The sequence below is a fragment of the Burkholderia pyrrocinia genome, from assembly GCF_022809715.1.
In the GTDB taxonomy this organism is placed as follows: domain Bacteria; phylum Pseudomonadota; class Gammaproteobacteria; order Burkholderiales; family Burkholderiaceae; genus Burkholderia; species Burkholderia pyrrocinia_C.
The window spans coordinates 1,475,145-1,705,830 of the sequence record NZ_CP094460.1 but is presented as its reverse complement, the minus strand read 5'-3'; the positions used below and the strand labels follow the sequence as shown (position 1 = coordinate 1,705,830).

Sequence of the window (230,686 nt, the reverse complement as noted above, 5' to 3'; positions counted from 1 at the left end):
AGCCGTCGGGCGTGACCGTTTCGAGGAAATAGACGAGGTCGCTGGCCGGCGTGCCGTGCACCATCAGCACGTCGTCGTCGAGCGTCACGCGTTCGGGCAGCGCGGCGATCCAGTCGAGATGGTCGGCGCGCAGCGTGTCGCGCGCCCAGCGATCCGACAGCCCCATCGACTCGCGATCGTCGGCGAGCAGTTGCCGTTCGTGATTGCCCTTGACGGTCGGCAGGTCGAGCGCGATCAGGCGGTCGGCCGTTTCGGCCGGATGGAGCGCGCCCGACACGATGTCGCCGAGATTGACGATCACGTCGGCGCCGCGGCGGCGGACGTCGTCGAGCACAGCGTCGAGCGCGGCGAGATTGCCGTGGATGTCGGAGAGCGCGGCGATTTTCATGGCGGACCGTCGAGGCAGGGAACGGCGATTGTCGCCAATTCGGCGCGGGCCGGTCAATCGCATCCGCGGTGAGGCCCGGTGCGATGCGTCAGTCAGTCAGTCAGTCAGTCGGTCGCGAGCCGCGCGTACATCGCGAAATCGCCCGGCGTGCCGCGCACCATCCGGTACGCGCGCAGCAGCCCTTCGTAGCGGTAGCCGCACTTCTGCAGCACGCGCGCGGAGCCGGCGTTGCTGGTCAGCACGACGCCCTGGACGCGCATGAAACCGCCATCGGCGAATGCCCACGCGGTGACGGCTTCGCACACTGCACTCGCGATTCCGCGCCCCCAGTGCGCCGGCGCAAGGTCGTACGCGATTTCCGCCGAGCGGTTCGCGGTGGACACCGTATGCAGCCCGATCGTGCCGGCGAGCGCGCCCGATGCGGTGTCGACGATCGCAAGACGCCGGATCGAATCGGGGTCGGCCGATTCGACGTTGTCGAACAGCGGCAGCAGATCGTCGCGCGAGCGCAGGTTCCAGCTCGTGTGGCGGATCACGTCGGGGTTCGACAGGTACGCGTACCACGCGTCGAGATCCGCGCGTTCGAGCTGCCTGAGCGACAGGCCCGGAAAGCCGGAGCGGGGCGGCGCGTCGACTCTCATCGGAACCCGCTCCTACGCGGCATGACGCCGGTACAGCGCCAGCGACCCGGCAAGCGCGAGCAGCATCGCGCCGCACGTGCGTTCGAGCCACAGCGCGCCCGAGCGCTTCAGCAGCCGCACCGCGCGTGCGCCGAGCAGCGCATAGCCGAACATCACCGCGCCGTCGAGCAGCGCGAACGTGATCGCGAGCGCGACGTATTGCGGCGCGAGCGGCGCGGACGGATCGAGGAACTGCGGCAGGAACGCGGAGAAGAACAGATAGCCCTTCGGGTTCGTCACCGCGGTCAGGAAGCTCTTCGCGAAGATCGACGCGTTGCGCCCGGGCGCCGCGCCGCCATGCGCGGCGGCGACGTCGAGCGAACCCTTCGACGTCAGCAGCCGGATGCCGACATACGCGAGGTACGCGGCGCCGAGCCACTTCACCACCGAGAACCAGAACGCCGACGCCATCAGCAGCGCACCGAGGCCGAGCGCGACCGCGACGATCAGCACGAAGTCGGACAGCATCGCGCCGGCAAAGCCGTATGCGGCGCGGCGCACGCCGTAGCGCGAGCCGTTGGTCAGCGCGAGCAGCACGGTCGGGCCGGGTGTCGCGATGCCGACGAACGCGACGGCGGCGAAGATCAGCAGGGTCGTTTCATTCATGAAGGAACTCCCGATGGATGGCGCGCGTTCGATTATCGGGGGCGTGCGCCCGTGCTGTACAGGCACGGCGATCGTGTGCCTGGCCGTGTTTTCGACTATCTCGATTTTGGCAAGAAACTGTTTTCATTATTGCGCTTTAGTCTGGGACCGGTTCCAACTACCATGGCGGCCGCAGCAGGTCTGCCCGCCGCGACGCCGCGCGCGGACGCCGCCGGCCTCGCACTGCCGGCGGATCTCGCCGCCCGCGCGCTACTCGCAACATCAAGCCAGAACAACGGGTTCACCGCCCGGAGACACAGAACCATGAACAAGCAACTGATCGCAGCACCGCTGCTGCTCTCGCTCGCGAGCATCGCTTCCGCGCAAAGCTCCGTCACGCTGTACGGCATCGTCGACGCAGGCGTGACCTATCGCAGCAACGAACGGGTCGGCTTGGCCGGCGCGTACACCGGGCATTCGAGCGTCGGGCTCACGACCGGCAACCTGTCCGGCAGCCGCTGGGGCATCAAGGGTTCCGAGGATCTCGGCGGAGGGATGCGTGCGCTGTTCGTCCTCGAGAACGGCTTCGACATCGCCAACGGCACGTCGGGCCAGGGCGGCCGCCAGTTCGGCCGGCAGGCGTTCGTCGGCATCGGCAGCGACCGCTACGGCTCGGTTACGCTCGGCCGCCAGTACACGTCGCTCGACGACTTCGTGAGCCCGGTCGGCCCGTCGTCGTTCATCGGCGGGTTCGGCGCGCACCCGGGCGACATCGACGATCTCGACCAGACCGCGCGCGTCGACAGCTCGATCAAGTACACGAGCGCGAACTACGCGGGCTTCACGTTCGGTGCGCTGTACGGCTTCGGCGGCCAGCCGGGCAGCATGAAGCAGCGCAACACGTGGAGCGTCGGCGCGGCGTATGCGGCGGGCCCGCTGCGTGTCGGCGTCGGCTACGAGCGCTCGGACAACAGCAAGACGGGCGCGACCGACCCGACGACGGGCAAATGGCAGAGCACCGACGACGGCCTGTTCAACTCGTCGATCAACGAAGGCTATGCGAGCGCGCAGTCGCAGCAGGTCATCGCGACGGGTGCGACGTACGACTTCGGCCCGGCCGTCGTCGGCGTGAACTACAGCAACGTGCAGTACCGCAGCGGCGACCGTTCGCTGTTCGCCGGCCACGCGACGTTCAACGTCGCGGGCGTGTTCACGCGCTGGAACGTGCGGCCGCAGACGCAACTGTTCGCCGGCTACAGCTATACGCGCGGCAGCGATGTCGATGGCGTCGACGACCGCGCGCAGTATCACAACGTCACGCTCGGCGCCGTCTACGACCTGTCGAAGCGCACCAGCGTGTACCTGCTCGGCGCGTACCAGCATGCATCGGGCATGACGCTCGATGCGCTCGGCCGGCCGGTGGCCGCGACCGCGTCGGTGTCAGACAAGGCGAATGGCCATTCATCGGACTCGCGGTCGCAGGCGATCGTCAGCCTCGGGCTGCGCCAGAAGTTCTGACGCGCAGCATTCGTTGCGGCCGCAACGTCGTTCGCAGCCGGTGCGGGCGACGTTGCACGCTGGCTCCTATACTGTCGCCTCTGTTCTTCGAGGAGACGACATGACCCGAACGCTTTCTGCGCGCTGCCTGTGCGGTGCCGTCACCGTCACGCTGCGCGGCGAGCCGGCGGCGCGCGCGAACTGCCATTGCGCGACTTGCCGCGATTTCTACGGCACGCCGATGCTGTCCGCGACCGCGTGGCCGCCGGAGCAGATTGCCGTCGACGGCACCGGCGCAACGTTCCCGCATCCGTCGAAGTCGATGTCGCGCACATGGTGCGTGTCGTGCGGCGAGATCGTGTCCGGAACGAACCGGTTCGGCATGCGAGTCGTGCCGAACAGCCTGACCGCGCGTGCGCACGGCGGGGAACTGCCGGGCGACCTGCAGCCGACGATGCATCTGTTCTACCGGCAGCGCGTGATCGACGTCGTCGATGCGCTGCCGAAATACCTCGACGGCTGGGACGGCCCGACGCTCGACAACGCGAACTGAACGATCGCGACCGCGTGCCGGCACGGCCGACGCGCGGCTTGTTCCGCCGCATCCTTCTTCAGCTTTCCTTTCTTTCTTCCGCCCGCCCTTCCTCCCGCCGCGTTCGCGGCACGCCCGATACGCCAGTTTGCGAAACGCCGATTGCGCCGGATAATATTTTTTCTCTTTCATTTTAATTTCGATTTGTAATCATCGAGCCTCTTTCCGGCGGAATGAAATGGCAATGCGGGCATGTCAGAAAAAATGACGCATTCGCATTGGGCGACCCGGAAGAAAATGCCGGGGAAAAGCGCCGAAATCGCGCTGCCGGCGGGCCGTTGCGGTGCGGCGAGCGGGTTTGACCATCATTGACGAAAAAGCGCCGGACGGCATAAAGCACGCGGTGAATAATTCGGGATGGCGACGAATGCGCTTTTGCCTGAATCACCAATATTTCATGCGTCGCGATTTACAGTGTCGACACACGATCGTCCGGGAGTATTATTCATGTCAATGAAACAAATTCGCGCGGCATTGCTGGGAATGTGCATCGCCGTGCTGGCGCCCGCGAGTCCCGCGCAGGCGCAATACTCGACGGACTGGCTCGCGAACACGTTCGGCACGCTGGCCGCGCACGTGGGCAACGGCGCGCGCTCGATGTGGGTCGCGCCCGAGGGCGTGATCTACACGGCGTCGCGCTGGGACGAGAACGCGGGCGGCGTCGCGATCTACCAGAACGGCCAGCCGCTCGGCACGATCGGCATCCACGACGAATTCCAGGGCGGCGCGATCACCGGCAATGCGTCGTCGCTGTTCGTCGCGCTCGGCTACAACCGCACCTTCGGCAGCGGCTCGGTGGGCCGCTACAACCGCGGCACGAACCAGCGCGACCTGCGCATCCCGGTCAGTGTGTGGACGGGCGTCCAGTACGCGGACGTGATCACGGGCCTCGCGACGGCCGGCAACCTGCTGTACGTGAGCGACTTCTACGGCAACCGCGTGCGCGTCTATACGACCGACGGCGTGTGGCAGCGCGACATCGGCGTATCGGGGCCGGGCGCGCTGGCGCTCGACGCCGCCGGCAACCTGTGGGTCGCGCGCAAGAGCGCGGGCGTCGTCGCGCAGTTCAGCGCGACCGGCACGGCGATGAACACGATCCAGATGGCGGCCGGCGCGCGGCCGGCGTCGCTGTACTTCGATGCGTCGATGGGCCAGCTGATGGTGGGCGATGAAGGGCCCGACATGAACATCAAGGTCTACAGCGGGCTTCTCGGCCTGCCGATGCAGGTCGGCACGTTCGGTGTGCAGGGCGGTTATCTCGACACGACGACGGGCATCAAGGGGCAGGTCGGCGACAAGCGCTTCACGCGCGTCGCCGCGCTCGGCAAGGATTCGGCCGGCAACCTGTACGTGCTGAACAACGCATGGGGCGGCGGCTGGGATCTCGGCCGCAACGGCAGCACCGACCTGCATTCGTACAGCCCGACGGGCGTGCTGCAATGGAAGCTGCAGGCGCTGAACTTCGAGGGGATCGCCGCGCCCGATCCGGTGACGGACGGCGCGTTCTTCTACAGCGGCAACAACGTGTACACGGGTTCGGCGGGCGGCACGTTCGTCGCGAACACGGTCGACCCGTTCACCTATCCGAAGGACCCGCGCCTCGACATGAAAGACTATCAGCGCGGCCAGCACTTCGGCCAGCTCGTGATGGTCGGCGGCAAACGGATTCTCGTCGCGACGGGCCAGAATCCGGGCAACTTCAACTTCTATTACTTCAACACGGCGAGCGGCTATATCGCGATTCCGGCCGGCTCGCTCCCGGGCAAGCCGTTCAACACGACGCTGCAGGTGACGGCCGGTTTCGCGATCGACGACAACGGCGACGTGTGGGCAGGGCTGGACGGATCCAACGCGATTTCCCGCTACCCGATGACGGGCTTCGACGCGACCGGCAAGCCATCGTGGGGCAAGCCGACGACGACGCCCGTGCCGAGCACCGTGTCGCCTGTCACGCGAATCATCTACCAGGCGGACAGCGACACGATGATCCTCGCGCAGGGCCTCGCGGGCAATTGGGACTGGACCGCGATGAACGGACACATCGAGGTCTATCACGGCTGGAAGAACGGCAACACGAGCGCGCCGAATCCGGTGATCAACCTGACGAGCGCGAACCCGAAATCGATCGCGGCGGCCGGCCACTACCTGTTCGTCGGCTACGTGCACACGGTGCCGAACATCGACGTGTTCGACCTGAACACCGGTGCGCTCGTCACCACGCTGACGAATTCGAACACGTCGGCGATGGACGTCGGCAACGACGTCGACTCGATGTACGGCGTGCGTGCATACCTGCGCTCGACCGGCGAGTACGTGATTACCAAGGACAACTACAACGGGTCGAGCATCGTCGTGTATCGCTGGCGTCCGTGACCGCGCCGGCCGAGCTGGCCGGTGCGGCCTGGCGTCATGGTGCGCCGAGCACGCGGCCGTTCACGCGGAGCCCGTACATCGAGTCGGGCGAATCGTGGAACTTCGCGCGCGTGTCCTGCACGGAGCCCGTGAAGCGCGGGTCCTGCGGACGTTCGTGGCTGTCCATGAAGGTCGCGACGTCCCACGCTTCCTGATCGGTCAGCGTGCCGCCGAGCCCGAGCGGCATGTTGGCCTTGATGAAGCCGGCCGCGTTGCGGATGTCGCCCATCCCCGCACCCCAGTTGAACGAGCGCGCGCCCCACAGCGCCGGGAAGGCCGGCTTGCCGCCGCTCGACTGCCCCTGGCCGTCCGCGCCGTGGCACAGCGCGCAGTGCTGCGTGTAGACGGCGGCGCCGCGCGCGTAGTCGGCTTTTTGCGCGGGCGGCGGCAGTTTCAGGAAGCCTTGCCCCGGCAGCTTCGTGCCGATCGGCGCGCCCTTCGCGAGCCAGTACGAATAGGTTTCGAGCGCGACGAGGATCGGGTCGCCGGCCGGCGGCGCCTTGCCGTTCATGCTGTATTGGAAACACCCCTGCAGGCGTTCGGCGAACGTGTTTACGTGCCCGTTCTTGCTGCGGTAGGCCGGATACAGCAGGTACGCGGCCCACATCGGGCTCGAATCGGGCCGGCGGCCCGCGTCGAGGTGGCAGCTCGCGCAGGTCAGCTTGTTGCCGACGTACTTGCCCGCGAACTCGGGCGTGTGCAGGAAGATCTGCTCGCCGAGCTTCACGGTCTTGCCGAAGCCGTCGGCGGGCATCGCGGATTCGGCGGGCGGCGTGAACGGCTTGACCGCTGTCGCCGCGGTTGTGGCCGGTGCCGGTGTGGCCATGGGTGCGGAAGCGGCGGCCGGCGCGTCCTGCGGCGCCGCCGCGAACGCGAGCGCGGGCATCCAGGCCGCACCGAGCAGTGCGGTGCGTGCGCGGCGGATCAGCGTCGTGCGGTCGATCATCGCTGGTCTCCTTGTGCGGCGCCGCCGCGCGCGTAGTAAGCGGCCACCGCGTCGATGTCGGTATCGGACAGCTTGCCGGCGATCATCGGCATCAGCGCCATCGGCCCGGGCGGGCGCGTGCCGTGTTTCCAGCCGTTCAACTGGCCGGCGATATACGCGGCAGGCTGCCCCGCGAGCGGCGGAAACGCGGTGCCGACGCCGAGGCCGCCGGGGCCGTGGCACTGCGCGCATGCGGGAAGGCCCTGCGACCAGCGCCCGCGCGTCGCGAGCCACGCGCCGGTGTTCGCGGCATCGATCGACGTGTCGTCGGCGGTGAAGACGCCGGCCGGTGCGGGCAGGCTCGCGAAGTACGCGGATACCGCGTCGCGTTCGTGCGGCGTCAGCAGTTTCGACAGCGGCTGCATGACGGGATTCTGGCGGCTGCCGTCCGCGAACGCGGCAAGCTGCGCGGACAGATACACGGCGTTCGTGCCCGCGAGGCGCGGGAAGCCAGCCGCTGGGTTGCCTTCGCCCTGGCTGCCGTGGCAGCCGATGCACGCGGCGACGCCCGTCGCCGAGCCTTGTGTCGCGAGCGTCTTGCCGAGCGTCGCGTCGTCCGCGTGCGCGTGGCCGGCCAGCAGTGCCGCTGCGGCAAGCAGCAGCGGTGCGATCCGGCGTCGCCGTGTGTCGACCATATCGTTCACGTGTCCCCTCCTTGTTGTATGTCGCGTGCGCGCCGCCATGCGGTCGGGCCTTTGCCGTCAGCCTGCGTCGGGCCGGTCCTGCCCCGGCGCGAGGTGCTGCACCGGGGTTGTCGCATCGTAGCGGCCGAAGCCGTAGCGCTGGAAAATCCGGAACGCTTCCGGCGACCGGATGAACGCGAGCCACGCGCGCGCGGCTTCCGGATGCGGCGCGTCCTTCACCATCGCGCCCGCATAGATCGCCGTCGTATTCTGCGCGGCCGGAATGTCGATGTGCATCAGCGGATGCCCGACCTGCTCCTGGAACGCCGCTTCGGATTGCCACAGCACGCCGGCGTCCGCGCGCCCCTGCATCAGGAACAGCGCGGTTTCCCGATGGTGGATGTGCGTGAGCTCGGTCGTGCCGGCGCGCACCTTGTCGTCATAGACGGTGCGCGCGAGCGCGTCGCCGCCGGCCTTCGCGAGCGACGCGTGGATCTGCCGCGCGACGCCCTCGAATTCCGGGTTCGGCATCGCGAGCTTCACGTCGGGCCGCGCGAGATCGTTCAGCGACGCGATGCGCTTCGGATTGCCCGCGCGCACCATGATCGTCAACTGGTTCGTCACGTACGGCACGGCGGGGCCCGCGAGCGTGCCGTCCGCGATCAACCCGTCGATCTTGCCGAGCCCCGCGAAATACGCGTCGGGCCTGACCGTCCACGTCATGTTGCCGACGGTGATCGTGCCGCCCGCGTGGATCTGCTTCACGAGCAGGCCGGGCGGGATCGTTTCCCAGTAGATGCGGCCGCGGTATTCGGGATGGTCTTCCTCGAACTTCGCGACGAGCGGCGCCATCGCGAAGAAGTAGTTGCCGCCGACGAACAGCACGAGCTTCGGCGCGGTGAGGTCGCCGTGGAAATCGGCGAGCACGTCGACCTGCGGCACCGTGAATTCGAGGCCACGATGAATCGCGTCGTTGTTGCGGCCGTCCTGCCAGGGCGGAAAGATGGTCGTGGCGGTGGCGGTGGCGGTGGCGGTGGCGGTGGCGGCGAGCGAAAGCGCGGACGCGCAGCACAGCCACGCGGCCAGCGCGGCGCGCAGCGTGCGCCGCCGGCGGCGCGACGGCGATTGCGAGTGGATCGAGGTCATCGTGGAGCTCATTTCGCGTACGTGAAACCGGCCTGCTGCAGCTCGGGCAGCGTTCCGACCGCGCCCGGCGTGACGATCGCCGACGGGATCACGTGGTTGGTCAGGTCGGCGGCGAGCGCGTCGAGCGGCAGCTTGTCGGGATTCGCGTTCGCGCCGTCGAGCCGTTCCGCGAGCTCCCAGATCGCGTTGTGGCACGACAGGAATACGACGCCGCGCTGCCGCAGTGCGGCGATGCTGTTGTCGTGCGACGAGAAGGCGCCGTCGGGCAACGCGTGATCCTGCGCGCCCTTCGATTGCGCGGGCTTCGCGTCGAGCAGCGTGTTGGCCGGGAAGGCGGCGCCGGCCAGTTTCGCGAGGCCATATTTGTCCCACGCGGCCTGGTCGAACAGCGCGAGATGCGCGCTGCCGTGCGTGGCCGACACGACGAGGAAATCCGGATGGCCGTACGACCAGATCTGCGCGTTCAGCGAATTGCGCATCAGGTTCAGCCACGGGCCGCCGAGCTCGGTGTTGTCCCACACCTGCTTCGGGCCGCCGCGATAGCCGATCACTTCGGCGAGCGCCGCGTGATCCCACTGGTCGGGGCGATCGAGGATCATCGGCACCGTCTTGAAGTCGCGCCGTCTGGGCACGGCCGCGAGGCGGCGCGTGAGGTCGGCGAGGCGCGCCGCGGCGCCGGGCAGCAGCGCGCCGGTTTCGGGCGCCGCCGCTTGAACGTGGCGCGTGGCCGCGAGCAGTGCGGTGCCGGCCGCGAGGCCGAGTGTCTTGAGCGCGCCTCGGCGCGCATGCCGGTCGGACATGGCTTATCTCCCGGGATCGTTTTTGTGGGGGCGTGTCGCGTTGCCGTGCAGCGGCGCAGCGTCGCCATCGCGTAGCCAGTCTAGGGGCGCGCGATCGATCCCGGAAATCGCGATATCGGATGGGAGATATTCGGGGGTCCGATGATTGGGCGGGAGGGGGCGACGCCGGCTGAAGCGGCGTCGCGTTGCGAATGTCGCGCGGCGGGCGTCAGTGCGCCGCCCGTTCGCGCAGGACTTCCGACGGCCGGCCGTTGCGCACGAATACGCCTGCCAGCACGGCGCCCGCTAGCGCAATCGCGCCGGCCAGCACGAACGCCGACGCGAACGAACCGCTGCGTTCGACGATGAAGCCGGTCACGGCAGGCCCGATCACGCCCGACAGGCTGCCCATGCAGTGCAGGAAGCCGCTCACGCCGCCGACGCGCGCCGGGTGCACGACATCCTGCACGATCGCCCAGTAGATCGCGCCGGTGACGTACAGGAAGAACAGCGACACGGACATCAGCGCGACCGCGCCTTGCGTCGACTGCACGGTGCCCGCGATCGCCACGCATGCGCCCGCGCCGAGCAGGCAGGTGACGAGCACGATCCGGCGCGACAGCAGCAGGTTGCCGGTGAGCCGGTAGAGCGCATCCGAGATCGCGCCGCCGCATGCGAGGCCGACCGTGCCGACGAGCCAGGGCACGACGGTGGCGATGCTCATCTCCTTGATGTTCAGGTGATGCGCGCGCACGAGATAGCTCGGGAACCAGCTCAGGAAGAAGAACAGCACGTAGTTGTAGCTGAAGAACGCGACCGCGGTTGCGAGGATGCGCGGCTGGCGCACGTAGTGCGACAGCGTGCGCGCGGGCGCCGATGCGTCGTCGTCACCCGCGCGGGCGGCGGCAGGCACGTTCGGCGCGTCGTTCACCGGCGTGGCCGGACGGTCCGACGTCGACGCCATCCATAGCACGACCCACGCGAGCCCGATCGCGCAGACGATCCAGAATGCCGGCCGCCAGCCGAACTGCGCGGCCAGCAGGCCGACGATCGGCCCCGCGATCGCGCCGCCGAGCGGCGAGCCCGCACTGAGCAGCCCCATCGCGGTCGCGGCGCCATCGCGCGGCAGCCAGTTGTTGACCATCTTGTTCGCGGCCGAGCACAGCGGGCCTTCGGCCATGCCGAACAGCAGCCGTACGATCAGCAGGCTCACGAAGCCGACGGTCAGCGCGGTCATCCCGCAGAAGATCGACCAGAGCCCGACCGCCAGCACGTACACGAGCTTCGGCCCGAGCCGGTCGGACGCGAGCCCGCCGATGAAATTGAACAGCGCGTAGCCGACGAAGAACGTGCTGAACACGATGCCCATCTGCGCGGCGTCGATGCCGAGATCGGTCTGCACGATCGGCGCGACGATCGACAGCGCGACGCGGTCGAGATAGTTGATGCCATACACGATGAACAGCAGGAATACCGTGAACCATGCCTGCGACTTCTGCTTCATGTCTGTCTCCTTCGTGCCGGTGGGCCGGCCGTCATGTCTTTTCCATCGTTCGCCGCGTCGACACCGACATCGGCGGGCAGGGGCGTCACGCGGTTCGCGTCGGCGACGGCCAACCGGCCGTGCGGGCGGTCAGCGTGCGTGCAGCGGTGCGAGCAATGCGTCGGTGCCGTGCGCGCGCAGCGTCGACAGATGCGCGCCGACGCGCGCGACCAGCGCGTCGGGCCATGCGACCGGGCCGGCGAGCGCGGGACTGGCGAGCGCCGCACGCACCGCGCCGTTCGCGTCGCCGGCCGCGCCGAGCGTCGCGGCGAGCGCGGCCGCGCCCGGGTCGCTGATCGTCAGCGGCCGGCCGCAAGCGTCGCGCGCGGTGGTCAGGTAGTACAGCCAGAGCGCAAGCGCACGCTCCAGATACGGGCGCTCGACGCCCGCCGCAGCGCTTTCGGCGAGCGCGGGCAGCCAGCGCAGCGGCACCTTCTGCGTGCCGTCCATCGCGATCTGTTCGGTGCGGTGCGCGAGCGTCGGATTCCGGTAGCGCCGCACGAGCGTCGCGCAATAGTCGTGCGCGTCGAAGCCGGACGGCACGTCGACGGTCGCGAGCAGGTCGTGCGTCATCACGCCGTCGACGAACGCCGCGATCGCCGGATCGGCCATCGCCTCGGACACGGTCGCGCGGCCGCGCAACTGCCCTGCATACGCGATCGCCGAATGCGAGCCGTTCAGCAGCCGCAGCTTCATCGTTTCGTACGGCAGCACGTCGGCAACGAGGCGCGCGCCGGCGTCTTCCCAGCGCGGGCGCGGGCCGGCGAAGCGATCCTCGATCACCCATTGCGAGAACGGTTCGCAGACGATCGCGGCCGCGTCGCGCGCGCCGAGATGCGCTTGCGCCCAGTCGAGCGATTCGGGTGTCGCGGCCGGCACGATCCGGTCGACCATGCTGTTCGGGAATGCGACGTCGTCGCGGATGCGCCGCGCGAGCGCGCCGTCGTCGACGCATGCCGCGTAGTCGAGCAGCAGCGCGCGCAGCGTGTCGCCGTTCGACGTCATGTTGTCGCAGCAGACGACGGTGAGCGGCGCGCCGGCCGGCCGCTGCCGGAGGCCGGCGGCGATCACGCCGAGCGCGGTGCGCGGCGTGTCGGGCGCGGCGAGGTCTGCGCGGATCGCGGGATCGTCGTCATCGAGGCCGCCGCCGGGCCGGCGGCAATAGCCTTTCTCGGTCACGGTCAGGCTGACGATCGACACGCGCGGATCGGCGATCAGCGCGAGCAGCGCGGGCAGCGATTCCGGCGCGAACAGCGCGTCGTGCACGGCGCCGACGATCCGGGTGCGCGCGCCGTCGCCGTCGCGTTCGGTCACCGTGTACAGGTGGTCCTGCGCGGCGAGCAGGTCGACGGTATGGCGCCGCCGCAGCTCGACGCCGACGATCCCCCAGCGCAGGTCGCCCTGTTCGAGCACCGTTTCCGTATGGATCGCCTGATGCGCGCGGTGGAATGCGCCGAGGCCGAGATGGACGATGCCCGTGCGGACCGCGTGCCGGTCATAGCGGGGGCGGCGCGTGCCGGGCGGCGCGGTGCGCAGGGAGTCGGGTGCGGGTGGCATGACGATCGGTAACGGGTTGTACCATGGTAGATATCGGAGTGAGTGAAGGTTATTGCGGGTTTTTACCGGGAGTTATTGGTGTAAACGCCAGTTCGATCAATTTACCTGTGTTGTGTACCATGGTAGTTATCGAAATCGAGTCAGATGCATCGGCAAACATGAGCGAAACGGCAGCATTTGAGGAAGACGTCGTCGTCACGGCGTTGCAGGGGTTCTCGCTGGACGAGAGCCGGTCTTATACGGAGCAGGTGCACGCGCTGCTGCGACACGCGATCGTGCGGGGCGCGCTGCCGCCGCATACCGCGCTGTCGGAGGCCGTGATCTCGACGACGATCAAGGTCAGCCGCACGCCCGTGCGCGAGGCGTTCGCGCAACTGGCCGACGAGCGGCTCGTGCAGATCCACCGGAAGGTCGGCACGTTCGTCGCGCCGATTCCGGTGTCGATCCTCGAGGAAGGGCGGTTCGCGCGCAGCACGCTCGAATGCGCGAACCACGTCGAGCTCGCGCAGAAAATCACGGCGGAACAACTCGCGGAGCTGTCGCGGATCATCGACGCGCAGCGCGCCGCGGTGGCCGCGCACGATGTCGAGGCGTTCTTCGAACTGGACGAAGCGATGCACGGCCGGATGTTCGCGTTCGCGGGCCGGCCGCACGTGTGGGAAATGCTGCAGCCGATGAAGCGCCAGTTCGACCGCGTGCGCTGGCTGCTGCTCGACCGCGTCGAGGATCATGCGCGCCGCGCGCTGCAGGAGCACGAGCAGATCCTCGCGCATATCGCGTCGCGCAACATGGCGCTGCTCGGCGCATCGGTCGCGACGCACGTCGACCGGATCGGCTCGCATCTGCCGGACGTGCGCAGCCGCGCGCCTCATTACTTTGTCGACTGAATCGCCCGCTGGAGGAGCGCAGTGAAAATCGAACGCTTGCAGACCATCGTCACGTGTCCGGGCCGGAACTTCGTGACGGTGAAGATCGTGACCGACGAAGGCGTCTACGGTCTCGGCGACGCGACGCTCAACGGGCGCGAGCTCGCGGTGCGCGCGTACCTGGAAGATCACGTGTTTCCGTGTCTGGTCGGCCGCGACCCGCGCAACATCGAGGACATCTGGCAATACCTGTATCGCGGCGCGTACTGGCGGCGCGGGCCCGTGACGATGACGGCGATTGCCGCGATCGACATGGCGTTGTGGGACATCAAGGGCAAGCTCGCGGGCATGCCTGTCTACCAGCTGCTCGGCGGCAAGAGCCGCGACGGCCTGATGGTGTACGGCCACGCGAACGGGCGCGATCATGAGGAAGCGGTCGACGCGGTGCGCGCACATATCGAGGCAGGCTTCCGCGCGATCCGCGTGCAGTCGGGCGTGCCGGGGCTCGACAAGGTGTACGGCGTCGGCAAGACCGCGGGTGCGTACGAACCCGCCGAAAAAGGCCTGCCGCCCGAAGAGCCGTGGGATACCGCGCTTTATCTGCGCCATACGCCGGAGCTGTTTCGCAAGGTGCGCGACGCGGTCGGCGATGCGCCGCACCTGCTGCACGACGCCCATCACCGGCTTACGCCGATCGAGGCCGCGCGGCTCGGCCGCGATCTCGAGCCGCATCGTCTCTTCTGGCTGGAAGACGCGACGCCCGCCGAGAACCAGGACGCATTCCGCCTGATCCGCCAGCACACGACGACACCGCTCGCGGTCGGCGAAGTGTTCAACTCGATCTGGGATTGCAAGGACCTGATCCGCGACCAGTTGATCGACTACATCCGCGCGACGATCGTGCACGCGGGCGGGATCACGCACGTGCGCCGCATCGCCGACTACGCGGCGATGTACCAGGTGCGCACGGGCTTTCATGGTGCGACCGACCTGTCGCCCGTCTGCATGGCGGCGGCCGTGAACTTCGGGCTGTGGGCGCCGAACTTCGGCATCCAGGAACTGATGCCGCACAGCCCGCTAACTGATGAAGTGTTTCCGCACAGCTATCGGTTCGAGGACGGTTATCTCGTGATGGACGACGTGCCGGGCCTCGGCGTCGACATCGACGAGACGCTGGCCGCGAAGTACCCGTACGAGCGCGCGTACCTGCCGGTCGCGCGGCTGCGCGATGGGTCGATGTGGAACTGGTGAGCGGCGAAGAATCGAAGGAGAGAACCGAAATGTTGAGCGTCGTTGTCGATCGTCCGAACAGCATGGGTGTGCGCGAGGTGCCGCTGCCCGTGCCCGCCGCCGGCGAAGTGCGCGTGAAGGTCCGTTATGCGGGCATCTGCGGGTCGGACCTGCATATCTTTCACGGCAAGAATCCGTTCGTGTCGTATCCGCGCATCATCGGCCACGAATTCGTCGGGACGATCGAGTCGGTCGGCGAGGGCGTCGATGCGGCGCGGCTCGGCGAGACCGTCGCGGTCGATCCCGTGATCAGCTGCGGGGATTGTCATGCGTGCACGATCGGCCGGCGCAACGTGTGCCGGCACCTGACCGTGCTCGGCGTGCATCGCGACGGCGGCTTCAGTCAGTACACCTGCGTGCCGGCCGGCAATGCCTACCGGATTCCGGCGGAGATCGCCGACACGTGCGCGGCGATCGTCGAGCCGTTCGCGGTCGCCGCGAACGCGACCTCGCGCACCGGCGTGCTGCCGGGCGATGTCGCGCTGATCTACGGCGCCGGCACCGTCGGGCTGACGATCCTGCAGGTGCTCAAGCGCGTGTACGGCATCCGCGCGTTCATCACCGACCGGCTCGACGCGCGCCTGCAGCTCGCGCGCAAGTGCGGCGCGGCGGAGGACGAGATCATCAACACGAGCGTCGAGTCGTTGCCGGACGCGCTGGCGCAGCGCGGCGTCGACGGTGGCCCGACGCTGATCTTCGACGCGGTCTGCCATCCGTCGATTCTCGAGGAGGCCGTGCGGATCGCCGCGCCGGCGGGCCGGATCGGCGTGCTCGGCTTCTCGTCGGAACCGTCGGCGATCGTGCAGGCGGAACTGACGAAGAAGGAACTGACGCTCGCCGCATCGCGACTGAATTGCGCAATGTTCCCGCAGGTGATCGACTGGATCGGCCGCGGGCTGATCCAGCCGGAGCATATCGTCACGCACAAGGTGGGTTTCCGCGACGTCGCGCAGGCGTTCGAGATGGCCGAGCAGCGGCCTGCCGAGAGCTGCAAGATCCTGCTCGATTTCGCGGGCGGCTGATACCGGTTCGCGCCGCGAGCCGGGGCGGCGGCATCCGGTTCCGCATCGAACCGCACCACAAGAACTTCAGGAGACACGCAAGATGATCCGAATTCCGTTCGAGGAGTTGCAGGGCGCCATTTATCTCGCGCTCCTGAATGCGGGCATGAACGAGCACGACGCGGGCGTCTGCGCACGGGTTCATGCGGAGGCGACCTGCGACGGCGTCAATTCCCACGGCATCAATCGCGTCGCGCGCTTCGTCGACTACGTCCGCAAGGGCTGGGTGAATCTGCAAGGCGCCCCCACGCCGGTCAAGCGCTTCGGCGCGATCGAGATCCTGGACGGCAATCGCGGCCCCGGCATTCTGAATGCGTTGTCCGCGACCGAGCGCGCGATGGCGATCGCCGACGAGCAGGGCGTCGGCATCGTCGCGCTGCGCAACACGACCCACTGGATGCGCGGCGGGACGTATGGCTGGCACGCAGCGGATCGCGGCTACATCGCGATCTGCTGGACGAATACCGAATCCTGCATGCCGGGCTGGGGCGGCAAGAAACCGCGCGTCGGCAACAACCCGTTCGTGATGGCGGTGCCGCGGGACAAGGGCCATATCGTGCTCGACATGGCAATGTCGCAGTACTCGTACGGCAAACTGCAGGCGACCCGCCTCAAGGGGAAAAACATGCCGTTTCCCGCCGGTTTCGACAGCGAAGGGAAGCTGACCGTCGAGCCCGGCCCGATCGAGGCGTCGATGCGGATCCTGCCGATGGGTTACTGGAAGGGCTCGGGATTCGCGATCATGCTCGACGTGCTGGCCGCCGTGCTGTCGGAGGGGCTGGCGACGAACGGGATCGATGCCGTGCAGCAGGGAAGCTGCACCGGCTGTTCGCAGGTGTTCATCCTGATCGACCCGCGCAAGCTGGGCGGCGAAGCGTTCACGAACGAGGTCGCCGACGGCGTGGCCGATTACGTGAATACGTCGGAAGTCGCGGAAGACAGCGACGAGGTGCTGTATCCCGGGCAAAGCGCGCTGCGAACCCGCATCGAACAGCGGCGGCACGGCGTTGCCGTCGACGACGGAATCTGGGCCGACGTGCTCGCGCTTGCGGAGCGATGAGGCCGCAGAATCCGTGACGCGGCGCCGGCAGGCGGCCCGGCCCGCCACGAGCATGCGAAACGTACCAGCGTACGGATCGATCCCGTCGCCGTCGAGGTTCCTGTATTAATCCGGAGAACTGATCATGAAGGCGGACGTCACGCTTGCGCTCGGCGCAAGCACCGAAGCACTGCACGAAGATGCGTTGTACCGGAAGGTGATACTGAGGATCGTCCCGCTGTTTTTCCTCGGGTTCATCATGTCCTATCTGGACCGCGTGAACATCGGCTTTGCCAAACTGCAGATGGCGGCCGATTTCGGCCTGACGAATGCGTCCTTCGCACTCGGCGCGAGCGTGTTCTTCTGGGGCTACATGCTGTTCGAGATTCCGAGCAACCTGATCCTCCGGCGGGTCGGCGCACGCGCATGGATCGCGCGGATCATGATCACGTGGGGGATCGTGTCGACCCTGATGATCTTCTCGAGGAACGAGGCCGCGTTCTACTCGCTTCGCTTCCTGCTTGGCGTATGCGAGGCCGGGTTCGTTCCGGGCGTGATGTATTACACGAACACGTGGCTGCCCGCCCGGCGCCAGAGCGGCATGTATTCGCTGTTCCTGATGGCGTTGCCGATTGCCGTCGTGTTCGGTGCGCCGTTGTCCGGCGCGATCATGGAGACGATGGACGGCGTGGCGGGCGTCAGGGGATGGCAGTGGCTGTTCCTGCTCGAAGGGCTGCCGTCCGTGGTGCTGGGCGTCGTCATCCTGGCGCTGCTGCGGAACCGGCCGGCCGACGTCGATTGGCTGACGCCGCGCGAGAAGCAGATCATCGAAGCGAATGTCGCGAAGGAGGCGGCGTTCAAGTCGCATCGCGTCGCGGATGCGTTCCGGACACCGAAGATCTATGCGCTGATCGTCGTGATGATCCTCTTCAACACCGCATTCTATGGACTGACGTTCTGGATGCCGACGCTGTTTCATGATGCCGGCGTCGCGAACAGCCTGGATGTCGGGCTGTTCACGGCCATCCCGTTCGGCGTCGCGGCGATCTGCATGTACATGAACGCGAAGGTCGCGGAGCGGTCCGGGCGGCTGCGCAGGCACGGCGTGGTGCCGGTCGCGCTGGCCGCCGTCGGCCTGTTCGTCGCGACGGTGGCGCACGACAGCTTCTGGCTCGCGCTGATCATGCTGACCGTCGCGACGTCGGGCATCCTGTCGCTGATGCCGATCTACTGGACGCTGCCGGGACGCGTGCTGTCCGGTGCGGCCGCGGCGGCCGGCCTCGCGCTGATCAACGCGTGCGGGAGCCTGTCGGGGATCCTCGGCGCGATGATCATCGGCTATGCGGGCATCCGCACCGGCATGGCGATCCTTGCCGGCTTCCTGTTGCTGTGCAGCGTCGTGTTCTACCGGGTCTGTCCGCCGACGGCGGAATGACGTCGAGCCGGGCCCGGCTTCCGACTGCCCGGGCCGTCAGAACGACACCGTCGTCGTCAGCGTGACGAGTCGCGGCTCGCCGACCGCGACGATCAGGTTGTTGTTGCTCGACGGGTAGTAGGTCTTGTCGAGCAGGTTCTTCACGTTGAGCTGGAAGCGCGTCGGGAACTTGCCGATCGTCGTTTCGTAGGCCGCGAACGCGTCGACGGTCACGTAGCCGGGCAGCGTGAAGCTGTTCGCGGTGTCGCCGGAGCGTGTGCCGACCAGGCTTGCGCCGCCGCCGAAGCGCCAGCGGCCGGGCAGGTTCGCGATCGCCGTGTCGTACACCGCGAACAGGCTGCCCGTGTGGCGCGCGACGTTGACGAGCGGCGTATTGCTGTCGCGATCGGTCGCGTTCGTATACGCATAGCTGCCGATCACGCTCAGGTGGCGCGTGATCTGCCCCGCGACGTCGAGTTCGATCCCGCGCGAGCGCGCGGTGCCGATCGTCGACGTGATGTCGCCGTTCGTGACCGCGACGTTGCGCTTGTCGATCTGGTAGACCGCGAGCGTGCCCGTGATCGCGGGCTTCAGGCTGAACTTCAGCCCGGCCTCGAGCACGCGGCCGTATTCCGGCGCGAGCGGCGCGGCGACGTTCGTTGCGACGTTCGGCTTGAACGAGCGGCTCACGTTCGCATACGCGGTCAGCCCCGGCGTGAGCGCATACGCGAGCCCGAACTGCGGCAGCCAGACATTGCCGCGCGAGCGGTCGGCGAACACGAACGGCCGCCCCATCCCCGATTCCTGCTGCCAGTTTTCCCAGCGCAGCCCGCCGACCGCGGTGAGACGCTCGGTGAGCTTCACCGAGTCCTGCACGACCATCGAATATGCGTGCACCACCGAGCGCGAATCGCTTTGCTTCGGGTTGGGTATGCCGCCCGGTGCGAGCAGACCGTACACGGGATCGTAGAGATTGAAGCCCGTCGTTGCCTTGCCGCGGATCGTGTCGCCGCGGAAGCTGCGCTGCCGCTCGTATTCGCCGCCGAGGTAGATCGCGTGGTTCATCCCGGCAAGCGTCACGTTGCCGAGCAGGCCGAGCGTCGCGATCTGGTCGGAGTCGTTGCGCCCGAGGTTGGCATCGGACGAGCGCGTCATTGCGCCCGTCTTGCTGTTGAACGAGTTGCCGCGGGTAATGTACTGGTCGTAGCGGTCGCGGCCCCAGCCGTAGGTCGCGCGCACGCGCCACGCGTCGGAGAAGCGGTGCTCGATGCGCGCACGCAGCGTTTCCTGGATGCCGCTGCTTTGCGACCACGCTTCCTCGTAGCGGCGATAGCGCAGCGCATCGTCGAGCTGGCCGTTCACGAGCACGGTGCCGCGATCGAACGGCGTCGTGTAGTCGACGTACTGGTAGCTGATGTCGACCGACGTGTTCGCGTCGTGCCACGACAGCGCGGGCGCGATCAGCGCGTCGCGCTGGCGGCCGAAGCTGCGCCAGTAGCGGCTCGTGTCGTATTCGCCGGTCAGCCGGAACGCGAGCGTGCCGCCGGCGACCTGGCCGGGCTTGCCGAGCGGGCCCGTGAGATCGAACAGCGCGCTGCTGCCGCCGTGGCTCGTGCGCGATGCGGAGATCGAGCCGCCGAACGTGTCTTCCGGCTTGCGCGTGACGAGGTTGATCACGCCGCCCGGGTCCTGCATCCCGTAGAGCAGCGAAGCAGGGCCCTTCAGCACTTCGACGCGGTCGATCGTCGCGAGATAGCTGTGCAGCACCGGCGTGCGCACGCCGTCGACGAGCACCGAGCCGTCGTTGTTCGATCCGAAGCCGCGCTTGGTGAACGCGTCGCGCGTGCCGCCGAGCGTGTTGGTCTGCGTGACGCCGCTGATGTTGCCGAGCACGTCGTCGAGCGAGCGCGCCTGCTGGTCCTGCATCACGCTGCTGCTGACCACCGCGACCGATTGCGGAATCTCCTTGAGCGGGCGGTCGCTGCCGCCCGCGATGCTGCTGGTGCGCGGCTGATAGCCGATCGTCGGATCGACGGCCGCCGATGCGTTGACGCTGATGGCCGGCAGTTCGTGTTCGGCGGGCGTCGTGGGCGTCGATGCGGATGCGGACGCAACGGGTTTGGCGTTGGCGGGGTCGGCGGCGTCGGCATGCGCGCCGCTTGCGACGCAAAGCGTGATCAGGGCAGGCAGGCTCGTGCGCCACGGACGAAGGGTCCGGGCGCGGTGGGTGGTTCGACGGGATGGCATGAATCGATGCAGGACGGCGTGCTAAGGATCGTGTCGCGGGCCGCAGCACTGCGCCGCAACCGGGATGCGGATGATATACGTAATGAGAATTATTTGCAATTGTAATGAGGTGGTCGGCGGCGGGCGGGCCTTGGTTGCCGGGCCATCGGCCGTCTGCTACCGTAGCGGCCAAAATCAGACGCAGTGAAATTCAATGAGAGCCGGGGGCCGCACCATGTCATCTTCCTGTCACGTCGCGTTCGGCGCGACGCAACGTACCGCACTCGACCATGCGGGTGGTGAAGTGATCGCAGCCGTGTTCCGCCATTCGAACGATTAAAACGGAAGCGAATTCATCTGGCGTTATGCCGGGCAACCGGCACCGCGCCGCTTTCAATCATTTCAACCACCAAGCCTGACGGGAGACCACCCAATGAAAAAGATTTCCGCGCCGTTCGCGACGGCCGCGCTTGCGGCGTGCGTGATGCTGGCGGGCGTTCACCAGAACGCCTGCGCCGCATCGTCGGACGAGCCCGCGATCGATGCGCGCTACAGCGTCGTGATCGAGGCCTATACGCAGGACATGGCCGCCGCGAAGACGAAATACGACGGCAAGCGCCTCGCGTTCGTCGGCGCGGTGATCCGGATGGGCAGCGATCCGGGCGGCACGTACTTCGGCGCGCTGACGACCGACGGCGGGCAGTTCGACACGCATTTCGACGTGGCCGACCAGGCCGCGCTGAAGCCGAAATTCCCCGGCGGCGAGATCAAGCCGTTCACGGCATCCGCGAACTTCCGCTTCAGTTGCGTGAACGAAGGCTATCTCGACGCGCCGGTGCTGCCGGGGTTGAAGCTCTCGCACTGCCGGCTCGCCGATTGAGGTAGTGCGGGGGCCGGCATTCAGAACTTCTGCTGGATGCCGGCCATCACGCCGAGCTGATTCATCCCGGTGCCGACCGTCCCGCCGGCGGCGACCGCGTTCGCGGCCAGCGTGCTGTTGAACATGTAGCCCGCCGACGTATAAACGGTCGTCCGCTTCGACAGGAAATAGCTCGCGCGGCCGACGAGCAGCGTGGCGTTCGTGCCGCCTTCGCTGTTTTCGCGACGCTGCAGGTAGCGTACGCCCTGCAGGTCGAGCGCGAGGTAGGGCGTCGCGTAGTACGTGCCGCCGGCGAACACGATGTCGGCCTGCAGGTGTTCGGCCGCCGCGAGGTTGCGGCGGATCCACCCGGCGCCCAGTTTCGCGGGGCCGATCTTCACGTAGCCGGCGACGATGTCGCGCGTGTCGGTATACGCCGGATTGTTCAGCGGCGCGAGCGCGCTGCCGCCGCCGCGCATCACGTCGTGCGATGCAGCCAGCCCGAAATTGCTCGCGTCATAGGCGAGCATCGCCGTGTATTGACGACAGGCGACGATGTCGCCGGGCACCTGTCCGGCGCAGCCCGTCGCCGACGGTCCTGCCGGCCCGGCCGCGTCGCGGCCGAAACTGTAGGTGGCGCCGAGCGTCACGCCGTGGAACGTGCCCTTGTAGCCGATCGCATTGTCGCTGCGCGCGTTCGGCAGATAGGAGTCGAAATCCGCCATCGAATGAATCGACGGACCGATCACGTCGGCATTGGTCAGCACGATCATCGACATGTTCATCTGGCGGCCGAGGGTCAGCGCGCCGAAGGGGCTGTTCACGCCCATGTTCGCCTGCCGCCCGAACAGGCGCCCGCCGTAGTTCAGCGCGCCGGTGCCGGGCTGGAAGCCGTTTTCGAGCACGAAGAAGGCCTGGTAGCCGCCGCCGAGATCCTCCGTGCCTCTCAGGCCCCAGCGTGACGGCACCTCGCCGGTCAGCGTCGGCATCCCGGTGAACGACCCGCCGTGCGCGGCGTTGTTGTAGTAGGACACGCCGGTATCGATGATCCCGTACAGCGTGACGCTGCTTTGCGCGCAGGCCGGTCCGGCCAGCGCCGTCGCCGTCGCGAGTGCGGCGCCCAGTTTCGTTTTCATTGCTGTCTCCAAACGTTATGTAGATATACTTATCGATTTTTTTATGCCCCGAACATGTCCGGGATACCGACGGGTATCGGCAAGACTGCGGGCGTCGCGCGTTACGACATCGCCGGATCGCGTTGCCGGCGCGGTGCCGCGGCACGCGCGCCCGCCACGGCGACGGCGATCGCCGCGCCGACCATCGGCACGAGGAACGCGAGATAGAGATGAGGCACGGACCAGCCGTCGTCCAGCAGCGCACCGACCGTCATCGGCGACAGGATCGCGCCGAGGCGGCCGATGCCGACCGCGAGGCCGATGCCGGTCGTGCGGATCTCGGCGGGATACGGTGTCGGCGACAGCGCATACATGCCGGCCACGCACGCATTGATCACGGCACCGAGGAGCACCGCGACGGTCATCCCGATGCCGAGGGAGCCCGTGTTCGCACCGAACACGACCATCAGTGCGCCGCCCAGCAGCAGCGTCGCGCCGAGCAGGTTGCGCAGGCCGAACCGCGTCGACAGCAGGCTGAAGAGCGAGGCGCCCGCAATGCCGCCGAGATTGAGCAGTACGCCGCCGGTCACGCCCTGCGACGCCGACAGTCCGGCCTGGACCAGCAGCTTCGGCGTCCAGCTCACGACGAAGTAGAAGCTGCCCATCACGAGAAAGAACGCGATCCACAGTGCGATCGTGCGGCGCGTGAGCGGTGCGCGCAGCACGGCCGTCCAGCTCGACGCGGGGTTCGCCGTGTCGATGGCAGCAGTCGCAGCCGGCAGCGTGTCGATCGGTGCGCGCTTCATTCTTGCGAGGATGCGGTTGATTTTCTGCAGCGCGTTGTCCGGACGCCGCGCCAGCAGGAAGTCGAGCGATTCCGGCAGCAGCGCGAGCACCATCGGGATCGACATCAAGGTCAGGATGCCGCCGAACGCGAACACGCTGCGCCATCCCCACACCGACAGCAGATAGCCGGCGATGACGCCGCCGGCGGTGGCGCCGATCGCGTAGCCGGTCGACTGCATGCCGATCGCGGCGCTGCGCCATTTGTTCGATGCGTACTCGCCGCTGATGACGGTCAGGCTCGCCAGCATGCCGCCGATGCCGAGCCCCGTATAGGCACGCGCGACCGCGAGTTGCAGCGTGCTGTGCGTGGCCGCGCAGGCGAGCATCCCGGTCGAGATCACGGCGAGGCAGAGCAGGATGATGCGGAGGCGGCCGACCCGGTCGGCCAGCGGCGCGATCAGCACCGAGCCGAAGCCCATGCCGGCCAGCCCGGCACTCAGCAGCAGGCCGATTTCCTTGCCGCTCAGTTTCCATTCGACCGCCAGGTGCGGCGCGGCAAACGCGATGGCCAGCACGTCGAACCCGTCGAGCATGTTCAGCACGACGCAGGCTGCGACAGCCGTCGTCTGGAACGCGCTCATCGGGGATTCGTCGAGCGTATTGCGGATATTTGCGCTCACGTCAAAGATCCTTCATAAAAAATAGTATGACTAATTGAATAGGACGAAATCGAAGCCGGCAGTAGCGAATGGGACGAAAGCGAAGGCGTGGGTTGACGGGCAACCAGGGAGCACCCGCCGCGACCGGCAGGCGTCGTTCGCGCGCCGGCGCGAGGGTTACGCGGGTTCGGGTTGCAGCAGCAGCCGCTCGATCACGCGCCGTGCGCGATTGGGTCCCGCGTCGACGTGAATGTCGATCTGGTGGCGGCCCGGAAACCGCATCTGGTTCCGGTATTGCGCTTCGATCACGGTCTTGTCCTCATCGAACGTCGCCGCGGATTGCTCGATGACCGTTTGCGCGACGCGTTCGACATCGTGTCGCGGATTGGTCGCGACGGTCCAGAAGTAGTGCGTCGTGGTGTCCGTCTCGGGCGTGATGCCGTGGAAGCCGCGCATGTGAAAGCCGCCGCGCGCCGGATCGAGCAGGTCGCCGGTGCCGGCGTCCATCGCGCCGGTCCAGATCCGGATATGCGACACGTGGAATTCGATTTCCTGCCAGCGATCGACGCGGCCCGCGAACGGCCATGCGGCGGTGTAGGTCGGCGGCGGGTCGGAATCCGGCATCCGGCGGACCAGCGTCACCGTGTCGCCGTCGGTGCTGACGCGGGTTTCCGCGCCCATGTGCAGCGGCGCGTTGCCGCCGATCGTTTTCAGATGGACATAGCCGAGGTGGCTCAGGTCCATCAGGTTGTCGTGAATCAGCTGATATGGTGCGTCGTAATGGTAGTTGCCGCCGCCGAACCGGTATTGCGGATCCGTGTGGAACGCATAGCGCGGCGGCGCGCAGGTCGGTTGGGCGTGCGCGTCGGCGCCGATCCAGATCCACACGATGGCGTCCTGTTCCTGCACCGGATACGACGATACGCACGCCTTCGCCGGAATCCGGTCCTGGCCGGGAATCTCCACGCAGGTGCCGCCGCGGTCGAACAGCAGCCCGTGGTAGCCGCAGCGCAGGCCGCGCGCTTCGAGCGAGCCGCACGACAGCGGCAGCGACTTGTGGCAGCAGCGATCCTCCAGCGCGCCGACTTCCCCGGACGGCAACCGGAACAGGACGACCGGGCGGCCGAGCAGGGTGCGGGCGACGGGTTTGTCCGTCAGTTCGGATGACAGCGCGGCGACCCACCATCGGTCGATCGGGAATTTAGTTGTATTGATCGGTGGTCGAGCATCTTGCTCCATTGATCGTCTCCGGTATTGTGGTTGGCCGCCGCGTGTCGGGCGGTCCGTCTACAGATCGAGTACCAGCAGGTCGGTTCGGGATCGCGAACAGCACGGCATGAACTGGTCGCCGGCCGCTTGTTCCTCCTCCGTCAGATACGAATCGCGATGATCGGGCTCGCCTTGCAGCACGCGCGTCACGCAGGTCCCGCATACGCCTTGCTCGCACGACGTCAGCACGTCGACGCCGTTGGCCGCCAGCGCCGCGACGACCGTGCATTCGGCCGGCACGTCGATCACCTTGCCGCTGCTCGCGATCCGGACCTGGAACGCGCGATCCGCGCCGGACGTCGCAACCGCGCCGCCGAAGAACTCGTAGTGCAGCCGCTCGTCGGCCCAGTTGCGCTCGCGCGCTGCGTTCAGCACCGCATCCATGAAGCCGCGCGGGCCGCATACGTACAAGTGCGTGCCGTCAGGCGCGGCGGCGAGCACTGAGGCCAGGTCGAAGCGTTGCGCGGGGTCGCCGTCGTCGACATGGAAGCGGGCGCGGTCGTTGAACCCGGCTGCGTTGATCCGCTCGACGAAGGCCATGCGATCGGTCGAACGCGCGCAGTAGTGCATGTCGAATGGCATGCCGGACGAGAACAGTCGTTCCGCCATGCAGAGAATCGGCGTGACGCCGATCCCGCCCGCGAGCAACAGATGGTGCGGTGCGTCGGGGGCGAGCGGGAATTGATTGCGCGGCATGCCGATCCGCACGGTGTCGCCTTGCCGGACTTCGTCGTGAATGGCGCGCGACCCGCCTCGGCCATCGGCATCGCGCAGCACGGCGATCTGATAGCGATCGCCGTGCTCCGGGTGATTGCACAGCGAGTACTGGCGCACGAGCCCGCCCGGCAAATGCACGTCGATATGGGCGCCGGCGTCGAAGCGCGGCAATGGCGAACCGTCATCGCTGACGAATTCGAAGCCGCAGATGTCGCGCGCTTCCTGCCACTTGCGGGCCACCCGGACCGTCAGCGTCGCGGCGCTCATGACGCCTCCTTGATGTGCGCGAGCGGAATCACGGGCCGCTGCGGGTTCGACGCGTTTTCGTCGGCGAGCAGCCGTTCGATCACCTTGCGCGACAGCACGCCGCCGGCGTCGATGTTGAGCTTCAGCAGCTTGCGGTCCGGCCACTTCTCGAGATTGAGCTGCTGGCGCTCGAGCATCTCGAGATCCTCGGCGAAGATCTTGCCCTGGCCCTCGCGGATCTCGGCGGTCAGCGCGTGATCGTCGGGCCGGAAGTTGCGCGCCATCCCCCAGAAGTACCAGATCGAGGTGTCCGTCTCGGGCGTGATGAAGTCGACCACGATCGACGACGCCTTCAGGTCGGCCGGCGCGTCGTAACCGCCGTGTCCCGCGTGCGCGACGCCCACTTCGATCATCACGTGGCTCGGCGGCGTGAAGCGGCAGATCTGCCAGCGGTCGACCGGCACGTCGTCGGCGAGGCCGTTGCCGCGCAGCGCCATCCGCCAGAACGGCGGCGGCATCACGTTCTCCATGAAGCGGCTCGTGACGACTTCGTCGCCGTGGCTGATCGTCTTCGGCGGCGCTTCGTCGATTTCCTTCTGGCCGATGCTCGTCGCATGCACGTAGGTCTCGTGCGTGAGGTCCATCAGGTTGTCGATCATCAGCCGGTAGTCGCAACGGATGTGATACAGGCCGCCGCCGTGCGCCCAGGCCGGATCTTCGGCCCACGACAGCGCGGGCAGCTTGCCGGGATCGGCTTCGGACGCATCGCCCGGCCAGACCCAGACGAATCCGGACCGCTCGACTACCGGGAAGCTGCGGATCGACGGGAATCCGCCGACGCGCTGGCCCGGCATGCCGGCTGTCTTGCCGTTGCAGCCCATTTCCAGCCCGTGATAGCCGCACACGAGCACGCCGTCGCGCACGAATCCCAGCGACAGCGGCGCGCCGCGGTGCGGGCAGAAGTCCTCGAGCGCGGCGACCTGACCGTTCGCCGCGCGGTAAAACACCATCGATTCGTTGCAAATCTTGCGGCCCAGCGGCTTGCCGTCGATTTCATCGGGCGTGCACGCCACATACCAAGCGTTCTTGAGAAACACGTTCATCGTCTCCTTCGGGGCGGTGCCGCTGGTACGCGGCAGTTCTTCATTCCGTGTACTGAATGAGATTCAGTGTACTCATTGAGATTGGCCGGGGCAAGGCGAGCGGTATACTGGTTTTCCCGGGAAATGGCGCGAGGCAGCGCCATGCCGTGGGCGCACGCAACAGCGTGCGCCGCCTATGTCATCGACTCATTCATGGAAAAAACGAATCCCGCCGACGCACCGGCTTTCCCGCTCGATCTGTACGACGAACCCGGGCACCTGATCCGGCGCGCCCATCAGATCGCGGTTGCGATGTTCTACGAGAAGCTGGGCCGGGACGTGACGCCGGTGCAGTACGCGGTCCTGCGGATGCTGTACGAGTGTCCGGGGCTCGATCAGGTGACGCTCGCGCAGCGGGTGGCGCTCGACACGTCGACGACCGCGGACCTCGCGGTCCGGCTCGAAGCGAAAGGATTGATCGTTCGCGAAGTGCTGCCGCGACGTCAGCGGCGCTTGCTGCTGACATCGGCGGGCGTCGACCTGCTTACGCACCTGATTCCGTCGGTGCAGGAGCTGCGTGCCGGCCTGTTCGACGGCATGGGCGAGGACGATTCGCAGGAACTGATGCGCCTGTTGCGCAAGTTCGTCCACTTGAACAACGAGCAGAGCCGCGCGCCGCTGCGGGTCGGCGAGGAGTCGTAGCGGCTGATTTCCGCGCGATGGAAGAGGGCATGCGGCAACGCGGCAGGCGCTTTGCGCTGCCTGCCTGCACTATGGGCGTGACGCTTCCCCTTCCAGCCGCCGCACCGCTTCCGCGACCTCGTTCCTGAAGCGCACGAGCGCCGCCTGTTCCGGCGCGGGCGGCTGCACGGCGGCCCACAGCATGTCGATCAGCTGCGTGGCCGTGGTTTCCGTATCGAGCTTGCGGTGCCCGAGGATCGCATCCCACAGCACGTGCTCGATCGGCCCGAACACCATCGAGCGCAGCAGGCTCAGCGGCAGGTCCGCGCGAACCTGCCCGGCCGCCTGGCCGCGCGCGAGCACGTCCATCAGCGGCGCCGTATAGCGGCGCTGCAGCGCGGTGAGTTCGTCGCTCAGCGCATGCTGCTTCGCACGGCCTTCCGACAGCACCAGCGCGCACAGCCCCGTGCCGTTCACGAGCATCAGCCGCAGGTGGGTGCGCACGATGAACGCGAACTGCTGCTGCACCGACGCATCCTGCGGCATCCCGTGCTCGAACGCGGCGATGATTTCGTCGTACCAATCCGCGATGACGCGCGCGCACAGCTCGCGCTTGCCGCGGAAGTAGCTGAACACCGTCGCCTCGGATACCCCCACGCGCTGCGCGATCTCGGCGGCCGTCGCATGCTCGTAGCCTTTTTCGGCAAACACTTCACGACCGGCGCGCAGGATGTCCTGCACGCGCTGCTGGGATTTGCGCCCGGCGGGCGCGCGCGGCGTGTCGGCGCGGTCGGCTTTGACGGTGGCGGTCATGGTGTCGGCGGTAGCGGCTGTCATGTCGGCATGATATCTGAGTGTCACTCAAAAAACTATTGACGCCGAACCGGACGAGGCGCGAAACTGTGCAAAATTTCCGCTGTATTGGTCAATGAATCGACGCATTCATTCGATTTGAGCGAAACTCAGAAATCGGTGCGTGCGACACACTTTCTGGAGACGGAGGAGACATGATCAACCTGCCCGGCGTGCAATTCATGCTCGGTGAAGACATCGAGATGCTGCGCGATGCCGTCGCGACGTTCGCGGCGAAGGAAATCACGCCGCGCGCGGCGGAGGTCGACCGCACCGACCAGTTTCCGATGGATCTGTGGAAGAAGTTCGGCGATCTCGGCGTGCTCGGCATGACGGTCGCCGAGGAGTACGGCGGCGCGAACATGGGCTACACCGCGCACATGGTCGCGATGGAAGAGATCTCGCGCGCATCGGCGTCGATCGGCCTGTCGTACGGCGCGCATTCGAACCTGTGCGTGAACCAGATCCACCGCAACGGCACCGAAGCGCAAAAGCAGAAATACCTGCCGAAGCTCGTGTCGGGCGAACACATCGGCGCGCTCGCGATGAGCGAACCGAATGCCGGCTCCGACGTCGTCAGCATGAAACTGCGCGCCGACAAGCGCGGCGACCGCTACGTGCTGAACGGCACGAAGATGTGGATCACCAACGGCCCCGATTGCGACACGCTCGTCGTCTACGCGAAGACGGACGTCGAAGCGAATGCGCGCGGCATCACCGCGTTCATCGTCGAGAAGGGGATGAAGGGCTTCTCGGTTGCGCAGAAGCTCGACAAGCTCGGCATGCGCGGCTCGCACACGGGCGAGCTGGTGTTCCAGGACGTCGAGGTGCCGGAAGAGAACATCCTCGGCCAGCTCAACGGCGGCGTGAAGGTGCTGATGAGCGGCCTCGACTACGAGCGCGCGGTGCTGTCGGGCGGCCCGACAGGCATCATGGCCGCATGCCTCGATGCGGTCGTGCCGTATATCCACGACCGCAAGCAGTTCGGCCAGGCGATCGGCGAATTCCAGCTGATCCAGGGCAAGGTCGCCGACATGTACACCACGTTCCAGGCGTGCCGCGCGTATCTGTACGCGGTCGGCCGCCATCTCGACTCGGCGGGCAGCGACCACATTCGCCAGGTGCGCAAGGACTGCGCGGGCGTGATCCTCTATACGGCCGAGAAGGCGACGTGGATGGCCGGCGAGGCGATCCAGATCCTCGGCGGCAACGGCTACATCAACGAATACCCGGTCGGCCGCCTGTGGCGCGATGCGAAGCTCTATGAAATCGGCGCCGGCACGAGCGAGATCCGCCGGATGCTGATCGGCCGCGAGCTGTTCGCGGAAACGATGTAACGCCCCACGACTCGCGAACGGAGCCCCGTCGATGCCGATCATCGAATCCAGACTGAACCCGCGTTCGGAAGACTTCCGCGCGAACACCGCGGCGCTCGAGGCGGTCGTCGCCGACCTGCGCGCGAAGATCGAACAGCTCGCGCAGGGTGGCGGCCAGGCCGCGCGCGACAAGCACCTGTCGCGCGGCAAGCTGCTGCCGCGCGACCGCATCGCGCAACTGCTCGATCCGGGCGCGCCGTTCCTCGAGCTGTCGCAGCTCGCGGCGAACGGCATGTACAACGACGACGCGCCGGGCGCGGGCGTCATCACCGGGATCGGCCGGATCGCGGGCCGCGAGTGCGTGATCGTGTGCAACGACGCGACGGTCAAGGGCGGCACCTACTACCCGATCACCGTGAAGAAGCACGTGCGCGCGCAGGAGATCGCCGCGGAAAACCGGCTGCCGTGCGTGTACCTCGTCGATTCGGGCGGCGCGAACCTGCCGAACCAGGACGACGTGTTTCCCGATCGCGACCACTTCGGCCGCATCTTCTTCAACCAGGCGACGATGTCGGCGGCCGGGATCGCGCAGATCGCCGTCGTGATGGGCTCGTGCACGGCGGGCGGCGCGTATGTGCCCGCGATGAGCGACGAGTCGATCATCGTGAAGGACCAGGGCACGATTTTCCTCGGCGGGCCGCCGCTCGTGAAGGCCGCGACCGGCGAGGAAGTGAGCGCCGAGGATCTCGGCGGCGGCGACGTGCACACGCGTCTGTCGGGCGTGGCCGACCATCTCGCGCAGAACGACGCGCATGCGCTGTCGATCGCGCGCAACATCGTCGATCATCTCGCACCGAAGATCGCATCGCCGGTGGCGCTGTGCGAGCCGAAGCCGCCGCGCTACGACGCGAAGAGCCTGTACGGCGTGATTCCCGTCGATACGCGCAAGCCGTTCGACGTGCGCGAGGTGATCGCGCGCATCGTCGACGATTCCGAGTTCGACGAATTCAAGGCGCGCTTCGGCACGACGCTCGTCACGGGCTTCGCGCACATCTGGGGCCATCCGGTCGGGATCGTCGCGAACAACGGCATCCTGTTTTCCGAATCGGCGGTGAAGGGCGCGCATTTCATCGAGCTGTGCTGCCAGCGCAAGATCCCGCTCGTGTTCCTGCAGAACATCACGGGCTTCATGGTCGGTCGCAAGTACGAGAACGAAGGCATCGCGCGGCACGGCGCGAAGATGGTGACGGCCGTGTCGAACGCGAAGGTGCCGAAGTTCACCGTGATCATCGGCGGCTCGTTCGGTGCCGGCAACTACGGGATGTGCGGCCGCGCGTTCGGGCCGCGCTTCCTGTGGATGTGGCCGAACGCGCGGATCTCGGTGATGGGCGGCGAGCAGGCCGCGTCGGTGCTCGCGACCGTGCGTCGCGACGGCATCGAGGCGAAGGGCGGCGAGTGGTCGACCGACGAAGAGGAAGCGTTCAAGCAGCCGATCCGCGACCAGTACGAGCGCCAGGGCCATCCGTATTACGCGAGCGCGCGGCTGTGGGACGACGGCGTGATCGATCCCGCGCAGACGCGCGACGTGCTCGGTCTCGGCCTTGCCGCATCGATGAACGCGCCGATCGACGATACGCGCTTCGGCGTGTTCCGGATGTAATGAGGAGAGCGGACGATGCGATACGAAACCATCAAGGTCAACGAAGCAAACCGCGTCGCGACCGTCACGCTCGCGCGTCCCGACGTGCGCAACGCGTTCAACGAGACGACGATCGCCGAGCTGACCACCGCGTTCGAATGGCTCGACGCGCACGAAGGCGTGCGCGCGATCGTGCTCGCGGCGGAAGGCACCGCGTTCTGCGCGGGCGCGGACCTGAACTGGATGAAGAAGATGGCCGGTTACTCGGACGACGAGAACCGTGCCGATGCGCGCAAGCTCGCGCGGATGCTCGAGGCGATCCATCGCTGCGGCAAGCCGGTGATCGCGCGCGTGCATGGCGACGCGTATGCGGGCGGCGTGGGCCTCGTCGCGGCGGCCGATATCGCGATCGCCGCCGACGGCGTGAAGTTCTGCCTGTCTGAAGCGCGGCTCGGGCTGATTCCCGCGACGATCGCGCCGTACGTCGTGCGCGCGATGGGCGAGCGCGCGGCGCGCCGCTACTTCACGACGGCCGAGGTGTTCGACAGCGCGCGCGCCGCTTCGATCGGTTTCATTCACGACGCGGTGCCGGCCGATACGCTCGACGAAACGGTCGCGAAGCTGGCCGCGACGCTCGTCGCGAACGGCCCCGACGCGGTGCGTGCGTGCAAGCAACTCGTCGCCGACGTGGCCGGCAGGGCGCTCGACGCGACGCTGATCGAGCAGACCGCCGACTGGATCGCGCGCACCCGCGCAGGCGCGGAAGCGCGCGAAGGGATCGCGGCCTTCCTTGAGAAACGCACGCCGTCGTGGCGTGAATGACGTCGTCGTGACCCACTCTTTCCGGACGAAACCGAAGCCATGTTCGACAAGATTCTGATCGCCAACCGCGGCGAAATCGCGTGCCGCGTCGCCGCGACGTGCAAACGTCTCGGGATCGCGAGCGTCGCCGTCTATTCCGACGCCGATGCGAACGCGAAGCACGTGGCCGCATGCGACGAAGCCGTGCACATCGGCGGCTCGGCGGCCGCGGACAGCTATCTGCGCATCGAGCGCATCATCGAAGCCGCGCGCGCGACCGGCGCGCAGGCGATCCACCCCGGCTACGGCTTCCTGTCGGAGAACGAAGATTTCGCGCATGCGTGCGAAGCGGCCGGCATCGTATTCATCGGGCCGCCGGTCGACGCGATCGCGGCGATGGGCTCGAAGGCTGCCGCGAAGGCGCTGATGCACGCGGCCGCCGTGCCGCTCGTGCCCGGCTATCACGGCGACGACCAGGACACGGGCAACCTGCATCGCGAAGCCGACGAGATCGGCTATCCGGTGCTGCTGAAGGCCAGCGCGGGCGGCGGCGGCAAGGGGATGCGCGTGGTCGAGCGCTCCGACGATTTCCCGGCGGCGCTCGCGTCGTGCCAGCGCGAGGCCGCGAGCAGCTTCGGCAACGACCGCGTGCTGATCGAGAAATACCTGACGCGCCCGCGCCACGTCGAGGTGCAGGTGTTCGGCGACACGCACGGCAATACCGTCTACCTGTTCGACCGCGACTGCTCGGTGCAGCGCCGTCACCAGAAGGTGCTCGAGGAAGCGCCGGCGCCGGGCCTGCACGACGACGTGCGTCGCGCGATGGGCGAGGCGGCCGTCGCGGCCGCGCGCGCGGTCGGTTACGTCGGCGCGGGCACCGTCGAATTCATCATGACGGGCGACGCGTTCTACTTCATGGAAATGAACACGCGCCTGCAGGTCGAGCATCCGGTCACCGAGATGGTCACCGGGCTCGATCTCGTCGAATGGCAACTGCGCGTCGCGTCCGGCGAGCCGCTGCCGTTGCAGCAGGACGAACTGCGCGTGCAGGGTCACGCGCTCGAGGCGCGCCTTTACGCGGAGAACCCCGCGCGCGGCTTCCTGCCGTCCACGGGTACGCTGAAGCACCTGCGGCTGCCGGACGGCGTCGAGTTCGACATCGGCGCAGCGGTGCGTGTCGACAGCGGCGTGCGCGAAGGCGATGCGATCACGCCGTTCTACGATCCGATGATCGCGAAGCTGATCGTCCATGGCGCGGACCGCGCGGCAGCGCTGAGCCTGATGCTGCGCGCGCTGCGTGCGTGCGAGGTGGTCGGCCTGCATACGAACGCCGCATTCCTGCAGCGGATCGTCGCGTGCGAGCCGTTCGCGACGGCCGATCTCGATACGGGCCTGATCGAGCGCAACCACGACGCGCTGTTCGCCCCGCAACAGCCGCCGCGCGCGACGCTCGCGCTCGCTTGCGCGGCGCTGCTCGCGCGCGAACGCGGCGCGGCCGCGCAGGGGGCATCGCCATGGGGCGCGCTGCCGGACTGGCGATTGAACGGCGGCTATCGCCGCACGCTCGAATGGCATGCGGTCGATCGCGAAGCGGACGTGACGGTTGCGTATGAAGACGACGGCGCCGTTGCGCGCATCGCGGCCGGCGACGCGGCCGCGCAGCCGTTCGCATGGACGCGCGGCGCAACGCCGCTCGATTTCGACGTGACGCTCGGCGGTGTGCGCAGCAGCGGCCGCGTGTATGCGGACGGCGACACGTTCCATGTGTTCACGCAGGGCGCGGCCGAGACGTTCGAATGGCGCAACCTGCTCGCGCATGCTGGCGACACCGAACAGGGCGGCGGGCGTTTGACCGCGCCGATGCCCGGCAAGGTGATCGCGGTGCTGGTCGAACCGGGCCAGAAGGTCGAAGCCGGCACGCCGCTGATCGTGATGGAAGCGATGAAGATGGAGCACACGATCGGCGCGCCGAGCGCGGGCGTAGTCGCGGAAGTGCTGTACGGCGTCGGCGACCAGGTCGCGGATGGCGCGCAGTTGCTGATGATGGCGGAAGGCTGATCGACGCTTTCGCTGTGCGCGGGTCGGCGGCTGCCGGCCCGTGAAAACCGCTTCGCGCATCACCGCACGCTGGTGGTTGCGACAGGTGCTGCTTCGATTGCATCGACACGCCGGCGCCGCACGAATCTTTCGATCGAATTACGTTTTGCCGGCGAAATCCATACTTCCATCGAACGCGTGGCCCGTTGCGCCACACCCTCCCGCCGCACGTCCATCTCCACTCGACACCGTCGTGTAACAAGTCGAACATAGCATCTCGCCGTCGATATGACCGACGCGGGTTCGCGTCCGTGTCACTTCATCACGTCCACGGAGATACGTTATGCGAACGTCGGCCCTACGGCCTTTCGCGGTCGCCGGCCTGGTCGCGCTGATCGCACTCCTCAGCGCCTGCGGCGACGACCTGAATGCAGACCCCGCGCCCGTCGCGCAGCAGAAGGCCGCCTGCGGCGGCGCCGCCGTCGCCACCGCGCAGATGCGCTGCCCGCCGGGTTTCACCGCGCCCGCATCGTCGCCCGCTTCCTGATACCGGTCGTTCCAACCAGAAATCCAATCAAGAGCAACCAGCATGGCCACTCATTCACGACGCGATTTTCTGAAGTTCTCCGCCGGCCTCGCCGGTGCGACCGCCGCCACCGCACTGCTTCCCGAATCGATCCGCAAGGCGCTCGCGATCGAGCCGAATACCGTGACGGGCACGATCCAGGATGTCCAGCACATCGTCGTGTTCATGCAGGAAAACCGCTCGTTCGACCACTACCTCGGGCACCTGAGCGGCGTGCGCGGCTACAACGACCGCTTCCCGGTCACGCTGCCGAACGGCAAGCCGGTCTGGTTCCAGCCGCGGCAGGAGGACAAGGCGAGCGTGATCGCGCCGTTCCGCTACGACACGACCGACCCGGGCGTGAACGCGCAGTGCATCGGCGGCCTGCCGCATACGTGGGCGACGACGCACGGCGCGATCGACGGCGGCCGTGCGGATCAATGGGCGATGCAGAAGTCCAACATGACGATGGGCTATCACGTCCGCGACGACATCCCGTTCCACTACGCGCTCGCGGATGCGTTCACCGTGTGCGACAACTACTTCTGCTCGATCCCGGGCAACACGCACCCGAACCGCATGTACCTGATGACGGGCATGGTCGATCCGCTCGGCACGGGCGGCGGCCCGCTGCTCGACAACACCGACTATATCGACAACCAGTTCGACAAGATCAAGTTGCCGCCCTTCAGCTGGACGACCTACCCGGAGCGGCTCGAACAGGCCGGCATCTCGTGGCAGGTCTACCAGCAGGGTACCGGGTTCGACAACTTCACAGGCAACTACGGCACGAACATGCTCGCGTGCTTCAACAACTTCGTGAATGCGCCGGCCGGTTCGTCGCTGCAGACGCGCGGGATGAGCACGCGCCCGATCACGCAACTGAAAGCCGACGTGCAGGCGAACGCGCTGCCGCAGGTATCGTGGCTGCTGCCGCCCGCCGCGTATTCGGAACATCCGAAGTTTACGCCGCTGTACGGCGCCTACTACCTGTCGACGATCCTCGACGCGCTGACGTCCAATCCGGACGTGTGGAGCAAGACCGTCCTGCTCGTCATGTACGACGAGAACGACGGTTTCTTCGACCATGTCGTACCGCCGCAAGCGCCGACGTTGCCGGGCTCCGGCATGAGCACGGTGGACGTGTCGCTCGAGCGGCACAACGTCGTGACCTCGACGCAGACCGGCACGTATACCGCCGATAACCTGCCGTACGGCCTCGGCCCGCGCGTGCCGATGTTCGTCGTCTCGCCGTGGTCGAAGGGCGGCTTCGTCTGCTCGCAGGTCTTCGATCACACGTCGGTGCTGCAATTCATCGAGAAGCGCTTCGGCGTGATGGAAACGAACATCTCGCCGTGGCGCCGCGCGATCTGCGGCGACCTGACGTCGGCGCTCGACTTCTCGAAATCGGATGCGACGTTGCCGACCTTGCCGAGCACGCAGGCGTATGTCGCGCAGGCGGACCTGCAATGCTCGCGCGCGTCGTCGCAGACCGCGCCGGCCAGCACCGCGCAGCAGGTCGTGACGGCGCAGGAATCCGGCACGCGGCCGGCACGTGCGCTGCCGTACGAACTGCACGTCACCGGCCAGCTCGGCGCGCAAGGCTATGCGCTGACGTTCGCGAATACCGGCACGCAAGGTGCGCACTTCTGGGTCTATACGGGCGACGCCACCGCGATGCCGCGCCGCTATACGGTCGAAGCGGGCAAGCAGTTGACCGATACGTGGGCGCTCGACGCGAACGGCAACTACCTGGTGAGCGTCTGGGGGCCGAACGGCTATTTCCGGCGCTTTGCGGGGTCCGCCGCCGCGGACGCCGCCGCGAAGCCTGAAATCACCGCGTGCTATGACGCCGCGAACGGCGACGTCTACGTGACGTTCGCGAATGCGGGCAGCAGCGCGCTGACGATCACGGCGACCGATGTCGCGTACGGCGGGGCGGCGCGCACGCTGACGATTCCGGCAGGGCAGCGCGTCGAAGCGCACTGGGATCTGTCGTGCAGCAGCCACTGGTACGACCTGCAGTTCGCGGTTGCGGGGAATGCGGGCTGGATGCGTCGCATCGCGGGGCACGTCGAAACCGGCAAGGCCAGCATCACCGATCCGGCTGCCGTGGCGCCGACGATTACGGCGATCTGACGGCAAGAGGCGTGCGCTGCCGGCTGGTTGGAGCCGGCCGGCGCACGCGCATGCGATGTCGAGGTTGCGGTAGCGGCGTCAGGGCATCAGCCTGTCGTCGTGCGCCATGATCGGCGCGCAGCATCGCGGGCCACATGCCGTAGTAACGCACGATGTAGCTGTCCGCGCGGCGAAACAGCCAGAGCGTGTCGAAGCTGACGAGATCGACCACGCCTTCGCCGTGCAACTGCCCGTCGCGCTCCATCGCGCGAATGAAATGCAGCTGGTTGCCGGAGTATCGCAGAACCGGTTCGCGGATTTGCGCTCGCCAGCCAGGTGCTAACCATCCATGACAGTGTGCCCGCCAGTGGTTCGCTAGAATGCCGGATCGCCGCCGCAGCTTGACGCGGGCGGCGCTTCGCGCGCTACACTGCGTTCATTCCATTCCCATCCAACCTCCCATCCCGCCGACGATGACGTCTCCTGTCCTGAACGGCCTGCGCATCGGTATCACGATCGGATTGCGTGCCCCCGACGAAAGCCTGTGGATCAACGGCATCAAGCAGAACGCGCTGTTTCTCGCGAAGCTGCTGATGGCGTCGCCGCACGGCTACCGCGTGACGCTGGTCAACACGACCGACGTGCCGCTCACCGACGCGCTGCCGTGGGATCGCGCCGTGTACGACACGCGCGCGTTCGCCGACATGAAGGATTCGCTCGACGTGGTGATCGAGCTCGGCGGGCAGATCGACGCCGAGCAGACGGCCTACCTGAAAGCGCGCGGCGCGAAGCTCGTCAGCTATTGCTGCGGCGTCGAGTACATCAACGCGATGGAGTCGATGCTGTTCGGCCGCCGGCTGTGGGATACGCTGTTCATCAACCGCGGCTACGACGAGGTGTGGGCGATTCCGCAGATCGCGCCGTCGTCGCTGCCGTTCCTGCAGTCGCTGCGCCGCTGCCCGGGGCGCGTCGTGCCGTTCGTGTGGGATCCGATGTTCCTGAGTGCGCGCGCGCAATCGCTGCCGGAGCACGGCGAATACCGGCCGCGCAGCGAGCCAGGCAAGCGGCTGACGGTAATGGAGCCGAACCACAACGTCGTGAAGTTCTGCGTGTATCCGATGCTGATCATCGACGAGGCGTATCGCCGCGACCCCGATGCGATCTGCTTCACGCACGTGACGAACGCCGATCGCCTCGCGCACGACAGCCCCGAGTTCGTGATGCTGATGAACTACCTGGACATCGTGCGCGCGGGCAAGGCGAGCTTCGTCGGGCGCTTCGATACGCCGCTGTTCCTGGCCGACCTGACCGATATCGTCGTGTCGCATCAATGGTCGAACCCGCTCAACTATTTCTATTTCGACGTGTGCTGGCAGGGCTATCCGCTCGTGCACAACGCGAGCCTCGCGCCCGATCTCGGCTACTACTATCCGGACAACGACGTGCAGCAGGGCGCCGATGCGCTGCTGCGCGCGCTGCATACGCATGACGACGACTGGGAAGCGTACACGCGGCGCCAGCGCGACATCCTCAGCCGCTATACGTCGGCGAATCCCGCGCTCGTCGCCGAATACGATGCGCTGCTCGCGAACCTGATCGGTGCGACGGCCGCATAACGCCCGATTTTTCGAGGCGCTTGCCCGTTGCGCCGCAGGCCGCCATCGGGGTTGTCCCACCCTAATGTCTGATGAATTGATGCCGTTAAAAAAGAAACCGTCGAACCCGTTCGGGTCGACGGTTTTTTGAAGGCACGAATTTGACGGCTCCGAGGGAAGTCCGTCGAAAACAAGTTTATAGGTTAACAAGTCGGAAAGATTGTTAAATTTGTTTCGATCGGCAATCATCATATAATTAAACTTGATATTATCGATTCAAGGCGGTTCGATTCCGTTTTGAAATTCAATAATTTCGTTTGAAGCGGGAAATTGAATGCTGCGATGATCGAATGACTCGCGGTGGCAGGTTTTCAGCGAGTGATGGTCCGGGCAGCCGGACACGGCGGCGTGGCTTGGCATCGAATGCGGGCGGTGCATCACGGGTCGGTATTTATCTGATCAATTGAAGGATTTTCGCTTTTAGAAGCTGGCATATCGCGGAAAATCGATTCGGATAAAGTTGTTTGAGCAAAAAAGATGAGCGATTTCCGGATTGTGTTTCCGTCATTCGCGTTGTGTAACCTGTCGCACTGTCGGTGTCGTGCGTACATGGTGTATTCCCAGTAATTGAATATCGTTGAAAATATCGAATTTGACGGCGCGCCGAAGCGATAAGTACGCTCCCGGAAAAGATCGACATAACAGGATGGGCCGGGTAGGCGGCGGAGCGCGTCATGGTCGGTTCGCTCCGCATGTTTGTTGAGGTCGAGCCGTCTTCGGCGGCTCGCCATTTGCCGGAGCGCCGGATGAATGCGGTCGAAGCTCGCCTGGAGGCGAATCGGGAAGCGAATCGTGACGAAATCGATCTCGTGTTCGGCGCCCCTGACGATCATCCCGACCTCGCGTCGGTACGCAGTTTCGTGGAAAGCCGGCTCGGGTTCGCGCACGAGCCGGTGTGCCGATCCGACCTGTCGGGCGGCGTGCTGTATCAGGAATGCCTGGCGCGGTTGCGTTGGGGCGAGCGCGACGTGCTGCCGCCGGTCGCGTTCCTGCCGCGCCTCGAGGCGCTCGGGCTGATGCGCTGGTTCGACCGGCTCGTGGTGAGCCGGACGATCGACGGGCTGCGCGCCGATCCGGGCGCCGTCTACGGGTGCAACGTCGCGGCGGCGAGCGCGGTCGTCGACGATGCGTGGCTGGCGATTTTCAGGCGGCTCGAGCGCGAACCGTCGGTCGCGGCGCGTCTGGTGGTCGAGATCACGGAGACGGGGCCGCTGAATCCCGTCGCGGGCCGGTCGTTCGTGAACCGCTTCCGGCAAGCCGGATGCCGGATCGCGATCGACGATTTCGGCGTCGGCTTCAGCGCGTTGAACAATCTGGTGGTCGGCAATCCCGACATCGTGAAGCTCGACCGGTCGGTCCTGTCGATGATCAAGCGCAATGCGATCGGACGCTACCAGTTCCGCAGGCTGATCGCGTTCGCGCATGAAGGCGCGCGGCACGTCGTCGTCGAAGGCGTGGAGAACGAGATCGACCGGCAGATCATCGTGGATGCCGGCGTCGCATGGGCGCAGGGCATCCGTTTTACATGGCGGCCGCCGGCCGCCGCGTGACGGCGCGGGAACAGGCGGGCGGCGTGCGTGATGCGCGCCGGAGTCGGGCGGGGCCGGCGCGTGGCCGGGATGAATCGCAAAGGGGCGTGGGCATGGCGGAGACGAAGACTGGAGGTGGAACGAGCACGCAGGCGACCGATGCGCGCGACCTGGTCGCGCTCGCCGAGCTGGCCGACATGCTGTGGCAACTGGGCGCCGAATCGACCGATGTGCCGATCGACGTCACGCCGTATCTCGACGGCCTGAAGGCCGTCGCGCACCGTATTCAGCGGATGACGCCGCTCAACGCCAACAGCCGCGAGCTGGCGGCGCAGCACTATTACGCGGGCGTCATCGCGGGCGCGTGCGGCGACGATTCGGCGATCGCGCGCGGCGTGTCCGACAGCCTCATGAAGCAATCCGGCGGCGCAAGCCGGCTGGCGGCCCGTTGCTTCGCCATGCTCGCACGCACGGGGCGGCGGCATGGCCGCGCATTCGCCGCGCAAAGCGGCGCTCGGGTGCTGGTGTAGGGCGCGATCCCCTGTTTCGACAAAATCATTCGTGAGGCGTGCCACCAGAAGGTGCGGTCATTGGCGTGAGCAGGCTCTGGCGCATCCGGTGCGCGTGCGGGCCGGCACGCGGTTTCGACATCGCGCGGGCGTAGCGGCCCGACCGCCCGGACGCGCGGCAAATCGATCAATCCCTCCCGAAACCGCCGAGCACCAGCGCCATCGCGCGGTCGATCGCGTCGTCCCATTGCCCGACGTGCGTCGCGCGCACGATCCGGATGCCCGGGTAGAGCGCGGTGCGCGAGCCGGTCTCCCAGCGCGCATCGGCTTTCGGGCTGAGCAGCAGCACGGCCGGCACACCGAGCGCGCCGGCGAGGTGGATGTGCGCGGTGCAGGTGGTCACGACGACATCCATCGCGAGCATCAGCGCCGCGAGATCGCTGAAATCGCCGATCGCGTGATGCGGGAACGTGACCGGCAGGTCCGATTGCTCGGACTGCGCGGACAGGTCGCGGTTGATGCAGTACGCGGCGTAGCCCTGCATCCGTGCAAGCGGTGCGAAATCACGCAGGCTCGCCGCGCGATGGAAGCGCGCGTCGCTTTCGTCGCGGCCGCGCCAGTTGAGCCCGATGCGGCGCGTGCCGGGCGCGTGGCCATCGCGCGACACGCGCTCGCGCCATGCGGCCGCGTGCGCGGGCGGGCACGACAGGTAGGCGGCCGGTGCGCCTTCCGGCGCCGGCGCGTAGCCGAACAGGGCGGCGAGCATCAGGAACGAACACCAGTAGTCGTGTGCGATCTGCGACGTATCGGCCCATGCGCCGTGCACGCCGATGAATTCGATGCGCGGGAACGTATGGCGCAGCAGGCCCGTCAGCGCATCGGGGACGACGACGGTCACGCCCGCGCAGCCGAGCGCGTCCAGCGCGTGCAGGTAGCGTGCGTACTGGAGCTGGTCGCCGGCGCCGCCGTAGCTGACCACGAGCAGCCGCTTGCCGTGCAGCGGCTGGCCCTGGTAGATCCGCTCGGTCGGCAGTCCGAACTGCGCGGCCGTCAGCACGTTTTCGCTGGCGACGGTGGCGCGGGCGGCCTCGTCGCGCCGGCCGGCGCGCAGCAGCAGCGCCGAGCGCGCCAGTTCGATGCGTCCGCGCGTTGCGTCGGGCAGCGCGGCCGGATCGCCGAAGCGGTCGAGCGTCGCGAGCCCGGCGTCGGGCGCGCCGGCGAAGCCGTAGCACGACGCGAGCTGCAGCGCGATCGCATCGTCGTCGAGCCCGCGGCCGCGCGCGCGTTGCCAGCGGTCGATCGCATGACCCCACTCGCAGCGCGATTCGTGGTCGAGCGCGCGATTCCAGTTCGTTTCGGGCGCGTCGGCGTCCACTGTGCCGGCGGTCGCATGATTCGCGTTGCTTTCGGCCGTCGATGCGGTGGCGAGCGGCTCGCCCGAGATGAACAGCCGCTGCCGGTCCCAGCGCGGGTTCGGCACGCAGAGCATGTTCAGCCCGTCGATCCGGTAGAACGTGTAGTCGAGGCCGGCGAACGTATCGATGATCGGCGCTTCGCCGACTTTCCAGTATTCGATCCAGCACCACGGCAGATGCGTCTCGATCAATCGGCGCGCGCCGCGCAGCGCGTCAATCTCCATCCCTTCGATGTCGAGCTTCAGGAAATCCAGCCGCGGCAGGCCGAGCGAATCGAGCCTGACGACCGGCGTCGGCGTGCCGCCCGCCGCTTGGCCGTCGACGAGCGATACCGAACCGAAATCGGCATCCTGCCCATAGTCGATGTCGGGCACCTTCATCGTGCCGTTGGCGCTGGCGAGCCCCATGTTCAGCAGATGGAGGTTGTCGAGCTCGTTGAGCGCGATGGTGCCGCCGAGCGCATGGAACAGCGTGCGCTGCGGCTCGAACGCGTACACACGGCCGCTGCGCGCGCGCAGCCGGTGCGCGATCGGCACGCACACGAGCCCTGCGTTCGCGCCGCCGTCCACCGCGATCGCGCCGTCCGGCAACTGGTCGATCACCTGCAGGATCGTGTCGAGCTCGGCCTGGATATGCGGCCGGCCGGTCTTGATCAGCGCCTCGGCCTGCAGCGCGCAGTGCCGGTTGATGACGAACGGGCCGTGGATCGAATCGATCACGACGAAATTGCGGACGGTCTGATTCATGGGCGGGACGTGTGCGAAGGAGGTCAGCCGAGTGCGCGGCCGGCGAACAGCTGCTGGATCTGCGCGGAATACGCGCGGACGTTGTGTTCGGCGAGCGTGTCGACCTGGTGCAGGCAGCGGCGGGCGGCCGCCGCATAGTCGTCGAGCCGCGCGTCGTGCGTTTGCGCGGCGGTCGCGATCGCGCGCGCCGCATCGAAGATCTCGAAGTCCGGATAGTAGTAGCCGACGTCGCGCAGGAACGGCGAGTTGTGCACGAGCGGGTAGTTGCCGTACAGCGCGTCGTACAGCAGGTAGTTGAGGCCGTTTTCCCAGTGATGCGACACGACGATGTCGGTGTGATGCGCGGCCCACGCGACGAACGGCGCGCGCACGTCGGCCGTCGCCTTGCCGTCGCGCACCATCTCGAGCCCGAGCGCGAGATGCTTGAAGGCGACGTTCTCCTTCTTGTCGAACGTGTTGGTCATGTACACGTGCTCGACGAGTTCCGGATGCTCGACGTAGCACGCGTTCGCGGCGAGCATCGGCACGATCGAACTCTTCACGACATTCAGGTTCGGTTCGAAGAACGCGATGCGCTTTGCCGGGCCGTGGTTCCGGTAGCCGAAGCGGGCCTTCAGTTCGGGATCCGCGTCGAGGCTGCGCTCGATGAAATACGGCGACCAGATGTGCGGCAGTTCGATCACCGGCGCGCGATACACGGCCTGGAAATACGCCGCGCACGTATGCATGTGCTGCGGGTTGGTCCAGATCTCGTCGAACTGCACGCGGTGCGGGTTCGGCCGCCAGTCGTTCTTCTCGAAGTTGATCGTCTCGACCGCGATCACGTAGTCGTTGCCGAAGCGGTACGACACGCACTTGCCGCCGCGCCGGCGCACGACGTCCGTGTGCGACGGGTCGATGAACGCGTTCATCTCGATCAGCAGGTCGGTCTGGTGGACGATCGACGACAGCGGCCGCAGCGCGGCGCCAAACGCGTCCATCATCAGCGCCTGCGGATAGTCGGTGATGCCGTCGTCGTGCGCGAGCCAGACCTCGTCGATCAGCGGCGACTGCTTCAGCAGCATGTACAGGTACACGCAATGCTGGTTCGCGCCGTTGTACCAGATCGACTGCGTCGCGTCGCGCTGCACGTTCATCGTTATCGCGACATTGAGTTTCATGGCAGCTCCGTGAGGCGGGCGGGGCGCGGCTTACTGCACGGCGCCTTGCGACTGGCGCGGCACGTAGCCCGTCAGATGCCAGCGGCCGTCGTCGTCGAGGCGAAAGCTCAGCTTCTCGAACACGGTCGCGCCGTTCGTCAGCGTGGTTGCATAGTCGACGTTCGCGTAGAGCCCGTCGGGCGTCGTCGATGCATTCGTATAGCGGATGCGCGTGATCTGCGCCCAGCCGCGATGGCTGACCGCACCGACCGACTGGCGGGCTTGCTGCATGTCGGCCGCGAACTGGTCCTGCTTGATGCGCGCCTTCACGAATGCGGCGGCATCGCTCCACACCGCACCGTACTGGCCGGCGTCGAGCTGCTTGAACACTGCGTCCGAATCGCGGAGCAGCGAGTCGGCCGATTCGCGGGCCGATTGCGCGTGCGCGCCGATCGCGATCGAAGCGACGGCGCAGCCGATCATCCATTTGGCGCGGGTGAGGGGCGTGCGTGCATTCATGTCGGGATCCGGAAAGGGCGGCGCGTCACGCGTCGCGATAGAGCGTGGCGATCGCGTCCGTATAGGCGGCGACGTTCTCGGGGTTATAGATGCTGACCGAGTCGAGCACGTGCTTCGACTGCTCGCGGTACGCTTCCAGGTTCGCGTCGTGTTCGGCGAATGCCTGCAGCAGCGCGCGGCCACCGGCCTGGCAGTCGAAGTCCGGATAGAAATACCCGGCCTTGCCGAGGAACGGCGAGTTGTGGATCAGCGGATAGTCGCCGTACAGCAGCTCGTAATACAGGTAGTTCTGCGCGTTTTCCCACGTGTGCGACACCACCGCATCGCCGTACGCGGCCATGAACTCGTACACCGCATAGCGGCTTTCGAACGTCGTGATGCCGTGGTTCACGATGTCGAGGCTCTTCGCGAAGTGGACGAAGGTTGCATGCTCCTTGATGTGGATCGTGTTGCATACGCGCACGAATTCAAGGAATTTCGGATCGGCGCGGTATGCCTCTTCCGTGACCAGCATCGGGATGATGCTCGTCTTCACCATGCAGATGTTCGGTTCGAACATCGTCACGCGCCAGCGCGGCTTGCCGGGCTGATAGCCGTACGACAAACCGGCGCCGAGCGTCGCGCGCGCCTTGTCGAACAGCATCGGGTGCCAGATGTGCGGGACGATCGTGACCGGCGCGCGCAGGCCCGTCTGGTAATAGTGCAGGCACGAGCGCTCGAATTCGGGAATCGTCCATACCGCGTCGTACGGCGCGCCCGAGAACAGGAAGCCCGACGGCTTGTTGAACATCGCGCGTTCGATGTCGATCACGTAGTCGTTGCCGACCCGCATCGTGACGACCTTGCCGCCGCGCTCGCGGAACGCACGCAGGTAGTCCGCACCGAACTGCGCGCTCATTTCGATCAGCACGTCGCAGCGTTGCAGCGCTTCGTCCATCGACAGCAGCGGCACGTCCCATTCGCCGAGCATCATCTGCGGATCGGCGACCTGTTCGCCGCCGTTCACCATCACGGCTTCCGCGACGAGCGGCGACTGGCGCAGCAGCAGGATCAGCAGCAGGCAGTTCTGGAAGATGCCGTTTTCCCACAGCGACTGGCCGGCGCCGCGCACGAACAGCGATACGCCGACGACGAGACGCTTGCCCTCGCCGGGCGCTTGACGGGCATTGGAGTCCGACATGCGTATGCTCCGGTTCAGGCGACCAGACGCGAGACGAACGCGTCCAGGTTCGCGGGGTTGTCGATCGAGACCGACTGCAGCAGCCGGTTGGCTTTCGCGCGGTAGTCGTCGAGGCGTTCGTCGTGATGCAGCCACGCGTCGAGCAGCGTGCGGCCGCCCGCGGCCGAGTCGAAGTCCGGGTAGTAATAGCCGGCGTCGCCGAGCAGCGTCGAGTTGTGGAGCAGCGGATAGCCGCCGTGCAGCACGTCGTAATACAGGTAGTTCTGCCCGTTTTCCCAGTGGTGCGACACGACCGCATCCGCATGGTGCGCCATGAAGCCCGGCAGGTCGATGCGCGGTTCGAAGGTCGCCTTGTGCTGGCGCACGAGATCGAGGCTGTTCGCGAAGTGCACGAAGGTCGGATGCTCCTTCATGTGCATCGCGTTGACGACGAACATGTGTTGCACCGCGTCCGGCCGCGCGCGATAGAACTCGTCGCACGCGAGCATCGGGTAGTGGCAGGACTTGACGACCGAGATGTTCGGCTCGAGCATCGCCAGGCGCCACGGGCGGTGGCCGGGCCGATAGCCGAACGTTACGCCTTCGCTCGCCAGCGCGGCGACGCGGCGATCGAGGAAGTACGGCGACCAGATATGCGGCATCAGGTGCACCGGCGCGCGCAGGATGGTCTGCAGCATCGGCGCCGCGGTCTTGTCGTATTGCGGCAGCAGCCACACTTCGTCGAACGGTGCACCGTTGAAGATGTGCCCCGACGGTTTTTCGAAGATCGGGGTTTCGCACAGGCCGGCATACACGTGCCCGCAGAAGAACGCGGCGATTTTCTTGCCGAGCGCCTTCATGTGCCTGAGCCATTCGACCGGCAGCTGCGCGCCCATTTCGATTACGACGTCGAGTTCGTGCGTGACGTCGGCGGGATTCACGAGCGGGATGTCGAGGCCATCGAGTTCGAGGCCGGCCGGCAGTGCGTTGGCGTCGCCGCCGTTCAGGAAATAGACGGGGCCGACGCGATCCGAGCGCTTGAGCATCATCGCGAGGAACGCGATGTTCTGGTGAATGCCGTTTTCCCAGATCGCCTGGCCGTCCCGCGCAAACAGCGAGATGCCGACTGCCGGCCGTTGCTTGCGGGTGCCGCCCGCGGCGGCTTCATTGATGTCCGTCACCGGTTGGTTTCCTCTGCGGCGTCGTGCGTCCGGGCATGGCGTCGAGCGTCTGGCCCGGAAGCGGCGCGCCGTGGATTGTCATGGTTGCATTCGCGCCGGTGCGCCGCGGCACGCGAATCGGGCGACGTGGTTCGCGGGGGCGGCAGCCGGGTTCCGGCGTGTCGCCGGGCACGCCTGGCACGGCGTGCGATTCGGGCAGGCTGCCCCGGCGACTGTCTGCGGCGATTGTGGCACGGAAATCGCCGGTTTGTGGAGGCACGTGACGAACTTTGACATAGCCGGCGGCCAGCGGAAACGGGGCACCGGCGCAGCGACGCGCGCGTTGATCGGCGGATGTCCGGCGCGGCGCTGGCGGCCTGCCGGATCGGCCGCCGCGCGCGGCGGTCGTCCGCTCAGTGCTGCAGCGTGATTTCGACGCGGCGGTTGCTGGCGCGGCCTTCGGGCGTCGCGTTGGACGCGACCGGATCGGCCTTGCCGCGGCCCGTGACCGTCAGCGTGTCGGCCTTCAGCCCGTGCGCCTTCAGATAGGCGGCGACGGATTCGGCACGGCGCTTCGACAGTGCGAGGTTGTAGTCGTCGCTGCCCACCGTATCCGTAAAGCCGGTGATCGTCACCTGCGAGTACGTGCGGTCCGCGCGCTCGCTCAACAGCCGGTCGAGCGATTCGCGTGCGGTCGGTGCGAGCGTCGCGTGGTCGGTCGCGAACAGCGCGTCGCCCGACAGGTTCACGCGTTCGACGGTGGCAGGCGCCGGCGCCGGCTCGGCGGCCGAGGCCGCTTCGGCCGGCGCGGCGCCGCACTGGAAGACCAGCGTCGCGGGATCGGATTTGTCGCGCAGCGCGCGGGCCGAGTCGACGGCGCGCACCGGCTGGTCGCCGCAGATCTTGCGGGCAGCCTTCATGCAGGTCTGCGGGCCGGACAGCAGGCCGTGGCAGTCCACCTGGAACGTGCGCACGCCGTCGCGCGGCTGCAGTTCGGAGGCGCTGAAGGTCGGGCCGGATGCGGTCGAGCACGCGGCGAGGGCCATTGCGGAAAGCGCGAGCGCAAGAGCGAGTTTGTTCACGGTTACGTCCTCAAAGCTTGGGTTGACAGAAGCCGGCCGCGGGCTGCGCGGCCGGCTCGTCCTGCCGTCGGGGCCGCCGCGGGCCGGCCGGCCTGGCGGCGCGACGCATTACTTCCACTGGTACAGCATGCCGGCGCCGATCACCTTCTGACCGCCGCTGAAGCCGCCGTTGATCGACGCCTTCAGGTTCTCCGTGATGCGGGCCTGCATGTTGACCGCCATCGCCTTCTGGCCGAGGAAGGTCGACGTGCCGACACCCATCCCGAAGTTGGCGTCGCGATCGAGCTGCGGGATCGACGCCATCGCGCCGACGGCCGCGATACCCTGCTTCGCCATCTGGTCGGTCTGCTGCAGTTGCGAACCCAGCGAGTTGATCTGCGCCTGCTGGCCCGACAGTGCCGTCGACAGCGTCGTCTGCACCTGCGTCAGCTGGTTCACGTTCACCGCGTCGGTGCCTTGCGTACCCGGTGCGACGTTCACGATCTGGCGCTGCTGCGTGTCGCTGCCGACCGAGACGACGTTCTGGCGGCCGCCGTCCGTCGAATTCGCGCCGATCGCCACCGAGTTCGAGCCGGCGGTGACGGTCGGGTGATCGCTGCCGGTACCGTTCATGTCGGCGGCGACGCCGTTGGTATTGATCGCGCGCGTCGTGTTGTTGTTGAGCGTCGTCGACAGCTGGTTCAGCGTGTTGTTGATGTTCGTCACGCCGGTCGACAGCGAGGCGACCGTGCTGTTCGTCGAGCTCAGTCCGGTGGACAGCGAACCGATGCCGGTCGACGTCGACGTGGACAGCGACGACACGTTGCTGTTCGTCGAGCTGAGGCCCGTCGACAGCGAGCTGATCGCGGTCGAGGTCGACGTGGACAGCGACGTCACCGAGCTGTTCGTGGTGCTCAGTCCGGTGGACAGCGAGTTGATGCCGGTCGACAGCGACGAGATGTTCGACGCGGTCGACGTGGACAGGTTCGTGATCGCCTGGTTCGTCGCGTTGAGCTGGCTGCCGTTGATCGCGTCCGTGCTGCTGGCCGAGATCCGGCCGGCGGCGACGTTCGTGATCTGGCGTTCCTGGCCCTGCGCGCCGACGCTCACCACGCCGACCGGCGAGCTGCCCGCGAAGAAGTACGTGGCGCCGCCGATCGTGGCGCTCGACGTCGGGTTCGCGGCACTCGTGACCGAGTTCGCACCGAGCGCGATCGAGTTGGCGACGTTGGCTTGCGCGTTCGTGCCGAAGGCGAGCGCGTCGGTGGCCGTGGCCTTGGCAGCCGAGCCGTAGGCCTGTGCGCCGGTGGCGCTGGCCGTGGACTGGCTGCCCAGCGCGATCGTGTTGTCCGCGGTGGCCTGGTTCGAGCTGCCGAGTGCGAGTGCGCTGGCGCCGTTTGCGGTGTTCGCGTTGCCGAGCGCCACTGCGCCGTTGCCGGTCGCCGTGTCGTTCGCGCCCATCGCTACCGCGCCGGTGCCCGTCGCGATGCTCGGATCGCCGATCGCGACCGCGCCGTCGCCGCTCGCGGTGTTGCCGGAGCCGATCGACACGGCCTTGCCGCCCGTTGCCGATGCGTTCTGGCCGATCGCGACCGCGCCTGCCGACTGCGCGTTCGAGCCGTCGCCGACTGCGACGCTGCTTGCGCCCGCCGCGCTGGCGTTGACGCCGGCGGCGAGGGCGTTGGTGCCGGTTGCGCCGTCGTTGGCGTAGTTGCTTTGCTGCGTGCCGTTGTCGTTGACGCTGTAGTAGTGCGTCTTCGCAGCGTTGATCGCGGTGGAGGTCGACGTGGACAGCGACGCCACCGAGCTGTTGGTGGTGCTCAGGCCGGTGGACAGCGAGCCGATGCCGGTCGAGGTCGAGGTCGACAGCGACAGGATCGTGCTGTCGGTCGAGCTCAGGCTGGTCGACAGCGAGTTGATGCCGGTCGAGGTCGAGGTCGACAGCGATGCGATCGAGCTGTTGGCCGACGACAGGCCGGTCGACGTGGAAGTCGACAGCGATGTGATGGAGCTGTTCGCCGACGACAGGCCCGTCGACGTGGAAGTCGACAGCGACGACACCGAGCTGTTGGTCGAGCTCAGGCCGGTGGACAGCGAGTTGATGCCCGTCGAGGTCGACGTGGACAGTGACGTGATCGAGCTGTTAGCCGAGGACAGACCGGTCGACGTGGAAGTCGACAGCGACGACACCGAGCTGTTGGTCGAGCTCAGGCCGGTGGACAGCGAGTTGATGCCGGTCGAGGTCGACGTGGACAGCGACGTGATCGAGCTGTTGGCCGAGGACAAGCCCGTCGACGTGGAAGTCGACAGCGACGTGATGGAGCTGTTCGCCGACGACAGGCCGGTCGAGGTCGACGTCGACAGCGAGTCGATCGAGCTGTTGGCTGAGGACAGACCGGTCGAGGTCGAAGTCGACAGCGACGTGATCGAGCTGTTGGCCGACGAGAGGCCGGTCGAGGTCGAGGTGGACAACGAGGTGATCGAGCTGTTGGCCGACGAGAGGCCGGTCGAGGTCGAGGTCGACAGCGACGTGATCGAGCTATTCGCTGACGAGAGGCCGGTCGAGGTCGAAGTCGACAGCGACGTGATCGAGCTATTCGCCGACGAGAGGCCGGTCGAGGTCGAAGTCGACAGCGACGTGATCGAGCTGTTGGCCGACGAGAGGCCGGTCGACGTGGAAGTCGACAGTGACGTGATCGAGCTGTTTGCCGACGACAAGCCGGTCGAAGTCGACGTGGACAACGACGTGATCGAGCTATTCGCCGAGGACAGGCCCGTCGATGTGGAAGTCGACAGCGAAGCCACCGAGCTATCGGTCGAGCTCAGACCGGTGGACAGCGAGCTGATGCCGGTCGAGGTCGAGGTGGAGAGCGACGTGATCGAGCTATTCGCGGACGACAGACCCGTCGACGTCGACGTGGACAGTGACGTGATCGAGCTGTTGGCCGACGAGAGGCCTGTCGAGGTCGAGGTGGACAACGACGTGATCGAGCTATTGGCCGAGGACAGGCCCGTCGACGTGGAAGTCGACAGCGAGGCCACCGAGCTATCGGTCGAGCTCAGACCGGTGGACAGCGAGCTGATGCCGGTCGACGTCGACGTGGACAGTGACGTGATCGAGCTATTCGCCGACGACAGCCCCGTCGACGTGGACGTCGACAGCGAGGCCACCGAGCTGTCGGTCGAGCTGAGGCCCGTGGACAGCGAATTGATGCCGGTCGAGGTCGAGGTGGACAGCGACGTGATCGAGCTGTTTGCCGACGACAAGCCCGTCGACGTCGAAGTGGACAGCGACGTGATCGAGCTATTCGCCGACGACAGACCGGTCGAGGTCGACGTGGACAACGACGTGATCGAGCTATTCGCCGACGACAGACCGGTCGAGGTCGACGTGGACAACGACGTGATCGAGCTGTTCGCGGACGAGAGGCCCGTCGACGTGGAGGTGGACAGCGACGTGATGGAGCTGTTGGCCGAGGACAGGCCCGTCGACGTGGAGGTGGACAGCGACGTGATCGAGCTGTTCGCGGACGACAGCCCCGTCGACGTGGAAGTCGACAGCGAGGCCACCGAGCTGTCGGTCGAGCTCAGACCGGTGGACAGCGAGCTGATGCCGGTCGACGTCGAGGTGGAGAGCGACGTGATGGAGCTGTTAGCCGACGACAGCCCCGTCGACGTGGACGTCGACAGCGAGGCCACCGAGCTGTCGGTCGAGCTGAGGCCCGTGGACAGCGAATTGATGCCGGTCGAGGTCGAGGTGGACAGCGACGTGATCGAGCTGTTTGCCGACGACAAGCCCGTCGACGTCGAAGTGGACAGCGACGTGATCGAGCTATTCGCCGACGACAGACCGGTCGAGGTCGACGTGGACAACGAGGTGATCGAGCTATTCGCCGACGACAGACCGGTCGAGGTCGACGTGGACAACGAGGTGATCGAGCTATTCGCCGACGAGAGGCCCGTCGAGGTCGACGTGGACAACGAGGTGATCGAGCTGTTTGCCGACGACAAGCCCGTCGAAGTCGAGGTGGACAACGACGTGATCGAGCTATTCGCCGACGACAGACCCGTCGACGTCGACGTGGACAGCGACGAAATGGCACTGGTCGCGGTACCAACCTGTTGGGCAACCGAATAAAGCTGGCTGCCGTTGATCGCGTCGGTACTGGTCTGCGTCACCTGGCCGGCGGCGACGTTGGTGATTTGTCGCTCGTTGCCCGGGCTGCCGACGCTGACGGTGCCGACTGGCGCGGCGCCTGCGAATCCACCGAACGTGACGCCGTTGACGGTCGCGCTGCTCGTGGGATTGGCTGCGGCGGTTTGCGAGTTGGCGCCGAGCGCGACGGAATTGTTGGTGCCGGCGGTGGCACCGCTGCCGATGGCGACGGCGTCGGTGCCGGTCGCGACGCTGTCGGCACCGGTCGAGTTCGCGTGGAAGTACTTGATACCCTGGCTGTTGATGTTGTTGATCGCCGAGCCGACGCTGTTGGCGGTCGACGTCGTGCCGTTCGCGTTGTAGGTCGTATACGCCGGCGCGGAGACCGTCCCGGTCGTCGGGTCGTACGTGGAGCCGCCGCCAAGTGCCGACGCCGTGCTGTTGCCGAGGTTGTCCGTCTTGGTCGTGACCGTGCTCAGGCCGGTCGACAGCGAGCCGATCGAGCTATTGGCCGACGAGAGGCCGGTCGAGGTCGAGGTCGACAGCGAGCTGATCGAACTGTTGGCCGAGGACAGGCCGGTCGACGTGGAAGTCGACAGCGACGACACCGAGCTGTTGGTCGAGCTCAGGCCGGTGGACAGCGAGCTGATGCCCGTCGAGGTCGAGGTGGACAGCGACGTGATCGAGCTGTTGGCCGACGACAGCCCCGTCGACGTGGAGGTGGACAGCGAGGTGATCGAGCTGTTGGCCGACGAGAGCCCCGTCGACGTCGAGGTGGACAACGACGTGATCGAGCTATTGGCCGAGGACAGGCCGGTCGACGTGGAAGTCGACAGCGACGACACCGAGCTGTTGGTCGAGCTCAGGCCGGTGGACAGCGAGCCGATGCCCGTCGACGTGGAGGTGGACAACGACGTGATCGAGCTGTTTGCCGACGACAGACCGGTCGAGGTGGAAGTCGACAGCGAGGTGATCGAACTATTGGCCGACGAGAGGCCCGTCGAGGTCGACGTGGAGAGCGACGTGATCGAGCTATTGGCCGACGAGAGCCCCGTCGACGTCGAGGTGGACAGCGAGGTGATCGAGCTGTTGGCCGACGAGAGGCCCGTCGACGTCGAGGTGGACAACGACGTGATCGAGCTGTTGGCCGAGGACAGGCCGGTCGACGTGGAAGTCGACAGCGACGCCACCGAGCTGTTGGTCGAGCTCAGACCGGTGGACAGCGAGCCGATGCCAGTCGAGGTCGAGGTCGACAGCGAGGTGATCGAGCTATTCGCCGACGAGAGGCCCGTCGAAGTCGAGGTGGACAGCGAGGTGATCGAGCTATTGGCCGAAGACAGGCCCGTCGACGTGGAGGTCGACAGCGAGGTGATCGAGCTATTGGCCGACGAGAGCCCCGTCGACGTCGAGGTGGACAGGGAGCTGATCGAACTGTTGGCCGAGGACAGGCCCGTCGACGTGGAGGTCGACAGCGACGACACCGAGCTGTTGGTCGAGCTCAGGCCGGTGGACAGCGAGCCGATGCCCGTCGACGTGGAGGTGGACAACGACGTGATCGAGCTGTTTGCCGACGACAGACCGGTCGAGGTCGAAGTCGACAGCGAGGTGATCGAACTATTGGCCGACGAGAGGCCCGTCGAAGCCGACGTGGACAGCGAGGTGATCGAACTATTGGCCGACGAGAGGCCCGTCGAGGTCGACGTGGAGAGCGACGTGATCGAGCTGTTGGCCGACGAGAGGCCCGTCGAAGCCGACGTGGACAGCGAGGTGATCGAACTATTGGCCGACGAGAGGCCCGTCGACGTCGACGTGGACAGGGAGCTGATCGAACTGTTAGCCGACGACAAGCCCGTCGACGTGGAAGTCGACAGCGACGCCACCGAGCTGTTGGTCGAGCTCAAGCCGGTGGACAGCGAGCCGATGCCGGTCGACGTCGACGTGGACAGCGACGTGATCGAGCTGTTCGCCGAGGACAAGCCGGTCGACGTGGAAGTCGACAGCGAAGCCACCGAGCTGTTGGTCGAGCTCAGGCCGGTGGACAGCGAGCTGATACCGGTCGAGGCCGAAGTCGACAACGACGTGATCGAGCTATTAGCCGACGACAGACCCGTCGAAGTCGACGTGGACAGGCTGGCAATGCTCGACGTCGTCGTGCTGGCGACCGCAAAAAGCTGGCTGCCGTTGATTGCGTCCGTGCTGGTCGCGCTGACCAGGCCGGCGGCGACGTTCTGGATGCGCCGCTCCGCCCCGGCCGCGCCGACGCTGACCACGCCGGCGGTGGAACTCGCGCCGGCATAGGTGCCGAACGTCTGGCTGCCGATCGTCGTGCTGCTGACGGTACCGGTGCCGCCGGTGGCGGTGTTCGCGGTGCCGGTCGTGACGGCATTGGAACCGAGCGCGACCGAGCCTGCGACGTTCGCATTGGAACCGGAGCCGAAGGCCAGGGCGTTGGTGGCGCCGGAAACCGCGGTGTCGCCGATCGCGACGCCGCCGGCCGCGGTGGCCGTGCTGCTGTTGCCCAATGCGACCGAGCCTTGACCGGTCGCGGAATTGGCATTGCCGATCGCGATGGCGCCTTGGCCGTTCGACGAGTCGTTCGCACCGAGCGCGACGGCGCCCGTACCGATCGCCGAGTTCGGGTCGCCGATCGCGACCGCGCCGTTGCCCGTCGCCGTCTGGCCGCGACCAATTGCAACCGCGCCGCCGGCAGCCGTGCTGCTGTTTGCCGTCGTGCCGCTCGAGCCGATCGCCACGTTCTGCCCGGTCGCGCCAGACACGACACCGTCGCCCTGGGCGATGCCGTATGCGCCGTTGACGGTCGCGCCGCGGCCGACTGCGATACCCGACGTCGCGGTCGATGCGACGGACGACTGCCCGCCGATCGCGATGCTGTCCGAAGCGGCCGACTGCGCGCCCTTCGTTGCGTTGCTGCCGATGGCGATCGAGCCCGCGCCCGACGCGATGGTCGAGTTCGCTTGCGACAGCGGCGTCGTGCCGTTGCCGCCCGCACCGCCGATCGCGACCGAGTTCAGCGCGTTTGCCGTCGAGCCGAAGCCGAGCGCGGTGGCGCCTGCGCCGCTCGCGGTGGTTTCGAGGCCGGCGGCGACGCCCCACAGGCCGGCCGACGACTGCATGCCGGTGGCGACGGCGCCGTTGCCGGTCGCTTGCGCGAAGGAGCCGTAAACCGTGACGCCGGTCCAGCCGTTGCCGTTGGAATTACAGCCGGCCACGACCGAATACGTACCGGAGCCGTCGCCAGCCTGGTTCGCCGTGCCGCCCGGGTTGACTCGGCCGACTGCGCCGTTGCTTCCCGTAAAGCAGGTCTGTTGTGTGTTGAGCGTGTTGGCCTCGGCGAGCCCCGGCAGGCCGATCGCCAGTGCTGCGACTGCGGCGACCACGACGGCCGACTTGTTCGGCTTGCCCCGTGCCGAATCGATTTCCGATGCCGCGACCCAGGCGCCAAGAGCTTCGTTCCAGATCGAGCGGTATGTGCGGTTCATGTCCTACTACCTCCAAATGTGCACGCTACACACCGGTCTCTTTTGTTAGAGGAATACTCCGTGCGCTCGCGCAAATCTCAAAATTGATGGGCGGAGTTTATTGGAGGTGGATTTTATTAATTGCTAAATAGTGATAAATGGAGGGTTTGAAAAGTTAAAAGATGGTCAATGGATCGTGTTTTGATGTATCCGGGAAGAATGAATATGAAAGGTGTAAGAATGTTACGTGTATGGCTTTGGTTTTCCTCGGTCACGTCGTTAATATCTATAAAAATCAATGATTTGCGTGTGTTTTGTGCGGTAGATGACACAGGAAATGGGCGAATACGTAAGACGAATGAAATAGCAAACGTTTGCGCGCGAGATAATTCTTTCATTTTTGTAATGTCAGATGGCGCGCGGATTGATAATGTATTGAATGTCTTGTTTTCTTATTAAGTTGTGATTTGATGATTGATTGATTTTTGTTTTATTTGATTTTGTATAAATCAATTTAATTCGAAATGGCGAATATCGGTCTATGCCGATTTGCGCATCTCGTCCGCCGTCGCTGCCCGTGCGGCGGGCGTTCCGGGCCGGCTGGGTCGTCGAATTTGTAAAAAATTGCTACGAAAATTGCTACAAAGCGACAGATTGGAGTCTTGGAGTTCAACTATCTGATTTGTCCTATTGACGATATCGGTGATGCTGGTTTCCGAGCGAAATTGAGAGGCATGCCGGACAGCCGGGGAGACGGCCCCGCAGCGGTGTCCCGCGTGGCGTCTCGACAGGGGCGTCAAAGACCGTTGGTCAGCGCCCTCACGCCGTGGGCGCGCCGAATCGTCGGAGGAAAAAAGGCGGGAGAAGATGTGTCGGGCGCGCCACATTCGGTCCACGGATGTGAGCCGAAGCGGTCGCTCACCGCATGCAATGAGCCGGCTTCGAGCAGGAGGGGCGTCGATTCGTCCGGAGTGCGACGCAAGCGTTCCGGATCGAATCGGCCGCAGCGACGACGATCAGCCCACGCCCAGCACGAAGAGGCTTGCCCGCATGCCGGTGGCCGCGCCCCTCGACCTTACTTCTTGAGAAACCGCAGCGCGAACCGCGCCATCCGCGGCACGAACATCGGGCGCAGCAGGCGCTTGTCGTAACCGGCCATCCGCCGGTCGTTCTCGACGAGACACAGCTCGATCAGCTCGCGCGGGTTCAGCGCATCGCCGATGTCGGCGGTGCCGGTTGCCGGGAAGTTCGCGTCACGCGCGACGCCGTCGGCATCGATGCCGCGTGCGATGCCGATGCGGTCGCGGATCAGGTGCACCCACACGGCCGCGACGCGCGCGAAGAACCACGGCCGGCGCCACCACGGGATCGTGCGCCAGTACCACGCGTACCAGTTCGCGAAGAACAGGATGTGGCGGCCTTCTTCCTGGATCACCGGCTCGAAGGTGTCGACGAGTTCGGGCGGGAAATAACCGGAGCGCTGCGCGGAGCGGAACAGGCCGAACGCGAAGAAGCTGTCGATACATTCGCTGAAGCCCGTCATCATCCACGACCACTCGGGGTCCTTCGGCGCCGGGTAGGCTGGCTCGGGCGCGAGCCGGATGCCGTAGGCCTCGACGAGCTTCGACAATACGACCTTGTGGCGCGCTTCCTCGCCGCCGTCCATCTCGAGCGCGCGGCGCAGCAGCGGATCGTCGATCGTCGCTGCGTAGGTCGCGACGCGAATCGATGCACGGCCTTCGGTTTGCACCGCGATGTCCCAGATCGGCAGCGACGTGAGCCGCCTGAGCTCGTCGGGCTTGAGCGCCGGCCAGTCGATCACGGCCGGCTTGTACGGGTTGTGTGTGTCGAGCAGCATGCGACAGAACATCTGCTTGTGCGCATCGGAACCGATCCTGACCGGACCTTGACTCTCGAAGGTCCAGTTGCGCATCGCGTGATCTGCGGCTGCGTGCTCTTCCTGCAGCGTGTCAGTCATGGCTATTGTTATGCGATTACGGGTCGAAAGATTCTTGCATAGCTTCCGTAAACGCGTATTTTCGTGCGGCCATGCGCACGCCGGCCACGCGTGCGTCACGCGTGCGTGTCGACCCAGAGGCGGCCCCAGCGGGACGCATACGCGAGCGCGTGTTCCTCTTCGAAGAAGAAGTCGATCGCGTCGAACGAAACGGAGCGCGGCGACGGGCCGCCGCCCGCCCGCTCGATCGTCAGGTTGGCGGCGAACAGCCCGTTAGGCAACCGGGCGGCGGCGGGGGCGACTTCATAGCCCTTGTAGCGGATCGTACGGTTCATGGCGTGCGCGGAGAAAGTTCGGACTTTCAGCGTACGAAAACCCGCGGGCCGCGTGAACCAATCTTTCGGCCAATGCAAATCACGCGGCGGGCCGAATCGATATCGACGGGGCATGCCGGGGAAGGGGATTCGACGCGAAGCGTCGGTGTGGTTTGTGCGTGGCGCGGTGCCGGCGCGCGCAGCACATCGCCGCGCGTCCGAAGACGCGCCGCCCGCGCACGGCGAACCTTGTCGGCCGGGCGCGGGCGGCGGAGTGAACGGGATTACTGGTTGGCGACCTTCAGCACGGGGGCGAGCGCGTCGACCGATGCCGCGTGCGTGGTCGCGCGATGCGACGCGAATGCGAGTGCGAACTCGGCGGCTTGCGCGCCGACCGTCTCGAGCTGTGCGACGACCTTCGGATCCGAGCAGCTGTCGGCGCTTTCGAAACGCGTTTCGAGCGTGTTCACGGTCGCGCCGAACGGCGTCGGCCAGCCGCGCAGCGCGTGGACGATCGAACGCAGCGACGTCAGCACGGTGCCGGCTGCCTGCCAGCCGTATGCGGTGACGATCAGGCCGACCGCGCGGCCGTCGAGATAGGGGCGCTCGTCCGCGCGCAGTTCCTCGAGCGTGTCGAGCGCGTTCTTCACGAGGCCGGAGACGCCGCCGTGATAGCCGGGCGTCGCGATGATGATCGCGTCGGCCTGGCGCACGGCGTCGATCAGTTCGCGCTGCGCGTCGGTCAGCGTTTTGTGTTCGGGTGCGTAGTGCGGCAGCGTATGCAGGAACGGGCCGTCGAACAGGCGCGTGCGTGCGCCGGCGGCTTGCGCACCGCGCAGCGCGAACGACAGCGCGCGTTCGGTCGACGACGCTGCTCGGGTGGTACCGCCGATGCCGACGACGAACGGGCGGCGGTGTTGATCGAATGCAGTCAAGGGGCGCTCCTCGGGGATGGCTTGCCCGGCTAAGCACAGGCTTAAAACCAGATGGTAACGACCCCATCGCCACTCTGAAAACGACTTTTCGTTCTATCGATATGCCGCGCGGCGGGGGCAATCGTGTGCGCGGCCGCGCAGATCGATAGCAGAAATGCTTGGTTGGGACGGTGCGCCGCGGTCGATAAGATGGGCCCGTCTCCTCCATGATGTCTCTACTGACATGGGTTGGCCCCGCCGCGCGGATGCAGGCGGGGCTTTTTTTCGTCCCGGTCAGGAAAAGGGGCGCGATGCCGGCGGGCGTCGCCGGTTACTCGAATACCGGCCGGAAGAAGCTGCGTTCGTAGCTGACAATGCAGCGCGTTTCCTCCGCGTAGCGGAACGCGGCCTGGCACGCCGGATCGTCCTTCGAGCGTTCGCGGTAGCGCTCGTACTCGGCGAGGCTCGGGAACGAAAACATCGCGAGCGCGATGTCGTTCGCGCCTTCGGACGGCAGGAAATAGCCGTGATGCGTGCCGCCGAACTTTTCGACGAGCGGAATCCACATCTTGCCGTAGGTTTCGAACTGGTCGAGTTTGTACGGATCGATGACGTAGCGAAGGAAGCAGGTGACCATGTGCGCTCGCGGTGCGGTGACGGAACAGCGAGTCTGGATTGCGTCGCCGCAGGTGTCAACGGAGCGCGTGTGGGGCGTCGACGCCGTCGCGGGATTCATTGCTTGCGCGAACAACGATCGGCGCATTTTCATGCGTTCGCAACGACGCTGGCAGAGCGGCGGAACGTACCGTCGCCGCCGTTTTTTCCGCGCGCGTTTCCCCGAACTTTTACGACATTTTTTCTTGCGAGGGCGGTCGGCGCGCTCCTAGACTTCGGGCATCCCAACCACGGAGCACTGCGATGTCGATACCCTGGAACGCGATTGCCGAACGTCTCCCTGCTGCGCCGCCTTCCGCGTGCGCCGACCGGGTGGTCGTACGGCGTTTCGATCCGGCAGTCGACAGCTATGCGCAACTCACGCCGATGCTGCATCGCGCGTTCGCGCGGCTCGGCGCGATGGGGCTCAACTGCACGTGCGTCGATCAGGACGAGGACGTCACGCGCCGTCGCGCGGAAGCGGGCGAGTGCTACGTCGCCGTGTGCGGCGGGCGCGTCATCGGCACGGCCACGCTGTATGGGGCCGATCCGTCTTCGGCCTGCTCGCTGTACCGGCAGGAAGGCGTCGCGAGCGTGCGCCAGGTGGCCGTGGATCCCGATTGCCAGAGCCGCGGGATCGGCGCATTGCTGCTGTCGTTCGCCGAGCAGTGGGCCGCGTTGCGCGGCTATACGCTGCTCGCGCTGGATACGCCGCATCCCGCGTCGCATTTGCTGGCGTTCTACGGCGCGCAGGGTTTCGAGGTCGTCGACGTGATGCGCTTCGCCGGCAAGCGCTACGACAGTGCGATCCTCTGCAAGCGGCCCGTCGCGCAGGTCGTGCGCCGCGTGTCGCCTGCGTCGCGGCTGGCCGTGCGCGTGGCAGCCGTTCGGCGTCTGGCGCATGCGTTGCCGGCACGCGTGGTGGCAGTGGCACGGCGCGACCCGCGCGTACGCCGTGGCGCGGGATGGGCGGCGCGCCGCGCGGCCGGCGCCGCGAGCTGCCGTTCGACGCCGTGGCGGCCGCGCCAGCACGGGCGCTACACGTTCGGTTGAGCGCCGCGCACCGGCTCTTTTTCCCGGTTTTACCGCGTAAACGTCGTATGAGCGGAGTGTGGCGCTTCCGCTCGTGTACGGCCCATCAGACACCCCGCCGCATCGCGGCGAAACCGATGTTTACGCGCTTTTTATGCTTTGCCGCGATCTTCACGCGAACCTTCACAAGATGGTTCAAGTGGAAACGGATGCTGCGCGATCGTGCGCGCGATGGTGTCGGCCAGCGAAGAGCGAAGCCGAACGCCGTCACGACGGCTCGTCGCAGTGACGCGTTGCGGCCGTCGAAAGAAACAGGTACGCCGGATAAGCGTCGCGCAAAGACGACCGCGTCGCGTCACTCGTCGCGGTTGCGTGACTCGCCGCCGCTTTTCGCAAGCCGCCAGGCAATCGTGCCGAGCGCACCGACCGCGATCACCAGCGACGCCCACAGCACGTAGCGGCGCTTCGCGTCCGTATCGGCCGCCGCCGGCGCGACCGCCGATACCGGCAGCGCCGTGCCGACGCGCGCGGGCCGGACTTCGGGTGCCATGCCGACCAGCAGCGCATCGCGACCGACGGCCGACGACACGAGCGACGCATCGCCGACGCCGAGCGTAAACGGCGGCGTGCCGCGTGCGACGAAGGTCAGCGCGGCCGGATGCCAGCCGATCGCGACGGCCGGCTGGCCGGCGCCGAATCCGCCGTTGCGCATGTCGACGACGATCCGCCACGCGCGATCCGTGTTCGCCGCGAACTCGAGCGGCGGATTGCGCTGCTCGCCGGCCTTGCCCTGCAGCCGGAACAGCACGCCGCCTGCGACGTCGCGCCACGGCGCCTGCGCGTCGGCGCGGCTTTGCAGCGTCGCGCGCGCGACGGTGTTCGGCTGCGGCAGGTCGATGCGCACGCGGTCGACCGGATACGCGCCGTCGGTGTCGAACAGATACTCGCCGGGCGCGCTGCCGGCCCGTACGCGCGCGGCGTCGCGCCATTGGCGCGGCACGGATGCGGTGTCCGTCCCGCGCGCGTCGCGCGGATGCGTCTCGACGTCGATCGACGCGATCGCAGGCGCGCCGTCGAGCCAGTCCAGCCGCAGGTAGCGCGGCGCCGCACCGTCGAGTGCGATGCGTTCCTGCACCAGCATGTCGCCGCCGCGGCCGACCTTCAGCAACTGCGTGCTGCCGAGCGAGCGCCAGTTGCGCAGGTCGTCGCTGGCATCGACGGCGACACGCCCCTGGTAGCTGTCGTCGCCCACGTGCACGAGCAGTGCGTCGATGTCGCCGTTCGCACGCGACAGGTCGACGAGATCCGCGCCGCGCTTTGCCGGTGCCGGCGTGGCGACGGCCGTGCGCAGCGAGCCGTCCGGGCCGACCGTCACGCCGAGCGGCGCGTTGCCGTTATCGGCGCGCACCGGCGGCAGCGGGAACCAGTGCACCGGCGTGCGCGACGTCGGCACGGCGGGCGCGGCCGCGGCGGGTGCGTCGAGCGAATACGGAACCGGCTCGCCCGCGCCGTTGAAGACGCGCACGTCGCCGAGGTCGTCGCGCCGGCTGGCCGCATACACGGGCTGCGGCACGGTGAGCTGGTAATACGCGGCGTTGCCGTCGAGGTCGAGCGAGAAGCGCTGCGCGACGCGCCCGGCGCCCGGCGTGCCGTCGGCGGCCGCGAACGACGCGAGCAGGCTCAGTCCGAGCAGGGCGGCGAGTCGTTTCATTGCGGGTCGTCCTGTTGGGCCGCGGCCTTCGGCGGCAGCGGCGAGAAATAGCCGATCAACAGCAGCAGCACGCCGATGCCGATGAACGACACGATGCGCTCGATGCCGGTCACGTGCGACAGGTCGAACAGGAACAGCTTGACGACCGTGAGCGCGAGCAGCGCGGCGCCGACGAACCACAGCGGGCGCAGCCCGCGGCGCGTGGCCCAGATCGTTGTCGCGAGCGCGCAGACCGTCCAGTACACGGATACCGACGCCTGCACGAGCGTCGATTCGGCCATCGCACCGAATTCGTACGGCACGCCGGCCCAGTGATGCAGCGTGCGCAGCATCAGCGCGTTGAACCACAGGAATACGGTTGCGATCGCAACATAGTCGACCGCGCGCGGATGCCACGCGATGCCGAGCGTCTTCAGTCGGCGCAGCCACGCGGCGAATGCGACGAAGACCAGGAACTGCGCGATGTCGAGCGGATTGAGCAGCGGCAGCCAGAAGAGCGGCGATGCGTCGCCGTCGCTTGTCGCGCTGGCAATGCTCCACAGCCACAGCAGCGCGGCGAGCGGCGCCGCGCCCCACACCTGGTAAGCGCGCGGGAACGCGGCGACGGGCCAGCGCAGGCGCGAGCCGGGGCCCGATACGAGCAGGAGCAGCGCACCGAAACCGTAGGCCCACGCGCTCCAGCTCCACGCGCCTTCGGGCACGAATGCGCGCAGGCGCCAGAAGCCTTCGAGCGACAGCAGCCCGCACAGGGTCCAGAACATCAGCGTATGCAGCGGCGCGATCACGCCTGCGGCGATGGCTTGGCCGATGCCGGGTGCCGCACCTTGCGCGGCATCGGCGCTTGCCGGTCCGCGCGACTGGCGCCACAGCAGCGCAAGACCCGCGCCGACGGAGACGGGCCACGCGAACGCGCCCATGCCCGACAGCGGCGCTTCGTACGCATCGAACGCGCGCAACGCGAGCAGCGCCAGCACCGGCGTCAGCGCGAGCGCAGGCCATTCCGCGAGCGGCCATGCCAGCCGGCGGCGCGCGACGTGCGCCAGCCACGCGGTGCCGGCCGCGAACAGCGCGGTTGCGTCGACGACGAAGCGGTCGGCATGCAGGTCGACGTGACGGCTCGCGTAGACGAGGATCTCGTGCAGCCCGCCGCTCACCCACCACAGCAGCCCCCATGCCGCGGCCGCGGCGCCGATCTCGGGCATCCACGCATGCCACGCGCGCGCTTCGCCGCGCCCGTGCAGCCACCAGCCGGTGAACAGGCCGGCGAGCGCGATCAGCAGCATCGCGATATACGGGCCGTTGAGCACGGGCAGCGCGGTTGCGTCGGCCGGCCCGAGCAGGCTCGTGAAGAACGCGCCGGCCGCGGCGACCTGCATCAGCAGGCCGAAGCCGAACGGCAGCAGGCGCTTCTGGCGCACCGCGAGCCACACGACGGCCGCGCCTTCGATCGCCCAGGCGGCACTCGTCGTCGGGCCGGAAAACGCGAGCGGCACGGCCAGCGTCGCGAAGATCACCGCGAGCGCGAGCATCGCTTCGAACAGCAGCGCGAGACGGTCGCGGCGCCGCGCGAGCCATGCGGCGACCGCGACGTAGAACGCCGACAGCGCGACGGCGCTCCACGCGAGCCCGAACGGCATGCCCTTCACGAGCGACGCCTGCAGCGCGGTCGCGACGATCGGCGTGCCGAACACGAGCGTGCCGTCCACGTAGTGCCGCAGCGCGAGTTCGCGTTTCACCGCATACAGCAGCGCGATGCCGACATACATCAGGAAGAACAGGATCAGGAACGGCTCGGTGCTCGCGAACAGCGCGGGGCGGTAGGCCGTCACGCCCCACGCCGAACCGATCGTGAACGTGAACACGAAGCCGAGCAGGTTCAGCGGGCGCCATGCCTTGAACCACGCGATCGCGAAGATACCCGCGTTCAGCAGCGCGTAGTAGCTGAACAGCGCGACATGGTTGCCCTGGCCGGTCGACAGCAGCACCGGCGCGAGAAAGCCGCCCGCGCTGCCCATGAACGCGAGCGGCAGCGCGTTCTGCCTGACCGCGAGGAACGCGCTCAGCGCGCAGACCGCGACCATCAGCGGAAACGCGGCGCCGACGGGCAGCAGCGCATAGAGCTTGGTCGCGGCGAAGATCGTCAGGTACAGGATGCCGATGCCGCCGCCTTGCAGCACGAGGCCGTATGCGGCGCGGCGCGCGCGCACGCGCCAGCCGATCGCGAGCAGCGCGGCCGCGGCGAGCGCGGTGCCCGCGAGGCGGAATTCGATCGGCAGCATGTTGTTGTCGGTCGCGTACTTGAGCAGGAACGCGACGCCGAAGAACAGCACGACGATCCCGACGCGCACGACCGTGTTGCCGCCGAGCAGCCAGTCGCGCGCGGCACTGAATGCACGTTCGGCGATGCCGGGTTCGCGCGGCGCGGGCGGGGTGGGGCGGACGGGTGTTGCTGGCGCGTTCGCCGTTGCGTGGGCGGCGGCGAGAACGGGGGCGGGCGCTGCGGTTGCCGGTGCCGCGGCCGGCGTCGGCACCGATGTCGATGCCGGCATGCCCGCGCGCGCCGCGGCTGCGATTGCGGGTTGCACAGGCGGTGTCGGTGGCGTTGCCGAAGCAGCGGGTGAGAGCGGAGCGGACGAGGCGCCGGCCGCGCCGGACAAAGGCGTTTGCGCGGCACTGCCGGCGGCGGCCGCAACGGCCTTCGCGCCGGCGAGCTGGCCGCGCAGCGAATCGAGTTCGCGCGTGAGCGTTTCGACGGTCGCTTCGAGGCGCGCGACACGATCGACGAGCGGCGGTGGCGTCGCGGGCATCGCGAACGCGTCGGGCGCGGCGCTGTCGTTTTTGGGTTTGTGTTGCCGCAGCGCGTGACCGATGCAGAATCCGACGACGGCGCCGAGCAGCGAGCCGTTCGCGGCCGAGAAATCCCCGATCAATGCGGCGATGCCGCCCACGATGAAGCCGATTACGGCGAATGCCCAGTTCAACGCCTTACTCCCTCTCTCGTATCGTTATCGTCCTTCGCTCGCGGTTCGCACCGGATCGAGGCGGGTTCAGCACGGCCGGCAGGCGAACCGGCATGCGCGCCGTTGGCGGATCGTCGTGCGCAAGGCGCGCGGCAACAGCGCGATCGGCGTGTTTGCCGGCAATGTATCACAGCGGGCATGCGGGATTTTCTGGGTTGCGGAGAGGCCCCGATGCGTGCCTGATCTTCGTTGATGACGATCGCGCGGCACGGTTTTTTCTGTACGGTCATGCTTTTTGCGGGGGCCGACAGGCACGGCGAGACGGCCGCCGGGATGCATTGATCTGACGACAGTCGCGACGCCGGCTGATCGGACGTGAAATTGTCGCAAAACGACGCGCGCCCGATGCGGATTGGCGCGAAAAAACATGCGATTCGCGCCGCGCTGCTGCGCACAAGCTCCGCGTGCGATGCCCGTCGTTATTGGGTGTGCGCGTATTGCGCTGCCGCAATCGGGGGGCGCCGCGTGCCGCGGCCCACCTGGCGGGGCTGGAGGCCGTGTCGTATTTGCGCAAGCGTTTGTCGTAATTCGTCGGCAGGCCGGGGTTTTTTCTAGCAACTATGTAGGCACGCTATGACTCGCGTGAGTCCCCGCTACACGAGGAGAAGGTTTCGATGGATGCCCCCAAGGTCGTAGTCGAAGGTCTGTGCAAGGTGTTTGGAAACAACCCGAAGCAGGCGCTCGACATGCTCGCCGCCGGCGCGACGAAGGACGAAGTGCTCAAGCGCACCGGTCAGGTCGTCGGCGTACACAACGTCTCCTTCGATGTGCAGGAAGGCGAAATTTTCGTGCTGATGGGCCTGTCCGGCTCCGGCAAATCCACGCTGATCCGCCTCGTGAACCGGCTGGTCGATCCGAGCGCCGGCAAGGTGCTGATCGACGGGCTCGACGTCGCGTCGGCACGCCGCTCGGCGCTCACCGCGCTGCGCCGCAAGGACATGAGCATGGTGTTCCAGTCGTTCGCGCTGATGCCGCAACGCACCGTGGTGTCGAACGCCGCGTTCGGCCTCGAGGTCGCGGGCGTCGGCAAGAAGGAACGCGAGCGCCGTGCGATGGAAGTGCTCGAGCAGGTCGGCCTCGCGCCGTTCTCGCACAAGCTGCCGTCCGAGCTGTCGGGCGGCATGCAGCAGCGTGTCGGCCTCGCGCGTGCGCTGGCCGTGAACCCGTCGCTGATGATCATGGACGAGGCGTTCTCCGCGCTCGATCCGCTCAAGCGCAGGGAGATGCAGGACGTGCTGCTGCAGCTCCAGAAGGAGCAGCGCCGCACGATCATGTTCGTGTCGCACGATCTCGAGGAAGCGCTGCGCATCGGCAGCCGCATCGCGATCATGGAAGGCGGCCGGCTCGTGCAGGTCGGCACGCCGCAGGACATCATCGCGAACCCGGCCGACGACTACGTGCGCGCGTTCTTCGACGGCATCGACACGAGCCGCTACCTGACCGCCGGCGACCTGATGCAGACGGGTGCCGTGCCGACCATGTCGAAGTGCGATGCCGCGAACGTCGCGGCGGCGCTGAACGGCAGCGACGAATACGCGTTCGTGCTCGACGGCCAACGCAAGATCCGCGGCTTCGTCACGCGCGACGCGATCGGCGATGCGTCGCCGTCCGTCCGTCCGATCGAAAGCATTCGCCGCGACGCGACGCTCGATCACGTTGTCGCCCGCGTGGTGGCGAGCCCGAACGCACTGCCCGTCGTCGACGACGACGGCTGCTACTGCGGCTCGGTCGACCGCGCACTCATCCTGAAAGCCATCACGCGTTCGCGAGGTTCCCATGTCTGAAATGATTCCGCTCGGTACCTGGGTCGACCAGTCCGTTCACTACCTGCTCGACCATGACGCCAAGACATTCGACGCGATCGGCCAGGCGATCGAGGGCCTCGCGGCGCTCGTCGAACACGGCCTGCAAGCGATCCCGATGTGGCTGATGATGGCGATCTTCATCGGCGTCGGGCTATGGCGGGTGGGCTGGCGTTTCGCGCTGTTCACGACCGCGTCGCTGCTGCTGATCTTCGCGACGGGCTTCTGGGACCAGACGGTCATCACGCTCGGCCTCACGCTGTCGTCGACGATCATCAGCCTCGTGCTCGGCATCCCGCTCGGCATCTGGGCCGCGAAGAGCAAGTGGGTCGCCGCGATCGTGCGTCCTATCCTCGACCTGATGCAGACGATGCCCGCATTCGTCTACCTGATTCCGGCCGCGATGCTGTTCGGTCTCGGCCGCGTGCCGGGGATTCTGTCGACGGTGATCTTCGCGATGCCGCCTGCGGTGCGCCTGACGAGCCTCGGCATCCGCCACGTGAACCGCGAGATCGTCGAAGCCGGCCAGGCATTCGGCTGCACGCCGTGGCAACTGCTGTACAAGGTGCAGTTCCCGAATGCGCTGCCGTCGATCATGCAGGGCGTGAACCAGACGATCATGATGGCGCTGTCGATGGTGATCATCGCGTCGATGGTCGGCGCGGGCGGTCTCGGCAACGACGTGCTCGCGAGTATCCAGCGCCTCGACATCGGCCTCGGTTTCGAAAGCGGTCTGTCGGTCGTGCTGCTCGCGATCATTCTCGACCGCATCACCGAAAGCTTCGGCCGTGCACCCGGCACCGTGAAATCGCCGCTGTTCTCGGGCCTCAAGCAGCTTTTTCGCGCGAAGGCCACACCCGCGCAAGCCTGATTGACCGGCGGCCGGCCCGTCTTCCGGCCGCCTTCCCTGATTCGATAACCGCTTCCGCGGCGTTTGCCGCGGGGCTGGCCGCTCGTAACCTGTTCGACAGGAGTCCGATGTGACGTCCGCCGCCGCTGTCGCGCCCGCCGCCTGCGTTTCACCGGTTTCGTCCCTCGCCCATTTCGGCTTCCTGACGCTGCCGAACTTCTCGATGATCGCGTTTTCGAGCGCGGTCGAGGTGCTTCGGATGGCGAACTACGTCGGGCGCGCCGATCATTACAAGTGGTCGATCTACTCGCTCGACGGTTTCCCCGCGCATGCCAGCAACGGCATTGCGGTACGGCCCACGCAGGCGCTCGACTATACGAACCTGCCCGACGTGATGATCGTGTGCGGCGGCATCCGCATCCGCGACGTGGTCGACGAGGGCGCGCGCGATACGCTCGCGGCGCTCGCCGAGCGCGGGCTGCCGCTCGGCGGCATCTGCACGGGCGCGTATGCGCTGATGTCGAGCGGGCTGCTCGACGGCTATCGCTGCACCGTGCACTGGGAGAACCTGTCCGCGCTGCATTCCGAGTTTCCGCAGGTCGGCTTCGCCGATGAGCTGTTCGTCGTCGATCGCGACCGGCTGACCTGCACGGGCGGCACCGCGCCGCTCGACCTGATGCTGAACCTCGTCGGCATGCGGTTCGGCCAGCAGCTCGCCGCGCAGGTGTCGGAGCAGTTCATCCTGGAGCGCATCCGCAGCTCGACCGACACGCAGCCGATTCCCGTCGATGCGCGCGTCGGCTTCTCGCGTGCGGAGCTGATCGAGGTCGTGCGGCTGATGGAGGCTAACATCGAGGAGCCGCTGTCGCTCGAGGAACTCGCGCGGCTCGTACGGTTGTCGCAGCGGCACCTGCAGCGGATGTTCAAGGTGTACCTGAACGTGTCGCCGACCCACTATTACCTGACGCTGCGCCTGAAACGTGCTCGCGATCTGCTGCGCACGACCGATGCGTCGATCGCGCGCGTGACGACGGTCTGCGGTTTTCATTCGCCGTGTCATTTCAGCAAGGCGTACCGCGCGCAGTTCGGCCATGCGCCGAGCTACGAGCGCAGGTTGCCGGGGCGCTGACAGTTTGTACGGCCCGCGACGTCGCCGGGATCGCGGCGCGCGGTTTCAATAAGAGATCCCGCATTCATGCAAACGACATCACTTTGAGGAGAAGAAAGATGAAGCGCCTATTGATCGCAGCGGTGTGCGGGATCGGAATAACCGCGCCGATGTCGGCCGTTTATGCGGCCGATCCGCCCGTATGCAAGAACGTGCGCTTCGCGGATGTCGGCTGGTCCGACATCGCGGCGACCACGGGCCTCGCATCGACGATGCTGCAGGGGCTCGGCTACAGCCCGACGAAGACGATCGCATCGGTGCCGATCACGTTTGCCGGGATCAAGAGCAAGCAGATCGACGTGTTCCTCGGCTACTGGTCGCCGACGATGGACCCGATCATCCAGCCGTTCACGAAGGCCGGCACGATCAAGGTGCTCTCGACGCCGAACCTGACCGGCGCTAAATACACGCTCGCGGTGCCCGACTACGTGTACCAGGGCGGCCTGAAGTCGTTCGCGGACATCCAGAAGTACGCGGACAAGCTGAACGGCAAGATCTACGGGATCGAGCCGGGCAACGACGGCAACCTGCTGATCAAGAAGATGATCGACGGCAACCAGTTCGGCCTCGGCAAGTTCAAGATGGTCGAGTCGAGCGAGGCCGGGATGCTGGTCGAGGTGAACCGCGCGATCCGCGACAAGCAGTGGATCGTGTTCCTCGGCTGGGAACCGCATCCGATGAACGTGCAGATGAAGATCGACTACCTGAGCGGCGGCGACGACGTGTTCGGCCCGAACTACGGCGAGGCGAAGGTGCTGACGGCAACGCCGCCCGACTACGCGCAGCGCTGCCCGAACGTCGCGAAGTTCGTGTCGAACCTGCAGTTCACGACGACGATCGAGAATCACGTGATGATGCCGATCATGAACAAGGAAGACCCGAACAAGGCGGCGGCCGCGTGGCTGAAGGCGAACCCGCAGGCGCTCGACAAGTGGCTCGCGGGCGTGACGACGCTCGACGGGAAGCCGGGGCTGCCGGCGGTGAAGGCGTATCTCGGCGTGCATTGAGCGTCGACGTGGCTGGCGCGCCTGCTGAAGGCGGCGCGCCGGCGTGATGAAGCGCGGCCCTCCCGCATCGTGCGGGCGGGCCGCGTTGCTTTTGGTGTGGCGAAGCAGCGCGCGAGGACGAAGGTCACAATCCCTTCGTCGCCGCCGGCACGTCGAACACGCGATCGAACGCCCACTGGAATACGAACGCGTAGCAGAAGAAGAACGCGAACAGCCCGATATCGACGACGAACGCGTCGAACCACGAGATGTCGAGCCACCACGACACCACGGGCACGAGCATGAAGATCAGCCCGCCTTCGAATCCGGTGGCGTGCAGGATCCGCCGCCGGAGCGTGCGCGTCGGCTGCCGGCGCGACGCTTCCCAGCGCTCGAACAGCGCGTTGAAGATCATGTTCCACAGCAGCGCGATCGCCGACATCGTCGCCGACAGCGCACCCGAATAGACGAGGTCCTGCTTGAAGATCGCCGCGATTACGGGCGAGATGCAGGAGATGGCGATCGCTTCGTAGAGCACCGCCTGCGTGATCCTGCGCGGTAGGCCTTGCACGTGGTTTCTCCGGTTCGACGGCAACCGCCGCGGCACCGTGCCGCGACGTTCCGCAAGGCTATTCGCGTTGCACGCCTGCTTCAATTCACCTAATCTCACCCCGATTGAATCGAATTCAACCCGGCCGCATCCGGCCCGCGAGGCCCCGTGTTCTCGAAAATTCCCCTGACCGCATTGCGTGTATTCGAGTCGTCGGCGCGGCTCGGCACGTTCAAGGCCGCCGCGGACGAACTGTCCGTGACGCCGGCCGCCGTGTCGCACCAGATCAAGTCGCTCGAAAGCCGGCTCGGCGTGCTGCTGTTCGAGCGCGGCGCGAGCGGCGTGCGGCTCACGGCGGAGGGCGAGCGGCTGTTTCGCGCGAGTCACGATGCATTGCTTGCGCTGAGCCGCGGGCTCGATGCGGTGCGGCCCGAAGCGGCCGACGAGCGCACGCTCGTGCTGACCACCACGCCCGCATTTGCAGCGATGTGGCTGATTCCGCGCCTGGGCCGGTTCCGCCGCGTCGATCCGCAGTTGAACATCAAGGTCGAAACCGGCAACGCGCTCGCCGATCTCGAACGCGACGCGCGGATCGATCTCGCGATTCGCGCGACGTCGCGCACGTTCCCGGCGCTGCACGAGATCGCGCTGATCGACGAGTATTTCGGTGCGTATGCGGCTGCCGGGTTCGATGCGCATCGTTCGGACGAGCGTCTCGACTTGATCGAGACCGTGTGGGATACGCCGCTGCCCGTGTCGATCGACTGGGCGTCGTGGTGTCGCGCGGCCAGTCGCGACGCGTGGCTCGAACGCGCGGTGTTCAGGCATTACGACGACGAGCAATACGCGCTGCAGGCCGTGTTGCTCGGGCAGGGCGTCGCGTTGTTGAGTTCGGTGCTGGTGGCCGAGCACGTCGAGCGCGGCGCGTTGATGCCGATCGAGCCGTCGGTGCGGCTCGACGGTGCGCGCTTCGTCGCGCTGTGCCGGCCCGGGCGGGAACGCGAGCCGCAGGTCAGGCGGTTTCTCGACTGGCTCGAAGCGGAAATCGCGCACACGCGCGCGGCGGTGGCGCGGATGGCGCCGGGCGACCGCTGCGCCGACGAGCCTATCGACGCGCGATTCCGCGAGTGACCGGAAACCCGGACGTGTCGGGCTTCGGTTGCCCGCCGCCCACCGTCACCCGAACCTGACGCAATACACCGGCGGCAAATGCGCGGACACCATCTGCCAGTTGTCACCGCCGTCGCCGGACGTCCATAACCCGCCGGTCGTCGACGCCATCGCGAGGCGCGTGCCGGAATCGTCCACCGCGAGCCCGTGCCGATACACGAGGTCGTACGCGGGCGCAGCCGGCAACCCGTTCGACAGGCTCTCGAAACTGCGGCCGCCGTCGCGCGTGCGCGTGACGACGAACCGGCCGTTCACCGGAATCCGGCATGCGTCCTTTACGGCCGGCACGAACCACGCCGTGTCCGGTTCGTCCGGATGCACGGCGACCGCGAAGCCGAAGCTCGAAGGCTGCGCCTCGATGCGCCGCCAGTGTTCGGCACCGTCGGTCGAGCGGAAGATCGCGCAGTGATGCTGCGTCCACAGCACGTCCGGGTTGGCCGCGCACTGCACGACGCGGTGCGGGTCCTGCACGTTCGGCTCGCCGCGCCGCTCGGGCGGCATGTAGTCGGCTTCCATGCCGTCGGCGGTCACGCGCCAGGTCGCGCCGCCGTCGATGGTCTGCCAGACGCCGCCGCACGAGATGCCGACCGTCACGTGCCGGCTGTCGCGCGGATCGACCATCACCGAATGGATGCCCGGCGCGTCGTACCCGCCGCCGCCCCACTCGGCGCGTTCCGGGCGATCCCACAGCGGGCGGTTGAGCACCCACGAGTCGCCGTAATCGTCGGAGCGGAACAGCCCGCCGGGTATCGTGCCGGCCCACAGTACGCCCGGCTCGTCGGTGCCGCCGGCTTCGAGCGACCAGATCTGCTGAAGCGTCCAGGGCGGCTTTGGCGGGGCGGGGGGCTCGTCGTCCGCGTCGCCCGTGCTTGAATGCGCGCCGGCGCTGGCGGGCGGTTCTTCAGCAGGCTGCGGTGGATAAACGGGGACTGCGCATTCTTCCCAGTCGGCGGCGCCGGCCCGCCTTCGGTGCAGCTTCACGCCGAAATGGCCGAGGTTGAGCGCGGCGTACAGCGTTCCGTCGCGTGGATCGGCGAGTGCCATGTTGACCGGTTCGCCGACGAAATGCGGTTCGCCGAGCGTCCAGCCGCCGCTGCCGTCGGGCTGCAGAACGAACAGGCCCTTGCGGGTGGCGACGAGCAAGCGATCGTTCATGTTGGTGTCTCCTGATGGCCTGACTTGGGGCTGTCCCTTTATCCGCCCGTCAGCGCCTGCACGACATAAACCCGACTGGAGTCGCCGAGCGCATCGGACAGCCGTTGCCGGTCGCGCACTGGCTGGCCGTCGATGAATACCGAGAGATGTTTGCGCAGTGCACCCTGGTCGTCGACGATGTAGCCGCGCAGTCGCGGCTGCTCGCTGAAAACGGTGTCGAATGCTTCGCCGAGCGTGTGTGCATCGATCTCGCGCTCGGGTGTTTCGACGTGCCGCTGGATCGAAGCGGCGAAGAAGATATGCGCCATGGCAGTGGCTGGCAGGAGCCGCGCGAAAGGGACGGTTTGTAGTTTAGGCGATCCGATGGAAGCTGAAAGTCAGGATGGCGTCGCATGGGTGCTGCTGGTCCGGCGTGCGCCGGCCGTGTGCCGCTAAACCGGAATCGACCGCCCCCGCACCCGAATCCCGAGCCGCACGACGCCGATCACCGCATTCGACAGCCACGTGAGCAAACGCGGCATCCCGCGCCGGCGGATATCGAGCAGCAGCACGATCCGCACTTCATCACTGTCGTTCCATGCCTCGTGCATGAACGTGTCGTCCCACAGCAGGAAGCGGCCTTCGTCGAGCCGGTATTCGCGGCCATCCACTTTCAGCACGGCGGCCGGCGTGCCGTCCGCGCGCTTCGGCATCGACAGCACGAGGTAGCCGCGCAGGATGCCGCGAAACGGCCCGCGGTGCGGCGGAATGTGCTTGCCCGGCGCGAGGAACGACAGCGATGCGGACAGCACGTCCGGCGACGCCGCGACGATCGACGCCACGGTCGGGCAGCGCGACAGGTTGCGCGAGAACGGCTGGCCGTACGCCTGCATGATGAACATCCGCCAGTCGCGCGCATCGTTGGCCGAGATGTCGTACTGCTCGCGCATGATTTCGTGGAAGCGCGGGATGCGCGGCATGTCGCGCGCCACCGCGAGCGCTTCCGCGCGGATGGCCGGCCACGCACGCATGAAACGCTCGGCGTCCGGGAACGCGGCCGTATCGAGCACCGCGCCGCCGTCGATATGGCGGTCGTACAGCGTGCGGAGCAGGCCGGCTGCATAGTCGTAAGCGGCGGACATGGTCGATCGATGGGCGATCCGTATGAGGTGGCGTCAGTCTGCCCGAAGCGCGGCGGGCGCTGCGTTACGTCAGGTTACGCCGGCTGACGAAAGAATGACAGTTCGATGAATGTCCGGCCCGAGCGGCCCGGGAAGCCGGGAGGCCGCATGGTTCGAACTGCGAAGCGCGGGAATAAACGAACGCCTTCCGTCGTCATACGGGTGTAGCACATCGTCTCGTTGACTTCTGAAGGAGTGGAACATGAACAAGCATTGGCTGGTGGCTGCCACCGTGGCGGCAATTTCTCTCGCGGGTGTCGCGACGCAAGCGTCGGCACAGGCGCTCACGCGTGCGCAGGTCAGGCAGGAACTGATCGACGCCGAAAACAACGGGCTGCGCTTCGTGACCGATACGTCGTATCCGGACGTGAGCCCGCTCTTCCAGCGGCAGGTCGAACAGATGCCGCAGCGTCAGTCCAGCACGGCGGTCGGCAGCGATCCGGCCGTTTCATCCGAAGCAGGAAAACCGGCGGCGATGTCGCCGCGCCAGCGTCCGGCCGCGTGCGTCGGCCCGGCGAGCTTCTGCACGATCTATTTCGGAAGCTGACAAACCGGCCTGCATCCGCAGGTTCGGCATTCACAACGGTTGATCGATACGGAACATTGAAGGAGTTGATGATGAAAACATATATCGCAGTACTGATGATGATCGGAATGATCGTCGGTCAGTCGGCATTCGCGCAATCAGCCGCGCCGCTGACGCGCGCGCAGGTTCGTGACGAGCTGATGCGTCTGGAAGCGGCCGGATATGACCCGGCGAAGGGAGACGACGGCGAGTATCCGGCGGACATCCAGGCCGCGGAAGCGAAGCTCGCCGAGCAGGATCGGGCCCGGCAGGCGGCTGCCGCCATGCATGCGCCGGCCCCCGGTATGCCGGCTCAGATCAGCAACTAGGTGTCGATATGTACGCGTGTGGCTTCTGGCTGTCGTGTTCGCGGTACGGTAATCCGCGTGCGCTGCGCGCCGCTCGACGTGGCCGAAGGGCGCCTGCCGCCATGCCGCTCATCGCACGCCGCTTCGCGCGGCGTCGCGATCATCTCTTCAACCGGTCCCGATGGGTCGGCAGGTTGATCGCGCGATGAACAGGAGGGCAGGCGATGTCGCGAACCGGAACAATCCGGTTCATGCCGGCAATGGGATGGTGTGCTGAAACAGGGGCGCGACGATCACCACGGCATCATGCGTTGCGCGACCTGATCGCGCAGCACGAAGCGGTGCGCCAGCGCGGCTGCCACGTGCAGGCAAATGCCGGCAAACAGTACCCATGCAAGGATGCCGTGCACGTCGCCCATCGCATGACCGAATCCGGAGCCGACCGCCGACAGCGCCGGCAACGGGACGACACCGACCAGCGTGACGGCCCAGGCGCGCGACGATGCGTTGATCCAGCCGAGCAGCGGCACCGCGATCAGCAGCGCGTAGAGCGCGAAATGCGTCACGCCGGACAGCGCGCGCATCGCGGGCGGCAGGTCGCTCGCGGGCGGACGATGCGTCGCGCGCCACAGCACGCGGCAAGCCATTGCCGCGAGCAACGCGGTACCCACGATCAGGTGCGCGGCGATCAGGCCGATCGGTTGCGTATCGCGATGCACTTCGGGCATCGTCCAGCCGATCGCATATTGCGCGACGACCAGCGTCACGATCAGCCAGTGAAGAAAGCGTGCAACTGCGTCATATCGGGCGGGCGTGGGCATGAAAACTCCTGACGAATGGCGGGAATCGTTTATATCGGCGAATTCTACGGGCGAATCCTTAACGAAACGTTAAGCACCCGGCATCGCGCGCGATCGATCGTCGTGTTCGCCGGCCGGCGCACTGTGCGGCATCGATCCGGCCGCGTTCGCCGACGGCAGCGCGACCACGACGCCAAGGCCTTGGCCGCCGATGCCGGGCTCGAACTGCACCGTGCCGCCGAAGTATTGCGCGATGCGCGTGACGATCGACAGCCCGAGCCCGCTGCCGGGCGATTGCGTACCGCTGCCGCGATAGAAGCGATCGCCGAGCCGTTCGTGTTCGCCGGGAGCGACGCCTGGCCCGTCGTCGCGCACGACGATGCGTTGCAGCGCGCCATCGTCGTGCACGCCGAGCTCGATGCGGCCACCGCGGCGGCCGTACTTGATCGCGTTGTCGACGAGATTGTCGAGCAGGATGCCGATCAGGATCGGATCGGCATCGATCGCGCGTTCGGATACATCCCCGGTCACGATGTCGATGGTCTTGTCCGATGCCTTCGCGAGATGGCGATCGACGGCGGCGTCGACGAGTTCGCGGACGACGACGGCGCGCGTCGGAATGCGTTCGTATTCGTCGAGCCGCGCGAGCAGCAGCAACTGTTCGGCGAGACGCGCGCTGCGGTCGACGCCTTGCACGACGCGCTGCATCGCCAGCTGCTTGCGCGCAGGATCGTCGGTCGCGATCGCGACCTGGGCCTGAACCTTGATCGCGGCCAGCGGCGTCTTGAGTTCGTGCGCCGCGTCGGACGTGAACGCGCGCTCGCGCACGATCGATTGCCGCAGCCTCGCCAGCAGTCGGTCGATCGCGTCGACCAGCGTGCGCACTTCCTCCGGCACGGTGGCGATGCCGAGCGGTTCGAGCGATCGCGCATCGCGTGCGCCGATCAGCGTCGACAGCGTCTTCAACGGCGCGAGACTGCGTCCGATCAGGTACCAGAGGAGGAGCGCCAGCACCGGGAGCGCGACGATCAGCGGCAACACGATGCCGCGTGCGATGCCGGTCGCCAGGTCGCTGCGCGTGTTGAGCGTTTCCATCACGCGTATCCATCGCCCCGACGGGTTGTCGCGCAGCGTATGCGTGCGCCATTGCGTGTCGCCGATGACGATCGTCCGAGGGGCGCCGCGCGGTTCGCGTGCATCGGGCAGGCCGGCGGCGTCGGCCGGCAGGTTCGATGCGACGACGTGGTTCTGCGCGTCGCGCACCTCGAACAGCATGTCGCGCGGCAGGCGATCGCCGTCGTTGTCGGAGCCCGATCTTGATTCGCCGAGCGCCAGTTCGACACGCGCGTCGGGCGGAAAGCGGGCGAGGCGGGCGAGGTCGGCCGGCGACAGACCGACGAGCAGCGACGCATACTCGACGAGGCGCGCGTCTTCCCATTCGCCGATCTCGCGCGTGGCGTGCCGGAAGCTGCCGAACACGGCGACGATCCACACGACGATGACGCAGCCGAGCGCCATCGCCGACACGCGGCGTCGTATCGACCGCGAGATCATGGCGCGTCGACGACGTAGCCGATACCCCGGACGGTGCGGATCAATTCCGCGCCGAGCTTCTTGCGCAGGTTCGAGATATGGACCTCGATCGCATTGCTTTCGATGCCTTCCTGCCAGCCGTACAGGCCGTCCTCGAGACGCGCGCGCGACTGGGGGCTGCCCGGGTGGCTGACGAGCTGAACCAGGATCGCCCATTCGCGTGCGGTGAGCGCGATGCGCGATGCATCGCGTGTCACCGTGTGAGCGGTCAGGTCGATCGTGATGTCGCGCCATACGATCTCGTCGCCGGCGCGGCCCTGCGAGCGGCGCACGAGCGCGCGACAGCGGGCGAGCACCTCGGACAGTTCGAACGGTTTCGCGAGATAGTCGTCCGCGCCGTCGTCGAGGCCGCGCACGCGGTCGGCGACGGTGCCGCGCGCGGTCAGAACCAGCACGGGGACCGTATCGCCCGCATCGCGCAACGCACGCAGCAGTTCCGTTCCCGATTTGCCGGGCAGGCCGAGATCGAGCACGACGAGCGCGAAGCGCGTCGTCGCGAGCGCCGCGGCGGCCGCGTGGCCGTCGCGCAGCCAGTCGACGTGATAGCCGGCCTGGCTCAGGCTGACCTCGAGGCCGCTGCCGATCAGGTCGTCGTCTTCAACAAGGAGGAGTCGCATGGTCGATTCGCGTGCAGGTGTATGCGATTGTACGAGCCCGACTGTGCGTGCAAGGCAACCGATTGTAATTGAGCGATCTCAAACATCGTCCGATTCTGAAGAACGCTTAAGGTTTGCGGCCGGCATTCCCGCTACTATCGGCCTCGACATTTCTCCCCCCTGACCCCGACCCGGGTTTGCGGCGTTCGGCACGGACCGAATGCAGCGGCCCACGAATCCGCGACCCTTCAGTTTGATTTCAAATCGATCCGGGTCGCCCGCACGGGAGGTTCATTCTTCATGGCACCCTCGACGATCGAGCGATGGCGCGCCCACCTGCTGATCGCCGCGCTGGCCGGCATGTTCGTTCAGTGCTTCGTGCTGGTTTCGCTGCTTGCATTGCGCGTACCCGAGGCGTTTTTCACGACGATGACATTTCGCGCGTGGATCGTCGTCGCGGTTGCGACCGCGATCCTTTCGGCCCGCAAGCTTGCCGATGCGGCGTTCAGGGCCGCAGTCGCGTGCGGATACGTGCGCGTGACCGGAATCGATCGCCGTACGGTAGTTGTGTCATCTGATTGCGCGTACCGTCGGTTGGTCGTCCTTCATATCCGGCTCAACGGGAATCGATACGGCAGCGTGCACGGGTGATCCCGCGTGCGCGGCCGGTTGCGGTCGTACGGGTCACCACTGGGGAGAAGCATGGTTTTGCTGCATGTGCTGCACGCGCTGGCCGGGGCACTGTCGATCGTCTGCGGGCTGGGCGTGTTGCTGGGCATTGCCTACACGATCACGGCCAGCGTGCTGGTCGGCAGGTTCTTTTCCCGGGCGGCGGCGGTGCCGCGCGATTATCCGGGCGTCACCGTCGCGAAGCCGCTGCACGGCGACGAATGGGATCTCGTACAGCATCTCGAAAGCTACTTCGTGCAGGATTATCCGGGGCCGGTCCAGCACCTGTTCGGCGTGCACGATGCGGGCGACGCGGCGCTCGCGGCCGTCGAGACGCTGCGCGCGCGCTATCCGGACGCGAACATCAAGGTCGTCGCCGATGCGCGGCTGTACGGGCCGAACCGCAAGGTCGCGAATCTCGTCAACATGCTCGAACATGCGGAGCATTCGGTGCTTTGTCTTGCCGACAGCGACGTGCTGGTCGGGCGCGATTATTTGAGTGCGGTCGTCGGCGCGCTACAGCAGCCGGAAGTCGGTATCGTGACGAGCGTGTATCGCGGTGTCGCGTCGCCGGGCTTCTGGCCTGGCGTCGCCGTCGCGATGACGAATTACCATTTCCTGCCCGGCGTGATTACCGGGCTTTTCATCGGGCGTGCACGGCCATGCTTTGGACAGACGATTGCGATCACGCGCGCGACGCTCGAACGCATCGGCGGGCTCGCGCGTTTCGCGCATCACCTGGCCGAGGATCACGCGCTCGGCGAAGCGGTGCGGCAGGTGGGCGCGCAGGTCGTCATCCCGCCGTTCGTCGTCGGGCATGCCTGTGTCGAAGAGACGTTCGCCAAGTTGTATGCGCACGAATTGCGCTGGAGTTGCACGATTCGCGCGGCGGACCGGCTCGGTCATGCCGGGTCGGTGCTGATGCACCCGGTGCCGCTCGCGCTGCTGGCCGTGCTGTTCTCCGGCGGTACGTCGGCCGCCTGCTGGCTGACGGTCGCGGCGCTGGCCGCGCGGGCGCTGCTGATGCTGAAAACGAGCCGTGCGACCTGCGCCGGCCTGCGCGGCGCCCTCTGGCTGCCGTTCGTCGATCTGCTGCAGTTCATGGTCTTCGTGGCGAGCTTCTTCTCGTCGCACGTCGTCTGGCGCGGCACGCGCTTTCGCGTCGACCGGGAAGGCTTGCTGTCGCCGGCGGGTGAATCATGACGACGCAGACGAACACCGCCAACGCCGACGCGGAACGCGTGTCCGCGCGTCACGACGCACGGCTGCGACATGCGGGACGCGCGGCGGCGCTGGCCGGGCTGGCGCTCGCGGTGTGGCTGATCTGGCGCGAGCATCCGCTGGAGATCCTGCATCGGCTGCGGGTCGCCGGCGCCGGGCTGCTCGTCGCCGCGTTGGCCCACGTTCTGCCGATGCTCGCGAATGCGTGGGACTGGCGGATGCTGATCCGCGGCCCGCGCCGGCCGTCGTTCGGGGCGATGCTGAAGCTCGTGTGGATCCGCGAATCGATCAACGGGCTGTTGCCGGTCGCGCGGATCGGCGGCGAGATCGTGTCGTTCGGGCTGTTGCGGCAGGCGGGCGTGCGGCCGGCGACCATCGTGGCCAGCCTCGTCGCGGACATGCAGCTCACGCTGATCAGCCAGCTGGTGTTCGCGCTGATCGCGATCGGCTACGTGCTCGAACACGTATCGTCCGACGCCGCGCAGGTGGCCGCGCACCTCGCCATCGGCATGGCGGCGCTGGTTCCGGTGCTGCTGCTGTTCGCGCTGGTGCAGCATGCGCGGCCGTTCGAGCGCGCGATGCGCGCGGTCAACCGGATCACGAGCGGCAAGGTGGTCGCGCTGGTCGGCGAATCGGCACGCACCGATCAGTCGATCCGGATGATCTGGAGAAAGACCGGCATCGTCGTGCGCTATCTGGGGATCTGGCAGACGCTGCAGTTTGCGGGTTATGCGCTGGAAATCTGGCTCGCGCTTTACTTCCTCGGCGCCGATCCGACCTTTGCGCAGGCGCTCGCGATCGAGGCACTGATCCAGCTCGTGAGCAGCATCGCGTTCGTGATGCCGGGTGGTTTGGGCGTGCAGGAGGGCGGGTTCGTGCTGATCGGCGGGCTGCTCGGGTTCGACGCGCCGACCTGTCTCGCGCTGGCCGGCGCCCGCCGCGTGCGCGATCTGCTGTTCTATCTGCCGGGCTTGCTGGCGTGGCAGTGGGCGGCCGGTTCGGCGAACCGGCAGGGCGGCACGAAGCGCGCGTCGCCGAGCATCGGGGAATCCGCCAGGCCGCGCTGACGCGGCCCGACGACGCTGCGTGCGTGCCCGGGCGGGCACGTATCGGCCGACGCAGCGCGGCGCGTGAATCAGCGCCGTTCGTCGGCGATATGGCTGCGGATCACGTCCGCGAACGACGTGTCGCCCTTCAGCCCGAGCGCTTCCGCGCGCGTCGTGTCCCAGCGGCCCGGCCAGCTGCCGACGATCTTTTCGACGCGCTCGTCGGGCGCATGGCGGATCAGCTTCACGACGTCGTTGCCCGCGACTTCGCGCAGCGCTTCGATCATCTCGTCGACCGACACCGACAGGCCGGGCAGGTTGATCACGCGCTTGTTGCCGAGCTTCGCGCTGTCGATCTCGCAGCCCGCGACGAGCGCTTCGATCGCGCCGCGCGGCGACAGCAGCCACAGCCGCGTCGAACCCGGTACCGGGCACACGCTTTCCTCGCCGTTCAGCGGCTCGCGGATGATGCCGCTCGCGAACGACGAAGCAGCCGCGTTCGGGCGGCCGGGCCGCACGCTGATGGTCGGCAGCCGCAGCACGCGGCCGTCGACGAAGCCGCGCCGCGCGTAGTCGCACAGCAGCAGTTCGGCGATCGCCTTCTCGGCGCCATATGACGATTGCGGGTTCAGCGCGGTGTCGTCCTGCACGACGTCGGGCAGTGCGCCGCCGTACACCGCGACGGAGCTCGTAAACACGACGCGCGGCTGGTGGCCGCGGGCGCGGCACACTTCGAGCAGCGTGCGCGATGCGTCGAGGTTGATCCGCATGCCGAGATCGAAATCGGCTTCGGCCTGCCCGCTGACGATCGCCGCGAGGTGGAAGATCGCACCGGTCTGCGTGTCGATCGCGCTTTCGAGCACCGCGCGATCGGCGATGTCGCCGACGATCGACGTCACACGCGCATCGCCGAAATCGCTGCCCTTGACGACGTCGAGCAGCACCAGCTCGTCGATCTTGCTGGTCCGCCCGTCGAGGCCGGTCAGTTCGCCGCGCTCGAGCAGCTTGCGCGCGAGACGCTGGCCGAGAAAGCCGGCGCCGCCGGTGATCAGTACTTTCATGTTCTTTATCCTCTGGGGAATACGGGAATCACAGGTACGGCTTGAGCCAGCCGAGGCCGGCCGACGTGCCGGCCTTCGGGCGGTATTCGCAGCCGATCCAGCCGTCGTAGCCGAGCGCGTCGATCAGCTCGAACAGATACGGGTAGTTGAGTTCGCCGAGATCCGGCTCGTGGCGCTCGGGCACGCCCGCGATCTGGATGTGGCCGATGCCCGCGAAATCGCGCTTGAGCTTCATCGCGAGATCGCCTTCGACGATCTGGCAGTGGTAGCAGTCGAACTGCACCTTCAGGTTCGGCGCGCCGACTTCCGCGCAGATCGCCTGCGCGTCGTCCTGGCGGCTCAGGAAATAGCCGGGCATGTCGCGCTGGTTGATCGGCTCGATCAGGATCGTGACGCCGCGCGGGGCGGCTGCCTGCACCGCATGCCGCAGGTTCGACAGGTAGGTGTCGCGATGGCGTGCGCGGTCGGCGCCCGGCGCGACCATGCCGGCCATCACGTGCAGCTTCTTGTTGCCGAGCACGCGCGCATAGTCGAGCGCCTGGTCGATGCCGCGCCGGAATTCGTCCTCGCGGCCCGGCAGCGACGCGATGCCGCGTTCGCCCGCGGCCCAGTCGCCCGGCGGCGCGTTGAACAGCGCCTGTTCGAGGTTGTGCGAGTCGAGGCGTGCACGGATGTCCTCGGCCGCGAAGTCGTACGGGAACAGGTACTCGACGGCCTTGAAGCCGTCGTAGGCGGCAGCGGCGAAGCGTTCGAGGAACGCGTGCTCGTTGTACATCATCGAGAGGTTGGCGGCGAAGCGTGGCATGGCAGCGGGTCCTGTGAATGAATGGGGCGGGGCATACCGCGCCCCGCGTCGAATGGTGGCTCAGCGGCTCGGCAACTCAGCGGTTCACGAGTTTCGCGGGCGTGAGCCACACGGCGATCGCGCCGATCACGAGCATCGCCGCCAGCACGTACATGCCGGACGACGTGCTGTGCGTGGCGTCCTTCAGGTAGCCGATCACGTAGGGGCTCGCGAAACCGGCGAGGTTGCCGATCGAGTTGATGATCGCGATCCCGGCCGCGGCCGCGGAGCCCGCGAGGAACGCGGTCGGCAGCGACCAGAACAGCGGAGCGCAGGTCAGCACGCCGCCCGCCGCGAGCGACAGGAACACGATCGACACCACCGTATTGTGCGAGTACGACGCGGCGACCGCAAACCCGACCGCGCCCATCAGCGCGGGCACGATCAGGTGCCAGCGGCGTTCGCGGCGCTTGTCCGCGCTGTGACCGAACAGGTTCATCACGACGATCGCGACGACGAACGGGATCGCGGACAGCAGGCCGATCTGCAGCGTATCGGTGATGCCGGTCGATTTCACGAGCGTCGGCATCCAGAACGTGAGGCCGTACTGGCCCGTGACGAACGCGAAGTAGATCAGCGACATCCACCACATGCGCGGGTCCGAGAACACGGCCTTCAGCGAATGGCCGTGCTGCTGCTGTTCCTGCGGCTGCGCGGCGATTTCGTCTTCGAGGAGCTGCTTCTCGCGCTCGTCGAGCCACTTCGCGCCGCGGATGCTGTTGTCGAGATACAGGATCGTCGCGATGCCGATGAGCACGGCCGGCACGGCTTCGATCATGAACATCCATTGCCAGCCGTGGAAGCCCGAGCCGCCGTGGAAGCGCTCCATGATCCAGCCCGACAGCGGATTGCCGAAGATGCCCGATACGGGGATCGCGGACATGAACACCGCGATGATCTTCGCGCGGCGGTGCGACGGGAACCAGTACGTGAGGTACAGGATCACGCCGGGGTAGAAGCCGGCTTCCGCGAGGCCGAGCAGGAAGCGCAGCACGTAGAACTGCGTCGGCGTCTTCACGAACGCGAACAGCGCGGACAGCAGGCCCCACGTGATCATGATCCGCGCGATCCAGATGCGCGCGCCGAGGCGGTGCATCAGCAGGTTGCTTGGCAGTTCGAACAGAAAGTAGCCGAGGAAGAAGATGCCCGCGCCGAGGCCGAACACGGTTTCGCTGAATGCGAGATCCTGCGACATCTGCAGCTTCGCGAAGCCGACGTTCACGCGGTCGAGATACGCGACCACGTAGCAGAGCATCAGGAACGGCACGATGCGCCAGAACACTTTCTTGTAGGTGCGGTCGAGTTCGGCCGAATGGGCGGGCGCGGCGGGCGAGCGGCCTGCGGCCGCGTCAAGAGCAGTCATCGTCGTGTCTCCAGGGATGTCGTGTGCCGGCGGCGCGTAGGCTGCCGGATCGTATGTGTGTGCTGACGGAAGGGCCCGCGCACACGGCGGGCATGGGAATCGGTACGGGGTGCGCGCCGCGTTACCAGCGCGCGCCGAAGGTCTGGCGCAGTTCGTCGAGCGCCGCGTCGGAAAGCGGCTCGGGCTTCGGGTTCGTCATCAGCCACAGCCGTGCGGTTTCCTCGAGCTCCTCGAGCGCATACGACGCGTGCGACACCGACGGCCCCCACATCACGGGGCCGAGGCGGTCGAGCAATACGCCGCGCACCTGGTCGGCGAGCGCCGCGACTTCGGCCGCGACGGCCGGGTCGCCGGGGCGGCGGTAACGGATCAGCGGAATGTGGCCGACCTTCATCACGTAGTACGGCGTGATCGGCGGCAGCACGTCGGTATCGCGCCACACGCCCGCGAGCGTCAACGCGACGAGGTGCGTCGAATGCGTGTGGACGACGCCGTTCGCTTCGGCGTTGCGCGCGTAGATGCCGCGATGCAGCGCGAGCGTCTTCGACGGCTTGCCGCCCGATACGGGCTGGCCGTCGGCGCCGACCTTCGCGATGTCGTTCGGGTCGAGCCGGCCGAGGCACGCGTCGGTCGGCGTGATCAGCCAGCCGTCGGGCAGGCGCGCGCTGATGTTGCCGGCGCTGCCGACCGCGTGGCCGCGTGCATACAGGCTCGCGCCGACGACGCAGATCTCTTCGCGCAGTTTTGCTTCGTCGCTCATCATGCGGCTCCGTCCAGCGCGCGCAGCGCCTTGTCGAAAAAGTCCGTCGTGCCGAAGTTGCCGGATTTCAGCGCGAGGCCGAGCGGCTGCGCGTCGATGGTGGCCGTGGCCGGCACACCCGGATCGATCTGCGCGCCGATCTGCAGCGATTTCACGTCGAGTGCCTGCACGACCGAGCCGGACGTCTCGCCGCCGGCGACGACGAACTTGCGCACGCCGAGTTCGCGCAGGCCCTGCGCGATCGCCGCGAGCGTGCTTTCGACGAGATGTCCGGCCGCTTCGACGCCGAGCGTCTGCTGCACGGCCTTCACTTCGTCGGGCGTGGCAGTTGCGTAGATCAGCACCGGCTGCGGCAGGTGCGACCGTGCGAAGGCGAGCGCTTCGTCGACGACGGGCTCGCCGCGCGACGCCGCGAGCGGATCGATGCGGAAGCTCGGCCGCGTCGCGCGCCATGCGGCGACCTGCGCGTTGGTTGCTTTCGACGCGCTGCCGGCGAGCACGGCCGACAGCCCGTCGATGCGCGGCAGCGATGCCGCGTTGTCGCGTTCGGGCAGTTGCTCCGCGCGGCGGAAATTCGCGGGCAGGCCGAGCGCGATGCCCGAGCCGCCGGTGACAAGCGGCAGGCCCGCGCAGGCTTCGCCGAGCACGTAGAGATCGCGGTCGGACAGCGCGTCGGCGATCGCGAAGCGCGCACCTTCCGCGCGCAACTGGTCGATCCGCGCGCGCACCGCAGCCGCGCCCAGCGCGATCGTGTCGTAGCGGATCAGGCCGACCGGCGACTTCGTTTGCCGTTGCAGCACGCGCACCAGGTTCGCGTCCTTCATCGGCGTGAGCGGATGGTTCTCCATGCCCGATTCGTTCAGCAGCACGTCGCCGACGAACAGGTGGCCGCGATAGATCGTGCGGCCGTTCTCCGGGAACGCCGGGCACGCGATCGTGAAGCCGCCGCCGGCCGCATCGAGCAGCGCGTCGGCCACCGGCCCGATGTTGCCCGCATCGGTCGAATCGAAGGTCGAGCAGTACTTGAAGAAAAACTGCCGGCAGCCTTGCGCGCGCAGCCATTCGTACGCGGCGAGCGATTGCGCGACGGCATCGGCCGCGGGGATCGTGCGCGACTTCAGCGCGACGACGATCGCGTCGGCGTCGACTGCAGTGTCGACTGCGGCATCGCCGGCAGGCACGCCGATCGTCTGCACGGTGCGCATGCCGCTCTTGACGAGCATGTTCGCGAGATCGGTCGCGCCGGTGAAATCGTCGGCGATGCAGCCGAGCAGGGGACGGGAAGCGGAAGCGGTCATGGCGGGAACGTCGTTCGAATCAGCGGGCGGGCGGCAGCGTGATGCCGGGGAAAGTCTTGATCACGGCGGAATCGTCCTCGCCGCCGTGGCCGGCGCTCGACGCGCTCATGAACATCTGGTGCGCGGTGGCCGACAGCGGCAGCGGGAACTTGCTGCGGCGCGCGGTATCGAGCACGAGGCCGAGATCCTTCACGAAGATGTCGACGGCCGACAGCGGCGTGTAGTCGCCGTTCAGGATGTGCGGCACGCGGTTCTCGAACATCCACGAATTGCCGGCGCTGTGCGTGATCACGTCGTACAGCGCGTCGGCATCGACGCCTTCGCGCAGGCCCAGCGCCATCGCCTCGGCGGCCGCCGCGATGTGCACGCCGGCCAGCAACTGGTTGATGATCTTCACCTTCGAGCCGATGCCGTGCGCGTCGCCGAGGCGATAGACCTTGCCGGCGATCGCGGCGAGCACGTCCTCGCAGCCCGCGTACGCGGCGGCCGGGCCGGACGTCATCATCGTCATCTCGCCCGATGCCGCGCGTGCGGCGCCGCCCGACACGGGCGCATCGAGCATCTGCAGGCCGGCGGCCTCGATGCGTGCACCGAGCGCGACCGCGAATTCGGGCGCGACGGTCGCGCTCGCGATCACGACGCCGCCCGGCTTCATCGCCGCGACCGCGCCGTGCTCGCCGAACAGCACCGTTTCCGTCTGCGCGGCATTGACGACGAGCGTGACGACGACGTCGCACTGCGCGCCGAGTTCGGCCGGCGTCGCGCAGGCAATGCCGCCTTCGGCGGCGAATGCCTGCAGCACGGCGTCGCGCACGTCGCATGCGTGCACGCGCAAGCCTGCGCGCAGCAGCGAGCGGGCGACGCCGAGGCCCATCGCGCCGAGGCCGATGACTCCAACATTTCGTGACATGGTCAACCTTGATCGATTCGGGAGAGGTTCGGGACAACGGCGCCGCCTGGCTCGGCAGGCGCCGCAGGCTTCAGCAGATGCCGGCTTCCGCGAGACGGCGGGCGGCGTTGTACATGTGCGTGCGCGCCGCGTTGCGCGCCGCCATCGGGTCGCGCGCGCGGATCGCGTCGGCGATCGCCGCGTGTTCCTCGCGCACCTGGCGCGAGAAATCCTCGCGCGTCGCTTCGTTGCTGCGCGTGACTTTCACGCCGGCTTCGAGGTACTGGTTCAGGAACTGCAGCGTCTTCAGGAAATACGGGTTGCCGGTGACGGCGGCGATCGTGCGGTGGAACGCGACGTCTTCCGCGACGCCGTCGCGCCCCTCGGCTACTGCTTCGTCGATCTTGCGCAGCGCGTCGTCGATGTCGGCCATGTCGTCGTCGCTGTGATGCAGCGCGGCTTCGGCCGCGACTTCAGCCTCGATCGCGCGGCGCACCGCGAGCAGGTGCGGCATCGAGCTCGCCTCGACGGCTTCCGCGTAGTCGATCCGCAGCGGCCGGATCGCGCCGTGCTGGTTCACGTACACGCCGCTGCCCTGGCGCGGCTCGACCACGCCTTCGTTCTTCAGCCGCGAGATCGCCTCGCGGATCACGGTGCGGCTCACGCCGAATTCCTGCGCGAGCACGGCTTCGGTCGGCAACTTGCCGGTGGCCGAGAAACTGCCGACTTCGATCTGCTTGAGCAGTTGCTGCGCGACGTGATCGCTCATCGCGCGGGCGGGAATTTTCTCGAACATGGCGCTCTGGTTTGTAAGGTGATGTGGTCATCATACAAATTTGAGCGAGGTGAAGCATCCGGAATAACCCTCGATCTACGATATACAACGTCGGTCAAATGGGATGAAACCGGTTCCAAAAGAGTCGAAACTGGCACGATTGCGCGCCGTTCTATGGTCGATCAGGAAGGAGCGGGTGCCCGCGGCCGTCAGTCGGCCGTGTCCTCGACGGGGTCGGCCGCCGCATCCGGCGCTGCGCCGGCTTCCACCGCTTCGCCGCCGCGCTCGCGATACGTCGCCGGCGGCACGCCGAACTGCTTGCGGAATTCGCGCCCGAGGTGCGACGCATCGGCGAACCCGCAGCTCGATGCGATATCGGCCACCGTCCGGTCCGAACTCGTCAGCAGCCACGCGGCCGTGCGCAGCCGCACCTGCTTCGCGAACACCTGCGGGCTCTTGCCCGTCTCGGCCTTGAACAACCGCTCGAGCTGTCGTGTCGACAGGTCGAGCTTGCACGCCAGTTCATCGAGCGGCAGCGTGCGCCCGACATGCTGTTCCATCAGGAGAATCGCGCGCTTGACCTTCGGATGCGTCGCGGGTTCGAGCCCCGGCGGGTGCGGCTGCGGCGCGTTGCCCTTCTGCATCTCGCCGACGAGCAGGATGCGCAGCGCCTTCTGCACGGTCGCGTGGTCGAAATGGCGCAGCAGGATCGCGGCGGCGACGTCGATCGACGCGCGGCCGCCCGAGCAGGTGATCCGGCGCCGGTCGATCACGAACAGCCGGTCGGCGATCAGCAGGTCGGGATCGGCGGACGGGAAGCGTTCGATGAAATCCCAGTAGTGGAACCAGCTCACGCAGGTGCGGTAGCCGTCGAGCACGCCGGCGCGCATCAGCGTGAACACGCCGGTGCAGATCCCGACGACCGTCGCGCCGCCGGCCGCCGCGCGGCGGACGAAGTCGAGCGTTTCGGGGCCGGCTTGCGGCCCCGAATGCAGCAGCCCGCCGACCACGACCACATAGTCGAACGGTTCGGCCGCGTCGAACGTCTCCCACGGCGTGATCTGGATCCCGCAACTCGCGCGCACCGGCGCGAGGGTCTCGCCGATCACGCTCCACGCGCAGCGCACGGGCTTGCTGTAGTCGCCGTCGTCGGCCGACAGCCGCAGCATGTCGACGAAGCCCGAGAAGGCCGTCAGCGTGAAGTTCGGCAGCAGCACGATGCCGAAGCGGATGCGCCGCGGTGCGGGTTCTGCAAGGGGGGAGGCGGGTACGTCGGGTGTCATCGCGGCCAATCTCGTCACGCCGGGCAGGCGGTCTCACTCGTTTCACTCTGGTTGCGGGTACGGCTGCCGGGGCGGCGCGGATGGTGCCAGCGTCGCCGATCGGCTTCGGCCGGACTTGTGGTTTTCCGTCGCGAACCATCGCCAAACCGTACTTTTGCACCGGCCGGCGCGGCGCTTGGCGGCGGTATCCCACGCCGATGCCGTTTTTGTTCTATCGGCCAATTTTACGCTTTGATGTACTGGTGCCCAACGTCATTCCACGCATGTCATCCAGAGGAAGCCAGATGAACGTCAGCGCGTTCGACCTGTTCAAGATCGGCATCGGCCCGTCCAGTTCGCATACGGTCGGCCCGATGATCGCCGCGTGCCGCTTCGCGTCGCACGTGGAGGACGCGAACCTGCTCGGCTTCGTGCGCCGCGTGCGGGTCGAGCTGTACGGCTCGCTCGGCGCGACCGGCAAGGGCCACGGCACCGACAAGGCCGTGCTGCTCGGCCTCGAGGGCCACCTGCCCGACACGATCGATCCGGACCTGATCGAGCCGCGGCTCGCCGCGATCCGCGCGGAGAAGTCGCTGTCGCTGCTCGGCAAGCAGACGGTCCGCTTCGAGGAAAAGGAGCACATCGGCTTCTTTCGCAAGCTGATGAGCGGCACGAGCATCGTGCACCCGAACGGGATGCGCTTCCAGGCATTCGACGAACACGGCCAGTTGCTGGTCGAGAAAGAGTATTACTCGGTCGGCGGCGGCTTCGTCGTGAACCGCGACGGCGATCGCGTGAACGGCGTGCGCGCGGCGGTCGAGGTGCCCTATCCGTTCCGCACCGGCGACGACCTGATGCGCCAGTGCCGCGAACACGGGCTGTCGATCGCCGAGCTGATGCTGCGCAACGAAAGCGCGCTGCGCCCCGCCGACGAAGTGCGCGCCGGGCTGCTCGCGATCTGGCGCACGATGGCCGCCTGCGTCGAGCGCGGCTGCAAGGTCGAAGGCGAACTGCCGGGCCCGATGCGCGTGAAGCGCCGCGCGGCCGAGATGAACGGCAACCTGCGCGCGCGTTCGGAAGAGTCGCTGCGCGACCCGCTGTCGATGCTCGACTGGGTCAACCTGTACGCGATGGCCGTCAACGAGGAAAACGCGGCGGGCGGGCGCGTCGTCACCGCGCCGACCAACGGTGCGGCCGGCGTGATTCCCGCGGTGCTGCACTACTACGTGAAGTTCGTGCCGGGCTCGAACGAAGCCGGCATCGTCGAATTCCTGCTGACGGCCGCGGCGATCGGGATCATCTACAAGGAAACCGCGTCGATCTCCGGCGCGGAAGTCGGTTGCCAGGGCGAAGTGGGCGTCGCGTGCTCGATGGCCGCAGCCGCGCTCGCCGCCGTGATGGGCGGCACGCCCGACCAGGTCGAGAACGCCGCCGAGATCGGCATGGAGCACAACCTCGGCATGACCTGCGATCCGGTTGGCGGGCTCGTGCAGATCCCGTGCATCGAGCGCAACGCGATGGGCGCGATCAAGGCGCTGAATGCGTCGCGCATGGCGCTCAAGGGCAACGGCCAGCACTACGTGTCGCTCGACTCCGTGATCAAGACGATGCGCGAGACGGGTGCCGACATGAAGACGAAATACAAGGAAACGTCGCGCGGCGGTCTCGCCGTGAACGTCATCGAATGCTAACGAAGGGTCAATCATCATGAGCCGCTACTCGATATTCAGCCTGTTCCGCAACGGCCTCTCGTATCACGAGAACTGGGAAAAGCAGTGGAAGAGCCCGGAACCGAAGAAGGAATACGACGTCGTGATCGTCGGCGGCGGCGGCCACGGCCTCGCGACCGCTTACTACCTCGCGAAGGAACACGGGATCACGAACGTCGCGATCCTCGAGAAGGGCTGGATCGGCGGCGGCAACACCGCGCGCAACACGACGATCGTGCGCTCGAACTATCTGTGGGACGAATCGGCCGCGCTGTACGAGAAGGCGATGAAGCTGTGGGAAGGGTTGTCGCAGGACCTGAACTACAACGTGATGTTCAGCCAGCGCGGCGTGATGAACCTCGCGCACACGCTGCAGGACGTGCGCGACACCGAGCGCCGCGTCAATGCGAACCGGCTGAACGGCGTCGATGCCGAATTCCTGACGCCCGCGCAGATCAAGGAAATCGAGCCGACGATCAACCTGAACAGCCGCTATCCGGTGCTCGGCGCATCGATCCAGCGCCGTGCGGGCGTTGCACGCCATGACGCGGTGGCCTGGGGCTTCGCGCGCGGCGCGGACCGCGCCGGGGTCGACATCATCCAGAACTGCCAGGTGACGGGCATTCGCCGCGAAGGCGGCGCGGTGGTCGGCGTCGATACGGTGAAGGGCTTCATCAAGGCGAAGAAGGTCGCGGTGGTCGCGGCCGGCAACACGACGACGCTCGCCGACATGGCCGGCGTGCGCCTGCCGATCGAAAGCCACCCGCTGCAGGCGCTGGTGTCCGAGCCGATCAAGCCGGTCGTCAACTCGGTGATCATGTCGAATGCGGTGCACGCGTATATCAGCCAGTCCGACAAGGGCGACCTCGTGATCGGCGCGGGCATCGACCAGTACACGGGCTTCGGCCAGCGCGGCAGCTTCCACATCATCGAAAGCACGCTGCAGGCGATCATCGAGATGTTCCCGGTGTTCTCGCGCGTGCGGATGAACCGCCAGTGGGGCGGCATCGTCGACGTGTCGCCGGACGCGTGCCCGATCATCACCAAGACCGACGTGAAGGGCCTCTATTTCAACTGCGGTTGGGGCACCGGCGGCTTCAAGGCGACGCCCGGCTCGGGCTGGGTGTTCGCGCACACGATCGCGCGCGACGAACCGCATCCGCTGAACGCGCCGTTCGCACTCGACCGCTTCTACACGGGCCACCTGATCGACGAGCACGGCGCTGCAGCCGTTGCGCACTAACCCCCAACACCACGAGGAGAACCTTATGTTGCTGATCGAATGTCCGTGGTGCGGGCCGCGCGCCGAATCCGAATTCTCGTGCGGCGGCGAAGCCGACATCGTGCGCCCCGTCAACAACGAGAACATGACCGACCGCGAATGGGGCGAGTACGTGTTCATGCGCGAGAACAAGCGCGGGCTGCACAAGGAGCAATGGCTGCACACGCAGGGCTGCCGCCGCTGGTTCAAGGCCACGCGCGACACGGTGACCTACGATATCAAGGGATACGAAACGTTCGGCGGGGCTGCCATCAGCGGCGCAGCTGCCGGCAACGCACACGAAGAGGGCACGAGCAAATGAGCCAGAAAGACCGTCTCGGCACCGGTGGCCGCATCAATCGCGCGATTCCGTTGACGTTTACGTTCAACGGCCGCACGTACCAGGGCTTCCAGGGCGACACGCTCGCGTCCGCGCTACTCGCGAACGGCGTGCACTTCGTCGCGCGCAGCTTCAAGTACCACCGTCCGCGCGGGATCGTGACCGCGGACGTCGCGGAACCGAATGCCGTCGTGCAGCTCGAATCGGGCCCGTACACGGTGCCGAACGCGCGCGCGACCGAAATCGAGCTGTACCAGGGGCTCGTCGCGACCAGCGTGAACGCTGAGCCGACGCTCGAGAACGACAAGTACGCGATCAACCAGAAGCTCTCGCGCTTCCTGCCGGCCGGCTTCTACTACAAGACCTTCATGTGGCCGCGCAAGATGTGGCCGAAGTACGAAGAGAAGATTCGCGAGGCGGCCGGCCTCGGCAAGGCGCCCGAGGCGCTCGACGCCGATCGCTACGACAAGTGCTACGCGCACTGCGACGTGCTCGTCGTCGGCGGCGGCCCGTCGGGCCTCGCGGCCGCGCATGCGGCGGCCGTGGCCGGCGCGCGCGTGATCCTCGTCGACGACCAGCGCGAGCTCGGCGGCAGCCTGCTGTCGTGCCGCGCCGAGATCGACGCGAAGCCCGCGCTGCAGTGGGTCGAGAAGATCGAGGCCGAACTGCGCAAGCTGCCCGACGTGACGATCCTGTCGCGCAGCACCGCGTTCGGCTACCAGGACCACAACCTCGTGACGGTCACGCAGCGCCTGACCGATCACCTGCCGGTGTCGATGCGCAAGGGCACGCGCGAGCTGCTGTGGAAGGTCCGCGCGAAGCGCGTGATCCTCGCGACCGGCGCGCACGAGCGTCCGATCGTGTTCGGCAACAACGACCTGCCGGGCGTGATGCTCGCGTCGGCCGTGTCCACCTACGTGCATCGCTTCGGCGTGCTGCCGGGCCGCAACGTGGTCGTGTTCACGAACAACGACCGCGCGTACCAGACCGCGCTCGACCTGAAGGCGTGCGGCGCGAAGGTGACGGTCGTCGATTCGCGTGCGTCGTCGAACGGCGCGCTGCCGGCCGCTGCGAAGCGGCAGGGCGTGACGGTGATGAGCGGCGCGGTCGTGACCGCGGCATCGGGCAAGTGGCGCGTATCGTCGGTCGACGTCGCGTCCAGCACGAACGGCCAGGTGGGCGGCAAGCTGCAGACGCTGCCGTGCGACCTCGTCGCGATGTCGGGAGGCTTCAGCCCCGTGCTGCACCTGTTCGCGCAGTCGGGCGGCAAGGCCTGCTGGAACGACGAGAAGGCCTGCTTCCTGCCGGGCAAGCCGGTGCAGGCAGAGGCCAGCATCGGTGCGGCGGCGGGCGAATTCGGCCTGGCGCGCGCGCTGCGGCTCGCGGTCGATGTGGGCGCGGAAGCGGCGAAGGCAGCGGGCTTCACGGCCGCGCAGCGTCCTGCCGCACCGCAGGTTGCCGAAACCGTCGAAGGCGCACTGCAGCCGCTGTGGCTGGTCGGCAGCCGCGAGGCCGCGGCGCGCGGGCCGAAGCAGTTCGTCGACTTCCAGAACGACGTGTCGGCCGCCGACATCCTGCTCGCCGCGCGCGAAGGCTTCGAATCGGTCGAGCACGTGAAGCGCTACACGGCGATGGGCTTCGGCACCGACCAGGGCAAGCTCGGCAACATCAACGGGATGGCGATCCTCGCGCAGGCGCTCGGCAAGTCGATTCCGGAAACGGGCACGACGACGTTCCGCCCGAACTACACGCCCGTGTCGTTCGGCACGTTCGCGGGCCGCGAGACCGGCGATTTCCTCGACCCGATCCGCAAGACCTGCGTACATGAATGGCACGTCGAGCACGGCGCGCTGTTCGAGGACGTCGGCAACTGGAAACGGCCGTGGTATTTCCCGAAGAACGGCGAGGATCTGCACGCGGCCGTGAAGCGCGAATGCCTCGCGGTGCGCAACAGCGTCGGCATCCTCGACGCGTCGACGCTCGGCAAGATCGACATCCAGGGCCCCGATGCAGTGAAGCTGCTGAACTGGATGTACACGAACCCGTGGAACAAGCTCGAAGTCGGCAAGTGCCGCTACGGGCTGATGCTCGACGAGAACGGGATGGTGTTCGACGACGGCGTGACGGTGCGCCTCGCCGACCAGCATTTCATGATGACGACCACGACGGGCGGCGCGGCGCGCGTGCTCACGTGGCTCGAACGCTGGCTGCAGACCGAATGGCCCGACATGAAGGTGCGGCTCTCGTCCGTCACGGATCACTGGGCGACGTTCGCGGTGGTCGGCCCGAAGAGCCGCAAGGTCGTGCAGAAGGTGTGCCAGGACATCGATTTCGGCAACGAAGCGTTCCCGTTCATGAGCTACCGCAACGGCACCGTCGCGGGCGCGAAGGCGCGCGTGATGCGGATCAGCTTCTCGGGCGAACTGGCCTATGAAGTGAACGTGCCGGCGAACGCGGGCCGCGCGGTGTGGGAAGCGCTGATGGCGGCCGGTGCCGAATTCGACATCACGCCGTACGGCACCGAGACGATGCACGTGCTGCGCGCGGAGAAGGGCTACATCATCGTCGGCCAGGATACCGACGGCTCGATCACGCCGTACGACCTCGGGATGGGCGGCGTCGTCGCGAAGTCGAAGGACTTCCTCGGCAAGCGTTCGCTCGCGCGCTCGGATACCAAGAAGGAAGGCCGCAAGCAGTTCGTCGGCCTGCTGACCGAGGACGAGCAGTTCGTGCTGCCGGAAGGCGCGCAGATCATCGAGAAGGACACGCAGGTGTCGGCGGTCGATCCGACGCCGATGATCGGACACGTGACGTCGAGCTACTACAGCCCGATCCTGAAGCGCTCGATCGCGCTTGCGGTGGTGAAGGGCGGCCTGAACAAGATGGGCGAGAGCGTCGTGATTCCGCTGGCCAACGGCAAGCGCATCACCGCGAAGATCTCGAGCCCGGTTTTCTACGATACCGAAGGGGTGCGCCAGCATGTGGAATGAAACGAGAAACCAGACGCAGGTGGCGGGCGCCGGCGGCGTGACGCTTGAATCGCCGTTCGTCGGCGCGGCCGACGTGCTGAAGACGCACCAGGCGCGCGCATCGAAGAAGTTCACGCTGCGCGAGCGGCCCTTCCTCGACCTCGTCAACGTGCGCGGCGAGTTGAGCGATCCGGCGTTCGTGAGCGCGTTCGAGCGCGTGGTCGGCTGCCGGCCGCCCGCGCAGCCGAACACGATCGCGCGCGGCGCCGAGTACGACGTGCTGTGGCTCGGCCCCGACGAGTGGCTCGTGCGCTCGAACGGGCCGGTGCAGGCCGGCGTGCTCGAGGCGAAGCTCGCGGAGGCCGTGCAGGGCACGTATTCGGCGGCCGTCGACGTCGGCAGCGGCTACACGGTGGTCGAGATCAGCGGCGAACGCGTGCGCGACGTGCTCGCGCGCGGCTGCCCGCTCGATCTCCATCCGCGTGCGTTCAAGCCGGGCCAGTGCGCGCAGTCGCATTACTTCAAGGCGTCGATCGTGCTGATCCCGACCGGCGACGATACGTTCGAGATCGTGCTGCGCCGCAGTTTCGCCGACTACTTCGTGCGCATCATGCTCGACGCGGCCGCGCCGCTCGCGTCATGAAGCCGTTCGACGAACCGTTCGTGGCGATCGACGCGCCGCGCCTGCGCGGGCGCGGCTGGAGCGTGTTCGTCGACGAACTGAAGGTGCCCGCGCGGATCGGCATTCATGCTCACGAGCATGAAGCGCCGCAGCCGATCGTGATCGATGCGCGGCTCGGGTATCGCTGCGAGCCGAGCGAGCAGGGCGAGTGGATCGATTACGACGGCTATTGCGCGCGTGTCGCGTCGTTTCTGTCGCACAAGCCGCATACGCGGCTGCTCGAGACGCTCGTCGCCGATATCGCGGTGCTGTCGTTCCGCGAATGGCCGGCGCTGGAGTCGCTGACGCTGTCGGTGTACAAGCCGAAGATCCGGCCGGGCACGAAACGCGTCGGCGTGTCGCTCGACTGGACGCGCGGGGATTATTTGCGGTGGACGGGGGCGGCGGGGCAGATTTGATGCGGCCGGCTGGCAGCAGTCGGCCGGAGCTTGCCGATGTGCATTGTTCCTGAAATATCAGAACAATCTGAGTGCCGTCGAGGCGGAAGGCTTTGTTCCTGAAATATCGGAACAAAGGGTCGTTCCGCCTAATGTTGTCTCCGTAACGAACCGATGCCGCGACACCCGTTCCGGCGTGTCGCGGCATCGCGCCGTGCGGATGCGTTACGCCGCAGCCGCGCCGCTCAACGCCGGATAATCCACATACCCGCGCGCATCGCCGCCGAAGAACGTGTCGCGCTGCGCGTCGTTCATCGGCGCGCCCGTCTTCAGCCGCGTCACGAAATCCGGATTCGCGAGCACCATCTGGCCGTACGCTTCGAGATCGGCGAGGCCCGCTGCGACATCCGTGCCGATCGCGTCGCGCGTGCGGCCCGGCCGGTTCACGATCAGCGTGCCGCTCCAGCGCTTGCGCAAGTCAGCGAGCAGCGGCTCGTCGCCCTGATGCATCACGTGCAGGTACGCAAGGCCGAGCCGGTCGAGCTGCGTCGCCAGGTGGCGGTACAGGTCCGGCCCTTCCGCGCCTTCGTCGATCCCCCACAGCGTGGTGCCGGGCGACAGGCGGATCGCGGTGCGGTCCGCGCCGATCTCGTCGGCGATCGCCTCGGCGACCTCGATCGCGAAGCGCGCGCGATTCTCGATCGAGCCGCCGTACGCGTCGCTGCGCGTGTTGGCGTTGGGCGCGAAGAACTGCTGGACCAGATACCCGTTTGCGCCATGGATCTCGACGCCGTCGGCGCCGGCCTCGATCGCGCGGCGCGCGGCGAAGCGGAAGTCGTTCACGGTGTCGCGCACCTCGTCCGTCGTCAGCGCGCGCGGCGCGGGAATCTCCTGCATCCCCTTCATCGTGAACATCGGCACGCCCGGCGCGATCGCCGACGGCGCGACGCCCTGGCGATGATGCGGCGTATTGTCGGGGTGCGACGTGCGCATCGGTGTAGATGCCGGGCGTCGTCAGGTAGCCCTGGCCGTCGTCCGACGGTTGCGTCCCTTCGCTGACGATCAGGCCGAGGCCAGCGCGCTGCGCATAGTATTCGGCGGCCAGTTCGCCTGGCGTGCCGTCGAACGCGGCGCGGCTGCGCGTCATCGGTGCCATGACCAGGCGGTTTTGCAGCGTGTAACGGCCGACACGGGCCGGGGTGAACAGTGCGTCCATGATGCGTGACTCCTCGAAGTTCGGGATGCGGGATCGGGGCGATCCCGCATCGGGCGGCGGCCGCGCACGTTGCGCCGGCCTCGCCTCCACGTGCACATCATCCATTGCTTCCTTTTCGAGATAAATATGGTAGTTTGGATAACATTGATCCATTGATGGAGCAGTGGGCGTGGAACTGCTGAACGACATGGCGCTGTTCGTGGAGGTCGTGAAGGCGAAGGGCTTTCGCAGCGCGGCCGACGCGCTGGGGATGCCGAATTCGACGCTGTCGCGGCGGATCGGCGCGCTGGAAAAGGCGATCGGCTTGCGGCTGCTGCATCGCACGACGCGCCGGATCGAGCTGACGGAGGCCGGGCAGCTGTATTTCGAGCGCTGCAAGCGCATCGTCGACGAGGCGCGGCTCGCGCACGAGCAGCTCGGCGAGCTGCTGGCCGAACCGTCGGGCGTGCTGCGCGCGTCGTTTCCGGTCGATTTCGCGGTGATCTACCTGACGCCGCTGATCGTCGAATTCGCGAACCGTCATCCGAAGCTGACGTTCGATTTCGAGCTGACGTCACGGCGCGTCGATCTGGTGAGCGAGCCGTTCGACGTCGCGATCCGCATCGGCGAATCGGCGGATTCGCAGCTCGTCGCGCGGCGGCTCGCTACGTTCCGCAATTACCTGTATGCGTCGCCGCGCTATCTGGAGCGCTCGGGCGAGCCGCGCGAGCCGGACGACCTGACGCGGCATCAGTGCCTGAGCGTGCTGCACGTCGATGTGTGGACGCTGCATGACGGCGTGCGGGAGGTCGAGGTGCCGGTGGGCGGGCGGTTCGTCGTGAACAGCGTCGGCATGAACCGGCAACTGGCCGTGCATGACGCGGGGATCATCCGGATGCCGGAGGAGATCGTGGCCGACGACGTGGCCGCAGGAAGGTTGCGTCGCGTGCTGCCCGGATGGGAGGGCACGCCGGTGCCGGTCTATGCGATGACGGAAACGCGTTTGCTGCCCGCGAAGACGCAGATTTTCATCGAGTTTCTGCGCGAGCATTTCGCGCACAAATGACGGGTTGTGCCGCGCGGATTGCGTTTATTTGGCGTTGCGGTTCGCGGCCGCGGGCGACATCGACGATTCGCTGACCGGCACCATCCGCGCCTTCGTGTCGTTCGCGACTTTCGCGTCGTCGTCGGGTTCGAGCACGAAGCGGAACGAATCGACCCGCTGCATCACCTTTGCCGCATATGCATTCGAACCGCCATAGTTCTTCAGCCCGGCCTGCACGTTGCCGCCGGCCGCTCTCACGTAGCCCGACAGGATCGCGGACCCGACCTCGACGTTCGCGTTCGGCTCGGTCAGATCCTTCACGTTGCGCAGCAGGCCGCGGTGCGCGGCCGGCACGACCTGCATCAGCCCCGTTGCGCCATGCTGGCCGCGTGCCTTTTCCTGGAAGCGCGATTCGATCGAAATGATCGCGTAAACGAGTGCCGGCGGCAGCGAATATTTCGTCGCAGTCACGCTCACGATATCGGCGAGCTTCGCGGCCCGCTCCTTCGCGACGCCGAATTTCTTCGACAGGTAGGCCGTGATGCGGCGGTTTGCTTCGTTCGGCTGATCGTTGGCGTTGGCGAGCGGCGCGGATGCGACGGACGGTGCCGATGCGGCCGCTTCGGGCGCGGACGCAGGCATCGCGGGCGCTTGCTGCGCCGACGCCTGTTGCGCGATGCCGAGCGAAAGCACGATCAGACAGAGAAACCGTCGCATGGTGGAGTGCTGGGAATTGGGAGGCGCATAGTATATCGGCCAATCGCGGCCGGTGGTCGAGCGCCGGCTCGAATGAAAGCGCCGTGTAGGCTTGTATCGGTTCGCGACGACCGATGGGCCGATCGTTGCACGGACACGCATTCGGAGTCCGGATGAACGTCGCTGTCGGTTCCGGGATCGTATCCTCATTTCCCCGTGCACGGGGAAGCGACGCGAGCCGCCTATGCGCGCCGCGCGGCAGCCACCCGCGCAATTGCGCCGATCGCATCGCTGACGAGCACCGCGAGCAGCCCGACGATTACGCCGCCCTGCAGCACGAACGCGGTGTTCGACGTCTGCAGGCCCGCGATGATCACGTCGCCGAGCCCGCGCGCGGCGACCGTCGAGCCGATCGTCGCGGTGCCGAGATTGATCACGACCGCGAGCCGGATGCCGTTGACGATCACCGGAAACGCGAGCGGCAGCTCGACCGACACCAGTTGCTGCCAGCCGCTCATTCCCATCCCGCGCGCGGCGTCGACGACGTCGCGCGGCACGTCTTCGAGCCCCGCGATCGTGCTTTCGAAAATCGGCAGGAGCCCGTACAGCACGAGCGCGATCAGCACGGGTTTCAATCCGAAACCGACGGCCGGCACCGCGAGCGCGAGCACCGCGACCGGCGGGAAGGTCTGGCCGATGTCGACGACGCTGCGCGCGACCGGCAGGAAATCCGCGCCGGCCGGCCGCGTGACCGCGATGCCGGCCGCGACCGCGACAATCGTGCCGATCAGGCTCGACAGCGCGACCGTGCCGAGATGCGCGAGCGTGAGATCGAGCAGGCTCGCGCGATCGTAGATGACCGGCGCGCCGTTGTCCGCGAACGGCGCGAACAGCCCCTGCAGCCATGCAGGGCGCAACAGCAGCACGAGCAGCAGCGCGAGCGCGGTCGCGCGGGCCGCATACGCGGGCAGCCGCCGGCGCAGCGCCGAACGCGTTGGCCGCACGCCGTGCGTCGTCATGCGGGCTTCCTCGCGTGCTCGCGGATCGCGTCGAGCGTGATGCGGCGCGTGTTGTGCGCGTTGCTGCCGCCGCCGTCATCTACCGGCAGCGCGTCCGCGCCGCGCCACAGCAGCTCGGACACCGCATCGCGCAGCGTGCGCGTCGCGGCGATCGGTTCGCCGTCGGCATGGCCGGGTTCTGCCACCGCGTCGATCGGCGTCAGCGCGAGCAGGCGCAGCGGCCGGTCGACGCCGGCAACGAGCTGCTCGACGACGCCGGCCGCCGGCTTGCCGAGAATCTCGGCGGGCGGCGCGACCTGCAGCAGCCGTCCGCCGTCCATTACCGCGATCGTGTCGCCGAGCTTCAGCGCTTCCTCGATATCGTGCGTGACGATCACGACCGTGACGCCGAGGCGGCGCTGCAGCGCGAACAGGTCGTCCTGCGCCTTGCCGCGAATGATCGGATCGAGCGCGCCGAACGGTTCGTCCATCAGCAGCATCCCGGGCTCGGCCGCGAGCGCGCGCGCGACGCCGACGCGCTGCTGCTGGCCGCCCGACAATTCGTGCGGCAGCTTGTCCGCGAATTCGGCCGGCGCGAGATGGAACAGGTCGAGCAGTTCGTTCACGCGCGCGTCGATGCGCGCCGGCGGCCAGCCGAGCAGGCGCGGCACGGTCGCGATATTGCGCGCGACGCTCCAGTGCGGAAACAGCCCGTGCCCCTGGATCGCATAGCCGATGCCGCGCCGAAGCTGCTCGGGAGCGACGGTGGCCGTATCGACGCCGTCGATGCGGATCGTGCCGCTGGTGGGCGCGATCAGCCGGTTGATCATGCGCAGCAGCGTCGACTTGCCGCTGCCCGATGCGCCGACGAGCGCGGTGATCGTGCCGCGCTTCATCGTCAGCGATACATCGTCGACGGCGACGACGTCGCCGAAGCGTTTGCCGACACGTTCTATCTCGATCATCCTGCACGCCCCTTCGCGAGCGACGTCGCGGCTTCGAACACGACGGCGGCCGCCAGTGCGAGCGCGATCGTCGGGATCGCGCCGAGCAGCACGAGATCGGCGGCCGATTGCCCGATCCCCTGGAAGATGAAGGTGCCGAACCCGCCGCCGCCGATCAGCGCGGCGACCGCGGTCAGGCCGATGTTCTGCACGAGCACGATGCGCACGCCGCTCAGGATCACCGGCAGCGCGAGCACGAGGTCGACGCGCAGCAGCCGCTGCGCGCGCGTCATGCCCATCGCGCGCGCCGCTTCGGTCACGTGCGGCGGCACTTGCTCGAGCCCGACCACGACGCTCGATGCGATCGGCAGCAGCGAATACAGGAACAGCGCGAGCACGGCCGGCGCGACGCCGATCCCGCGGATGCCGAGCGCGGCCGCGAGCGGCACGTGCGCGGCGAGCAGGCCGAGCGGCGCCATCATCAGCCCGTACATCGCGATGCTCGGGATCGTCTGCACGACATTGAGCACGGGCATCGCGACGGTGCGCACCGCCGCGATGCGCGCGCACGCGATGCCGAGCGGCACGCCGGCGACGAGCGCGGCCGCGACCGAGCCGCCCGCGAGCGACACGTGCCGGGTCGCTTCGCGCCAGAAATCGTCGCTGCGCACCGCGTATTCGCGCATCACGGAGAGGCCGTCCCACCAGCCGCTCGCGAGCGGCACCGAGATCGCCGCAATCGCGACCACGAGCGCGACGAGGCGCCGCCATGGGCCGAACGCGAGCCGCGCGAGCGCGTCGGCGACGAGCACGGCCCACGCAAACAGCAGCAGCCAGACACCGGCGGCGGGCGACACGCGCGCGAGCATGTCGTCGGGCGCGACGACATGCGTCGCGGCCGCACCGACCGCATACGCGAGCGTTGCGAGCCACGTGCAGCCGGCCGCGAGCCGCCACGCGGGGCGGCTCGCCGTCATCGCCCACAGTGCGCTGGCGATCCACAGTGCAGCGAGCGCAGCGCCCTGCACGGCGGGCAGCGCGGCAAACACCGACAGCCCCGTGCCGGCCGCGATCCGGTTCGGCCGCAGCACCGCGAACGGCATGCCGAGCACCGCGACGATCGTCAGGACACCGATCAGGATGCCGACCTTGTCGGGTATCACGCGCCGCGCGGACGCCGCCGCGCGACCCGTCATTTAACGAAGCCCTTCGATTTCAGGTAGCTTTTCGCAACACCTGCCGCCGGCTCGCCGTTGATCTGGATGCGTGCGTTCAGCGACTGCAGCGTCTTCAGGTCGAGGCTCGCGAACACGGGCTTCAGGTAGTCGGCGATCTGCGGATGGGCTTTCAGCGCGGCTTCGCGGATCACGGGCGTCGGCGCATAGACCGGCTGCACGTGCTTGTCGTCGTCGAGCACCGCGAGGCCGCTCGATGCGATGCCGCCGTCGGTGCCGTAGACCATCGCGGCATTCACGCCGTCGGTCTGGTTCGCGGCGGCCTTGATCGTCGCGGCCGTATCGCCGCCGGACAGCACGACGAGTTGCTCGGGCTTCAGCTTGAAGCCGTACGCCTTCTCGAACGACGGCAGCGCGGATGCGCTGTTCACGAATTCGGCCGACGCCGCGAGCTTCAGCTTGCCGCCGCCCGCGATCCATTTGCCGAAATCGGAGAAGGTCTTCAGGTGCTGCGATTGCGCGACAGGCGCGAGCACGGCGACGCCCCACGTGTTGTTCGCGGGCGCCGGTGCGAGCCACACGAGATGGTTCGCCGCGTAGTCGAGCTTCTTCGCGGTGTCGTAGCCCTGGCTTGCGTTCTTCCACACCGGATCGTCGGCCTTGTTGAAGAAGAACGCGGCATTGCCGGTGTATTCGGGGTAGATGTCGATCTCGCCGCTCGTGAGCGCCTTGCGCACGATCGGCGTGGTGCCGAGCGCGATCTTTTCGGTGACCGGAATGCCGTGGGCCTTCAGCACCTGCGCGATCAGGTTGCCGAGCAGGTTGCCTTCGGTGTCGATCTTCGACGACACCACGACGGGCGTGTCGGCGTGCGCGCCGGGGGCGACGACCGCGGCGGCAAATGCGAGGCCCAGGATCCGGGCGGGCAGGGCGAGTTTCATCGGGGCCAATCTCCAGGACGGGGGCGTACGCCGAAAGTTACTTGACTGAGCCGGCTTTGGCAAACCGCGTACGGCGGCGTGCCCACAGCCCGTGTGGGGATAACCCGCATCCGTCATGCGGGCTTGATACACTGAAATCCGTTCCCGCCTGTGGACACTTGCTGACATGAAGCCCGAGCTGCTGGTCCTCATCGCATTGCGCGGCGACGCGCATCGCGAGATCGCCGCGTCGTTCGACGTGCGCTACGCCCCGACCGCCGAAGAACGCGAACGCGCGATCGCCGAACAAGGCGGCACGATTCGCGCGGTGCTGACCAACGGCAGCACGGGTCTGGCCGCTGCCGACATCGATCGTCTTCCACAACTCACGTTCGTCAGCGCGCTCGGCGCCGGCTACGAGCATATCGACGTCGCGCATGCGAAGGCGCGTGGCATCACGGTCGTGACGGGCGCCGGCACCAACGACGATTGCGTCGCCGATCACGCGTTCGCGCTGCTGCTCGCGGCGGTGCGCGGCGTCGTGCGGCTCGATGCGAAAACCCGCGCGGGCGTATGGCGCGAGGGCTGCCGATGCCGCCGAACGTGTCGGGCAAGAAGCTCGGCATCGTCGGGCTCGGCAAGATCGGCGAGAAGTGCGCACGCCGCGCGGCCGGCTTCGACATCGAGATCGGTTATCACAACCGTTCCGCGAAGCCTGTTCCTTACCGCTATTTCGACCGGCTCGACGCGCTCGCGCAGTGGGCCGATTTCCTGATCGTCGCCACGCCGGGCGGCGCGGGCACGCGGCACATGATCGACCGCGCGGTGCTCGATGCGCTCGGCCCCGGCGGTTTTGTCGTCAACGTATCGCGCGGCAGCGTTGTCGATACCGCTGCTTTGGCAGACGCGCTGCGCGAAGGGCGCATCGCGGGCGCGGGGCTCGACGTGTATGAAGGGGAACCGGAGCCGCCGCGCGCGCTGACGGATCTCGACAGCGTCGTGCTGACGCCGCACATGGGCGGCTGGTCGCCCGAGGCGCTCGATCGTTCGGTGCAGCAGTTTCTCGACAACGCCGCGCGGCATTTCGCGGGGCAGCCGGTGCTGACGCCCGTTTGAGTCGGGTTTTTCGCAGATAAAAACAGTGCGGACGGCGACCGACGTCGAAAAGACATCGGTCGCCGTCCGCTTTGCGTCATGCGCGCCCGCTTACGACGAAGCCGAAACCAGAGGCACCGTCACCGACGTACCGGCCGGATCGAGCGTCAGGCCGGTGCCCGGCGTCGGCCGCAGCGTCGCCTCGTTGTCGCTGGACAGCACGACGAGCCCCAGCCGGTGGCCGGCTTCGAGCTTGTAATCGCGCGGCATGAACGTCAGCTTCAGGTCGTACGGCATCCCCGGCAGCACGGGTTCCGACAGCCAGTCGGACAGCCGGTTGCGCGGGTCGGTCCATGCACGCGTGACGATCGTCGCCGTGCCGTCCGGCGCGCGGTCGACCAGCAGCGCGGTCACGTTGGCCACCCCCGTGAAGGTCAGCTTGACACGGGCCGTCGCGGTGCCGGAAAGCCGCGTGGCAGCCGTGAACGGCGCGGTCTCGAAGCGGCTGCGGTTTTCGCCGGTCGGTGCATTCGCCAGCGTGAGCGCGGTAATGCGCGCATCGTCGGTGAAGCGTGCGAGCGGGCCGCCGGTCGGCATCCGCAGCAGCGTGCCGGTACTCGCGCCGTCGCCGCCCGCGAAATACGAAACCGGCGTCGCATGGCGCGCGGCCCAGTCGGCTTCCTTCAGCAGCTTGCCGTCCGCCTGCTCGATCACCGCGCGCGGATCGTGTTCGACGCCGTTGTCATAACCGATCAGGTAGCGCGTAAACCACCGGTTCACCTCCGCGGTCCACGCATCGGCCATCGCCGGCACGCGCGTCGGATCGGTGTGTTTCAGGCGGTGCAGCCACAGCTGCGTCGGCACGCCCTGGCGCCGCATCGCGAGATACCACGACGTCGACTGGTCGACGCGCACGTTGTCGTCGGTCAGCCCTTGCGCGACGAGTGCCGGCGCGGCCGCGAACGCGGTCGGGATGTCGCGCGCGGCCCAGAACGGCGAATAGTCGCCGGTCGTGCGGTTTTCCTTCTGCAACGCTTCGTCGATCAGGTGCGTGCAGCGCTCCGGATGCGCGTTCGTCAGCAGCGCCTTGATATACACGTCGACGTCTTCGCCCTGATAGCCTTCCGGCGCGCGCACGAGCCCGCCCGAGCGGTAATAGCCGTACATGTTCGACAACCCGGCGACCGGCACGATCGCATCGAGCCCGCGCGTGCGCAGGCTCGCGACCATCTTCGGCAGCGTGCCGTCGTACGACACGCCGTACATGCCGACATGGCCCGTCGACCAGTTCGCGACGACCGTCTTGCCGCTCGCGTCCTTCGCGGTTGCATCGCGGCCGAGCCAGCGGATCACCGACGCCATCGCGACCGATTCGTCGCGCGTCAGGATCGTCGGGCAGCCGTCCGAGCCGGCGGTGCCGAGCGAATCCGCGTAGACGATCGTGAAGCCGCGCGGCACGAAATAGCCTTCGATCCACGAGCGCCCGGCGGCGGCCGCTTCGAGCTGCTGCAGCATCCGCGTCTGCGGCGCGGCGGCCATGATGTGCGCGGACGTCGATGCCGATGCGGATGCGCTCGCGGCCGGATGCGGCGTGCCGTCGAGCTCGACGTCGACGTCGTGGTTCGGGCTGTCGGCGAGCCCTGCGTAGTACGGGCTCGCGAGCACGATGACGGGCGTGCGTGCGCCGTTCGCGGTTTCGGCCGGGCGCACGATGCGCACGTGGATGCGGTCGCGCGTGCCGTCGCCGTCGGAATCGACCGGCGTGTCGACCCACGCGTTCTCCTCGATCGTGCCGCCCGACAGCGACGGCTGCACCTGGCCGTTCGCGATCACGGGCCGGTAGCGCCCGCCGCTGGCCGGATTGGCGTACGGGACGCCGGACGGCGAAATGCGCGACGTCAGCGACTGCGTATCGGCCGCCGATGCGGAGGCCCCCTCCTGTTGGCCTTGCGCGAGCGCAGATGCACCCACCACGCTGCCGCCGTCGTCGCCGCCGCACGCGGCGAGCGTCGCGGCCGCAACGAGCGCGGGAAGCCATGCGCGCCGCAATCCGGTTCGATGAAAGTTCATTAGCGACCTCATTCTTGTTTGCGATTGTCCGGAACCGGCCGGTCCGCGATATGCCCCCTGCGGCCTGGCCGGGTGCTGCATCGGATGAAGCGGAACTGCACCTTCGAAAGCGCCGGGCGAGACGCCCGGATGTCACGGCCGGTGTCGGCGCGCGTGATGCGGCGCGCAAACCGGCGAGCGTCGGGGCGACTGCATCGCCCCGACCGGAAAGCGTCAGCGCGGCGGCCGGTTCGGGCCGCGCGGCCGAAGCGAAATCGGCAGCGTGATACGAATGCAGGAGTGCGAATCAAATGCGGGCATGCCCGACCTTCCTTCAGGTTTCAGATGAAACGGAACGGCACGATGCGATGAGGCGGGGGTGTTGCGAACGACGGTGCTGCAACGGCAGGAAAGCGCGACGCGTGTCGGCATGGCTGGCCGGATTTCTTTCCGGAAGCTTGCGCAAACTTATCTCAGTGAAATCTCGGTGTCAAACTTTTTTAGGTTTAGTCAAACAAAGTTTCGATGCGTTCGCGGCGTGCGGTCGCCGATCCGTGCGGCGTCGGTGTCAGCTTCGCTGGAGTCGATCCGTAAACAATCAAAAACAGCCTGAAAAGAGAGAGGGGCGTGACGATTCCGGTCACGCCGGACGACGGCAACAGCGTCGGTTTCCACGACATCGCGTAACGCTCGCGTCGGACGCCGCGCCTATTCGTCGCGCAAAGCTTCGGCCGGCCGGACCCGCGCGGCACGCCAGCTCGGGTACAGCGTCGCGACGCACGACATCAGGAACGCGGCCGCGGCGATCTCGATCACGTCGATCGCCGCGAGCTTCGACGGCAGCGAACTGAGGAAATACACGGACGGCGTCAGGAAGCGGATGCCGAGCAGCTGCTCGATCGCCGGCAGCACCCACGGGATGCTGACCGCGATCGCGCAGCCGAGCGCGACGCCCGCCAGCGTGCCGGCGAGGCCGATCGTCATCCCCTGGATCGCGAAGATCTTCGTGATCGACCCGGGCGGCGCGCCGAGCGTGCGCAGGATCGCGATGTCGCCCTGCTTCTGCGTGACGGTCATCACCAGCGACGATACGAGATTGAACGCGGCGACCGCGACGATCAGCATCAGGATCAGCGACAGCATGCGTTTCTGCAGCCGCTCGGCTTCGAACCACGTACGGTTCTGCCGCGTCCAGTCGCGGATATAAAGATCGCCCGACAGCGTGCGCGACAGCGCCAGCGCGATGTCCGGCGCGCGCTGCAGATCGTCGAGACGCAACCGGATGCCGGTCGGCGCGGACACGTTGAACAGCTTCCGCGCATCGCTGATATGGATGTACGCAAGCGCGCTGTCGTATTGATAGTGGCCCGACTCGAACGTGCCGACCACGTTGAACTGCCGGAACCGCGGCAGCGCGTCGCCGATGCGCGCGCCGTTGCCGGGCGCGAAGAACGTGATGCGGTCGCCGATCTTCACGTGCAGCGCGTCGGCCAGCGCGGCGCCGAGCACGATGCCCATTTCGCCCGGCACGAGCGCGTCGAGGCGCCCGGTCTTCAGCTTGCGCGCGATCTCGGACACGCGCGGCTCGAGCACCGGATCGATGCCGCGCAGCGCGACGCCCGTCACGCTGCCCGCGTTCGTCAGCAGCGCCTGCGCGTCGACATAGGGCGCGACGGCGCGCACGGCCGGGTTCTGCAGCGATTCGTGCGCGGTGAGCCGCCAGTCGGGCAGCGCGCCGGACGGCGAGAAGACTTCCACATGCGCGAGCACCGACAGCATCCGGTCGCGCACCTCGGTGCGAAAACCGTTCATCACCGACAGCACGACGATCAGCGCGGCGACGCCGAGCGCGATGCCGGCCATTGCGGCGCCGGCAATGAACGACACGAAGCCGTCGCCGGCCGAGCGTCGGCCGCCGCGCGCATAGCGCAGCCCGATCTGCCATTCGAACGGGAGTTTCAAGCGATTTCCTTTCAATTCGATACGAACCACGTCGAGCCGCGCATTCTAGCGAACGCGGCGCGAGTGCGTGTAGAGATCGGGGGGCGGGCGGAGTGGCTACCCGGCCGGCCGGTCATTCGCCTGCGTTGCGCGCCGACACACCGATATTTCCATCGTTTCGGCTCTGACCCATAATGTCGGCCAGCATCCGGTCGAACAAAACATTCCAAGCATTTACGGCGCAACCAGGGCCGCGCCGTCACAGACCAATAAATCTCGGGGTACGTCGCCGCAGCCGGCAGCACGTCCTTGACAAGGAAATAAAAAATGGATTTGCTGCGTTTCCTGCTGCTCCTGCCGATTCGCGCGGCGGGCTTCGTCTGGCGCCTGCTCGGCCGCGTGCTGCGGCCGCTGGTCGGCGACGTGTCATGGACGGCGCCCGCGTGGGCGGGCATCACCGCCGCGGCCGTGCGCCGCCGCCCGTGGCATGCCGGCGGCATCGTGCTGCTCGCGGCCGCGCTCGGTTACGGCGGGTACTGGTTCAAGCATCGCCCGAAGCCGCCCGAGCCCGAAACCGTCGGCTTTACCGTGAAGGCGCCAGCGATCACGACCTACGAGGTCGACGACAGCGACAAGCCGAAGATCACCGTGCATCCGCTCGAAGTGGCGTTCTCCCGCTCGGCCGCGCCGATCGAACTGGTCGGCAAGCCGGCCGGGCAGGGCATCGAGATGACGCCCGCGCTGAAGGGCGCGTGGGAGTGGGCCGACGACAAGACGCTGCGCTTCACGCCGGCGGCCGACTGGCCGGTCGGCGCGCACGTCGAGGTGCGCTTCGCGGTGCGCCGGGTGTTCGCGCCGCAGGTGGTGATGCAGGACGACCATTTCGCGTTCGACCTGCCGGTCTTCACCGCGCAGTCGGGCGACAACCGGTTCTACCAGAACCCCGACAATCCGGCGGAGAAGCAGGCGCTGCTGCAGTTGCGCTTCAACTATCCGGTCGATCCGGCCGAGTTCGAGAAGCGCATCGGCCTCGTGCTGGTCGGCCGCGACGGCAAGACCGTGTCGCCGCTGCGCTACACGGTCAACTACGACAAGACGAAGACGAGCGCGTGGGTCCATTCGCAGCCGCTCGAGATTCCGCGCGATCCGCTGTCGGTGCGGCTCGACGTCGACAAGGGCGTGAAGAGCGCGCGCGGCGGCGACGGCACGCCGGCCGTGCTGCACGCGTCGGTCGGCGTGCCGGGGCTCTACAGTCTGACCATCGGCAATGTCGCGCCGACGCTCGTCGACAACGAGCGTTACGAGCCCGAGCAGGTGCTCGTCGCGGAAACGTCCGACGGCGTGCGCAGCGCCGATCTCGCCACGCGCGCGAAGGCGTGGGTGCTGCCGAAGCGCAAGCCGGGCGTCGATCAGTCCGACGACGATCCGCCGTACGAATGGACCGTGGCCGACGTCAGCGACGCAGTGCTCAAGCAGTCGAAGCCGCTGCCGCTCGCAGCGGTGCCGACCGAGAACGACTTCGCGACGCTGCAAAGCTTCAAGTATCACGCGACGCCGGGAGACCGCATCGTCGTGCGTTTCGAAGGCGACCTGAAATCGGCTGGCGGCTATCTGCTCGGCGCACCGGTGACGACCGCGTTCACGGTGCCCGACTATCCGAAGCTGCTGCGCTTCATGGCCGACGGCTCGCTGCTGTCGATGAGCGGCAGCAAGCGGCTGTCGGTCGTATCGCGCAACCTGCCGGGGATGAAGGTCGAGATCGGCCGCGTGGTGCCCGACCAGCTCCAGCATCTGGTGAGCTTCAACAACGGCACGTATGCGCGGCCCGAGCTGTCGTATTCGTTCAACGAGGATCACATCGTCGAGCGCTTCGTGCAGAAGCGCGCGTTCCCGGCCGGCGACCCCGGCAAGGCGCATTACGAAGGCATCGATCTCGGCCAGTACCTGAAGGGCGGCAAGCGCGGCGTGTTCCTGCTGCACCTGTCGAAATACGACCCGGCGGCCGAAAAGAAGAAAGCCGACGATGCGAAGGATAACGATGCATCGTCGGGCGACGGCAGCCAGGATCAGTCCGACAACGCCGATTCGGGCGACAGCAACGGCAACGGCGACGACAGCGACAGCGCGCTCGGCGACACGCGCCTGATCGTCGTGACCGATCTCGGGATGCTGGTCAAGCGCGGGCTGGACGGCAGCCAGGACGTGTTCGTCCAGTCGATCCGCAACGGCCGCCCGGTTGCGGGCGCAACCGTGTCGGTGCTCGCGGTGAACGGCCAGACGCTGTTCTCGCAGACCACCAGCGCCGACGGCGTCGTGCATTTCCCCGCGTTCAAGGGGCTCGACCGCGAGAAGCGTCCGCAACTGTATGTCGTGAAGAAGGACGGCGACCTGTCGTTCCTGCCGGTGGCCGGCCGCGATCGCCAGCTCGATTTCTCGCGCTTCGACGTCGACGGCGAACGCAACGCGACGGGCCAGGGGCAGCTGTCCGCGTACCTGTTCTCGGATCGCGGCCTGTACCGGCCCGGCGATCCGTTCCACATCGGCCTGATCGTGCGCGCGGCGAGCTGGGCGCGCAGCCCGGCCGGCGTGCCGCTGCAGGCGGAGATCGTCGATCCGCGCGGGATCACCGTCGAGCGCAAGCCGGTGACGGTCGACGCGACGGGCTTCACGGAGCTCGGCTATACGACTGCCGAAACGTCGCCGACCGGCACGTGGACGGTCAACCTGTACATCGTGAAGGACGGCCAGCCGGGCGCCGAGCCGATCGGCAGCACGACGGTGCAGGTGAAGGAGTTCCTGCCCGACCGGATGAAGGTCGACGCGAAGCTGTCGCAGCAGGTCGTCGAAGGGTGGGTGAAGCCGAAGGGGCTGAAGGGCATCGTCGATGCGCAGAACCTGTTCGGCACGCCGGCCGAGAAGCGCCGCGTCGCGGCGACGCTGACACTGCGCCCGGTATGGCCGTCGTTCCGCAGCTGGCAGGGCTACCACTTCTTCGATGCGCGCCGCGCGAAGGAAGGCTATACGACGACGCTGCAGGACGGCACGACCGACGACCACGGCCACGCCGAATTCGACCTCGATCTCGACAAGTACGCGGACGCGACCTACCAGCTCTACTTCCAGGCGAAGGCGTATGAAGCGGAAGGCGGGCGCAACGTCGCCGCGAACGCGCAGACGCTCGTGTCGAACAACGACTGGCTCGTCGGCTACAAGTCGGTCGACGATCTCGGCTACGTGAAGCGCGGCAGCCCGCGCACGGTGCGGCTCGTCGCGATCGACCCGGGCGCGAAGGCGATCGACGTGAAGGACCTGCGCGCGCAGCTCGTCGAGGAACGCTACGTGTCGGTGCTGACCAAGCAGGATTCCGGCGCGTACAAATACGATTCGCGGCTGAAGGAAGTGCCGGTCGACGAGAAGCCGCTGACGATTCCGGCGGCCGGGCTCGACTTCGCGCTGCGCACCGACAAGCCGGGCAGCTATGCGCTCGTGATCCGCCGCGCGGACGGCACCGCGGTGAACCGGATCGAGTATTCGGTGGCGGGCGACGCGAACGTCACGCGTTCGCTCGACCGCAACGCCGAGCTGCAGGTAAGCCTCGCGAAGCACGACTACAAGCCGGGCGAGCAGGTCGAGATCGCGATCCGCGCGCCTTACGCGGGCAGCGGCCTGATCACGATCGAGCGTGACAAGGTGTATGCGCACGCATGGTTCCATGCGGACACGACGAGCTCGATCCAGCACATCACGGTGCCGGCCGGCTTCGAAGGCAACGGCTACATCAACGTGCAGTACATCCGCGATCCGTCGTCGGACGAGATCTTCATGAGCCCGCTGAGCTACGGCGTCGTGCCGTTCTCGGTGAACCTCGACGCGCGCCGCAATGCGCTCACCGTCGACGCGCCGGCGCTCGTGAAACCGGGGGAAACCGCCACCTTCACCGTGCATTCGGCGAAACCCGCGAAGGTCGTCGTGTTCGCCGTCGACGAAGGCATCCTGCAGGTCGCGCGCTACAAGCTCGGCGATCCGCTGAAGTTCTTCTTCCGCAAGCGGATGCTCGAAGTCGGCACGTCGCAGATCCTCGACCTGATCCTGCCGGACTTCGAGAAGCTGATGGCGATGGCCGCGCCCGGCGGCGACGCCGACGATGCGATCGGCCGCCAGTTGAACCCGTTCAAGCGCAAGCGCGACAAGCCGGTCGTCTACTGGTCGGGGATCGTCGACGTGAATGGGGACGCTCGTTTGAGCTACACGGTGCCCGATTACTTCAACGGGAAACTGCGTGTGATGGCCGTGTCGGTGTCGCCGGACCTGGTCGGCACGTTCGAAGGCGCGACGACGGTGCGCGGCGATTTCGTGCTGTCGCCGAACGTGCCGACGACGCTCGCACCGGGCGACGAGGCCGACGTCAGCGTCGGCGTCGCGAACAACCTGACGGGCGTCGGCAGCCAGCCGGTGCCGGTCGCGGTCACGCTGAAGACGGGTCCGCAGTTGCAGGTGATCGGGCCGGCGACGCAGAACGTCGCGCTCGCGCCGCAGCACGAGGGCGTCGCGCTGTTCCGCGTGAAGGCGACCGACACGCTCGGCTCGGGCATGCTGTCGTTCGGCGCGCGCTACGGCGCGAAGGGCGCGCAGCAGCGCGTCGACGTGTCGGTGCGGCCGGCCGCCGCGTTCCGCACGCAGCTCGACATCGCGCGGCTCGATCCGGGCAAGAAGGCGAGCGTGCCGAACCTGCGGCCGATGTACGACGCGTATGCATCGCGCGACGCGAGCATCTCGACCGCGCCGCTCGTGCTGTCCGAAGGGTTGTCGTCGTACCTCGTCAACTTCGACCACACCTGCAGCGAGCAGATGGTGAGTTCGGTCGTGCCGCGCGTGTTCGCGTCGAAGTGGTTGTCGGTGCGCGCGCTGACGAGCGCGATGCACGCGCCCGAAGCCGGCGCCGACGCGGCGAATGCGAGCGCGATCGTGCAGTTCCTCGGCGTGCTGCGCAGCCGGCAGAACGCGCAGGGCGGTTTCGGCCTGTGGAGCGCGACGCCCGATGCCGATCCGTTCGTGTCCGCTTATGCGATGCACGTGCTGCTCGACGCGCGCGAGCGCGGCACGGCCGTGCCGAAGGACATGCTCGACGCGGGCAACCAGTATCTGCAGAAGCTTGCGGCGAACGATTCGCTCGGCTCGCTCGACCTGCTGCGGCAGCGCGCGTACGCGGTGTACCTGCTGACGCGCCAGGGCAACGTGACGACCAACAGCCTCGCGGCCGTGCAGAAGCGCCTGCAGGATGCGTATCCGAACGACTGGAAGAACGATCTCGCGGCCGCATGGCTCGCCGCGTCGTATCAACTGCTGAAGCAGGACAAGGAGGCCGCCGCGCTGATCGCGGGCCCGCAGGCGCTGCTCGAACGCAAGCGTGCTTCCGACGGCGGTTACGCGACCGGCTACTACATCGATCCGCTGACGCGCGACGCGAGCGTGCTGTACCTGCTCGCGAAGCACTTCCCGGAGCGCGTGCGCAAGCTGTCGCCGCGTGCGATGGACAACATCGCCGCGCCGCTGGTCGACAACCGCTACAACACGCTGTCGTCGGCGATGACGATCCTCGCGCTCGATGCGTATGCGGCGTCGAACGCGGGCCAGCTCGATCAGCTCGCGATCAACGAGGCGCGCGGGGGCGCCGCGCCGAAGGACGTGTCGTCGATCCAGGCGAACCTCGTGCGCTCGGGTACGTGGGCGGCCGGCGCGTCGCGCGTCGACTTCGTGAACGGCAGCGCACTGCCCGCGTGGTGGGTCGCGAGCCAGTCGGGCTACGACCGCGGCACGTCGACGAAGGCGATCAAGAACGGGCTCGAGATCGTGCGCGACTACACCGACACGAACGGCAAGCCGCTCGCCAGGATCACGCTCGGCCAGGAGATCGACGTGCACCTGAAGATCCGTGCGACGGGTTCGGCGAACGTCGGCAATATCGCGATCGTCGATTTGCTGCCCGGCGGCTTCGACCCGGTGATCGCGCCGCCGCCGGCGAACGACGCGCAGGACGGCGACGGCAATGGCGACGGCGGCGCGTCGGCGCCTGCGGCCGATGCGCCGTGGCGCTCGCCGATCGGCGTGACGGGTTCGACGTGGCAGCCGCAGTTCGCGGACGTGCGCGAGGATCGCGTGGTGATCTACGGCACCGCGACGACCGACGTGCGCGAGTTCGTCTACCGGATCAAGGCGAGCAACGCGGGCCGCTTCGTCGCGCCGCCCGCGTATGGCGAGTCGATGTACGACCGCCGCGTGCAGGCGCAGGCGCCGGGCGGCGCGGCGCTGACGGTGGAGCGCGTGCGATGACGGTGCGCTTGCATTGGCCGTCCCGGGCGGCCGGAGTGCCCGCGCGTGGCTGACGCATCCGTGCTTCGGCGCGCGCTGCACGGCGCCGGCCGCTGGCTGCATCGCTGGCAGAACTGGATCGCCGGCGCGCTGCTCGTGTTCGGCGCGCTGGCCGCGTGTCGATTGTGGCCGCATCCGCCGCTGCGCGACTGGAAGCCGTCGTCGGTCGCGGTGGTCGACGCGCACGGCCGGCTGCTGCGCCTGACGCTCGCGAAGGACGACCGCTACCGGCTGTGGGTGCCGCTCGACCGGATGTCGCCGCAGCTCGTCGAAGCCGTGATGCTGCACGAGGACCGCTGGTTCCGGTGGCATCCGGGCTTCAACCCGTACGGGCTCGCGCGCGGCGCGTGGATCACGTACGTGCGCGGCGGCAATCCGCAGGGCGGCTCGACACTGACGATGCAGCTAGCGCGCTCGCTGTGGCGGCTGAACACGCGCACGCCGGCCGGCAAGCTCGAGCAGGTCGCGCGCGCGGTGCAGCTCGAACTTTTCTACTCGAAGCGGCAGATCCTCGAAGCCTATCTGAACGATGCGCCATACGGCCGCAACGTCGAAGGCGCGGGCACCGCGAGCGTCGTCTATTTCGACCGGATGCCCGACGTGCTGACGCTGCCCGAGGCGCTCGCGCTCGCGGTGATTCCGCAGGACCCGGCGCGGCGCGTGCGCGGCGGGCAGGACGAGATCAACCGCGCGCTGGCCGCGTCGCGCAACCGGCTGTACGCACGCTGGCTGACGAAGCACCCGCGCGATGCGTCGCTCAAGCCGCTGTTCGCGTTGCCGCTCGCGATGCGGTCGCTGTCGGCGCTGCCGTTCGATGCGCCGCACGCGGTCGACCAGGCGCTTGCCGCGCGCAGCGCATGGCGCACGACATCGGGCAACGCCGACGACACGAACGACGCCGGCGCGCGGCTCGTGACGACGCTCGATCTCGATCTGCAGCGCACGCTCGAACGGCAGATCGCGCGCTACGTCGCTCGCAACGACTCGCGCGGCGTGCGCAACGCAGCCGCACTGCTCGTCGATACGCGCGACATGGGCGTGAAGGCGCTGGTCGGCTCCGCGAACTTCTTCGATCGCACGATCGACGGGCAGGTGAACGGCACGCTCGCGCGGCGCTCGCCGGGCTCGACGCTCAAGCCGTTCATCTACGCGCTCGGCTTCGACCAGGGCGTGCTGCATCCGCAGACCGTGCTGCGCGACGTGCCGACCGCGTTCGGCCCGTATGCGCCGGAGAATTTCGATGGCCATTTCCTCGGGCCGATCACCGCGACCGATGCGCTGAACCGCAGCCGCAACGTGCCGGCCGTGTGGGTCGCGTCGCAGCTCAAGTCGCCCGATTTGTACGGCTTCCTGCAGGAAGCCGGCGTGCGCCGGCTCGCGAGCGCGCAGCACTACGGGCTCGCGCTCGTGCTCGGCGGCGGCGAAGTGACGATGCAGGATCTCGCGGCGCTCTACGCGATGCTCGCGAATCGCGGCGAGTTCCGGCCGCTGCGGCTGCGCGCGGACCAACCGGCCGCGCCCGGCCGGCGCCTGCTGAGCGCGGAGGCGAGCTACATGACGATGGACATGCTGCGCCAGCATCTGCGCCCCGACGAGACGAGCGGCGCACAGCCGTCGGGCGTGCCCGTCTACTGGAAGACCGGCACGTCATGGTCGTTCCGCGATGCGTGGACGGCCGGCGTGTTCGGCCCGTATGTGTTGGTCGTGTGGGTCGGCAATTTCGACAACTCGACCAACACGGCCTTCGTCGGCGTCGATGCGGCCGCGCCGCTGTTCTTCCAGGTCGTCGATGCGTTGAATGCCGAGCGCACGCTCGTCGAGCCGCCGCGCGCGGTGCCGCCGCACCTGAAGCGCGTGCGGATCTGCCTTGCAAGCGGCGACTTGCCGAACGAATGGTGCCCGCAGCAGGGCTGGACGTGGTTCATTCCGGGCACGTCGCCGATCCGCGTGAGCACCGTGCACCGGCCCGTCGTGATCGACGATGCGACGGGGAAGGCCGCGTGCCCTCCGTACGACGGCAAGCGCACGCATACGGAGATCTTCGAGTTCTGGCCGTCGGATTTGCAGCAGGTGTTCGCGCAGGCCGGCATTCCGCGCCGGCGGCCGCCGCAGAATGCGGACTGCCGCGATGCGGGGCAAGTGGACGGCGACCCGCCGCGCATCACGTCGCCGCTGCGCGGCAGTACTTATGCGATGCGCGTGAAGAGCGCGGACGATACGCGTATCGCATTCAACGCGACGGCCGATGCGAGCGCGCATGCGCTGTACTGGTTCGTCAACGATGCGTATGTCGGCCGCAGCGTGCCGGGCGACGCGCTGTTCTGGCAGCCGCGCACGGCCGGCAGCTATGCGGTGCGGGTGGTCGACGATCACGGGCGCAGCGATCAGCGGCCGCTGGCGGTCGGGCTCGAGCAGTAGGGGCGCGCGACGACATCGATCGCGGCGATCTCGCCCATGCGGCAGACGAACGCGGTGAAGCGGGTCGGGGCGCCGGAGCGGGCGGTCGCTGGTGCGATCCGTCCGGGCCGGCGCTCCGTGCGCTGCGCGGGCGGCCCGCTAGCGTCGATTCATGCGCTGTAGCCGATCCTCAGGACACCCCATTGCCGTCCGCCGACAACGATGGGCGCGGAGACGTCCTTCATCAACGCGAAGTTGCCGTTGCCCATGTCGCGCCGATAGGTCTGCAGCAGGAACGGCTTGGTATGCGACACGGAGGTGCGCGCCGTCCGGTCCGTGTAGATCCGGCGGTTCCGGCAGTTCGCCGCGTTCCACGCGGTGTCTGCGCGCTGGGGCAGCGAGAACTTCCGGTTGTGGGTCGGCAGGTAGCACTGCCGGTCGAAGCTGGCGCAATAGACGATGCGTTCGTCGATTTCGAGCATCGGCTCCTGGATGGCCGGCAGCACGCGATCGGTGAAGGCCGTGAAGCGCGTCATGAACTGCTGCGGGTCAGTGCCGGGAATCGGCACGTAGTTCGAATCGAACAGCGCGTCGAGCGCGATATCGCCGCGCGCGACCGCATCGTCGAACAGCTTGCTGATCGCCGCGGCCGTGTTCCGCGCGGTGTCGATGAAACGTGTGTCGGGCGATTCGATGCCGGTCGCGGCCGTGAGTTCGATGAGCGTCTCGGAGACGGAGAGCAGGTTGCCGAGCCGGTCCTTGGCCTGCGAGAAGTTGTCGCTCGAATCCTCGACGCCGGTCGCCATTTCGCCAACCTGTTCCTCGAGGCGGTGACATTGCGTCTCGATCTCGTCCGTCAGCGACGCGATCTGTTCGGCTTCGCCGGCGAGTTCGGTGATCGCGTGCCCCGTCGTGTGCACGACCTCGCCGATCGTGCGCGTGCCCTCGCGGACGCGATGGGCGCGCGCGGCGTTGTCGGTTCCTTCCGCGATCAGGTGTTCGGTCTGCTCGGCCAGGCGCGCGAGGGTCGTCTCGATCTGGGCCGTCGCCTGTCCGGTTTTCGCGGACAGGTTCTTGACCTCGGCCGCGACGACCGCGAAGCTGCGGCCCGACTCGCCGGCGCGCGCGGCCTCGATCGCGGCGTTCAGCGCGAGCAGGTGGGTCTGGCGGGCGATGACGGAGATCTCCTCGGACACGGCCCGCACGTGATCGAGCGCGTCGCGCAGCGCACCCATCTGGCTGCCGATCGAGGTGACGCCCTCGACGAGGCCGTGGATGTCGGCGAGCGATGCCTCGATCGTCTGTTGCGACTTCTGGACCGCGCTCGACGCATTGGCGCTGACGGCGCGCACCTGCTGCGCGGCCTCGGCGATCCGGTGGTTGCCGCGCAGCGTGACGGCGGCCGATTCACGCAGCGTGTGGCAGACCTCCGCCTGCCTGGCGACGCGGGCGGCGACTTCCTCGACATGGCCCGAGACGTCGCAGATCTCGATGCCGAGCTTGCCGGCCTGCTCGGCGATGTCGCCGACGAGCGCGCGCGACGAACGGTGGCCGCGGCCGATTCCGAAGAGGTTCACGTTGCTGGGTCTCCTAGAGGGCGCGCATTCCCGGTCGGTGACGGATGCTGGGTGTGCGCACCTGACTTGACGGCAGCGTGGCCGCCGACTTGAGATCGGGTAAACGTCAGGTTCGGAAATCGTCGGGCCGGCGCCGCGCGTTCCCCGTCTTTGCGGTGGCCGTCTTCTGACGCGGGAGCCGGACGAGCGAGTGCCGATCGCCCGTCCGGATGCGCCGCGTCAGAACACGTGGTGGATGCCGACGTTGGCGCCGACCGTCGTGCCGGGCAATCCGAACAACGCGCCGCCCGTGATGCCGAGGCCCGTATTCATCGCGCCGTGGTTGTTGACGACGCCGACTTGCGCGTAAAGGCCGGTTCGCTTCGACAGGCTGTAATCGGCGCCGACCGCGGCGAGCAGCGAATGATTGTGCGAATCGTTGCGATCGGTCGTGTACCACGCGCCGGTGTTCAGGTCGAGGGCCGGCGTGACGCGATAGTCGAGGCCGGCGCTATACACGTTGTTGCTGAACGAGCCGGCGACCTTGTAGCTCGTGAACGACGCCTTGCCGGTCACGGGCCCGAACGTATACGCGGTGCCGATCGTGCGGCCGACGAACGCGACCGTGCTCGACACCGGCGTCGGCGACGTGCCGCCGTTGCCGTCGTAGAGCGCCGCGTTGAGCATGAAGCCGCCGTTCGTATAGGTGAGGCTGCCGGAATACTGGCGTCCCGCCTGGAAGTCCCCGGCCTTGCCGCCGAATCCGAACATCGCGCTGCCCGTCAGCCCGCCGATCGTCGGGCTCGTGTACGAAATCGCGTTCGGGTTGAAGAGGCCGGTGACGAGCACGTTGTCGACGTACGGGATCAGCGCGGCGCCGAAGTGCGAGATATTGCGGGGGTCCGAGCCCAGCACCGCGAGCACGAACGGCGAGAACTGCAGGCCGACCTTCGTCTCGCCGAAGTCGCCGCCGAGCCCGACCCACGCCTGGCGGCCGAAGAAGTTGCCGTTCGAATGGCCGAACGCGCCGTCCGTGATGTTGAAGCCGCTCTCCAGCTTGAACTTCGCGTGCAGCCCACCGCCGAGATCCTCGGTTCCCGTCATGCCGAAGTTGGTCGGCGTCATGCCCGTGTCGGTCAGCGCGAACTGGCGGCCGGCGTTGGCGCCGGTCGCCGAGTTGAGCGATCGGCTCGTGTAAAGCAACGCCGCGTCGAGGTCGCCGTACAGCGTGACGCTGCTCTGCGCGAAGCCGTTCGTGCTTGCCGCCGCGCCGAGCAGCGCCGCGCAAATCGTCCATGTCCTGCTCTTCATCGTCTGTCTCCGTTTTTGTCAAGTTTTGTAATACGTACGACTAATCAATGCTGCGACGGCGGAATCGATGCGTGCCGTCTGTCTGCCGTGCTGTCAGGGAACGCGCGGCGGTGCGTCGTGCTGCGCCGGAATGCGGCCGCTTGCCCGGCGTGGAGAGCGGGCAAGCGACCGCGCTCCGGCGCCGCGGCGAAGCGGAGCGCCTGCCGGAGCGGGCGGTGTTACATCGAACGGTTCAGTTGGTCGAGAATGGCCGGGTTCTCGAGCGTGGACGTGTCCTGCGTGATTGCCTCGCCCTTCGCGAGCGAGCGCAGCAGGCGCCGCATGATCTTGCCCGAGCGTGTCTTCGGCAGGTTGTCGCCGAAGCGGATGTCCTTCGGCTTCGCGATCGGTCCGATCTGCTTGCCGACCCAGTCGCGCAGCGTCTTCGCGAGCGCCGCCGCTTCCTCGCCTTCCGGACGCGAACGCTTCAGCACCACGAACGCGACGACCGCCTCGCCCGTCGTGTCGTCCGGCCGGCCGACCACGGCCGCCTCGGCAACGAGCTCGTGCGACACCAGCGCCGACTCGATCTCCATCGTGCCGAGCCGGTGGCCCGACACGTTCAGCACGTCGTCGATCCGGCCCATGATCGTGAAGTAGCCGGTGTCCTTGTCGCGCACGGTGCCGTCGCCGGCCAGATAGAGCGTGCCGCCGAGTTCTTCCGGGTAATAACTCTTCTTGAAACGCTCCGGGTCGCCCCAGATCGTGCGGATCATCGCCGGCCACGGGCGCTTGACGACGAGGATGCCGCCTTGCCCGTTCGGCACGTCCTGGCCCGTCTCGTCGACGACGGCCGCCATGATGCCCGGCAGCGGCAGCGTGCACGAACCGGGCACCGTCGGCGTCGCGCCCGGCAGCGGCGTGATCATGTGGCCGCCCGTCTCGGTCTGCCACCACGTATCGACGATCGGGCAGCGCTCCTGGCCGACGTGCTTGTGGTACCACATCCACGCTTCGGGGTTGATCGGCTCGCCGACCGTGCCGATGATGCGCAGGCTCGACAGGTCATAGCTCTTCGGATGCACCTTGTCGTCGGCGTCGGCCGCCTTGATCAGCGAGCGGATCGCGGTCGGCGCGGTGTAGAACACGCTGACCTTGTGGTCGCCGATCATCTTCCAGAAGCGCCCGGCGTCCGGGTAGGTCGGCACGCCCTCGAACACGACCTGCGTGCCGCCGCACGCGAGCGGCCCGTACGTGATGTATGTGTGACCGGTGACCCAGCCGATGTCGGCCGTGCACCAGAACACGTCGGTCGGCTTCCAGTCGAAGGTCCACTTCATCGTCTGCGCGGCCCACAGCAGGTAGCCGCCGGTGCTGTGCTGCACGCCCTTCGGCTTGCCGGTCGAGCCCGACGTATACAGGATGAACAGCGGATGCTCGGCGCCGACCCATTCCGGCTCGCAACGATCCGACTCGCCGTCCGCGATCTCATGCATCCACAGGTCGCGGCCCGCCTGCCAGTCGATCTTGCCGCCGGTGCGGCGATAGACGATCACGCTCTTCACCGCTTCGCAGCCGCCCATCGCGATTGCTTCATCGGCGATGCTCTTGAGCGGCAGCGTCTTGCCGCCGCGCGCCTGCTCGTCGGCGGTGACGAGCGCGACCGCGCCGACGTCGACGAGCCGTTCGTTCAGCGATTTCGCGGAGAAGCCGCCGAACACGACCGAGTGCGTCGCGCCGATGCGCGCGCAGGCCTGCATCGCGACGATGCCTTCGATCGACATCGGGATATAGATGACGACACGGTCGCCCTTGCCGATCCCGCGTTTTTTCAGCGCATTCGCGAAGCGCGAAACGCGCGCCAGCAGATCGGCATAGGTGACGCGCGTGACGGTGCCGTCGTCGGCCTCGAAGATCACCGCGACGCGCTCGCCGTTGCCGGCTTCGACGTGGCGGTCGAGGCAGTTGTACGACGCGTTCAGCTCGCCGTCGTCGAACCACTTGTAGAACGGCGCATTGCTCTCGTCGAGCACCTTGGTGAACGGCTTGTGCCACGCGAGGCCCTCGCGCGCGAGACGCGCCCAGAAGCCTTCGTAATCGCGTTCGGCCTCGGCGACGAGCGCGCGATAGGCCGGCATGCCGGAAATGGCCGCCGCCTGCTCGAGCGCCGCGGGCGGCGCAAACTGGCGGGTTTCGTGAAGAACCGATTCAATCGTGGACAAGAGTGTCTCCATACGTTCTTGTGATACCGGGTTGCGTTCGAGAAAACGCAACATGCATGCCAGCGGCGGCGATCGATGTGCGCATTCGGTGAAAGCCGCGGCAGCCGTGCGTTTTTCTATCGACCGGGGAGAGCGGGCGGGGGCGCGGACAGCGGCGTGATGCAGATCGTCGTTCAGATATGCAGCACGTTGTGTTGCAGTCCTCAACAGCCGGTGTATGGCGGCGAGGGTGGTCGGCCGGCCGATTCGGTTCGCGATCGGGCGGCAGGGCAGCACGGCCGCGTCAGGCAATCAGCGAACGAAGCGCCGGCGCGTGCCTGAATTGCCTGATCCGTTCGAGCGCCGACGCTTCGATCTGGCGAACGCGTTCGGCTGACAGGTTCAGCTGTCGGCCGATCTCGCGCAGCGAATACTCGCTTTCGACGTCGATGCCATACCTCAAGCGAAGAATCCATGCTTCGCGCGCCGGCAGGTTGTCGATCAGCGTCGCAACCGCGGCGCGAAGCTGGCCGGCGCTCGCGGCTTCTTCCGGGGTCGGCGCATCGTGGTCGATCACGACGTCGCACAACGTGAGGTCGTGATCGGGCGAAACGGGCGTGTCCGCGGAGACCGGCTCGTGCACGATACTCATCAGGTCGCGGACCTTGCCGACGGGGACTTGCAACTGCGCGGCGAGCGCGGGCGCATCGGCGACGCCGCCGGTTCGCTGCCGGTGCGTTCGCGCGAGCCTCGACAGCTTGTTGATCGCGTCGACCGTATGCGCGGGCACCCGTATCGTGCGGCCCTGATCGGCGATCGCATGCGTGATGGCCTGCCGGACCCACCAGGTCGCGTACGTCCCGAACTTGAAGCCGCGCCGGTGGTCGTAGCGCTCGACCGCCTTCATCAGCCCGATATTGCCTTCCTGGATCAGATCGAGGAACTGCAGGCCGCGATCGGGATACCGTTTGGCGATCGACACGACGAGCCGCAGGTTGCTCTGGAACAGCTTCTTCCTCGCGGGCTGCATCGCACGATCGATGCGCGACAGGCGCGCGTCGATCGCGATCGCGATGTCGAGCGGCAGGCCCGGCTGGCCGGCAAGCTGCGCAAGCGCGGTGCGCGCTTCGAGCAGCACCGGTGCGTGCCGGGCGAGCGCGGTGCCGCAGCCGGGATGCGCGGTCGCGCATGCGTCGAGCCATGCGCGGACGTCGTCGCACGGCTCGAACAGGCCGTGGTGCGGCGCATCGGCGAGGATGCCGGCTTCGGCCAACGTTGCCGTGATGCGTTTCTCGAGCCGGCGGGCTTGCGTCGCGCGTTCGCGAATTGCGCTGCCGATGCGCTCGATCGCCCGCGCGGTAAAGCGGATTCCGCCGGTCAGCTCGGCTGCCTCGCGCATCAGCGACCGATAGCCGACGGATGCGAAGCCTGCGGTGCGCAGCGTTTCGCTCATCCGCGATGCCAGCGCGGCGGCGCGGTCGAGCGATTCGGCGACGGCATCGCGTGATGCGGTGTCGTCCGCCGACTGGTCGGATTCGTCGTCCAGCGGCGACGAATCGAAATCCGGATCGGGTGCCGCGTCGCTCGCGGGCGAATCCGCGGGCATTTCCGCGTGCGTGTCGGAATCGCGGACGAACCCTGTCACGTAGACCGAAGCTGCTGCCTTGCCCGCGCGGATGTCGGCGGCAATCGACGCGATGACGTTCAGCGCGGCCGGATCGCGGCTCATCGCTGCGATGCAGGCCGCGCGACCGCTTTCCAGTTGAAGCGCGAGCGTGATCTCTTCTTCGCGTTCGAGCAGCGGCGTTGCACCCATTTCACGCAGATAGATTCGCACGGGATCGTTCGTGCGGCCCGCGAGCAGATCGGCGGTCGCGAGCGGCGGCGATGCATCGGCGAGCGGCGACGTCGCGGCCGTCGCTCGCGCGAAATGACGATCGAGCGTCCATGCGCTTCGCGAGTCGACATGCTCGCGCATCTCGATCCCAAGCTCGCCGAGCATCGACGCGGCCGCGTCGAAATCCGCGTCTTCGGCCGCTTCGTCGGGCAGCGCATCGACGATTTCGCCGCGTGTCACGTAGCCGCGATCGATGCCGAGCGCGATCAGCGCATGCAGATGCGCGGCGCGTTCGGCGTCCGCGCCGCGATGCGGCGCGGCATCGCCAGCGCGATCAGGCACGTTTCGCATAGACGTTGCACCAGCCTTCGGCGGCGACCGTCTTGCCCGCGAACATCGGGCACGTGCCGGAGGAGTCGCCTTCGGCGCCCTTGTAGAAGCGGCAGTTCGCGCACGTCTGGCCTGCCTGATACTTCGGGAACTTGGCCGCGTCGACGGTCGTCGCTTTCGCGCGGTAGCCGAGCGTCTTCGCGGCGGCGTCGTTTTCGTCGACGGGCGGCGCGGCCGCAAATGCGCGGGTTCCGGCCGCGAGCGCGGCACACAGGCCGGCCGTCTGAATCATGAAGGTTCTGCGATTGCGGGAGATCATGTCGTTTTCCTGAATGAAATGAAAAGATAAAATCTGCCCCGCGCGCCGGGAATGCTTGCCGGCGCGGCGGGTGGACCGAAACGAAGGGGACGGAAGCGTTACTTGCGCGGCCCGGCGATGAGCGGCGCCTTCGACGCGTTGGCGGCATCGGCGGTCAGTTTGGTTTTCGACGCGTCATAGCCGTTCGAGTAGAGCAGGAACGCCATCAGGTCCGAGTATTCCTGTTCGGTCATCTTGCCGGGGCGATCGGCCGGCATGTTGCTCGACATGTACTGGTAGATGCCGCCGATCGTGATGTGCGACTTGCCTTCGGGAGCAAAGGATTCCCCGCTCAGTGCGGGGGCGGTATTGCCTTCGAGCTGGTCGCCGTGGCATTTCGCACAGGCATCGGCATAGATCTTCTTGCCGTGCTGCACCTGCGCCTGCTCGAACGGTGGTACGTCGCTGCCTTCGCTAGTCGAAACCTTGATGAAGCCGCTCCTTACCGGCTGCGCGGATGCGACCGACCCGTCGAGAAATCGGCCGGGTGCATGCGTACCCGTCGCTTGTGCGACCGTTTCCGGAAGTGCCCAGCCGCGCGTGAGCACCGCGAGACGGCCGTTGCCGCTCATTCGCGACAGGGCCGCGTCGATGCGCTTCCGGAGGTCTTCCTTGCCCGGCCCGAATGCGAAAGACAGTTGCCAGTCCGAGTACGGCGACGCCGTCGCCGCGATCCGGAACTGCTGTTGCGGGTGCGCGCGCTTGTACGCGACGACGCTCGGATACCAGACGATGGCGCGCTGCGCGCGGCCGGCGGCGAGCGCGCCGATCGTTTGCTCGCTGGTGTTTTCCAGATCGAAACGGGCGTTGGCCTGTTGCGCGGCGATCAACTGCGAAGGGCTGCCGTACGTGGCCGCGATCGTTTCCTTGGCGCCGGACGTTGCTCGCGCGTCGCGCAGCGACACGCTGACGTAGCCGGAGCGCAGATAGCCCTGCGAGAACATCATTCTGGACCCCGATCCATCGGCGATCTCCGAGCGCGGGAAGCCGGCGATCACGTCGCAGTCGCGTTCGAGCGATTTCTTCAGCTCGCTGGCGGAGATGCCGTCGTCGCCGCCGTCGTCGTCGACACCGCGCTTGTTGAACGATGCGGCGATGCCCGCGGTGCGGAACACTTCACGCGCAACGGATTGGTCGAGCGCCGTGGTCGGGCTGCCGGGCAGCGTGCAGATGCGCACGCCGGCCGACGCGGCTGCCGGTGTCAGCGCCACGCCCACGGCGAGCAGACTGGCGACGGTAACGGGAGTGAGGCGAGTATTCATGATCGTGTTTCCGGTTGAAGCAGTTGGGGCGTCGCGCCCGCATCGGGCGCATGCGGGCGCGACCGTGGCTTGCGCCTGATCAGTCGAGTGCGAACACGTAGAGCGTGCCGCCGCGCGGAACGTCCTTCGCGATGTCGGCCATCGGGCCGCCCCAGATCGGGTTCGCGCCGCCGTAGCCGGCGAGCACGGCGACGTACTCCTTGCCGTCGACCTCATACACCGACGGCTGCGAAATGATGCCGCTCGCGAGTTGCGGGCTTTCCCACAGCACCTTGCCGGTCGCGGTGTCGAACGCGTACAGGTGGCCGTCGAGCGAACCGCTGAACGCGAGGCCGCTCGCGGTGGTCGCGACGCCGCCGTTCCACGGCTTCTTCGACCAGTGGCTCCACAGCTTCTTGCCGGTGTTCACGTCGATTGCCGTCAGTTCGCCGTAGCCTTCGCTACCCGGTTCGGGCTTGATCTCGAAGCCTTCGCCGAGATACGGCAGGCCTTCCTGGTAGCTGACCGACTTGCCGGTCAGGCTCATGCACGCGTGCAGCGCAGGCACGACCGCGATGTTGCGATCCTGGTCGTACGAGATCGACCACCAGTTCTTGCCGCCGAGGAAGCTCGGGCACGTTTCGATCGTCGTGCCGGCCTTCGGGAACTTCGATTCGTCCTGGATCGGCTTGCCGTCGGCCGTGTAGCCGGTGACCGAGGTCGCCTTCACGAACGGCGTCGCATAGATCAGCTTGCCGGTCGTGCGATCGATCGCATGGAAGAAGCCGTTGCGGTCCGCGTGGATGATCGCGTCGTAGTCCTTGCCTTTGTAGCGGATGTCCGCGAGGACGGCCGCGTTCACGCCGTCGTAGTCCCACGTGTCGTTGCTCGTGTACTGGTAGTGCCACTTCAGGTTGCCGTTCTTCGCGTCGAGCGCGAGCAGCGAGTCGGAATACAGGTTGTCGCCGGGGCGCAGCGCCGCGAGCCACGGGCCGGGGTTGCCGACGCCCCAGTACAGCGTGCGGGATGCCGCGTCGTAGGTGCCGGTCAGCCACGCGGCGCCGCCGCCGTGGCTCTGCATGCCGTCGGGCCAGGTCTCCGAGCCTTTCTCGCCGGAACCGGGGATCGTATAGCGTTTCCAGACCTCCGAGCCGTCGTCCGGATTCAGCGCGGCGATGTAGCCGCGAATGCCGTATTCGCCGCCTGACGTACCGACGACGATTGCGCCTTCGAGCGCGAGCGGCGCGAGCGAGAACGCATAGCCGAGGCCCGGCTCGAACATCTGCTTCTTCCAGACGAGATTGCCGGTCTGTGCGTCGAGCGCCGCGACTTCTCCGTTCAGCATCGCGATATAGACGTTCTTGCCGTACAGCGCGACGCCGCGGTTGACCACGTCGCAGCATGCGGTCTTGAACGATGCCGCGCCGAGCTTCGGCTCGTATTTCCACAGTTGCTTGCCCGTCTTCGCATCGAATGCGTAGACGTTGTCCTTCGGCGTCGTCACGAACAGGTAATTGCCGTTGACGATCGGCGTCGCCTCGAAACCCTGCTTCAGTTCGGCTGGGAACTTGTAGGCCCACACCTGTTTGAGCGCCTTCGCATTCGACGTGTCGATCTGCTTGAGCGGCGAATGTGAGCGGCCGTTGTAGGTGCGGTAGTAGGTCAGCCAGCCCGGATCCTGTTGCGCGTCGGTCAGCCGCTGGTAGGTCACGGCCGGGTAGTCCGCGGCCGCTTCGACGAGTCCGGGGTTCAGCGCGACGGCCGCTGCCGCCGCGATGCCGATCGTCGCCAGCCGGCTCGCTGAAGCCGAGAGTTTCTTCATGATTGTCTCCTGAGTCATTGTGATCGCACCGCCGCGAACGGTTCGTCGCGCCGGCACGGGTGGGGTTCCGGGCCGAATGCGATGCCGTTCACGCAAGTCGCATGCCATCGCGGCGCGAGGGCCGCGCGGTGCGGCGTCGGGCCGCAGCGCGCGCTGCGACGGTGTCAACGAAGGTGTTGCATTCAGGTACACCGCCGTGTGCGAGGTGTTGCCAAACATGACAGGTGGCGTGGCACTCGTGACAGATGGGCGACCTCACGCGCGCATGCCGAACGGAGATGGTGCGCGGCCTGCGCTGCGACGCTTGCGCGCGCTGAACCTGCGGTGCTGGCACGGTTATCGCAAGCTCGCTTCGCGACAAACATATCGCCGCTCGGTGGAGCACGCGCCACGGCGGAACACAAGGACGGAGACAACGGAAATGATCAGGAGGCCAAAGGCGGTCGGGCGAGGTAATGCGATGCGACGCGGCTGGCGCGTGTGGTACGCCGGCGCGATTTTCAGCCCGATTTTTGGCTCGACCCTAGGCGCGATCGCGCTGTTCGGCCTGTCGACGGCGGGCGTGCATGCGCAGCCGAATGCGGACGGCGCGACGGACGGAACGGCGGCGGCGGGTGCCACCGCGCCGCCTGCCGCTGCCGCTGCCGCTGCCGCTGCCGCTGCCGCTGCCGCCGCCGCCGCTGCCGCACCGCCAGCGTCGGCCGACATGCTGCCCGCGATCGTCGTCGTCGGCACGACGCCGCTGCTCGGAATCGGCACGCCGCTGTCGGAGGTGCCGGCGAACGTGCAGACGGTGCGAGCGGCGGACCTTGACGCACAGCATCGCGCGACGCTGACCGACTTCCTCGCCGCGAACCTGCAGAGCGTGACGATCTCGGACGCGCAGGGCAACCCGTACCAGACGGACGTCAACTATCGCGGCTTCACCGCGTCGCCGCTGCTCGGCACGCCGCAGGGGCTGTCGGTGTTCGTCGACGGCGTGCGCGTGAACGAGCCGTTCGGCGACATCGTGAACTGGGACATCCTGCCCGCGCAGGCGATCGACCGGATGCAGCTGATTCCGGGCTCCAACCCGGTGTACGGACGCAATACGCTCGGCGGCGCGCTCGCGATCACGACGAAGAACGGCAAGTCGAATCCGGGCGGCGAAGCGGAAGCGTCGGGCGGCTCGTGGGGCCGCAAGACCGCCGACATCGAGCAGGGCGGCACGCTCGGCTCGAACCTCGACTACTACGCGACCGCGAACGTCGCGAACGACGGCGGCTGGGCCGACCACAACGCGAGCCGCGTGCGGCAGGCGTTCGGCAAGCTGCGCTACACCGACGCGGACACGACGCTGTCGATCGCCGCGGGCGGCGCGGACAACGCGCTGTACGGCACCCAGACGATCCCGCGCTCGTTCCTCGACAACCGGAAGCAGGCGTACACGTATCCGGACCTGAACCGCAACAGCGCCGGGTACCTGACGCTGTCGGGCGACCATTTCTTCGGCGAGCACGTCGAACTGAGCGGCAATGCTTACTACCGGCACCTGCGTAACAGCAACATCAGCAGCAACAACAATACCGACTACGGATCGGTCGGCGCGGACGGCACGGTCGACACCGTGCAGGGCACCAACGCGCAATCGACGATCGTCACCGACAGCTACGGCGGCAGCCTGCAGCTCACGCTGCTCGGCAAGCTCGGCGGGATGTCGAACCAGCTGATCGCGGGCGTCGCGGCGGACTTTGCGAACTCGAGCTACGTCGCGTCGTCGCAGGACGCGTATTTCACCGACACGCGCGCGGCGATCGGCATCGGCGATTTCGTCCGGCAGACGAATGCGAAGACGCGCAATGCGAACCTCGGCGTATACCTGAGCGACGCGCTGTCGCTGACGCCGCACTGGACCCTGACGCTGTCGGGCCGCTACGACTGGTCGAAGTCGCAGATCGGCGACGAGAGCGGTTCGCAGCCGCTGCTCGACGGCAACCATACGTTCTCGCGCTTCAACCCGGCGGTGGGGCTCAACTGGAACCCGGTCGCGGGCTTCACCGCGTACGCGACCTACAACGAAGGGATGCGCTCGCCGACCGCGATCGAACTCGCGTGCGCGGACCCGGCCGCACCGTGCTCGCTGCCGAACGACTTCATCGCCGACCCGGCACTCAAGCCGGTGATCTCGAAGACGTTCGAAGTCGGCGCGCGCGGCCGCATCGGCGCGGCGACGACCTGGAGCGCCGCCGCCTACCGCACGACGCTGACGGACGACATCCAGTTCATCAGCAGTCCTGCGAGCGCGCAGGGCTATTTCCGCAACGTCGGCGACACGCGGCGCCAGGGTATCGAACTCGCGGGCCGCACGCAGTTCGGCCCGGTCGGCGTCGGGCTGTCGTACAGCCATGTCGATGCGACCTACCGTTCGTCGTGGACCGAACACAGCCCCGCGAACTCGGCAGCCGACGCGAACGGCAACGTGGCGGTCAAGGCGGGCGACCGCATCCCGGGTATTCCCGCGCACACGGTGAAGCTGCGGCTCGACTACGCGGCGACGCACGCATGGGACATCGGCGCGAACGTCACGTGGCGCAGCGGCGTGTATGCGCGCGGCGACGAGAACAACCAGGACGCGAACGGCAGGATCGCGGGCTACGTGCTCGTCGATCTCGACATGCGGTATCGGATCACGAAGCGCTTCGAGGTATTCGCGAGCGTGACGAACCTGTTCGACAAGCGCTACGCGAGCTTCGGCGTGCTCGGCCAGAATTTCTTCAACGGGCCGAATCACACGTTCGACGGCGCGAATCCGGTCAACGAACAGTTCGTCGGACCGGGTGCGCCGCGCGGCGCGTGGGTCGGCGTGCGTTATGCGTGGGATTGAGTGTTGCGCGGCTGGCTGCGCTTGCCGTTGTGTGACGACGTGAGCCGGCGCCGGCCGTGCCCGACATGCGCCGTCACGTGAACGGCGCCGCCGCGAACATCGCATGCACCGCGCGGGCGACGCTGCGCGCCAATGCCGGGTCGCTCGCCAGATGCCCGGCAGGCACGCGTTCGATTTTGGCGCCGGGCACGGCACGAGCGAGACGGGCGACGTTGTCGACCGGGCAAACGGGGTCGTGCATCCCGTGCGCGGCGAATAGCGGCACGCCTTCGCCAGCGGCCCGCCGCGCGAGTGCGAGCACGCGGCGCTCGCCGAGCCAGCAATCGCGTTGCAGGTAATGCGCCTGGATCCGGTACTTGTCGATCAGCCGGCTGACAGTCTTGTGCGAGCGGATCGCGTGCGCGGGCGAGCGGCGCGTCTGCGACGACGCGAGGACGGCGTTTTCGTATGCGCGCCACGCGAGGGCCACCGCGCGCTGCCGCGCCGCGCCCGCGCCGGGGCGCAGCTGCCGCGCGCAGCACGACAGCAGACGATCCGGCTGGGCGCAGCCGGCCGCCGCACACAGGCGTTGCCATTCGCCGGGGGCACGCGTGCGCGACGTCGTGAACAGGCGGCGGACTTCGCGTGGCGACGTCAGGAACAGGCCGCGCAGCACGACGCCGGTCACTCGCGCGGGATGCGTGCCCGCATACGCGAGCGCAAGCGCGGCGCCCCACGATCCGCCGACGACGCCCCAGCGCGCGATGCCGAGCTGCTCGCGTACGGCCTCGAGATCGCCGATCAGCCGCGCGGTGCTGTTGCGGCGCGTGCCGCCGCGCGGCGACGACGCGCCCGCGCCGCGCTGGTCGACGAGCACGACGCGCGTGCGCGTCAGGTCGAACAGGCGCAGGATGCCGGCCTGGCTGCCGCTGCCGGGCCCGCCGTGCAGCACGACGACCGGGTGGCCGTCCGCGGCGCCGGCCATGGTGAACGCGATCGACTGTGCGTCGCGGCGCAGGCGCCGGTGAACGGGGGCGGCGGGCATGACGGGTGATACAGGTGCGCGAGGCCCGGCAGGCGAGACCGGCATGGCGGGCGACGGCGTGAGTCGAATCGGGGTAGGCGTCATGTCGACGTGGCTCGGGCGGAATGGGGGACAACCGTCACTCGGCCGCGTATGCGCCGGGGGCGACTGCTGTGCTTGACCTGAGACAAAGCCAGAACCGCGCCAGGCGCGAAGATCGGGATTCGCACGGGTAGCCGCGAGCCGGGCAATCGCGGTATTACGAAGGCCGAACTGTCCGGCGGCACGATCTCGACCGATCGTTGCCTTGCATCCGGCTTTCAATTCGCGACGCATGACCGACATCGGACGGCCTGTCCACGCCGCGCCGCTCGCGTGGCCCGATGCTTGCTTGTCATGACGGCAAAGAGTCCGGCAGATGACCGGAAGGATCCCCGGAGGAGACAATGCGCGATGACGTAGATCAGGCGGCCCGGACTCGGGCCGCGCATCCCGCCGGCTGGCCCGCGCCGTCGATCCAGAAAGCCCATGAGCGGTCCGAGACGTTCGGCCTGCAGGTATCGGCACGCCCCGACTACGACGTGCTGTCGAGCGCGGCGCTGGTGCTGAAGCGCGAGCAGAGCCGCGTGCTGTGCGTGCACGCGATGCCGGTGATGGAGACGCTGCACGAGCAGATCGTCAACACGCAGAGCATGATCGTGCTGACCGACGCGGAAGGGCTGATCCTGCATTCGATCGGCGACGACGATTTCCTGCAGCGCGCGGAGAAGGTCGCGCTGCGCCCGGGCGCGAACTGGGCGGAGAGCCGGCAGGGCACCAACGCGATCGGCACGGCGCTCGCCGAGCTGTGCCCGATGGTGGTCCACGGCGACCAGCACTTCCTGGCCGCGAACCGCTTCCTGACCTGTTCGAGCGTGCCGATCCTCGACCCGTACGGCGACGCGATCGGCGTGCTCGACGTGACGGGCGACCACCGCAGCTATCACCAGCACACGATGGCGCTCGCGAAGATGTCGGTGCAGATGATCGAGAATCATCTGTTTACGACGACCTTTCAGGAAACGCTGCAGGTGTCGTTCCATGGCCGTCCCGAGTTTCTCGGCACGCTGATGGAGGGGATCGTCGCGTTCACCGCCGACGGCCGCTTCCTGTCGGCCAATCGCAGCGCGCAGTTCCAGCTCGGCATGCCGCTCGCGGTGCTGCGCGCGCATACGCTGTCGTCGCTGTTCGACATCACGAGCGCGCAGCTGATCGACCGCATGCGCGCGAGCACCGACCGGCACCTGATGCTGAACCTCGGCACCGGCGCGGTGGTCTGCGCGCGCGTGCACTTCCGGCGTGCGACGCTCGCGGAAGGCAGCCGGCCGACGGACGTCCACGACGCGGGCGCGCCGGCCGCGCGCGCGAGCACGGTGCCGGCGCCGGCGGCGGGCACGTCGGCGGGCCTGTCGCGGCTCAACTATCTCGACACCGGCGATCCGCAGGTCGCGTGCGTGATCGCGAAGGTGCGCAAGGTGATCGGCAAGGACATTCCGATCCTGATCACCGGCGAGACCGGCACCGGCAAGGAACTGCTCGCGCAGGCGATCCACAACGACTCGCCGCGTCGCGACGCGCCGTTCGTCGCGGTCAACTGCGCATCGATTCCGGAGACGCTGATCGAATCCGAGCTGTTCGGCTATGAGGAGGGCGCATTCACCGGCGCGCGCCGCAAGGGGGCGATCGGCAAGCTGCTGCAGGCAAACGGCGGCACGCTGTTCCTCGACGAGATCGGCGACATGCCGTATCCGCTGCAGGTGCGGCTGCTGCGCGTGCTGCAGGAGCGCCTCGTCAACCCGCTCGGGTCGACGAAGACGATCGCCGTGGACATCTCGATCATCTGCGCGACCCACCGCGACCTGCGCGACATGATTGCGCAGAACCGCTTCCGCGAGGATCTCTACTACCGGCTGAACGGCCTCGTGGTGCGCCTGCCGCCGCTGCGCGACCGCACCGATCTCGCGGTCGTCGTGCAGAAGATGCTGCAACGCGAAGCATTCGCGGGCTCCGACCGCCCGCCGCTCTCCGTCGCGCCGGATGTGATGGCGCTGTTCGTGCGCTGCACGTGGCCCGGCAACTTCCGCCAGCTCGGCAACCTGCTGCGCACGGCGGCGGCGATGGTCGACGACGATGGCGAAATCCGGCGCGAGCACCTGCCGGACGATTTCTTCGACGACCTGCGCCGCGGCGATGCGCCGGCCGAGCCGGCCGCGCAGCACGATCCGGCCGCCGCACCGTGTGCCGTGGAGGCGTTCCCGCCTGCCGACGCGCGCTTGCAGGACGTCGCCGCGTCCGCGATCGCCGCCGCGCTGGCCCGTCACGGCGGCAACGTGTCGGCCGCGGCGCGCGCGCTCGGCGTGTCGCGCAACACGATCTACCGGAAGATGCCGGCGGCCGACGCGGAGCGCCAACCGTCCGAGGAAAGCTGACGCGTGGGCCGCGCGATCGCGGTTGCGCGGCCCGCGATCCGTCACTGCCGGTGTGTCAAGTTGCAACACCCGTTGCAACACCGGTGTTCAACGATTCAACACCTGTCACCGCCCCCGCGCATCGTGCCGCCGGGGCGGCGAATCGCATCCGCGCGAATCGTGTCGGCTAATCGTAAGGATTTCGTCCCGATGCCTGCGCGACGGCCATGTGCCGCCGTCGCGCAGGCAAAGTGCGGCTTCGGCACGCTCCTTGCTGAAGAGGAACCGACCGCCAGATTGCCGCGGTTGTCGGACTCACCGACACGACTTACCAACCCAACCAGGAGACACATCATGCAGTGGACGACCCCGTCTTACACCGACCTGCGCTTCGGCTTCGAAATCACGATGTACATCGCCAACCGCTGATCGTCGCGATGCGCCGTCCGTGCCGCGATGCGCGGCGCGGACGGCCTCGGGAGCTGACGCCCATGAAGATCAAGATACTCGGCTCGGGAGCCGGCGGCGGCCTGCCGCAATGGAACTGCAATTGCGCGAACTGTCGCCGCGCGCGCAGCGGAAGCGGCCATGTGCTGCCGCGCACGCAGTCGTCGCTCGCGGTCAGCGCGGACGGTATCGACTGGATTCTCGTCAACGCGTCGCCCGACATTCTTTCCCAGTTGCGCGCGAATCCGGACCTGCAGCCGGCGCGCGCGATCCGCGACAGCGGCATCGCCGCCGTCGTGCTGTGCGACGCGCAGATCGATCACGTGACCGGCCTGCTGATGCTGCGCGAGCGTTCGACGCCGCTGCCGCTCTACGCGAGCGCGCCGGTGCTCGACGACCTGTCGACCGGGCTGCCGCTCGTGCCGCTGCTCGGCCACTACTGCGGCGTCGATGCGCACACGATCGCGCTCGGCGAGCCGTTCACGGTGCCGGCGGCGCGCGGCATCCGCTTCACCGCGATTCCCGTCGACAGCAAGGCGCCGCCGTATTCGCCGCGGCGCGCGTCGGCCGCGCCCGGCGACAACATCGCGCTGTCGATCGAAGACGTCGCGAGCGGCCGGCGCGCGTTTTATGCGCCGGGGCTCGCGGCCGTTTCCGACGACGTGCGCGCGGCGATGGACGGCGCCGACCTCGTGCTGGTGGACGGCACGTTCTGGACCGGCACCGAGATGATCGACCTCGGCCTGTCGAGCAAGCACGCGGCCGACATGGGGCATCTCGCGCAGTGCGCGGAACACGGGCAGCACGGCATGATCGACTGGCTCGACATGCTGCCCGCGCGCACGCGCAAGGTGCTCACGCACATCAACAACACGAACCCGATTCTCGACCCGCATTCCGTCGAGCACGCGCACCTGCGCGCGCATGGCATCGACGTCGCGCACGACGGCATGCAATTCCAGGTCTGACCATGAACGCACCGATCCCCGCTACGGCGTTGCACGCGACGCCCTGGACCGCGACCGAATTCGAGGCGCGCCTGCGCGCGCTCGAATCGCGCTATCACATCCATCACCCGTTCAACCGGCGGCTCAACAGCGGCGCGTGTTCGCCCGCGCAGATCCGCGGCTGGGTCGCGAACCGCTTCTACTATCAGATCAACATCCCGCTCAAGGATGCGGCGATCCTGTCGAACTGCCCCGATCGCGACACGCGGCGGCGGTGGATCCAGCGGCTGATCGATCACGACGGGCAGGGCGACAACGAAGGCGGCATCGAGGCGTGGGTTCGGCTGGGCGAGGCGTGCGGTCTCGATCGCGCCGAGCTGTGGTCGCTCGAACACGTGCTGCCCGGCGTGCGCTTCGCGGTCGACGCGTATGTGAATTTCGCGCGGCGCGCGCCGTGGCAGGAAGCCGTGTGCTCGTCGCTGACGGAGATGTTCGCGCCGCAGATCCATCTCGACCGGCTCGCGGGCTGGCCGTCGCACTACCCGTGGATCGAGCCGGACGGGCTGCATTACTTCCGCAGCCGCGTGCCGCTCGCGCAGCGCGACGTCGAGCACGGGCTTGCGGTCACGCTGCAGCATTTCACGACGCCGGATGCGCAGCAGCGCGCGCTCGGCATCCTGCAATTCAAGCTCGACATTCTGTGGTCGATGCTCGACGCCGTCGAAAAGGCCTACCCCGTATGAACGCGATCGATGCCGCCAGCGGCGTGCCGCTGCGCCCCTGCCTGAGGGGCATGTACCGCCTGCAGTGGGAGGTGGCCCAGGATGCCTACGTGCTTCTCTATCCGGAAGGAATGGTCAAGCTCAACCCGAGCGCGGCCGAGATACTCGTGCGCTGCGACGGTACGCGCGAGCTCGACGACATCATCGGCGAACTCGAGTGCCTGTTCAGCACGTCGGACCTTGCCTCCGACGTATACCGTTTCCTCGATCATGCGCGGCTGCGCGGCTGGCTCGACTGACATGGCGCCCGACACTTCCCGTCCGTCCGCGCCGCTGTGGCTGCTCGCGGAACTCACGTACCGCTGCCCGCTGCATTGCGCGTTCTGCTACAACCCGGTCGACTTCGCGACGCACGGCGCGGAGCTCGACACCGATGCGTGGCGCGCGGTGATAAGCGATGCGCGCGCGCTCGGCGCCGCGCAGATCGGCTTCTCGGGCGGCGAGCCGCTGCAGCGCGGCGACCTCGAGGCGCTCGTCGCGCATGCGCGCGGGCTCGGCTTCTACACGAACCTGATCACGTCGGGCATCGGGCTGAACGTCGCGCGTATCGAGCGGCTCAAGGCGGCCGGGCTCGATCACATCCAGTTGTCGCTGCAGGATTCGACGCGCGAGCTGAACGATTTCCTGACCAGCACGCGCACGTTCGAGCTGAAGCGCGACGTCGCGCGGCTGATCAAGGCGCACGGCTACCCGATGGTGCTCAACTGCGTGCTGCATCGCTACAACCTGCCGCACGTGGGGCAGATCATCGAGATGGCGCTCGATCTCGGCGCCGATTACCTGGAGCTCGCGAACACGCAGTACTACGGCTGGGCGATGCTGAATCGCGACCAGCTCATGCCGACCGTCGAACAGGTGCGCGAAGCCGAGGACACGGTGAATCGCTATCGCAAGCTGGTCGGCGAGCGCTGCCGGATCCTGTTCGTCGTGCCCGACTATTTCGAGGCGCGCCCGAAAGCGTGCATGAACGGCTGGGGCTCGGTGTTTCTCGGCGTCGCGCCTGACGGCACCGCGCTGCCGTGCCATGCCGCGCGTTCGCTGCCGGGGCTCGCGCTGCCGAACGTGCGCGACCGGTCGCTGAAGGAAATCTGGTACGACAGCGACGCGTTCAACGCGTTTCGCGGCGATGACTGGATGCGCGAGCCGTGCCGCACGTGCGACGAGCGGCATACGGATCACGGCGGCTGCCGGTGTCAGGCGTACCTGCTGGCCGGCGACCCGAAGGAAGCCGATCCGGTGTGCGCGAAGTCAGCGCATCACGGCCAGGTCGAGCAGGCGGTGCAATTCGCGCGGCGACCGGCGCCGCGCGACGAGCAGCCGCTGGTGTTTCGCAGCAAGGAGAATTCGCTCGCGCAATGCGGGACGGCGTGCGACCGCTGACGAGATGCGGCGACGACGGCTTCGTCACCGACCCAGCGTCCGCGCGGCAACCGTCGCGCCAGTAGCGCAAGAAATGCCTTCCCGCAGCCAGCGAAACCCGAAACAGACGTGAACGGGCGCTGACGCCTGCCGCCGCGCGCTCGCCTATCCGCATCCGGATGCAACACCGGTGGCGACGAGATCGATCGTCGCCATCTGCGTGCTGTCGTGCCGCGTCGGCCTCGCTCCCGGCCGACTTCAGGCCGACTTCAAGCGCCCGGCCGAGCGAACGAAAGCGAACGAAATCGAACCGCGACATCACCCGTCGTCGGCCTTCGCCTGCAGATCCTTCAACCCCTGAATCACGACCAGCAGCGCGCGCCCGTGCTCGTCGGAGCCGTCCCATGCGTCGACGATCGCGTCGCGCAGCAGGTCGTTATAGCGGCGGCGCGACGGCCCGGTATCGACACCATAGAAACTGCATAGCTTATTGAATGGCGCGCTGCGGCGCAGCCGATGCCCGTTCGACAGCCTCAGGCGCGACACGGTTGGCTGGCTGACCCCGGAAAGTCGCGCGATTTCGCTGGACGAGCGTGTATCTGCCATCAGGCGGCGCAACAGGTCTTGAACGGGAAAATCTTGGTCCGGGGCTTCCATGCGATGCATTATACCTATACAGTTACGGCTGTTGAATGGGCTTCCTGTCACCAGCGAGGCTGTATCCCGAGAAAGTTGATGACGCTGAAACACCTCCCACCCACGTTCTGCTGGACCAAGATCGGTACCGAGTCCGGCGAGGAACTGCCGACCGTCGTGCTCCGCAAGGAATGGGAGCGCCGGCTCGGGGGCGGGCGTTTTCTGTGGGGCATCAACCAGCCGCTCGGCAGCAGCGCGCAAGTCGCCGCGCATCGCACGGGTTCGCTGCTCGCGCTGTTTTCGCCGGTCGCATCGCGCCCGCGCGCGGGCGAGCGCAAGGACGCGCTGCTGTGGAATGCATGGGTCGACGCGAGCGGTCAGGTGCGGCCGCTTCCGCCGCACACGTTCATCGCGAGCCGCTCGACGCTGCCGTCGGGCCGTCGCCGCGAACAGCACTACGCGCTCGTGTGCGCGTCGTCCACCGCGCTGACGGTCGGCACGCAGTTGCGCGTGTTTCCCGATCACCTGCGCAGCGTGAGCACCGGCAGGCCGCTTGGCGCCGCACAGGGCGCGGCCGTGGTCGATTGCGTCGGGCGCGCGAAGGAGCAGACGGGCAAGAGCTATCCGCTCGCGCTGTCGGTCGAGCTCGAAGCGCCGTATTTCGTGCGGCTCGCGCAGCCGTGCGTGCTGAAGGCGCGCGATCTTGCGGAAGTGAACAAGGCGACGCGCGCAGGCGATTTCGATCGCTTCGTCGAGCTGGTTGCGCGCTTGCGCGGCCGTTCGCCGACGGATGCCGTGCGCGGCGTCACGCGCGACCTGTTCGACGTACCGCCGATCGAAACCGCGGCCGCGTATGTCGCACCCGCGCATGCGGCGCGATTGCGCAGCCGGCCGGCGGTCGAGCATCCGCGCGATCTCACCGGCGATCTGTTCGACCTGTCGCCGGGCGAGGCTGCTGCGTTCGGTGGCCTCGCGCATCCGCGCATCGGGCGCGCGTGACGACGAGCGCGGAGAAGGTTGCGCAAGAATTTGTTGCAATCTCGCCGTAGCGGATCGGCGAGCGCAGGGGGACAATCGGCACGAAGCGCGCTGCGCGGCGGCCGATGCGTCGACGATCGATGGATCGTGGTTCACGCCGCCGACATGCGTGCCACGCACACTGAGCGTCGGCTTGCTTCACACTGCAATCCTGAGGGAGAAGTGTCGATGTCGACCCATATCTGTTCGCGGGAAGCCCGGGCCGCGCAACGCTTCGTCGAAGCGACGCGCAACGTCGATCAGGCCTTTCGAGCGGTACGCGGCGAAAGCGACGACGACGTCTCGTCGGCCGAATACGCACGCGCGATGTCGCGTCTCGATCGCGCGCTCGACGAACTGGCGCGTGCGCAGGAAGTCTTCGATCGCGTGGTGAGTGCCGACGCGGCGCGCGGCAACTGATTCCGCCGCTGCCATTTTTCTGCGCGTCGAGCGACGCGCTTTCGTCATCTTGCCGGGCGTACCGCCCGGCATGTCAGCCGTTCATTCCTTCCCGACTTCAGACCTTGCGGCCTTCGACCGGATAACCGGGATCGGTATAGCCGTGCGTCGACGCGTGGCCGGGCGGCACGAGCGAATCGACGAACCGTTCGTCGTCGGGGCCGAGCTCGAGCGTCAGCGCATCGATGTAGCTGTCCCAGTGCGCTTCGGTGCGCGGCCCCGCGATCGTCGAGCTGACGATGCGGTTCTTCATGACCCACGCGAGCGCGAACGCGACCGACGTCGTGCCGCGCGCGGCCGCATGCGCGGCCACCTGCTGCGCGATGTGCAACGATTCGGGTCGCCATTCCGTCTGCTGGATACGCCGGTCGCCGCGGCCTGCACGCGAATCGGCGGGCGGCTGCGCATCGACCGCGTATTTGCCGGTCAGCACGCCGCGTGCGAGCGGGCTGTACGGCACGACGCCGATCCCGTAATGCGCGGCGGCCGGAAGCTGTTCGACTTCGGCCGTGCGATCGACGAGGTTGTACAGCGGTTCGCTTGCGACCGGACGATCGATGCCGAGCTGGTCCGCGAGGCGCACGATCTCGGCGATGCGCCAGCCCTTGAAGTTCGACAGCCCGAAGTAGCGCACCTTGCCTTGCCGGATCAGGTCGGCCAGCGCGCGCATGCCTTCGTCGAGCGGTGCGTCGGTCAGCGCACGATGGAAATAGAGGATATCGATGTAATCGGTGCCGAGCCGCTTCAGGCTCGCGTCGACCGATTCGACGATCCATTTGCGCGACTGGCCCTGCCGGTTCGGCCCCGCGTCGGGTCCGGCCGGATAGCCGAACTTCGTCGCGACGACCCAGCTGTCGCGACGCGGCGCGATCGCGCGGCCGACGATTTCTTCCGAGCGGCCGGCGTGATAGACGTCGGCCGTATCGATGAAATTGACGCCCTGGTCGAATGCCTTGTCGATGATGCGTGCCGACGTCGCTTCGTCGGTCTCGCCGCCGAACATCATTGCGCCGAGACACAGCGGCGACACCTTGAGCGCGCTGCGCCCGAGATAGCGGTAATCCATGGGGAGGCTCCATGCGGGCGCGTGACCGCCGGTTGAAGGAAGGGGCGCCGCGCTTACGCGCCAGCTTCGTCGAACACGCGCTGCGCGATCGGCAGCGCCGAGCTCGCGGTCGGCCAGCCCGAGTAGAACGCGAGGTGCGTGATCGCTTCGATCAGCTCGTCGCGCGTGAGGCCGTTGTCGAGCGCCTTCTTCAGATGGAACGGCAACTCGTTTACGCGATACAGCGACACGAGGCTCGCGACCGTCACGAGGCTGCGATCGCGCGGCGACAGGCCGGCGCGCTGCCAGACGTCGCCGAACAGCACGTTGTCGGTGTAGTCGGCGAGGGCGGGCGCGATGGCGCCGAACGCTTTGTGCGCGGCGGAAGTCGGTTCGGACATCGAGGGCTCCGGGAGACGTTGGGGACACCGACGATGGTAGCGACGGATGCGCCTATCGATAATCCCCACTAATTCGCATGCACTTATCGAGCGGATTCATGAATCGCGGCCCGTGGCCGACGCCTGCGCAGTTCATGCACGGTAGCGCAGCGCATCGACGATCACCGCGAGCGCGCGCGACGATTGCCGCCGGCTCGCGTAATACAGATGATGACCGGAGAACGTCGGGCACCAGTCGTCGAGCACGCTGTCGAGGCGGCCGGCAGCGACGTGCGGCGCTGCGAGGTCGGCGGGCACATATGCGAGCCCGTAGCCGGCGAGCGCCGCGTCGAGCATTTCGTACGTGCCGTTGAACGTGACCTGCCCGTCGACGCGCACCTGCAGCGTGTCGTCGCCGTGCGCAAGCTCCCACGCGTACAGCGCGCCATGTGTCGGCAGGCGCAGGTTGATGCAGTCGTGTGCGACGAGATCCTGCGGCGACGCGGGGCGTTCGCGTTCCGCGAAATACGCGGGCGCGCCGACGATCGCCATTTTCAGGTAGGGTGAGATGCGCACGGCGATCATGTCCTTCGCGACCTGGTCGCCGAGCCGGACGCCGATGTCGAAGCGCTCCGCGACGATGTCGGACAGCCCATAGTCGGTCACGAACTCGACCTTCAGGTCGCGGTAGTCGCGCAGCACCGGCGCGAGCTTCGGCCACAGCAGCGTGCGGATCATGTAGTCGGTCGCGTTGATGCGCACGGTGCCGGCCGGCTTGTCGCGCAGTTCCGCGAGCGCCGACAGCTCGGCCTCGATTTCGTCGAAGCGCGGGGCGAGGTTGCGCAGCAGCCGCTCGCCGGCTTCGGTCGGTGCGACGCTGCGCGTCGTGCGCGTGAGCAGCCGCACGCCGAGGCGCGTTTCGAGCGAGCGGATCGTATGGCTGAGCGCGGATTGCGACACGCCGAGCTGGGCGGCCGCACGCGTGAAGTTGCGCTCGCGCGCGACGGCGATGAAGGCGAGCAGATCCGCAAAGTTGTCGCGCGGCATGGAAGGCGTCGGGTAGTCGGTGCCGGCGCATCGTACCACCGGTTCTCCGGGCCGCGCGGCGACGCGGCGCGCGCATCAGCCCGCGCGTGTCATGCCCGGCGCAGGGTTCGCGGGATGGAACGCGTAGCCGCGATGCTGGAACGACGCCGCGAAGAACCGCATCTGGTAGCGGATCGCATTTGCCCAGTAATCCCAAGTATGGCCGCCGGGCCGCTCCGCGTAGTCGTGCGGCACGCCGAGCGCGACGAGCCGTTCGTGCAGCGTGCGGTTGGAGCCGACGAGCGCGTCGTCGCGGCCGCAATCGATCGTCACGTCGAGGTGAGCACGCACGAACGCGCGCGCGCTTTCGACGATCGCATTGCGGTTCCAGAACGATGGATGGCGGCCGGGATCGCCGAACACGTGGTCGATGCCCGGCTCGTCCTCGCAGCAGCGCGGATCGACCGCGCCGCTGATGCTGCCGACTGCACCGAACGTGTCGGGCCGGTCGAGCGCGATGCGCAGCGCGCCGAAGCCGCCCATGCTGAGCCCGGTGATCGCGCGGGCGCGCTGCGTCGCGATCGTGCGGAAGTGCGAATCGACGTAGGACACGACTTCGTCGCCGACGAAGGTTTCGTAGCGGCTGCCCGAATCGAACGGGCTGTCGATGTACCAGCTTTCGTGTCCGCCATCGGGCATCACGAGGATCACGCGGTAGCGGTCGGCCAGCGCGGCGATGTGCGTGTTCGACGTCCAGTCGGTATGGTCGCCGCCCGAGCCGTGCAGCAGATAGACGACAGGATAGCGTTCGCCGTCGCGGTTGGCGCGTGCGTAGTCGTCGGGCAGCACGACGGTCGCCCTGAGCGTCTCGCTCATCGCGGCGCTCGGGATCGCGACGACCCGCGCATGAAATGCGAAGGCAGGGCTCGTGACGGCGAGCAGCAGAAGCAGCCAGAAGGCGCGTGCCAGGTGCATCGATCCTTGCATGTGTCGACCCTGTCCGGCGCCGGGGCACCGGGAAAACCCTGTTCGGACGACTCTAGCAACCGCACCTTTCAACCATATTTCGGCGAATCCTACGGGTTTGTCAGGCGGGCTGCGCGTCGGTGATGCGCTCGACTGCCTCGCGAAACGCGTCGGGCCGCTCGGCCGGCATCAGGTGCCCGCAGCGTTCGATCGCGTCGAAGCCGGCGCAGCGCGCGAGCGCCCAGTCCGGCACATGCCAGCCCGCGCGCGAACGTTCGCCCGCGACGAGCCAGACCGGATGACGCTCGAACACCTGAGCGAGCGCTTGCAGGTAGCCCGGAACGCCCGTCGTCGCGACCACCGAGCGGCCCATCGCGCGCAGCGTCGACGCCGGCTGATGCGCGAGCCAGCGGCGTGCGTCGTCGAGCATGCGCGGCGACGGATCGTCGATCGCGCCACGCAGCCAGTCGAGCGGATCGGCGCGCAGGCGGTCGAGCATCGCGTCGGCTTCGCCGGGCGTCATGCGGCCGACCGACGCCGACCAGAACGCATCGTCGAGCGTGAAATTGCCTTCGACGTTGACGATGCGCCGCACGCGCTCGGGGTGCGCATGCGCGAACAGCATCGCGATCGCGCCGCCGACCGAGTGGCCGACGACATCGACCGGCTGCGGGCCGAAATGCGCGTCGACGGTTTGCCGGACATGCTCGACCTGCGCGGCGAGCGTGATCGCGTCGAACGGCGTCGCGCGATGCGCGCCGTAGCCGAGCAGGTCGGGAGCCAGGTGCGGGCCGTTCCATCCGTGCACGTCGAACGTGCCGATGAAACCGTGAATGAAGACGACGGGGGCAGGCAGGGTCATTGCGCGGGCGCGAAAGAAAGGGGCGGCAACTCGAGTTCGGCGAGCAGTTCGTCGAGTTCGAGCACGTGCGTGCGGTCGTGGTCGAGCAGTTCGTGCACGAGCTCGTCGAGCGACATGCGGCGGATGCCGTCGCGCAGCCCGCAGCGCGCGAGCTGAGCGGGTTCCAGCGCGGCGGCCGTTGCGCACAGCGCGGCGCGGCCGGTGCGGAATGCCGCGACGGCACGGTCGAGCGGCTGCGCGAGATAGTCGCGCTGCGCGGCGAGCGCGGTGCCGTCGACCGACGCGATCACCGGGAGTTCGACTGTGCGCACCGCGTCGATGCGTTCCGCGAACACCGCATCGAGGTCGCGCAAGTGGCACGCATGCTCGACCAGCGAGAAGCCGGTACCGGCCGGGCGGCGCGCCCACAGCGCGGCCGGCACGTGCGCGGCATACGCGGCGAGCCGGTCGGGCATGCGGGCCAGCGCAACAACGACGTCGGCGAACGGCAGCGTTTGCGGATACGCGCTGAACACCGCGCCATAGCTGAACAGCGAGCCGCCGAGTCGCCCGCGCGCCTGCACGACGTCGTGGCCGTGGCGGCGCATGACTTCCGCGACCATCGCGCCGCAGAACTGGCGGGCTGTCGTGTCGGCTTCGATTTCGGGGAAATTGCGCGCGATCTCGTGCTGGATCGCGCCGATCGCGGCGACGCCGACGCGCGACAGCGCCGCGAATTCCGGATAGCGCTCGGGCTGTGCGATCAGTGCTTCGAGCTGGGTGCCGAGTGCGGTGGTGCGGAAACGGTCGAAACGGGAATGCATGACGAACAGACCCTGCCTGGTAACGTATCAAAACGATACGTTACCAGGCAGGGTTACGTCAACCGGGCGGCGCGACCCACCCGGTGCGGCGCTAGCCGGCGAGCACCGCGAGCAACGGGGTCCGCATGATTGCGGTCGCCGGCGGCCGATGGCCGAATTCATGCCGCCCGATGCGACGCCGCCACGTCGCGCCGGGAATCGACTTCACGAACGGCAGCGGATCGTCGCTCCATGCCCGGGCGGCGCACCGGCTCCGCTCCCGCCCGCCGCTCAGGACTTCTGCCGGGCGTCGATTTCCGCACGTATCCGCGCTTCCTGCTCCTGTAGCTCGGGCGTGAATTCCGCGCCGAAATCCTCGGGCGAAAACACCTGGCGGATCTCGATATCCGATTCGCCCGGCATCGGGTTCGGGCAGCGCTTGACCCATTCGACGGCCTCTTCCATCGAGTTCACCTGCCACAGCCAGAACCCGGCGATGAGTTCCTTGGTTTCGGCGAACGGGCCGTCGGTCACCGTCCGGTCCTTGCCGGCGAAGTGCACGCGTTTGCCGCGTGAACTCGGGTGCAGCCCTTCGCCGGCGAGCATCACGCCGGCCTTCACGAGTTCCTCGTTGTACTGGCCCATCGCGGCCAGCAGTTCGGTGTCGGGCATCTTGCCGACTTCGGAATCGGCGGTTGCCTTGACGATGACCATGACGCGCATTGTCGTATCTCCTTGAACGGGAATCGGGGGTTGCCGCTGGTCGTGCCGACGGCAAAACGATCGGTTACGACAATACGACGCGCGAGAATGGCGCGAATCGACATCGCGCACGAAGAATTTTCGATGACGGGCGAACCGGCGGGCGCTGCCGCGGAGCGCTCCGCCAAAACTGGTATGCTGAACCTCACCACGTTTACGCGGAGGGTGCCATGGCTGCTAAAGAAGTCTCGAAGAAGAAATACCTGAAGATCCTGAACAAACGCTTGCGCGCCGAGCCGTCCGCCCCGGACGGCGCGTCGTTCGTGTTTTTCCCGCTGGGCGCGAAGGCGAAGCACGCGACGGGCGTCGTGTCCTCCGACACGCGCAGCAAGCGCGAGCTGGCGGTGATGGCCGCGATCCAGCGCAAGGCGGCCGAAGAGTTCGTCGTCACCGGCGCCTGACCGGCATTCGTCATACCACCGCTTGCGTCTCCGCCCGCGTGCGTTACGCGGCGGCCTCGCAATGCGCGATTGCATCGGCCAGCATGCGCGGGATGTCGTGCGTGATGGCCGGCCCGTGCATCGGCAGGATGATGTCGAGATCGAGCGACTGGATGCGGCGCAGCGCGCTTGCCAGGTGCGCGAGCGACGGCAGGTAGTCCGAGCGCGCGATCGCCGCGACGTACCAGGAGCTGCACGAACCGGTGCCTCGATGCAGTCTGGCGGCGTCGATCCGGACGCGAAGCCCGTCGATTCACGCAGCGACCGGGAACGGCGCCGAACGCCTTCCCGGCCTGAAGGAAAACCGCGATCCGATTCGCGGATCAGGACACCTCGTCCGCCGCCGCCGCCGGATACCGGCCGCCGCCGCCGGCTTCGTCGCCCGCCGCCAACTGCTCCAGCGCGAGCCCCTTCGTCTCGATCCCGAGCGTCCACACGGCAACTGCGGCCGCGATGAACGACAGCGCGCCGAGCGTGAACACGCCGCCCTGGCCGAACACGGGCAGCACGACACCCACCACGTAAGGCCCGATCAGCGAGCCGATGCGCCCGATCGCCGACGCGAAGCCCGAGCCGGTCGCGCGCGCGCCGGTGCCGTACAGCTCGGGCGTGTACGTGTACAGCGCGGCCCACATCCCGAACAGGAAGAACTGCATCGCGAGGCCCGTACCGATCAGCAGCGCCATGCTGCCGCCGTACAGCGCGCTCTGGCCGTATGCATACGCCATCGCGCCACCGCCGATCAGCGACGCGATGCAGGTCGGCTTGCGCCCCCAGCGCTCGACGAGCCACGCGGCGCACAGGAAGCCCGGCACGCCGCCGAGCGAGATCAGCACCGTGTAGAACACCGATTTCGTGACCTCGAAGCCGGCCTGCTGCAGCAGCGCGCCGAGCCACGACGTGAGGCCGTAGAAGCCGAGCAGCGCGAAGAACCACAGCAGCCACACCATCACCGTGCGGCGGCGATACACGCCGCTCCAGATCTCGCGCAGCGCGCCGCGGCCGCGTGCGGCCACCGGTTCGGCGAGCCGCGACGGCGGCGGCAGCGTCGCGACGCCGGCCGAGCGCATCACCTTCGCCTCGATCGTGTTCATCACGGTGTCGGCTTCCGCGTGCCGGCCCGCATGTTCGAGCCAGCGCGGCGATTCGGGCACGATGCGGCGCACGACGAGCACGAACACCGCGGGAATCGCGAGCAGCGCGAACACGGTGCGCCAGCCGAACTGCGGCAGCACGAAGTACGCGACGACGCCGGCCGTGATGAAGCCGAGCGGCCAGAAGCCGTCCATCAGCGCGATCAGGCGGCCGCGCTTCTCGGTCGGCACGAATTCGGACAGCAGCGTCTGCGCGACCGGGAACTCCATCCCCATCCCGATCCCGAGCAGCACGCGGTAGACGATCAGCGCGTCGACGCTCTGCGCGGTCGAGCACAGGTACGACGCGGCGCCCCACAGCACCATGCTCCACTGGAACACCGGCCGGCGGCCGAAGCGGTCGGCGAGCAGGCCGGCGACGGCCGCGCCGAGCACCATCCCGAAGAAGCTTGCGCTCGCAACGAGGCCGGCGGCCGCGGTCGACAGCCCGAACTCCTTGCGGATCGAGCCGAGCACGAACGTCATCGTGCCGAGGTCGACCGAGTCGAAGAAGAACGCGATCGCGATGATGAAGAAGATCCGCTTGTGATAACCGGAGAACGGCAGGCGTTCGAGCCGGGCGGCGGCGGAGGCGGGAGCGGTGGCGGCGGGCATTGGCGTCCTCTGAAATGAAAAAGGGCCTCGCAGCGCATGCTCCAAGGCCCCGATGCTTCGGTATTCAGTAGACGCGACCACAAAGTGCCGCATCAGAGGAAAAGCGCCGCCTGCTTGCCCAAATGCGTCATCGGCGGGCGGCGCCGGGTGCGTCGGTTTGCGTCAGTTTTTCAGCTTGTATCCGGTGCGGAACATCCACGCGACGATCGCGAGCAGGATCACGAGGAACAGCCCGGTCGCGGCGAGGCTGATCCACACATGCACGTCGGCGAGCCCGTAGAACGACCAGCGGAAGCCGCTGACCAGATACACGATCGGGTTGAACAGCGTGATGACGCGCCACGCGGGCGGCAGCATGTCGACCGAATAGAAGCTGCCGCCGAGGAACGTGAGCGGCGTGATGATCAGGAGCGGCACGAGCTGCAGCTTCTCGAAGCTGTCGGCCCAGATGCCGATCACGAAGCCGAACAGGCTGAACGTGACCGCCGTCAGCACGAGGAACAGCACCATCCAGAACGGATGCAGGATGTGCAGCGGCACGAACAGGCCGGCCGTCGCGAGGATGATGACGCCGAGCAGTATCGACTTCGACGCGGCCGCGCCCACGTAGGCGATCACGATCTCCCAGTACGACACGGGCGCGGACAGGATCTCGTAGATCGTGCCCGTGAAGCGCGGGAAGTAGATGCCGAACGACGCGTTCGAGATGCTTTGCGACAGCAGCGACAGCATCACGAGGCCCGGCACGATGAACGACCCGTAGCCGATGCCGTTCACGTCGCTGATGCGCGAGCCGATCGCGGAGCCGAACACGACGAAATACAGCGACGTCGAGATCACCGGCGCGATGATGCTCTGCATCAGCGTGCGGCGCGTGCGGGCCATTTCTGCGCGGTAGATCGCGCGGATTCCATGAAGATTCATGCGCGTCAGGCTCCTTGTGCGCCGTTGCGGCGGTTGTCGATCAGGCTGACGAAAATATCCTCGAGCGAGCTCTGCGTCGTATGCAGGTCGCGAAAGCCGATGCCGGCCGAGCCGAGCGCGCTGATCAGCGTCGCGATGCTCGCGTCGTCGCGCTGCGAGTCGTACGTGTAGACGAGCGCGGCGCCGTCGTCCGCGCGTTCGAGCCCGAACGGCGCGAGCGCGGGCGGCACGTCCGCGAGCGGCTGCTCGAGCTGCACGGTCAGCTGCTTCTTGCCGAGCTTGCGCATCAGCTCGTGCTTGTCCTCGACGAGCACGAGCTCGCCGCCGAGGATGATGCCGATCCGGTCGGCCATTTCCTCGGCTTCCTCGATGTAGTGCGTGGTCAGCAGGATCGTCACGCCGCTTTCGCGCAGCGAATCGACGAGCTTCCACATGTCGCGGCGCAGCTCGACGTCGACGCCGGCCGTCGGCTCGTCGAGGAACAGGATGCGCGGCTCGTGCGACAGCGCCTTCGCGATCATCACGCGGCGCTTCATCCCGCCCGACAGCGTCATCAGCTTGCTGTCGCGCTTGTCCCACAGCGACAGCGCCTTCAGCGTCTTCTCGATATGCGCGGGATCGGGCGCCTTGCCGAACAGGCCGCGGCTGAACGACACGGTCGCCCACACGGTTTCGAACGCGTCGGTGGTCAGCTCCTGCGGCACGAGGCCGATCATTTCGCGGGCCGCGCGGTATTGATCGCGGATGTCGTGGCCGCCGACCGTCACGCGGCCTTCGGTCGGCGTGACGATGCCGCAGATCGAGCCGATCAGCGTCGTCTTGCCGGCGCCGTTCGGCCCGAGCAGCGCGAAGATCTCGCCGGGGCGGATGTCGAGGGTCACGTGCTTCAGCGCCTGGAAGCCGGACGCGTAAGTCTTGGAGAGGTCGGAGACGGAAAGGATCGGTTGCATGCTCACGGATGGCACGGCCGGCCGGCGCGACGGTGTGTGCCGCGCGTGCCCGGTATCGCCGCCGCTGCGAAGCGGCCGGGATCGGGGACGGCATGGCGAACGGGCGTCATGTCGAACGGCGTTGTGGTGCGGGATCGCGGGACCGCCATATTAGCAATCGGTAGATGGAAATGCATTTCGGTGGAAAGGCCGGGCGTTGTTGGCGTCGGATTTGCTCGAAATGCTTGAGTGTTGCTCAATAAAGCTGTGCTTTGTTTGAGTTGTTCGAACAATTTTGGATATTTTCGGCGAGCCGGACGGCGATCGCGTTTTCTCGCCACCGCGCGGAGGCCGGCCCGCCGACTGTGCCGCCCGAACGCCTCTGCGCCGTACCGGGACGGCATGCCTGGCGCTCGCGATAATGCGTTCCTTTCACGGTTCACGGAGCGGGGCGAATGTCTTTGATCGATTTCAAATCCGTTGCGGCCGCGCAGGCCGCCGCATGGAAATCCACGATCGTCGGCGAGGTCGGGCCGGCCAGGATCAAGGTGTTGCGCATGGATGCGCAGCCGTACGAAGCGGAAGTGCACGACTACAACGAAGGGCTGCTGGTGCTCGACGGCCGGCTGATGCTCGAAGTCGGCGCGGAAACGGTCGTGGTCGAGGCCGGGCAGATGTATCTCGCGCTCGCCGGCACGCGCCACGCGGTGCTGCCCGGCAGCCACGGTACGCTCGCGATCATCGACGTGTAAAAGGTTGCGCGCCGCATTCACGAGGCCGCCTGCGAGCCGGCTCGCCCGCCCGGCGCGGAAAGCGGCCTGCCGCGCAAGCCCGTCGCGCGGCCCATCTATTTGTCTGAGCAAATAAAATGAAGGTCGTTTGAAAAATTGTCAAACTCCGTGAAAACACTAGGATCGCGCGGTTCCGTTCGTTTGGAACTCTGCATCCATTTACTTGTTTGAATGGTCCGATCATAGTCTCGTCAAACGACGCATCACGATAACGAATCAAGCGTACGTACGGAGACCAATTCAATGCGACGCGTATCCGCGGGGCCAACCGGACTGCCGTTTCCCAGTTTTTCGCTGAATGCAGGCGCGACATACGTCGTCAGCCTGCGTTGCCGCATCGCCGTGTAGCGGCGCACCACTTTCCGTTTCGATCGTTCCGACGGCGCCGTGCCGCATGACGGCGCCGCGGGAGCGCGCTTGTCTGCCGCCGCGGCTTTCGTCGCATTTGCATGAGCTGAAGGGCGGTCGCATTGCGAACACCATCATGCGCCGCGCGCTCGTGCGGCGGCGCGATACCAACCGGCGAGCCATGCAGCCCGTCCGGACGAGACTCGTCGTACCTGTAAAGGAGGGGTTGATGATTTGCATTCCTGAATGGCGGAAGGTGATCCTGTCGTGCGCGGTGTTGGCGCTGCCGTTCGTCGCCGGTTGCGGCGGCGGCGACGATCCGGGGCCGATCAACGTGCCGCAGTGCTCGGGCAGTGCATGCGGGCCGAGCGGCGCGATCACGCAACCGCCCGTCGTGACGAAGCTGTGTCCCGATTCGCTCGATTACACGACGACCTACACGGGTGGCGCCGGCAGCGGCGAATACGTGAAGGTGAAGTTCGACACGACGAAGCTCACGTATCAGATGCAGTTCATCGAATCGTCGGTACCGACGTCGGCGGGGCAGGTCAACGACACGCGCGCGGGCCTGACGATCAGCGGCGCATTCCATCATCCGACCAACCTTCCGACCGCCGAGCAGAACCGCTGCGCGTTCGTGCTCGATAGCGGCGCGACGAGCGACGGCGCGTATTCGGTGACGATCAAGCGTACCGATCCGCCGATGCTGTTCGTCGGCAATGGCGTGGTTGGCGGCGGAATTCCGGGGGCGACGATCGCGTTCCAGGGCATTGAGCCGATTCCGGGTTTTGTCCTTGGCGTGGTGCCGTCGCGCACATTCGATTTCTATCCGTTCATCGGCTTTGTCGAAACGGAAACCGACTTCACGAAGGTCGCTGGCAACTACAACGAAGTCGGTATCCATTTGTCGCCGGTCGGCGGTACCGCCCAGAATGCGAACGGGGCTGTCGGCTGGGAGCCGGACGTCGTCAACTGGAACCAGACGTTCAATGCGGACGGTTCGTGCACGATCACGCAGGGCAGCGACTACTCGTGCCAGACGACCGGGTCGCCGTGGACGCTGCGCAAGAACGCGGACGGGTCGGCGGACAACGTGTTCGTGAGCAATGCGGTGGCGAACCCGTTCGGTACGGTTGCGTATCCGGTCGCCGGGCAGGCGCCAGGCCTCGTGATCGTGACGCCGAGTCAGGCGAAGGGCATCATGATCGTCGGCAAGCTGAACGGCGTACGGGTGCCGATCGTGATTCGCGTCGGCTATACCCATGTGGATGCGAGCAATCCGCTCGCGTCGGTCGCCGATGCCGAAGTCGGGATCTCGATGCTCTCGTCGTCCACGGCGATTGCCGCGAACTCGCTGAAGGGCGGTTACATCGGCGCGACGAGCGCATCCGCATGCGGTGTCGTGACATCTACCGGCGTGGGGAACACCATCGCGCAGTCCGGCCCGAGCTTCGATAACCAGGTGCCGCACCCGGATCTGCCGGGCACCTTTGCCAACGGCTTCTTCATGGCGGAAGCGGGTAGCTGCAACGACGGCACTGCCGTGTCGACGATCTCCGCGAACTACACGTCGACGTTGTTCCAGGGCGGCACCGCGGCATTCATCGATCCGCAGACGTCTTCGGTAACGTCGCAGTTCGTGCTCGACTACACGCAGGCAACGCCCGGCAAGGTCAAGGTCACGGCCAACAGCGATTTCAACGCGAAGGGCGCAAGCGGCAATGTCGCGATCTTCAAGAAGGGCGACACGGGCTGGATCGTGACGGCCGGCAACGTCTACGCAATGGTCGTCAACAACAGCCAGGTCAACCCGTTCTTCACGGTCGGCGCGTTCGTCCAGTAACCGCGTACCGAACAAGTCACACCGGCGGCGCATGCGTCGCCGCCGGCGAATCTAATTTCAAGAGGATTCCTATGAATGTGAAGCATTGGATGGCCGCGGCGTCGCTCGCGCCCGTGCTGGCTGCGTGCGGCGGCGACGGCGACCCGCCGCCCGCGCCGGTGGTCCGGCTGTGCCCGCAGGCGATCGACTACAACACGGTGTTCATCGGCGGCTCCGGGTCGGGCGAGCTCGTGAAAGTGCAGCTCGACACCACGAAGATGACGTTCCGGATGACCTACCTCGCATCGCCGGTGCCGACTGCCGCGGGCACCGTGCAGCCGACGCGCGACACGGCGCCGGCCAACGTCGTCGACGGCACGCTGGCCGACGAAACGGGCTTGCCGACGGTGAAGCTGAACCAGTGCACGTTCCGGATGCAGAACGCGAGCCTCGATCCCAGTCGGCCCGCGCGACTGTTCCTCGGAGAAGGCGTGCTGGGCGGCGCGATTCCTGGTGCGACGATCCAGTTCGACGGCGTGATCGGCGTCGGCAAGATTCCGAAGACGACGTTCCCGTATTACCCGTTCATCAGCTTCTCGTCGCTGGAGACCGACCTGACGAAGATCGCCGGCACCTACAACCAGCTCGGTTATCACCAGGTTCCGTCGCAGAACTTCCAGCCGGTGGCGCTCGATCAGAAGGTGACGATCAACGCGGACGGCAGCTACGTCGAGACCGACAACTTCGGCAAGAAGAACGGCGGGCAGCCGCTTGCATCGAGCACGACCGTGAACCAGCCGTTCACGCTGCGTCCGGATGCGCCGGCGTTCCAGTCGCTCAACTACCAGCCGCAGATTCCGCCGACGCTCGCCGCGCTCGATCCGGCGAAGGCCGGCAAGGGGATCCTGATCGTCGGCAAGCTGCGCAACCAGCTCGTGCCGATCTTCATCCGCACCGGCGCCGCGAACGCGGACCTCACGCAGGGCCCGCCGAGCGCGGACGACGAATCGGGCATCTCGTTCCTGAGCCCGCAGACGGCGATTGCGCCCGGCTCGCAGAACGGCGAGTACACGGGTGTCGACAGCGCGTTCAACTATCGCGCGACCGCGCTCGTCGGCGCGCAGGCCACGTTGCTCGATCCGTTCAATGCATCGCAGGCCGCGCTCACGCGTGCGCTGAACCTCGACTTCACGCAGAAGGTGCCGGGCGTCGTCACGACCGTGCATGCGGATGCTGCGTCGGGGCCGGCGACCGGAAAGTTCGTGTTCACCGGCGGCGTATTCGGGTTCCTCGACATGGCCGATACGAGCAATCCGTACTTCACGGTCGGCGCGTTCGTGCAGTGACCACACCCGGACGGAGACACGGCGGCGTCGCGCGCGGATGCGCGGCGCCCGGACAGAATGAGAGGGGAGACTTCATGAAGAAGCTGATTGTCGCGGGTGTCGTCGCAGGCGTGTCGACACTCGCATCGGCCCAGCAGGCGGGCGACAACGTCGCGACGCTGGGCTGGCTGCACATCATGCCGCAGGATTCGACCAATGGCCTGACGACGAATCTCGCGAACATGCCGATCAACGGGCCGCTGCGGCTGCCCGGGTCGTTCACGTCGCCGGGCACGAGCCTGACGGTCAACAACGCCGATACGGTCGGCCTCACGCTCACGCACTTCTTCACCGACCATATCGCGGTGACGTCGGTGCTCGGCGTGCCGCCCGAGTTCACGCTGACCGGGCACGGCGTGATCCGGCCGCCGGGCCCGGCCGGCTCGCTCGGTTCGGTCGACATGGACAAGACGTCGAACCAGCCGGCCGTGAAGAACGCGCGGCAGTGGAGCCCCACGATCATTCTGCAGTACTACTTCAATGCGCCGACGGCGAAGTTCCGCCCGTTCGTCGGGATCGGCGTGGCCTACAGCTGGTTCAGCAACATCGAGCTGAACGGCAACTTCGCGAAGGACATCAACGAGAACCTCGGCAGCGTGCTCGCGGCCGGCGCCGGCAAGCCGGGGGCGACGTCGGTGGAGGGCAAGGCGTCGTCGTCGTTCACGCCGGTCTACAACGTCGGCGCGAGCTATGCGATCGACAAGCACTGGGGGCTCACCGCGACGCTGACCTACATGCCGCTGAAGACGTACTCGTCGCTCGTGATCAAGGCGGCCGACGGTTCGACGCTCGCGACCACGCGCACGCGGCTGAAGGCCGATCCGCTGATCACGTTCGTCGGGATTTCCTACAAGTTCTGAGCCGACCGGCGCGCATGACGCGTGCCGGCGGCTTCCTGCGACCGGCTGGCCGGGCTCTTTCGGCCGGACGGTTGCGTTCCTGGCGGCGTGCCGCCATTTGTGAAGAGAGGGGGCAGTTCAAATGAGCATTCGCAAAATCGTATCGCTTGTTGCTGCAGTGGCATTCACCGCGGTTTCGGCCGCGCCTGCTTTCGCAGTCACCGTTTCGCGCGCTGACGGGCAGCCGATGAACCCGAACGGCGAGCCGTTCTCCGTATCGGGGCTCACGACGCTCAGCAAGGGATCGATCAGCGCAAACTGTACCGCGACGTTCAACGGGACGATCACGTCGACCGGCATCGTCCACATCACGTCGACGCAGTTCGCCGGAGGCGCCACGTGCGGACTGATCAGCGGCAGCGCGAGCAGCACGTCGCCGTGGACGGGCCAGGCCGACAGCACGACGCAGTTGTCGATCAACAACGTGCAGGTGAACGTCGCGCTGCTCGGCGCGTGCGGCCCGAGCAAGGTGGTAACGGCTTGGAACGACCCGAACTCGTCGCTGACGTTCAATAACGCTGCATTGACGCCGAATTGCACGGTGTCCGGCACGGTCACGACGTCGCCGAAGTTCCACGTGCAGTAAGCGTCGCGGATCGAAGCGGGGCGTCCGCCGTGCGCGAGGGCCGTGCGGCATGCGCGGCGGGTGTCCGCAGCTTCGATGCATTCGTGCCGTCGCGCGTATCGGCGCGACGGCCGATGGGCCGCCCGTGTCGCGATCCGATGCGGGCGGACCTGCAAGGTCGGCACGGTGTACCGCGCGGACCGAAACAACATTATTCCAATTGGCCAGAACACTCCCGGACGACCCATGCTCACCGACCCAGCGAAGTATGGCGATGCCCGCGGCGCGACGCCTGACCGGCTGCGCACGGCCGCGTGGCTGCAGTACCTGATCGAACATCTCGACGCCGCCGCTTGCGCGCCGGCGGCGGGCGACGCCGGCGACACGACCGTCGTCGCGTCATACGCGATACGCATGCGGGCGGGCGCGAGCCTGTCTCGTGACGCAGCGGCCGTTCTTCACGGGCTTGCGCCGTGGATCGCAACGGATGGCGGCGGCTGCGCTTGCGACCCGACCGACCCGCTCGGCGCATGCTCGCATGTGCCGTCCGCGCAGCAGCTTGCCGAAGCCGAACGCCGTTGCCCCGGCTCGAGCGCCGTGTTCGACGCGGCGCACGGCGTGATCGACGCGTGCGCATTCGACGATCAAGATGTCGGCTGGGCCGCGCTCGCGCGGATTGCCGGCGGTGTCGAATGCAACGGCGCAGACGTTGGCGAACGTACCGCACATGAAAGAGAAGAGCAGGGTGAGACGCCGCCTGCGAAGAACCTGAGAGAAAAGCTGGCCGTCGTTGCGGCGACGACTGCGGAAACATCGGCCCGTCCCGGCGCCATCATCGACGCGATCGTGCTGCGCGTGTGCGGCCCGCGCGACGATGCATCACGCATCGACGAGATGGCCGCGCTCGCGATGTTCTCGGCCGCGCTCGCAGCCGGCAACGGGATTTCCGTTGCCGCGTATGGCGGTCAGCACAACCTCGTTGCGCGGGCGATCCGCGCGCATCGCGCCGATCTCGCGTCGGTGGACGGGTTGCTTGCCGCGCTGTCCGTGTGCCGGCTCGATCGACTCGTCGGCGCGGGCAGCTTCTGGGCGTACTACCTGCTGGCGGGCATCGTGATCGCCGCGCCGGACGCGGTGCGGGAAATCGGCGGTCGTTTTCATGGCGACACATGGCAGGCGTGGCTCGACGACGTGCTCGCGTGGCCGGCGGTCAGCCGCTTCGGGCCGAAGGAGGATGTCGGGTTCGAACACCTGCGCGACGCGATGAGCCTGACGTCGCGATGGAACCCGATCGTCCGCGCAAAGCGGATGCGGACGCGGGCCGTGGCGACGGCCCGGTTCGGCGAAGACGCAGAGAAGGCCCGCTGACACTCGGCTTTGCCGACATGAAACGACATGACCTGCGCGCGAGCACCCGCTCGCGCTGAAATACGGCACCCCATTCGCGCGCGCGAGTGGGGCATGAAGCAGCGGCGCCCCTCGTCGTCACGCACGGTCGGCGTCTCCCGCCGACCGCGCGCCATGCCACCCTGACTGACAGCGCGGCGGCAGCAGATCCGAGCCGCATCGACCGGACGCAGTATGATTCCGCAGGCAATGCCGGCGATCGATCGATTCGGGGTACCCGACCGCCCGCACCGCCGAAGATCCGCCAAGCTTGTTGAAAGCCGGACGCGAGACGCAGTCGCGTGAGAGCGCCGCTGCCGAACCCGCGTCCGGATCACCTTCATCGAAACGGTCAGTCAGATGTCAAAGCACAACAAAAAAATTCTTCTCCTGAGCGTCAGCGCGGGCGCCGGGCATACCCGCGCGGCCGAAGCGATCCGCGCATTCGCAGGCAGTCATCCCGCCGGCATCGAAGCCACGCACCTGGACGTGATGGATTTCGTGTCCACCGGCTTTCGCAAGCTGTACACCGACCTCTACATCAAGCTCGTCAGCAGCCAGCCGGCGCTGTGGGGTTACCTGTACCAGAAGACCGACGAGGTCGATCCCGCCGCGCCGTCGCAGAAAATCCGGCGCGCGATCGAGCGGCTCAATTGCCGGCAGCTGCTCGCGGAAATCGAACGGCAGCGCCCGGACGCGATCATCTGCACGCACTTCCTGCCGGCCGAACTGCTGTCGCGCGAGATCCGCAAGGGGCGCGTCGACACGCCGGTGTGGGTGCAGGTCACCGATTTCGACCTGCACAGCATGTGGGTCGTGCCGAACATGCGCGGCTACTTCGCGGCCAACGACGAGATCGCGTGGCGCATGCACGCGCGCGGCATGGCGCCTGAAACGGTGCATGTCAGCGGCATCCCGATCATGCCGGCGTTCGGCCAGCCGCTTGACCGCGCGGCCTGCGCGGCCGAATTCGGCCTCGATCCCGCGCGACCGACGTTCCTGATGATGTCCGGTGGTGCGGGCCTCGGCGGACTCGACGTGCTGGCGACGCGGCTGCTGGAGATGGACGCCGATTTCCAGTTGATCGCGCTGGCCGGCAAGAACCAGGCGATGCTGGCGTCGCTGCAGGCGCTCGCTGCGCGGCATCCGGGCCGGCTCTTTCCGCAGGGCTTCACGCAGCAGGTCGAACGCCTGATGGCCTGTGCCGACCTCGTCATCACGAAGCCGGGCGGCCTGACGACGTCCGAATGTCTCGCGATGCAGCTGCCGATGATCGTCAACTCGCCGATTCCGGGCCAGGAAGAGCGCAATGCGGATTTCCTGCTCGAACAGGGCGTTGCGCTGAAGGCCATCGACGACGATGCGCTCGTCTACCGGATCCGCGCGCTGCTGCAGACGCCGGAGCGCCTGGCCGACATGCGCCGCCGCCTGGCCCCGCTCGGGCGGCCGCTGGCAGGACGCTTCGTGCTCGATCGCGTGCTCGGCCTGGAGCCTGCCGCATGAGCGTCGCGCGTTTTGTGCCGACGCGCCATACGTTGTTCGTCGTCGCGTGGGTCATGTTGCTCGCGTTCTTTTTCGCGAACGTCGAGATCCAGATCGAGGGCAGCGCGGGCTGGGCCGCCAACCTGCCGACCTGGCGCATCGACAAGCACTGGCTGCTCGATATCTTCTGGGGCGGGCGCCCGATGACCGGATACCACGCGTGGGTGTTCCCGTTCGTCGCGCTGTTCTTCCATCTGCCGCCCATCTTCAACGCGCGCTGGTCGTGGCGCATCGAAGCCCGCATCATCGCGTGCATCATGGTGTTCTGGCTGACCGAGGATTTTCTGTGGTTCGTGCTGAATCCGGCCTACGGCCTTGCCCGCTTCAACCCGGCGCACGTGCCTTGGCATATCCACTGGCTGGGCGTGGCGCCTACCGACTACTGGACGATGAGCGCCGCCGCGATCGTCCTGTTCATCCTGTCGCGCGAGCGCGAGCGCGCATTCCACTGAACACCGAACCAACATGAAGATCGCCTTCATTGCCGCGATCGCCGTTACGCTTGCCGGGCTCGTGCAGCCGGCCCATGCGGACCCGGTGTCCGGCGTTTCCTCACGCCCGATCCAATGGGCGCAAAACATTGCCGATGCGCGCGTGAACAACCTGCATCGCATCACGCCGACGCTGTACCGCAGCGCGCAGCTTTCGCGGGAAGACGTGCCGGAATTGCAGAAGCTCGGCATCCGCAAGGTCATCAGCTTCCGCGCATTTCACGCGGACGACAGCATCCTGGCCGGCACGCAGATCACGATGCAGCGCATCCGGATCAATACGTGGTACATCCGCGACGAAGACATGGTCGCCGCGCTGAAGGCGCTGCGGACCGCCGACCAGGACGGCCCGGTGCTGATCCATTGCCAGCACGGCGCCGATCGCACCGGGCTCGTGTCGGCGCTGTACCGGATGGTGTACCAGGGCTGGACGCGCGAGCAGGCGCTCGACGAACTGCAGCACGGCGGCTACGGGTTCCATCCGATCTGGCAGAACATCACGAATTACCTGAAGCACGTCGACGTCGAGCATTTGCGGCAAGAGGTCAACAACGGTTGAGCCGGAAATGAAAAACGCCGCCGACGGTAATCGTCGGCGGCGTTTCTCGTGGGCGTTCGGGCAACGCGCCCGCAACCGTCAGACTGTCTCCGGCTGCCTTGCCGCCTTCGCGACGAAGTAACGCACGACGACGCACGCGAGCGGCTTCCTGCCGCGAATCTGAAGTGTGGTCATGATTGGCGCCTTGTGGCCCGACAGACTTCCTTTCATTCCAATCGCATTTCAGGACTCGTTCAATTTAATTCTTAAGGTATGCAGAACAAGATCGTCCCGGGTTGTTTCGCAAACGTTTGAGAGGGAGAGGATCCTTGGCCCCGAGCAGCGTTCTTGTCGTTCCATCCGCACGTGCGGGCGTCGACATCCACCAGTCCTGCAGTCTGGGCATGCCTTAGGCGAAGAGCGCCGCGCTCGCGGACATCTTTGCCTTCGAAGGTGCCAGCGGCATGAGCGAACCGACGAAGTACACGATCCGGTTCACCCATCCCGTGCACTCGTGCAACATGGGATCCGACCTCCGCACTGCCCCGGATAGTCCGCGCAGCCGGAGCGGTCTGATCGGCCGCTTCTTTGGCGTGGAGCTGCTTAACTCCATTATATTGTGGTTATTGTCGTAATTTTGCCGATAAGGCGTGAAATTTAGGAATTACGCCTCTTGAGCCAAGGTGGCGTTAATTCTATAATTTTGGGTGCTAACTGGCATAGAAGGGGTAGATACACACTATGTTGGATTTAAGCTTTAGCAAGCCGAGTGAGGTCGTCAAGCGCCTCTGCGATCGCTTGCGCACAGAGCGTTTGGCTCTGGGCATGACTCAGTCGGATCTGGCCGGGCGTGCCGGCATTGGGGCCAACACCGTGTCCAACCTGGAGGCCGGGCGCAATGTCGGCTTCGAGGCCGTGGTCCGGGTGGCGATGGCGCTCGGCCGAATCAAGGAGTTCGAAGGTCTGTTCCAGCCAAAGCTGGACAGCATCGAGGACATTCTGCGCTACGAGAAAACAGCCAAGCGCCTCCGTACAAGGAGGAAGTCCAGCAATGCCTGAACAAGTGAATGTCTTCTACGAGGGCTGGGGGGAGCGATGGCATTGGGGCACGCTGGTCTCCACGACAGCCCTGACCGGTCGCCCACTGATCGTGTTCGAGTACAGCAACGAGGCCAGGCAAAGGGGCCTGGAGCTGTCTTCGTACACGCTGCCGCTGGAGGGCCCTCAGTTGCGGCGAGATTTCCCAGGCCATCAGTTGCAACTTCCGGGGCCTGTCTATGACGCCTTGCCAGACGGGTGGGGCATGCTGCTGATGGACCGTATGTTCAGGCGCCGTGGACTCAACACGGCCCGCATTGGCGCCCTGGAGCGGTTGGCCTATATCGGTAGCAACGCGATGGGGGCCATGACGTTTGAACCCGTCGCACCCGAAGGAGAGGCGCCGGACGTCCACATCCCGCTGGAACAGCTTGCTGCCGAAGTGCAGGAAGTGCTCCATGGTGAAGGTAGTGAGTTCCTGCAGACGTTGCTGCTGGTGGGCGGCTCGCCCCAAGGTGCAAGGCCCAAGGCCCTGGTCTATCGCGATCCGCAAACCGGTGGGCTTACCACGGCCGTCACGCCGGGCTTCGACGCCTGGCTGGTCAAGTTCCCGGGCGGAGAAGAGCATGCCGAGGTGTGCGCCATCGAGATGGTCTACGCCGAATGTCTGCGCAGATGTGGCATCGAGACCCCGGACACGCAGTACTTCGGTTTGCCCAATGGGCTGGCGGCGTTCGCCAGCAAGCGCTTTGATCGGCATGATGGATTGCGCGTCCCCATGCAGAGTCTCGCGGCGTTTACGGGGGCCGATTACCGGATTGCGGGGTCGTTGGACTACTTCAACTTCTTGCGGGCGACCCAGATCTGTACCAACGACGTGCGAGAGATGGGGAGGGCCTTCGAGCGCGCCGTCTTCAACGTCGCGTTTAACAACCGAGACGACCATCCCAAGAACTTCTCCTACGTCATGGCGCCAAATGGTCAGTGGAGACTGGCGCCGGCCTACGACGTGACCTTCTGCGAGGGACCCGGTGGATATCACCAAATGGACGTGATGGGTGAGGCACTGGAGATTTCCCGCGCGCACATGCTTCGGCTTGCCGAGGAAGCCGAAGTGCCCCAGGCCGTTGCCGGCAGAATGATTGACGGCATTTGCGAAGTGGCCAGCCAATTCTCGGACATGGCCGAGAACATGTACCCGCGGATTATTACTCGAGATACCTTGCGCACGATCCAAGGCCGCATCAACGAGAACGTTGCCCTGCTACGCCAGGGTCCCGCGGGCCGCGCTCACCGGTGAAGATGAACCGGCCGGCGAACGGTTCAGAAGTCCTCCAGCCGTTCAAAACGCGTGCGCCCGCGAACTCATCCGGCCGATGTGATCACATGGCTGCAAGTCGGGAACTCGCTTCCGCGCAAGTCACCGTAAAAGAAACGAAAACGCCGCCAACCGTCACTGCCGGCGGCGTTTCGTCAGTATGTCGATGAGCGGGCAGCACGCCCGCCGTCGTCAAACCGTCTCCGGCTGCCTCACCGCCTTCGCGACATCGCGCGCGAGCGCGCCGTTCGCGACGAAGTAAGGCACGTCGACACGCGCGAGCGGCTGCTTCCCACGAATCTTGTCGGCGATCTTTTCCGCGATCATGATCGTCGGCGCGTTCAGGTTGCCGGTCGTGATGATCGGCATGATCGATGCATCGACGACGCGCAGGCCTTCCAGCCCGTGCACGCGACCCTCTTCGTCGACCACCGCCATGTCGTCGTAACCCATCTTGCACGAGCACGACGGATGGAACGCGGTCTCCGCACGAGCACGCACGAACGTGTCGAGCTCCTTGTCGCTCTTGCAGTCGGCGCCCGGGTTCAGCTCGCGGCCGCGATAGCGGTCGAGCGCGGGCTGCCGCATGATCTCGCGCGTCGCGCGGATCGCATCGCGGAACTCGCGCCAGTCGAGCGCTTCGGCCATGTAGTTGAACAGGATGCTCGGATGCTGGTTCGGATCGCGCGAGCGCAGTTTCACGCGGCCGCGGCTCGGCGAGCGCATCGAGCCGACGTGCGCCTGGAAGCCGTGCATCTCGATCGCGTTCGAGCCGTTGTAGTTGATCGCCACCGGCAGGAAGTGATACTGGATGTTCGGCCAGGGATCGTCGTCGCGCGTGCGGATGAAGCCGCCCGCCTCGAAGTGGTTGCTCGCGCCGAGGCCGGTGCCGTTCAGCATCCATTCGAGGCCGATCTTCGGCTGGTTCCACCACTTGAGCGCCGGGTACAGCGACACGGGCTCCTTGCACTCGTACTGGATGTACATCTCCAGGTGGTCCTGCAGGTTCTGGCCGACACCGGGCAGGTCGAGCACGACGGGAATGTCGAGTTCCTTCAGCCACGCGCCGGGGCCGACGCCCGAGCGCTGCAGCAGTTGCGGCGATGCGATCGCGCCGCTGCACACGAGCACTTCGCGGCGCGCATGCGCGGTCGCGCGCTCGCTGCCGCGCAGGTACGTGACGCCCGATGCGCGCTTGCCGTCGAACAGGATGCGGTCGGCGAGCGCGTGCGTGACGATCTCGAGGTTCGGCCGCGCACGCGCCTGGTCGAGATAACCGCGCGCGGTGCTCGCACGGCGGCCGCGCGGCGTGACGGTGCGGTCCATCGGGCCGAAGCCTTCCTGCTGATAGCCGTTCAGGTCGTCGGTGCGCGGATAACCGGCCTGCACGCCCGCGTCGACCATCGCCTCGAACAGCGGGTTCACGCCCGGCTTGCTGGTGGTGACCGACACGGGGCCGCTGCCGCCGTGATAGTCGTTCGGGCCGACGTCGCGCGTCTCGGCTTTCTTGAAGTACGGCAGGCAGTCGAGATACGTCCAGTTCTCGAGGCCCTTGTGCGTCGACCAGTTGTCGTAGTCGAGCGCGTTGCCGCGGATGTAGCACATGCCGTTGATCAGCGACGAGCCGCCGAGCCCCTTGCCGCGGCCGCATTCCATCCGGCGGTTGTCCATGTGCGGCTCGGGGTCGGTCTCGTACGCCCAGTTGTAGCGGCGGCCCTGCAGCGGATAGGCGAGGGCGGCCGGCATCTGCGTGCGGAAGTCGAAGCGGTAGTCGGGGCCGCCCGCTTCGAGCAGCAGCACCGTGACGTCCGGATCTTCCGTCAGGCGCGTTGCGAGCACGTTGCCCGCGGAACCTGCACCGCAGATGATGTAGTCGTATTCGCGTGTCGTCATGACGGTCAATCTCCTTAAAACACCGGGTTGTAGCGGCCGAGCTCGACCTGCACCGACTTGATCCGAGTGTAGTGCTCGAGCGTCGTGATGCCGTTCTCGCGTCCGACACCGGATTGCTTGTATCCGCCAACCGGCATTTCGGCCGGCGATTCGCCCCACGTGTTGATCCAGCAGATGCCGGCTTCGAGGCGATGGATCGTGCGGTGCGCGCGCGACAGGTTCTCGGTCACGACGCCGGCCGCGAGGCCGTAGTGCGTGTCGTTCGCGCGAGCGATTACTTCGTCCTCCGATTCGAAATCGAGGATGCTCATCACCGGCCCGAAGATTTCCTCGCGAACGATCTTCATGTCGTCGCGGCAATCGCCGAACACCGTCGGCGCGACGTACTGGCCGCTGCCGAAGTGGCCGTCGGTCAGGCGCGTGCCGCCTGCCAGCAGCTTCGCGCCTTCGGCCTTGCCGCTTTCGATGAAGCCGAGCACCTTGTCGAGCTGCGCGGCCGACACGAGCGGGCCGAAGTTGGTATCGGCATCGGTCGGCTTGCCGACGCGGATGCGCTTCACGCGTTCGAGCACGCGCTGCGTAAACGCGTCCTTGATCGAGCGGTGCACGAACACGCGCGTGCCGTTCGTGCAGACCTGGCCCGAGCTGAAGAAGTTGGCGGTCACCGCGATGTCGGCCGCGCGGTCGAGGTCCGCATCGTCGAACACGATCAGCGGCGACTTGCCGCCGAGTTCCATCGTCACTTCCTTCAGCGACGATGCGCCGGCCAGCGACATCACCTTCTTGCCCGTCTCGACGCCGCCCGTGAACGACACCTTCGCGATGTCCGGGTGGCCCGTGAGCAGCGCGCCGACGGAACCGTCGCCCTGCACGACGTTGAACACGCCGGCCGGCACGCCGGCTTCCGTATAGATTTCCGCGAGCTTCAGCGCGGTCAGCGGCGTGACTTCGCTCGGCTTGAACACCATCGCGTTGCCGGCCGCGAGCGCGGGCGCCGTCTTCCAGCACGCGATCTGGATCGGGTAGTTCCATGCGCCGATGCCCGCGCACACGCCGAGCGGTTCACGGCGCGTGTAGACGAACGAATCGGCGCGCAGCGGCACCTGCAGCCCTTCGATCGCGGTCGCGAGGCCCGCGTAATACTCGATCACGTCCGCGCCGGTGACGATGTCGACCGCGAGCGTCTCGCCGATCGGCTTGCCGGTGTCGCGCGTTTCGAGCGCAGCAAGTTCGTCGTTGCGCTCGCGCAGCAGGTCGACCGCGCGGCGCAGGATGCGCGAGCGCTGCATCGCGGTCATCGCGGCCCATTCGCGCTGGCCTTCCTGCGCGGACGCAACCGCGCGGTCGACGTCGGCCGCGCTCGCCTGCTGCACCTGCGCGAGCAGTTCGCCGGTGGCGGGATCGAAGGTGTCGAAAGTCTTGCCGCTCGTGGCGTCGACGTAACCGCCGCCGATGTAGAGGCGCTGCAAACCGAATACGGACATGAGGATCTCCTTGAGGGCGACTGTGTGCGCGTCAGTCGGACGCGAGCAGCAGGTCGATGTAATCGTGGGCGAGCTTCAGCGTCGCCCGGGTGTCGATGGGGCCGCCGGCGAGCGCGCCGCGCAGCCACAGGCCGTCGATCAGCGCGGCGAGGCCGCTGGCGGCTTCGCGCGCCTTCGTGCGCGGCAACGCCTTCGCGAATTCCGCGCACAGGTTCGAATGGAGGCGCCGCGTGTTGACGTGCTGCAGGCGCTTGAGCATCGGGTCGTGCATGCTCTGCGACCAGAACGCGAGCCACGTCTTCATCACGGGCGCGCTGACCTGCGTCTCGTCGAAGTTCGCGGCGACGACTGCACGCAGCCGCGAACGCGGATCCTTGCGCGCCGCCGCGCGGCGGCGCGTGGTGGCCGACCACAGGTCGCGCAGCACGTGCCGCATCGTCGCTTCGAGCAGGCCGTCCTTGTCGCCGAAGTAGTGGCTGACGATGCCCGTCGAGATCTTCGCGCGTTGCGCGACCGATGCGAGCGTCGTGCCGGGCAGGCCCGCTTCGTCGATCGAACGCAGCGTGGCGTCGATCAACTGTGCGCGGCGTATCTCCCGCATTCCGACTTTCGGCATCGCGACTCCCTTCGCCCGGACGGGCCATCCATGGAAGTCGAGAGCTTAGCGGTTTTTTATTGAACGATCAATCAACAAAAAATCGGGGTCTGACGATGGCAGGGTGTTCTGCAGGGTGACGGATCGATCGCTTGCCGCGATGTGCAGATGCGGAAAAACGAATTGAAAGAAGGTTAATTAAGCTGGAGTTTGTTTAAAACGGTTTGTGAAAAGATGGTGCAATGCACCGGAAAATTTCCAGTAGCGTTTCTATTACAAAACGAAAGAGTGTGGATGCCTGTAATATTCTTCACGATGTGGAATGGCGAGTGCAAGTGATGAAGATCGGAAAATTCCGGAAATCCGTTTAAATCAATCGATTTAAATGACGTATCGCATTGAATTTGAACGGAAATATGTGATTAATTTCCGCCGGAGATGACGCCTCGCAAACGATTGCCAGTGCCTTTGTGGCGATCTCTCATACCATATAAATTGATAAAAAAATTTGAATCCGGTGTATTCCCGGGTCGAATAGAGGGAATCGTTGGAGTGACTTGAGTCAGTAATATTGTCCGTATTAGTATGGCGCCGCACTACGAGGAATGAATGGGCGCCGCCGGTATTTGCCGCGGTGCGTCGGCAATGGGCGCGGCGACAGGTCGCGCGCAGGGCCGGCACCCGCCATTGCGCACCTGCAGCATGCCGCGACGTCGAGACGCCGCATCCACCGGAGAACGACGATGCCGACCGAAAAACACGTGGTCCCGCTGCCGAATGGTCTGAAGGTCTACGTCGAACGGAACGTGTTCGACCCGGCGTTCGACACGGCGATGCTCGTCAACGGCGCGCTCGCGACGACCGCGTCGTTCGGGCAGACCGTCCAGTATCTGGGCGAGCGGATGAACACGATCTGCTTCGACCTGCCGTACGCGGGGCAGTCGCGCCAGCACAATCCGGGCTGCTTCATCCTGACCAAGGACGACGAAGCCGCGATCCTCCAGCATCTGGTCGAGCGCTTCGCGCCGGCATTCCTCGTGTCGGTGTCGTGGGGCGGCGTCGCATCGCTGTTCGCGCTCGCGCGCGGCTGCCCGAGCGTGCGGCGCGCGGCGATCTGCTCGTTCTCGCCGTTCCTGAACGACGCGATGGTCGACTACGTGACGCGCGCCCGCGATCACATCGCGGCCGGCGAGAACCTGAAGGCCGCGCAGCTGCTGAACGACACCGTCGGCCGCTACCTGCCGCGCATCATGAAGCTGTACAACTACCGGTATCTCACGCGCCTGCCGCGCGACGAGCAGGACCAGGTCGCGTTCCACGTCGACCAGATCCTGTCGCTGCAGCCCGAGCGCTACTTCAGCGAATTCTCGAACATCGGCTGCGAGCTGCTGTTCCTGAACGGCGAGCGCGACGAATACACGACGCCGGCCGATGTTCGCCAGCTCGGTGCGCACGTGTCGCGCGCGCGGTTCGCGACGGTGCCGGACGCCGGCCATTTCCTCGACATCGAAGGCCGCGCGCAGCGCGAACACACGCGTGCGGCGCTGCTCGACTTCTTCTGCGACGGGTCGCCCGTCGCGGCCGGCATCGCGCACGCCGCCGCGCATGCGTGCGTGCCCGCGCCGCTGCACGCGCTGTCGTCGTGACGCCGCACGTCGTGCCGCGGGCCCGGCCCGCGCACCCGAATTCCCATCCCAACGAGGCAGGCCAGCCGTGAATATCGTTCAGACCATCGCCATCGTCGTTCCCTGGGCCGCATGGCTCGCGTACTGGATCGCCACGTCGCAGGGCGTGAAGACGACCGTGCGCAAGGAAGCGTCGCGCTCGCGCACGCTGCAGTCGATTCCGCTGATCGTCGGCGGCGCGCTGATCATCCTGCCCGATCCGTCCTGGCAGGCGCTCGTGCCGGACTGGCAGCGCTTCGGCCTGCAGGCACAGTGCGGGCTCGCGGTGCTGGTCGCGGGCCTGCTGTTCTCGGTGTGGGCGCGGCTGCATCTCGGTACGAACTGGAGCGTGTCGGTCACGCTGAAGGAAGACCACGAACTCGTGCGCACGGGGCCGTACGCGCTCGTGCGTCACCCGATCTACACGGGCTGCCTGCTCGCGCTCGTCGGCGCCGCGCTGATCGGCGGCGAATGGCGCGGCGCGATCGGCGTGCTGCTCGTGTTCGCGTCGCTCGCGTACAAGGTGCGCGTCGAGGAGAGCTGGCTGACCGGGTATTTCGGGTCGGCGTACACGCAGTACCGCCGCGAGGTCGCGGCGCTGATTCCCGGTTTCTACTGATACCGCGAGGCGCGCGATGGCGAAGATGATCGTGACCGCGATCGGTTCCGCGGGCGACGTGCATCCGTTGCTCGGCGTCGCGCGCACGCTCGCGGCGCGCGGTCACGCCGTCGTGTTCTGCACGCACGCGCCGTTCGAGGCGGCCGTGCGCCGTTGCGGTTTCGCATTCGTGCCGGTCGGCACTGCGGCCGAATACGAGGCCGCGATGGCGAACCCCGCGCTGTGGGACCCGCGCACGTCGTTCCGCACGCTGTGGCAGGTGATCGCGCCGATGCTGCGCCCGCATTACGACGCGCTGCATGCGCTGACCGACGACGATACGGTGCTCGTCGGCACGCTGTGGGCGTTCTCCGCGCGCTTCATGCAGGAGCTGCACGGCACGCCTTACGTGTCGGTGCAGGTGTCGCCGTCGACGCTGCTGTCCGCGCATGCACCGCCGACGCACCCGCGCCTGACGATTCCCGCGCGCTGGCCGCTGCCGGTGAAGGCGGCGCTGATGACGCTGATCGAGCGGCAGGTGCTCGACCGCGTATGCGGCCCCGCGCTCGACGCGGTGCGCCGTGAACTCGGGCTCGCGCCCGCGCGGCGCGTGCTCGGCCGCTGGCTGCATTCGACCGACGGCGTGCTGTGCCTGTTTCCCGGCTGGTTCGCGCCGCCGCAGCCCGACTGGCCGTCGAATCATCTGCAAAGCGGTTTTCCGTTGTTCAACGACATCGCGGCGCCTGACGAAGATGCGGAACTCGATGCGTTTCTTGCGGCCGGCGAGCCACCGGTCGTGTTCACGGCCGGCTCGACGCTCGTCGATCACGCGACGTATGCGCGCGCGGTGGCGGACGCGCTGCGCGCGACGGGCGCGCGCGGGATCCTGTTGACGCCGCACGATGCCGCGCCGGACGGCAACCGGTTGCTCGTGCGCCGCTTCGTGCCGATGCGCACGCTGCTGCCGCGTTGTCGCGCGCTCGTGCATCACGGCGGGATCGGCACCGCGGCGCTCGCGTACGAGGCCGGGATCGTGCAGGTCGTGACGCCGTTCGCGCACGACCAGTTCGACAACGCGCAACGCGTCGCGGTGAGCGGCTGCGGCGTGCGCGTCGACGGTCCCGTCGACGGCGCGCGTCTCGGCGCGGCGCTGGCGCACGTGCTGGACGAACCCGCATTCGCGGTGCATGCGGAGCGCGCGCGTGCGCTGCTCGCCGCCGCACCGGACGGCTGTGATGCGGCCGCCGATTTCATCGAACGGTTCGCGCCGAAGCGCGGGCGGGCGATCGTGCGGGCCGATGTCGCGGTGGCCGGCGCATGAGCACCGCGTCGCCGCTTCGCGATGCGCCCGGCGCGCCGTCCGCATTCGACGCGCCGGCCCTGGCGCCAGCGCCGGCCGCGCAGCCGGTGCGCGGTATCCGGCTCGCGCTGCTGACGTTCGCGCTGTCGCTCGCGACCTTCATCGAGGTGCTCGATTCGACCGTGACGAACGTCGCGGTGCCGGCGATCTCCGGCAGTCTCGGCGTATCGAACAGCCAGGGCACGTGGGTGATCAGTTCGTATTCGGTCGCGGCCGCGATCGCGGTGCCTCTGACCGGCTGGCTCGCGCGCCGCGTCGGCGAATTGCGGCTGTTCGTCGGCGCGGTGCTGCTGTTCACGCTGACGTCGCTGCTGTGCGGGCTCGCGCGCGACCTGCATGTGCTGGTGATCTGCCGCGCGCTGCAAGGGCTGTGCTCGGGGCCGATGGTGCCGCTGTCGCAGACGATCCTGCTGCGCACGTTCCCGCCGGACAAGCGCACGATCGCGCTCGCGCTGTGGGCGATGACGGTGCTGCTTGCGCCGATCTTCGGGCCGGTGGTCGGCGGCTGGATCGTCGACAACTTCTCGTGGCCGTGGATCTTCCTGATCAATTTGCCGATCGGGTTGTTCTCGTTCGCGGTGTGCACCGCGATGCTGCGCCCCGACGCGCAGCGCGGCGCGGCCGGCCCGATCGACGTGCCGGGCATCGTGCTGCTGGTGATCGGCGTCGGCTCGCTGCAGGCGATGCTCGATCTCGGCCACGATCGCGGCTGGTTCGATTCGCCGCTGATCGTCACGCTCGCGGTGGTCGCGGCGCTCGCGATCGTGTCGCTGCTGATCTGGGAGGCGGGCGAAGCGCACCCCGTCGTCGATCTCGGCCTGTTTCGCGACCGCACGTTCTCGTTCTGCGTGCTGATCATCTCGCTCGGGATGATGAGCTTCTCGGTGGTCGGCGTCGTGTTCCCGCTGTGGATGCAGGCCGTGATGGGCTACAACGCGTTTCACGCCGGGCTCGCCACGGCATCGCTCGGCGTGCTCGCGCTCGTGTTCTCGATCCTCGTCGGGCTGCATGCGCACCGCTTCGACGCGCGCGTGCTCGCGACGTTCGGCTTCCTCGTGTTCGCGGCCGTGCTCGCGTGGGACGCGCATTTCACGCTGAAGATGACGTTCGCGCAGATCGCCGCGCCGGGGCTGATCCAGGGGATCGGGCTGCCGTGCTTCTTCATTCCGCTGACCGCCGCGACGCTGTCGCGGATTCCGGACGACCGGCTCGCCGCTGCGTCGAGCCTGTCGAACTTCCTGCGCACGCTGTCGGCCGCGTTCGGCACCGCGATGAGCGTGACGCTGTGGGACAACCGTGCGACCTATCACTACGACGTCGTGTCGCAATCCGTCACGCATGCGTCGGCGAACACGCAGCGCTTCGTGCACACGCTGAACGCGATGGGCGTGGACGGCGTGCGCGAGCTGACGACGCTGCACCAGGTCGTGATGCAGCAGGCTTACATGATGGCGACGAACGACATGTTCTGGATGGCGAGCATGACCTGCCTCGTGCTCGCCGCGATGATGTGGCTGACGCGGCCGAAGCGCGGCGCGGCGGCGTCCTTCGGGCATTGAGGAGACGAACATGACGACACTCGGCGCACTCGTGATCCTGTATTACCCGAGCGACGCGCAGCTCGAAGCGCTTGGCGCGTGGCGGCACGCATGCGACGCGTTGCTCGTCGTCGACAACACGCCGCAGCCCGATGCGCGGGCGCGCGACCTGTGCGCGCGCGAAGGCATCGCGCTGCTGCATCACGGCAACCGCGGCGGGATCGCGGGCGCATACAACGCGGGGCTCGCGGCGCTGTTTCGCGACCGCATCGATGCGGTCGCGCTGTTCGACCAGGATTCGTCGGTGCCGGCCGCGTATTTCCCGGCGATGCGCGATGTCTGCGCGGGGCTCGCGGGGCGTGCGTTCCTGGCCGGCCCGCGCATCTTCGACGAGAACGCGCGCAGCTTCCTGCCCGAACTCTCGACCAACGGGATCGGGCTGCGCCGCCTGCGCATCGAGCCGGGTGCACCGATGCAGCGCTGCGCGTTCCTGATCTCGTCGGGCTGCGTCGTATCGCGCGGCGCGTTCGACGTGCTCGGCCGGTTCGACGAGACGCTGTTCATCGATCACGTCGATACCGAATACAGCTTCCGCGCACTGTCGCGCAACGTGCCGCTTTATGTCGTGCCGTCGCTGGTGCTGCCGCACCGGATCGGCGCGAAGCAGCGTCATGCGATCGGCCCTTTTGAAATGACGTCGATGAATCATTCGTGGCAACGGCGCTACTACAGCGCGCGCAATGCGGTGCAGCTCGGGATGCAGTACGGGCTGCGCTTTCCGGTGGCGATCGTGCCGAACCTGCTGACCGTGTGGCAGGTCGTGCAGATCGCGCTCGTCGAGCGCGACAAGCGCGCGAAGCTCGCCGGCATCCTGTTCGGTGTCGCCGATGGCCTGTTCGGCCGGCTCGGTCCGCTCGAACGCACGCGGCCGCGGCTGGCCGCACGCGCGCAGCGCATTCAGCAGGGATGAGGGGCGCGATGCGGCGTGTGAAGAAAGCGGCGGGTTTGGCGTGTGGCGTGCAACGCGGCTCGATGATCGCGGCGGCGGCCGTGCTGCTCGCATTGGGCGGATGCGTGCCGTCGGGCTTCCTGCCTTCGCTGTCGCTGCGCGCGCCGGCCGGCGATGCGCTCGCGCACACGGCCGGCCCCGGCGCGAACGGCGCGTGGCCCGCGCCCGACTGGGTGAAGCAGTTGCAGGATCCGCAGCTCGACGAACTGGTGACGGAGGCATCGCAGAACAACCCCGATCTGCAGGTCGCGCAGGCGCGGCTGCGGATCGCGCAGGCGCAGCTTCAGCAGTTCGATTCGCTGACGGGGCTGACAGGCACGGCTGGAGCCACGGTCAGCCGCGCGCGGATGCCGAAGCCCGGCGACATCGCCGACGTGACGGCCGCCGGCTATCGCGTGCCGGTCGAGATATTCGGCGATCCGAACGTATCGCCGTCGTCGGTGTTCGTCGGGCTGAACTACCAGCTCGACCTGTGGGGAAAGAACCGCGCCGCGACGAAGAGCCTGATGTCGCTGCGCGACGCGGCCGGCGTCGAGGCCGAACAGGTGCGGCTCACGCTCGCCGTCGCGATCGTCACCGTGTACTGCCAGCTCGACCAGGCGTACGCGGTGCGCGACCTGCTGCAACAGAAGCTGAAGATCAGCCAGCGCGTGACGGCCGTGCTGCGCGAGCGCACCGCGCGCGGCCTCGACAACGCGTACGACGCGAGCGATGCATCGATCAAGCGCAGCCGCCTGCTCGAACAGATCGCGCTGAACGACGAGCAGATCAAGCTCGCGCAACTGCAGCTCGGCGTGCTGTCTGGCCGCGGCCCCGAGCGCGGGCTCTCGCTGCAGCGGCCGCGCGTCGGCGCGTTCGCGGGGAACGCCGTGCCGGCGCGGCTGCCGGCCGACCTGCTCGGCCGCCGGCCCGACATCGTCGCCGCGCGGCTGCGCGTCGAAGCCGCGTTCGCGAATGCCGATTCGACGCGCGCACAGTTCTATCCGGACGTGAACCTCGTCGCGCTCGGCGGCGTGTTCGCGCTGACACCCGCATCGTTGTTCTCGCGCGATTCGCTCGCAGGCTCCGTCGGCCCCGCGATCTCGCTGCCGATCTTCGACCGCGGCCGGTTGAAGGCGAAGCTCGGCGCGGATGTCGCGCAGGCCGACGTCGCGATCGGGCTGTACAACAAGACCGTCGACGATGCACTCGGGCAGGTCGCGCAGCTCGTCACGTCGCTGCAAACGTCGCAGACGCTCGTCGCGCAGCAGCAGGATGCGGTGGCCGCCGCGCAGAAGATCGTGCAGATCGCGGCCGACCGCCACCGGCGCGGCGTGCTGATGCAGAAGGATGTCGATGTCGCGGATCTCACGCTGATCGACGAGCGCGCGCAGATGATCGCGCTGCTCGGCCGGCAGCGGACGCTGCGCGTCGGGTTGATCGGCGCGCTCGGCGGCGGGTTCGATGCGGGCGCAACGGTCGCGCAGGCACCGGCCGTGCATCAGGCACGCAGTGGGGCGGCGAGGCGCGGTGCGGCGACCACTGGTGCCGCCGCGGCCGCGAGCCGGGCGGCGGCGGGTACGTCGAACGACGCGCGCTCGGGGAGCGTGGCAGTGTCGCCGGCTACCGGCACGGCGAGTGCCGCCTCGGCATCCGCACCGCGCAACGACGCGGCGCGTCCGTCGACGGTCGGTGCAACCAACCCCGGCGCGGCGCCTCGCGGTACGCCTGTTCTCGCGCGCACGGCATCGGCGAGCCCGGCGCCGGGCGCGTCGGTCATGCCGGCGATCCCCGTCTTCCAGCACGATCGTCTGATCGTTACGCAAAGCGACTGATGCACCACGACAACCTTCATACCGCCGCGCAGCCGGCCGCGCTGAACGATCCGGCACTCGATGCGCGCCGCGCGACGCGTCGCAAGCGCTTCACCGTGTTCTTCGCGGTCGTGCTGCTGGCCGCGCTCGCGTGGATCGCGTACTGGCTGTTGAGCGACCGCTACTACGAAGACACCGACGACGCGTATGTCGCGGGCAGCATCGTGCAGGTCGCCGCGCAGATTCCGGGCGCCGTGACCGACGTGCTGGTTGCCGATACGCAGGCCGTGCGCGCCGGGCAGACGCTCGTGCGGCTCGACGACACCGAGGCGTCCGTCGCGTTCGCGCAGGCGAAGGCGCAGCTCGCGCAGGCCGTGCGGCAGGTCGCGAACGCGAAGATCTCGAACACGATGTACGTCGAGGCCGTGAATGCACGGCGCGCCGACCTGTCGCTCGCGCAGCGCGCGTTCGCGGCGCGCTCGGGCGCGTCGGTCGAGATCGTCGCGCCCGAGGAGCTGGCGCGTGCGCGCGCGGCGGTGGCCGGCGCGCAGGCGAATCTCGCGGCCGCGCAGGCGCAGCTCGATGCCGCGCGCGCGCTCGGCACCAAGCTGCCGGTCGACGAAAGCCCGGCCGTCGTGCAGGCGGCCGCGCAGTTCAAGCTCGCGTACCGGAACCTGAAGCGCACGACGATCGTCGCGCCGGTCGACGGCACGATCGGGCAACGCTCGGTGCAGGTCGGCCAGCAGGTCGGCCCCGGCGTGCCGCTGATGTCGGTCGTGCAGTTGAACCGGCTGTGGATCGACGCGAATTTCAAGGAAGGGCAGATTCGCCACATGCGCGTCGGGCAGCCGGTCGAGGTCGTGTCGGATCTCTATGGCACGCGCGTCGCCTATCGCGGCCGCGTACAGGGCTTCTCGGCGGGTACGGGCAGTGCGTTCTCGATGCTGCCGTCGCAGAACGCGGCCGGCAACTGGATCAAGGTCGTGCAGCGCGTACCGGTGGTGATCGCGATCGATCCGCGCGATCTCGCCGCGCATCCGCTGCGCGTCGGGCTGTCGATGCGCGTGACGGTCGACACGCACGACCGCAACGGCCACGCGCTCGACAGCGAGCCGCCGACGCCGGCCGTCAGCACACGCGTGCACGACGGCGTCGCGAGCGAGGCGGAAGCGGCCGCCGCGGCGATCATCCGGGAGAATCAGGGCGGGTAACGCCTGCCGAAAAGTGGAGGGCAGGCCGCCAGGGCGGTCCGACCCCCGGTATATCCCGCTGCACACTGCCTTCCCGTCGTTTCCCGCCCGACTTTCGTATTTCCGCCATCGATGTCGGCGCCGTTCAAACGCATGTCGCGTTTGAGACATCGGCGCCCCTGCCTCCCGGACTACTCTCGAACAGCACGTTGCGTGCGCGCCGCATTCGCCGGCGTGCCGCCGCGCCATCCAACGAGACATGGAGACAATACGATGAGCAGCAATCGAGGTGTCGTCTATCTTGGACCGGGCCAGGTCGAAGTCCAGAAAATCGATTATCCGAAGATGGTCGATCCGAGCGGCCGCGCGATCGGCCACGGCGTGATTCTGAAGGTGGTCAGCACGAACATCTGCGGTTCCGACCAGCACATGGTGCGCGGCCGCACGACCGCGCCGGTCGGCCTCGTGCTCGGTCACGAGATCACGGGCGAAGTGGTCGAAGTGGGCCGCGACGTCGAGACGCTAAAGATCGGCGATCTCGTGTCGGTGCCATTCAACGTCGCGTGCGGCCGCTGTGCGATGTGCAAGGACACGCATACGGGCGTGTGCCTGAACGTGAACCCGTCGCGTGCCGGCGGTGCATACGGCTACGTCGACATGGGCGGCTGGATCGGCGGCCAGGCCGAATACGTGCTCGTGCCGTATGCCGATTTCAACCTGCTGAAATTCCCCGACCGCGACCAGGCGATGGCGAAGATCCGCGATCTGACCTGCCTGTCCGACATTTTGCCGACCGGCTATCACGGCGCGGTGAGCGCAGGCGTGAAGCCGGGCTCGACGGTCTATATCGCGGGCGCGGGCCCGGTCGGGATGGCGGCGGCCGCATCGGCGCGCCTGCTCGGCGCGGCCGTGACGATCGTCGGCGACATGAATGCCGAGCGCCTCGCGCACGCAAGGGCGATGGGCTTCGAGACGGTCGACCTGTCGAAGGACGCATCGCTCGGCGAACAGATCGAGCAGATTCTCGGTGTGCCCGAGATCGATTGCGCGGTCGACTGCGTCGGCTTCGAGGCGCACGGCCACGGTTCGTCGGGCCACTCGGAGGAAGCGCCCGCGACGGTGCTGAACTCGCTGATGGAAATCACGCGGCCGGCCGGCGCGATCGGCATCCCGGGCCTGTACGTGACCGACGATCCGGGCGCGAAGGACAAGGCCGCGCAGCACGGCAGCCTGAGCATCCGCTTCGGCCTCGGCTGGGCGAAGTCGCATTCGTTCTTCACGGGTCAGACGCCGGTGCTGAAGTACAACCGCAACCTGATGCAGGCGATCCTGTTCGACCGGCTGCCGATCGCGAAGATCGTCAACGTCGAAGTGATCTCGCTCGACCAGGCGCCGGAAGGCTACAAGAAGTTCGACGGCGGCGCGCCGCGCAAATTCGTCATCGACCCGCACGGCTTGCTGGCGGCCTGATGCGCTAGCGTTCGACACGCGAAACGCGAAACGCGAAACGCGAAACGCGAAACGCGAAACGCGAAACGCGAAAACGGGCGGCTCCGGAAACGGGCCGCCCGTTTTTGCTGTGGGCGCGAACGGCAGGACCGCACGCTCAGTGGCCGGCATAGAGCTTCGCGATGTCGGCTTTGTCGGATGCATTGCGCCGCGCGTGGCCGTGGCCGTGACCGGTGTGCAGGCTCACCCGACGGATCGCATGCGTGCGATGCGCGGAATCGCGGCTGCGTCGCCAGTCTTTCACGCGAACTACCTTGGTGTGGGTTCGGCCGGGCTCGCGAATCGACGGCGCGGCCTGCACAACCGGCATCCGGTTTACGGGTTCGCCGGCGCTCGGGCCGTCGCGTTGTGGATTGGCTGCCAGTTGCGTTCCGTCAGTCGAATGAAACGGATAGACGGGCACCGGCAATACCGGCAACACCGGATCGGGCGATGCATGGAGGCCGGACTCGGCCGCTGACGCGGCAGGCGGATCGGAGCCGCGACAAACGGGATCGGCCTTGCACGTCCGGTCGGCCGTCACGTAGCCGCCGACCAGCAGCATGAGCGTCAGGATGCTCAGGATCGGTGCGCTCGATGCGCGAGGCTGCCGGAAGGCCGCGTTGCGCAGCGTACGCGCGACGCGCGACGACCACGTGTGGAAGGACCGTGGCGCACGTGTGGTGTGAGCGTCGTCCGATGCGCGGCGAATCGGATCGAACGGCCAGTTCCATCGGCCGCAGACGGGGCAGTGCTCGAGTGCGCGAAACGCCACGAAGCCGCATGCCCTGCAGCGGCAGCAAGCGGTATGTCGTGATTCGGCACGCGTGTTCAGCACGGCGCGCCAGGCATCGCGCGCGCGGATGTTCCGGATGGGCAGGACTCGCATGGTTCGAAGCGGCAGGTGTCGTTAACGAGACGAACAGTCGCCGACGAGCGTGTTTTTTTCGAACGCGGCAATCGATCCACGCGCGCCGTCAGCCAGCGGAGCGCGCGTCGTCGACCGTCGTTCGCATGCGGTGCTCACATGATTCTCCATAACATCGGACGCGTTGAACACGTTCGTCCGCGGCTGCCTTCCGCTTCATTCTTTGTCGCTCGCGCGCGAAACGCAAGGAGCATGTCGGTCGTCGCGATCTACACGTTCCGCGCTAACCGTCGTGCCGCTGCCGGGCAGCGAGCGTCCCGATGGTTTCCATCGCGCGCTCGACGGCGGGCGTCCACGGCCGGCCGTAATTGAGCCGCAGATAACGGCGGAATCCGCCGGTCGCGGAAAAGATCGGCCCCGGCGCGATGCTGACGCCGCTTTCCATCGCATCGCCGAACAGGTGCATCGCATCCACGCGCGGCGGCAGTTCGATCCACAGGAAATACCCGCCGCGCGGCGCGAACACTTCGGTGCCGTCCGGAAAATACGCGCGAACCGCGGCGAGCATCTGCGCCTGGTGCGCGGCGAGATTGCGCCGCAGTTTCCGCAGGAAGCGGTCGTAGCCGCCGTCGCTCAGGTAGCTCGAAATCGCCATCTGCGCGGGCACGTCGGCCGCCGGCGCGCTCGCGCCTGTCGCCTGCCGGATCTGCCGCACGTAGCGTCCGGCCGCGACCCAGCCGATCCGGAACCCGGGCGCGAGACATTTCGAGAACGAACCGCAATGCAGGACGAGCCCGCTGTTGTCATACAGTTTCGCGGGGCGTGTGGGCGTCGTGCCGAAATGCAGTTCGCCGTATACGTCGTCCTCGATCAGTGGAACGCCGCGCGACGCGAGCAGGTCGATCAGCGCGTGCTTGCGCTCGTCGGTCAACGTCGCGCCGGTCGGATTGTGGAACGACGTCATGAACCAGCACGCGCGCACCGGATGCGTATCGAGCGCTTCGGCGAGCGCGTCGAGATCGAGGCCGGTGCGCGGGTCGACCGGGATCTCGACGGCTTTCAGGTGCAGGCGCTGCACGGCCTGCAGCACTGCGTAGAATGCCGGTCGCTCGATCGCGACGATGTCGCCGGGGCGCGTCAGCGCCTGCAGGCTGAGCGTCAGCGCTTCGAGCGCGCCGGTCGTGATGATGATCTCGTCCATCGGCAAGGCCGCGCCCGCGTTCAGGTAGCGCAATGCGATCTGGCGGCGCAGCGCGTCGTTGCCGGGCGGCAGGCCGGACAGCAGAGTCGTGCGGTCCATGCTGCGGGCTGCCGACGCCACGTAGCGCCACAGGCTGCTCATCGGGAACAGCGAATAGCTGGCGAACGCCGAGCCGAGCGGGACGATGTCCTCGTGCTTCAGGGAGTCGAGCAGGCGGAACAGCGGATCGTCGTCGCCGGGTTGTGCGGCGGCCGGCTTGCGCGGTGGATCGTGACCGAACCGTACGTGTTTGTCTTCGAGGTTCGCAACGAAATAACCGGATCGCGCACGCGCGACGATCAGACCCTCGCTTTCGAGCGCGTAGTACGCGCGAAACACGGTCGACGGGCTCACGCGATATGCGCGGCACGCGGCCCGCACGGTGGGGATGCGCGCACCGGCGGCCAGGTCGCCGCGCCGGATTGCGTCGGCTATCGTCTGCGCCAGCGCCGCATATCGCTTCATGCCAGCCCTCCGGCCGCTCGGGCCTTGCTGAAAAAAGAGTAGCACGGCACCCGTCGCGCGCAATTGCGCCCCAATCGCTGATCCGCAAGTTTTTGATGGACTTTGATCCTTTTCTTTCGTCTGACAAGCGGGCATGCTCTCGCAAGTTCTGTTCCCGACGTCTGACTATGAAGGAGTCCACGCTGCCCGGCGGCTGATCCGTGACCCTTGCGCGTCCTGCGCGCGACCTTGTCTGCGGCGTCCTTACCTTACCCGGAATCATTCAGCGTGAAATCGAAGACCCTCATCGCGGGCCTGGTGGCCGGCCTCGCCCTCAACCTGTTCAACGGCGCCGCCACGGCGGCCTGCATCAGCAATCCCGCGGCCCAGCCGAACACGACGTTTCCCGCCGCGCTGACCGGCAAGCTCGTCTATCACAGCTACGTGAAGTACGGCGATGGCACGAGCCAGCTGTTCCTCTACGATTTCTCGGCCCGTACGCTGACGCAACTGAGCAAGAGCACGTGGGGCATTAGCGATCCGATGAACGGCGTGTTCAGCCCCGACGGCAAGTGGCTCGCGTTCATGGGCATCAGCAATGGCGCATGGAACGTGTTCATGCTGCAGCTCGGTGCCGGCACGCCGCCCGTCAACATGACGAACAGCACGGGCGCCACGCGCAACGAGGACCCGAAATTCAGCGCGGACGGCAAGACGCTCGTGTTCAAGCAGAACGGCGACGTCAAGCAGGCCACGCTGTCGTACACGAGCGCGGGCCCGGCGTTCACGTCGGTCGTGAGCCTGACGCACGCACCGGCCGGCGCCGAATACTCGATGCCGTTTCTCGCGCCGGATGCGAGCGCCGTGTACTACGCGACCGGCACCGGCTCGAGCATGGGCCTGATGAAGCGCACGATCGCGACCGGCGCGACCGCCGTATTCGATCGTCCGGCCGGGCTGCAGACGTACTACCCGATCGTGCGTGCGGACGGCATGGTGTTCTACGCGCGCTGGAAAGACAGCGGCGGGGCCGACCAGATCTATGCGAAGACCGCGGACCCGGCGTCGACGCCGAACGCGTTGTCGCTCAACGACTGCGTGAGCAACAACTCGGATCCGGCGCCGGTGAGCGGTACGAACTACCTGTTCTTCTCGTCGACGACGGCGGGCGGCTACCAGCTCTACGTCGGCGACGTGACGACCGGCCAGCGCTGGAGCCTGTCGCAGTTCGGCGTGAATGCCGATACGACGAAGGCCAAGCTCGGGTCGAGCTATTACGGCGGCCCGGCCGCCGCGCAGCCGACGCTGCTGTCGCAAGGGCGCCCGGCTGCCGCATCGGCGAGCTACAACGCGTCGCTCACACCCGACAAGGCGTTCGACGGCAACACCACGAGCACGCGCTGGGATTCGCCGGAAGGCACCGGTGTCGATCCGCAATGGATCTCCGTGGATCTCGGCGCGACGAAGCACATCGATCACGTCGATCTGTACTGGGATGCGGGCGCACTCGTCTACCAGATCCAGACGTCGAACGACAACGTCAACTGGACGACGATCTATTCGACGAGCAACGGCGGTTCATATAGCCACGTCACGCTGCCGAACCTCAATGGAAGCGGCCGCTACGTGCGGATGCTCGGCACGAAGCGCGCGACGCAGTGGGGTTACTCGCTGTACGAAATGCAGGTGTGGGGATCGTAAGCGCGAGCCGGATGCGGCCTTCAATGTCTCGGTAGAGTGTCGCCCCCATTGCTGCGGCGATCGTTGATACGTAGCAGATTTCGGTATCGCGATATTTCGGGAAATCGATGGGTGTGCATTCCGTCAATCGCGGGAGCCAGGCTGGCAGGACGAGGAGAGACGCGTGAGAAGGCGCTGGAACGGCAGGAAGACGACGGCCCGCTTTGCGCGGGCCGGTAATTGCGTCGTGTAACGTCAGTGCGTCTTAGGTATCGGGTTTAGGTTCGGGCAACAGTGATTAGGACACCCGGGGCCGAACGTGATCTCGACGCGCCGCCCGGTATCGTCAAACTCGCTGGCGGGAAACGGCAATTTGTAGATTCGCGCGATAACGGAATTTCGTTCGCCTCGAACCGAAAATTGATCCAATGCGTCCTTGACATTCGCTGCACGTCGTTGAGCAAGGACTTTCGGGTCTTTCTCCGTCGGTTCCGCCAAACCGACAACCGAGACCACATCGGCAATGGAAAAGCGATTGCGCATATCGGCTGACCACACCGACAGCTTCGCCAGTTCGGCGATAGATAGGTCACTCGAATCATTGTCGAATCGAACATCAAAATCCCAGCCGGGCAAGTTCGATGGACCATCGCACGCGAATGCCGTATGTGCGCAGCTCAACGCGAGCGCGACGGCAGTTAGCAATTTAGTCAATGTCAACGACGTACCCCGCGATGCTGTCGGCGTTGTTGATTGCCAAGTCAGGATTTGATTGCCCCCAACCGGGGAGCAACGGGGTAATCGTGTATTCGTCATCGGTTGACGACATCGTGTCGTGGAAATGGGTTGCTTCGTGAATGATAGTTGATACGTGAGAATCCGCATTCGCAGACCACGGGCGCATCGTGCAGAATCGTGCGCTGATCGCGATCGTATGTGTCGCAGTGTCCGGCGCGCACACGTGAGCGGCTTCATTGGCTGTTCCGCGGGGATGTGGCGTGCAACCCGTCGCCAGATCGCCATCACTGCCGCTGCGGACGACGTTGTTTTCGTCGAATGCTCGAACTATGCCAAGCACCTTCGTTAAGCCAGTGAGCAAGTGCATTCGCGTTCTCTCGTCGTCTCGACCGAACCACTTGAACACGCGATCCTTGTCGTTCTTTGACCACTTTTTCAAATCTGCGATGCGAATCGTCAATCGATCGACCGCACGCCCTTGTGCCACTGTAAACATCTTGCGGAATTCCGAGTTGGTCATGTTTTCGCAGATCGGCCGCAAGTCAACGTCGGCGAATTGCTGCGATCCGGCGATGGTGTTTGTCGTTGTCTCGGCAACGGTAGTTTGGTTCCCCATCTTCTCAATCCTCGATTACAAGCTTCAAAGTCTGCGCGTATTCGGTCTGCACGCGCGCGGTACAACCGTGCCGATCACTCACGCCGGACGCAAGCACGGTCCCGGATCGATCCTTGATCCAATAGCGCACGTTGCTTAACGGCTGCTTTGTCCGCACGTCGCGGATCACGAACTGATCGTCATGGATGCCCGACCCAGGCGCGTGTCTCGTGGGAGCGTATGTCGAACGGGCGGCGAACGGATTCGCCGCATTATGGCCGCCGTCGCCCCCGTAGAAGATCGTGCTGTCGCTACCCGCGATCAGTCGGTTTTGCCCGCATGGACAGAGTACGGCGTCACCCTCGAGAGCAACACGTCGCCCGTGATGAATCATGCGCTGCGCACCGCCCACTATCGGGAATGTCCCCTCGCAATTTCCGCATGTCGCCTTGTCGCCATCCTGGGCGACCTGTTTGCCGTGATTGAACATCGTTGACGTAACGGCGATGACGACGCCGCCTGTTGTCGTCGGGTCGCCGTTCCTGACTGCTCGTCGGCTCATGGTCGTTTCCTTAATCGAAGTTGGTAAAGATCCAATCGGCTGACTCGGGGTCATAGATCGCGTATTGATCGATTGCAGCGCCTTCAACAGCGATGGTCGATGGCATATGTGCCAGTGCTTCGGCCTCTGCATCGGCTATCTGATCAGCGGTCCACGTATCCATTGCGTCAAGCGTCTCGCTGAACCCGGATAGTCCGGCCCGTAGATACGCTGTTTCGATGCGTTCGACCACGCTATCGGGGAAGTGGATAGTGAAGTGGTCGCGATGTTCGACCGGTACATCGAAGGATGCAGACGTGTAGGCCATTAGCGGATGACCCGCATCGGAAACCACCAAGCGACCCTCGGTCGCTCCATAGGCATAGTTCACGGCGACCGACAGTCGGCCATGCTGTTTCATAAAGCGACGGGTATCGACTTGCCGGAAATCGATCGGCCAAAAGTGATCGTCGCCGCGCACGAGTGCCCGGGAGCCCATGACTGCGTCAAGAGGCGAAAGGTATGTGCAAATGAACGGATCGCCAGTGCAGATCATTTGCATTTTGCCGCTATGCATTGGATCGGTTGCATCGGGCGAACGGATCTGCGCGGTGTGTAGCTGCTGCACCATCGCGTAAATCGGGATCGAAGAGTGAAGAAAATACGGACAATCGGCGTGTTCTTTTCCTGTCATAGGCTCGGACATCTTATGTATGAACGAGCTATGGAAGGTCGCCGGTAACGATTGGTTTGTATATAGGACGAGTATGATTTATCGTTAGGAATGCGACTAAAACCAAGATGAATTGACGGTAGGCAATGCCGAGGTGAAGGATGAACGATCGATCGAGTATGGACGTCCGTGAACCGAACGGGACGGTATGTCGCAATCTCGGATCTGATCGTTTGCTGTCGGCACTGCATGTCCACAAGTGGCTGCAACTTGGTTCATGGAGCGCCGACGAAACGCATTGGGGACTTGATATTCAGCGTGTGCGGCGGAATGGATCGGCGGCGACTGCGACGACCTGGAAATGGACACGCTGCGCCGCATCGACGAATCAATCGTAGCCAACGGCATGCGCAACGCGGTCGTGATGGCGTTGTGACCTGTTAACTCAATCGAGGTTCGCGCTGCGCTCGATGCCAGAGAGGTTGCGACTCCAAGCGGACTGCGAACGCATGGCCGATGTGATTGCGCCTGTCGTCGCGCCGGGCGATGGTGTATGCGATCAGGTGATGGTCGCGGAATTTCTGCTTTCGGAAATTTCCGGGCTTGGACGGGCGACGCGGATCGGCGCCGCCCGGATCTCCGGAGAACGCCTTCTCTCAAACGAAAATGCCGTTCAGTTGATTAACTGAACGGCATCAGGATTCACGACCGCATGATCGTTTACGGCGCAGCGCGCGCTTCACGCATGCAGCACATGCGTCGGAAACGCCGGCGCGGCGCTCCCCGAACCCTGCGAAAGCGGCGCAACCTGCTTGCGGCGCTCCCTCGTCGGCGCGACGCCGAACGAGTCACGATAGCTCTTGCTGAAGTGGCACGCCGACTGGAAGCCGCACGCCATCGTGATGTGCATGATCGACATGTCGGTCTGCAGCAGCAGCTCGCGCGCGCGGCGCAGCCGCAGCGTCAGGTAGTAGTGCGTCGGCGTCATCCCGAGATGTTCGCGGAACAGCCGCTGCAATTGCCGCTGCGACATGTTCGCGAGTCGCGCGAGCTCCTCGCGAGACAGCGGCTCCTCGATGTTGTTCTCCATCAGAGAGATCACTTCGAACAGCGACTTGTTCGCCGAGCCGAGGCGCGCGACGAGCGGCATGCGTTGCTGCGCGCTCGTGTCGCGCACGTGTTCGACGATGAACTGCTCGGCGATCTGCGTGACGCGCGCGGTGCCCACGCGCGCGGCGATCAGGTTCAGCATCATGTCGAGCGGCGCGACGCCGCCCGTGCACGTGATGCGGTCGCGGTCGATCACGAACAGTTCCTTCAGGAAGCGCGTATCCGGAAACTCTTCCTTCAGCGCCGACATGTTCTCCCAGTGGATCGCGCAAGCGTAGCCCGCGAGCAGCCCCGACTTCGCGAGCGCATAGGTGCCCGTGCACAGGCTGCCGAGCGGCAGCCCCATGCGCGCGAAGCGGCGCAGCGACGACAGATGGGCGGGCGTGGTCGCGCGCTGCACGTCGACGCCGCCGCATACGAACACGATGTCGGGCTGCCCGACGCATTCGGCCGGGCCCGTGTCGACCGTGAGGCCGTTGCTCGCCGTGACAGGGCCGCCTTCCGGGCTGATCACCGACCAGCGGTAGAGCGGCTGGCCGCTCAGATAGTTCGCCATCCGAAGCACCTCGATCGCATTGGTGAACGCGATCATCGTGAAGTTCGGTAAAGGCATGAACGCGAAGTGAGACAGCGACGCTGTGCGGTCGGGCGACATGGGGAGCGTTCCTTGAATCTCTAATAGCTTTATGCCCGGAGAGCACGGATCGGGCTGCGATATTGTGTGAGCGAGTGCAACAAGCGTGCCATACGGCTAAACCCTAGCCGCTTTCGTTGATTTGGCTCAAAGGCATGCTGCACTGCACCGAACCCGTGACGCGTTGCACCTGCGCCGGGCGGCGGTGGCACCGCCGATGTGCCTGTTCATAGGTGAACGGGCGCCGCGAATTTCATCGGTCATCCGAAAAAGCACGACCGGTCACTTGTATAAAACGGACGCACATGGCGGAAAAGGCAAAGAACGCGTCTAAATTCATCAATCCGCCGAAAATCCGAACGACAAGAATAGAGCCGTCGGCAGCCTTGCACTGGACAAGCAGGAAACCCAGGCAGGGCGGGCCTTGAGCTTCGGTTTCAGCCCTTTATTCTTCGTCACGGACGCACTATGTCGAACACCCAGTCTTTCTTCTCGCAGCCCCTTGCCGAGCGCGACGCGCCGGTGCGCAGCGCCATCCTGAAGGAACTCGAGCGTCAGCAGTCGCAGGTCGAGTTGATCGCGTCGGAAAACATCGTGTCGCGCGCCGTGCTCGAAGCGCAGGGCTCGGTGTTGACCAACAAGTACGCGGAAGGCTATCCCGGCAAGCGCTACTACGGCGGCTGCGAATTCGCGGACGAAGTCGAGGCGCTCGCGATCGAACGCGTGAAGCAGATCTTCAATGCCCGTTATGCGAACGTGCAGCCGCACTCGGGCGCGCAGGCGAACGGCTCGGTGATGCTCGCGCTGGCCAAGCCGGGCGACACCGTGCTCGGCATGTCGCTCGATGCGGGCGGCCACCTGACGCACGGCGCGAAGCCGGCGCTGTCGGGCAAGTGGTTCAACGCCGTTCAGTACGGCGTGAACCGCGACACGATGCTGATCGATTACGACCAGGTCGAGGCGCTCGCTCACGAGCACAAGCCGAACCTGATCATCGCCGGCTTCTCGGCGTATCCGCGTGCGCTCGACTTCGCGCGCTTCCGCGCGATCGCCGACAGCGTCGGCGCGAAGCTGATGGTCGACATGGCGCACATCGCGGGCGTGATCGCCGCGGGCCGACACGCGAACCCGGTCGAGCATGCGCACGTCGTCACGTCGACCACGCACAAGACGCTGCGCGGCCCGCGCGGCGGCTTCGTGCTGACCAACGACGAGGACATCGCGAAGAAGATCAACTCGGCCGTGTTCCCCGGCCTGCAGGGCGGCCCGCTGATGCACGTGATCGCCGGCAAGGCCGTCGCGTTCGGCGAAGTGCTGCACGCCGACTTCAAGACCTACATCGACAACGTGCTCGCGAACGCGCAGGCGCTCGGCGAAGTGCTGAAGGCCGGCGGCGTCGATCTCGTCACGGGCGGCACCGACAACCACCTGCTGCTGGTCGACCTGCGCCCGAAGGGCCTGAAGGGTGCACCGGTCGAGCAGGCGCTGGAGCGCGCGGGCATCACCTGCAACAAGAACGGCATCCCGTTCGACACCGAGAAGCCGACCGTCACGTCGGGCATCCGCCTCGGCACGCCGGCCGGCACGACGCGCGGCTTCGGCGTCGCGGAGTTCCGCGAAGTGGGCCGCCTGATCCTCGAAGTGTTCGACGCGCTGCGCGCGAACCCGGAAGGCGACCACGCGACCGAACAGCGCGTGCGCCGCGAGATCTTCGCGCTCTGCGAGCGCTTCCCGATTTACTGATCGACACCGACAAGACTCAAGCGAGAGGCAGATATGAGCACGCTGCATCAGGACAGCATCATCATCGACGGACTGAACATCTCGAAGTTCGAGAAGCCGGTGTTCGAAGACATGCGCAAGGGTGGCATCACGGCCGCGAACTGCACGGTGTCGGTGTGGGAGAACTTCACCAAGACCGTCGACAACATCGGCGTGATGAAGAAGAAGATCCGCGACAACGGCGAGCTGCTGACGCTGGTGCGCACGACTGACGACATCTTCCGCGCGAAGCAGGAAGGCAAGACCGGGATCATCCTGGGCTTCCAGAACGCGCATGCGTTCGAGGACAACCTCGGCTACATCGAGGCGTTCCACGACATGGGCGTGCGCGTCGTGCAGCTTTGCTACAACACGCAGAACCTGGTCGGCACGGGCTGCTACGAGCGCGACGGCGGGCTGTCGGACTTCGGCCGCGAAGTGATCACCGAGATGAACCGCGTCGGCATCATGGTCGACCTGTCGCATGTGGGCGGCAACACGTCGTCGGAAGCGATTGCGTTCTCGAAGAAGCCGGTGTGCTATTCGCACTGCCTGCCGTCGGGCCTGAAGGAGCATCCGCGCAACAAGAGCGACGAGCAGCTGAAGGAGATCGCCGATGCGGGCGGCTTCGTCGGCGTGACGATGTTCGCGCCGTTCCTGAAGCGCGGGATCGAGGCGACGATCGACGATTACATCGAGGCGATCGATTACGTCGTGAACCTGATCGGCGAAGACGCGGTCGGCATCGGCACGGACTTCACGCAGGATTTCGCGAAGGAATTCTTCGACATGCTGACGCATGACAAGGGTCGTTATCGCCAGCTGACGAACTTCGGCAAGGTGATCAACCCGGACGGCATCCGCACGATCGGCGAATTCCCGAACCTGACCGCGGCGATGGAACGCGCGGGCTGGAAGGAGTCGCGCATCCGCAAGATCATGGGCGAGAACTGGGTGCGCGTGTTCAAGGACGTGTGGGGCGCGTAAGCGCCACGCCGGGCGGACCAGCTCCAGAGCTTCAACACTAAAAAGAATCGGGACGTGCCCGCGCAAGCCGCGCGGGCACGCGGACGATGTCATGCCTGCGCGCCGAGACGCGCGGCCATTTTCCTCACGGAGTCACCACGATGCAACCGCAACTGCCGATCAACGTCGATCCCGATACCGGCGTCTGGACCACCGACGCGCTGCCGATGCTGTACGTGCCGCGCCACTTCTTCACGAACAACCACGTCGCGGTCGAGGAAGCGCTCGGCGTCGAAGCGTATGCCGAGATCCTCTACAAGGCCGGCTACAAGTCCGCATACCACTGGTGCGACAAGGAAGCGAAGCTGCACGGCCTGACCGGCATGGCCGTGTTCGAGCACTACCTGAAGCGCCTGTCGCAGCGCGGCTGGGGCCTGTTCTCGATCATCGAGGCCGATCCGGCCAGCGCGCGCGCGAAGATCGAGCTGCGCCACTCGTCGTTCGTGCTCCAGCAGCCGGGCAAGGAAGGCAAGCTCTGCTACATGTTCGCCGGCTGGTTCGCCGGTGCGATGGACTGGGTCAACGACACGACGCCGGAAGGCAAGGGCGCGCCGCGCGCGCAATCGAAGGAGGTGCAGTGCGCGGCCGAGCATCACGACCACTGCGTCTTCGAAGTGTCGCCGATCGCGCATTGATGCACTGATTCACCGACACCGAACAACACCTGCAACACGAGACATTCGAACGCCAGAGGTCGCCAGCGATGCGTTATCCCCACCTGTTCAAACCCATGCAGCTGAACCAGCTGACGCTGCGCAACCGGATCGTCAGCACCGCGCACGCCGAGGTGTATGCCGAGCCGGGCGGCCTGCCGGGCGACCGCTATATCCGGTACTACGAAGAAAAGGCGAAGGGTGGCGTCGGCCTCGCGATCTGCGGCGGGTCGAGCCCGGTGTCGATCGACAGCCCGCAGGGCTGGTGGAAATCGGTGAACCTGTCGAACGACAAGATCATCGATCCGCTCACGCGTCTTGCCGACACGATGCACAAGCACGGCGCGAAGATCATGATCCAGGCGACGCACATGGGCCGCCGCTCGTCGTTCCACGGCGAGCACTGGCCGCACCTGATGTCGCCGTCGGGCGTGCGCGAGCCGGTGCACCGCGGCAACGCGAAGATCATCGAGATCGAGGAAATCCGCCGCATCATCGGCGATTTCGCTGCAGCCGCGAAGCGCGTGAAGGCCGCGGGCATGGACGGCATCGAAATCTCGGCCGCTCACCAGCACCTGATCGACCAGTTCTGGAGCAAGCGCTCGAACCACCGCACCGACGAATGGGGCGGTAGCCTGGAGAACCGCCTGCGTTTCGGCATCGAGGTGCTGACGGCGGTGCGCGAGGCGGTCGGCAAGGATTTCTGCGTCGGCCTGCGCATGTGCGGCGACGAATTCCACGAGGACGGCCTCGATCACGAAGCGCTGAAGGAAATCGCGCAGGCGATGTCGGAGACGGGCCTGATCGACTACCTGAGCGTGGTCGGCTCGGGCGGCGACACGCACAACACGATCGCCAACTGCATGCCGCCGATGGCATTGCCGCCGGAGCCGTTCGTGCACCTCGCGGCCGGCATCAAGTCGGTCGTGAAGATTCCGGTGATGCACGCGCAAAGCATCCGCGATGCGGGCCAGGCCGAGCGCCTGCTCGCGAACGGCATGATCGACCTGGTCGGCATGACGCGCGCGCAGATCGCCGATCCGCACATGGTGATCAAGATCCGCGACGGCCGCGAGGACGAAATCAAGCAGTGTGTCGGCGCGAACTACTGTATCGACCGCCAGTACAACGGCCTCGACGTGCTGTGCATTCAAAACGCCGCGACGTCGCGCGAAGCGACGATGCCGCACATCATCGAGAAGTCGCGCGGCCCGAAGCGCAAGGTGGTGGTGGTGGGCGCCGGCCCGGCGGGCCTGGAGGCGGCGCGCGTCGCGAAGCTGCGCGGCCACGACGTCGTGCTGTTCGAGAAGAACGCGGAAGTGGGCGGTCAGGTGATGATCGCCGCGAAGGCGCCGCAGCGCGAACAGATGTCGGGGATCATCCGCTGGTTCGACATGGAAACCAAGCGCCTGGGCGTCGACCGCCGCTTGGGCGTCGCCGCCGACGAGAAGATGATCATGGCCGAGAAGCCGGACATCGTCGTGCTCGCGACGGGCGGTTCGAGCTTCACGTGGCAGGTGCCCGGTTGGGGCGTGGCCGAAGGCCTGGCCGTCAGCTCGTGGGACATCCTGACCGGCAAGGTCGAGCCGAAGCAGAACGTGCTGCTGTTCGACGGCGTGAGCACCCATGCGGGCGCGGGCGTGGCCGACTTCATGGCGAGCCGCGGCTCGAAGGTCGAGGTCGTCACGCCGGACGTGAAGGTGGCCGACGATTGCGGCGGCACGACGTTCCCGATCTTCTATCGCCGCCTGTACGCGCTCGGCGTGATCCCGACGCCGAACACGATGCTCGACCGCGTCTATGAAGAAGACGGCAAGAAGATCGCCGTGCTGCGCAACGAGTACACGGAAGAACTGGAAGAGCGTGCGGTCGACCGGTGGTGATCGAGAACGGTTCGTCGCCGAACGACGAGCTGTACTGGAAGCTCAAGCCGGAATCGCTGAACCGCGGCCAGATCGATCCGCACACGCTGTTCGCGGCCGAGCCGCAGCCGTGCCTGTCGGAAGAACTCGGCAACGGCCGTTTCCTGCTGTTCCGTGTCGGCGACTGCATCTCGATGCACAACGTCCACGGCGCGATCTACGACTCGCTGCGTCTCGTGAAGGATTTCTGAAGATGAATCCGTCCCTCCTCATTACCGCACTGTTGTGGCTGTCGGTGGCGGGGCTCGCGTTCGCGGTCGCGAAGCGTTCGTCCTACTGGCGTCTCGGCCGGGCCACGGCGCCCGGCTCGTTCGGCGTCGCGAACCTGTTCGCGATTCCGAAGCGTTATTTCGTCGACCTGCACCATGTGGTCGCCCGCGATCCGTATATCGCGAAGACCCACGTCGCGACCGCCGGTGGCGCGATCGGCGCGCTCGCGCTGGTGTTCGTCAACTACGGCCTTGCGATCTACTCGCCGTGGCTCGACAAGCTGATCTTCCTCGCGGCGCTCGCGATGCTGGTCGGCGCGGTGTTCGTGTGGCGCCGGCGCGCGGCCAAGGACGTGCCCGCCCGCCTGTCGCGCGGCCCGTGGAATACGCTGCCCTGGCTGCTCGGTTCGTTCGCGCTCGGCCTCGTGCTGTTCATGCTGGTGCCGACCGGCGCGATGTCGGGCGCGTTCGCGGTGCTCTGCGCGCTGCTGATCGGCATCGGCGCATTCACGATGACGGTCGGCGCCGCGAAGGGCGGCCCGATGAAGCATGCGATCGCCGGCCTGCTGCACCTCGCCTTCCACCCGCGCCAGGAGCGCTTCGCGGCCACGCGCGAGTCGTTCACGGGTAACGGCACGGCCACGCCGCCGACCGCACTGAAGCTGCCGGACGTCGAGCATCAGGAGTACGGCGTCGCGAAGCCGGTCGAATTCCGCTGGAACCAGTTGCTGAGCTTCGACGCGTGCGTGCAGTGCGGCAAGTGCGAAGCCGCGTGCCCCGCGTTCGCGTCGGGCCAGCCGCTGAACCCGAAGAAGCTGATCCAGGATCTGGTGGTCGGCATGGCCGGCGGCACCGATGCGGCGTACGCGGGCAGCCCGACTCCGGGCCTCGCGGTCGGCCAGCATCGCGGCGAGCCGAACGGCCCGATCGTGTCGGGCCTGATCGAGGAACAGACGCTGTGGTCGTGCACGACCTGCCGCGCGTGCGTGCAGGAATGCCCGATGCTGATCGAACACGTCGACGCGATCGTCGACATGCGCCGCAACCGCACGCTCGTGCACGGCTCGGTGCCGGGCAAGGGCCAGGAAGTGCTTGCGAACCTGCGCGAGACCGGCACGATGGGCGGCTACGACACGGCCGCGCGCTACGACTGGTCGGTCGACCTGAGCGCGCCCGTCGCGCAGCCGGGCAAGCCGGTCGACGTGCTGTTCGTCGCGGGCGAAGGCGCGTTCGACATGCGCTACCAGCGCACGCTGCGCGCGTTCGTCAAGGTGCTGAACAAGGCCGGTGTCGACTACGCGGTGCTCGGCTCGACCGAGACCGACACGGGCGACGTCGCGCGCCGGCTCGGCGACGAGGCGACGTTCCAGCAGATGGCGAAGCGCCTGATCGGCACGCTCGGCACACTGTCGTACAAGCAGATCGTGACGGCCGACCCGCACGTGATGCACAGCCTGCGCAACGAATACCGCGCGCTCGGGCTGCGCGTGACGGTCAAGCATCACACGACCTATCTCGCCGAACTGGCCGACAGCGGCAAGATCGCGCCGAAGGCCGTCGAGGCGCTGCAGGACAAGCGCACGACCTATCACGACCCGTGTTACCTCGGCCGCTACAACGGCGAGACGGAAGCGCCGCGCAAGCTGCTGAAGACGATCGGCATCCAGGTCGTCGAGATGGAGCGCAACGGCATGCGCGGCCGCTGCTGCGGCGGTGGCGGCGGTGCGCCGCTGACCGACATCCCCGGCAAGCAGCGCATTCCGGACATCCGCATCGCCGACGCACGCACGATCGGCGCGGACGTGGTCGCGGTTGCGTGCCCGAACTGCACGGCGATGCTCGAAGGCGTCGTGGGCCCGCGCCCCGACGTGCTCGACGTGGCCGAACTCGTTGCCGCCTCGCTGGAGTGAATCGATGAATACGATCAAACGAATCGATCCGCGCCGGCCGTTCATCATCACGGCCGCGGGCCTGAAGCGCATCACGCTCGGCGAGGAAGGCAGCGCCGACGCGAGCGCCGCGCACTGGTCTGCGCACGGCCATGCGGCCGCCGCGAAGCCGCGCCGCACGGTGCAGGAGCCGAAGCACGTGGTGCTGGTGGTCGCGCACGGCGAACGCGGCGCGCTCGACGATCACGCACGACAGGCGATCGCCGCCGCCGCGGTGCTCGCCGATGCCCAGACCGAAGTCGCGCTGCTCGCATTCGGCGAACTGAAGGACGACGTGGCCGAACTCGGCGTCGACAAGCTGGTTGAACTTGCGGGCTTCGATCGCCGCGCATTCGATCCTGAAAGCGAATTGCAAGCGTTGCAGGCGTGCGTGGCAGCGCTCTCGCCGAAACACGTGTTCGTGCCCGACAACGCGACGGGCGACGGCGATCTCGGCCGGCGTTACGCGGCCGCCGCCGGCGCGAGCGTCGCGACCCACGTGGTCGAGATCGACGCGAAGCATGTCGGCGCGTATGCGCAGGCCGGCCGCGCATTCGCGACGCGCGGGCTGCCCGACGTGATCCTGCTCGCGCAGAACGCGGTCGACGCGAAGCTGCCGTTCGTCGGCGCGGGCGAACGCCTGGCCGCCGATTTCATCCGCCCGGCCCATGATGCGGCGCAGCCGTATCGCGATCTCGGCCTTGAGGAAATCGATGCGGCGCGGGTCGCGCTCGAGGAAGCCGATTTCATCGTGTCGGCCGGCAACGGCGTGTCCGACATCGGCGCGTTCGAGCGGCTGGCCGGTGCGTTCGGCGCGGCGATCGGCGCGAGCCGCGTCGCGGTCGACAACGGTCACTTCACGCGCGACAAGCAGGTCGGCGCGACCGGCAAGACGGTCGAGGCGAGCGTGTATATCGCGTTCGGCATCTCGGGCGCGGTGCAGCATCTGCAGGGGATCAAGGACTGCCGCCACGTGATCGCGGTGAACCTCGACGGCAGCGCGCCGATCGCGAAGCGCGCGAACCTGACGGTGGTCGGCGATGCGCAGGCGACGATCGCCGCGCTGATCGAACAGGTGCAGGCCGCGCGGGTCGCGCGCGGACAATCGCCGGCCGCGGTCGGCAACCGTGAACCGGAAGGAGTCGCAGCATGAACGCCCCTCGCCAGTTGCAACGCATCGCGGTGCTCGTGTCCGTCGGCCGGCACCCGGTCAGCGGCGTCGCGCGCTACAGCCGCAACGACGCGGCCGCGCTCGAAACCGGCCGCCAGCTCGCGGAACGGCATCGCGCGCAGCTCGACGTGATCCATGCAGGCGACCCCGCGAACGCGGCGCTTGCCGAATATCTCGCGCTCGGTGCGCGGGAGGTCGAAGTGCTGGCCTGCCGCGACGGCGACGATGCCGTGCATGCACTCGCCGCGCGCGTCGAAGGCTACGACCTCGTGCTGACCGGCACGCGCGCCGAAGGCGCGTACGACACCGGGATGCTGCCGTATCGCGTCGCCGCCGCGCTCGGTTATCCGCTCGTCGGCTCGGCCGTCGACGTGACGATCGAAGGCGGCCGCGCGGCCGTGCGGCAATTTTTGCCGAAGGGGCTGCGGCGCCGCGTCGACGCCGCGCTGCCGGCCGTCGTCGCCGTCCATCCGCTCGCCAATGCCGAGCCGCGCTACGCGTATGCCAGGCTGCGTGCCGGCGCGATCCGGCCGGCGCTCGCGGCGCCCGGCGCGGACGCCGACGCGGCCGCGTGGACGGTCGGTCCGGTCGAGCGTAAACCCGTAAAACTGGTCGCTGCCGAGAAGCGCTCCGGGCATGCCCGGATGCTGTCCGCGACGACGACCGAAAGCCGTGGCGGCAACGTCGTAAATGAAGGGAGTTCGGTCGAAAAAGCACAAGTGATCCTCGCGTATTTGCGCGAGCATCAACTCATCGACTATTGATTTTGATGCCTGTCGGCAAGAACCCAGGGATGCAAGGAATCCGGAGCAAACGATGAAAGTATCGGCAGACATTCGTGCACTGATCGAGCGGCGCAAGGTAGGGCACAGCCTCGACGCACCGTTCTACACGAGCGAGGAAATCTTCGCGCTCGACATGGAGGCGATTTTCCGCCAGCACTGGATCCAGGTGGCGGTCGAGCCGGACATTCCGGAGCCGGGCGACTACCTGACCGTGGAGCTGGGGAGCGATTCGATCCTGATCGTGCGCGACGACGACATGGCGATCCGCGCGTTTCACAACGTATGCCGTCACCGCGGCGCGCGCCTGTGCAACGAGGACAAGGGCTCGGTCGGCAACATCGTGTGTCCGTACCACAGCTGGACCTACAACCTGACGGGCCAGCTGATGTTCGCCGAGCACATGGGCGAGCAGTTCGACCGCTGCAAGCACAGCCTGAAGTCGGTGCACGTCGAGAACCTCGCGGGCCTGATCTTCATCTGCCTCGCCGAAGAGCCGCCGGTCGACTTCGCGAAGATGCGCGCCGAGATGGAGCCGTACCTGCTGCCGCACGACCTGCCGAGCACGAAGATCGCCGCGCAGATCGACATCATCGAGGAAGGCAACTGGAAGCTCACGATGGAGAACAACCGCGAGTGCTATCACTGCGTCGCGAACCATCCGGAGCTGACGATTTCGTTGTACGAATATGGCTTCGGCTACCAGCGTTCCGACGCCAACGCCGAGGGCATGGACGCGTTCGCGGAGACGTGCGTCCGGCGCGGGAAGGAGTGGGCCGAGATGGGCCTGCCGTCCGCCGAGATCGAGAAACTGCTCGACGTGACGGGCTTCCGCACGCAGCGCCTGCCGCTCGACCGCAGCGGCGAATCGCAGACGCTCGATGCGAAGGTCGCGTCGAAGAAGCTGCTCGGCGGTTTCGAAAAGGCCGATCTCGGCGGGCTGTCGTTCTGGACGCAGCCGAACTCGTGGCACCACTTCATGAGCGATCACATCGTGACGTTCTCGGTGATCCCGCTGTCGGCCGGCAAGACGCTCGTGCGCACGAAGTGGCTCGTGCACAAGGACGCGAAGGAAGGCATCGATTACGACGTGAAGAACCTCACGGCCGTGTGGAACGCGACCAACGACCAGGATCGCGCGCTCGTCGAATTCTCGCAGCGCGGCGCGAACAGCAGCGCATACGAGCCGGGCCCGTATTCGCCGTACACGGAAGGTCTCGTCGAAAAATTCTCGGCCTGGTACATCGGCCGGCTCGCCGAAAAAACCGGCGAATAGTGCACAGCAGCGGACAAGCGGAGCAAGACATGATGCGAGATGCGGCCAATTTCGAGCCGACGGACAGCCGGGTGACGCGCCCGGCGTTCTGGAACGCTCTTCCCGAGCGCTGGACGAGCGACGTCGAGGAAACGCTGGTGTGCTGCCAGGTGCGGCAGGAAACGCACGACGTGAAGAGTTTCTTCTTCCGTTCGCCGCAGGGCCGCGCGTTCTCGTTCGAGCCCGGGCAGTTCCTCACGCTCGAGCTCGACATCGACGGCGAAACGATCAACCGCTGCTACACGATCTCGTCGTCGCCCGCGCGGCCGCACACGGTGTCGATCACGGTCAAGCGCGTGCCGGGCGGCAAGGTGTCGAACTGGCTGCACGACAACCTGCAGCCGGGCGCATCGGTGCGCGTGCTCGGCCCGGCCGGCGAATTCACGTGCGCGCGGCATCCGGCGCGCAAGTACCTGTTCCTGTCGGCCGGCTCGGGCGTCACGCCGCTGATGTCGATGAGCCGCGCGCACCATGATCTCGCCGAGGATCGCGACATCCTGTTCGTGCACAGCGCGCGTACGCCGGACGACATCATCTTCGCGCGCGAGCTCGACCTGATCGCGTCGAATCATACGAATTTCCGCACGTCGTTCGTCGTCGAGCGCGTGGGTGCGCGCACCAACTGGCCGGGCGTCACGGGTTTCCTGACGCTGCCGCTGCTGAAGCTGATCGCGCCGGATTTCATGGAACGCGAAATCTTCACGTGCGGCCCCGCGCCGTACATGAAGGCCGTGCGCGACCTGCTCGACGAAGCCGGTTTCGATCGCAAGCAGTATCACGAGGAGAGCTTCTCGTTCGAAACGCTTGCGCAGACCGCGAGCGACGAGCTGCTCGCCGATCTCGCGCCGCCGGCCGACGGCGGCGACGCCGGGACGAAGCAGTACACGGTCAGCTTCGCGAAGAGCAACCGCGAGATCGCGTGCGGCTCGGAGCAGCACGTGCTCGATGCGGCGCGCCAGTCGGGCGTGCGGCTGCCGGCCTCGTGCACGCAGGGCATGTGCGGCACCTGCAAGGTGAAGCTCGTGTCGGGGCAGGTCGAGATGAAACACAACGGCGGCATCCGCCAGCGCGAGATCGACCAGGGGATGGTGCTGCTGTGCTGCAGCAAGCCGCTGACCGATCTCGTGATCGACAAGTAGTCAAAACGGTAGTCAAAGCGCGCCATCGGCTGTCCGGGCGCGTCGCGTCCGGACAAGCATCCGTCGGAAAACAACGATACCGCGGATTTGTGGTTGAAGAACCTAGAGAGGCAACGCGCGCAGGCGCATATCAAGGAGATCGACCATGAAGTTGTTCGGAAAACTGTTGTGGACCGGCGCACTGTCGGCGATGGTGGCACTGAGCGCGTCGGCGCTTGCCGATACGAAGCCGACGCTGAAGATCGGCTATGTCGAAGGCTGGGACGACAGCGTTGCCACCTCGAACGTCGCGGCCCGCGTCATCGAGAAGAAGCTCGGCTACCAGGTCAAGCTCGTGCCGGTCGCGGCCGGCATCATGTGGCAGGGCGTCGCGCGCGGCGATCTCGACGCGACGCTGTCCGCGTGGCTGCCGGTCACGCACGGCTCGTACTGGGATGAGTACAAGACCAAGGTCGTCGACCTCGGTGCGAATTTCGCTGATGCGAAGATCGGCCTGATCGTGCCGGACTATGTGAAGGCGAAGAGCATCGACGACCTGAACGCGGAGAAGGGCAGTTTCGGCGGCCGGATCGTCGGCATCGACGCGGGTGCCGGCGTGATGCGCAAGACCGACGAAGCGATCAAGAGCTACGGGCTGAGCTACACGCTGATGCCGAGCTCGGGCAGCGCGATGACGGCCGAGCTGTCGCGTTCGGTCAGCGCGAACAAGCCGGTCATCGTGACCGGCTGGGCGCCGCACTGGATGTTCGCGAAGTGGAAGCTGCGCTTCCTCGAGGATCCGAAGAAGGTGTTCGGCGGCGCCGAGCACGTCGACAGCGTCGCGAATCCGGGCCTCGAAACGAAGGCCAAGCCGGTCGTCGCGTTCCTGAAGAAATTCCAGTGGAAGCCGGGTGAAATCGACAGCGTGATGCTGGCGATCCAGAACGGTTCCAAGCCGGAAGCGGCCGCCGACGCGTGGATCGCGGCGCATGCCGACCGCGTGAATGCGTGGACGGAAGGCGCGCAGTAAGCACTAAATATTCGTCATACGAAGCACCATAAAAATACGCCGGGAATGGCATGCAGGAATCCGAAATAATCGCGGTTTCATGTGGCCATATCCCGGTTTTCTTTTACTGATTCTGCAAAAAAGTGCTTAAGTTGTTACACTACGGTCCTTGTGCGGAGTCATCTGCTTTGCATCGGACCAGAGTAAGCGCTGAAGCGCTGACACTGATCGAGAGGAGGAATTGGATGAGTCAAGCAGGACTGCGTGCGAACAGCACCAGTGACGTTGAGGCAACCATCTCACATGATTCGACGGGCCACACGCTGCATCGTGGCCTGACTTGGAAAGACGCATTCTGGGTAACGAGCGGCGTGCCGGCAGGCGTGCTGTTCACGATCGGCGGCGTATGTGCGACGATCGGCCAGCCCGCGTGGGCGATCTGGATCGCCGCGATCACGATGGGGCTGATCCAAAGCGCGACTTATGCGGAAATATCGGGGCTATTTCCTCATAAATCGGGCGGCGCGTCGGTGTATGGCGCGATCGGCTGGGTGCGTTACAGCAAGCTGATTGCTCCGGTTTCCGTGTGGTGCAACTGGCTTGCGTGGTCGCCGATGCTTGCGCTCGGCTGCGGCCTCGCGGCGAGCTACGCGCTCACGAGCCTCTTCCCCGCCGACGCGGCGGTGCTGCACTGGCAGCTCAAGGTTGCGGATCTCGGGTTCATCAAGCCCGGTCTTTCCCTGCGGATCAACGCGACGTTCATCATTGCGACGATCCTGCTTCTCATCACGTTCAAGCTTCAGCACAGCGGTGCATCGAAGGCTGCGCGCACGCAGCGCATCCTCGGTATCGCGTCGCTCACGCCGCTGTTGATCGTCGGCATCGTGCCGTTCGTCACGGGCGACGTGCCGATGTCGAACCTGCTCCCGCTGCTGCCGCTCGGCCACGACGCGCAAGGCAACCTCACGGCCGCGACCTTCGGCTCGTGGAACGGGCAGGGCGTGACGATGGCGCTCGGCGCGATGTTCATGGCCGGCTGGGCGTCGTACGGTTTCGAGACCGCCGTCTGCTACACGCGCGAATTCCGCGATCCACGCCGCGATACCGCGAAGGCGATCTTCTGGTCGGGTGCGCTGTGTCTCGTCGTGATGACGCTCGTGCCGCTGGCGTTCCAGGGCGCGCTCGGTACGCAGGCGATGCTCGATCCCGCGATCGGCGACGGCACCGGCGTCGCGGCCGCGATGGCGAAGATCGTCGGCGGCGGCGCATGGGTTGCGAACGCGGTCGTCGTGATGCTGATGCTGTCGATCCTGCTGATCGTGATGACGTCGATGATGGGCTCGTCGCGCACGCTGTACCAGGCATCGGTCGACGGCTGGCTGCCGAAGTACCTGTCGCACGTGAACGAGCACGGCTCGCCCACGCGCGCGATGTGGACCGATCTCGGCTTCAACCTCGTGTTGCTGATGATGTCGGACTACATGACGGTGCTGTCGATCTCGAACGTCTGCTACATGCTGTTCGTATTCCTGAATCTTCAGTCTGGCTGGATCCACCGGATGGATCGCGGCAACTGGGATCGACCGTTCCGTTGCCCGACGTGGCTGCTCGTCGGCGGTGCGATCTGCGGTTATGCGAACCTCGTGTATGTCGGCGCGGGTGCGAACCTGCAGGGCGAAGGCACGCTGCGTAATGGCCTGATCGCGATGCTGCTGATCGTGCCGGTGTTTCTCTATCGGCACTACTGGCAGGACCGCGGCCGGTTCCCCGAGCAGATGCAGCGCGACATGGAGCTCGAGGTGCCGAAGCGTTCGATGTGGCTGAATCTGATGCCTTACGCGGCGCTGATCGGCGCGGGGCTGACGATCTGGTTGTCGTATTACTTTGCGTGGGTGAAGTGACGAAGTAATGCGCGTATCGCCGCGCGCGATGGTCCCGGAAACCGCACACGGGGCCGTCGCGTGAAGCGTCAGACGCAATGCGATTGCAAAATGGCCCGACCGGTACGCCGGTCGGGCCATTTTTCGTTTTCTTCGCGCTCGAACGAACGCGCCGCGCTGTTACGAAAACACCACCGTCCGATCCCCGTTCAAAAACACCCGCCGCTCGATAAACGCCTTCACCGCACGCGCGAGCGTGATGCTTTCGACATCACGCCCCACCGCGAGCAGCTGCTCCGGCCGCAGCGCGTGATCCACACGCTCGACGACCTGCTCGATGATCGGGCCTTCGTCGAGATCGTCGGTGACGAAGTGCGCGGTCGCGCCGATCAGCTTCACGCCGCGCGCATGCGCCTGGTGATACGGCTTCGCGCCCTTGAAGCCGGGCAGGAACGAATGATGGATGTTGATCGCGCGGTTCGCGAGCTTCGCGCTCGTCTCCTGCGACAGCACCTGCATGTAGCGCGCGAGGATCACGAGTTCTGCGCCGCTCGATTCGAAGAAGTCGAGCCACTGCGCTTCCTGCTGCGCCTTCGTGTCGGCCGTGATCGGGAAGTGCCGGAACGGCAGCCCGTGCTGCGCGGCCATCGGCTCGAAATCGGGGTGGTTCGACACGATGCCGACGATGTCCATCTTCAGTTCGCCCATCCGCCAGCGGAACAGCAGGTCCGCGAGGCAGTGCTCGAGCTTCGACACCATGATCAGCACCTTCGGCCGCGCGTTCACGTCGTGAATCGCCCATTGCATGTCGCCGCCCAGGCCGGCCGCGATCGGCGCGAATTCCTGGCGCAGCGCGTCGATCTGCAGCGTTTCATCCGTCGGATGAAAGACGCAGCGCACGAAGAAGCGGTTGCTGAGATCGTCGTCGAACACGTTCAGCGCATCGACATAGCAGCGATGGCGATCGAGAAAGCCGACGACGGCGGCGACCTGGCCGGCCGCGCTCGCGCACGACAGTGTCAGGACGAATTGATCGGGGCGGTGCTCGGCGGTCATGAGAATCCTCGGATGGCATGGGGCGCACGGCCGTGCGGCAGCGCACCAAAGCGCCACGCCGCGCGGGTTGCGGGAGACTCAAGTAAATCAGGACGATTTTGGGGAGGATAGAACCAACGCGCCGTGTGGCTGGTATCGGTGCGCCAGCGCGCGGGGGCGGGCTTGGGCCGTCAGGCGCTCGCGCTTGCGCACGCGTCGAGCAGCCAGCGCCGGAACACGTGGGTCGCGTCCGGCTCGGGGCGCTGCGGCGGCCGCACCAGGAAGTAGCCGCGCGACGTGACGACGGGCGCGTCGACGAGCTTCACGAGCTGGCCGGACGCGACGAGCTCGTCGACGAGCGGCGACCAGCCGAGCGCGACGCCTTCGCCGAGCAGCGCCGCATGGATCACGAGCGCATAGCTGTTGAAGGTCACGCCGCGCGCGGCGGCCGCCGTGTCGAGGCCGTGCGCGTCGAACCAGCCCGACCACGACAGCCAGCGCTCGGGGCGCGTCGGCTGCACGTGCAGCAGCGGCAGCGCGAGCAGTTGGTCGGCCCGCGCGACGTGCGAGTGCGCGTCGCGGAACGCGGGCGAGCACACGGGCGTGACGGATTCCGGAAAGAGCCGCGCGGCCGTGCACGACGGCCAGTGGCCGTCGCCGAACAGGATCGCGATGTCGCCGTGGTCGCGCTGCGCGTCGTAATCCTGTGACGTGACGACGCGTACGTCGACGTCCGGCATCACGCGCTTCAGGCCGGCCAGGCGCGGCATCAGCCAGTAGGTCGCGAAGCCGAAGTCGGTGACGATCGTGAGCGCGCCGTGCTCGCGGCGCGCGCGCAGCGTCGCAGTGGCGCCGCGCAGCGTGTCGAGGCTCAGCCGCACGGCTTCGTACAGGCACTGGCCGTCGGCCGTCAGCGTGACGCCGCGCGGGCTGCGCTCGAACAGCGGCACACCGAGTTCGGCCTCGAGCTGGAACACCTGCTGGCTCACGGCCGGCTGCGTCGAGCCGAGCTCGCGCGCGGCGGCCGTGAAGCTCGCGAGCCGGGCGGCCGATTCGAACGCGCGCAGCGCCTGCATCGACGGTAACGGTTCGGATTTCGACATAAGTCCTTCTAATGGCCCCATAAGGGCAGGACGCCTTCCCACCCGAATTCGGGCGGGCGATAGTGCATCGGACGGTACGGCACACGCGCTTCACGGCCGCCGCGCCAGGCCTTTCCGCGATTCTAGCCAGTCGCGACAGGCATGCGCGGCACTTTCTTCGGGTCGCCTCCGTCATGCCGGACGTCTCGCTGCCAAAGCGGCGCGCCGTTCCATTCGAACACCGTTTTCCCCACGACCGCCGATGACGAACCCGACACCCAACATCCTGATCCTGATGGCCGACCAGCTCACGCCGTTCGCGCTGCCGGCGTACGGCAACCGCGTCGCGCGCACGCCGACGCTCGACCGGCTCGCCGCGCAAGGCGTGGTGTTCGACGCCGCGTATTGCGCGAGCCCGCTGTGTGCGCCGTCGCGTTTCTCGCTGCTGACCGGCAAGCTGCCGTCGGGGATCGGCGCCTACGATAACGCCGCCGAATTGCCGGCGCAAACGCTGACGTTCGCGCACTACCTGCGCGCGGGCGGCTACCGGACGATGCTGTCCGGCAAGATGCATTTCTGCGGGCCCGACCAGTTGCACGGCTTCGAGGAGCGGCTCACGACCGACATCTATCCGGCCGATTTCGGCTGGGTGCCCGACTGGGACAGCCCGACCGAGCGGCCGAGCTGGTATCACAACATGAGCTCGGTGCTGGACGCGGGCCCGTGCGTGCGCACGAACCAGCTCGATTTCGACGACGAAGTCACGTTCGCCGCGAAGCAGAAGCTGTACGACGTCGCGCGCGAACGCGCGGCCGGGCACGACGCGCGGCCGTTCTGCATGGTCGTGTCGTTGACCCATCCGCACGACCCGTATGCGATCACGCACGAATACTGGGATCTGTACCGCGACGACGAGATCGACATGCCGGCCGTGCGGCTCGATGCAGCGGACAGCGATCCGCATTCGCAGCGGCTGCGCTTCGTCTGCGAGAACGACCGCACGCCGCCGACCGACGCGCAGATCCGCGCCGCGCGCCGCGCGTACTACGGCGCAACCTCCTACGTCGACACGCAGTTCGGCAGCGTGCTCGCCGCGCTCGAGCAGTGCGGGTTCGCCGACGACACGATCGTGATCGTCACGTCCGACCACGGCGACATGCTCGGCGAGCGCGGGCTCTGGTACAAGATGACGTTCTTCGAAGGCGGCTGCCGCGTGCCGCTGATCGTCCATGCGCCGGGCCGCTTCGGCGCCGCGCGCGTGCACGGGCCGGTGTCGCACGTCGACCTGTTGCCGACGCTCGTCGACCTGGCCGGCGCTGCGCCCGCCGGCGGCTGGCCGGACCCGGTCGACGGCGCGAGCCTCGTGCCGCACCTGCACGGCACGCCCGCGCACGATGTCGCGCTCGGCGAATACCTCGCGGAAGGCGCGGTCGCGCCGGTCGTGATGATTCGCCGCGGCGGCTGGAAGTACGTGCATTGCCCGGCCGATCCCGACCAGCTCTACAACCTCGCCGACGATCCGCGCGAGTTGACGAACCTGGCCGGCTCGCCGGAAGCCGCCGGTGTGCTCGAGGCGTTCCGCGTTGAAGCCGCGCAGCGCTGGAACCTGCCCGAGCTGGACCGGCAGGTGCGCGCGAGCCAGCGGCGCCGGCGCTTCCATTACGCGGCGGCGACGCAGGGCCGCATCCACGCGTGGGACTGGCAGCCGTTCACCGACGCGAGCCAGCGTTACATGCGCAATCACATCGAACTCGACACGCTCGAGGCGATGGCGCGCTTTCCGCGGGTCGGGCGCTGAGCGTCCCGCATCGCGATCATTGACGAACGACGGAGGAAGCTGGCGATGGAACGGCAATGCAATGCAGCAATCCGGATCGGCGCGGCGCTCGCCGCGGCCGCCTGCGTGATGACGGCGCAGGGCGCGCACGCGGCCGACCCGCAGACGTGCAGCGACGTGAAGATGGCGGCGCCCGGCTGGACCGACATCGACGCGACGAACGCGATGGCGGGCGTCGTGCTGAAGGCGCTCGGCTACCGGCAGGACGTGGCGAACCTGTCGGTGCCGATCACGTATCAGGGGCTCAAGAAAGGGCAGGTCGACGTGTTCCTCGGCAACTGGATGCCCGCACAGGCGCCGCTTGTGAAGCCGTTCGTCGACGAGAAATCGATCGACGTGCTGCACGCGAACCTGAGCGGCGCGAAGTTCACGCTTGCGGTGCCCGACTACGTCGCGGCCGCGGGCGTGCACACGTTCGCCGATCTCGCGCGCCATGCCGACCGCTTCGGCGGCAAGATCTACGGGATCGAGCCCGGCGCGCCCGCGAACCAGAACATCAAGCGGATGCTGTCCGACCACGCGCTCGGTACGGCGAACTGGTCGCTCGTCGAATCGAGCGAGACCGGCATGCTCACGCAGGTCGAGCGCGCGGTGCGCGACAAGCGCTGGATTGTATTTCTCGCGTGGGAGCCGCATTTGATGAACACGAAGTTCCACCTGACCTACCTGTCGGGCGGCGATGCGTATTTCGGCCCGAACTACGGCGGCGCGACGGTCAACACGGTCACGCGCGCCGGGTTTGCCGGCCAATGCGGGAACCTCGCGCGGCTGTTCCGGCAGATGACATTCTCCGTCGACGTCGAGAACCGGATGATCGCCGACATGCTCGACCACAAGACGTCGCCCGCGCTCGCGGCGCAGCATGCGCTGAAGGCCGACCCGGCGCTGGTCGCCGGCTGGCTGGACGGCGTGACGACGGCCGCCGGCGCACCGGGCCTGCCGGCCGTGCGCGCGGCCCTCGACGGCCGTTGACCCCGCCTCCGGGCGGCCGGTTTTTGCCGTGCCGCCCGTCTACGTGTTTTCCCGACCGGTCGCATCGTGACCATTTAGTGTCGCCTTCAGACGGGTGACGTGAAATATGGGTTTGTATTTTTCGGCAATGGCTGCGTTATTGCGGAAAACGAAATGCCGAAGCCAGCAGGCGTACTGAATTCGAATCCACCGGCGTATCGCGGCACGCGCCGGGACGAGATTCTTTCCATCGAACGGTTCAGGGAGGGTGGTCGATAATGAAGCACACGAAAGTCGCCGTAGCCGCCGCGCTTGCATGCGCGGCCTGTATTCCCGCCATCGGCCATGCGCAGAGCAGCGTGACGCTGTACGGGATTCTCGACGCGGGCATCACGTATGTGAACAACACCGGCGGCTCGCACGTGGTCAAGTTCGACGACGGCGTCTCATACGGGAACCGCTTCGGCCTGAAGGGCACGGAAGACCTGGGCGGCGGCCTGAAGGCCGTGTTCGCCCTCGAGAGCGGCTTCCACCTCGGCAACGGGCAGCTCGGCTTCGGCGGCGCCGAGTTCGGCCGGCAGGCGTATGTCGGCCTGCAGAACGACTGGGGCACGCTGTCGTTCGGCAACCAGCTCGACATCACGAACGAACTCGTGTCGATCTACAACATCTCGGCGTGGGGCAGCGGTTATGCGATCCACCAGGGCGACTTCGACCGCTTCAACGGCGACCGCCTGCCGAATTCGGTGAAGTTCCTGTCGAACGACCTCAGCGGCTTCAAGTTCGGCGCGATGTACTCGTTCGGCAACGTCGCGGGCAATTTCCACCGCAACAGCGCATGGAGCGCGGGCGCGAGCTTCACGAAGGGCGACTTCTCGATCGGCGCCGCGTACACGCGCCTGAACAACCCGAACGGCATCTACGCGTTCGACCCGTACGCGATGATCGGCACGCACACGTTCCTCGGCCAGCAGACCGTCACCGTCGATCCGGCGACCGGCGCGCGCACCGACCTGTTCGCGAACACGCCGATGGACGTCGACAGCCAGGGCACGTTCGGCATCGGCTCGAGCTACACGATCGGCAAGCTGACGCTCGACGCCAACTTCTCGTACACGACGATCAAGGGTTTCGGCCAGTCGTCGCACATGCAGGTATATGAAGGCGGCGGCTTGTACCAGTTCACGCCGGCGCTGAGCCTGATCGCGGGCTACCAGCACACGCGCTTCGAAGGCCATCACTGGAACCAGGGCACGGCGGGCCTGCACTACCTACTGTCGAAGCGCACCGACGTGTATATCTCCGGCGATTACCTGCGCGCGTCGCACGGCGTCGATGCGGTGGTCGGCTACAGCTTCACGCCGTCGACGACGCAGACGCAGGCCGACGTGCGGATCGGGATGCGGCATTCGTTCTGAGCGGGGTGGTTTGGAGCAGCGACGTCTTCAGCGAGGTCTCTCTTTGGCGCGAACTGCGGTTCGCGCTTTTTTTTGTTTCTTCGGGGATTTCCGGGGGGTGCTGTTCGACCCTGAAGTGACCTTCGGCTTTCTCAAATGCGGACATTTCGTTTCTCGTCGTGCCGCACTTTTAGCGTCCCACACGAATGTGAGCGTCACGCGAGAAATCGTATGTCTTTAGCACCGGACGGATAGCGTCGATTAATTTATCCGTGTGGACGCTCATCATATAGATGGACGCCTTGCCACCATCGACTGTCACTTCATCACCATCCAGCTCGCCTAACTTCGTCTCCCTCGCTACCGATTCCAGCTCGTCTTCAAGCTGGTGTAGTCGCGTCAAATCAAGGCTGCCATAGTCCATAGCGATCACAATTTGATTGCTTTCGGCAAGGGGCGCCGCCCATGTTGGCTTTCCGAAAACGAGAAACAGGAAAAATACAGCGCACTGGGTCAGCAAACGTTGGTTCATAGATTTTTCGTTAATCGAACATGGCGACGCACAGCGGCGACGGCTCTCGATTGTCAACGATTCTGACCTCCAGGTCGAACGGTTGATTCCGCCCGCCATGAAGCGCCGTTCGGCTGGGGCATATAACGGTCGCGAGCTCCCGTTGTCCATGCGCAGCCTCCCGATCATGAAGCGTAGCCACGCCGGGGAGCGTCTTTCCGTTTGGCCCAGTGGGTTCGGAAAGTCAGCGGACAAGCTATCCGAAAACCCGAGCCCATACCGCCCGAAGGCGTCGCGCGCGGTCTTCGAAGAGATATGAGGCTGCCAGCGTCAAGAGACCTGAAATTGCACCCGTCACGATGTGCTCGACATAGGGGATACGGTAGTGACTCGTGTGCGAGTAGGCATCGCCCAACGTTGTCAGGACGCCAACGACCAGCGCATTGCCGTATCGATGCGCGTAGAGTTTCGCCAAAGGCGTGAAAGTCAAAAGTACAGCCAGGAGGCCGGTAAACAGACCTGTCTGAAGTGCAATAGTCCAGTGGGCAAGGCTCATGATATTGCCCCAGCTCCCCGGCATGCAGGTCATGCACGCACTGGTCGGCTGCCAGAAACGCTGGATAAATAGTCTGACGCGGTGCTTCCACTCGGTTGACATGATGCATTCCCATCAATGCCGTCGTCACGGCCGACGCCACCATACGTATCGTTGAAGCAGTTTCCAAACCCTTTAACGAGCTTGCCGCCCTCGTCACGGATGGGTTGGCTGTGTGTCGTAGAGGCCGAGCAACAACTTGGACATGGGGAAATACTACTCCACGATCAGACGGCCGCTGTTTCGACCGAGACCGGACTTCAACGCTTGCGTCTATCGGTGCGGTCCCGTCCATGACGGGCATCGAACGATGCGCTTCCGCGCGAAGTCGACGTCCGGCATCGACCCGAAAGAGACGGATGCGCCACTCATAAGCGGTCGTTCCGACAACCCCTGATCAGATCAGCAACCGCGAATTGACTCGACCCCACAAAAATCTCGGCGACTCTCGGCCCCTCAACGTCGGTTCCGTCGGGGTGCCGGCAATAGCGCTCGATCCGTGTGGTTGCCGAGCGTAATAGGTCGGACGATCTTCGGACAGCAAAAGCGACACTGATAGGCAGAAAGCGTCGGTGCTAGAGAGCGGCGTCAGCAATGCGCTCGCGCAATCGAGGCACTACGAAGTCGATGAACGCCCGCAATTTGAGAGGCAGCCGATTTTTCTTGTCGTAAACCAGATGGACCGGGCGAACTGGCGGCTCGAATTCACTCAACACAATCTGCAGGTCGCCTCGACGGACGTATTCTGTGATCTGGTAGGACATGGTGCGAATCAAGCCCGAACCGGCAAGTCCCGCATCAATCGCGGCTTCAATCGTGTTCACGCTTAGTCTCGAGCGGAACGGCACTTCGAAATCTGATCCGCCGGACCAGAATTTCCAGTTGCTTGTCGACGACACATTTTCGAAGGAGACAACGCTGTGCTCCGGAAGCTCGTCAGGAGAAACGGGTATTCCCCGCGTGGAAAGATACGAGGGGCTTGCGCAGATTACGCGTCGCACAGCTCCTAGTCGGATAGCAACCAGCTCGCTGTCAGGAAGATCACCGATTCTTAGTGCCACGTCGATTTGATCATCCAGAAAATGCGTAATCCTGTCCGTTAGCATGAGGCCGACCGACACATCGGGATACGCCGCGAGAAAACTCGTGACGACAGGAAGGACATGCATGCGCCCAAACATGTTGGGTCCGGTAACGACCAGATCTCCCTTGGGCTCCAGGTATTCCCCTGCGGCAGCACGTTCTGCCTCAACAACCTGTTCAAGGATTGATTTGGCTGCGGTCACGTATGAACGGCCGGCCGGCGTCAGTTCGAGGCCACGAGAAGAACGCACGAGCAAAGTCGCTTTCAGATGAGCCTCCAGGTCGGCCATCTTGCGGCTTACTGTCGCCAACGGGAGCCCAAGCCTACGACTGGCTTTCGACAAGCTGCCGCTCTCCACGGCGGCAATCAGCACTGACATCGCGTCGATTCGATCCACGGTCTTCCAATAAACGGGAGGGGGCTTTCCGATTTTACAGTCTGCTCATCGAAATCGGAAACACGCAGAATGCCTTCAACGCGTCAAACGGTAGGTGTCTACCGAGACGCTTCAGAAGAGGACTCGACAAATGAGCAATCGTACATTTCACCGCACGGCCACTGTCAACGGACGCAACGTTTTCTATCGCGAAGCGGGCGACCCCAAGCTCCCGACAATTGTCCTGTTGCACGGATTGCCGAGCAGCAGCCAAATGTTCCGAGACCTTATACCCGCCCTGGCCGATCAATTCCATTTGATCGCGCCAGACTACATCGGATTTGGTCATTCCGACGCGCCTTCACGAGACGAGTTCAAATACACCTTCGACAATCTCGCTGACCACGTTGCGGGCCTTACCGAGGCTTTGAAGCTGGAATCGTACATTCTCTACATGCATGACTACGGCGGACCAGTTGGATTTCGGCTTTTTACTCGGCGTCCTGACGCAGTCAAAGGTTTCATCATTCAAAACACCAACGCCTATATGGAAGGCGTGGGCGATGCTCCGAAAAGTGTTTTCGTACCGTTGTGGGAGAACCGTACACCTGAAACCGAAAAGCCCGCGCGCGACTTCATCAGTCCGGAGGGTACAAAGTTTCAATGGCTCGTTGGCGCAAAGCACCCGGACGCCGTGAATCCCGACAACTGGATATTCGACCAGGCGCTGCTCGATCGCCCCGGCGTGCAGGACTTCCAAATCGATCTTCTTCACGACTATCAGTCGAACGTCGCCCTCTATCCGACGTGGCAAGCGGCATTTCGGCAACACCAACCGAAGACGTTGATCATTTGGGGGAAAAACGACCCGTTCTTCATTCAACCTGGAGCGCGGGCTTATACCAAAGATCTCCCGAACGCCAAGCTTGTCTGGCTGGACGCGGGGCACTTCGTGCTCGACGAGAACAAATGCCAGGTCGCAGCCGAGATCAAAGCCATCTTCGCAGACTGAGAAGCAGCGGCGCATTGACCAGTCCTGGGTTGTTGGCCCGAAGCGATCAGTAGCCGTGTCAGGGTTGAAGAGCCGCGACTAAAACGCATTTCCATGTTCCGGCGGTTCGGCATTTCCTTGCTGGGTCGCCATGTCCCACAAACGAATATCGAAGGACGAAGAAATGCTTACTACGACGGCGGCGCTAGCAACGACGCAGCAGGATTCCGACAAGATACCGCAATCGGACCGAGGTTATGAGGTGCTGTGCGACGATCTCGGCGGTGACCGGAGATTGTGCTTCGTCATGCGCACGATGATTTTTGCCACGACCCTCGTAGCGCCGCCCGGTACGTTGACAACGAAGGATGCAATTGCAATCGCATCCCTGCTGCTAGGCGTTGCGGCGGTCAAGATCAAACGGATATCGCCTTCGGTGGAGATCTACCTCGTTTGTTTGCAGTTTGTCTGGAACCACCTTTGCGCGAATTTCGCTCGTGGCGCAAAAGCGATATCTTTGACGTTCGAAACGTCGTCAAATGGCGGTGGCGACAGCGGTTCCTAGAAGGAGAACCGACAGCCAGTCCGTCGCAACTACCAAATTCTCAGTGACATTTTCATGGATCGACTTGAACGCATACGGGTTTTCCAAATGGTTTCGGATTTAAACAGCTTTGCCGAAGCCGCACGGCAACTCCGCATCACGCCCGTGGCAGCCTCGCGTGCTGTATCCGCTTTGGAGCAAGAGATCGGTGTGACGTTGCTCAGGCGAACGACGCGCTCGGTACGGCTGACCGACCAGGGAAGCGACTACCTGGAGCGCACACGTCATGCTCTATCCGAGCTGGACGATGCTGCGGAGGCTGTTCGAGGAGGAAATGCTGGGCCTCGTGGCTTGCTGGTGATAACTGCGCCCGTTCTTTTCGGCCGAATGCATGTCATGCCGATCGTCGCAAACCTTCTTCGTGAATATCCGGATCTTTCGGTACGACTGATTCTCGTTGATCGGGTTGTCCGTTTGGCAGAGGAAGGCATTGACATCGGGGTACGTATCGGGCAGTTGCCAGATAGCTCGCTTCGAGCTGTGCCCCTTGCGAGCGTCCAGCGTGTTCTCGTGGCCAGCCCGGACTATCTTGCTCGACGTGGAACGCCAGCTTGCGAAGCCGATTTATCCACGCACCACCTGATTGCGTTTGAAACGGCCAGCTTGAACGAGGAGTGGAGGCGCGCGGGCAGTCGGAGTCAGATTGAACCGCGATTTCTGACTAATAGCGTCGATGCGACAGTTGAAGCCGCGGTGGGTGGCCTCGGTATCGCGCGCCTCTTTTCCTATCACGTCGCGCGTGAACTGGCCGATGGGCGGCTAGTCAGGGTCCTGGCGAACGCTGAGGAAAAGGTGCTTCCGGTAAGCTTGGTATATCAAGGCGGTCGGCAGCAATCTCAAAGCGTTAGGGCCTTCATCTCTGCCGCTCAGGCTGCGCTACCCGATCGGCCAGCGCTGTAGGCAGCCACTCCAGTAAGGCCGTGGCGCCCTACAGCCTGCTGCGAAGCTGATCGAGGTCGCGCTTCAACCGCAGAAGCACCTGGTTGCTTTGACCGGTCGCTTCGGTGATTGCAGCAGGTATCAGAGCCGCCTGCCTTCTGAGCAAGTCTCCCTTCGTTGTCAAGCTGACAAATACCAGGCGCTCGTCAGTGACACCACGGGTCCTGCTGACCAGTCCCTGCGATTCGAGCCGCTTAAGGAGAGGCGTTATCGTCGCTGGGTCCAGCGACAGCCGTGTCGACAAGGCTTTGACGGTGACCTCATCGCTCTCCCAAAGCGACAACATTGCAATGTATTGTGGGTAGGTCAAACCAAGCGGCTGAAGCAGCGGCTTGTACGCTTTCGTCATCGCGAGCGATGTGGCATAGAGCGAAAACCCGACCTCGTCTCCCAACTGCACTTCGGCGGCATCCGGCGAGTTATTGGAAGATGCTTTCATGAAATTTCCAGGCGCCGCCCGAAGGCGGGGTAACGGGTATGAACGAGTGGGGACGGCTTTGCCATGGATGATTAGTTATGCTACCTACCAAAGCAACCACCGCGCAGAGTGCCGCGGCTCGACGGACGCAGTGCTTGAGTTCGAGCGGGTAAATTGTCCTGCAACGCAATCCAACATATGCGCGCTACCGTGGAGCATCGGGTAGCACGGCGTTCTCAAGGTTTGAGTGCATCTGCGACCGCAAGGGTGTCAATATATTGACGAAAGCGCGTGATCCTACCGTTTTCTACGGACCAAACGTGAGCGTATCCGGCTTCCGCACGCTTGCGAGTGCCACCGTGTTCCCCGCGGAATCGACCCAAAGAAATGACGGTATTTCCGTCGCGGAAAAATTCAGTTGGTTCGAGTGAAAAGCTCGACCACTCCGCCACGAGCGGCCTGAAGAGTCCCTCAGCCACTCGCTCGGGCCCCCTTCCGTCCACCTTGTAATGCCACATCGTATTCCATTCGATATCCGCCGACATCAGGCACAGCGCACTGGGCGCATCACCATCGGCAAGCTTTGCGTAGAAGCTACGGATTGTTTCAACGGGATCATTCATGTAGGGACCCTCAGGGTGGGAGCAGTGGTGCATTTTCGACAGTTCATTCGGCCTCGGAGAGGGTTCGATGAAAGGCGGTCATATGAAATATGCGGATGCAAACGAGGTGTCCGCATCTTCGACATTTCCTGCAACGGCATCACAAGTTGGTGCGTGGGCCGGTCCGGATCTGAAGCAAGAAGCGGCACCCGATGTCGGCTCACGTGGCTACCCCGAACAGTAGGTAGCCATCAAGTTCACGCCAAGACTCAGGCAGTCGGCTTGCTTTTTGTGTGAATGACGGGGAACACAGAGTCGATATCGGTCTTGAACGTATTGTTGAAGAGGTTGGTCACGAAGCTGAACGCGAGTTCGGCCACGATGTCGATGATTTCCGCATCGGAGAAGCCTGCGGCTCGAACGGCTTCGAAGTCGGCGGCGTCGATGTGGCCGCGCGTCTTCGCCACACGGTGAGCGAACTGGACCGCGGCGTCAGCCTTCGGGTCCGTCGAATGGCCATCGCGATTGAGTGCCATGTCCTCCTGCGTCAGACCGCTCAGCTTGCCGCCCAGGTAGGTGTGAGCGGATACACAGTAGTCGCAGCCATTCGCTTCCGCGATGGCAATATGAATGCGTTCGCGCGTTCCGTGGCCCAAGCTCTTGCCAAGCGTACCGTGCATGTCAGCGATTGCCTTCAGGGCGTCTGGTGACTGGGAAATCAAAGCGAAGAAGTTCGGGATCGTACCGAGGACTTTCTCGTAGTTCGCAAGGATCGGTTGCGCCTTGGCGGGTGCCTGTTCTTTCGTGGGGATAGCGACGCGTGCCATTTGAAACTCCATCAAGTTGATTTGGGAGTAGTCAATGTACAAGTTGCCTCTGCCCTTGTTAATTGCGTGAAAATGAAGGTCTCTGTTTCGGCCAGTGAAATAGAAGATCGCGCTCCGAGGCTCGTGATCCGGCCCGATGTTTACGAGAACCTCGGACGCGATGTGAGGCTAACGTACCAGTCGGCAGACCACGCGCGCGACGCCTTCAGTTTCCGCAACGTCAGATAGGGGGCACATGCTCGCAAAGACGGGGCCGAGCGGGGCGTTGAAAGGGCGTCGATCCGCTTCCCTACGATGCGCTCATCGGACGATGCAACAAGCTGCTGTGGCTTTAATACAGCGGTGGACGACTCTCGGAGAGGACTGAGGCCTCTCCGAGGGAACCGCGGTTTCGCCGATCTAAGGCGTTTGACACCCATCCAAACGCAAGCAGCACTTCTTCACTTTTAGTGGACTATTGTTGACGATTTTGACCGCATCGCCGAGTGATCGAAAGTGGCCGATCACCGACAGTCTGCCCCGCGTTCCCCGGAAATCCAAGACGAACTTCTTTTTTGCAGTGCGGGCGAGTGCACTCCCGCCTCGGCCAATCGAACGGCCGTTTTGCCGTGATTGACATATCATCGCGATTTGGCCGCGTCTGCGCTGTCCAGCCGACCGTCTCCACGCCGGGGACCGATATCGCGTCGCGATGGGCAAGTCGTTGCGCAAGCACGCACATGTGCAGGCAGCCGCTCGTGGAGCGGTTGCGTCACGCACCGCCGATCGCCGAGACCCCGATGACCGCCCACTCACCCGAACCCGCGCCTCCATCCCCGTTACCCGCCAACCTGTTCCGTCACGCACCGTTCCGGCGCTTCTGGGGCACACGCGTGATGTCGTCCCTGGCCTTCCAGATCCTGTCGGTCGCGATCGGCTGGTACGTGTATGCGCTCACGCACAGCGCGTTCGCGCTCGGACTCGTCGGCCTCGCGCAGTTCGTGCCGATGTTCGCGCTGACGCTCGTCGTCGGGCAGGTGGCCGACCGCTACGACCGGCGGCGCATCGCGACGATTTGCCAGGGCGTCGAGGCGCTGGCCGCCGGCGTGTTCCTGCTCGGCGCCGCACAAGGGTGGCTGACCGCGCCGGCCGTGTATGCGCTCGCGGCGATCGTCGGCACGGCCCGCGCGTTCGAGTCGCCGTCGGTGTCTTCGCTGCTGCCGGCCGTCGTGCCGCGCACCGACTTGCCGCGCGCGACTGCGCTGTCGACGTCCGCGAACCAGGCCGCGCAGATCCTCGGTCCCGCGTTCGGCGGGCTGCTCTACGGTGTCGGTGCGCCCGTCGCATTCGGCACGAGCGTCGTGGCATTCGCGATCGCGGCGGTGCTGAGCGGCACGATCCCGCTGCGCAGCGCGCCGCCTGCACGCGAGCCGGTCACGCTGCGCTCGGTGTTTTCGGGGATCGCGTTCATCCGGCGCGAACCGGCGATCCTCGGCGCGCTGTCGCTCGACCTGTTCGCGGTGCTGTTCGGCGGCGCGACCGCGCTGCTGCCGATCTATGCGCGCGACATTCTGCAGGTCGGGCCGTGGGGGCTCGGCGCATTGCGCGCGGCGCCCGCGGTCGGCGCGCTCGCGGGCACGCTGTGGCTCACGCGCTTTCCGCTGAAAGGGCGACCGGGCCGCGCGATGTTCGGCGGCGTGATCGCGTTCGGCATCGCGACGATCGTGTTCGGGCTGTCGCGGCACTTCGCGCTGTCGCTCGTTGCGCTGGCCGCGCTCGGCGCATCGGACGTGGTCAGCGTCGTCGTGCGCCTGTCGCTCGTGCAGCTTCGTACACCTGACGACATGCTCGGGCGCGTGAGCGCGGTCAATTCGCTGTTCATCGGCACGTCGAACCAGCTTGGCGAATTCGAGTCGGGTGTGACGGCCGCATGGTGGGGCGCGCCGACGGCGATCGTCGTCGGCGGTGCCGCGACGATTGCCGTCGCGCTCGTTTGGATGCGGTTGTTTCCTCAGCTCACGAACATGAAGTCGCTCGAGCGCGACGTGTGATGGGCGTCACGCGTCCTGCGTCACGCGCACGGCCGTGCCGTAGCAGATGACTTCCGTGACGCCCGACCCGATCTCGGTCGAGTCGTAGCGCATCGCGACGACTGCGTTCGCGCCGAGCTTGCGTGCATCGGCGAGCATCTTGTCGAATGCCTGCTGGCGCGCTTTCTCGCACAGCGACGTGTAGAGCGTGATGTTGCCGCCGAAGATTGTCTGCAGCGAAGCGCCGAACGAGCCGACGATCGAGCGCGAACGCACGATGATGCCCTGTGCGACGCCGAGCGAGCGGACGGTCGTGTGGCCGGGCAGGTCGAATGCGGTCGTGACGCGAGCGGGCGACAGATCGTCGATGGAGCGGGTGGTGTCGGTCATGGCTGGAAGCGTGTAGCGGAGTGGCAGAGTGACGATTCTATCCGGATGAGCGCGCGTTCCAGGTTCGATCGAGTCAATCGCGCGGCACGTGTCGCGTCATGAAGCCTCCGTGGGGGGGGCGCTGGCTTCGGGCGTGCGTCTCTACGGGACGCTGGGCGAGGTGGTCCGATCAAGGTTGTCCGGGAGGAAGCGCGTGCGAACCGCGAGCACACGCTTCCTTCGTGTCCGGATAGACGAACGACGCGGCCGCTCGCCGTCAGGGCTTCGCGACTACGGAGCCATCCCCGCCAAGATCAACCGCATAAGCCAGCGCCAGCTTGCCGAACTTCAGCGCATGATTCGCCTGGCGGTCCGAGTTCTCCAGCGTGTCGTTCACGGTATGGATATACGGACTGTCGTTCTGGTCGGCCTCGAACGGGAACGACGCCGGATAGCCCTGCGCATTCCACGACGCATGATCCGAGCACGCATACCCGCACTGCGACGTGCCGATCGCGAGTTCCGGCAGGTAGGTCTTCGCCAGATTCGTCAGGTAGGTGTTCTGCGACGCGTTCGTGTAGTCGGTGATCAGATAGATATCCTTCGGATCGCCCTTGTAGTTCGTCATGTCGAGCTGCAAAACGCCGACCACGTTCGCACTCTGCGTGCGGAACTGCTTCGCGATCGCCTTCGAGCCGAGCAGGCCGGCTTCTTCTGCCGCGTACCCGACGAACTTGATCGTCCGCTTCGGCCGGTAGTTGTTCGCGAGCAGCACGCGCAGCGCTTCGGTGAGGCTCGCGATGCCTGATGCGTCGTCGTCCGCGCCGGGCGAGCGCGTGTTCTCCGTCGTGCGGCCGACGGTCGAATCGAGGTGGCCGCCCAGCACGACGGTGCCCGCGGCCGGATCGCTGCCGCGGATCGTCAGGATCACGGATTTCTGCGGAAAGCCCGTGTGCGCGAACTGCTCGACGGTGATATCGGCGCGCGCGCCCGCCAGTTGCTTCCACTGCAGCGCGAGCCAGTCCGACGCGGCAACGCCGTGCGACGTCGTGTAGTAGCGGTTCGTGAAGCCCGACAGCGACGTGATCGTGCCGACGATGTTGCTGGCCTGCAGTTGCTGGATCCAGGTGCCGATCTGCGGCGCGTTCGACACCTTGTACGCGGGTGCCGCGGCCTGCTTCGCGAGCGCCGGCGGCAACGGCTGCAGCGCCTGGCGCGCTTCGTCGAACGAGTCGTGCACGACATAACCGGGCCCGTGGCCGCGCGTGTGGTGGACGGCATGGGCCAGTTCGCCGAGCCGTGAATCGTCGATCTCGACGACGTGAATGGTTTCGCGGCGCGCGGCGCCGTCGGCCGTCTTGCCGGCATCGACCGTCGTGCTGTATTGCGCGGTCGCGCTTGCGTCGATGCGTTGAAGCTGGCGGAACGCCGCATCGCCGAGCGTGATCCACACGGGGGCCGCATGCGCGGCGACGGTCAACAGCATGCCGCCCAGCGCGGCGCTCAGATGAGTCAGTTTCAGAGTAGGCATGTTCGATCTCGCGAGGGTAACGATGTCGAGGATGAGGGCGCGTCGCAGGTCGTGCGATGCGCCACCGCCTGCTGCGGAATTACGATTTCTGCGGCACGGTCACGCCGTACGTGCAGCTCTTGTTGTACGCATTGCCGATCGCCGTGAGTTGCGCGCTGCTGTAGCCGAGCGCGGACGCGGCCGTCAGCACGGCCTGCGCGGCGGCCTTCTGGTTGGTTGAGCCGTTGGTCATCGACAGCCCTTTCAGGAATGCCTTGTCCATCGCCTGCGCGCCGATCGCGTCGCGCGCGACGAGGTTGCACGATGCCCAGTACTGGCCGGCCGTATGGATCTCGGCACCGCGCGCTTGCGCATAGGTGCGCCCGACGTTCCAGTTGGTCACGCGGCCGCCCCAGTATTCGTTGTGGCCGTCCCAGTTGTAGACCCAGTGATACTGCACATCCGACGGGCTCCACTGGTTGAAGTCGCGGCTGTACGCGGCGGCGAGATAGTCGCCGGTGCCTTCCGAAAGACCTTCCTGTTGCGACAGGCCGCCGTTGGTCACCCAGTCGTGGATGCCGTGGCCGAGTTCGTGGATCACGACGTCCGCATCTTCCGCATCGTCGACGCCGCCTTGCCCGAAGGTCAGCCGGCCGCTGCTCGACGAGTACGACGAGTTGTCGTCGCCCGATTCGCCGTGCGGGTCGTACTGCACGCCGCCCGTGTACTGGTACGGCAATGCCTTGATCCCGAGCGTCTGGTTCACGTAGCGCAGGAACGTATCGATGTGGTAGTACACGTTCACAGCCTCGAAATACAGGTTGCCGCGCGTGAACTCGAACGCGGGCGTCGACTGCAGCGGGCACGCGTTGTCGCGCGGCGCATCGAAATCGACGCACGCCGCATACGGGCCTGACAGCGCGTAGCGCGCGCCCGACTGCCCGAGATCCTTCAGCGTCACGCGCACGCGCGCGGCCGTGAGCTGGGTCGAATCGGCGTCGCTGCTGTCCTTGTAGCCGGTGCTGCCGTAGCTGCTTTTCGTTGGCGACAGCGGATCCGGGCGGAACACGAAGCCCGTGCCGTCGGTGGCATAGAACGCCTTGTCCTCGGCGCGCAGCACTTCGCCGCTGCCCGAGTCGATCAGCAGTTCCCAGTCGCCCTTCGGGCCGTCCTGCGGGCGGCCGCGCACCTTCCATGCGGTGTGCGTGCCGGCCTTGTCGACGAACGCGACGAGCTGCGCGTCGAGATTCGTGAAGCCGCTCACGCCGAGATACGCGCGCGCACGGTCGAGCGCCTGCTGCTGGTCGACGGCCTGCGACTTGCGCGACGTCGCGACCACGCCGTTGATCGTGTTGCTCGCGACGTACAGGATGCGGCCGTCCTTCGCGACCGTCACCGCGATGTCGCTGCCGTACACGGGCAGCCCGGCGGCCTGCTGCTGCAGGCGCACGACGGTGAAGTCGGCATCGTTGCGCTCCGACGTGACGACGAGGCTCGCGAGCGCGGCCGCGTCGAGCCCGAGCTGCGTCGCCTGCGTTGCGACGAAGTCGCGCGCGGTTGCAGCGGGCGTGGCGGCGACCTTCTTCACGCGATACGCGGGGTTGTACAGCGTGACGGCGACGCCGTCCGCGCGGAACTGCCCGGCGGCCGTATCGGCTTTCGCGGCGGGCGGCGCGACGCCGCGCGTCAGGCTTTCGCGCAGGCTCGCGGCCTGCGGATTCGAGACCTTCGTATCGGCTGCTGTGCCGCCGACGATGCCGAAACCGAGCGCAAGGCCCAGGGCGAGCGGCAATGCTTTGCGTGATGTCTGCATACGTGATCCTCATCTCAACGGTTGGACACGCCCGCGCACTCGTGGCGCGCAGGCACGACACGGCCCGCGCGCCGGCTCGATGGAACCGGTGCGGCGAAGCGGTGTTGGGAGCGTCGACTGACTAAGGAAACCTAAATGTCAGGTCGAGAAGAAACAAGCGGGAGCGGGGGCGAGGAAGCGAACGGCAGGCAGGTGCGGCGACGGCGAAGCGAGCATCGTCATGTCAGACCCCTCGGATCGATACTGATATCGGTTGGATATCGGCCGGCAGCCTTGCGCGGATCGACATGCGTCGAATCCAGTCTCTCGTCTCGTTAGGCTGCCTATCTAATTGCGAGGTATGTTACAGAATATTTTCGGCGACATTGCAAATTATTTTCGACGATCGCTTCGGTCCGTCGATCGATCGCCGGCATTGTTCAGCGAGCGGCGGGAAACGCCGCCGGAACGCGCAATTCCGCGCGGGATTGTGATTAAAACCCGCGACGATCAGCGCGTCGCGCGCCGGTCGCTGCGTGGGCTCAAGCCGAACCGCGCGCGATAAGTGCGCGAGAAATGCGACGGCGATTCGAACCCGCACGCGACGCACACCGACGTGATGCTCATGTCGGTCTGCTGCAGCAGTTCGCGAGCACGATCGAGGCGCAGGTTCAGGTAGAAATGCGTCGGCGTGTCGTTCAGCGTCGCGCTGAACAGCCGTTCGAGCTGGCGTCGCGTGATCGATACGTCCTGCGCGAGCGCGTCGGAGCCGAGCGGATTTTCCATGTGCTGCTGCATCGTGCCGATCACCTGGATCAGCTTGCGGTTATGTACGCCGTAGCGCGCGGCGATCTCGAGCCGCTGGCTGTCCGAGCGCTGCCGGATGCGGCTGACGACGAACTGCTCGGAGATCGCGGCCGCGAGATCGGCGCCGTGCCGGCGCCCGATCAGGTCGAGCATCATGTCGATCGACGCGGTGCCGCCGGCGCACGTGATGCGCCGGTCGTCGATCTCGAACAGCTCCTGCGTCGCGTTCAGGCCCGGATAGCGTTCGCGGAACGCGGCCAGCGCTTCCCAGTGCAGCGTCAGCGGCTGCGACGCGTCGAACAGCCCGGCTTCCGCGAGCACGAAGCTGCCCGTGTCGATGCCGCCGAGCGTCGCGCCGTGCCGGTGCTGGCGGCGCAGCCAGTCGCCGATTGCGCGCGTGTAGCACACGAGCGGATCGAAGCCCGCGACGACGAACACCGTATCGACCTGCGCGACGTCCGCGCACGCGGCTTCGGCGGCGACGGGGATGCCGTTGCTCGCGGCGACCGGCGCACCGTCGGCGCTGATCACATGCCAGCGGTAGAGCTCGGTGCGGAAGCGGTTCGCGACGCGCAGCGGCTCGACCGCGGACATGAAGCCGAGCGCGGAGAAGCCGGGCAGCAACAGGAAGTGGAAATCCTCGGGCATCGGGGCAGGGGATGGAATCCGGTGGTCGTCGCACATCGCACGGGATTGCGAACGGACGGGCACATGCCGCGGCCGGCTCGCAGGCGCCGAACGGTCAGCGGAAGATTATCGCGGGTTTTGCTCGTCTTCAGCGCGTTTTTGCAGCGCGCACCGACCGGCGCGCGGTGGTCGAAGGCAGTTCGCCGAATTGCGCCTTATACGCGTTCGCGAAATGGCCGAGATGGATGAAGCCCCAGCGCGCGGCCACGTCGCTGATCGGCAGGTCGGCCTGACGTGTGTCGAGCAGCATCCGCCGCACCTGCGACAGGCGCAGCGAGCGTACATAGTGCAGCGGGCTGGTCTGTACGACCGACTGAAAGCTGTTCTGCATCGTGCGCCGGCTCACGCGCAACTGCGCGCACAGGCTCAGCACGTCGACGGGCGCTTCCGGGTGGTCGATCACGTAGTCGTGCACGCGGCGCACGATGTCGGCGCGGCACGCGTGCGTGAGCCGGTTCGACGGCTCGGGCATCCGGTACGTGAGGAGATCGACGAGCATGTTGCCGATCTCGCCGCGCAATTCGCGTTGCGCGCGCACGTCGCCGAACGTGTCGGGCGACGACAGCACGCGTTCGAGTTGCGTCGCGATCTGCACGCTTGCGCGCATCAGCACGGCCGTCGGCAAGTCGACGACGCCGCGCCGCAGCGTCGCTGCGTCGAGCCGGACATCGGCCGCATCTTCGACCTGTTGCAGCAGCTCGGCGTCGACGACGACACCGATCAGCGACATGTCGTCCGGCGAATGCAGTTCGAACGGCGCACCGCCGCGCGCCATCACCATCGTGCCGCGTTCGATGCGCGCGCCGCCGAACGCGAATGCGCCCGAGCCGGTGAGCGGCATGCCGAACACCGTGTGACCGGGCGGCAACTGTCCACGCTGGATGATGCGCACGTTCGCGGCTTCCTGGAACAACTCGATGCCGTCGAGCACGGCGTGCTTGACCACGCTGCGATACGCGCCCGAACCGATCTGGTCGTAGCGCTGGTTCCAGCCGCGCAGCGCGTCGGCATGCCGGTCCGCGTCGTCGAACATCTCGTGAAACACGAACACAGCGCCTCCAGGGGTGTCGATCAGGACCGCGGAAGATTAAACCGACCGAGCGGTCGGCGCAATAAGGTCGAGCGCTATTCCGCGCGTATTCGTCAGAGGGTCGGAAGCCGCGTGCGCGCGCGGCTTTCAGGCGCATTTCCAATATCCCGAATCGGCACGCACGCGTTGCCGGTCCTGGTGCTGACCGGATTTTTTGTCGAACTACAGTCGCCCCACATCAAGTGAATCCCCAACTGGAGGCGACATGAGGACAACGCGACGAACCGCGGCGCTCGCGGTGACGCTGGCGTTCGCGGCGGCATGGGGCGGCAGCACATGCGCGACGGAAAAACCCGAGGAGCTGGTCGTGCAGAAGATGCCGCCGTGGCATCCGCACGAGGTCTATATCGTCGACATCTCGATGCCGTCGATGACCGACGGGCGCATCTACGTGTACGACGCCGACGCGAAGAAGCTGCTCGGCCAGATCGACGGCGGCTTCGGCCCCGGCTTCGCGATTTCGCCTGACCACAAGACGAGCTTCGTCGCGACGACCTACTTCTCGCGCGGCTCGCACGGCACGCGTACCGACGTCGTCGAGATGACCGACAACACGACACTCGATCACGCGGGCGAGATCGTGATTCCGCCGAAACACGGGCAGCATGTGCCGTCGCCGTACAACACTGCGTTCAGCACCGACGGCAAGCGGCTGTATGTCGCGAACATCACGCCGGCCGCGTCGGTGACGGTGATCGACGCCGTATCGAAGAAGGTGCTGTCGGAGATCGACACGGCCGCGTGCGTGCTCGCTTATCCGTCGGGGAACGACCGCTTCACCGCGCTGTGCGAAAGCGGCAAGGCGCTGACCGTCACGCTCGATGCGAGCGGCAAGGAAACGAAGCGCACGATGTCCGATGCGTTCATCGATGTCGACAAGGATCCGGCGTTCGTGAACGCGTCGCCGTACAACGGTACCTATCTGTTCACGACGTACGGCGGCAACGTGCGCAGCGCCGATTTCAGCGGCGACAAGCCGGCGTTCGGCAAGTCGTGGCCGCTGTTGACGGATGCCGAGCGAGCCGAAGGCTGGCGCCCGGGCGGCATGCAGCAGACGGCCGTGCAGGCGAAGCAGAACCGCTACTACGTGCTGATGCACAAGGGCGGCGACGGCTCGCACAAGGATCCCGGCACGCAGGTGTGGGTATTCGACCTGAAGTCGAAGCAGCGCGTCGCGCGCTGGGATCTCGCGCAGCAGAAGATCGATCCGCTCGTGTCGATCCAGGTCAGCGAGGACGACAAGCCGCTGTTCTACGGGCTGACCGCGACGTCCGACCTCGTCGTGATGGACGCGCATACCGGCAAGCTGCGCAACGTAGAGAAGCAGATCGGCAATACGTCGACGCTGCTCGTCAACCCGTGAGGCCGCGATGACCCTCGATCCCGTACTCGCCACCAGCGCGCAGGCCGGCGCGGCCGTCGTCGTGCTGCTCGGCGCTTTCGCGAAGATGCGCCGGTCCGCCGCGTTCCGCCACGCGCTTGCCGGCTACCGGCTCCTACCCGATGCGCTGACTGCGCCTGTCGCGTTCGCGATTCCGCTTGCGGAAGCCGTCTGCACCGCGGCACTGCTGTTTCCCGATACGCGCGTGGCCGGCGCGATCGGCCTGATCGTGTTGCTCGTGGTTTTCGCCGCCGGGCTTGCGATCAACCTGCTGCGCGGCCACACCGACATCGACTGCGGCTGTTCCGGCTTCACCGCTGCGCGCGCGGATGCGCCGCGCGGCATCGGCTGGCTGCATGTCGGCCGAGTGCTGCTGCTCGCCGCGCTGGCCGCAACCGCGTTCGTCGAGCCGGGTGCGCGCGCGGTCGTGTGGTTCGACTACCTGACGCTGTTCTTCTCCGTGCTGCTGATCGTCTGCGCGCTGCTCACCGTTGACGTGCTGCTCGCCAACGTACCGCGCCTTTCCCACCTGAGGAATTCATGATGCAAACCGCTCTCACCGTTTCCACCGCACTGCTGTGGGTTGCTGTTCTCGCGCTCGGCGCGATCTGCCTCGCGCTGGTGCGCCAGATCGGCATCCTGTACGAACGCATCATGCCGGCCGGTGCGCTGATGATCGACAAGGGGCCGGCGGTCGGCGCGATCGCGCCGACGTTCGAGCTGACCGACATTCGCGGCTCGCAGGTGAAGGTCGGCGGCATCGATGCATCGGGCAAGGCGACGCTGCTGTTCTTCCTGTCGCCGACGTGCCCGGTCTGCAAGAAGCTGCTGCCGCTGCTGCCGTCGCTGCAGGCGAGCGAATCGACGCCGGTGAACATCGTGCTCGCGAGCGACGGCGATGTCGACGAGCACGCGCGCTTCGCGCAGAAGCACGACCTCGGGCGCTTCCCGTACGTGCTGTCGCAGGAGCTCGGCCTCGCGTACCAGATCGGCAAGCTGCCGTATGCGGTGCTGCTCGACGAAACCGGCACGGTGCGCGCGAAGGGGCTCGTCAACACGCGCGAGCATCTCGAGAGCCTGTTCGAGGCGAAGGAGCGCGGCGTCGCGTCGCTGCAGCAGTTCGTGCATGGCGATCACAGCCACGACGCCCACGCGCAGCACGCATGACCGGCCGAACCTCTTTCAACGTCATTGGAGAACAACGACATGGGCCTGTTTGATTCATGGTTCGAGCGATCGGCGCGCGGCGTCGCGCAGCACAGTTCGCGGCGCAGCGCGATGGCGAAGCTCGGCAAGGTGCTGGTGGGATCGGCGATGCTGCCGCTGCTGCCCGTCGATCGCACCGCGTACGCGGCCGATGCGGCGTCGGGCGCATCCGCTGCGTCCGGTGGCGCGGCCGCCTCGGGGGCCAGCGACGACCCGATTAGCTGCGACTACTGGAAGTATTGCGCGATCGACGGCTGGCTTTGCAGCTGCTGCGGCGGCACGTCGAGCAGTTGCCCGCCGGGCACGACGCCTTCGCCGATCACGTGGATTGGCACTTGCCGCAACCCGCACGACGGTTCGGACTACATCGTGTCGTACAACGACTGCTGCGGCAAGACGTCGTGCGGCAAGTGCTTCTGCAATCGCAACGAACGCGAGAAGCCGCTGTACAAGCTGTCGTTGAACAACGACATCAACTGGTGCATGGCGAACGGTAATTCGAATTACCACTGTTCGGTTTCGGTTCTGCTCGGAGCGGCAAAGCAATGAAAGTGAGGCACGCTGGAAAAATCGTCGTCGCGTGCGTGGCGACCATTGCGGCAATCGCGTTGCCGGGCATCGCCGGCGCGCAGCAGGCCGTGCATTACCCGGCCGGCAAGAGCCTGTTCGACGCGCAGTGCGCGGTGTGCCACCAAGCGGGCGGCAAGGGGCAGGACGGCCTCGCGCCGCCGCTGACCGAGTATCCGGGCAAGTACGCGGCGGCCGAAGCCGGGCGTGCGCAACTGGTCGCGACGTTGCTGCACGGAATGTTCGGCGAGATCAAGGTGCACGACAAGAGCTACAACTTCAAGATGCCGTCGTTTGCGAGCGCGAGCGACGACGATATCGCGCACGTGCTCAACTACGTCGTGTTCGACCTCGATGCACGGCAAGGCAACGCGAATCCGTTCACGGCGGCCGAGATCCGTGCGGCGCGTGCGAAGGAGATGGACGGCACGGCCGTTCATGCGCAACGCGCCGTGGTGGTCAAGGGGCTGGGCCTGTGAACGTCGCCTGGGCATCGCGCGTTGGCGAGCCGATGCAGCACGCACGGCGCACGTCGAAGGCGGCATCTCGGGTCGGCGGCTTGTCGCATCGCATGTCGTCGCTGTTGCTGCTTGTCGGCGCTGTCGCATGCGTGTCCGCTGCGCCCGCGCATGCAGACGGTGCGGCCGACGCGGCGCTCGCGCGGCAGCACTGGGTGCTCAACTGCATGGGCTGCCACACGGCGACGGGCGGCGGCATTCCCGGCAAGGTTCCTCCGCTCGCGAACTCGCTCGGCTATTTCACGCATCTGCCGGCCGGGCGCGAATACGTGATGCGCGTGCCCGGCGCGTCGAACTCGGCGCTGTCGGATCAGGATCTGGCCGACGTACTCAACTGGGTGCTCACGACGATGAACCGCGATGCGCTGCCGCGCGACTTCAAGCCCTATACGGCCGCCGAAGTCGCCGCGCACCGCCGGCCTGCTTTTTCCGACGTCGCGACCGTGCGCGCCGGCCTCGTCCGCGCGTTGCAGGAACGCGGGATCGACGGCGTCACGGATCGCTACTGATCGACTCAATCAAGAAATCGAGGAGTGAACATGGAGACGAACGAAACATTCCCGTTGCTCGACGCAACCCGCGCGTTTCTCGCGAAGCCGAAGAAGATGTTGATCGGTGCCGAGTGGACCGACGCCGCGTCGGGCCGGCAGATCGACGTCGTGAACCCGGCCGACGGCACCGTGATCGCACGCGTTCCCGAAGCGGACGAACGCGACGTGCAGCAGGCCGTTGCCGCCGCGCGGCGCGCATTCGACGCGGGGCCGTGGCGCACCGCGAAGACCACCGACCGCGAGCGCCTGCTGCTCGAGCTCGCCGACCTGATCGAAGCCAATGCGCGCGAACTTGCCGAAATCGAATCGCTCGACAACGGCAAGCCGGTGATGGTCGCGCAAGGGCTCGACGTCGCGATGGCAGCGCAGTGCTTTCGCTACATGGCCGGCTGGGCGACGAAGATCGAAGGCAGCGTGATCGATGCGGGCATGCCGTACATGCCGGACAGCGAAGTCTTCACCTATACGCGCAAGGAGCCCGTCGGCGTCGTTGGCGCAATCATTCCGTGGAATTTCCCGCTGTTGATGGCGGCATGGAAGATCGCTCCCGCACTCGCAACCGGTTGCACCATCGTGCTGAAGCCCGCGGAAGATACGCCGCTGAGCGCGTTGCGGCTCGGTGAATTGATTCAGCAGGCCGGTTTCCCGGACGGCGTCGTCAATATCGTCACCGGTTACGGCCATACCGCCGGCGCCGCATTGTCGCGCGATCCGCGCATCGACAAGATCGCGTTCACCGGCTCGACGCAAACGGGCAAGACGATCGGCCACGCGGCGCTCGACAACATGACGCGGATGTCGCTCGAACTCGGCGGCAAGTCGCCGGTGATCGTGCTGCCCGACGTCGATCTCGACAAGGCCGCGCTGGGCGTTGCGAACGCGATCTTCTTCAACCAGGGGCAGGTGTGCACGGCCGGTTCGCGCGCATACATCCATGCGAAGGTGTTCGACGGCCTGATCGAACGCGTCGCGAAGATCGCCGCGAGCCTGAAGATCGGCCCGGGGATGGACCCGTCGACGCAGATCGGCCCGCTCGTATCGGCGAAGCAGCGCGAGCGCGTGTGCGGCTATATCGATTCGGGGTTCGAAGAAGGCGCACGCGCTGCCGCGGGCGGCCGTGCGATCGATGGCCCCGGCTTCTTCGTCGAGCCGACCGTGCTGGTCGATACGACGCAGGCGATGCGCGTCGTGCGCGAGGAGATCTTCGGGCCGGTGCTCGTCGCGATGCCGTTCGACGATGTCGACACGGCCGTGCGGCTCGCGAACGACACGCCGTATGGTCTCGGCGCGAGCATCTGGTCGAACGACCTTTCCGCGATTCACAAGCTCATCCCGCGTATTGCAGCCGGCACGGTGTGGGTCAACTGCCATTCGCTGCTCGACAACGCGATGCCGTTCGGCGGGATGAAGCAGTCGGGTTTCGGCCGTGAACTCGGTCGCGCGGTGATCGACCAGTACACGGAAAGCAAGTCGGTGATGATGAACTACGCGTAAGCGCAGATGCGAGCGTTGCCGGGGCGCCGGCAACGCTCGCGCCAACCGGCCGGCGCGTTCGGGCTCCGGCACACGGTCGCGACACGGATACGACGCATCAGGGGGGATGATCGATGAAGGATCTGACGACGCCGCGCAGGATCGCGGCGGCGGTGGCGGCGCTCGCCGTCACGCAGGGCGCGCATGCATTGAGCAGCGTCACGCTGTACGGCGATGTGGATACCGGCATCACGTACACGAACAACGTGCAGACGACCGGGGCCGACGGCGCGGTGCGCGGCGGGCATGCGTGGCAGATGACGGGCGGCGCGAGCGCGCCGTCGCGCATCGGCCTGACGGGCAGCGAGGATATCGGCGGCGGCACGGCCGTCACGTTCAAGCTCGAGAACAGCTTCTGGATGAACAACGGCAGCTTGCTGCAGACCGATACGCTGTTCAACCAGAATGCGTGGGTCGGCTTGTCGAACGATCGCTACGGGACGTTGACCGTCGGCCGGCAGTTCGACTCGTACACGACCACGCTCGCACCTTACGCATCGAGCGTTCCGTGGGCCACGCTGTTCGGCGCCCACATCGGCGACGTCGACAACCTCAACGCCGCACTCAACCTGAACAGCGCGGTGCAGTACGCGAGCCCCGTGATGGCGGGATTCTCGTTCAGCGGCACGTTTTCGTTCGGCGGTGTCGCCGGCGATTTTTCCCGGCAGCGCGGATGGGCGCTGGCCGCGAGCTACAACAACGCGCCATTTTCGTTCGGCGTCGGCGCGCTCGACCTGAATCATCCGCTCGACGCGGCGCTCGGCGGCGCGCGGGGTTATATCGGCGATTTCGCGTGCTCGAATCCGGCGGCGATGTATTGCAAGCTGCAGGATGCGCGCGCATTGAAAGCGATCGGCGCGGGCGGCTCGTATGCGATCGGGCCGGCGACGGTCGGTGTCGTCTACACGCATACGACGCTCGACGACAGCCGGTATTTCGCCGATGCCGCCCATCCGCACGGTGCCGATGCGCGCTTCGACATCGTCGAGGTCAACACGACGTTTTCGGTGACGCCGGCGTTCATGCTGGGTGCGGCCTATATCTACAACTCGATGAAGACGGATGCAAACGGCTCGCCGAAGTTTCATCAGGTCAACCTGGGCATGACCTATAACCTGTCGAAGCGGACGTCGCTCTATACGGTCGGCATTTTCCAGAAGGCGGCAGGTCGCGGGATCGGCATCGACCCGGCGACGGGCGGCGCGGCGAACTATGCGCAGATTCCGAACCTGCCGAATGCGACCGGCAGCCGGCAGCTGTCGGTGACGGTCGGGGTGAAGCATAACTTCTGAGTGGCCGGGGCGCGTGGCGGGCGCCGTGATCGATCTTTGTCTGAAGCGGGGCTTTGTACCGGCAGCGGCGCGGATCGTGTCCCCGAAAACGTCGATGCTGAAGCTCGTCGCGGCCGGGCGAGGTGTGGCGATCGTGCCGGAGCGGATGGCCAGTCTCGGGATCGACGGTGTCGTGTTCGTGCCGATTTCGGACGACGACGCAAAGTCGGTTTGCGCGCTGGTGTTGCCGGTCGAGCCGACGGTGCTGGCGGACGCGTTTGTGCGGGTGGTGAAGGGGGTTTCCGCGGAGGAATGACTGCCCGAATAAAAAAACGCCAGCCCGGCTGGGCTGGCGTTTCGCTTCGGGTATGACCGGTATCAGAACTGGTTCATCGTGTTGTCTTTACCCGCCGCCTTCAGCGCCGCTTCGCCGCTGAAATATTCCTTGTGGTCGTCGCCGATGTCCGAGCCGGACATGTTCTGGTGCTTCACGCAGGCGATGCCCTGGCGGATTTCCTTGCGCTGCACGCCAGCCACGTAACCGAGCATGCCCTGGTCGCCGAAGTATTCCTTGGCCAGGTTGTCGGTCGACAGCGCGGCGGTGTGGTACGTCGGCAGCGTGATCAGGTGGTGGAAGATACCGGCTTCGCGCGATGCATCTGCCTGGAACGTGCGGATCTTCTCGTCGGCGAGTGCCGCCAGTTCGGTCTGGTCGTATTCCACGCTCATCAGCTGCGCGCGATCGTATGCCGACACATCCTTGCCCTCGGCCTTCATCGCGTCGTACGCCTGCTGACGGAAATTCAGCGTCCAGTTGAACGACGGGCTGTTGTTGTACACCAGCTTCGCGTTCGGGATGACTTTGCGAATCTCGCTGACCATGCCGCCGATCTGCGCGATATGCGGTTTTTCGGTTTCGATCCACAGCAGGTCGGCGCCGTTTTGCAGTGCGGTGACGCAATCCAGCACGCAGCGCGCTTCGCCCGTGCCGGCGCGGAACTGGAACAGGTTGCTCGGCAGGCGCTTCGGACGCAGCAGCTTGCCGTCGCGCTTGATGACGACGTCACCGTTGCCCAGTTGGTCGGCCGACAGTTCTTCGCAATCGAGGAACGAGTTGTATTGATCGCCCAGGTCGCCCGGCGTGTTGGTCACGGCGATCTGCTTGGTCAGGCCGGCGCCCAGCGAGTCGGTACGGGCCACGATGATGCCGTCGTCCACGCCCAGTTCCAGGAACGCGTAGCGGATCGCGCGGATCTTCGCCAGGAAGTCCTCGTGCGGCACGGTGACCTTGCCGTCCTGGTGGCCGCACTGCTTCTCGTCGGACACCTGGTTTTCGATCTGGATGCAGCATGCGCCCGCTTCGATGAACTGCTTGGCCAGCAGGTACGTGGCTTCCGCGTTGCCGAAGCCCGCGTCGATGTCGGCGATGATCGGCACGACGTGCGTCACGTGGTTGTCGATTTTTTCCTGGATGGCGGCCTTCGCAGCGCCTTCGGCCGCGTCGAGTTCGCGGAACAGGCCGCCCAGTTCACGGGCGTCGGCCTGGCGCAGGAACGTGTACAGCTCGCGGATCAGCGCGCTGACGGAGGTTTTTTCGTGCATCGACTGGTCCGGCAGCGGGCCGAACTCGGAGCGCAGCGCGGCCACCATCCAGCCGGACAGGTAAAGGTAGCGGCGTTCGGTGCTGTTGAAGTGCTTCTTGATGGAGATCATCTTCTGCTGGCCGATGAAGCCGTGCCAGCAACCCAGCGACTGCGTGTACTTCGCCGGGTCGGCATCGTAGGCGGCCATGTCGGCGCGCATGATCTTGGCGGTGTACTTCGCGATGTCCAGACCCGTCTTGAACTTGTTCTGCGCACGCATGCGGGCGGCGTACTCGGGGCTGATGGCATTCCACGCGCTGCCGTGGTTTTCTTTCAAACCGGCAACTGCCTTGATGTCGTCTTGATACTGGGCCATGTCAATCTCCTGGGAGCAAAGCGCGTTTGAGTAAATGGTTGAGCGTGGCGCTCCGTATGTCGAAGCGAACTGCATGACTGAATAGTAAC

General features: G+C 66.6%; 192 protein-coding genes and 5 pseudogenes (1 of these 197 running past the window's edge). 99 read left to right on the top strand and 98 right to left on the bottom strand.

Going from position 1 to position 230,686, the window contains the following annotated elements; all coding sequences use genetic code 11:
- The 3 genes from MRS60_RS24525 to MRS60_RS24515 form a co-directional block, all read right to left on the bottom strand.
- Positions 1–388 carry the 5' portion of a metallophosphoesterase family protein gene (locus MRS60_RS24525; protein ID WP_243565698.1) on the bottom strand. Its footprint begins 347 nt before the window's first position, so 388 of the gene's 735 nt are visible here — the first part of the coding sequence; the start codon lies at positions 386–388; the stop codon falls past the left edge of the window.
- 104 nt (positions 389–492) lie between these two features.
- Complete coding sequence (locus MRS60_RS24520; protein WP_243565697.1) at positions 493–1,029, bottom strand: GNAT family N-acetyltransferase; 537 nt, start codon at positions 1,027–1,029, stop codon at positions 493–495.
- A gap of 12 nt (positions 1,030–1,041) precedes the next feature.
- The gene (locus MRS60_RS24515; RefSeq protein ID WP_243565696.1) at positions 1,042–1,674 is read right to left on the bottom strand and encodes a LysE family translocator; all 633 of its coding nucleotides are present in this window, start codon (positions 1,672–1,674) and stop codon (positions 1,042–1,044) included.
- A 303-nt stretch (positions 1,675–1,977) separates the two neighbouring features.
- On the opposite strand from MRS60_RS24515, the gene MRS60_RS24510 reads away from it, so the two are divergent.
- The 3 genes from MRS60_RS24510 (at position 1,978) to MRS60_RS24500 (ending at position 6,115) form a co-directional block, all read left to right on the top strand.
- Entirely contained in the window at positions 1,978–3,171 is a 1,194-nt protein-coding gene (locus MRS60_RS24510) for a porin (RefSeq protein ID WP_243565695.1), read from the top strand.
- A gap of 100 nt (positions 3,172–3,271) precedes the next feature.
- Positions 3,272–3,703 carry a GFA family protein gene (locus tag MRS60_RS24505; protein ID WP_034180886.1) on the top strand — a complete coding sequence of 144 codons (432 nt, stop codon included), beginning with the start codon at positions 3,272–3,274 and terminating at the stop codon, positions 3,701–3,703.
- Positions 3,704–4,189: 486 nt separating this feature from the next.
- Entirely contained in the window at positions 4,190–6,115 is a 1,926-nt protein-coding gene (locus MRS60_RS24500) for an SMP-30/gluconolaconase/LRE-like region family protein (protein WP_243565694.1), read from the top strand.
- Positions 6,116–6,149: 34 nt separating this feature from the next.
- Here the strand turns inward: MRS60_RS24500 and MRS60_RS24495 are convergent, their stop codons facing one another.
- The 6 genes from MRS60_RS24495 to MRS60_RS24470 form a co-directional block, all read right to left on the bottom strand.
- The gene (locus MRS60_RS24495; RefSeq protein WP_034180884.1) at positions 6,150–7,100 is read right to left on the bottom strand and encodes a c-type cytochrome; all 951 of its coding nucleotides are present in this window, start codon (positions 7,098–7,100) and stop codon (positions 6,150–6,152) included.
- The gene (locus MRS60_RS24490; RefSeq protein WP_105390244.1) at positions 7,097–7,774 is read right to left on the bottom strand and encodes a c-type cytochrome; all 678 of its coding nucleotides are present in this window, start codon (positions 7,772–7,774) and stop codon (positions 7,097–7,099) included. Before MRS60_RS24490 ends, MRS60_RS24495 begins: the two co-directional genes overlap by 4 nt.
- Before the next feature lie 66 nt (positions 7,775–7,840).
- Complete coding sequence (locus tag MRS60_RS24485) at positions 7,841–8,908, bottom strand: molybdate ABC transporter substrate-binding protein (protein WP_217590191.1); 1,068 nt, start codon at positions 8,906–8,908, stop codon at positions 7,841–7,843.
- A gap of 8 nt (positions 8,909–8,916) precedes the next feature.
- Positions 8,917–9,708 carry a transcriptional initiation protein Tat gene (locus tag MRS60_RS24480; protein WP_034180882.1) on the bottom strand — a complete coding sequence of 264 codons (792 nt, stop codon included), beginning with the start codon at positions 9,706–9,708 and terminating at the stop codon, positions 8,917–8,919.
- Between the two features lie 208 nt (positions 9,709–9,916).
- Positions 9,917–11,191 carry an MFS transporter gene (locus MRS60_RS24475; RefSeq protein ID WP_243565693.1) on the bottom strand — a complete coding sequence of 425 codons (1,275 nt, stop codon included), beginning with the start codon at positions 11,189–11,191 and terminating at the stop codon, positions 9,917–9,919.
- Positions 11,192–11,320: 129 nt separating this feature from the next.
- A complete protein-coding gene (locus MRS60_RS24470) occupies positions 11,321–12,787 on the bottom strand; it encodes a mannitol dehydrogenase family protein (protein WP_243565692.1) in 1,467 nt (488 codons plus the stop codon).
- Positions 12,788–12,945: 158 nt separating this feature from the next.
- On the opposite strand from MRS60_RS24470, the gene MRS60_RS24465 reads away from it, so the two are divergent.
- The 5 genes from MRS60_RS24465 to MRS60_RS24445 all read left to right on the top strand — a co-directional run bounded on the left by MRS60_RS24465 (position 12,946) and on the right by MRS60_RS24445 (position 18,478).
- Positions 12,946–13,674, top strand: coding sequence for a GntR family transcriptional regulator (locus tag MRS60_RS24465; RefSeq protein ID WP_034181036.1), 729 nt, complete (start codon positions 12,946–12,948; stop codon positions 13,672–13,674).
- 21 nt (positions 13,675–13,695) lie between these two features.
- The gene (gene manD, locus MRS60_RS24460) at positions 13,696–14,904 is read left to right on the top strand and encodes a D-mannonate dehydratase ManD (protein WP_243565691.1); all 1,209 of its coding nucleotides are present in this window, start codon (positions 13,696–13,698) and stop codon (positions 14,902–14,904) included.
- A 29-nt stretch (positions 14,905–14,933) separates the two neighbouring features.
- Positions 14,934–15,965: a Zn-dependent oxidoreductase gene (locus MRS60_RS24455; protein WP_243565690.1), complete on the top strand. Its 1,032-nt coding sequence runs from the start codon at positions 14,934–14,936 to the stop codon at positions 15,963–15,965.
- Between the two features lie 82 nt (positions 15,966–16,047).
- Positions 16,048–17,064, top strand: coding sequence for a 3-dehydro-L-gulonate 2-dehydrogenase (yiaK, locus tag MRS60_RS24450; RefSeq protein ID WP_105390252.1), 1,017 nt, complete (start codon positions 16,048–16,050; stop codon positions 17,062–17,064).
- Between the two features lie 124 nt (positions 17,065–17,188).
- Positions 17,189–18,478 carry an MFS transporter gene (locus MRS60_RS24445; RefSeq protein ID WP_243565689.1) on the top strand — a complete coding sequence of 430 codons (1,290 nt, stop codon included), beginning with the start codon at positions 17,189–17,191 and terminating at the stop codon, positions 18,476–18,478.
- Between the two features lie 36 nt (positions 18,479–18,514).
- Here MRS60_RS24445 and MRS60_RS24440 read toward each other — a convergent pair whose 3' ends face one another.
- Positions 18,515–20,704, bottom strand: coding sequence for a TonB-dependent siderophore receptor (locus MRS60_RS24440; RefSeq protein WP_243565688.1), 2,190 nt, complete (start codon positions 20,702–20,704; stop codon positions 18,515–18,517).
- Between the two features lie 412 nt (positions 20,705–21,116).
- Here MRS60_RS24440 and MRS60_RS24435 point away from each other — a divergent pair, with 412 nt between their 5' ends.
- Complete coding sequence (locus MRS60_RS24435) at positions 21,117–21,563, top strand: hypothetical protein (RefSeq protein WP_105390255.1); 447 nt, start codon at positions 21,117–21,119, stop codon at positions 21,561–21,563.
- Between the two features lie 20 nt (positions 21,564–21,583).
- Here MRS60_RS24435 and MRS60_RS24430 read toward each other — a convergent pair whose 3' ends face one another.
- The 5 genes from MRS60_RS24430 to MRS60_RS24410 form a co-directional block, all read right to left on the bottom strand.
- Complete coding sequence (locus tag MRS60_RS24430; RefSeq protein ID WP_243565687.1) at positions 21,584–22,678, bottom strand: porin; 1,095 nt, start codon at positions 22,676–22,678, stop codon at positions 21,584–21,586.
- 101 nt (positions 22,679–22,779) lie between these two features.
- Entirely contained in the window at positions 22,780–24,123 is a 1,344-nt protein-coding gene (locus MRS60_RS24425) for an MFS transporter (RefSeq protein WP_243565686.1), read from the bottom strand.
- 156 nt (positions 24,124–24,279) lie between these two features.
- Entirely contained in the window at positions 24,280–25,341 is a 1,062-nt protein-coding gene (locus MRS60_RS24420) for a Rieske 2Fe-2S domain-containing protein (RefSeq protein ID WP_243565685.1), read from the bottom strand.
- A 48-nt stretch (positions 25,342–25,389) separates the two neighbouring features.
- On the bottom strand, positions 25,390–26,355 hold the full coding sequence (locus MRS60_RS24415; protein ID WP_105390259.1) for a PDR/VanB family oxidoreductase: 966 nt from the start codon (positions 26,353–26,355) through the stop codon (positions 25,390–25,392).
- Positions 26,352–27,431, bottom strand: a complete 1,080-nt coding sequence (locus MRS60_RS24410) for an aromatic ring-hydroxylating oxygenase subunit alpha (RefSeq protein WP_243566872.1) — start codon at positions 27,429–27,431, stop codon at positions 26,352–26,354. Before MRS60_RS24410 ends, MRS60_RS24415 begins: the two co-directional genes overlap by 4 nt.
- Before the next feature lie 198 nt (positions 27,432–27,629).
- Here MRS60_RS24410 and MRS60_RS24405 point away from each other — a divergent pair, with 198 nt between their 5' ends.
- Positions 27,630–28,118 (top strand): MarR family winged helix-turn-helix transcriptional regulator, encoded by a 489-nt coding sequence (locus MRS60_RS24405; RefSeq protein ID WP_243565684.1) that lies wholly within the window; start codon positions 27,630–27,632, stop codon positions 28,116–28,118.
- A gap of 69 nt (positions 28,119–28,187) precedes the next feature.
- Here the strand turns inward: MRS60_RS24405 and MRS60_RS24400 are convergent, their stop codons facing one another.
- Positions 28,188–28,934 carry a TetR/AcrR family transcriptional regulator gene (locus MRS60_RS24400; protein ID WP_034180868.1) on the bottom strand — a complete coding sequence of 249 codons (747 nt, stop codon included), beginning with the start codon at positions 28,932–28,934 and terminating at the stop codon, positions 28,188–28,190.
- Positions 28,935–29,104: 170 nt separating this feature from the next.
- Here MRS60_RS24400 and MRS60_RS24395 point away from each other — a divergent pair, with 170 nt between their 5' ends.
- The 6 genes from MRS60_RS24395 to MRS60_RS24370 all read left to right on the top strand — a co-directional run bounded on the left by MRS60_RS24395 (position 29,105) and on the right by MRS60_RS24370 (position 37,446).
- A complete protein-coding gene (locus tag MRS60_RS24395; RefSeq protein ID WP_034180867.1) occupies positions 29,105–30,286 on the top strand; it encodes an isovaleryl-CoA dehydrogenase in 1,182 nt (393 codons plus the stop codon).
- A 31-nt stretch (positions 30,287–30,317) separates the two neighbouring features.
- A complete protein-coding gene (locus MRS60_RS24390; protein WP_243565683.1) occupies positions 30,318–31,925 on the top strand; it encodes a carboxyl transferase domain-containing protein in 1,608 nt (535 codons plus the stop codon).
- 15 nt (positions 31,926–31,940) lie between these two features.
- Entirely contained in the window at positions 31,941–32,726 is a 786-nt protein-coding gene (locus tag MRS60_RS24385) for an enoyl-CoA hydratase/isomerase family protein (protein WP_034180865.1), read from the top strand.
- A 39-nt stretch (positions 32,727–32,765) separates the two neighbouring features.
- On the top strand, positions 32,766–34,763 hold the full coding sequence (locus MRS60_RS24380) for an acetyl/propionyl/methylcrotonyl-CoA carboxylase subunit alpha (RefSeq protein WP_131948114.1): 1,998 nt from the start codon (positions 32,766–32,768) through the stop codon (positions 34,761–34,763).
- A gap of 322 nt (positions 34,764–35,085) precedes the next feature.
- Positions 35,086–35,289: a hypothetical protein gene (locus MRS60_RS24375; RefSeq protein WP_034180863.1), complete on the top strand. Its 204-nt coding sequence runs from the start codon at positions 35,086–35,088 to the stop codon at positions 35,287–35,289.
- A 42-nt stretch (positions 35,290–35,331) separates the two neighbouring features.
- On the top strand, positions 35,332–37,446 hold the full coding sequence (locus tag MRS60_RS24370; protein ID WP_034180862.1) for a phosphocholine-specific phospholipase C: 2,115 nt from the start codon (positions 35,332–35,334) through the stop codon (positions 37,444–37,446).
- Between the two features lie 78 nt (positions 37,447–37,524).
- Here the strand turns inward: MRS60_RS24370 and MRS60_RS35060 are convergent.
- Positions 37,525–37,717: pseudogene (locus MRS60_RS35060) on the bottom strand (galactosyl transferase GMA12/MNN10 domain protein); the annotation flags it as partial.
- Positions 37,718–37,898: 181 nt separating this feature from the next.
- On the opposite strand from MRS60_RS35060, the gene MRS60_RS24360 reads away from it, so the two are divergent.
- A complete protein-coding gene (locus MRS60_RS24360) occupies positions 37,899–39,041 on the top strand; it encodes a DUF2827 domain-containing protein (RefSeq protein WP_243565681.1) in 1,143 nt (380 codons plus the stop codon).
- A 416-nt stretch (positions 39,042–39,457) separates the two neighbouring features.
- On the opposite strand, the gene MRS60_RS24355 is transcribed toward MRS60_RS24360, so the two are convergent.
- Entirely contained in the window at positions 39,458–39,913 is a 456-nt protein-coding gene (locus tag MRS60_RS24355; RefSeq protein ID WP_243566873.1) for a hypothetical protein, read from the bottom strand.
- Between MRS60_RS24355 and MRS60_RS24350 the strand changes: the two genes are divergently transcribed.
- Together MRS60_RS24350 and MRS60_RS24345 are read left to right on the top strand one after the other, a co-directional pair.
- Positions 39,827–40,630: an EAL domain-containing protein gene (locus MRS60_RS24350; RefSeq protein ID WP_034180853.1), complete on the top strand. Its 804-nt coding sequence runs from the start codon at positions 39,827–39,829 to the stop codon at positions 40,628–40,630. The two genes, MRS60_RS24355 and MRS60_RS24350, sit on opposite strands and share 87 nt — an antisense overlap.
- Before the next feature lie 92 nt (positions 40,631–40,722).
- The gene (locus tag MRS60_RS24345) at positions 40,723–41,139 is read left to right on the top strand and encodes a hypothetical protein (protein WP_243565680.1); all 417 of its coding nucleotides are present in this window, start codon (positions 40,723–40,725) and stop codon (positions 41,137–41,139) included.
- A 166-nt stretch (positions 41,140–41,305) separates the two neighbouring features.
- On the opposite strand, the gene MRS60_RS24340 is transcribed toward MRS60_RS24345, so the two are convergent.
- From MRS60_RS24340 to MRS60_RS24290, 11 genes are all read right to left on the bottom strand, one after another.
- Positions 41,306–43,279: an FkbM family methyltransferase gene (locus MRS60_RS24340; protein WP_243565679.1), complete on the bottom strand. Its 1,974-nt coding sequence runs from the start codon at positions 43,277–43,279 to the stop codon at positions 41,306–41,308.
- A 23-nt stretch (positions 43,280–43,302) separates the two neighbouring features.
- A complete protein-coding gene (locus tag MRS60_RS24335) occupies positions 43,303–44,439 on the bottom strand; it encodes a DUF2827 family protein (protein ID WP_105390266.1) in 1,137 nt (378 codons plus the stop codon).
- Positions 44,440–44,469: 30 nt separating this feature from the next.
- Positions 44,470–44,937, bottom strand: a complete 468-nt coding sequence (locus MRS60_RS24330) for a DUF4019 domain-containing protein (RefSeq protein WP_243565678.1) — start codon at positions 44,935–44,937, stop codon at positions 44,470–44,472.
- 25 nt (positions 44,938–44,962) lie between these two features.
- Positions 44,963–46,117: a DUF2827 domain-containing protein gene (locus MRS60_RS24325; protein ID WP_217590206.1), complete on the bottom strand. Its 1,155-nt coding sequence runs from the start codon at positions 46,115–46,117 to the stop codon at positions 44,963–44,965.
- A gap of 14 nt (positions 46,118–46,131) precedes the next feature.
- Positions 46,132–47,277, bottom strand: coding sequence for a DUF2827 domain-containing protein (locus MRS60_RS24320; protein WP_243565677.1), 1,146 nt, complete (start codon positions 47,275–47,277; stop codon positions 46,132–46,134).
- Between the two features lie 392 nt (positions 47,278–47,669).
- Positions 47,670–48,338: an OmpA family protein gene (locus MRS60_RS24315; RefSeq protein ID WP_105390270.1), complete on the bottom strand. Its 669-nt coding sequence runs from the start codon at positions 48,336–48,338 to the stop codon at positions 47,670–47,672.
- 108 nt (positions 48,339–48,446) lie between these two features.
- A complete protein-coding gene (locus MRS60_RS24310) occupies positions 48,447–55,973 on the bottom strand; it encodes an ESPR-type extended signal peptide-containing protein (protein WP_243566871.1) in 7,527 nt (2,508 codons plus the stop codon).
- A gap of 1,054 nt (positions 55,974–57,027) precedes the next feature.
- Complete coding sequence (locus tag MRS60_RS24305) at positions 57,028–57,930, bottom strand: hypothetical protein (RefSeq protein ID WP_034180844.1); 903 nt, start codon at positions 57,928–57,930, stop codon at positions 57,028–57,030.
- A gap of 95 nt (positions 57,931–58,025) precedes the next feature.
- Positions 58,026–58,244, bottom strand: coding sequence for a hypothetical protein (locus MRS60_RS24300; RefSeq protein WP_034180843.1), 219 nt, complete (start codon positions 58,242–58,244; stop codon positions 58,026–58,028).
- Positions 58,245–58,507: 263 nt separating this feature from the next.
- Positions 58,508–59,158 carry an NADPH-dependent FMN reductase gene (locus tag MRS60_RS24295; RefSeq protein ID WP_034180842.1) on the bottom strand — a complete coding sequence of 217 codons (651 nt, stop codon included), beginning with the start codon at positions 59,156–59,158 and terminating at the stop codon, positions 58,508–58,510.
- Positions 59,159–59,468: 310 nt separating this feature from the next.
- A complete protein-coding gene (locus MRS60_RS24290) occupies positions 59,469–59,774 on the bottom strand; it encodes an NIPSNAP family protein (protein ID WP_034180841.1) in 306 nt (101 codons plus the stop codon).
- Between the two features lie 281 nt (positions 59,775–60,055).
- On the opposite strand from MRS60_RS24290, the gene MRS60_RS24285 reads away from it, so the two are divergent.
- Positions 60,056–60,844: a GNAT family N-acetyltransferase gene (locus tag MRS60_RS24285; protein ID WP_243565676.1), complete on the top strand. Its 789-nt coding sequence runs from the start codon at positions 60,056–60,058 to the stop codon at positions 60,842–60,844.
- Between the two features lie 334 nt (positions 60,845–61,178).
- Here MRS60_RS24285 and MRS60_RS24280 read toward each other — a convergent pair whose 3' ends face one another.
- Positions 61,179–62,534, bottom strand: coding sequence for a DUF3999 domain-containing protein (locus tag MRS60_RS24280; protein ID WP_243565675.1), 1,356 nt, complete (start codon positions 62,532–62,534; stop codon positions 61,179–61,181).
- A complete protein-coding gene (locus tag MRS60_RS24275) occupies positions 62,531–65,515 on the bottom strand; it encodes a DUF2339 domain-containing protein (RefSeq protein ID WP_243565674.1) in 2,985 nt (994 codons plus the stop codon). Before MRS60_RS24275 ends, MRS60_RS24280 begins: the two co-directional genes overlap by 4 nt.
- Before the next feature lie 365 nt (positions 65,516–65,880).
- Between MRS60_RS24275 and MRS60_RS24270 the strand changes: the two are divergent.
- From MRS60_RS24270 to MRS60_RS24255, 4 genes and pseudogenes are all read left to right on the top strand, one after another.
- Positions 65,881–67,338, top strand: a pseudogene (locus MRS60_RS24270) (quaternary amine ABC transporter ATP-binding protein); the annotation flags it as partial.
- The gene (gene choW, locus MRS60_RS24265) at positions 67,331–68,227 is read left to right on the top strand and encodes a choline ABC transporter permease subunit (protein ID WP_034180836.1); all 897 of its coding nucleotides are present in this window, start codon (positions 67,331–67,333) and stop codon (positions 68,225–68,227) included. The pseudogene MRS60_RS24270 and the gene choW, both read left to right, overlap by 8 nt.
- Positions 68,228–68,336: 109 nt before the next feature.
- On the top strand, positions 68,337–69,335 hold the full coding sequence (locus MRS60_RS24260; protein WP_034180835.1) for a GlxA family transcriptional regulator: 999 nt from the start codon (positions 68,337–68,339) through the stop codon (positions 69,333–69,335).
- 98 nt (positions 69,336–69,433) lie between these two features.
- Positions 69,434–70,381, top strand: coding sequence for a choline ABC transporter substrate-binding protein (locus MRS60_RS24255; RefSeq protein ID WP_034180834.1), 948 nt, complete (start codon positions 69,434–69,436; stop codon positions 70,379–70,381).
- A 124-nt stretch (positions 70,382–70,505) separates the two neighbouring features.
- Here MRS60_RS24255 and MRS60_RS24250 read toward each other — a convergent pair whose 3' ends face one another.
- Positions 70,506–70,931 (bottom strand): PACE efflux transporter, encoded by a 426-nt coding sequence (locus MRS60_RS24250; RefSeq protein WP_243565673.1) that lies wholly within the window; start codon positions 70,929–70,931, stop codon positions 70,506–70,508.
- Between the two features lie 147 nt (positions 70,932–71,078).
- Here MRS60_RS24250 and MRS60_RS24245 point away from each other — a divergent pair, with 147 nt between their 5' ends.
- Complete coding sequence (locus MRS60_RS24245) at positions 71,079–72,041, top strand: LysR substrate-binding domain-containing protein (RefSeq protein WP_243565672.1); 963 nt, start codon at positions 71,079–71,081, stop codon at positions 72,039–72,041.
- Positions 72,042–72,086: 45 nt separating this feature from the next.
- On the opposite strand, the gene MRS60_RS24240 is transcribed toward MRS60_RS24245, so the two are convergent.
- From MRS60_RS24240 to MRS60_RS24230, 3 genes are all read right to left on the bottom strand, one after another.
- Complete coding sequence (locus MRS60_RS24240) at positions 72,087–73,235, bottom strand: WD40/YVTN/BNR-like repeat-containing protein (protein WP_243565671.1); 1,149 nt, start codon at positions 73,233–73,235, stop codon at positions 72,087–72,089.
- Between the two features lie 38 nt (positions 73,236–73,273).
- Entirely contained in the window at positions 73,274–73,543 is a 270-nt protein-coding gene (locus MRS60_RS24235; RefSeq protein ID WP_034180830.1) for a MoaD/ThiS family protein, read from the bottom strand.
- Between the two features lie 123 nt (positions 73,544–73,666).
- On the bottom strand, positions 73,667–74,356 hold the full coding sequence (locus tag MRS60_RS24230) for an aspartyl/asparaginyl beta-hydroxylase domain-containing protein (RefSeq protein ID WP_243565670.1): 690 nt from the start codon (positions 74,354–74,356) through the stop codon (positions 73,667–73,669).
- Between the two features lie 241 nt (positions 74,357–74,597).
- Here MRS60_RS24230 and MRS60_RS24225 point away from each other — a divergent pair, with 241 nt between their 5' ends.
- Positions 74,598–74,942 (top strand): DUF4148 domain-containing protein, encoded by a 345-nt coding sequence (locus MRS60_RS24225; RefSeq protein ID WP_105390281.1) that lies wholly within the window; start codon positions 74,598–74,600, stop codon positions 74,940–74,942.
- Between the two features lie 71 nt (positions 74,943–75,013).
- The gene (locus MRS60_RS24220) at positions 75,014–75,289 is read left to right on the top strand and encodes a DUF4148 domain-containing protein (protein ID WP_243566870.1); all 276 of its coding nucleotides are present in this window, start codon (positions 75,014–75,016) and stop codon (positions 75,287–75,289) included.
- Positions 75,290–75,561: 272 nt separating this feature from the next.
- Here MRS60_RS24220 and MRS60_RS24215 read toward each other — a convergent pair whose 3' ends face one another.
- The 3 genes from MRS60_RS24215 to MRS60_RS24205 form a co-directional block, all read right to left on the bottom strand.
- A complete protein-coding gene (locus MRS60_RS24215; protein WP_034180827.1) occupies positions 75,562–76,089 on the bottom strand; it encodes a cytochrome b in 528 nt (175 codons plus the stop codon).
- Between the two features lie 69 nt (positions 76,090–76,158).
- Positions 76,159–77,622, bottom strand: a complete 1,464-nt coding sequence (locus tag MRS60_RS24210) for an ATP-binding protein (protein WP_243565669.1) — start codon at positions 77,620–77,622, stop codon at positions 76,159–76,161.
- Positions 77,619–78,278 carry a response regulator gene (locus MRS60_RS24205; RefSeq protein WP_034180826.1) on the bottom strand — a complete coding sequence of 220 codons (660 nt, stop codon included), beginning with the start codon at positions 78,276–78,278 and terminating at the stop codon, positions 77,619–77,621. Before MRS60_RS24205 ends, MRS60_RS24210 begins: the two co-directional genes overlap by 4 nt.
- A 279-nt stretch (positions 78,279–78,557) precedes the next feature.
- Here MRS60_RS24205 and MRS60_RS24200 point away from each other — a divergent pair, with 279 nt between their 5' ends.
- The 3 genes from MRS60_RS24200 to MRS60_RS24190 are packed head-to-tail and all read left to right on the top strand — an operon-like array spanning position 78,558 to position 81,214.
- A complete protein-coding gene (locus MRS60_RS24200) occupies positions 78,558–78,908 on the top strand; it encodes a hypothetical protein (protein ID WP_105390284.1) in 351 nt (116 codons plus the stop codon).
- Between the two features lie 51 nt (positions 78,909–78,959).
- Positions 78,960–80,129, top strand: coding sequence for a bacteriohopanetetrol glucosamine biosynthesis glycosyltransferase HpnI (gene hpnI, locus MRS60_RS24195; protein ID WP_243565668.1), 1,170 nt, complete (start codon positions 78,960–78,962; stop codon positions 80,127–80,129).
- On the top strand, positions 80,126–81,214 hold the full coding sequence (locus tag MRS60_RS24190) for a lysylphosphatidylglycerol synthase domain-containing protein (protein ID WP_243565667.1): 1,089 nt from the start codon (positions 80,126–80,128) through the stop codon (positions 81,212–81,214). The genes hpnI and MRS60_RS24190 overlap by 4 nt, the downstream gene beginning before the upstream one ends.
- Before the next feature lie 68 nt (positions 81,215–81,282).
- Here MRS60_RS24190 and denD read toward each other — a convergent pair whose 3' ends face one another.
- From denD to MRS60_RS24150, 8 genes are all read right to left on the bottom strand, one after another.
- Complete coding sequence (denD, locus tag MRS60_RS24185) at positions 81,283–82,254, bottom strand: D-erythronate dehydrogenase (RefSeq protein WP_243565666.1); 972 nt, start codon at positions 82,252–82,254, stop codon at positions 81,283–81,285.
- 28 nt (positions 82,255–82,282) lie between these two features.
- Positions 82,283–83,059 (bottom strand): 2-oxo-tetronate isomerase, encoded by a 777-nt coding sequence (otnI, locus tag MRS60_RS24180; RefSeq protein WP_175962169.1) that lies wholly within the window; start codon positions 83,057–83,059, stop codon positions 82,283–82,285.
- A gap of 76 nt (positions 83,060–83,135) precedes the next feature.
- Positions 83,136–84,461, bottom strand: a complete 1,326-nt coding sequence (locus MRS60_RS24175) for an MFS transporter (protein WP_131947429.1) — start codon at positions 84,459–84,461, stop codon at positions 83,136–83,138.
- A gap of 121 nt (positions 84,462–84,582) precedes the next feature.
- Complete coding sequence (locus MRS60_RS24170; RefSeq protein WP_432207836.1) at positions 84,583–85,224, bottom strand: aldolase; 642 nt, start codon at positions 85,222–85,224, stop codon at positions 84,583–84,585.
- The gene (gene otnK, locus MRS60_RS24165; RefSeq protein WP_243565664.1) at positions 85,221–86,519 is read right to left on the bottom strand and encodes a 3-oxo-tetronate kinase; all 1,299 of its coding nucleotides are present in this window, start codon (positions 86,517–86,519) and stop codon (positions 85,221–85,223) included. Before otnK ends, MRS60_RS24170 begins: the two co-directional genes overlap by 4 nt.
- A 19-nt stretch (positions 86,520–86,538) precedes the next feature.
- A complete protein-coding gene (gene ltnD, locus MRS60_RS24160; protein WP_243565663.1) occupies positions 86,539–87,429 on the bottom strand; it encodes an L-threonate dehydrogenase in 891 nt (296 codons plus the stop codon).
- A gap of 70 nt (positions 87,430–87,499) precedes the next feature.
- On the bottom strand, positions 87,500–88,204 hold the full coding sequence (locus MRS60_RS24155; RefSeq protein ID WP_034180817.1) for a FadR/GntR family transcriptional regulator: 705 nt from the start codon (positions 88,202–88,204) through the stop codon (positions 87,500–87,502).
- Between the two features lie 188 nt (positions 88,205–88,392).
- Entirely contained in the window at positions 88,393–89,466 is a 1,074-nt protein-coding gene (locus tag MRS60_RS24150) for a GlxA family transcriptional regulator (RefSeq protein ID WP_243565662.1), read from the bottom strand.
- Between the two features lie 284 nt (positions 89,467–89,750).
- Between MRS60_RS24150 and MRS60_RS24145 the strand changes: the two genes are divergently transcribed.
- The 6 genes from MRS60_RS24145 to MRS60_RS24120 are packed head-to-tail and all read left to right on the top strand — an operon-like array spanning position 89,751 to position 96,804.
- Entirely contained in the window at positions 89,751–91,136 is a 1,386-nt protein-coding gene (locus tag MRS60_RS24145) for an L-serine ammonia-lyase (protein ID WP_034180814.1), read from the top strand.
- Between the two features lie 16 nt (positions 91,137–91,152).
- A complete protein-coding gene (locus MRS60_RS24140) occupies positions 91,153–92,397 on the top strand; it encodes a sarcosine oxidase subunit beta family protein (RefSeq protein ID WP_034180813.1) in 1,245 nt (414 codons plus the stop codon).
- Between the two features lie 25 nt (positions 92,398–92,422).
- On the top strand, positions 92,423–92,737 hold the full coding sequence (locus MRS60_RS24135) for a sarcosine oxidase subunit delta (RefSeq protein ID WP_034180812.1): 315 nt from the start codon (positions 92,423–92,425) through the stop codon (positions 92,735–92,737).
- Positions 92,734–95,745 (top strand): sarcosine oxidase subunit alpha family protein, encoded by a 3,012-nt coding sequence (locus MRS60_RS24130; protein ID WP_034180811.1) that lies wholly within the window; start codon positions 92,734–92,736, stop codon positions 95,743–95,745. The genes MRS60_RS24135 and MRS60_RS24130 overlap by 4 nt, the downstream gene beginning before the upstream one ends.
- Positions 95,735–96,367, top strand: a complete 633-nt coding sequence (locus MRS60_RS24125; RefSeq protein WP_034180810.1) for a sarcosine oxidase subunit gamma — start codon at positions 95,735–95,737, stop codon at positions 96,365–96,367. The genes MRS60_RS24130 and MRS60_RS24125 overlap by 11 nt, the downstream gene beginning before the upstream one ends.
- A complete protein-coding gene (locus MRS60_RS24120) occupies positions 96,364–96,804 on the top strand; it encodes a dihydroneopterin aldolase (RefSeq protein ID WP_034180809.1) in 441 nt (146 codons plus the stop codon). The genes MRS60_RS24125 and MRS60_RS24120 overlap by 4 nt, the downstream gene beginning before the upstream one ends.
- Before the next feature lie 204 nt (positions 96,805–97,008).
- Here the strand turns inward: MRS60_RS24120 and MRS60_RS24115 are convergent.
- Positions 97,009–97,999 (bottom strand): annotated as a pseudogene (locus tag MRS60_RS24115) (alkene reductase).
- Between the two features lie 169 nt (positions 98,000–98,168).
- Here MRS60_RS24115 and MRS60_RS24110 point away from each other — a divergent pair.
- The gene (locus MRS60_RS24110; protein WP_243565661.1) at positions 98,169–99,044 is read left to right on the top strand and encodes a LysR family transcriptional regulator; all 876 of its coding nucleotides are present in this window, start codon (positions 98,169–98,171) and stop codon (positions 99,042–99,044) included.
- Positions 99,045–99,068: 24 nt separating this feature from the next.
- Here MRS60_RS24110 and MRS60_RS24105 read toward each other — a convergent pair whose 3' ends face one another.
- From MRS60_RS24105 to osmF, 5 genes are all read right to left on the bottom strand, one after another.
- Complete coding sequence (locus tag MRS60_RS24105) at positions 99,069–99,740, bottom strand: lytic transglycosylase domain-containing protein (RefSeq protein ID WP_243565660.1); 672 nt, start codon at positions 99,738–99,740, stop codon at positions 99,069–99,071.
- Positions 99,741–99,961: 221 nt separating this feature from the next.
- A complete protein-coding gene (locus MRS60_RS24100) occupies positions 99,962–100,738 on the bottom strand; it encodes an ABC transporter permease (RefSeq protein ID WP_034180805.1) in 777 nt (258 codons plus the stop codon).
- Positions 100,735–101,682: an ABC transporter ATP-binding protein gene (locus MRS60_RS24095; protein WP_034180804.1), complete on the bottom strand. Its 948-nt coding sequence runs from the start codon at positions 101,680–101,682 to the stop codon at positions 100,735–100,737. Before MRS60_RS24095 ends, MRS60_RS24100 begins: the two co-directional genes overlap by 4 nt.
- Positions 101,679–102,857 carry an ABC transporter permease gene (locus MRS60_RS24090; protein WP_243565659.1) on the bottom strand — a complete coding sequence of 393 codons (1,179 nt, stop codon included), beginning with the start codon at positions 102,855–102,857 and terminating at the stop codon, positions 101,679–101,681. The genes MRS60_RS24095 and MRS60_RS24090 overlap by 4 nt, the downstream gene beginning before the upstream one ends.
- Entirely contained in the window at positions 102,854–103,777 is a 924-nt protein-coding gene (gene osmF / locus MRS60_RS24085; RefSeq protein ID WP_034180802.1) for a glycine betaine ABC transporter substrate-binding protein OsmF, read from the bottom strand. The genes MRS60_RS24090 and osmF overlap by 4 nt, the downstream gene beginning before the upstream one ends.
- Before the next feature lie 166 nt (positions 103,778–103,943).
- On the opposite strand from osmF, the pseudogene MRS60_RS35210 reads away from it, so the two are divergent.
- Positions 103,944–104,360, top strand: a pseudogene (locus MRS60_RS35210) (2-hydroxyacid dehydrogenase); the annotation flags it as partial.
- The gene (locus MRS60_RS35205) at positions 104,330–104,872 is read left to right on the top strand and encodes an NAD(P)-dependent oxidoreductase (RefSeq protein ID WP_432207835.1); all 543 of its coding nucleotides are present in this window, start codon (positions 104,330–104,332) and stop codon (positions 104,870–104,872) included. The pseudogene MRS60_RS35210 and the gene MRS60_RS35205, both read left to right, overlap by 31 nt.
- 90 nt (positions 104,873–104,962) lie before the next feature.
- On the opposite strand, the gene MRS60_RS24075 is transcribed toward MRS60_RS35205, so the two are convergent.
- The 3 genes from MRS60_RS24075 to MRS60_RS24065 form a co-directional block, all read right to left on the bottom strand.
- On the bottom strand, positions 104,963–106,921 hold the full coding sequence (locus tag MRS60_RS24075; RefSeq protein WP_243565658.1) for a Xaa-Pro dipeptidyl-peptidase: 1,959 nt from the start codon (positions 106,919–106,921) through the stop codon (positions 104,963–104,965).
- Positions 106,922–107,406: 485 nt separating this feature from the next.
- Positions 107,407–107,580 carry a hypothetical protein gene (locus MRS60_RS24070; RefSeq protein ID WP_175750170.1) on the bottom strand — a complete coding sequence of 58 codons (174 nt, stop codon included), beginning with the start codon at positions 107,578–107,580 and terminating at the stop codon, positions 107,407–107,409.
- 28 nt (positions 107,581–107,608) lie between these two features.
- Complete coding sequence (locus MRS60_RS24065; protein WP_243565657.1) at positions 107,609–108,862, bottom strand: lipoprotein-releasing ABC transporter permease subunit; 1,254 nt, start codon at positions 108,860–108,862, stop codon at positions 107,609–107,611.
- A gap of 306 nt (positions 108,863–109,168) precedes the next feature.
- Here MRS60_RS24065 and MRS60_RS24060 point away from each other — a divergent pair, with 306 nt between their 5' ends.
- Positions 109,169–115,171: an alpha-2-macroglobulin family protein gene (locus tag MRS60_RS24060; protein WP_243565656.1), complete on the top strand. Its 6,003-nt coding sequence runs from the start codon at positions 109,169–109,171 to the stop codon at positions 115,169–115,171.
- A 45-nt stretch (positions 115,172–115,216) separates the two neighbouring features.
- Positions 115,217–117,628, top strand: coding sequence for a penicillin-binding protein 1C (gene pbpC / locus MRS60_RS24055; RefSeq protein WP_243565655.1), 2,412 nt, complete (start codon positions 115,217–115,219; stop codon positions 117,626–117,628).
- A 149-nt stretch (positions 117,629–117,777) separates the two neighbouring features.
- Here the strand turns inward: pbpC and MRS60_RS24050 are convergent, their stop codons facing one another.
- The 7 genes from MRS60_RS24050 to MRS60_RS24020 form a co-directional block, all read right to left on the bottom strand.
- Complete coding sequence (locus MRS60_RS24050; RefSeq protein WP_243565654.1) at positions 117,778–119,184, bottom strand: methyl-accepting chemotaxis protein; 1,407 nt, start codon at positions 119,182–119,184, stop codon at positions 117,778–117,780.
- Positions 119,185–119,403: 219 nt separating this feature from the next.
- The gene (locus MRS60_RS24045; RefSeq protein WP_034180795.1) at positions 119,404–120,474 is read right to left on the bottom strand and encodes a porin; all 1,071 of its coding nucleotides are present in this window, start codon (positions 120,472–120,474) and stop codon (positions 119,404–119,406) included.
- A gap of 218 nt (positions 120,475–120,692) precedes the next feature.
- Positions 120,693–122,675: an acetate--CoA ligase gene (acs, locus tag MRS60_RS24040; protein WP_243565653.1), complete on the bottom strand. Its 1,983-nt coding sequence runs from the start codon at positions 122,673–122,675 to the stop codon at positions 120,693–120,695.
- Positions 122,676–122,958: 283 nt separating this feature from the next.
- Entirely contained in the window at positions 122,959–124,842 is a 1,884-nt protein-coding gene (locus tag MRS60_RS24035) for a sigma-70 family RNA polymerase sigma factor (protein WP_243565652.1), read from the bottom strand.
- Complete coding sequence (locus tag MRS60_RS24030) at positions 124,826–125,140, bottom strand: high-potential iron-sulfur protein (protein ID WP_034180793.1); 315 nt, start codon at positions 125,138–125,140, stop codon at positions 124,826–124,828. Before MRS60_RS24030 ends, MRS60_RS24035 begins: the two co-directional genes overlap by 17 nt.
- 98 nt (positions 125,141–125,238) lie before the next feature.
- Positions 125,239–126,441 carry a c-type cytochrome gene (locus tag MRS60_RS24025; RefSeq protein WP_034180792.1) on the bottom strand — a complete coding sequence of 401 codons (1,203 nt, stop codon included), beginning with the start codon at positions 126,439–126,441 and terminating at the stop codon, positions 125,239–125,241.
- A 79-nt stretch (positions 126,442–126,520) separates the two neighbouring features.
- On the bottom strand, positions 126,521–128,086 hold the full coding sequence (locus MRS60_RS24020) for a methanol/ethanol family PQQ-dependent dehydrogenase (RefSeq protein WP_414436964.1): 1,566 nt from the start codon (positions 128,084–128,086) through the stop codon (positions 126,521–126,523).
- Between the two features lie 577 nt (positions 128,087–128,663).
- Between MRS60_RS24020 and MRS60_RS24015 the strand changes: the two genes are divergently transcribed.
- Positions 128,664–131,105 carry a TonB-dependent receptor gene (locus tag MRS60_RS24015; protein WP_243565651.1) on the top strand — a complete coding sequence of 814 codons (2,442 nt, stop codon included), beginning with the start codon at positions 128,664–128,666 and terminating at the stop codon, positions 131,103–131,105.
- Between the two features lie 73 nt (positions 131,106–131,178).
- Here MRS60_RS24015 and MRS60_RS24010 read toward each other — a convergent pair whose 3' ends face one another.
- Positions 131,179–132,129, bottom strand: a complete 951-nt coding sequence (locus tag MRS60_RS24010; RefSeq protein ID WP_243565650.1) for an alpha/beta fold hydrolase — start codon at positions 132,127–132,129, stop codon at positions 131,179–131,181.
- 425 nt (positions 132,130–132,554) lie between these two features.
- Here MRS60_RS24010 and MRS60_RS24005 point away from each other — a divergent pair, with 425 nt between their 5' ends.
- The 6 genes from MRS60_RS24005 (at position 132,555) to pqqE (ending at position 138,111) form a co-directional block, all read left to right on the top strand.
- On the top strand, positions 132,555–134,576 hold the full coding sequence (locus tag MRS60_RS24005; protein ID WP_175747071.1) for a sigma-54-dependent Fis family transcriptional regulator: 2,022 nt from the start codon (positions 132,555–132,557) through the stop codon (positions 134,574–134,576).
- A 333-nt stretch (positions 134,577–134,909) separates the two neighbouring features.
- Positions 134,910–134,984: a pyrroloquinoline quinone precursor peptide PqqA gene (gene pqqA, locus MRS60_RS24000; RefSeq protein WP_006485436.1), complete on the top strand. Its 75-nt coding sequence runs from the start codon at positions 134,910–134,912 to the stop codon at positions 134,982–134,984.
- Between the two features lie 62 nt (positions 134,985–135,046).
- A complete protein-coding gene (pqqB, locus tag MRS60_RS23995; RefSeq protein ID WP_034180787.1) occupies positions 135,047–135,970 on the top strand; it encodes a pyrroloquinoline quinone biosynthesis protein PqqB in 924 nt (307 codons plus the stop codon).
- Positions 135,971–135,972: 2 nt separating this feature from the next.
- Positions 135,973–136,692 (top strand): pyrroloquinoline-quinone synthase PqqC, encoded by a 720-nt coding sequence (gene pqqC / locus MRS60_RS23990; RefSeq protein ID WP_034180786.1) that lies wholly within the window; start codon positions 135,973–135,975, stop codon positions 136,690–136,692.
- Complete coding sequence (gene pqqD / locus MRS60_RS23985; protein ID WP_034180785.1) at positions 136,689–136,970, top strand: pyrroloquinoline quinone biosynthesis peptide chaperone PqqD; 282 nt, start codon at positions 136,689–136,691, stop codon at positions 136,968–136,970. The genes pqqC and pqqD overlap by 4 nt, the downstream gene beginning before the upstream one ends.
- Position 136,971: 1 nt before the next feature.
- Positions 136,972–138,111, top strand: a complete 1,140-nt coding sequence (gene pqqE, locus MRS60_RS23980) for a pyrroloquinoline quinone biosynthesis protein PqqE (RefSeq protein ID WP_034180784.1) — start codon at positions 136,972–136,974, stop codon at positions 138,109–138,111.
- A 297-nt stretch (positions 138,112–138,408) separates the two neighbouring features.
- On the opposite strand, the gene MRS60_RS23975 is transcribed toward pqqE, so the two are convergent.
- The gene (locus MRS60_RS23975) at positions 138,409–138,747 is read right to left on the bottom strand and encodes a helix-turn-helix domain-containing protein (RefSeq protein ID WP_034180783.1); all 339 of its coding nucleotides are present in this window, start codon (positions 138,745–138,747) and stop codon (positions 138,409–138,411) included.
- Between the two features lie 78 nt (positions 138,748–138,825).
- On the opposite strand from MRS60_RS23975, the gene MRS60_RS23970 reads away from it, so the two are divergent.
- Together MRS60_RS23970 and MRS60_RS35055 are read left to right on the top strand one after the other, a co-directional pair.
- The gene (locus MRS60_RS23970) at positions 138,826–139,725 is read left to right on the top strand and encodes a hypothetical protein (RefSeq protein ID WP_034180782.1); all 900 of its coding nucleotides are present in this window, start codon (positions 138,826–138,828) and stop codon (positions 139,723–139,725) included.
- Positions 139,726–139,932: 207 nt separating this feature from the next.
- A complete protein-coding gene (locus MRS60_RS35055) occupies positions 139,933–140,163 on the top strand; it encodes a hypothetical protein (protein ID WP_111018829.1) in 231 nt (76 codons plus the stop codon).
- Between the two features lie 97 nt (positions 140,164–140,260).
- Here the strand turns inward: MRS60_RS35055 and MRS60_RS23960 are convergent, their stop codons facing one another.
- From MRS60_RS23960 to MRS60_RS23930, 7 genes are all read right to left on the bottom strand, one after another.
- Positions 140,261–141,268 (bottom strand): aldo/keto reductase, encoded by a 1,008-nt coding sequence (locus MRS60_RS23960; RefSeq protein ID WP_243565648.1) that lies wholly within the window; start codon positions 141,266–141,268, stop codon positions 140,261–140,263.
- A 53-nt stretch (positions 141,269–141,321) separates the two neighbouring features.
- The gene (locus MRS60_RS23955) at positions 141,322–141,648 is read right to left on the bottom strand and encodes a carboxymuconolactone decarboxylase family protein (RefSeq protein ID WP_152858265.1); all 327 of its coding nucleotides are present in this window, start codon (positions 141,646–141,648) and stop codon (positions 141,322–141,324) included.
- Positions 141,649–141,780: 132 nt separating this feature from the next.
- The gene (locus tag MRS60_RS23950; protein WP_243566869.1) at positions 141,781–142,674 is read right to left on the bottom strand and encodes a LysR family transcriptional regulator; all 894 of its coding nucleotides are present in this window, start codon (positions 142,672–142,674) and stop codon (positions 141,781–141,783) included.
- A 75-nt stretch (positions 142,675–142,749) separates the two neighbouring features.
- Positions 142,750–143,628 carry an alpha/beta hydrolase gene (locus tag MRS60_RS23945; RefSeq protein ID WP_181152208.1) on the bottom strand — a complete coding sequence of 293 codons (879 nt, stop codon included), beginning with the start codon at positions 143,626–143,628 and terminating at the stop codon, positions 142,750–142,752.
- A 112-nt stretch (positions 143,629–143,740) separates the two neighbouring features.
- Complete coding sequence (locus tag MRS60_RS23940) at positions 143,741–144,481, bottom strand: alpha/beta fold hydrolase (RefSeq protein WP_105390314.1); 741 nt, start codon at positions 144,479–144,481, stop codon at positions 143,741–143,743.
- Complete coding sequence (locus MRS60_RS23935) at positions 144,478–145,284, bottom strand: DinB family protein (protein ID WP_243565647.1); 807 nt, start codon at positions 145,282–145,284, stop codon at positions 144,478–144,480. Before MRS60_RS23935 ends, MRS60_RS23940 begins: the two co-directional genes overlap by 4 nt.
- A 270-nt stretch (positions 145,285–145,554) precedes the next feature.
- Positions 145,555–145,986, bottom strand: coding sequence for a YciI family protein (locus MRS60_RS23930; RefSeq protein WP_243565646.1), 432 nt, complete (start codon positions 145,984–145,986; stop codon positions 145,555–145,557).
- 209 nt (positions 145,987–146,195) lie between these two features.
- On the opposite strand from MRS60_RS23930, the gene MRS60_RS23925 reads away from it, so the two are divergent.
- Entirely contained in the window at positions 146,196–146,426 is a 231-nt protein-coding gene (locus tag MRS60_RS23925) for a hypothetical protein (protein ID WP_034180778.1), read from the top strand.
- A gap of 362 nt (positions 146,427–146,788) precedes the next feature.
- Here the strand turns inward: MRS60_RS23925 and MRS60_RS23920 are convergent, their stop codons facing one another.
- The 3 genes from MRS60_RS23920 to MRS60_RS23910 form a co-directional block, all read right to left on the bottom strand.
- Positions 146,789–148,213, bottom strand: coding sequence for an MFS transporter (locus MRS60_RS23920; protein WP_243565645.1), 1,425 nt, complete (start codon positions 148,211–148,213; stop codon positions 146,789–146,791).
- A gap of 162 nt (positions 148,214–148,375) precedes the next feature.
- Positions 148,376–149,137, bottom strand: a complete 762-nt coding sequence (locus MRS60_RS23915; protein WP_021160316.1) for an ABC transporter permease — start codon at positions 149,135–149,137, stop codon at positions 148,376–148,378.
- Between the two features lie 5 nt (positions 149,138–149,142).
- The gene (locus tag MRS60_RS23910) at positions 149,143–150,087 is read right to left on the bottom strand and encodes an ABC transporter ATP-binding protein (protein ID WP_243565644.1); all 945 of its coding nucleotides are present in this window, start codon (positions 150,085–150,087) and stop codon (positions 149,143–149,145) included.
- 434 nt (positions 150,088–150,521) lie between these two features.
- On the opposite strand from MRS60_RS23910, the gene MRS60_RS23905 reads away from it, so the two are divergent.
- The 11 genes from MRS60_RS23905 to MRS60_RS23855 all read left to right on the top strand — a co-directional run bounded on the left by MRS60_RS23905 (position 150,522) and on the right by MRS60_RS23855 (position 162,171).
- Complete coding sequence (locus MRS60_RS23905; protein WP_034180775.1) at positions 150,522–150,818, top strand: cupin domain-containing protein; 297 nt, start codon at positions 150,522–150,524, stop codon at positions 150,816–150,818.
- A gap of 616 nt (positions 150,819–151,434) precedes the next feature.
- Complete coding sequence (locus tag MRS60_RS23900) at positions 151,435–153,048, top strand: DUF2957 domain-containing protein (RefSeq protein WP_105391724.1); 1,614 nt, start codon at positions 151,435–151,437, stop codon at positions 153,046–153,048.
- Positions 153,049–153,119: 71 nt separating this feature from the next.
- Positions 153,120–154,373 carry a DUF2957 domain-containing protein gene (locus tag MRS60_RS23895; RefSeq protein ID WP_243565643.1) on the top strand — a complete coding sequence of 418 codons (1,254 nt, stop codon included), beginning with the start codon at positions 153,120–153,122 and terminating at the stop codon, positions 154,371–154,373.
- Between the two features lie 74 nt (positions 154,374–154,447).
- Positions 154,448–155,272 (top strand): OmpW/AlkL family protein, encoded by an 825-nt coding sequence (locus MRS60_RS23890; RefSeq protein WP_006752708.1) that lies wholly within the window; start codon positions 154,448–154,450, stop codon positions 155,270–155,272.
- A gap of 121 nt (positions 155,273–155,393) precedes the next feature.
- Complete coding sequence (locus MRS60_RS23885; RefSeq protein WP_034180772.1) at positions 155,394–155,897, top strand: hypothetical protein; 504 nt, start codon at positions 155,394–155,396, stop codon at positions 155,895–155,897.
- A gap of 225 nt (positions 155,898–156,122) precedes the next feature.
- Entirely contained in the window at positions 156,123–157,244 is a 1,122-nt protein-coding gene (locus MRS60_RS23880; protein WP_243565642.1) for a hypothetical protein, read from the top strand.
- Between the two features lie 378 nt (positions 157,245–157,622).
- Positions 157,623–158,765 carry an MGDG synthase family glycosyltransferase gene (locus MRS60_RS23875; RefSeq protein ID WP_105391721.1) on the top strand — a complete coding sequence of 381 codons (1,143 nt, stop codon included), beginning with the start codon at positions 157,623–157,625 and terminating at the stop codon, positions 158,763–158,765.
- Positions 158,762–159,256, top strand: a complete 495-nt coding sequence (locus MRS60_RS23870) for a hypothetical protein (RefSeq protein ID WP_217590246.1) — start codon at positions 158,762–158,764, stop codon at positions 159,254–159,256. Before MRS60_RS23875 ends, MRS60_RS23870 begins: the two co-directional genes overlap by 4 nt.
- 13 nt (positions 159,257–159,269) lie before the next feature.
- Complete coding sequence (locus MRS60_RS23865) at positions 159,270–159,854, top strand: dual specificity protein phosphatase family protein (protein WP_034180768.1); 585 nt, start codon at positions 159,270–159,272, stop codon at positions 159,852–159,854.
- Between the two features lie 720 nt (positions 159,855–160,574).
- On the top strand, positions 160,575–160,892 hold the full coding sequence (locus MRS60_RS23860) for a helix-turn-helix domain-containing protein (RefSeq protein WP_034180767.1): 318 nt from the start codon (positions 160,575–160,577) through the stop codon (positions 160,890–160,892).
- Positions 160,885–162,171, top strand: a complete 1,287-nt coding sequence (locus MRS60_RS23855; RefSeq protein WP_243565641.1) for a type II toxin-antitoxin system HipA family toxin — start codon at positions 160,885–160,887, stop codon at positions 162,169–162,171. The genes MRS60_RS23860 and MRS60_RS23855 overlap by 8 nt, the downstream gene beginning before the upstream one ends.
- Before the next feature lie 210 nt (positions 162,172–162,381).
- Here MRS60_RS23855 and betA read toward each other — a convergent pair whose 3' ends face one another.
- From betA to betI, 3 genes are read right to left on the bottom strand one after another with little or no spacing between them, the layout of a single operon-like run.
- A complete protein-coding gene (gene betA, locus MRS60_RS23850) occupies positions 162,382–164,082 on the bottom strand; it encodes a choline dehydrogenase (protein ID WP_034180765.1) in 1,701 nt (566 codons plus the stop codon).
- 14 nt (positions 164,083–164,096) lie between these two features.
- Positions 164,097–165,566 carry a betaine-aldehyde dehydrogenase gene (betB, locus tag MRS60_RS23845; RefSeq protein WP_105391718.1) on the bottom strand — a complete coding sequence of 490 codons (1,470 nt, stop codon included), beginning with the start codon at positions 165,564–165,566 and terminating at the stop codon, positions 164,097–164,099.
- A 31-nt stretch (positions 165,567–165,597) separates the two neighbouring features.
- A complete protein-coding gene (gene betI, locus MRS60_RS23840) occupies positions 165,598–166,182 on the bottom strand; it encodes a transcriptional regulator BetI (protein WP_034180763.1) in 585 nt (194 codons plus the stop codon).
- Positions 166,183–166,904: 722 nt separating this feature from the next.
- On the opposite strand from betI, the gene MRS60_RS23835 reads away from it, so the two are divergent.
- The 8 genes from MRS60_RS23835 (at position 166,905) to fdhA (ending at position 176,783) form a co-directional block, all read left to right on the top strand.
- Positions 166,905–167,807, top strand: a complete 903-nt coding sequence (locus MRS60_RS23835) for an alpha/beta fold hydrolase (protein WP_105391717.1) — start codon at positions 166,905–166,907, stop codon at positions 167,805–167,807.
- A 67-nt stretch (positions 167,808–167,874) separates the two neighbouring features.
- Positions 167,875–168,444, top strand: coding sequence for a methyltransferase family protein (locus MRS60_RS23830; RefSeq protein WP_034180761.1), 570 nt, complete (start codon positions 167,875–167,877; stop codon positions 168,442–168,444).
- Positions 168,445–168,460: 16 nt separating this feature from the next.
- Positions 168,461–169,744, top strand: a complete 1,284-nt coding sequence (locus tag MRS60_RS23825; protein ID WP_131946375.1) for a glycosyltransferase — start codon at positions 168,461–168,463, stop codon at positions 169,742–169,744.
- Positions 169,741–171,342, top strand: coding sequence for a DHA2 family efflux MFS transporter permease subunit (locus MRS60_RS23820; RefSeq protein ID WP_243565640.1), 1,602 nt, complete (start codon positions 169,741–169,743; stop codon positions 171,340–171,342). The genes MRS60_RS23825 and MRS60_RS23820 overlap by 4 nt, the downstream gene beginning before the upstream one ends.
- A gap of 10 nt (positions 171,343–171,352) precedes the next feature.
- Complete coding sequence (locus tag MRS60_RS23815; protein ID WP_105391714.1) at positions 171,353–172,291, top strand: glycosyltransferase family 2 protein; 939 nt, start codon at positions 171,353–171,355, stop codon at positions 172,289–172,291.
- An 8-nt stretch (positions 172,292–172,299) separates the two neighbouring features.
- Positions 172,300–174,144, top strand: a complete 1,845-nt coding sequence (locus MRS60_RS23810; protein WP_243565639.1) for an efflux transporter outer membrane subunit — start codon at positions 172,300–172,302, stop codon at positions 174,142–174,144.
- Positions 174,144–175,334: an efflux RND transporter periplasmic adaptor subunit gene (locus MRS60_RS23805; RefSeq protein WP_243565638.1), complete on the top strand. Its 1,191-nt coding sequence runs from the start codon at positions 174,144–174,146 to the stop codon at positions 175,332–175,334. The genes MRS60_RS23810 and MRS60_RS23805 overlap by 1 nt, the downstream gene beginning before the upstream one ends.
- A 252-nt stretch (positions 175,335–175,586) precedes the next feature.
- Positions 175,587–176,783, top strand: a complete 1,197-nt coding sequence (gene fdhA / locus MRS60_RS23800; RefSeq protein ID WP_027781331.1) for a formaldehyde dehydrogenase, glutathione-independent — start codon at positions 175,587–175,589, stop codon at positions 176,781–176,783.
- A gap of 136 nt (positions 176,784–176,919) precedes the next feature.
- Here the strand turns inward: fdhA and MRS60_RS23795 are convergent, their stop codons facing one another.
- Together MRS60_RS23795 and MRS60_RS23790 are read right to left on the bottom strand one after the other, a co-directional pair.
- On the bottom strand, positions 176,920–177,690 hold the full coding sequence (locus MRS60_RS23795) for a hypothetical protein (RefSeq protein ID WP_243565637.1): 771 nt from the start codon (positions 177,688–177,690) through the stop codon (positions 176,920–176,922).
- A gap of 262 nt (positions 177,691–177,952) precedes the next feature.
- Entirely contained in the window at positions 177,953–179,374 is a 1,422-nt protein-coding gene (locus MRS60_RS23790; RefSeq protein ID WP_105391709.1) for a PLP-dependent aminotransferase family protein, read from the bottom strand.
- Positions 179,375–179,641: 267 nt separating this feature from the next.
- Between MRS60_RS23790 and MRS60_RS23785 the strand changes: the two genes are divergently transcribed.
- The gene (locus MRS60_RS23785; protein ID WP_105391708.1) at positions 179,642–181,054 is read left to right on the top strand and encodes a discoidin domain-containing protein; all 1,413 of its coding nucleotides are present in this window, start codon (positions 179,642–179,644) and stop codon (positions 181,052–181,054) included.
- 234 nt (positions 181,055–181,288) lie between these two features.
- Here MRS60_RS23785 and MRS60_RS23780 read toward each other — a convergent pair whose 3' ends face one another.
- The 4 genes from MRS60_RS23780 to MRS60_RS23765 are packed head-to-tail and all read right to left on the bottom strand — an operon-like array spanning position 181,289 to position 183,601.
- Positions 181,289–181,753 (bottom strand): hypothetical protein, encoded by a 465-nt coding sequence (locus MRS60_RS23780; RefSeq protein WP_243565636.1) that lies wholly within the window; start codon positions 181,751–181,753, stop codon positions 181,289–181,291.
- Positions 181,740–182,387: a M35 family metallo-endopeptidase gene (locus MRS60_RS23775; RefSeq protein WP_175747108.1), complete on the bottom strand. Its 648-nt coding sequence runs from the start codon at positions 182,385–182,387 to the stop codon at positions 181,740–181,742. Before MRS60_RS23775 ends, MRS60_RS23780 begins: the two co-directional genes overlap by 14 nt.
- Positions 182,388–182,391: 4 nt before the next feature.
- Positions 182,392–182,928: a PAAR domain-containing protein gene (locus tag MRS60_RS23770; RefSeq protein ID WP_175747110.1), complete on the bottom strand. Its 537-nt coding sequence runs from the start codon at positions 182,926–182,928 to the stop codon at positions 182,392–182,394.
- A 10-nt stretch (positions 182,929–182,938) separates the two neighbouring features.
- Positions 182,939–183,601, bottom strand: coding sequence for a hypothetical protein (locus tag MRS60_RS23765; RefSeq protein WP_243565635.1), 663 nt, complete (start codon positions 183,599–183,601; stop codon positions 182,939–182,941).
- Positions 183,602–184,089: 488 nt separating this feature from the next.
- On the opposite strand from MRS60_RS23765, the gene MRS60_RS23760 reads away from it, so the two are divergent.
- Complete coding sequence (locus tag MRS60_RS23760; protein ID WP_243565634.1) at positions 184,090–184,269, top strand: hypothetical protein; 180 nt, start codon at positions 184,090–184,092, stop codon at positions 184,267–184,269.
- A 50-nt stretch (positions 184,270–184,319) separates the two neighbouring features.
- Here the strand turns inward: MRS60_RS23760 and MRS60_RS23755 are convergent, their stop codons facing one another.
- On the bottom strand, positions 184,320–185,345 hold the full coding sequence (locus tag MRS60_RS23755; RefSeq protein ID WP_243565633.1) for a GlxA family transcriptional regulator: 1,026 nt from the start codon (positions 185,343–185,345) through the stop codon (positions 184,320–184,322).
- Between the two features lie 447 nt (positions 185,346–185,792).
- Here MRS60_RS23755 and MRS60_RS23750 point away from each other — a divergent pair, with 447 nt between their 5' ends.
- From MRS60_RS23750 to MRS60_RS23700, 11 genes and pseudogenes are all read left to right on the top strand, one after another.
- Positions 185,793–187,067 carry a serine hydroxymethyltransferase gene (locus tag MRS60_RS23750; RefSeq protein WP_034180749.1) on the top strand — a complete coding sequence of 425 codons (1,275 nt, stop codon included), beginning with the start codon at positions 185,793–185,795 and terminating at the stop codon, positions 187,065–187,067.
- A gap of 33 nt (positions 187,068–187,100) precedes the next feature.
- Complete coding sequence (locus MRS60_RS23745; RefSeq protein ID WP_034180748.1) at positions 187,101–188,072, top strand: dipeptidase; 972 nt, start codon at positions 187,101–187,103, stop codon at positions 188,070–188,072.
- 140 nt (positions 188,073–188,212) lie between these two features.
- Positions 188,213–188,746, top strand: a complete 534-nt coding sequence (locus MRS60_RS23740; protein WP_006488993.1) for a DUF5943 domain-containing protein — start codon at positions 188,213–188,215, stop codon at positions 188,744–188,746.
- 68 nt (positions 188,747–188,814) lie between these two features.
- Positions 188,815–190,877 (top strand): annotated as a pseudogene (locus tag MRS60_RS23735) (FAD-dependent oxidoreductase).
- Between the two features lie 2 nt (positions 190,878–190,879).
- Positions 190,880–192,805 carry a (Fe-S)-binding protein gene (locus MRS60_RS23730; RefSeq protein ID WP_243565632.1) on the top strand — a complete coding sequence of 642 codons (1,926 nt, stop codon included), beginning with the start codon at positions 190,880–190,882 and terminating at the stop codon, positions 192,803–192,805.
- A gap of 4 nt (positions 192,806–192,809) precedes the next feature.
- Positions 192,810–193,976, top strand: a complete 1,167-nt coding sequence (locus MRS60_RS23725) for an electron transfer flavoprotein subunit alpha/FixB family protein (protein WP_131948268.1) — start codon at positions 192,810–192,812, stop codon at positions 193,974–193,976.
- Positions 193,973–194,758 (top strand): electron transfer flavoprotein subunit beta/FixA family protein, encoded by a 786-nt coding sequence (locus MRS60_RS23720; protein ID WP_243565631.1) that lies wholly within the window; start codon positions 193,973–193,975, stop codon positions 194,756–194,758. Before MRS60_RS23725 ends, MRS60_RS23720 begins: the two co-directional genes overlap by 4 nt.
- A gap of 52 nt (positions 194,759–194,810) precedes the next feature.
- Positions 194,811–196,052 carry an aromatic ring-hydroxylating oxygenase subunit alpha gene (locus MRS60_RS23715; RefSeq protein ID WP_034180743.1) on the top strand — a complete coding sequence of 414 codons (1,242 nt, stop codon included), beginning with the start codon at positions 194,811–194,813 and terminating at the stop codon, positions 196,050–196,052.
- Between the two features lie 29 nt (positions 196,053–196,081).
- Positions 196,082–197,230: a hybrid-cluster NAD(P)-dependent oxidoreductase gene (locus MRS60_RS23710; protein WP_034180742.1), complete on the top strand. Its 1,149-nt coding sequence runs from the start codon at positions 196,082–196,084 to the stop codon at positions 197,228–197,230.
- Between the two features lie 145 nt (positions 197,231–197,375).
- Complete coding sequence (locus tag MRS60_RS23705; protein ID WP_034180741.1) at positions 197,376–198,239, top strand: glycine betaine ABC transporter substrate-binding protein; 864 nt, start codon at positions 197,376–197,378, stop codon at positions 198,237–198,239.
- Between the two features lie 224 nt (positions 198,240–198,463).
- Positions 198,464–200,119 carry an APC family permease gene (locus MRS60_RS23700; protein ID WP_034180740.1) on the top strand — a complete coding sequence of 552 codons (1,656 nt, stop codon included), beginning with the start codon at positions 198,464–198,466 and terminating at the stop codon, positions 200,117–200,119.
- Positions 200,120–200,278: 159 nt separating this feature from the next.
- Here MRS60_RS23700 and purU read toward each other — a convergent pair whose 3' ends face one another.
- Both purU and MRS60_RS23690 read right to left on the bottom strand, forming a co-directional pair.
- On the bottom strand, positions 200,279–201,154 hold the full coding sequence (purU, locus tag MRS60_RS23695; protein ID WP_047902542.1) for a formyltetrahydrofolate deformylase: 876 nt from the start codon (positions 201,152–201,154) through the stop codon (positions 200,279–200,281).
- 170 nt (positions 201,155–201,324) lie between these two features.
- Positions 201,325–202,236: a choline sulfate utilization transcriptional regulator gene (locus MRS60_RS23690; RefSeq protein WP_105391697.1), complete on the bottom strand. Its 912-nt coding sequence runs from the start codon at positions 202,234–202,236 to the stop codon at positions 201,325–201,327.
- 241 nt (positions 202,237–202,477) lie between these two features.
- Here MRS60_RS23690 and betC point away from each other — a divergent pair, with 241 nt between their 5' ends.
- From betC to MRS60_RS23675, 3 genes are all read left to right on the top strand, one after another.
- Positions 202,478–204,013, top strand: a complete 1,536-nt coding sequence (gene betC / locus MRS60_RS23685) for a choline-sulfatase (RefSeq protein WP_243566822.1) — start codon at positions 202,478–202,480, stop codon at positions 204,011–204,013.
- Between the two features lie 45 nt (positions 204,014–204,058).
- Positions 204,059–205,024, top strand: coding sequence for a choline ABC transporter substrate-binding protein (choX, locus tag MRS60_RS23680; RefSeq protein WP_034180736.1), 966 nt, complete (start codon positions 204,059–204,061; stop codon positions 205,022–205,024).
- Positions 205,025–205,281: 257 nt separating this feature from the next.
- A complete protein-coding gene (locus MRS60_RS23675; RefSeq protein WP_034180735.1) occupies positions 205,282–206,421 on the top strand; it encodes a porin in 1,140 nt (379 codons plus the stop codon).
- A 169-nt stretch (positions 206,422–206,590) separates the two neighbouring features.
- On the opposite strand, the gene MRS60_RS23670 is transcribed toward MRS60_RS23675, so the two are convergent.
- The 3 genes from MRS60_RS23670 to MRS60_RS23660 all read right to left on the bottom strand — a co-directional run bounded on the left by MRS60_RS23670 (position 206,591) and on the right by MRS60_RS23660 (position 208,987).
- Complete coding sequence (locus MRS60_RS23670; RefSeq protein ID WP_034180734.1) at positions 206,591–206,932, bottom strand: hypothetical protein; 342 nt, start codon at positions 206,930–206,932, stop codon at positions 206,591–206,593.
- Positions 206,933–207,167: 235 nt separating this feature from the next.
- Entirely contained in the window at positions 207,168–207,569 is a 402-nt protein-coding gene (locus MRS60_RS23665) for a hypothetical protein (RefSeq protein ID WP_243566821.1), read from the bottom strand.
- 512 nt (positions 207,570–208,081) lie between these two features.
- Positions 208,082–208,987 (bottom strand): LysR family transcriptional regulator, encoded by a 906-nt coding sequence (locus tag MRS60_RS23660; protein WP_243566820.1) that lies wholly within the window; start codon positions 208,985–208,987, stop codon positions 208,082–208,084.
- Between the two features lie 130 nt (positions 208,988–209,117).
- Here MRS60_RS23660 and MRS60_RS23655 point away from each other — a divergent pair, with 130 nt between their 5' ends.
- The 3 genes from MRS60_RS23655 to MRS60_RS23645 all read left to right on the top strand — a co-directional run bounded on the left by MRS60_RS23655 (position 209,118) and on the right by MRS60_RS23645 (position 211,461).
- On the top strand, positions 209,118–209,978 hold the full coding sequence (locus MRS60_RS23655) for an alpha/beta fold hydrolase (RefSeq protein ID WP_243566819.1): 861 nt from the start codon (positions 209,118–209,120) through the stop codon (positions 209,976–209,978).
- A gap of 163 nt (positions 209,979–210,141) precedes the next feature.
- The gene (locus MRS60_RS23650; protein ID WP_243566818.1) at positions 210,142–210,522 is read left to right on the top strand and encodes a hypothetical protein; all 381 of its coding nucleotides are present in this window, start codon (positions 210,142–210,144) and stop codon (positions 210,520–210,522) included.
- Positions 210,523–210,576: 54 nt separating this feature from the next.
- Positions 210,577–211,461, top strand: coding sequence for a LysR family transcriptional regulator (locus MRS60_RS23645; RefSeq protein ID WP_243566817.1), 885 nt, complete (start codon positions 210,577–210,579; stop codon positions 211,459–211,461).
- Positions 211,462–211,489: 28 nt separating this feature from the next.
- On the opposite strand, the gene MRS60_RS23640 is transcribed toward MRS60_RS23645, so the two are convergent.
- From MRS60_RS23640 to MRS60_RS23630, 3 genes are all read right to left on the bottom strand, one after another.
- On the bottom strand, positions 211,490–211,939 hold the full coding sequence (locus MRS60_RS23640) for a MarR family winged helix-turn-helix transcriptional regulator (protein WP_243566816.1): 450 nt from the start codon (positions 211,937–211,939) through the stop codon (positions 211,490–211,492).
- Between the two features lie 215 nt (positions 211,940–212,154).
- Complete coding sequence (locus MRS60_RS23635) at positions 212,155–212,541, bottom strand: nuclear transport factor 2 family protein (RefSeq protein WP_243566815.1); 387 nt, start codon at positions 212,539–212,541, stop codon at positions 212,155–212,157.
- Between the two features lie 248 nt (positions 212,542–212,789).
- Positions 212,790–213,347, bottom strand: a complete 558-nt coding sequence (locus tag MRS60_RS23630) for a carboxymuconolactone decarboxylase family protein (RefSeq protein ID WP_243566814.1) — start codon at positions 213,345–213,347, stop codon at positions 212,790–212,792.
- Positions 213,348–214,126: 779 nt separating this feature from the next.
- Between MRS60_RS23630 and MRS60_RS23625 the strand changes: the two genes are divergently transcribed.
- Positions 214,127–215,377, top strand: a complete 1,251-nt coding sequence (locus MRS60_RS23625; protein ID WP_243566813.1) for an MFS transporter — start codon at positions 214,127–214,129, stop codon at positions 215,375–215,377.
- Between the two features lie 6 nt (positions 215,378–215,383).
- On the opposite strand, the gene MRS60_RS23620 is transcribed toward MRS60_RS23625, so the two are convergent.
- The 5 genes from MRS60_RS23620 to MRS60_RS23600 all read right to left on the bottom strand — a co-directional run bounded on the left by MRS60_RS23620 (position 215,384) and on the right by MRS60_RS23600 (position 221,554).
- Complete coding sequence (locus tag MRS60_RS23620) at positions 215,384–215,746, bottom strand: YbjQ family protein (protein ID WP_175747131.1); 363 nt, start codon at positions 215,744–215,746, stop codon at positions 215,384–215,386.
- Between the two features lie 256 nt (positions 215,747–216,002).
- Positions 216,003–217,256, bottom strand: coding sequence for a M20/M25/M40 family metallo-hydrolase (locus MRS60_RS23615; RefSeq protein WP_243566812.1), 1,254 nt, complete (start codon positions 217,254–217,256; stop codon positions 216,003–216,005).
- A 79-nt stretch (positions 217,257–217,335) separates the two neighbouring features.
- A complete protein-coding gene (locus MRS60_RS23610; protein ID WP_243566811.1) occupies positions 217,336–219,048 on the bottom strand; it encodes a M36 family metallopeptidase in 1,713 nt (570 codons plus the stop codon).
- A 489-nt stretch (positions 219,049–219,537) separates the two neighbouring features.
- On the bottom strand, positions 219,538–220,482 hold the full coding sequence (locus MRS60_RS23605; RefSeq protein WP_034180728.1) for a GlxA family transcriptional regulator: 945 nt from the start codon (positions 220,480–220,482) through the stop codon (positions 219,538–219,540).
- Positions 220,483–220,609: 127 nt separating this feature from the next.
- On the bottom strand, positions 220,610–221,554 hold the full coding sequence (locus MRS60_RS23600; protein WP_432207247.1) for a helix-turn-helix domain-containing protein: 945 nt from the start codon (positions 221,552–221,554) through the stop codon (positions 220,610–220,612).
- Positions 221,555–221,816: 262 nt separating this feature from the next.
- On the opposite strand from MRS60_RS23600, the gene MRS60_RS23595 reads away from it, so the two are divergent.
- The 9 genes from MRS60_RS23595 to MRS60_RS23555 all read left to right on the top strand — a co-directional run bounded on the left by MRS60_RS23595 (position 221,817) and on the right by MRS60_RS23555 (position 228,954).
- Positions 221,817–222,974: an amine dehydrogenase large subunit gene (locus MRS60_RS23595; protein WP_243566810.1), complete on the top strand. Its 1,158-nt coding sequence runs from the start codon at positions 221,817–221,819 to the stop codon at positions 222,972–222,974.
- A 7-nt stretch (positions 222,975–222,981) separates the two neighbouring features.
- A complete protein-coding gene (locus tag MRS60_RS23590) occupies positions 222,982–223,536 on the top strand; it encodes a MauE/DoxX family redox-associated membrane protein (protein WP_243566809.1) in 555 nt (184 codons plus the stop codon).
- Positions 223,533–224,159 carry a methylamine dehydrogenase accessory protein MauD gene (mauD, locus tag MRS60_RS23585; protein WP_105391686.1) on the top strand — a complete coding sequence of 209 codons (627 nt, stop codon included), beginning with the start codon at positions 223,533–223,535 and terminating at the stop codon, positions 224,157–224,159. Before MRS60_RS23590 ends, mauD begins: the two co-directional genes overlap by 4 nt.
- A 39-nt stretch (positions 224,160–224,198) precedes the next feature.
- On the top strand, positions 224,199–224,747 hold the full coding sequence (locus MRS60_RS23580) for a methylamine dehydrogenase light chain (RefSeq protein WP_243566808.1): 549 nt from the start codon (positions 224,199–224,201) through the stop codon (positions 224,745–224,747).
- The gene (locus MRS60_RS23575; RefSeq protein ID WP_243566807.1) at positions 224,744–225,244 is read left to right on the top strand and encodes a c-type cytochrome; all 501 of its coding nucleotides are present in this window, start codon (positions 224,744–224,746) and stop codon (positions 225,242–225,244) included. The genes MRS60_RS23580 and MRS60_RS23575 overlap by 4 nt, the downstream gene beginning before the upstream one ends.
- A 92-nt stretch (positions 225,245–225,336) precedes the next feature.
- Positions 225,337–225,792, top strand: a complete 456-nt coding sequence (locus MRS60_RS23570; protein ID WP_432207860.1) for a c-type cytochrome — start codon at positions 225,337–225,339, stop codon at positions 225,790–225,792.
- 30 nt (positions 225,793–225,822) lie between these two features.
- Positions 225,823–227,328: an aldehyde dehydrogenase family protein gene (locus tag MRS60_RS23565; RefSeq protein ID WP_217590268.1), complete on the top strand. Its 1,506-nt coding sequence runs from the start codon at positions 225,823–225,825 to the stop codon at positions 227,326–227,328.
- 113 nt (positions 227,329–227,441) lie between these two features.
- Positions 227,442–228,659: a porin gene (locus MRS60_RS23560; protein ID WP_243566806.1), complete on the top strand. Its 1,218-nt coding sequence runs from the start codon at positions 227,442–227,444 to the stop codon at positions 228,657–228,659.
- Between the two features lie 13 nt (positions 228,660–228,672).
- Complete coding sequence (locus tag MRS60_RS23555) at positions 228,673–228,954, top strand: LysR substrate-binding domain-containing protein (protein ID WP_347814849.1); 282 nt, start codon at positions 228,673–228,675, stop codon at positions 228,952–228,954.
- 62 nt (positions 228,955–229,016) lie between these two features.
- Here the strand turns inward: MRS60_RS23555 and MRS60_RS23550 are convergent, their stop codons facing one another.
- On the bottom strand, positions 229,017–230,597 hold the full coding sequence (locus tag MRS60_RS23550) for an isocitrate lyase (RefSeq protein WP_034180719.1): 1,581 nt from the start codon (positions 230,595–230,597) through the stop codon (positions 229,017–229,019).
- Positions 230,598–230,686: the final 89 nt, after the last annotated feature.

What these genes read in the sequence shown, in the direction of transcription:
- MRS60_RS24520 (WP_243565697.1), bottom strand. Translation starts at nt 1,029, where the DNA reads ATGAGAGTCGACGCGCCGCCCCGCTCCGGCTTTCCGGGCCTGTCGCTC.
- MRS60_RS24515 (WP_243565696.1), bottom strand. Translation starts at nt 1,674, where the DNA reads ATGAATGAAACGACCCTGCTGATCTTCGCCGCCGTCGCGTTCGTCGGC.
- MRS60_RS24510 (WP_243565695.1), top strand. Translation starts at nt 1,978, where the DNA reads ATGAACAAGCAACTGATCGCAGCACCGCTGCTGCTCTCGCTCGCGAGC.
- MRS60_RS24505 (WP_034180886.1), top strand. Translation starts at nt 3,272, where the DNA reads ATGACCCGAACGCTTTCTGCGCGCTGCCTGTGCGGTGCCGTCACCGTC.
- MRS60_RS24500 (WP_243565694.1), top strand. Translation starts at nt 4,190, where the DNA reads ATGTCAATGAAACAAATTCGCGCGGCATTGCTGGGAATGTGCATCGCC.
- MRS60_RS24495 (WP_034180884.1), bottom strand. Translation starts at nt 7,100, where the DNA reads ATGATCGACCGCACGACGCTGATCCGCCGCGCACGCACCGCACTGCTC.
- MRS60_RS24490 (WP_105390244.1), bottom strand. Translation starts at nt 7,774, where the DNA reads ATGGTCGACACACGGCGACGCCGGATCGCACCGCTGCTGCTTGCCGCA.
- MRS60_RS24485 (WP_217590191.1), bottom strand. Translation starts at nt 8,908, where the DNA reads ATGACCTCGATCCACTCGCAATCGCCGTCGCGCCGCCGGCGGCGCACG.
- MRS60_RS24480 (WP_034180882.1), bottom strand. Translation starts at nt 9,708, where the DNA reads ATGTCCGACCGGCATGCGCGCCGAGGCGCGCTCAAGACACTCGGCCTC.
- MRS60_RS24475 (WP_243565693.1), bottom strand. Translation starts at nt 11,191, where the DNA reads ATGAAGCAGAAGTCGCAGGCATGGTTCACGGTATTCCTGCTGTTCATC.
- MRS60_RS24470 (WP_243565692.1), bottom strand. Translation starts at nt 12,787, where the DNA reads ATGCCACCCGCACCCGACTCCCTGCGCACCGCGCCGCCCGGCACGCGC.
- MRS60_RS24465 (WP_034181036.1), top strand. Translation starts at nt 12,946, where the DNA reads ATGAGCGAAACGGCAGCATTTGAGGAAGACGTCGTCGTCACGGCGTTG.
- MRS60_RS24455 (WP_243565690.1), top strand. Translation starts at nt 14,934, where the DNA reads ATGTTGAGCGTCGTTGTCGATCGTCCGAACAGCATGGGTGTGCGCGAG.
- yiaK (WP_105390252.1), top strand. Translation starts at nt 16,048, where the DNA reads ATGATCCGAATTCCGTTCGAGGAGTTGCAGGGCGCCATTTATCTCGCG.
- MRS60_RS24445 (WP_243565689.1), top strand. Translation starts at nt 17,189, where the DNA reads ATGAAGGCGGACGTCACGCTTGCGCTCGGCGCAAGCACCGAAGCACTG.
- MRS60_RS24440 (WP_243565688.1), bottom strand. Translation starts at nt 20,704, where the DNA reads ATGCCATCCCGTCGAACCACCCACCGCGCCCGGACCCTTCGTCCGTGG.
- MRS60_RS24435 (WP_105390255.1), top strand. Translation starts at nt 21,117, where the DNA reads ATGAAAAAGATTTCCGCGCCGTTCGCGACGGCCGCGCTTGCGGCGTGC.
- MRS60_RS24430 (WP_243565687.1), bottom strand. Translation starts at nt 22,678, where the DNA reads ATGAAAACGAAACTGGGCGCCGCACTCGCGACGGCGACGGCGCTGGCC.
- MRS60_RS24420 (WP_243565685.1), bottom strand. Translation starts at nt 25,341, where the DNA reads ATGGAGCAAGATGCTCGACCACCGATCAATACAACTAAATTCCCGATC.
- MRS60_RS24415 (WP_105390259.1), bottom strand. Translation starts at nt 26,355, where the DNA reads ATGAGCGCCGCGACGCTGACGGTCCGGGTGGCCCGCAAGTGGCAGGAA.
- MRS60_RS24405 (WP_243565684.1), top strand. Translation starts at nt 27,630, where the DNA reads ATGGAAAAAACGAATCCCGCCGACGCACCGGCTTTCCCGCTCGATCTG.
- MRS60_RS24400 (WP_034180868.1), bottom strand. Translation starts at nt 28,934, where the DNA reads ATGACAGCCGCTACCGCCGACACCATGACCGCCACCGTCAAAGCCGAC.
- MRS60_RS24395 (WP_034180867.1), top strand. Translation starts at nt 29,105, where the DNA reads ATGATCAACCTGCCCGGCGTGCAATTCATGCTCGGTGAAGACATCGAG.
- MRS60_RS24390 (WP_243565683.1), top strand. Translation starts at nt 30,318, where the DNA reads ATGCCGATCATCGAATCCAGACTGAACCCGCGTTCGGAAGACTTCCGC.
- MRS60_RS24385 (WP_034180865.1), top strand. Translation starts at nt 31,941, where the DNA reads ATGCGATACGAAACCATCAAGGTCAACGAAGCAAACCGCGTCGCGACC.
- MRS60_RS24380 (WP_131948114.1), top strand. Translation starts at nt 32,766, where the DNA reads ATGTTCGACAAGATTCTGATCGCCAACCGCGGCGAAATCGCGTGCCGC.
- MRS60_RS24375 (WP_034180863.1), top strand. Translation starts at nt 35,086, where the DNA reads ATGCGAACGTCGGCCCTACGGCCTTTCGCGGTCGCCGGCCTGGTCGCG.
- MRS60_RS24370 (WP_034180862.1), top strand. Translation starts at nt 35,332, where the DNA reads ATGGCCACTCATTCACGACGCGATTTTCTGAAGTTCTCCGCCGGCCTC.
- MRS60_RS24360 (WP_243565681.1), top strand. Translation starts at nt 37,899, where the DNA reads ATGACGTCTCCTGTCCTGAACGGCCTGCGCATCGGTATCACGATCGGA.
- MRS60_RS24350 (WP_034180853.1), top strand. Translation starts at nt 39,827, where the DNA reads ATGAATGCGGTCGAAGCTCGCCTGGAGGCGAATCGGGAAGCGAATCGT.
- MRS60_RS24355 (WP_243566873.1), bottom strand. Translation starts at nt 39,913, where the DNA reads ATGATCGTCAGGGGCGCCGAACACGAGATCGATTTCGTCACGATTCGC.
- MRS60_RS24345 (WP_243565680.1), top strand. Translation starts at nt 40,723, where the DNA reads ATGGCGGAGACGAAGACTGGAGGTGGAACGAGCACGCAGGCGACCGAT.
- MRS60_RS24340 (WP_243565679.1), bottom strand. Translation starts at nt 43,279, where the DNA reads ATGAATCAGACCGTCCGCAATTTCGTCGTGATCGATTCGATCCACGGC.
- MRS60_RS24335 (WP_105390266.1), bottom strand. Translation starts at nt 44,439, where the DNA reads ATGAAACTCAATGTCGCGATAACGATGAACGTGCAGCGCGACGCGACG.
- MRS60_RS24330 (WP_243565678.1), bottom strand. Translation starts at nt 44,937, where the DNA reads ATGAATGCACGCACGCCCCTCACCCGCGCCAAATGGATGATCGGCTGC.
- MRS60_RS24325 (WP_217590206.1), bottom strand. Translation starts at nt 46,117, where the DNA reads ATGTCGGACTCCAATGCCCGTCAAGCGCCCGGCGAGGGCAAGCGTCTC.
- MRS60_RS24310 (WP_243566871.1), bottom strand. Translation starts at nt 55,973, where the DNA reads ATGAACCGCACATACCGCTCGATCTGGAACGAAGCTCTTGGCGCCTGG.
- MRS60_RS24305 (WP_034180844.1), bottom strand. Translation starts at nt 57,930, where the DNA reads ATGACTGACACGCTGCAGGAAGAGCACGCAGCCGCAGATCACGCGATG.
- MRS60_RS24300 (WP_034180843.1), bottom strand. Translation starts at nt 58,244, where the DNA reads ATGAACCGTACGATCCGCTACAAGGGCTATGAAGTCGCCCCCGCCGCC.
- MRS60_RS24290 (WP_034180841.1), bottom strand. Translation starts at nt 59,774, where the DNA reads ATGGTCACCTGCTTCCTTCGCTACGTCATCGATCCGTACAAACTCGAC.
- MRS60_RS24285 (WP_243565676.1), top strand. Translation starts at nt 60,056, where the DNA reads ATGTCGATACCCTGGAACGCGATTGCCGAACGTCTCCCTGCTGCGCCG.
- MRS60_RS24280 (WP_243565675.1), bottom strand. Translation starts at nt 62,534, where the DNA reads ATGAAACGACTCGCCGCCCTGCTCGGACTGAGCCTGCTCGCGTCGTTC.
- choW (WP_034180836.1), top strand. Translation starts at nt 67,331, where the DNA reads ATGTCTGAAATGATTCCGCTCGGTACCTGGGTCGACCAGTCCGTTCAC.
- MRS60_RS24255 (WP_034180834.1), top strand. Translation starts at nt 69,434, where the DNA reads ATGAAGCGCCTATTGATCGCAGCGGTGTGCGGGATCGGAATAACCGCG.
- MRS60_RS24240 (WP_243565671.1), bottom strand. Translation starts at nt 73,235, where the DNA reads ATGAACGATCGCTTGCTCGTCGCCACCCGCAAGGGCCTGTTCGTTCTG.
- MRS60_RS24235 (WP_034180830.1), bottom strand. Translation starts at nt 73,543, where the DNA reads ATGGCGCATATCTTCTTCGCCGCTTCGATCCAGCGGCACGTCGAAACA.
- MRS60_RS24230 (WP_243565670.1), bottom strand. Translation starts at nt 74,356, where the DNA reads ATGTCCGCCGCTTACGACTATGCAGCCGGCCTGCTCCGCACGCTGTAC.
- MRS60_RS24225 (WP_105390281.1), top strand. Translation starts at nt 74,598, where the DNA reads ATGAACAAGCATTGGCTGGTGGCTGCCACCGTGGCGGCAATTTCTCTC.
- MRS60_RS24220 (WP_243566870.1), top strand. Translation starts at nt 75,014, where the DNA reads ATGAAAACATATATCGCAGTACTGATGATGATCGGAATGATCGTCGGT.
- MRS60_RS24215 (WP_034180827.1), bottom strand. Translation starts at nt 76,089, where the DNA reads ATGCCCACGCCCGCCCGATATGACGCAGTTGCACGCTTTCTTCACTGG.
- MRS60_RS24210 (WP_243565669.1), bottom strand. Translation starts at nt 77,622, where the DNA reads ATGATCTCGCGGTCGATACGACGCCGCGTGTCGGCGATGGCGCTCGGC.
- MRS60_RS24205 (WP_034180826.1), bottom strand. Translation starts at nt 78,278, where the DNA reads ATGCGACTCCTCCTTGTTGAAGACGACGACCTGATCGGCAGCGGCCTC.
- MRS60_RS24200 (WP_105390284.1), top strand. Translation starts at nt 78,558, where the DNA reads ATGGCACCCTCGACGATCGAGCGATGGCGCGCCCACCTGCTGATCGCC.
- hpnI (WP_243565668.1), top strand. Translation starts at nt 78,960, where the DNA reads ATGGTTTTGCTGCATGTGCTGCACGCGCTGGCCGGGGCACTGTCGATC.
- MRS60_RS24190 (WP_243565667.1), top strand. Translation starts at nt 80,126, where the DNA reads ATGACGACGCAGACGAACACCGCCAACGCCGACGCGGAACGCGTGTCC.
- denD (WP_243565666.1), bottom strand. Translation starts at nt 82,254, where the DNA reads ATGAAAGTACTGATCACCGGCGGCGCCGGCTTTCTCGGCCAGCGTCTC.
- otnI (WP_175962169.1), bottom strand. Translation starts at nt 83,059, where the DNA reads ATGCCACGCTTCGCCGCCAACCTCTCGATGATGTACAACGAGCACGCG.
- MRS60_RS24175 (WP_131947429.1), bottom strand. Translation starts at nt 84,461, where the DNA reads ATGACTGCTCTTGACGCGGCCGCAGGCCGCTCGCCCGCCGCGCCCGCC.
- MRS60_RS24170 (WP_432207836.1), bottom strand. Translation starts at nt 85,224, where the DNA reads ATGATGAGCGACGAAGCAAAACTGCGCGAAGAGATCTGCGTCGTCGGC.
- otnK (WP_243565664.1), bottom strand. Translation starts at nt 86,519, where the DNA reads ATGACCGCTTCCGCTTCCCGTCCCCTGCTCGGCTGCATCGCCGACGAT.
- ltnD (WP_243565663.1), bottom strand. Translation starts at nt 87,429, where the DNA reads ATGTCACGAAATGTTGGAGTCATCGGCCTCGGCGCGATGGGCCTCGGC.
- MRS60_RS24155 (WP_034180817.1), bottom strand. Translation starts at nt 88,204, where the DNA reads ATGTTCGAGAAAATTCCCGCCCGCGCGATGAGCGATCACGTCGCGCAG.
- MRS60_RS24150 (WP_243565662.1), bottom strand. Translation starts at nt 89,466, where the DNA reads ATGACACCCGACGTACCCGCCTCCCCCCTTGCAGAACCCGCACCGCGG.
- MRS60_RS24145 (WP_034180814.1), top strand. Translation starts at nt 89,751, where the DNA reads ATGAACGTCAGCGCGTTCGACCTGTTCAAGATCGGCATCGGCCCGTCC.
- MRS60_RS24140 (WP_034180813.1), top strand. Translation starts at nt 91,153, where the DNA reads ATGAGCCGCTACTCGATATTCAGCCTGTTCCGCAACGGCCTCTCGTAT.
- MRS60_RS24135 (WP_034180812.1), top strand. Translation starts at nt 92,423, where the DNA reads ATGTTGCTGATCGAATGTCCGTGGTGCGGGCCGCGCGCCGAATCCGAA.
- MRS60_RS24130 (WP_034180811.1), top strand. Translation starts at nt 92,734, where the DNA reads ATGAGCCAGAAAGACCGTCTCGGCACCGGTGGCCGCATCAATCGCGCG.
- MRS60_RS24125 (WP_034180810.1), top strand. Translation starts at nt 95,735, where the DNA reads ATGTGGAATGAAACGAGAAACCAGACGCAGGTGGCGGGCGCCGGCGGC.
- MRS60_RS24120 (WP_034180809.1), top strand. Translation starts at nt 96,364, where the DNA reads ATGAAGCCGTTCGACGAACCGTTCGTGGCGATCGACGCGCCGCGCCTG.
- MRS60_RS24105 (WP_243565660.1), bottom strand. Translation starts at nt 99,740, where the DNA reads ATGCGACGGTTTCTCTGTCTGATCGTGCTTTCGCTCGGCATCGCGCAA.
- MRS60_RS24100 (WP_034180805.1), bottom strand. Translation starts at nt 100,738, where the DNA reads ATGACGACGCACGGCGTGCGGCCAACGCGTTCGGCGCTGCGCCGGCGG.
- MRS60_RS24095 (WP_034180804.1), bottom strand. Translation starts at nt 101,682, where the DNA reads ATGATCGAGATAGAACGTGTCGGCAAACGCTTCGGCGACGTCGTCGCC.
- MRS60_RS24090 (WP_243565659.1), bottom strand. Translation starts at nt 102,857, where the DNA reads ATGACGGGTCGCGCGGCGGCGTCCGCGCGGCGCGTGATACCCGACAAG.
- osmF (WP_034180802.1), bottom strand. Translation starts at nt 103,777, where the DNA reads ATGAAACTCGCCCTGCCCGCCCGGATCCTGGGCCTCGCATTTGCCGCC.
- MRS60_RS35205 (WP_432207835.1), top strand. Translation starts at nt 104,330, where the DNA reads ATGGCGCGAGGGCTGCCGATGCCGCCGAACGTGTCGGGCAAGAAGCTC.
- MRS60_RS24075 (WP_243565658.1), bottom strand. Translation starts at nt 106,921, where the DNA reads ATGAACTTTCATCGAACCGGATTGCGGCGCGCATGGCTTCCCGCGCTC.
- MRS60_RS24070 (WP_175750170.1), bottom strand. Translation starts at nt 107,580, where the DNA reads ATGTCGTGGAAACCGACGCTGTTGCCGTCGTCCGGCGTGACCGGAATC.
- MRS60_RS24060 (WP_243565656.1), top strand. Translation starts at nt 109,169, where the DNA reads ATGGATTTGCTGCGTTTCCTGCTGCTCCTGCCGATTCGCGCGGCGGGC.
- MRS60_RS24045 (WP_034180795.1), bottom strand. Translation starts at nt 120,474, where the DNA reads ATGAAGAGCAGGACATGGACGATTTGCGCGGCGCTGCTCGGCGCGGCG.
- MRS60_RS24035 (WP_243565652.1), bottom strand. Translation starts at nt 124,842, where the DNA reads ATGCGAAACGTGCCTGATCGCGCTGGCGATGCCGCGCCGCATCGCGGC.
- MRS60_RS24030 (WP_034180793.1), bottom strand. Translation starts at nt 125,140, where the DNA reads ATGATCTCCCGCAATCGCAGAACCTTCATGATTCAGACGGCCGGCCTG.
- MRS60_RS24025 (WP_034180792.1), bottom strand. Translation starts at nt 126,441, where the DNA reads ATGAATACTCGCCTCACTCCCGTTACCGTCGCCAGTCTGCTCGCCGTG.
- MRS60_RS24015 (WP_243565651.1), top strand. Translation starts at nt 128,664, where the DNA reads ATGATCAGGAGGCCAAAGGCGGTCGGGCGAGGTAATGCGATGCGACGC.
- MRS60_RS24010 (WP_243565650.1), bottom strand. Translation starts at nt 132,129, where the DNA reads ATGCCCGCCGCCCCCGTTCACCGGCGCCTGCGCCGCGACGCACAGTCG.
- MRS60_RS24005 (WP_175747071.1), top strand. Translation starts at nt 132,555, where the DNA reads ATGCGCGATGACGTAGATCAGGCGGCCCGGACTCGGGCCGCGCATCCC.
- pqqB (WP_034180787.1), top strand. Translation starts at nt 135,047, where the DNA reads ATGAAGATCAAGATACTCGGCTCGGGAGCCGGCGGCGGCCTGCCGCAA.
- pqqC (WP_034180786.1), top strand. Translation starts at nt 135,973, where the DNA reads ATGAACGCACCGATCCCCGCTACGGCGTTGCACGCGACGCCCTGGACC.
- pqqD (WP_034180785.1), top strand. Translation starts at nt 136,689, where the DNA reads ATGAACGCGATCGATGCCGCCAGCGGCGTGCCGCTGCGCCCCTGCCTG.
- pqqE (WP_034180784.1), top strand. Translation starts at nt 136,972, where the DNA reads ATGGCGCCCGACACTTCCCGTCCGTCCGCGCCGCTGTGGCTGCTCGCG.
- MRS60_RS23975 (WP_034180783.1), bottom strand. Translation starts at nt 138,747, where the DNA reads ATGGAAGCCCCGGACCAAGATTTTCCCGTTCAAGACCTGTTGCGCCGC.
- MRS60_RS23970 (WP_034180782.1), top strand. Translation starts at nt 138,826, where the DNA reads ATGACGCTGAAACACCTCCCACCCACGTTCTGCTGGACCAAGATCGGT.
- MRS60_RS35055 (WP_111018829.1), top strand. Translation starts at nt 139,933, where the DNA reads ATGTCGACCCATATCTGTTCGCGGGAAGCCCGGGCCGCGCAACGCTTC.
- MRS60_RS23960 (WP_243565648.1), bottom strand. Translation starts at nt 141,268, where the DNA reads ATGGATTACCGCTATCTCGGGCGCAGCGCGCTCAAGGTGTCGCCGCTG.
- MRS60_RS23955 (WP_152858265.1), bottom strand. Translation starts at nt 141,648, where the DNA reads ATGTCCGAACCGACTTCCGCCGCGCACAAAGCGTTCGGCGCCATCGCG.
- MRS60_RS23950 (WP_243566869.1), bottom strand. Translation starts at nt 142,674, where the DNA reads ATGCCGCGCGACAACTTTGCGGATCTGCTCGCCTTCATCGCCGTCGCG.
- MRS60_RS23945 (WP_181152208.1), bottom strand. Translation starts at nt 143,628, where the DNA reads ATGCACCTGGCACGCGCCTTCTGGCTGCTTCTGCTGCTCGCCGTCACG.
- MRS60_RS23940 (WP_105390314.1), bottom strand. Translation starts at nt 144,481, where the DNA reads ATGACCCTGCCTGCCCCCGTCGTCTTCATTCACGGTTTCATCGGCACG.
- MRS60_RS23935 (WP_243565647.1), bottom strand. Translation starts at nt 145,284, where the DNA reads ATGCATTCCCGTTTCGACCGTTTCCGCACCACCGCACTCGGCACCCAG.
- MRS60_RS23930 (WP_243565646.1), bottom strand. Translation starts at nt 145,986, where the DNA reads ATGCGCGTCATGGTCATCGTCAAGGCAACCGCCGATTCCGAAGTCGGC.
- MRS60_RS23925 (WP_034180778.1), top strand. Translation starts at nt 146,196, where the DNA reads ATGGCTGCTAAAGAAGTCTCGAAGAAGAAATACCTGAAGATCCTGAAC.
- MRS60_RS23920 (WP_243565645.1), bottom strand. Translation starts at nt 148,213, where the DNA reads ATGCCCGCCGCCACCGCTCCCGCCTCCGCCGCCGCCCGGCTCGAACGC.
- MRS60_RS23915 (WP_021160316.1), bottom strand. Translation starts at nt 149,137, where the DNA reads ATGAATCTTCATGGAATCCGCGCGATCTACCGCGCAGAAATGGCCCGC.
- MRS60_RS23910 (WP_243565644.1), bottom strand. Translation starts at nt 150,087, where the DNA reads ATGCAACCGATCCTTTCCGTCTCCGACCTCTCCAAGACTTACGCGTCC.
- MRS60_RS23905 (WP_034180775.1), top strand. Translation starts at nt 150,522, where the DNA reads ATGTCTTTGATCGATTTCAAATCCGTTGCGGCCGCGCAGGCCGCCGCA.
- MRS60_RS23900 (WP_105391724.1), top strand. Translation starts at nt 151,435, where the DNA reads ATGATTTGCATTCCTGAATGGCGGAAGGTGATCCTGTCGTGCGCGGTG.
- MRS60_RS23895 (WP_243565643.1), top strand. Translation starts at nt 153,120, where the DNA reads ATGAATGTGAAGCATTGGATGGCCGCGGCGTCGCTCGCGCCCGTGCTG.
- MRS60_RS23890 (WP_006752708.1), top strand. Translation starts at nt 154,448, where the DNA reads ATGAAGAAGCTGATTGTCGCGGGTGTCGTCGCAGGCGTGTCGACACTC.
- MRS60_RS23885 (WP_034180772.1), top strand. Translation starts at nt 155,394, where the DNA reads ATGAGCATTCGCAAAATCGTATCGCTTGTTGCTGCAGTGGCATTCACC.
- MRS60_RS23880 (WP_243565642.1), top strand. Translation starts at nt 156,123, where the DNA reads ATGCTCACCGACCCAGCGAAGTATGGCGATGCCCGCGGCGCGACGCCT.
- MRS60_RS23875 (WP_105391721.1), top strand. Translation starts at nt 157,623, where the DNA reads ATGTCAAAGCACAACAAAAAAATTCTTCTCCTGAGCGTCAGCGCGGGC.
- MRS60_RS23870 (WP_217590246.1), top strand. Translation starts at nt 158,762, where the DNA reads ATGAGCGTCGCGCGTTTTGTGCCGACGCGCCATACGTTGTTCGTCGTC.
- MRS60_RS23865 (WP_034180768.1), top strand. Translation starts at nt 159,270, where the DNA reads ATGAAGATCGCCTTCATTGCCGCGATCGCCGTTACGCTTGCCGGGCTC.
- MRS60_RS23860 (WP_034180767.1), top strand. Translation starts at nt 160,575, where the DNA reads ATGTTGGATTTAAGCTTTAGCAAGCCGAGTGAGGTCGTCAAGCGCCTC.
- MRS60_RS23855 (WP_243565641.1), top strand. Translation starts at nt 160,885, where the DNA reads ATGCCTGAACAAGTGAATGTCTTCTACGAGGGCTGGGGGGAGCGATGG.
- betA (WP_034180765.1), bottom strand. Translation starts at nt 164,082, where the DNA reads ATGACGACACGCGAATACGACTACATCATCTGCGGTGCAGGTTCCGCG.
- betB (WP_105391718.1), bottom strand. Translation starts at nt 165,566, where the DNA reads ATGTCCGTATTCGGTTTGCAGCGCCTCTACATCGGCGGCGGTTACGTC.
- betI (WP_034180763.1), bottom strand. Translation starts at nt 166,182, where the DNA reads ATGCCGAAAGTCGGAATGCGGGAGATACGCCGCGCACAGTTGATCGAC.
- MRS60_RS23835 (WP_105391717.1), top strand. Translation starts at nt 166,905, where the DNA reads ATGCCGACCGAAAAACACGTGGTCCCGCTGCCGAATGGTCTGAAGGTC.
- MRS60_RS23825 (WP_131946375.1), top strand. Translation starts at nt 168,461, where the DNA reads ATGGCGAAGATGATCGTGACCGCGATCGGTTCCGCGGGCGACGTGCAT.
- MRS60_RS23820 (WP_243565640.1), top strand. Translation starts at nt 169,741, where the DNA reads ATGAGCACCGCGTCGCCGCTTCGCGATGCGCCCGGCGCGCCGTCCGCA.
- MRS60_RS23815 (WP_105391714.1), top strand. Translation starts at nt 171,353, where the DNA reads ATGACGACACTCGGCGCACTCGTGATCCTGTATTACCCGAGCGACGCG.
- MRS60_RS23810 (WP_243565639.1), top strand. Translation starts at nt 172,300, where the DNA reads ATGCGGCGTGTGAAGAAAGCGGCGGGTTTGGCGTGTGGCGTGCAACGC.
- MRS60_RS23805 (WP_243565638.1), top strand. Translation starts at nt 174,144, where the DNA reads ATGCACCACGACAACCTTCATACCGCCGCGCAGCCGGCCGCGCTGAAC.
- fdhA (WP_027781331.1), top strand. Translation starts at nt 175,587, where the DNA reads ATGAGCAGCAATCGAGGTGTCGTCTATCTTGGACCGGGCCAGGTCGAA.
- MRS60_RS23795 (WP_243565637.1), bottom strand. Translation starts at nt 177,690, where the DNA reads ATGCGAGTCCTGCCCATCCGGAACATCCGCGCGCGCGATGCCTGGCGC.
- MRS60_RS23790 (WP_105391709.1), bottom strand. Translation starts at nt 179,374, where the DNA reads ATGAAGCGATATGCGGCGCTGGCGCAGACGATAGCCGACGCAATCCGG.
- MRS60_RS23775 (WP_175747108.1), bottom strand. Translation starts at nt 182,387, where the DNA reads ATGGGGAACCAAACTACCGTTGCCGAGACAACGACAAACACCATCGCC.
- MRS60_RS23770 (WP_175747110.1), bottom strand. Translation starts at nt 182,928, where the DNA reads ATGAGCCGACGAGCAGTCAGGAACGGCGACCCGACGACAACAGGCGGC.
- MRS60_RS23765 (WP_243565635.1), bottom strand. Translation starts at nt 183,601, where the DNA reads ATGACAGGAAAAGAACACGCCGATTGTCCGTATTTTCTTCACTCTTCG.
- MRS60_RS23760 (WP_243565634.1), top strand. Translation starts at nt 184,090, where the DNA reads ATGGCCGATGTGATTGCGCCTGTCGTCGCGCCGGGCGATGGTGTATGC.
- MRS60_RS23755 (WP_243565633.1), bottom strand. Translation starts at nt 185,345, where the DNA reads ATGTCGCCCGACCGCACAGCGTCGCTGTCTCACTTCGCGTTCATGCCT.
- MRS60_RS23750 (WP_034180749.1), top strand. Translation starts at nt 185,793, where the DNA reads ATGTCGAACACCCAGTCTTTCTTCTCGCAGCCCCTTGCCGAGCGCGAC.
- MRS60_RS23745 (WP_034180748.1), top strand. Translation starts at nt 187,101, where the DNA reads ATGAGCACGCTGCATCAGGACAGCATCATCATCGACGGACTGAACATC.
- MRS60_RS23740 (WP_006488993.1), top strand. Translation starts at nt 188,213, where the DNA reads ATGCAACCGCAACTGCCGATCAACGTCGATCCCGATACCGGCGTCTGG.
- MRS60_RS23730 (WP_243565632.1), top strand. Translation starts at nt 190,880, where the DNA reads ATGAATCCGTCCCTCCTCATTACCGCACTGTTGTGGCTGTCGGTGGCG.
- MRS60_RS23725 (WP_131948268.1), top strand. Translation starts at nt 192,810, where the DNA reads ATGAATACGATCAAACGAATCGATCCGCGCCGGCCGTTCATCATCACG.
- MRS60_RS23720 (WP_243565631.1), top strand. Translation starts at nt 193,973, where the DNA reads ATGAACGCCCCTCGCCAGTTGCAACGCATCGCGGTGCTCGTGTCCGTC.
- MRS60_RS23715 (WP_034180743.1), top strand. Translation starts at nt 194,811, where the DNA reads ATGAAAGTATCGGCAGACATTCGTGCACTGATCGAGCGGCGCAAGGTA.
- MRS60_RS23710 (WP_034180742.1), top strand. Translation starts at nt 196,082, where the DNA reads ATGATGCGAGATGCGGCCAATTTCGAGCCGACGGACAGCCGGGTGACG.
- MRS60_RS23705 (WP_034180741.1), top strand. Translation starts at nt 197,376, where the DNA reads ATGAAGTTGTTCGGAAAACTGTTGTGGACCGGCGCACTGTCGGCGATG.
- MRS60_RS23700 (WP_034180740.1), top strand. Translation starts at nt 198,464, where the DNA reads ATGAGTCAAGCAGGACTGCGTGCGAACAGCACCAGTGACGTTGAGGCA.
- purU (WP_047902542.1), bottom strand. Translation starts at nt 201,154, where the DNA reads ATGACCGCCGAGCACCGCCCCGATCAATTCGTCCTGACACTGTCGTGC.
- MRS60_RS23690 (WP_105391697.1), bottom strand. Translation starts at nt 202,236, where the DNA reads ATGTCGAAATCCGAACCGTTACCGTCGATGCAGGCGCTGCGCGCGTTC.
- betC (WP_243566822.1), top strand. Translation starts at nt 202,478, where the DNA reads ATGACGAACCCGACACCCAACATCCTGATCCTGATGGCCGACCAGCTC.
- choX (WP_034180736.1), top strand. Translation starts at nt 204,059, where the DNA reads ATGGAACGGCAATGCAATGCAGCAATCCGGATCGGCGCGGCGCTCGCC.
- MRS60_RS23675 (WP_034180735.1), top strand. Translation starts at nt 205,282, where the DNA reads ATGAAGCACACGAAAGTCGCCGTAGCCGCCGCGCTTGCATGCGCGGCC.
- MRS60_RS23670 (WP_034180734.1), bottom strand. Translation starts at nt 206,932, where the DNA reads ATGAACCAACGTTTGCTGACCCAGTGCGCTGTATTTTTCCTGTTTCTC.
- MRS60_RS23665 (WP_243566821.1), bottom strand. Translation starts at nt 207,569, where the DNA reads ATGTCAACCGAGTGGAAGCACCGCGTCAGACTATTTATCCAGCGTTTC.
- MRS60_RS23655 (WP_243566819.1), top strand. Translation starts at nt 209,118, where the DNA reads ATGAGCAATCGTACATTTCACCGCACGGCCACTGTCAACGGACGCAAC.
- MRS60_RS23650 (WP_243566818.1), top strand. Translation starts at nt 210,142, where the DNA reads ATGCTTACTACGACGGCGGCGCTAGCAACGACGCAGCAGGATTCCGAC.
- MRS60_RS23645 (WP_243566817.1), top strand. Translation starts at nt 210,577, where the DNA reads ATGGATCGACTTGAACGCATACGGGTTTTCCAAATGGTTTCGGATTTA.
- MRS60_RS23640 (WP_243566816.1), bottom strand. Translation starts at nt 211,939, where the DNA reads ATGAAAGCATCTTCCAATAACTCGCCGGATGCCGCCGAAGTGCAGTTG.
- MRS60_RS23635 (WP_243566815.1), bottom strand. Translation starts at nt 212,541, where the DNA reads ATGAATGATCCCGTTGAAACAATCCGTAGCTTCTACGCAAAGCTTGCC.
- MRS60_RS23630 (WP_243566814.1), bottom strand. Translation starts at nt 213,347, where the DNA reads ATGGCACGCGTCGCTATCCCCACGAAAGAACAGGCACCCGCCAAGGCG.
- MRS60_RS23625 (WP_243566813.1), top strand. Translation starts at nt 214,127, where the DNA reads ATGACCGCCCACTCACCCGAACCCGCGCCTCCATCCCCGTTACCCGCC.
- MRS60_RS23620 (WP_175747131.1), bottom strand. Translation starts at nt 215,746, where the DNA reads ATGACCGACACCACCCGCTCCATCGACGATCTGTCGCCCGCTCGCGTC.
- MRS60_RS23615 (WP_243566812.1), bottom strand. Translation starts at nt 217,256, where the DNA reads ATGCCTACTCTGAAACTGACTCATCTGAGCGCCGCGCTGGGCGGCATG.
- MRS60_RS23610 (WP_243566811.1), bottom strand. Translation starts at nt 219,048, where the DNA reads ATGCAGACATCACGCAAAGCATTGCCGCTCGCCCTGGGCCTTGCGCTC.
- MRS60_RS23605 (WP_034180728.1), bottom strand. Translation starts at nt 220,482, where the DNA reads ATGCCCGAGGATTTCCACTTCCTGTTGCTGCCCGGCTTCTCCGCGCTC.
- MRS60_RS23600 (WP_432207247.1), bottom strand. Translation starts at nt 221,554, where the DNA reads ATGTTCGACGACGCGGACCGGCATGCCGACGCGCTGCGCGGCTGGAAC.
- MRS60_RS23595 (WP_243566810.1), top strand. Translation starts at nt 221,817, where the DNA reads ATGAGGACAACGCGACGAACCGCGGCGCTCGCGGTGACGCTGGCGTTC.
- MRS60_RS23590 (WP_243566809.1), top strand. Translation starts at nt 222,982, where the DNA reads ATGACCCTCGATCCCGTACTCGCCACCAGCGCGCAGGCCGGCGCGGCC.
- mauD (WP_105391686.1), top strand. Translation starts at nt 223,533, where the DNA reads ATGATGCAAACCGCTCTCACCGTTTCCACCGCACTGCTGTGGGTTGCT.
- MRS60_RS23580 (WP_243566808.1), top strand. Translation starts at nt 224,199, where the DNA reads ATGGGCCTGTTTGATTCATGGTTCGAGCGATCGGCGCGCGGCGTCGCG.
- MRS60_RS23575 (WP_243566807.1), top strand. Translation starts at nt 224,744, where the DNA reads ATGAAAGTGAGGCACGCTGGAAAAATCGTCGTCGCGTGCGTGGCGACC.
- MRS60_RS23570 (WP_432207860.1), top strand. Translation starts at nt 225,337, where the DNA reads ATGTCGTCGCTGTTGCTGCTTGTCGGCGCTGTCGCATGCGTGTCCGCT.
- MRS60_RS23565 (WP_217590268.1), top strand. Translation starts at nt 225,823, where the DNA reads ATGGAGACGAACGAAACATTCCCGTTGCTCGACGCAACCCGCGCGTTT.
- MRS60_RS23560 (WP_243566806.1), top strand. Translation starts at nt 227,442, where the DNA reads ATGAAGGATCTGACGACGCCGCGCAGGATCGCGGCGGCGGTGGCGGCG.
- MRS60_RS23550 (WP_034180719.1), bottom strand. Translation starts at nt 230,597, where the DNA reads ATGGCCCAGTATCAAGACGACATCAAGGCAGTTGCCGGTTTGAAAGAA.